The organism is Flavivirga algicola, from assembly GCF_012910715.1.
GTDB lineage: Bacteria > Bacteroidota > Bacteroidia > Flavobacteriales > Flavobacteriaceae > Flavivirga > Flavivirga algicola.
Genome location: NZ_JABBHF010000006.1, coordinates 173,015 through 359,363 on the forward strand (window position 1 = coordinate 173,015; position 186,349 = coordinate 359,363).

159 protein-coding genes (1 of these 159 only partly in view) are annotated in these 186,349 nt (G+C 32.4%); 65 read left to right on the plus strand and 94 right to left on the minus strand.

Annotation, left to right across the window (positions count from 1 at the left end; translation table 11 throughout):
* Both HHX25_RS11875 and HHX25_RS11880 read left to right on the plus strand, forming a co-directional pair.
* Positions 1-590: the 3' portion of an MBOAT family O-acyltransferase gene (locus tag HHX25_RS11875; protein WP_317169083.1), read on the plus strand. Its footprint begins 667 nt before the window's first position; 590 of the gene's 1,257 nt are visible here — the last part of the coding sequence; the start codon falls outside the window, past its left edge; the stop codon is at positions 588-590.
* 5 nt (positions 591-595) lie between these two features.
* The gene (locus HHX25_RS11880; protein WP_169673548.1) at positions 596-1,543 is read left to right on the plus strand and encodes a hypothetical protein; all 948 of its coding nucleotides are present in this window, start codon (positions 596-598) and stop codon (positions 1,541-1,543) included.
* 17 nt (positions 1,544-1,560) lie between these two features.
* Here the strand turns inward: HHX25_RS11880 and HHX25_RS11885 are convergent, their stop codons facing one another.
* The 25 genes from HHX25_RS11885 to HHX25_RS12005 form a co-directional block, all read right to left on the minus strand.
* Positions 1,561-2,613 (minus strand): peptidoglycan bridge formation glycyltransferase FemA/FemB family protein, encoded by a 1,053-nt coding sequence (locus HHX25_RS11885; protein ID WP_169673551.1) that lies wholly within the window; start codon positions 2,611-2,613, stop codon positions 1,561-1,563.
* Positions 2,614-2,769: 156 nt separating this feature from the next.
* Positions 2,770-5,439 carry a GNAT family N-acetyltransferase gene (locus tag HHX25_RS11890; RefSeq protein ID WP_169673554.1) on the minus strand — a complete coding sequence of 890 codons (2,670 nt, stop codon included), beginning with the start codon at positions 5,437-5,439 and terminating at the stop codon, positions 2,770-2,772.
* 7 nt (positions 5,440-5,446) lie between these two features.
* Positions 5,447-6,073: an acetyltransferase gene (locus HHX25_RS11895; RefSeq protein ID WP_169673557.1), complete on the minus strand. Its 627-nt coding sequence runs from the start codon at positions 6,071-6,073 to the stop codon at positions 5,447-5,449.
* A gap of 41 nt (positions 6,074-6,114) precedes the next feature.
* Positions 6,115-6,723: a sugar transferase gene (locus tag HHX25_RS11900; RefSeq protein ID WP_169673560.1), complete on the minus strand. Its 609-nt coding sequence runs from the start codon at positions 6,721-6,723 to the stop codon at positions 6,115-6,117.
* Between the two features lie 29 nt (positions 6,724-6,752).
* The gene (locus HHX25_RS11905) at positions 6,753-7,421 is read right to left on the minus strand and encodes an acetyltransferase (protein WP_169673563.1); all 669 of its coding nucleotides are present in this window, start codon (positions 7,419-7,421) and stop codon (positions 6,753-6,755) included.
* A 41-nt stretch (positions 7,422-7,462) separates the two neighbouring features.
* A complete protein-coding gene (locus HHX25_RS11910; protein WP_169673565.1) occupies positions 7,463-7,711 on the minus strand; it encodes an acyl carrier protein in 249 nt (82 codons plus the stop codon).
* A gap of 4 nt (positions 7,712-7,715) precedes the next feature.
* Positions 7,716-9,212 carry an AMP-binding protein gene (locus HHX25_RS11915; RefSeq protein ID WP_169673568.1) on the minus strand — a complete coding sequence of 499 codons (1,497 nt, stop codon included), beginning with the start codon at positions 9,210-9,212 and terminating at the stop codon, positions 7,716-7,718.
* Between the two features lie 18 nt (positions 9,213-9,230).
* Positions 9,231-10,322 carry a hypothetical protein gene (locus HHX25_RS11920; RefSeq protein ID WP_169673571.1) on the minus strand — a complete coding sequence of 364 codons (1,092 nt, stop codon included), beginning with the start codon at positions 10,320-10,322 and terminating at the stop codon, positions 9,231-9,233.
* Positions 10,323-10,344: 22 nt separating this feature from the next.
* The gene (locus HHX25_RS11925; protein ID WP_169673574.1) at positions 10,345-10,971 is read right to left on the minus strand and encodes a formyltransferase family protein; all 627 of its coding nucleotides are present in this window, start codon (positions 10,969-10,971) and stop codon (positions 10,345-10,347) included.
* Positions 10,955-11,563 (minus strand): sugar transferase, encoded by a 609-nt coding sequence (locus HHX25_RS11930; protein ID WP_169673577.1) that lies wholly within the window; start codon positions 11,561-11,563, stop codon positions 10,955-10,957. Before HHX25_RS11930 ends, HHX25_RS11925 begins: the two co-directional genes overlap by 17 nt.
* 150 nt (positions 11,564-11,713) lie before the next feature.
* A complete protein-coding gene (locus HHX25_RS11935; protein ID WP_169673580.1) occupies positions 11,714-13,021 on the minus strand; it encodes a phenylacetate--CoA ligase family protein in 1,308 nt (435 codons plus the stop codon).
* A gap of 159 nt (positions 13,022-13,180) precedes the next feature.
* Positions 13,181-14,341: a glycosyltransferase family 4 protein gene (locus tag HHX25_RS11940; protein WP_169673583.1), complete on the minus strand. Its 1,161-nt coding sequence runs from the start codon at positions 14,339-14,341 to the stop codon at positions 13,181-13,183.
* A gap of 133 nt (positions 14,342-14,474) precedes the next feature.
* Entirely contained in the window at positions 14,475-15,629 is a 1,155-nt protein-coding gene (locus tag HHX25_RS11945; RefSeq protein ID WP_169673586.1) for a GNAT family N-acetyltransferase, read from the minus strand.
* A 13-nt stretch (positions 15,630-15,642) separates the two neighbouring features.
* A complete protein-coding gene (locus tag HHX25_RS11950) occupies positions 15,643-16,839 on the minus strand; it encodes a GNAT family N-acetyltransferase (RefSeq protein ID WP_169673589.1) in 1,197 nt (398 codons plus the stop codon).
* Positions 16,840-16,872: 33 nt separating this feature from the next.
* A complete protein-coding gene (locus tag HHX25_RS11955) occupies positions 16,873-18,051 on the minus strand; it encodes a GNAT family N-acetyltransferase (protein WP_169673592.1) in 1,179 nt (392 codons plus the stop codon).
* Positions 18,052-18,053: 2 nt separating this feature from the next.
* Positions 18,054-19,226, minus strand: coding sequence for a GNAT family N-acetyltransferase (locus HHX25_RS11960; protein ID WP_169673595.1), 1,173 nt, complete (start codon positions 19,224-19,226; stop codon positions 18,054-18,056).
* A gap of 17 nt (positions 19,227-19,243) precedes the next feature.
* The gene (locus HHX25_RS11965) at positions 19,244-20,428 is read right to left on the minus strand and encodes a GNAT family N-acetyltransferase (protein ID WP_169673598.1); all 1,185 of its coding nucleotides are present in this window, start codon (positions 20,426-20,428) and stop codon (positions 19,244-19,246) included.
* A gap of 23 nt (positions 20,429-20,451) precedes the next feature.
* Complete coding sequence (locus HHX25_RS11970; protein WP_169673601.1) at positions 20,452-21,393, minus strand: GNAT family N-acetyltransferase; 942 nt, start codon at positions 21,391-21,393, stop codon at positions 20,452-20,454.
* Positions 21,394-21,458: 65 nt separating this feature from the next.
* Positions 21,459-22,460, minus strand: coding sequence for a GNAT family N-acetyltransferase (locus tag HHX25_RS11975; RefSeq protein ID WP_169673603.1), 1,002 nt, complete (start codon positions 22,458-22,460; stop codon positions 21,459-21,461).
* A 1-nt stretch (position 22,461) separates the two neighbouring features.
* Positions 22,462-23,412 (minus strand): hypothetical protein, encoded by a 951-nt coding sequence (locus HHX25_RS11980; RefSeq protein ID WP_169673605.1) that lies wholly within the window; start codon positions 23,410-23,412, stop codon positions 22,462-22,464.
* Positions 23,413-23,416: 4 nt separating this feature from the next.
* The gene (locus HHX25_RS11985; protein ID WP_240964517.1) at positions 23,417-24,673 is read right to left on the minus strand and encodes an MBOAT family O-acyltransferase; all 1,257 of its coding nucleotides are present in this window, start codon (positions 24,671-24,673) and stop codon (positions 23,417-23,419) included.
* A 201-nt stretch (positions 24,674-24,874) separates the two neighbouring features.
* A complete protein-coding gene (locus HHX25_RS11990; RefSeq protein ID WP_169673610.1) occupies positions 24,875-25,795 on the minus strand; it encodes a hypothetical protein in 921 nt (306 codons plus the stop codon).
* Between the two features lie 6 nt (positions 25,796-25,801).
* Positions 25,802-27,223, minus strand: coding sequence for an MBOAT family O-acyltransferase (locus HHX25_RS11995; RefSeq protein ID WP_317169085.1), 1,422 nt, complete (start codon positions 27,221-27,223; stop codon positions 25,802-25,804).
* A 37-nt stretch (positions 27,224-27,260) separates the two neighbouring features.
* On the minus strand, positions 27,261-27,500 hold the full coding sequence (locus HHX25_RS12000) for an acyl carrier protein (RefSeq protein ID WP_169673614.1): 240 nt from the start codon (positions 27,498-27,500) through the stop codon (positions 27,261-27,263).
* 12 nt (positions 27,501-27,512) lie between these two features.
* Complete coding sequence (locus HHX25_RS12005) at positions 27,513-29,000, minus strand: AMP-binding protein (RefSeq protein WP_169673616.1); 1,488 nt, start codon at positions 28,998-29,000, stop codon at positions 27,513-27,515.
* Between the two features lie 512 nt (positions 29,001-29,512).
* On the opposite strand from HHX25_RS12005, the gene HHX25_RS12010 reads away from it, so the two are divergent.
* Positions 29,513-31,474, plus strand: a complete 1,962-nt coding sequence (locus tag HHX25_RS12010) for a right-handed parallel beta-helix repeat-containing protein (protein ID WP_169673618.1) — start codon at positions 29,513-29,515, stop codon at positions 31,472-31,474.
* A gap of 266 nt (positions 31,475-31,740) precedes the next feature.
* Here HHX25_RS12010 and HHX25_RS12015 read toward each other — a convergent pair whose 3' ends face one another.
* Positions 31,741-33,000, minus strand: a complete 1,260-nt coding sequence (locus HHX25_RS12015) for a tetratricopeptide repeat protein (RefSeq protein WP_169673620.1) — start codon at positions 32,998-33,000, stop codon at positions 31,741-31,743.
* Between the two features lie 250 nt (positions 33,001-33,250).
* Between HHX25_RS12015 and HHX25_RS12020 the strand changes: the two genes are divergently transcribed.
* The 3 genes from HHX25_RS12020 to HHX25_RS12030 all read left to right on the plus strand — a co-directional run bounded on the left by HHX25_RS12020 (position 33,251) and on the right by HHX25_RS12030 (position 36,152).
* Positions 33,251-33,817: a hypothetical protein gene (locus tag HHX25_RS12020; RefSeq protein WP_169673622.1), complete on the plus strand. Its 567-nt coding sequence runs from the start codon at positions 33,251-33,253 to the stop codon at positions 33,815-33,817.
* Positions 33,818-33,880: 63 nt separating this feature from the next.
* A complete protein-coding gene (locus HHX25_RS12025) occupies positions 33,881-35,422 on the plus strand; it encodes a S8 family serine peptidase (protein WP_169673624.1) in 1,542 nt (513 codons plus the stop codon).
* A 76-nt stretch (positions 35,423-35,498) separates the two neighbouring features.
* A complete protein-coding gene (locus tag HHX25_RS12030; RefSeq protein ID WP_169673626.1) occupies positions 35,499-36,152 on the plus strand; it encodes a hypothetical protein in 654 nt (217 codons plus the stop codon).
* A gap of 127 nt (positions 36,153-36,279) precedes the next feature.
* Here the strand turns inward: HHX25_RS12030 and HHX25_RS12035 are convergent, their stop codons facing one another.
* The 3 genes from HHX25_RS12035 to HHX25_RS12045 all read right to left on the minus strand — a co-directional run bounded on the left by HHX25_RS12035 (position 36,280) and on the right by HHX25_RS12045 (position 40,300).
* On the minus strand, positions 36,280-38,370 hold the full coding sequence (locus HHX25_RS12035) for a DUF3857 domain-containing transglutaminase family protein (RefSeq protein WP_169673630.1): 2,091 nt from the start codon (positions 38,368-38,370) through the stop codon (positions 36,280-36,282).
* A 224-nt stretch (positions 38,371-38,594) separates the two neighbouring features.
* Entirely contained in the window at positions 38,595-39,290 is a 696-nt protein-coding gene (locus HHX25_RS12040; RefSeq protein WP_169673634.1) for a LytR/AlgR family response regulator transcription factor, read from the minus strand.
* Positions 39,290-40,300: a sensor histidine kinase gene (locus tag HHX25_RS12045; RefSeq protein ID WP_169673637.1), complete on the minus strand. Its 1,011-nt coding sequence runs from the start codon at positions 40,298-40,300 to the stop codon at positions 39,290-39,292. Before HHX25_RS12045 ends, HHX25_RS12040 begins: the two co-directional genes overlap by 1 nt.
* Before the next feature lie 214 nt (positions 40,301-40,514).
* On the opposite strand from HHX25_RS12045, the gene HHX25_RS12050 reads away from it, so the two are divergent.
* From HHX25_RS12050 to HHX25_RS12065, 4 genes are all read left to right on the plus strand, one after another.
* Positions 40,515-41,411 carry a PD40 domain-containing protein gene (locus HHX25_RS12050; protein WP_169673641.1) on the plus strand — a complete coding sequence of 299 codons (897 nt, stop codon included), beginning with the start codon at positions 40,515-40,517 and terminating at the stop codon, positions 41,409-41,411.
* Between the two features lie 27 nt (positions 41,412-41,438).
* Positions 41,439-42,632 (plus strand): serine hydrolase domain-containing protein, encoded by a 1,194-nt coding sequence (locus HHX25_RS12055; RefSeq protein WP_205958036.1) that lies wholly within the window; start codon positions 41,439-41,441, stop codon positions 42,630-42,632.
* 16 nt (positions 42,633-42,648) lie between these two features.
* On the plus strand, positions 42,649-43,503 hold the full coding sequence (locus tag HHX25_RS12060; RefSeq protein ID WP_169673647.1) for an alpha/beta hydrolase: 855 nt from the start codon (positions 42,649-42,651) through the stop codon (positions 43,501-43,503).
* Positions 43,504-43,644: 141 nt separating this feature from the next.
* Positions 43,645-44,796, plus strand: a complete 1,152-nt coding sequence (locus HHX25_RS12065; protein ID WP_169673650.1) for a DUF7486 family protein — start codon at positions 43,645-43,647, stop codon at positions 44,794-44,796.
* A gap of 301 nt (positions 44,797-45,097) precedes the next feature.
* Here HHX25_RS12065 and HHX25_RS12070 read toward each other — a convergent pair whose 3' ends face one another.
* The 5 genes from HHX25_RS12070 to HHX25_RS12090 all read right to left on the minus strand — a co-directional run bounded on the left by HHX25_RS12070 (position 45,098) and on the right by HHX25_RS12090 (position 49,059).
* On the minus strand, positions 45,098-45,607 hold the full coding sequence (locus HHX25_RS12070; RefSeq protein ID WP_169673653.1) for a hypothetical protein: 510 nt from the start codon (positions 45,605-45,607) through the stop codon (positions 45,098-45,100).
* A 37-nt stretch (positions 45,608-45,644) separates the two neighbouring features.
* Complete coding sequence (locus HHX25_RS12075; protein ID WP_169673656.1) at positions 45,645-46,040, minus strand: lipocalin family protein; 396 nt, start codon at positions 46,038-46,040, stop codon at positions 45,645-45,647.
* Positions 46,041-46,050: 10 nt separating this feature from the next.
* A complete protein-coding gene (locus HHX25_RS12080) occupies positions 46,051-47,205 on the minus strand; it encodes a DUF418 domain-containing protein (protein WP_169673659.1) in 1,155 nt (384 codons plus the stop codon).
* Positions 47,206-47,217: 12 nt separating this feature from the next.
* The gene (locus tag HHX25_RS12085; RefSeq protein WP_169673661.1) at positions 47,218-47,778 is read right to left on the minus strand and encodes a porin family protein; all 561 of its coding nucleotides are present in this window, start codon (positions 47,776-47,778) and stop codon (positions 47,218-47,220) included.
* A gap of 165 nt (positions 47,779-47,943) precedes the next feature.
* Entirely contained in the window at positions 47,944-49,059 is a 1,116-nt protein-coding gene (locus HHX25_RS12090; RefSeq protein WP_169673664.1) for a helix-turn-helix domain-containing protein, read from the minus strand.
* A gap of 163 nt (positions 49,060-49,222) precedes the next feature.
* Between HHX25_RS12090 and HHX25_RS12095 the strand changes: the two genes are divergently transcribed.
* On the plus strand, positions 49,223-50,074 hold the full coding sequence (locus HHX25_RS12095) for a sterol desaturase family protein (RefSeq protein ID WP_169673667.1): 852 nt from the start codon (positions 49,223-49,225) through the stop codon (positions 50,072-50,074).
* Positions 50,075-50,087: 13 nt separating this feature from the next.
* On the opposite strand, the gene HHX25_RS12100 is transcribed toward HHX25_RS12095, so the two are convergent.
* Positions 50,088-51,419 (minus strand): hypothetical protein, encoded by a 1,332-nt coding sequence (locus tag HHX25_RS12100; protein WP_169673670.1) that lies wholly within the window; start codon positions 51,417-51,419, stop codon positions 50,088-50,090.
* Positions 51,420-51,606: 187 nt separating this feature from the next.
* Positions 51,607-52,107 carry a MarR family winged helix-turn-helix transcriptional regulator gene (locus tag HHX25_RS12105; RefSeq protein WP_169673673.1) on the minus strand — a complete coding sequence of 167 codons (501 nt, stop codon included), beginning with the start codon at positions 52,105-52,107 and terminating at the stop codon, positions 51,607-51,609.
* Positions 52,108-52,213: 106 nt separating this feature from the next.
* Between HHX25_RS12105 and HHX25_RS12110 the strand changes: the two genes are divergently transcribed.
* From HHX25_RS12110 to HHX25_RS12125, 4 genes are all read left to right on the plus strand, one after another.
* Entirely contained in the window at positions 52,214-53,677 is a 1,464-nt protein-coding gene (locus tag HHX25_RS12110) for a serine hydrolase domain-containing protein (RefSeq protein ID WP_169673678.1), read from the plus strand.
* Between the two features lie 10 nt (positions 53,678-53,687).
* Entirely contained in the window at positions 53,688-54,797 is a 1,110-nt protein-coding gene (locus HHX25_RS12115; RefSeq protein ID WP_169673681.1) for a D-TA family PLP-dependent enzyme, read from the plus strand.
* Positions 54,798-55,350: 553 nt separating this feature from the next.
* A complete protein-coding gene (locus HHX25_RS12120; RefSeq protein WP_169673684.1) occupies positions 55,351-56,751 on the plus strand; it encodes a M12 family metallo-peptidase in 1,401 nt (466 codons plus the stop codon).
* 17 nt (positions 56,752-56,768) lie between these two features.
* Entirely contained in the window at positions 56,769-57,161 is a 393-nt protein-coding gene (locus HHX25_RS12125; protein ID WP_169673686.1) for a hypothetical protein, read from the plus strand.
* A 146-nt stretch (positions 57,162-57,307) separates the two neighbouring features.
* On the opposite strand, the gene HHX25_RS12130 is transcribed toward HHX25_RS12125, so the two are convergent.
* The 4 genes from HHX25_RS12130 to HHX25_RS12145 form a co-directional block, all read right to left on the minus strand.
* Complete coding sequence (locus HHX25_RS12130) at positions 57,308-59,095, minus strand: hypothetical protein (RefSeq protein ID WP_169673689.1); 1,788 nt, start codon at positions 59,093-59,095, stop codon at positions 57,308-57,310.
* Positions 59,083-59,700 carry a hypothetical protein gene (locus tag HHX25_RS12135; protein WP_169673691.1) on the minus strand — a complete coding sequence of 206 codons (618 nt, stop codon included), beginning with the start codon at positions 59,698-59,700 and terminating at the stop codon, positions 59,083-59,085. Before HHX25_RS12135 ends, HHX25_RS12130 begins: the two co-directional genes overlap by 13 nt.
* Before the next feature lie 119 nt (positions 59,701-59,819).
* Complete coding sequence (locus tag HHX25_RS12140; protein ID WP_169673693.1) at positions 59,820-59,987, minus strand: helix-turn-helix transcriptional regulator; 168 nt, start codon at positions 59,985-59,987, stop codon at positions 59,820-59,822.
* 423 nt (positions 59,988-60,410) lie between these two features.
* The gene (locus tag HHX25_RS12145) at positions 60,411-62,795 is read right to left on the minus strand and encodes a TonB-dependent receptor domain-containing protein (RefSeq protein ID WP_169673696.1); all 2,385 of its coding nucleotides are present in this window, start codon (positions 62,793-62,795) and stop codon (positions 60,411-60,413) included.
* An 88-nt stretch (positions 62,796-62,883) separates the two neighbouring features.
* On the opposite strand from HHX25_RS12145, the gene pdxR reads away from it, so the two are divergent.
* The 3 genes from pdxR (at position 62,884) to HHX25_RS12160 (ending at position 65,429) form a co-directional block, all read left to right on the plus strand.
* Entirely contained in the window at positions 62,884-64,335 is a 1,452-nt protein-coding gene (gene pdxR, locus HHX25_RS12150) for a MocR-like pyridoxine biosynthesis transcription factor PdxR (protein ID WP_169673698.1), read from the plus strand.
* A gap of 559 nt (positions 64,336-64,894) precedes the next feature.
* On the plus strand, positions 64,895-65,152 hold the full coding sequence (locus tag HHX25_RS12155) for a type II toxin-antitoxin system ParD family antitoxin (RefSeq protein ID WP_169673700.1): 258 nt from the start codon (positions 64,895-64,897) through the stop codon (positions 65,150-65,152).
* Positions 65,118-65,429: a type II toxin-antitoxin system RelE/ParE family toxin gene (locus HHX25_RS12160; protein WP_169673703.1), complete on the plus strand. Its 312-nt coding sequence runs from the start codon at positions 65,118-65,120 to the stop codon at positions 65,427-65,429. The genes HHX25_RS12155 and HHX25_RS12160 overlap by 35 nt, the downstream gene beginning before the upstream one ends.
* A gap of 172 nt (positions 65,430-65,601) precedes the next feature.
* Here the strand turns inward: HHX25_RS12160 and HHX25_RS12165 are convergent, their stop codons facing one another.
* Positions 65,602-66,030, minus strand: a complete 429-nt coding sequence (locus HHX25_RS12165; RefSeq protein ID WP_169673705.1) for a winged helix-turn-helix transcriptional regulator — start codon at positions 66,028-66,030, stop codon at positions 65,602-65,604.
* Between the two features lie 91 nt (positions 66,031-66,121).
* On the opposite strand from HHX25_RS12165, the gene HHX25_RS12170 reads away from it, so the two are divergent.
* The 7 genes from HHX25_RS12170 (at position 66,122) to HHX25_RS12200 (ending at position 71,569) form a co-directional block, all read left to right on the plus strand.
* Positions 66,122-66,478 (plus strand): nuclear transport factor 2 family protein, encoded by a 357-nt coding sequence (locus HHX25_RS12170; RefSeq protein WP_169673707.1) that lies wholly within the window; start codon positions 66,122-66,124, stop codon positions 66,476-66,478.
* Positions 66,479-66,615: 137 nt separating this feature from the next.
* Entirely contained in the window at positions 66,616-67,233 is a 618-nt protein-coding gene (locus tag HHX25_RS12175) for a YqaA family protein (RefSeq protein ID WP_169673709.1), read from the plus strand.
* Between the two features lie 62 nt (positions 67,234-67,295).
* The gene (locus HHX25_RS12180) at positions 67,296-67,586 is read left to right on the plus strand and encodes a DUF3817 domain-containing protein (RefSeq protein ID WP_169673711.1); all 291 of its coding nucleotides are present in this window, start codon (positions 67,296-67,298) and stop codon (positions 67,584-67,586) included.
* Positions 67,586-68,911, plus strand: coding sequence for a mechanosensitive ion channel family protein (locus HHX25_RS12185; protein WP_169673713.1), 1,326 nt, complete (start codon positions 67,586-67,588; stop codon positions 68,909-68,911). The genes HHX25_RS12180 and HHX25_RS12185 overlap by 1 nt, the downstream gene beginning before the upstream one ends.
* 171 nt (positions 68,912-69,082) lie before the next feature.
* A complete protein-coding gene (locus tag HHX25_RS12190; protein ID WP_169673715.1) occupies positions 69,083-69,757 on the plus strand; it encodes a hypothetical protein in 675 nt (224 codons plus the stop codon).
* A 128-nt stretch (positions 69,758-69,885) separates the two neighbouring features.
* Complete coding sequence (locus HHX25_RS12195; RefSeq protein ID WP_169673717.1) at positions 69,886-70,542, plus strand: hypothetical protein; 657 nt, start codon at positions 69,886-69,888, stop codon at positions 70,540-70,542.
* Entirely contained in the window at positions 70,526-71,569 is a 1,044-nt protein-coding gene (locus HHX25_RS12200; protein ID WP_169673719.1) for an alpha/beta fold hydrolase, read from the plus strand. Before HHX25_RS12195 ends, HHX25_RS12200 begins: the two co-directional genes overlap by 17 nt.
* Before the next feature lie 85 nt (positions 71,570-71,654).
* Here the strand turns inward: HHX25_RS12200 and leuB are convergent, their stop codons facing one another.
* The 5 genes from leuB to HHX25_RS12225 form a co-directional block, all read right to left on the minus strand.
* A complete protein-coding gene (gene leuB, locus HHX25_RS12205) occupies positions 71,655-72,710 on the minus strand; it encodes a 3-isopropylmalate dehydrogenase (protein ID WP_169673722.1) in 1,056 nt (351 codons plus the stop codon).
* A 21-nt stretch (positions 72,711-72,731) separates the two neighbouring features.
* Positions 72,732-74,252 (minus strand): alpha-isopropylmalate synthase regulatory domain-containing protein, encoded by a 1,521-nt coding sequence (locus HHX25_RS12210; RefSeq protein ID WP_169673725.1) that lies wholly within the window; start codon positions 74,250-74,252, stop codon positions 72,732-72,734.
* The gene (leuD, locus tag HHX25_RS12215; RefSeq protein ID WP_169673728.1) at positions 74,253-74,849 is read right to left on the minus strand and encodes a 3-isopropylmalate dehydratase small subunit; all 597 of its coding nucleotides are present in this window, start codon (positions 74,847-74,849) and stop codon (positions 74,253-74,255) included.
* A gap of 61 nt (positions 74,850-74,910) precedes the next feature.
* Positions 74,911-76,305, minus strand: a complete 1,395-nt coding sequence (gene leuC / locus HHX25_RS12220; protein WP_169673731.1) for a 3-isopropylmalate dehydratase large subunit — start codon at positions 76,303-76,305, stop codon at positions 74,911-74,913.
* Between the two features lie 213 nt (positions 76,306-76,518).
* A complete protein-coding gene (locus HHX25_RS12225; RefSeq protein ID WP_169673734.1) occupies positions 76,519-77,406 on the minus strand; it encodes a DUF72 domain-containing protein in 888 nt (295 codons plus the stop codon).
* A 151-nt stretch (positions 77,407-77,557) separates the two neighbouring features.
* Between HHX25_RS12225 and HHX25_RS12230 the strand changes: the two genes are divergently transcribed.
* From HHX25_RS12230 to HHX25_RS12240, 3 genes are all read left to right on the plus strand, one after another.
* Positions 77,558-78,139: a TetR/AcrR family transcriptional regulator gene (locus tag HHX25_RS12230; protein WP_169673737.1), complete on the plus strand. Its 582-nt coding sequence runs from the start codon at positions 77,558-77,560 to the stop codon at positions 78,137-78,139.
* Positions 78,140-78,192: 53 nt separating this feature from the next.
* Complete coding sequence (locus HHX25_RS12235; protein WP_169673740.1) at positions 78,193-78,942, plus strand: SDR family NAD(P)-dependent oxidoreductase; 750 nt, start codon at positions 78,193-78,195, stop codon at positions 78,940-78,942.
* A gap of 162 nt (positions 78,943-79,104) precedes the next feature.
* Positions 79,105-79,521, plus strand: coding sequence for a glyoxalase (locus tag HHX25_RS12240; protein WP_169673743.1), 417 nt, complete (start codon positions 79,105-79,107; stop codon positions 79,519-79,521).
* Positions 79,522-79,580: 59 nt separating this feature from the next.
* Here the strand turns inward: HHX25_RS12240 and HHX25_RS12245 are convergent, their stop codons facing one another.
* A complete protein-coding gene (locus HHX25_RS12245) occupies positions 79,581-80,261 on the minus strand; it encodes a DUF2461 domain-containing protein (RefSeq protein WP_169673746.1) in 681 nt (226 codons plus the stop codon).
* 89 nt (positions 80,262-80,350) lie between these two features.
* Positions 80,351-81,145, minus strand: a complete 795-nt coding sequence (locus HHX25_RS12250) for a tRNA pseudouridine synthase A (protein ID WP_240964519.1) — start codon at positions 81,143-81,145, stop codon at positions 80,351-80,353.
* 243 nt (positions 81,146-81,388) lie between these two features.
* Here HHX25_RS12250 and HHX25_RS12255 point away from each other — a divergent pair, with 243 nt between their 5' ends.
* The 4 genes from HHX25_RS12255 to HHX25_RS12270 all read left to right on the plus strand — a co-directional run bounded on the left by HHX25_RS12255 (position 81,389) and on the right by HHX25_RS12270 (position 88,582).
* Positions 81,389-84,541: a SusC/RagA family TonB-linked outer membrane protein gene (locus HHX25_RS12255; protein WP_240964520.1), complete on the plus strand. Its 3,153-nt coding sequence runs from the start codon at positions 81,389-81,391 to the stop codon at positions 84,539-84,541.
* Positions 84,542-84,556: 15 nt separating this feature from the next.
* Positions 84,557-86,332 carry a RagB/SusD family nutrient uptake outer membrane protein gene (locus tag HHX25_RS12260; RefSeq protein ID WP_169673747.1) on the plus strand — a complete coding sequence of 592 codons (1,776 nt, stop codon included), beginning with the start codon at positions 84,557-84,559 and terminating at the stop codon, positions 86,330-86,332.
* 10 nt (positions 86,333-86,342) lie between these two features.
* Entirely contained in the window at positions 86,343-87,950 is a 1,608-nt protein-coding gene (locus HHX25_RS12265; protein WP_169673750.1) for a hypothetical protein, read from the plus strand.
* 221 nt (positions 87,951-88,171) lie between these two features.
* Positions 88,172-88,582 carry a hypothetical protein gene (locus tag HHX25_RS12270; RefSeq protein WP_169673754.1) on the plus strand — a complete coding sequence of 137 codons (411 nt, stop codon included), beginning with the start codon at positions 88,172-88,174 and terminating at the stop codon, positions 88,580-88,582.
* 189 nt (positions 88,583-88,771) lie between these two features.
* Here HHX25_RS12270 and HHX25_RS12275 read toward each other — a convergent pair whose 3' ends face one another.
* The 12 genes from HHX25_RS12275 to fabG form a co-directional block, all read right to left on the minus strand.
* Complete coding sequence (locus tag HHX25_RS12275) at positions 88,772-89,119, minus strand: hypothetical protein (protein ID WP_169673756.1); 348 nt, start codon at positions 89,117-89,119, stop codon at positions 88,772-88,774.
* 46 nt (positions 89,120-89,165) lie between these two features.
* Positions 89,166-89,759: a bifunctional phosphoribosyl-AMP cyclohydrolase/phosphoribosyl-ATP diphosphatase HisIE gene (hisIE, locus tag HHX25_RS12280; protein WP_169673759.1), complete on the minus strand. Its 594-nt coding sequence runs from the start codon at positions 89,757-89,759 to the stop codon at positions 89,166-89,168.
* 114 nt (positions 89,760-89,873) lie between these two features.
* Complete coding sequence (hisF, locus tag HHX25_RS12285) at positions 89,874-90,629, minus strand: imidazole glycerol phosphate synthase subunit HisF (protein WP_169673762.1); 756 nt, start codon at positions 90,627-90,629, stop codon at positions 89,874-89,876.
* Between the two features lie 3 nt (positions 90,630-90,632).
* Entirely contained in the window at positions 90,633-91,367 is a 735-nt protein-coding gene (gene hisA / locus HHX25_RS12290) for a 1-(5-phosphoribosyl)-5-[(5-phosphoribosylamino)methylideneamino]imidazole-4-carboxamide isomerase (protein ID WP_169673765.1), read from the minus strand.
* Between the two features lie 199 nt (positions 91,368-91,566).
* Positions 91,567-92,148 (minus strand): imidazole glycerol phosphate synthase subunit HisH, encoded by a 582-nt coding sequence (gene hisH / locus HHX25_RS12295; RefSeq protein WP_169673767.1) that lies wholly within the window; start codon positions 92,146-92,148, stop codon positions 91,567-91,569.
* A gap of 37 nt (positions 92,149-92,185) precedes the next feature.
* Positions 92,186-93,319: a bifunctional histidinol-phosphatase/imidazoleglycerol-phosphate dehydratase HisB gene (gene hisB, locus HHX25_RS12300; RefSeq protein WP_169673769.1), complete on the minus strand. Its 1,134-nt coding sequence runs from the start codon at positions 93,317-93,319 to the stop codon at positions 92,186-92,188.
* Complete coding sequence (gene hisC, locus HHX25_RS12305; protein WP_169673772.1) at positions 93,319-94,368, minus strand: histidinol-phosphate transaminase; 1,050 nt, start codon at positions 94,366-94,368, stop codon at positions 93,319-93,321. Before hisC ends, hisB begins: the two co-directional genes overlap by 1 nt.
* Positions 94,369-94,388: 20 nt before the next feature.
* On the minus strand, positions 94,389-95,693 hold the full coding sequence (hisD, locus tag HHX25_RS12310; protein ID WP_169673775.1) for a histidinol dehydrogenase: 1,305 nt from the start codon (positions 95,691-95,693) through the stop codon (positions 94,389-94,391).
* Positions 95,694-95,778: 85 nt separating this feature from the next.
* Positions 95,779-96,636, minus strand: coding sequence for an ATP phosphoribosyltransferase (hisG, locus tag HHX25_RS12315; RefSeq protein ID WP_169673778.1), 858 nt, complete (start codon positions 96,634-96,636; stop codon positions 95,779-95,781).
* A 320-nt stretch (positions 96,637-96,956) separates the two neighbouring features.
* Positions 96,957-97,772, minus strand: coding sequence for a prohibitin family protein (locus HHX25_RS12320; protein WP_169673781.1), 816 nt, complete (start codon positions 97,770-97,772; stop codon positions 96,957-96,959).
* A gap of 13 nt (positions 97,773-97,785) precedes the next feature.
* The gene (locus HHX25_RS12325; protein WP_169673784.1) at positions 97,786-99,822 is read right to left on the minus strand and encodes a VWA domain-containing protein; all 2,037 of its coding nucleotides are present in this window, start codon (positions 99,820-99,822) and stop codon (positions 97,786-97,788) included.
* Positions 99,823-99,881: 59 nt separating this feature from the next.
* Positions 99,882-100,628, minus strand: a complete 747-nt coding sequence (fabG, locus tag HHX25_RS12330; RefSeq protein WP_169673787.1) for a 3-oxoacyl-[acyl-carrier-protein] reductase — start codon at positions 100,626-100,628, stop codon at positions 99,882-99,884.
* A gap of 214 nt (positions 100,629-100,842) precedes the next feature.
* Here fabG and HHX25_RS12335 point away from each other — a divergent pair, with 214 nt between their 5' ends.
* Complete coding sequence (locus HHX25_RS12335) at positions 100,843-101,538, plus strand: DUF6970 domain-containing protein (protein ID WP_169673790.1); 696 nt, start codon at positions 100,843-100,845, stop codon at positions 101,536-101,538.
* 124 nt (positions 101,539-101,662) lie between these two features.
* Here the strand turns inward: HHX25_RS12335 and HHX25_RS12340 are convergent, their stop codons facing one another.
* From HHX25_RS12340 to HHX25_RS12375, 8 genes are all read right to left on the minus strand, one after another.
* Complete coding sequence (locus tag HHX25_RS12340) at positions 101,663-102,238, minus strand: DUF4082 domain-containing protein (RefSeq protein WP_169673793.1); 576 nt, start codon at positions 102,236-102,238, stop codon at positions 101,663-101,665.
* Between the two features lie 138 nt (positions 102,239-102,376).
* Entirely contained in the window at positions 102,377-103,249 is an 873-nt protein-coding gene (gene sucD / locus HHX25_RS12345; protein ID WP_169673796.1) for a succinate--CoA ligase subunit alpha, read from the minus strand.
* Between the two features lie 103 nt (positions 103,250-103,352).
* Complete coding sequence (locus tag HHX25_RS12350) at positions 103,353-104,297, minus strand: UDP-3-O-(3-hydroxymyristoyl)glucosamine N-acyltransferase (RefSeq protein WP_169673800.1); 945 nt, start codon at positions 104,295-104,297, stop codon at positions 103,353-103,355.
* A gap of 7 nt (positions 104,298-104,304) precedes the next feature.
* Entirely contained in the window at positions 104,305-104,871 is a 567-nt protein-coding gene (efp, locus tag HHX25_RS12355; RefSeq protein WP_169673803.1) for an elongation factor P, read from the minus strand.
* Positions 104,872-104,908: 37 nt separating this feature from the next.
* Positions 104,909-105,694: an acyl-ACP--UDP-N-acetylglucosamine O-acyltransferase gene (lpxA, locus tag HHX25_RS12360; protein ID WP_169673805.1), complete on the minus strand. Its 786-nt coding sequence runs from the start codon at positions 105,692-105,694 to the stop codon at positions 104,909-104,911.
* Between the two features lie 2 nt (positions 105,695-105,696).
* Positions 105,697-107,103: a bifunctional UDP-3-O-[3-hydroxymyristoyl] N-acetylglucosamine deacetylase/3-hydroxyacyl-ACP dehydratase gene (locus tag HHX25_RS12365; RefSeq protein ID WP_169673808.1), complete on the minus strand. Its 1,407-nt coding sequence runs from the start codon at positions 107,101-107,103 to the stop codon at positions 105,697-105,699.
* Positions 107,090-108,115, minus strand: coding sequence for a UDP-3-O-(3-hydroxymyristoyl)glucosamine N-acyltransferase (gene lpxD, locus HHX25_RS12370; protein ID WP_169673811.1), 1,026 nt, complete (start codon positions 108,113-108,115; stop codon positions 107,090-107,092). Before lpxD ends, HHX25_RS12365 begins: the two co-directional genes overlap by 14 nt.
* Positions 108,116-108,256: 141 nt before the next feature.
* Positions 108,257-109,477, minus strand: a complete 1,221-nt coding sequence (locus HHX25_RS12375; protein WP_169673816.1) for an HD domain-containing protein — start codon at positions 109,475-109,477, stop codon at positions 108,257-108,259.
* Positions 109,478-109,741: 264 nt separating this feature from the next.
* Here HHX25_RS12375 and porX point away from each other — a divergent pair, with 264 nt between their 5' ends.
* The 3 genes from porX to HHX25_RS12390 all read left to right on the plus strand — a co-directional run bounded on the left by porX (position 109,742) and on the right by HHX25_RS12390 (position 112,616).
* Positions 109,742-111,295 carry a T9SS response regulator signal transducer PorX gene (gene porX / locus HHX25_RS12380; protein WP_169673819.1) on the plus strand — a complete coding sequence of 518 codons (1,554 nt, stop codon included), beginning with the start codon at positions 109,742-109,744 and terminating at the stop codon, positions 111,293-111,295.
* A gap of 82 nt (positions 111,296-111,377) precedes the next feature.
* Positions 111,378-111,803: a tRNA (adenosine(37)-N6)-threonylcarbamoyltransferase complex ATPase subunit type 1 TsaE gene (tsaE, locus tag HHX25_RS12385; RefSeq protein WP_169673823.1), complete on the plus strand. Its 426-nt coding sequence runs from the start codon at positions 111,378-111,380 to the stop codon at positions 111,801-111,803.
* A gap of 207 nt (positions 111,804-112,010) precedes the next feature.
* Positions 112,011-112,616 (plus strand): hypothetical protein, encoded by a 606-nt coding sequence (locus HHX25_RS12390; RefSeq protein WP_240964521.1) that lies wholly within the window; start codon positions 112,011-112,013, stop codon positions 112,614-112,616.
* Here HHX25_RS12390 and HHX25_RS12395 read toward each other — a convergent pair.
* Positions 112,613-115,042 (minus strand): TonB-dependent receptor domain-containing protein, encoded by a 2,430-nt coding sequence (locus tag HHX25_RS12395; protein WP_169673827.1) that lies wholly within the window; start codon positions 115,040-115,042, stop codon positions 112,613-112,615. The genes HHX25_RS12390 and HHX25_RS12395 overlap by 4 nt on opposite strands.
* A 205-nt stretch (positions 115,043-115,247) precedes the next feature.
* On the opposite strand from HHX25_RS12395, the gene HHX25_RS12400 reads away from it, so the two are divergent.
* The 4 genes from HHX25_RS12400 (at position 115,248) to HHX25_RS12415 (ending at position 118,641) form a co-directional block, all read left to right on the plus strand.
* Positions 115,248-116,447, plus strand: a complete 1,200-nt coding sequence (locus HHX25_RS12400) for an alanine dehydrogenase (RefSeq protein ID WP_169673830.1) — start codon at positions 115,248-115,250, stop codon at positions 116,445-116,447.
* A gap of 38 nt (positions 116,448-116,485) precedes the next feature.
* Positions 116,486-116,857 carry a hypothetical protein gene (locus tag HHX25_RS12405; RefSeq protein ID WP_169673833.1) on the plus strand — a complete coding sequence of 124 codons (372 nt, stop codon included), beginning with the start codon at positions 116,486-116,488 and terminating at the stop codon, positions 116,855-116,857.
* Between the two features lie 5 nt (positions 116,858-116,862).
* Entirely contained in the window at positions 116,863-117,456 is a 594-nt protein-coding gene (locus HHX25_RS12410) for a sugar transferase (RefSeq protein WP_169673836.1), read from the plus strand.
* A 114-nt stretch (positions 117,457-117,570) separates the two neighbouring features.
* Positions 117,571-118,641 carry a polysaccharide biosynthesis protein gene (locus tag HHX25_RS12415; RefSeq protein WP_169673838.1) on the plus strand — a complete coding sequence of 357 codons (1,071 nt, stop codon included), beginning with the start codon at positions 117,571-117,573 and terminating at the stop codon, positions 118,639-118,641.
* 1 nt (position 118,642) lies between these two features.
* Here the strand turns inward: HHX25_RS12415 and HHX25_RS12420 are convergent, their stop codons facing one another.
* Positions 118,643-119,818 (minus strand): proline dehydrogenase family protein, encoded by a 1,176-nt coding sequence (locus HHX25_RS12420; protein WP_169673840.1) that lies wholly within the window; start codon positions 119,816-119,818, stop codon positions 118,643-118,645.
* 95 nt (positions 119,819-119,913) lie between these two features.
* Between HHX25_RS12420 and aroB the strand changes: the two genes are divergently transcribed.
* Positions 119,914-120,981, plus strand: a complete 1,068-nt coding sequence (gene aroB / locus HHX25_RS12425) for a 3-dehydroquinate synthase (RefSeq protein ID WP_169673843.1) — start codon at positions 119,914-119,916, stop codon at positions 120,979-120,981.
* A 37-nt stretch (positions 120,982-121,018) separates the two neighbouring features.
* Positions 121,019-121,765 carry a tyrosine-protein phosphatase gene (locus HHX25_RS12430; RefSeq protein ID WP_169673847.1) on the plus strand — a complete coding sequence of 249 codons (747 nt, stop codon included), beginning with the start codon at positions 121,019-121,021 and terminating at the stop codon, positions 121,763-121,765.
* On the opposite strand, the gene HHX25_RS12435 is transcribed toward HHX25_RS12430, so the two are convergent.
* Genes HHX25_RS12435 through HHX25_RS12450 form a run of 4 tightly spaced genes read right to left on the minus strand, consistent with a single transcriptional unit; the run spans position 121,762 to position 128,045 of the window.
* Complete coding sequence (locus HHX25_RS12435) at positions 121,762-124,146, minus strand: GumC family protein (protein WP_169673850.1); 2,385 nt, start codon at positions 124,144-124,146, stop codon at positions 121,762-121,764. The genes HHX25_RS12430 and HHX25_RS12435 overlap by 4 nt on opposite strands.
* A gap of 14 nt (positions 124,147-124,160) precedes the next feature.
* Positions 124,161-124,934, minus strand: coding sequence for a polysaccharide biosynthesis/export family protein (locus tag HHX25_RS12440; protein WP_169673853.1), 774 nt, complete (start codon positions 124,932-124,934; stop codon positions 124,161-124,163).
* A gap of 43 nt (positions 124,935-124,977) precedes the next feature.
* Complete coding sequence (locus tag HHX25_RS12445; protein ID WP_169673856.1) at positions 124,978-126,918, minus strand: polysaccharide biosynthesis protein; 1,941 nt, start codon at positions 126,916-126,918, stop codon at positions 124,978-124,980.
* On the minus strand, positions 126,915-128,045 hold the full coding sequence (locus HHX25_RS12450; RefSeq protein ID WP_169673859.1) for a DegT/DnrJ/EryC1/StrS family aminotransferase: 1,131 nt from the start codon (positions 128,043-128,045) through the stop codon (positions 126,915-126,917). Before HHX25_RS12450 ends, HHX25_RS12445 begins: the two co-directional genes overlap by 4 nt.
* 682 nt (positions 128,046-128,727) lie before the next feature.
* Here HHX25_RS12450 and HHX25_RS12455 point away from each other — a divergent pair.
* The 20 genes from HHX25_RS12455 (at position 128,728) to HHX25_RS12550 (ending at position 147,740) form a co-directional block, all read left to right on the plus strand.
* Complete coding sequence (locus HHX25_RS12455) at positions 128,728-129,726, plus strand: SDR family oxidoreductase (RefSeq protein ID WP_169673862.1); 999 nt, start codon at positions 128,728-128,730, stop codon at positions 129,724-129,726.
* 22 nt (positions 129,727-129,748) lie between these two features.
* Positions 129,749-131,032, plus strand: a complete 1,284-nt coding sequence (locus HHX25_RS12460; protein WP_169673865.1) for a nucleotide sugar dehydrogenase — start codon at positions 129,749-129,751, stop codon at positions 131,030-131,032.
* Between the two features lie 104 nt (positions 131,033-131,136).
* On the plus strand, positions 131,137-132,186 hold the full coding sequence (rfbB, locus tag HHX25_RS12465) for a dTDP-glucose 4,6-dehydratase (protein WP_169673868.1): 1,050 nt from the start codon (positions 131,137-131,139) through the stop codon (positions 132,184-132,186).
* A gap of 24 nt (positions 132,187-132,210) precedes the next feature.
* Positions 132,211-133,074, plus strand: a complete 864-nt coding sequence (rfbA, locus tag HHX25_RS12470; protein WP_169673871.1) for a glucose-1-phosphate thymidylyltransferase RfbA — start codon at positions 132,211-132,213, stop codon at positions 133,072-133,074.
* On the plus strand, positions 133,074-133,484 hold the full coding sequence (locus tag HHX25_RS12475) for a sugar 3,4-ketoisomerase (protein WP_169673874.1): 411 nt from the start codon (positions 133,074-133,076) through the stop codon (positions 133,482-133,484). Before rfbA ends, HHX25_RS12475 begins: the two co-directional genes overlap by 1 nt.
* Entirely contained in the window at positions 133,468-133,887 is a 420-nt protein-coding gene (locus HHX25_RS12480; protein ID WP_169673877.1) for a sugar 3,4-ketoisomerase, read from the plus strand. The genes HHX25_RS12475 and HHX25_RS12480 overlap by 17 nt, the downstream gene beginning before the upstream one ends.
* Positions 133,888-133,889: 2 nt before the next feature.
* Complete coding sequence (locus tag HHX25_RS12485) at positions 133,890-134,828, plus strand: DegT/DnrJ/EryC1/StrS family aminotransferase (protein ID WP_169673880.1); 939 nt, start codon at positions 133,890-133,892, stop codon at positions 134,826-134,828.
* Complete coding sequence (locus tag HHX25_RS12490; protein WP_169673883.1) at positions 134,815-135,291, plus strand: acyltransferase; 477 nt, start codon at positions 134,815-134,817, stop codon at positions 135,289-135,291. The genes HHX25_RS12485 and HHX25_RS12490 overlap by 14 nt, the downstream gene beginning before the upstream one ends.
* A 17-nt stretch (positions 135,292-135,308) precedes the next feature.
* Positions 135,309-136,238: a GNAT family N-acetyltransferase gene (locus tag HHX25_RS12495; protein WP_169673886.1), complete on the plus strand. Its 930-nt coding sequence runs from the start codon at positions 135,309-135,311 to the stop codon at positions 136,236-136,238.
* An 18-nt stretch (positions 136,239-136,256) separates the two neighbouring features.
* Complete coding sequence (locus HHX25_RS12500) at positions 136,257-137,366, plus strand: DegT/DnrJ/EryC1/StrS family aminotransferase (RefSeq protein ID WP_169673889.1); 1,110 nt, start codon at positions 136,257-136,259, stop codon at positions 137,364-137,366.
* Positions 137,366-138,055 carry an acyltransferase gene (locus HHX25_RS12505; protein WP_169673891.1) on the plus strand — a complete coding sequence of 230 codons (690 nt, stop codon included), beginning with the start codon at positions 137,366-137,368 and terminating at the stop codon, positions 138,053-138,055. The genes HHX25_RS12500 and HHX25_RS12505 overlap by 1 nt, the downstream gene beginning before the upstream one ends.
* Positions 138,056-138,074: 19 nt before the next feature.
* Positions 138,075-139,553: an O-antigen translocase gene (locus tag HHX25_RS12510; protein ID WP_169673894.1), complete on the plus strand. Its 1,479-nt coding sequence runs from the start codon at positions 138,075-138,077 to the stop codon at positions 139,551-139,553.
* An 11-nt stretch (positions 139,554-139,564) separates the two neighbouring features.
* Positions 139,565-140,512, plus strand: a complete 948-nt coding sequence (locus HHX25_RS12515; RefSeq protein ID WP_169673897.1) for a glycosyltransferase — start codon at positions 139,565-139,567, stop codon at positions 140,510-140,512.
* Between the two features lie 15 nt (positions 140,513-140,527).
* Entirely contained in the window at positions 140,528-141,631 is a 1,104-nt protein-coding gene (locus HHX25_RS12520) for a polysaccharide pyruvyl transferase family protein (RefSeq protein WP_169673900.1), read from the plus strand.
* A 3-nt stretch (positions 141,632-141,634) separates the two neighbouring features.
* Positions 141,635-142,783 (plus strand): glycosyltransferase, encoded by a 1,149-nt coding sequence (locus HHX25_RS12525; protein WP_169673903.1) that lies wholly within the window; start codon positions 141,635-141,637, stop codon positions 142,781-142,783.
* A gap of 26 nt (positions 142,784-142,809) precedes the next feature.
* Positions 142,810-143,919: a glycosyltransferase family 4 protein gene (locus HHX25_RS12530; RefSeq protein WP_169673906.1), complete on the plus strand. Its 1,110-nt coding sequence runs from the start codon at positions 142,810-142,812 to the stop codon at positions 143,917-143,919.
* On the plus strand, positions 143,916-145,127 hold the full coding sequence (locus HHX25_RS12535) for a glycosyltransferase (protein ID WP_169673909.1): 1,212 nt from the start codon (positions 143,916-143,918) through the stop codon (positions 145,125-145,127). Before HHX25_RS12530 ends, HHX25_RS12535 begins: the two co-directional genes overlap by 4 nt.
* Before the next feature lie 22 nt (positions 145,128-145,149).
* The gene (locus HHX25_RS12540) at positions 145,150-146,244 is read left to right on the plus strand and encodes an EpsG family protein (RefSeq protein WP_169673913.1); all 1,095 of its coding nucleotides are present in this window, start codon (positions 145,150-145,152) and stop codon (positions 146,242-146,244) included.
* A gap of 10 nt (positions 146,245-146,254) precedes the next feature.
* Positions 146,255-147,160: a glycosyltransferase family 2 protein gene (locus HHX25_RS12545; protein ID WP_169673916.1), complete on the plus strand. Its 906-nt coding sequence runs from the start codon at positions 146,255-146,257 to the stop codon at positions 147,158-147,160.
* Between the two features lie 163 nt (positions 147,161-147,323).
* Positions 147,324-147,740: an acyltransferase gene (locus tag HHX25_RS12550; protein ID WP_205958037.1), complete on the plus strand. Its 417-nt coding sequence runs from the start codon at positions 147,324-147,326 to the stop codon at positions 147,738-147,740.
* A 102-nt stretch (positions 147,741-147,842) separates the two neighbouring features.
* Here HHX25_RS12550 and HHX25_RS12555 read toward each other — a convergent pair whose 3' ends face one another.
* Positions 147,843-150,266, minus strand: a complete 2,424-nt coding sequence (locus HHX25_RS12555; protein ID WP_169673919.1) for a hypothetical protein — start codon at positions 150,264-150,266, stop codon at positions 147,843-147,845.
* A 295-nt stretch (positions 150,267-150,561) separates the two neighbouring features.
* Between HHX25_RS12555 and HHX25_RS12560 the strand changes: the two genes are divergently transcribed.
* The gene (locus tag HHX25_RS12560) at positions 150,562-151,194 is read left to right on the plus strand and encodes a LysE family translocator (protein WP_169673922.1); all 633 of its coding nucleotides are present in this window, start codon (positions 150,562-150,564) and stop codon (positions 151,192-151,194) included.
* A 41-nt stretch (positions 151,195-151,235) separates the two neighbouring features.
* Here the strand turns inward: HHX25_RS12560 and HHX25_RS12565 are convergent, their stop codons facing one another.
* The 19 genes from HHX25_RS12565 to HHX25_RS12655 all read right to left on the minus strand — a co-directional run bounded on the left by HHX25_RS12565 (position 151,236) and on the right by HHX25_RS12655 (position 182,309).
* Positions 151,236-152,579, minus strand: a complete 1,344-nt coding sequence (locus HHX25_RS12565) for a GntP family permease (protein ID WP_169673925.1) — start codon at positions 152,577-152,579, stop codon at positions 151,236-151,238.
* 2 nt (positions 152,580-152,581) lie between these two features.
* Positions 152,582-154,459 carry an NADP-dependent phosphogluconate dehydrogenase gene (gene gndA, locus HHX25_RS12570; protein ID WP_169673927.1) on the minus strand — a complete coding sequence of 626 codons (1,878 nt, stop codon included), beginning with the start codon at positions 154,457-154,459 and terminating at the stop codon, positions 152,582-152,584.
* A gap of 5 nt (positions 154,460-154,464) precedes the next feature.
* Positions 154,465-156,708 (minus strand): glycoside hydrolase family 3 N-terminal domain-containing protein, encoded by a 2,244-nt coding sequence (locus tag HHX25_RS12575; protein ID WP_169673930.1) that lies wholly within the window; start codon positions 156,706-156,708, stop codon positions 154,465-154,467.
* An 87-nt stretch (positions 156,709-156,795) separates the two neighbouring features.
* Positions 156,796-158,934, minus strand: a complete 2,139-nt coding sequence (locus tag HHX25_RS12580; protein ID WP_240964522.1) for a glycoside hydrolase family 3 C-terminal domain-containing protein — start codon at positions 158,932-158,934, stop codon at positions 156,796-156,798.
* Positions 158,935-158,981: 47 nt separating this feature from the next.
* Entirely contained in the window at positions 158,982-159,785 is an 804-nt protein-coding gene (locus HHX25_RS12585) for a carboxylesterase family protein (RefSeq protein WP_169673936.1), read from the minus strand.
* Positions 159,786-160,161: 376 nt separating this feature from the next.
* Complete coding sequence (locus HHX25_RS12590; RefSeq protein WP_169673939.1) at positions 160,162-161,382, minus strand: multiheme c-type cytochrome; 1,221 nt, start codon at positions 161,380-161,382, stop codon at positions 160,162-160,164.
* Between the two features lie 9 nt (positions 161,383-161,391).
* Positions 161,392-164,673 carry a VCBS repeat-containing protein gene (locus HHX25_RS12595; protein WP_169673942.1) on the minus strand — a complete coding sequence of 1,094 codons (3,282 nt, stop codon included), beginning with the start codon at positions 164,671-164,673 and terminating at the stop codon, positions 161,392-161,394.
* Positions 164,674-164,756: 83 nt separating this feature from the next.
* The gene (locus HHX25_RS12600; protein WP_169673946.1) at positions 164,757-166,310 is read right to left on the minus strand and encodes a RagB/SusD family nutrient uptake outer membrane protein; all 1,554 of its coding nucleotides are present in this window, start codon (positions 166,308-166,310) and stop codon (positions 164,757-164,759) included.
* Between the two features lie 10 nt (positions 166,311-166,320).
* Positions 166,321-169,560, minus strand: coding sequence for a SusC/RagA family TonB-linked outer membrane protein (locus HHX25_RS12605; protein ID WP_169673949.1), 3,240 nt, complete (start codon positions 169,558-169,560; stop codon positions 166,321-166,323).
* A 221-nt stretch (positions 169,561-169,781) separates the two neighbouring features.
* On the minus strand, positions 169,782-169,994 hold the full coding sequence (locus HHX25_RS12610; RefSeq protein WP_169673952.1) for a hypothetical protein: 213 nt from the start codon (positions 169,992-169,994) through the stop codon (positions 169,782-169,784).
* Between the two features lie 119 nt (positions 169,995-170,113).
* Positions 170,114-170,629 carry an RNA polymerase sigma factor gene (locus HHX25_RS12615; RefSeq protein ID WP_169673955.1) on the minus strand — a complete coding sequence of 172 codons (516 nt, stop codon included), beginning with the start codon at positions 170,627-170,629 and terminating at the stop codon, positions 170,114-170,116.
* Positions 170,630-170,688: 59 nt separating this feature from the next.
* Positions 170,689-172,569, minus strand: coding sequence for a DUF5060 domain-containing protein (locus tag HHX25_RS12620; RefSeq protein WP_205958038.1), 1,881 nt, complete (start codon positions 172,567-172,569; stop codon positions 170,689-170,691).
* 3 nt (positions 172,570-172,572) lie between these two features.
* Complete coding sequence (locus HHX25_RS12625; protein ID WP_169673958.1) at positions 172,573-173,697, minus strand: glycoside hydrolase family 5 protein; 1,125 nt, start codon at positions 173,695-173,697, stop codon at positions 172,573-172,575.
* Positions 173,698-174,094: 397 nt separating this feature from the next.
* On the minus strand, positions 174,095-178,252 hold the full coding sequence (locus HHX25_RS12630; protein WP_169673961.1) for a hybrid sensor histidine kinase/response regulator transcription factor: 4,158 nt from the start codon (positions 178,250-178,252) through the stop codon (positions 174,095-174,097).
* 168 nt (positions 178,253-178,420) lie between these two features.
* Positions 178,421-178,846 carry a GlcG/HbpS family heme-binding protein gene (locus HHX25_RS12635; RefSeq protein WP_169673964.1) on the minus strand — a complete coding sequence of 142 codons (426 nt, stop codon included), beginning with the start codon at positions 178,844-178,846 and terminating at the stop codon, positions 178,421-178,423.
* A gap of 3 nt (positions 178,847-178,849) precedes the next feature.
* Positions 178,850-179,809, minus strand: a complete 960-nt coding sequence (locus HHX25_RS12640) for a sugar phosphate isomerase/epimerase family protein (protein WP_169673967.1) — start codon at positions 179,807-179,809, stop codon at positions 178,850-178,852.
* Positions 179,810-179,840: 31 nt separating this feature from the next.
* Positions 179,841-180,401, minus strand: a complete 561-nt coding sequence (locus tag HHX25_RS12645) for a D-lyxose/D-mannose family sugar isomerase (protein ID WP_169673971.1) — start codon at positions 180,399-180,401, stop codon at positions 179,841-179,843.
* Between the two features lie 14 nt (positions 180,402-180,415).
* Positions 180,416-181,681: an MFS transporter gene (locus HHX25_RS12650; protein WP_169673974.1), complete on the minus strand. Its 1,266-nt coding sequence runs from the start codon at positions 181,679-181,681 to the stop codon at positions 180,416-180,418.
* Positions 181,674-182,309: a GntR family transcriptional regulator gene (locus tag HHX25_RS12655; RefSeq protein WP_169673977.1), complete on the minus strand. Its 636-nt coding sequence runs from the start codon at positions 182,307-182,309 to the stop codon at positions 181,674-181,676. Before HHX25_RS12655 ends, HHX25_RS12650 begins: the two co-directional genes overlap by 8 nt.
* A 286-nt stretch (positions 182,310-182,595) precedes the next feature.
* Between HHX25_RS12655 and HHX25_RS12660 the strand changes: the two genes are divergently transcribed.
* Both HHX25_RS12660 and HHX25_RS12665 read left to right on the plus strand, forming a co-directional pair.
* Positions 182,596-185,589, plus strand: a complete 2,994-nt coding sequence (locus tag HHX25_RS12660) for a T9SS type A sorting domain-containing protein (RefSeq protein ID WP_169673980.1) — start codon at positions 182,596-182,598, stop codon at positions 185,587-185,589.
* Positions 185,586-186,341 (plus strand): fibronectin type III domain-containing protein, encoded by a 756-nt coding sequence (locus HHX25_RS12665; RefSeq protein WP_169673983.1) that lies wholly within the window; start codon positions 185,586-185,588, stop codon positions 186,339-186,341. Before HHX25_RS12660 ends, HHX25_RS12665 begins: the two co-directional genes overlap by 4 nt.
* Positions 186,342-186,349 lie beyond the last annotated feature (8 nt).

Sequence of the window (186,349 nt, forward strand, 5' to 3'; positions counted from 1 at the left end):
TTTCACTCTCTACTTGGTTTAGACACTATGTTTATATACCACTTGGGGGTTCTCGTGTTAGCAAACTAAAATCTGTTAGAAATATTATCATCATTTTTCTGGTAAGTGGTTTTTGGCATGGAGCCAATTGGACATTTATTTTCTGGGGTGCATTCCATGCTTTAGCGTTTATTCCTGTTTTTTTAATGGGAAGAAATACCATATATAAAAATAGTGTCGTAGGTGAGAACTCTTTATTTCCTTCTTTTATTGAAATAGGGCAGGTACTGCTTACATTTTCTATTGTTACTTTTTCTAGAATATTTTTCAGATCGGAATCGATTACAGATGCGTTTGAGTTTATAAAAAGAATATTATCTAATTTTACATATGAAGTATATAATCACCCAATGGGCTATAGAATGGTTGATTATTATATACTTATAGCTTTATTTGTTTTGTACGAATACCGTATTAGAAAAGATGAACGCGCTCCGTTTAAATTTAAATCTAAAATAGTTAGGTTCATAGTATATACTATAGTCATTTTGGGCATGCTTCTATTTTATGATAGTAACATTGACAGATCATTTATTTACTTTCAATTTTAACTAGGATGAAAAAATTATTTTTAAAAACCGCTGTGTATGCTATTTTGATTTTAATAGCATTAGAGGTTATTGTGCGTGTTTTTCATTTAGCAAAAGATAATCCTTCTCGTTTTGTTGATAAGTATAAGGTTGAAAAATGGGTTCCAAATCAAGAGGGGTATTCCGTAACGGGGAACCGTCGACAAAATTTTTCTAAATTCTACATAAATAATTCTGGTTATAATTCATATAGAGAATTTACACCCTCGGAAGAAAAGATAGAAATAGCTCTTGTTGGTGATTCTTTTATTGAAGGGTTTCATCAAAATTATTATAATTCAATAGGTAAGAAGATTGAAAAGAGGTTAGCGGGTATAGAAGTTTACGAATATGGCTATGCTGGCTACGATTTGGCCGACCAATTACACTTAATTAGTGTATACAAAGAAACGTTTGATAAAATAGATCATATCGTTTTAGGTTTAAAGTTTGAAAATGATTTACTTAGAGACAAGTATCAAGTTGTTCAAGATAGGATGCACTTAGAATCTCCTTTATATAAAAAGGCTCGTAAAATAAAACTGTTGGTTTACACACAAAATATAGGCATATTGCAGCCTTTATGGAAGTTAGCAGGTCGATTAATGTCTATTGGAAAAAAAAGGAAAAAGGAACCAGAAAAAGTTATAACGAAAGAAGATATTGAAGCAAAACACCTTACTTATATAAAAAACTTTAAAAGTTTAATAGACCTGTATGGTTATGATAAAGAGCGATTTGTATTTCTTCTGGATACTAAAATTACGCCTCAATTATTTTTAGATTATTTGCATGACAACAGCTTTAAATATATTGACATGCATCCCCCTTTAAATGCTTCTAAATTACCAACAACGCTCATATACGATAGGCATTGGAACAATCATGGTAGAGAAATAATAGCAGAAATAATAGCTGATTACATAAAGGAATAATGTTCTTTATCGCAACTTTATAATCCGTTGCATCTGTATAAAGGAAAAAAATCGAGATCACAATCGCAATCGGAGGGCATATATTCTTCTACCAAACTGTCATAAACTTTTTTGTTTATTATATGCTTCCATATTTTAAAGGGCTTGAAGTCTTTAGAAAATGAAGATTTGAACCTAAATAGTCCATCATCGGAATTACCTAAACCTCCTCCAAGATTAAAAAAGGTTTTGTCTTCATTTTTAGCAATAATTCTCATTTCATCTATAAGTAAACGAATAGGGGAAAGGTCTAAAAATTCAGCTTTGGTTCCCGAAAGATGGTATTGAACAACATCATTCGTTTTTACCATTAATGCTGCTGAAATTATTTCGTCTGTATCTTTTAAAATGGCAAATAAGATATCCGTTTCGTAGTCATTACTATTTACAAATTTTAAAAAATAATCTTTTGAGAAATAATAATGTTCTTTGGCGTTAACACGATCCATATTTTCATAATATAGATTTACAAAACTATCTATATGAGATGGACAGTTACTTCGAATTATTTGGCATTGCCTTCTGCATTTGTTTATATAACGTTTCGTGATTTTAGAATAGGCTGCTCGTTGTTCATCAAGAGGTAGGGTTAAATCAATATTAACAACATTACCTAACTCTTTTGTTTGGCCTATATTTTTTAACACCTGTTCTTGGTTAATAATAAATGGATTTAGCCTAGAAAAGACCGAAACAATTTTTTCTTGAACAAAATAATTGTTTAATGCTTTTGAAAAAAAGCTATTGTCAAAGTTTTTATCCAGATTCTTTTGTAAAGGACCTGCATATCCATAAACAGATGTGGCATCAAAATAATCTGTATCGTTAATTTTTCTTATCAAAAATGGAAAACAGATAACTTTATTTCCTTCAGTATATTTAAGTAAAACAGCTTTTTCATCACCTAATTTGGATAGATAATGATAATCATAGGTATGATAAAAATCATAGTAACCAATATCGTCTAACGTATTGTACCACTCGGTTTTTTTTTCGATAACCCTTAAGTTTGCTATTAATTTACTTTTCATACTTTGAGTTTAATCCTACGGCATTATTTATTAATTAGAATTAATAAAAGTTTTGTTCTTGGATATATAAAACCTCTGAAAAAGTTTCTGAAAAACTACTTTTCCATAATTTTAAAAAAATCATCATTTGTTTTAGTCATTAGAAGAGGTTAAGTTTTATCTATTATTAAATCTATATAATGGGAAAAAGTAATTTTTTAATTCCTCTTTATGAATATTTGCATAATCTTCCACATGGTTTTCACAAAGTTTGTCATAGGCTTTATAATCAATTATTTTTCTTCCAGTATAAAATGTTATATCGTCATCTTTCGGGAAAAGAGATTTTTTGCTCTTATACAGCCCATCATTATTTTTTAATCCTCCACCAAGCACGTAAAACTTAAAATTATTTTCAATTGCCCATTTAATAATTTCTACTCTTAAAAAATCATTAGGTCTTTGATTATAGTAATTCGAATCTGTTCCTCCCAAAAAGGCAAAGAGCGTGGTGTCATTTTTTATGATGAGTTCAGCTGAAATAGGAATATCTCCTTGGTAAGCCATGGCTATGGCAAACTCATCGATATTGTTAAGAATTAAATTCCTGAAATATTTTAAGGAGAAGAAGTATATTTTTTTAGCGTTATGCCTTATCATGGTTTCTGTATAAATATCAGAAAAAAGCTTGATAACACCTTCTGTAATCTCCTTATTATCAAAAACTTTTACAGTTAATTTAAATGAAACAGCTTTACGGTAATTATTTCTAACTTTGGATGAAAAAGCATTCCATTGTTTTTCAAAATCATTATAAAGCTGACCTTTTACATTTGAAAGTGAATTTATTAATAATCCAGTATAGCCTAGATAATTTTTGTTTAAACTAAACCTAATAAACTCAGTGATAACATTATTCTTTTTGTACCAAGTGTCTACTGCTTTCCAGAACTCTTTTAAATCTAATTCAGTTACATCAGCATCATTATCATAAAGCGGACCGTTATAACCATATGGTGTAATAGCATCAAAGCATTTCAAATTAGCACCTTTAGATTTTACTTTCCTCAAAATAATTGGCATTAATATTTTAGGAACGCCATTAACTTCAAAAAGAAAATATTTTAAAGTACTTTTATTTTTTTCAAAATACTTCAAATGATCGTAGGCATAGTAGATGTTATTGTTCCAATTCTCTTTTAATAATTTTTTATATTTAATAATATTCAAATCATCATCTAAATTATTAACGTCAAGCTTATAATCTTTGGGTTTATAATCTTTGGGTTTAAACAAGTTATCAGTTAGAATTTTTGATAAAACTTTAGATAGCCATATAATTCTCCCACAATGTTCCACATGCCATACAGGTTTTTTCTCTATAACATTACCTGCTAGCATAGGTCCCATAATGTAAAGGTTTTTACTTGCTTCCAGTGAATCATTCACATGGAATCCAATTTTAGATTCATTGGCAACACAGTAACCTTTTCTCATTAAATTTTGGTGTATTGCAGGTATGTCATCATGGCTTAAATTTTTGCTTCCAACACAATTTATAACTAAATGAAAATGTTTATCATGTGTTTTTTCCTTTTTTGTAGTAGTATCGAGATATTTCAAGCTATAGTTTCCACTAGCATCTGATTCTAGATCATTGAATCGTCCTCGTATATGCTCAAATCTATTTTCTTTTTCTAACCTTGTTATAACATTTGAATAGTGTAACCCTGCACAACGTTGCCTTCTTCCTATCTGGTTGCCATATTCGCAAGCGAATTTTTTTAGCTCTTTAGGACCAAGTGTTTCAAGTAAGACACCAAAATATTTTGAAATTATTTCAACTGTAGATGCCGCTCCCAAATTAATTTGATCGGCAGAATCTAGGTCTTTAAAAGTTGCTTTGGCAATTGCTTTAGCCGTTATTTTTTTTTCTTTTTTTAATTCGTTTAAATGAATTGGGATAAACTCTTTTTGCCTTTCTACATCAATCACGGCATCAGGGACAGTGCCATGTGTTGAAATAAAAGTGAAGTTAGTAGTATTATGCTCATTTTTTGTATAATCATTAAGCTTGTAGATTAATTCTAGAGCACTAGCATTAGCTCCAACTATAAGTACATTTGTAGTTTGCCCATTTCTATTGTTTATAAAATTGTCTATTTTTTCTAAAACAACTCTTAATTCTGGTTTATAGGGGTTGTTAACAAACATGAAGTCTTTCTCCTCAATAAGGTCTTCATTCTTCCAGAGGTAATTTATGGGCAATGAGCCCACAGATAAAACGACTTTTTTAGCACTGATTTCCGTACCGTTTTCTAGAAATATTTTATAGTTGGATTCATTTTTATCTAAATCTATGACTTCTCCCATAACAAAATTAACATCAATAAGTCCTTTTTCTGTAAGTTCTTTTATTTTGTTGTTAACTCTTAAATTAATATAGCAACCAAAAAAACGCCGTGGGATAAAAAGATCTTCCCAATCATTATTACTAATCTTCTCTTCATTATCTATAAGCCATTTTTTAGATAATGCTCCGCCTTCTTTTTCAAATTCATCTAAAAGCCAGGTCTTATTTTTATTAAGCCACTTAATAAATAAGCCAAGCTCTGGTTCTATTAAAAAATTCCTTAAAGAGGTTATCAAAAGGGTTGAGAAACCAGATCTGGAACCGTATGGAATACCAAGATTGAATTCGGAATACTTTTCAATAATGTTAATGGATAATTTATTACCAACGCTCGCTTCATTATCAATCTGGTCTAAAAAATTTATAATACTGAAAGAGGTTGAAATCCCAGAACCAATAAATGTAATATCTGATATTTTTTTATGTGTTTCCAACTTAACTTTATTTTTTAGTTTTTATTACTTTTCCTGGGTTTCCAACAACTGTTGAATAATCAGGTACATCTTTTAATACAATAGTTCCTGCACCAATAGTACACCATTTACCAATTTTTACTTTTGGTATCACTACAGCGCCAACACCAACATGAGATCCTTCTCCAACTTCTACATGGCCACATAGGGCAGCTTTAGGAGAAATATGAGCATAATCACCAATAATATTATCATGGTCAACACTTGCTCCAGTGTTTATAATGACATGTTTCCCAATTGACGTATTGGGTTGAATAATAGCTCCTGCAAATACAACGGTACCTTCTCCAATTGTTGATGTACTTGAAATAATAGCAGATTGATGAATCGCCTTTTCATAAGTACAGTTTAAAAAGCCAGCAATTTCAGCTCGCTCTGCATTTATTCCAACTGCTATAATTACTGGGTCTCCTTCGTGAGGAAATGCATTTAGGTCTTTTCTAGCACCACCAACTACATTATTTTTAGAGGCATGGTGAACACTTTCTGGTTTGTCATCAAAAGTATCTGTAACAATACAATTATTGTTCTCTAAAACCTCTTTTATTACCTGAGAGTGACCGCCAGCTCCATATATTCGTACTTTATTTTTCATTTATGATTGGTTGTTTTTTTATTAATCATATTTTGTAATTATTATACCTTGTTACCCTTCCATGTAGGCATGGTCATATTTTCATTTGTATTTACACCGTCTTTTTTAATGACTTTGAGAACTGTTAGAAAAAAAATCTTTATATCTAAACTGAAGCTTAAATTCTTTACATACCATACATCATATTCAAATTTCTGATCCCAACTTAAGGCATTCCTTCCCTTTACTTGCGCCCATCCAGTGATACCTGGCCTTACATGATGTCTGGTCTTTTGAACATCGTCATACAATGGTAAATATTCTACTAATAAAGGCCTTGGGCCAATAATGCTCATATCGCCCTTTAAAACATTTACAAGCTGTAAAACTTCATCTAATGAATATTTCCTTATGAAGGCTCCAGCTTTTGTAACACGGGTAAGGCTATGAACTTCATTTTTGGCATTTGGATTTAAATCCCTCATCGTTTTAAACTTAATAATTTTAAAAAGTTTTCCGTGTTTGCCTGGTCTAGATTGTAAAAAAAATGGTTTACCGTTATTGGTAAATATCAAAATGATAATGATAATCAAAATCAGTGGTGATAAAACGACCAAACCTATAACCGAAATTAAAAAGTCTAGAAAATGTTTAAAAAATGCTGAGTACATTAAATAATTATTTTTGTTTATGAAACATATTATTTTGCTAAATATGGTTCTCCTATTTGTCTATCCCTAATCTTTTTTCCTGGTATGCCATATACCAGAAGGTTGTTACCTATATCTTCTAAAATCAAAGCGCCAGCTCCAATAATAGTGTGCATTCCTATTTTTATATTTTGAATAATCGTTGCACCTATAGATACTGCCGAAAATTCACCTATGCTAACATTGCCGCCAATAGTTGCATTGGGGGCCAAACTTGAAAAGCCATGCATTATACTATCGTGACCTAGAGATGAATTCGTATTTAAAATACAAAAAGGCTCTATTTTAGCTTCGGCATTTACTATAGCGCCAGCCATTATAACAACACCAGGCTCTATTTTTAAATTGTTACATAAAACTGCATTTGGATGTATAGCTGGTAAAAATTTAAATTCTGGAACAATATTTTTAATAGTATTCCTCACTTTATTTCTCGACCAATTATCTCCAATAGCAATAACCCCTCCAACTATGTCTTCTTTGTCTATTAATTCTGGGATTAAATCTTCTTTACCTAAAATAGTGTAACCCATTATTTTTTGATTAGCATTTTTGTAAGAGTCAATAAGCCCAATAATCTGATACTCATTTCGTTTTTCTATAATATCTATTATAACTTTTGCATGGCCTGATGCACCAATAATTACTATTTTTTTCACCTTTATTGTTTTTTTGGGGAGTGTTAATAAGGATGAAGGTACTAATTTATCGACAATTCAGTTTCAATAGTGTTTAATAAATCCCCAACGCTGTTCATATTCATTAGGTCCATTAACTTAAATTTAATATCAAAAGTTTTTTCAATTTCGGTAATAATCATCATGTGGGTAATTGATTCCCATCCATCAACATCTTCTGCTGTTGTTGCATTTGTAAGCTCAAAATTATTGTGCTCTAACACATTTGAAAATACGGTGCTAACCTTTGTTAAAATTTCTTCTCTACTCATAGTTTTATTTTATATCGAAATGTTTTTTTAATTCTTTTCTATCTATTTTACCATTGATACTGTGTGGAAAATCTTTTATGAATCTAACATGCATCGGAATCATATAATTTGGCATTTTAGTTTTCATATGCTCAAAAATGTAAGAGGTGTCAAAAGGTTCAGACTCAATAGCCAACCCTAGTTCGGCATTACCAAGCTTATTATTTATATCTAAAGCAACCATATTGACTTTTTTCTTAGATTTTGACTTGGCATGGAATTCAATTTCAGACAATTCAACACGATATCCTCTAATTTTTACTTGAAAATCAGCTCTGCCAACATAAAGAAAATCACTATCATTATCTTTTATGCATAAATCTCCTGTTTTGTAATATCTTATGTCCTTACCATTTTCATTTCTAATAAAAAAGCTTTGCTTGTTTTTTTCTTCATTTTTCCAATATCCTGGTGTTATTTGTGGACCTCCTAAGCAAAGTTCTCCTGTTTCTCCAATAGGAACTTCTTCATTGTTTTCATTTACAACAAGATATAATGTGTCTTTTTGTGGTTTCCCAATTGCAATTATGCCATTATAGGTTTTTGTATGTGTGTCCTTATGGTATGGATAAAAACCACTATAGACAGTGAATTCTGTTGGACCGTAATAGTTGAATATTTTGCAATTTGGTAAACACTCACTCCATTCTTTAGCTATATCGCTGTGCAAAGCACCTCCTCCGAAGCTACAATATCTTACAGATTCTTCATTAATTTCTGGAAAATAAGGGCGTAAATAATTGATTATGGAAGGTACCATGGTAAGAACCGTTAATGCTTTTTCTTTAATAAGTTTGAAAATGTAAAAATACTTTATGGTTCCTTTTGGTATCGTATACATACAAGCCCCTGCTAATAAAGGAAACAAATAGGTAACAACAGAAAAATCAAATGTTAATTCGAACATTTGAAGACATCTATCGGTGTTATTAAGATTAAACTCAGGTTCCTCATTTATGGCATCTACCAGAGCTTGGACATTATTAAATGTAATAGGCACGCCTTTGGGTACACCTGTTGTACCAGAAGTGAATAATATATAGGCTAAATGTTCTCCGGAAAAATTTTTTGGACTTAGGCTAGGGTGTAGATCTTGTAAAACGCCAGAATTGATCACTTCATAATCATCATAAACAGATTCTTTAGAAGAATCAATGACATGCTTGGTTTTTGTTAATTCGAAAATGTGATAATTCCTGTCTAAGGGTGTTTCAGGATTTACAGGTACATAAGCTTTTCCTTCGAGCCATAGGGCAATAATGCTGGCATAAGTTTGAATATCGTCATTAGTAACCAAACCAATTAATCTTTCTGAAGACTCAATGGTATTAACAATTGCAAACCTGATTTTTCGTATTTCATTTTCAAAATCTTTGTAGGTATAAAAAATATTATTAATACATAGAGAATTATGACTATTATTGCTTCTTATTGAATTTTGTATATCTTTTATAAACCTCATTTTGCCTTTAATAATAATTTAGTAAAAATGACCATCTCTATTTAAAAGATTCGCTTTTTCCAGATTTAAACTATCATGAGCTAAACCTTTTTTTAAAACTTTATATGTGAATATCGTTAGAAAGCGTTTTTTTATATTTTCGACTAGTTTAGCGTCGTCTGAAAATATAAATTTTGATTTCTTCTTGATAAAATTTTCAATTAAAGCATCTACACATAAATCATAGTTTTCTTCTTTTTCAACTATGAAGTATTTAATATTAAATTCATTGTGATTCACTACATAAGATATAAAGCCTATTATTTTTTTGTCTTTAATAATTTTTAAATTGTGTAAATATATATTAGGGCTATTACCCGTTCCTAAAAATGTATATTGCTGCTTTCTTTGTACAGCTAGTTGAGTAAATTGTTTACTATCAATTTGCCAGTTTATATATTCTTTTGACTTTAAAATAAAATCATTTTTACATAAAGGTTTTATGAAAGCCCATAATCCTTCATCTAATTCATTTATATAGTCGTATACAAGGTTTTTAGTTCTTCTCTTTAATTTATTATAATTTATTTTACTAATAACCGAAGCTACTAAGTAATCTAATGTATTGAGAACAAAATAGAATGGTTTCAAAAATTTAAATCTTCCTATTAGCATAGGAGTATCTATACTGAAAAAGAGGGTATACCTTAATCTTGATGTAATAACCGTAAAAGGTTGCTTTTCATAAAAATCTTTGATGTGTTCTGCATACGATTTTATTATTATTTTATTGTCAACCAGTCTTAATGCTTCAAAAAACGCGTAAGTACCCAATACCGTTTTTTTATAATTTGAATCAACCCACCATAAAATCATCCAATAGACTTTTTTATAAGTATCATCATTTATATTCAAAAAATCAGGGATCATATAAATGAAAGAAATCATTTTTTTACCTTCTTTTGCGATTAAGCAACAATAATCATCTTCCTCTATTCGTGGGTTAGTTAATAACCATTGCGCCTTGCTCTTTGTTAATGGAGCCAGGCCATTGCTCCAGTATGTATTACGATTGACAGCTTCCTGTAACATTTTTTTAGTTAAACTTTCAACTGTTATCTTTTTATTCATCTAATTATTATATTAAAAACTATTACTTATTATTAAGGCTGCTATGTTTTATATTTTTGAAATGTTTTTTTTCAATCTTGCTTATCGTTTTTATTATAATTTTTCTTCCTTCTTTTGCGAATTTTTTATAAAGTGAATCAAACGTATCTTTATTTTTAATTTTTATTGCTTTTTGGCAAAGTATAATGCCCTCGTCAATATTATGATCTATTATATGAGTTGTAATACCTGTTATCTTTACACCATAATCCATAGCATCTTGTATAGCAGTTTTTGTTCCCAAAAAGCTAGGGAATAACGATGGGTGTATATTAATGATTCTATTAGGATAAGCAAGCAACATTTCCTGCTTTATAAAATACTTGTAGTTTAGCATGAATATATAATCAATTCCTCTTTTCTTTATTTCTTCAATTAGTACTTTTTGGTAGCTTATTAAGTTTGGAAAATTTGATTTCACTAATTTAAGAGTTTCAATGTTGTATTTTTCAGCAAGTTCTTTTGCTCCGCACGGTTCAGCTTCATAAATAACCAGTTTTATAGAGGAATTTTTTAGTTTCCCTTTATGAAAAGCTTCTATGGTATCTTTGGCATTTCTTCCCCAGCCAGTAACTAAAATAGCCCAATTAATATTATTGTCTTGTTGCATCTAAATCTTCTATAACTGAATTTGGATCCGTAACAACATCTTTTGATGTTATTACTTTTTTTATTGTATCGAGAAATATGTTCAAGTCAAGCATTAAACTTAAATTCTCAACATACTCTATATCTTTTTTTAATCTACTATCCCAATCTAATAAATTTCTACCAGATATTTGTGCTAAACCTGTAATACCAGGCTTTACAGAATGTCTCTTTTTTTCAAGTTCGGTATAATAAGGTAAATATCTTATTAACAAAGGTCTAGGACCTATGAAACTCATATCTCCAATCAAAACATTAAAAAGTTGAGGAATCTCATCCAGCGAGTACTTTCTAACAAATTGACCAATAGGTGTTAAACGGTCTTTATCTGGTAATAAAGCTCCATTGTCGTCCTTTAAATCATTCATAGTTTTAAACTTGACAATTTTGAATATTTTTTCATTTTTGCCAGGTCTTTTTTGAAAAAAGAAAGGAGTGCCTCTGTTTGAAATCGTTAATATTATAGCAACAGTTATAAGAATGGGGGATAGCAGAATTAACCCAGATAAGGCAAAAACTGAATCTAAAAGTTGCTTGATTATATTTTTATACAAACTTCTATAGTTTTATTAAATTTACCTTCTTGTTACTGCTATTAATAATTCAAATCAAATATATAACTATATCGCTTTTCAGTTAAGCAAAACCGTTCTATTTCCAAATTTTACGTTTAAGTTACTTGTCTAAATAATTATTCATCAATATTATTTCAAATAATTATTAATAGTGGCCTTTCTTTTTCCAGACGAGAGTAATGGAATTTCGTTTATATACAAAATTTTTATAACGGCATCATGACCCAAATAACCTTTAAATTCTTTAATAACATTGCTTTCTTGATTAAAGTTATTTGTTACGTTTAACTTTAACGTATATTCTTTTTCTTCTTCCTGGATTAGTTGTCCTTGAATAATTCCATCATACTCTACAACATTTGCAACAATAAAAGAAGATACGATTTCCCCTTTAGTATTAAATATAATATCAGCTTTTCTGCCTTCTATTTTTGTTAAAACTGGGTACTTTTTATTGTAATTAATCGCCCCTATATCACCTGTGTCATATCTTATTAAGGGAATGGCATAATTATATAAATCTGTTACAACAATTCGCCCTGGCTCATTTATATCTGCGGGTTCATCTTCATCTATTTTGAATATTTCTACCCAAAAACTTGCTGTATTTATAAGAAAATCACTACTGCCTTTCTTCTGCTGAGCTATTATACCATGTTCCATATTTGAATACCTAGAAACTACTTCAGATTTAAAGTACTTATTCATAGCCTTTTTAGTGTAGTTATTAAGGCCTTCGGACATGGTTATAATGGATTTGATATTTGCCTTTATTGGTTTAGAATTAATACTGTCTAAGTACTTACATATAAGCTCAAAACCTGATGGATAACCTAACCAACCTTTTTTGGATGCGTCTTTCTCAATATTTCTAATAATTTTTGAAATATATTCGTTATTCATATTAACAACCTCGAGCTCGTCGATGTTTTGCATGAACTTAGTGAGTGGAGATTTTCGTAAGACGTCGTCCCAATGCCTTAGATATAAAAGCTTATAGCCAATTTTAAATCCTGATATTTTTCCGAAATAAATGCTGTCGGCTGTATTTCTAATGGTTTTATTTTTGTTCTGACTTATTTTTAAGGCGCTGCTTGTCGATCCACTGGTGGAAACAGTCTTTGTTTTTTTATTTAAAAAGATTACTGATTTAAATTCTTGTTCCTGACTTCGAATAATATTCTTATTTATTACAGGAAAGTCTTTTATAGAATGGTAGTTTTTAAACTTGGAATAATAATCGGTAGTATTCACAGCATGATCCAGAATTTTTTTCAAGCTTTCCTGTCTAAGAGCTATTACTTTAGGGCTTGAATAATTCTCTATTTTATATGCTATATCTGTTAAATGTTTTTGTGTATTAGAGCCTTTAAAAAAGTCTAATGTCCAAAAGAGATAAAATCTCAAATATTCTAAAGTTCTTATTAATAATGTCATATTAACTTTTGATTTCTTTAAAAATAGTTTTACGAATGGGAATTACCCGCTATAGAGTTTATTTCTTTGTGTATAATAAATAGGGTAAGTGCCGATTTATTATAGATTATATTTATGGAGTAGTAATTTTTAGTGTTTTTTTATGTATAAATCTTCTTTTTATTTAAATAGATTATTATATTCTATTAATATGGCTTCCCAAACTCGTTTTCTTTCAAATTTTGAAATTATATTTGCTCTGGATTTAATGCCCATTTCCTTAGCTTCTTCAAGGTTATCTAAGATATAATTCATCTTATCGTAAATAGCCATAGAATCTTTTACGGGTATAATGAATCCATGCTCTTTATTAGTGATTATTTCATTACATCCATTAATATTTGTAACAATAGCTGGCAAAGCCATAGCCCCTGCTTGCATGACGACATTAGGGAAACCTTCTCTATAGCTTGGAAATACTAATGCATTTGATATAGCAAAATAAGGACGTACATCATCTACCCATCCAGTTGAAATAATTTTTTTGTTAGTTTGAATGATTTCCATTGATTTAGGAAGAAGCGGGTCTAATTCGTTTTCATACGTACCTACAAGCAATAGTTTTATGTTGTTATGTTCTTTACTTATTTTATCAAAAGCTATCATTAATTCATTAATACCTTTGTCTGAAACAAGTCTACCAACATATACAAACACGAAATCATTATCACTAATATTTAAACTTTCTTTTAGTTTTCTTTTTTTGTTTTCATCATTAATCACTTTAGAGTCAAAATAAGAAGTATCAATACCATTGGAACTCCCATTGGCTATAACTTTTAACTTACTTTCTTTTGCAAAGTTATGTTCAAGAACGATATCTTTTAATCCGAATGAATTAGGATAAATTTTGGTTGCACAAGCATAAGTGATTTTTTCAACAGTATTAAGGATTATCCTTTTAACACCTGTTGCTTCTACCAATGGCAAACCAGCTATTGTATGTAACCTATGGGGTACTCTTGCAAATTTAGCAGCAAGCATAGATAATGTTCCTGCTTTTGGTGTGTGAGAGTGTACAATAAATGGTTTCTCTTTTTTAAATAATTTATATAAGTTCCAAAGTGCATAGAGGTCTTTAAAAGGTGTGATTTTTCTGGTCATTTCTACGGCTAGCGTGGGCACTCCTTCATATTCGGATACATTATCCAGATCATTATCTTTTCCTTTGGATGAAACAGCTAAAACATCAAAATAATCCGTCATGTATCTTAACTGTCCTTGCAGTAAACCACTAAGCGATAATGGCACTGTGGTAATCCTAATTAATTTTTTTTTCATAGATTGGTTAAGTTGCTCCTAAATGAGCGCTTCAAATATATAAAAGTAATTTATTCTTGGTTGATTTTCTCTTTCTAATGCCATGTTTTAGGATAAACAGCTCTTTTATTTTAGTTATGGTAATCAGTTAGATTTACCTTACAAATGATATACTTTGAAACTTATTTTTCCCTTTGATTAAAAAAGCATTATTTGTAGTATTTTTTAAAACAATTATATCACTATAATGATCCTTTGAATTGTAAATAAAGCTGCAAATGTACTTTTTTAAAAACGAATAATTTTTAGAATTATGATCAATTTTTTTATGTGTTTCAAACATAAAAGTATCATTCAACTCAAAGGATTCAATAATCACATTATTCTTATTGTTTTTATTCCTGCGAAAGAACATGTTAATTATTGGAATGATCTCGTTAATCTTTTTTGATTTTAAAAATTCTTTAATTAGTATTTTCTTTATATATATATGGACTTTAAAGCTAATTGTGTTACATGTTTTTTTGTAAAGTATTATGTGGTTATACCTATAAACATTATTGCTCCACCTTCGTTTATAATCCATACCGCCAACACCCATTTCAAAAAGAATATATCCATGGTTTGTGCACCATTCAATTTGCTTATAAATTTCTACATGCCCTAAGCCAAATTTTGAATAATTAATATCATAAGAAGATAAATAGCTGAATAAAACTTTGTCAAAATGATAATTTAACGAAATTTCTATTGGTTCATCTTTGTTATAAATTACAAATAACGAGGCATTATTATTAATGATTTCTGAATAGGTGTTTTCTAGTAAATAATTCCATTCGTGTAAATTTTTATGTAATTCGTTACGTTCCTCAAACCTTTCTATTATCATATCATACAAAGCTTGCATAATAAAGTTATAATCTGTTTTTGAGATATCACCATAAAACATCTTATATTTAATATCGAAACAAGTTTCTAAGCGTCTTACATATCTCGTATAAATGTTTCTTTTTTTTGAATTAAATTGACGTTGCATATATGAGCCAATTGTATCTGAAGGATTAAGTAAAATAGAATATCCCCAATTATATTGGGGTATTATTTTTGTTTTGAAAGAAGCATCTCTAAGGTTTAATTTAAAATATTCAGGTATTAGTCTGTAAGAATAGAAGGTTTTATTTTTTGAATTGTAATCAATTGCTTCATTATAAACCTTTAGGTTAAAATACTCAAAACTTTCATATAGTTGATTAATATCATCACTTTTGAATAATACTGGAAAGATTGGTATTCTGTTTTTTTTATTCATTTAAGTTTTAATACTAATTTATAACTGTTAACTTCTGGTATTTTTTAGTGCCTTTAAAATAAAAGGTTTGGTCATCATCTAAATCGATATAAATTGTTACATCATGAACGAATTCTTGCGTTTTATGTAAAAAGTAATTCAGTGGTTTTATTAGGAAACCATATGCTTCATTGTTTAAATCAATTAGCCTTAATTTTTCAAGCTCTGGAATTTTTGAAATATTATGATCTACATCAATCTTATTTTGAGTAGTTTTTATATCCCCAGATTTAACAATTTTATATTTATACTTTGCATAGTAGCCGTATAGTTTATGGAAATTAATTTTTTTTAGAAAGTTAATTAGTTGATAGCGTGTTTTTAACTTTAATATTCTAAAATGAACGCGCATATAAGCCGTAATAGATTTAGAACTGAAAATTATATTTTCATTATAAATGTAACTTTCATTTACATATTTTCTTTTATGTAAAAAATCGCCTCTTCCCATATCAAATAGTTTAAAGTTATTTTCATAGGCCCATTCCAGGTGATTTACCATATTTATGTGTCCCAAATTAAACATCTGATAATCTATATTATAACAGCTATTCCAATGAAAAATGGTATCGCCATCAATAAAATTTAATGTGATGTTTATAGGCTTTTTTTTATAATAAATACAAAATATAGCTGCTTGCTTTTTTAATAGCAAAGGATACATCATCTCCTGATATAATTTTAAATATGGTAATTCAAAATTAAACTCTTCTTTTTGTGAAAAACGTCGTTTTGTTATTAAAATTAATTCTTTAAAGATATTTTGATATTCTTCTTTTAATATATCACCATAAAAAATTTTATACTCTGGAGCAATACATAAATCCAGTCGCTTTCTGTATCTTTTTAATTGCGATTTTCTAGGCCTACCTAATTTATTATTAAGATAATCCTCTAGGTTACTAAATGCTGTTAAATTTATTAAATACCCTTGGTAAAGCGGAGCAGACAGAAGTTTTAAAGACATGTTTGTCTTATCAAGTTCTGTTAAAAAATAATCGGGAATGTCCTTTATATAATATATCTTATTTTTAAATTTAGATATTGATTTTGCATTAGTTTCATAAACCGTAGTATTTAAAAGCGTATTCGTTATTTTTTTACAAAAAGCAGGAAGGCTTTTGTTTTTAAAAAAAAGATCTAAAAAAAAACTTAATTTAATATGTCTCACATTTAAACCCATTTATTCTGTTTGGTATAAATCCTAATGATTTATTGTTAGTAATTGGCTTTTGTTTTTAGCTTTTAAAAGAAACTTATTTGAAGTACCGCTTAGTTTACCAATAGTTACATTATCTAAAGACGTATTTGCTAAAAATAAAAAATTATAAACGGGTTTTCTTAAAAAGATATATTGATTGTCTAAGTTAATATCTATTTCAAATATTTGATCTGTGATTTTTGCATTATTATCTATAAGTATGGTTGTGGCTTTTTTATTTTTAAAAAAGGTAGTTATTCCAAATAAATACCTTTTCAAATCTTTATATTTTGTATCTAAATTGTGTTTTTTTAAAAACCTGTAGCATTTGTATTTAATAGTTTCTTTTATAGTAATATAATAACTGATTAAAGTAAGTTTTATAGAGTTGGAATTGTAAATTATATAAATGTAATAATCATGTTTTTTGGTTGCCCATTTTGATTTATAATAGTCATATCCCTTTAAAAGATCATAAATTTCAAAGTTGTTATCAATACACCATTCTATATTTTTTAGCATATCAATTGATCCTAAATGAAATTTTGAGTAATCTACATCATAACCACTTATAATATAGTAAGCTAGTTTTTTTTTACACATATTTACTCTAATGCTTATAGGCTTTTCGTTATCGTAAATCACAAATAAACATGCTTCTTTTTTCAATATCATATCATATACAACATCATGATATCCTTTTAAATGCTGTAATTCATAATTCTTTTCTTGTTTTTCGGCAAACCGCCTTATTAATAAGTCTTTTAAAACAATAAATAGTCTATCATACTCTTCTTTGGTTATATTGCCATAATACGAAACATATTTAATTTTAAAACAAGATTTTAACCTATTTTCATAACGCCTGAAATTTGACCTGCTTTTAGTAGTAAAATTATTTTGTAAATATTCCTGTATATCTTTAAAAGGGGCAAGTTCTACTAAATGCCCTTTAAGAGTCTTAGTTTTGTTAATGACAATATTTTTTGCTTGCTGAAATAGCTCAATATCTACATAATCGGAGACATCCTTAAATATTAATACTTGTTTATTTAAATCTAATTCAGAATCAATGTTTTTATTATAATATACATTTTTTTGATAAATAACTTTATTGCAAATAGGAGGTAGGCTATTCTCTGTGAAAGCTTTTAAAAATGTTATGTTATTAGCTTTATCCAAAATTATTGAAACGTTATTTTTTGGACATTTTTTTCTCCTTTTATCATATAAGTGTTTAATTTGTTTTTTAATTGAAATACCTCAATAGTACTTAATTGTTCTTTATTATGATATAAAAAAGTATATACTGGCCTTTTTAAGAAACTTAAAGAGTCATCATTTAAATCAATTTTAATTAATTGTTTGTCTAAAACCATTTGAACATTGTTGGTGACTATTATATTTTGCGAATCATCTTCAACTTTATTTTTGTATAAAAAATCCAAAAATTTATGATACATAATATCTACATTTAATTTTTTCAGAATATTAATTGTTTTATAAAAAATATGAGTTTTAAAAATTATTATGTGAGCAATAATAGTTGCTAATAAAGATTTTGAATTATAAATTACATGCTTTTGATAATAAAATTCGGCATCAATCAGCTTATTTTTATAGGGGTAATTACCTTTTAATAAATCATAGACTTCAATACTGTTTTCAAAGCACCAACGAAGTTGTTGTAGAAAATTAATGAAACCGATAGAAAACTTAGAATAATCAATATCATAACTTTTTACATAGCCATAAATAGTTTTGTTTCTTAATAAATTCAGGTAAAAACTAATAGGTTTATTATCATTATAGATAACAAACAAAGCGGCCTTTTTACTGTTAATTAGAGGGTATGCAATTTCATGATATATTTCCCAACGAAACAAGTCATGGTTTTCTATTTTCTTTTCCAAAAATCTTTTCTGTAGCATTTTTTGAAAAGTATCAAAAAGGTAATCATAGTTCTCTTTTGATATATGACCATAATAACACTTATATTCAATATTAAAACAAGCTTCCAGTTTATTTTGATAAAGTCTAAATCTTTTAGGAGTTTTAAATTTAGTTTTTAAATAGTTTTGTGTGTCAGTATAATTTTCAGGAAAAATTAATGAACCTTTAAAAGTGTTAATATGTTTAGATTTCCAGTCTTTTTTGGTAATGTACCCTTTTAAATAACTGGGAAAATCGTAAAGGCAATATAAATTGCTTTTACTTTCATTTTTTAACCCTTTACTGTTATAAATAGTATTGCCAGAAAAATTATTAACAACTTTATTATAAATAGGGAAGGGCCTTTCTCTTTCAAGAAAAGCATTTAATACATTATAATATTCTGGTTTTACTTTTTTTAGCATTTTTAGATTTTTATATACTATCGAAAAGTGATTTTTTGGACATTTTTTTCTCCTTTTATAAAAAAGGAATCATCCTCGTTTTTATACTTGAATAGCTTTATATTGTTTATTGACTCTTGATTAGCGTATAAAAAATTGAATATCGTTCTTTTTAAAAAAGAGTAAGCTTCGTTATTCAAATCAATTTCTCTAAGCTCATCGTCTAGTGCTGTTTTAACATTATTATTAATAATGATTTTTTGTAAATCATTTTCAACCTTGCTTAATTCTTTATTTCTGTATTTGTAGTTTATATATTTATAGTAAATAACATTAACATTTATTTTTTTTAACAGTTTAACTAAAAAGTAAAAAGCTTTTGTTTTGGCTATTATTGCTTTTGCAGATATCGTTGTTAGAAATGAATTTGAGTTGTATACTACATGCTTTTGAAAGTCGTATTTAGTATCAATCAATTTTATTTTATAAGGATAGCTACCTTTTAATAAATCGAAAATTTCAATCCCATTGTTGTAGCACCAATCCAGTTGTTTTATAAAATCTGTAAAACCAATGTAGAATTTTGAATAATCGATATCATAAGTTCTAAGGTAACCATAAATAGTATTTCCTCTCACAAAATTCAAACAAATACTAATTGGTTTATTGTTATTAAAAATAACGAATAAAACGGCTTCTTTACTATTAATTAATGGATATGCGATTTCATAATAAATATCCCAACGAGATAAATCGTAATTCTGGATTTTTTTTTCTATAAAACGTTTTTTTGTCATTTTGTGAAATGCTTCAAAAAGATATTCGTATTCATCTTTTGAAATATTTCCATAATAAGCTTTATATTCAATATTAAAACAAGTCTCTAACCTTTTTTGGTATGTTCTAAATTTAGACCTTCTACCAGCACTAAACTTGCTTTTTAAATACGCTTCAACATTTTTGTAGTTTTTTAGGAGAATTAATGATCCCTTATAGGTGTTTATGCTTTTTGATTTCCATCCTTTTTTTACAATGGTCCCTTCAAAATAACCGGGAAAATCATAAATACAATATAAATTATTATTAGCTTCATATTCTGAGTTCTTATAAATTAAAGATCCAGAAATTTTATTTGTTATTTTATTGTAAACAGGCAAAGCCTCTTTTCTTTCAAGAAAAGTGCTTAAAACATCTAAAGATTCTGGGGTTATTTTTTTTAACATTTTAATGTTATTTTGCTGTACTCTTATTTATAATTAAAAAGGAGTTTGTCAAAATTAATCAACGTGCCAATAATATTCTTGTCTCTTAAGAACTGAATAAGCTTTAGTTCCTGCACTATAATTCGTGAACAGATTCTAGATAATATAGATTTTTTGCTATAAAAAAGATGATACATGAAAGTATATTTATGATTGCACCATTTCTCTTTGTAATATGTCTTTCCCATTGATAAATCGAATACATTTATGTTATTTTTTATAAGCCACTCAAGATGAATTAGCATACTAATATCTCCCATGTTATATTTTGAATAATTTGTATCAAAGGTTTGAATGTGGCTAAATACAATATCATTTAAATGATAATTTAAGGTAATAGCAATGGGGGTTATATCATTATAAACAACGTGCAAAGACGCTTTTTTGTCTAAAATTTTCTGATAAGTTGTACTTTGTAACTCCTTCCAAGTCGATAGATATCGGTTATGCATTTTTTTTTCATTAAATCTATTTTTTAATAGTTTGTAAAATGTCTTAAAAATAGTATCGTATTCATTTTTTTCAATAAATCCATGGTGGAATTCCGAAAAGATTTTATGGTTTTTATAGAGCTTGTTTTTTTTAGAATTTAAGTTTTTTTTATTCCTCTTGCTTAAATTTTTAGTTATATAATCACTGGCATCTTTGTACCCAACTGTATTTATCAAATAGCCACTGTATTGAGGGATTACCTTATGTACTATGTCTGGACTTAATTCATTTAATTTGAATTGAATATAATTGGGGACATCTTTGATCATTTTGATTTTTTTGAAATTAAAATCAGCAATATCTTTTTTAACCTTAAGACTTTTTTGAGATAAACTGTTTATAGCATAATTTGAAAAGAAAATACTAATTTTAGTTTCTATAAATAAGTCAAAAATTAAATGATTACTTTGAGAAGAAAATAGTTTACTTAACATTAAAACTAATTTACTCTTTAATTTTTTTGTTTCAAAAAAATCTCTTTAAAAGGAAAACATAGCAGTTATTTTGCATATTTTTTTTTATTTAAGATAAAAGATAATTCATGAATAAGATGGGTTAGGTTATTCTTTCTAAGAAACAATTTGAATTTGAAAAACTGCTTGTATAAGAATGCAATTAATTTAGATTTAAATGATTTCTTGTCGTAAAATATATGGTATTCCAACATATAATTTTTATTTGCCCATCTCTTTTTATATTCAAAATATCCTTTAGAAAAATCCAAGGCCGAAATATTATTTTTAAAACACCATTCAAGCTGTTTCATTAAACTTACTGTACCTAATCTGTATTTTGAATAGTTTATATCAAAGGTTCTTATAACATCAATCATATTGGTTTTTGAAAAATTTAGCAATGTTATAGCTATAGGAGTACTTCTATTGTAAACAACAAAAAGACCAGCCTGTTTTTTCTTCATCATTGGAAATGTTACTTTTTTATAAAATTCCCATTCAACAGGATTAAGATTATTGTTTACTGTTTTTTTTTCAAGAAACCGCTTTTTTAGAAGGAAATTAAAACTTGTAAAGAGTGATTCGTAGTCATCATTAGTTATATCATCTAAATACATTTTATAACTAATTCCGTAATCAGATTCGAGCTTCTTTTTATAACTATTAAATTTATAACGACTTTTCTTACTAATAACATCCAACATATATTTATGAAGATTATCGTAATTATTTAAATCACATATAAATCCAGGGTATTGCCTTATTTTATAGCAGCTTAATCCATTAACTGCTTTAGGAATATCCGTATTAAAATCCTGTACATCGTATACAATAAATGTTTTGCCTTTATAATCATTGGAAATTTTATCTGATAAATTATACGAAATCCCTTTAGTATTAGTAGCTCCTGTATTAAAGTAAACTGGAATTTTTTTGTGTTTTACAAAAGTAATCATATCAATAAAGCTAAACTCATTAGCTGTTAATCCAGCGTTAAAATGATTTAGCCAAATTGTTTTAAATATCTTTTGTAGATATGGATTCACTTTAATTTATAGATTTTTTTGTTTTTAAATAATTCTTAATATCTATACTTAGCAGCTTAGTGAATTTTTTTGCACTTTCAGATTCTAAGTGAGAACCGTCATAAGCTATAAATTCATTTGATCGTTTTGAATAGTTAAAATATGGAATACTATGTTTTTTAGAAATGCTATCAAATTGAGAGTCAAAATTTTTCCAATTATCATTTTCAAATTTTACTACATCTAAATCTGAAGGCATTCTTATTACAAAAACCTTTCCTTTGGTTTTAAGGTATTCTATAGTTTTAACAAAATATTTAATTCTATATTTTGAAATCCTCAGTTTTTTTATCTCACGATTATAATAATCTGTGGTTTGTTCTTTCCAGAAAGCCATATCTTTACTATCATTCTCTTTAGCTAAAGCAATTTCATTCCACCCATTTGGATGAGACATAAAATAATCAAGATTCTCTTTGTTAAAAAGAGAATTATATAGGGGTTGTTGATATTTTGAAATGATATAATCGAAATTAGGTTTTGAGGTTAAATTATCAATACTACCAATAATTGCCTCTTTATCTAAATCATAAATTTTGTCATCTTTAATTTCAGCACGAACTGTGAAATTCCCTGGGCTGATCGAGACTATAAAAAGTCCATTAATGTTATTAGTACTCAGTTTTTTATCGATACCTTGTAAATATACTTCACCGAAAGCCGATTGATGTGCGTTCATTGAAAAATTCACTATAGGTTTATCATAGTTGCTAAGCTCTTCTTCTAGAATGAATGGGTCTATTCCCTGATCTGCTCTGGATAAACCGATAATTAAACTTCCAGCATCCTGATTTACTTTATTATAGAATTGATCTACATATCCCTTAGAAAGTTTATATACAAAAAAAAAGTATATTCCTGCAAAGAGTATAAAATACAACAATAATTGAACAATAAACTTTTTTAATGACATATCGTTAAAATTGAAAATATATAAAAGTGTTTTGCCTATTAATAGCAAATAAAACTATGATTAAAATATAGCCTACATACATACTGTATCTAACATATTTTGTACGATGTGTGACCAATTCGTATACCTTACTATTTCCTTTGTAATAATGTATAGTTTGTACAATTATTATTAGTGTTATACTTATAAATAACTCTAAATAGTTATTTAGAATATTAATATGTAGACTACCAAAATTAAACATGTTTTTATAATATGTTAAAGCATGTGTTATTGAAGGTGATCTAAAAAATATTAACGATGAAAACAAATAACCTATAACTATAAACCAACCGCAAAAAGAAACAAATTTCTTTGGAAAATTAAGAAAGTTGAAAATCTTATTCCTTGTTTTAAGTGTTCCAATTTCTATAATTAACAATAACGCATTTAATAAGCTCCAAATCACAAAAGTCCAATTTGCCCCATGCCAAAGACCATTTACAATAAATACAATTAATACGGCTGTTACTCTACTAAATTTGTATTTTCTAACCAAAGGGGCATAGATATAGTCTCTTAGCCAATTTGTTAAAGATATATGCCACCTTTGCCAGAATTGCGATGTAGAAGTTGAAAAAATCGGACGATTAAAATTGGCCATTAAATCGTAACCCAATGTTTTTGCCGCTCCGATTGCAATAGATACATATGCAGAAAAATCGTAATAAATTTGAAAACTGAAAAATATAAAACCTAAAACTAATGATAGAGCATGTGGAGAATCTGGGTTATCGAACGCTGCATCAACATACAAGCCTAACCTATCTGCTACAACAACTTTTAAGAAGAACCCCCATGCCATAAGTATAAGTCCTTTTTTTATATCGGGTATGTTAAGATTTATTTTTCGTTTAAGTTGGGGGATTAATCTTGAAGCCCTTTCAATAGGGCCAGCTACTAGCTGAGGAAAAAATGAGACGTACAATGCAAAAACCCCAAAGTGCTTTTCTGGCAGAACCTTACCTTTGTATACATCTATTGTATAGCTTAAAGTTTGAAAAGTATAAAAACTAATACCTACAGGTAATAATATTTGATTAAAATTGTAAGAACCAGCAGTATTTCCACTTTCTATAATATTTAAGTCAAAGAATTTTAATAAACCTTCTATAGATGACGTAAAAAAGAACAAGTATTTAAAAACAAAGAGTATTCCTATATTGGTGCATATACTTACATATAGAAGTACTTTTTTTATCTTATTGGATGAATCTGGCATTTTTAATGCACAGAAGTAATCCACTATAGTTGATATTAACAGTAGAATTATCAGTGATGGTTCATGCGCCATGTAAAAAAAGTAACTAGCCAATAAAAGCCATAACCACCTATATTTGTGAGGTAACGTATAAAACCCAATAATTACTATCGGAAAAAAAAGTAAGAATTCAAATGAGTTAAATAACATTGAATATTTGATTTAGTTTTTAACTATGGAGTCACAAAGTGCTTTTGTGAACGCCTTACCGCCATGCTTATCTATATGATGACCATCATAGGTGTCATATTGAAGTTCTCCAGAATTATTAAAATCAAAATAAGGAGTTTCATTAATGTTTGCAATAGAATCAACTATAGTATTTAATTTTGGATAATAAGAGTTTTCAAGATCTAAAAATTCTTTACTAATAGGCATTCTTATTAAGTAAACTTTACCATACTTTTTTAATTCTTCAATGAGGGTATTGAAACTGTTAACTCTGAAATCTGATATTTTATACATATCTCTATCATCAAGAAATAAATCTATTTGGTGCTTTCTCCATGTATCAAAAACTAAAGTATCTGTTGGCAGATTAGATTCCTCTAGCCAGCCATCTTTATGAGTTTCAGAATTTTTTCTAAATAAAGCCTTGAAGTGGAAATAAGCCATATTTTTAAAAAAATATTCATAATTTGGATTGATATCTACAAAGCTCATATTGTGAGGTGGCTGATTTGCTTCTCTAAATTCACCTAAATCATTCCTAAACCCATCCTTTGAAGTTAAAAAATCTGGTGTTATAGATATAATAAATAATCCGTTAGTGGCTGTTTTATCTACTTTTTTGAGGATACTTTTAGTGTATAAAGGACCTGAAATAGCCTGTGCTCCCGTAAAACTATAATTTAATATAGGAAGGTCATATTGCTTTTTATTATTATTAAAATATTGATTAATTACACTGGGTTGGATTCCCTGAAAACTCCTTGAATCACCAATTATTATTGATTTAACTTTTGGGGTAGTAAATTTTGGATAAAAATAATCAACATTACCTCCATAATTCATCAAAATCGCAGTAATTATTCCAAAGCAAACAACAAAAAAAACGCTTAGTTTAATTAAAAGTAGTTTCATAATTATTTAGAATTGAAAGTAAATGAATGTTTCTGAGCTTTTTCCAAAAAATAATATTAACAAGAATAGAAAGATATAAGAACTCCATCTTAAAAAAATATTATAATTTTTAATTTCAAAGTCATGCTTTTTTTCTCGATTATTCCATTCAATAAAAAAGAATATAAAAAGTAAAAATATGGTTATCATATAATTAGAACTAAACATTCCTTGAGGGATTGAAAAAATGTCATAAGAAAAAATGGAAACAATGTAGTTTATAGCTTCTTTAATACTATTAGCCCTAAAAAAGACATCGGTTAGCATGATTAAAACAAACAATAACAACATCTTAATGAATTCAATAATTGAAGGAAAAAGTTTTCCTTTCGCAACAATTTCTGAAGAATTCATTTTACCAGAATAAACTAATGGAATGAAATAAATTCCGTGTAATAATCCGTAAAAAACAAAAGTCCAATTTGCACCATGCCAAAATCCTACTAGGACAAATGTTGCAATAATTGAGATAATTAATCCATTTTTCTGATATCTCCTTAGGCTAAATGAAAGCGGCGTAAATACATAATCCATCATCCATGTAGTTAAGGATATATGCCATTTTCTCCAAAAATCACTGATGTTGGTTGAAAAGAAAGGAGTTGAAAAATTACGCATTAATTGAATACCAAATAATTTTGATACACCAATCGCCATATTTGAGTATCCAGAAAAATCTGCGTATAGCTGTATCGCATAGAAAAAGGCTCCTAGAATGAGTGTGCTACCAGTTTGCCCCTCAAAATTATCAAAAATTGGATTAGCTATAGAAGCACAATTTTCCGCAATAACAATTTTAGCAAATAACCCCCATAATATCTGTCTGAGCCCATCAACAAAAATCTCATAAGAAAATTCTCTCCTTTCTTGGATTTGAGGCATCATTTTAGATGCTCTTTCAATTGGTCCAGAAAGGATTTTGGGGAAATAAGCAACAAAAAGAGAAAATTCTAAGAAATTGTGACTTGGATCTATTTCTTCGTTATAAACATCAATTAAATACCCTAGTGTTTGAAAAGTAAAAAAACTAATCCCTAAAGGAAGTAGAATAGCAAGAGTTGTATAACTTGAAGTTATTCCAAAGACATTTACTAGCTCCACAAAACTTTCATAAAAAAAGTTGAAGTACTTAAAATATAGTAAAAGCCCAACATTAAATACAAGTCCTAAATATAAAAATCGCCGTTGCTTGGTTTCATCATCAACTTCTTTCCTTATTTTTAAAGCCAAATAATAGTTTATTATAATGCTAGCTATTAGTAAAAATAAGAATCGCCAATCTGCCCAGGCATAAAAAAAAACACTAGAGGCTAGTAATAATACATTTTGAGCTACCTTGTTTTTTCTAAAAAAACTCCAATAAAGGAAAAGAACAGGTAGGACAAACACTACAAACTTTATAGAATTAAAAACCAAAATAAATAATTTAAATTTTACTTTGAATTACAGAGACTAAGGATCCCATGTTCTTCAGCTTATTTAAATCTCTTAGTTTAAATTTAATATTAAAAGCTTCTTCAATTTTTGTTATTATCATCATATGCGATAACGAATCCCATCCATCAACATCTTTGGCTGTTAATTCGTCATGCATTTCAAAATTATTATGCTCTAATGTAGACTCTAAGACACCACTTATAGTTTCTTTTATCGTTAAGGTTTCCATGGTTATTTATATTTATTCAGTAAAAAGTTTTGTTAATTTATTTCGATCTGTTTTTCCATTGGAATTTAGAGGAAAACTGCCAACAAATTTAATTTGTGTTGGAATCATGTATTTAGGTAGCTTATCATTTAATTTTTTCAACAATTCTTTAGTGTCAATTGGTTCTGATTCTATTACCAAACCTATTTCAGTATTTTTAATATTATTGGTAAAAGCTACTGCTACAGTATTTATCTTGTTTAAGGAAGCCTTTGCATGAAACTCTATTTCGGATAATTCAACTCTAAAACCTTGAATTTTAGCCTGAAAATCAACCCTCCCCAAATATAAAACATCACCATCTTTATCAGCACGGCATAAATCACCCGTTCTATAAAACCTTGTTTCCTTTCCTTTATAATATTTATTGAAAAATACTTGCTTGTTTTTTTCTTCGTTTCTCCAATAGCCAGGTGTTAATTGTAAACCACTTAAGCATAATTCTCCTTCTTTTCCTGTTTCAACTTCATTATTGTCATCATCTACTATAATAGTTGATGTATTTATCATGTCTTTACCAATTGTTAAAACCCCATTATGTGTTTTATTTTCACCATTTCTTTTGTAAGTGTAATCCATGCAATAAATCGTGCACTCAGTAGGGCCATAAACATTGGCAATTGTTGCATTTGGAATACATTTACTCCATTCTTCTGTGACATCCAAAGGCAAAGCTTCCCCACAGAATAAACTAAATTTCATTGATGGGCAATTAATTTCGTCAAAATAAGGTCTTAAATAATGTAATATAGAAGGAACCATTAGTGAATAAGTTAATTCATGGTCTTCCATTAATTCAAAAATATAACTATACTTAATCTCATCTTTTGGAATAGTATAAACACAGGCACCTTTAAGTAAAGGGGCTAGATATGAAACAACAGATAAGTCGAATGTTAATTCAAACATTTGCAAACATCTATCATTTTCTGTAATTGTATAATCTAAAGCCCATTGAGCCTCCATAAAACTAGAGAGATTTCCAAAAGTTATTGGTACACCTTTGGGAGTTCCCGTTGTTCCCGAAGTAAAGAATATATAGGCAAAATCTTCATTTGATATTTCAGAAGGGTTTAAATCGATATCTGAGTTACTAAGGTTTTCCGTCATTATCGAATTAAAATTGTTAAAAACCTTCCTAGATGAAGAATCGAGAATTGTAACAATATCTGCTTGCTTTATTACTGCCAAATTCCTGTCATCTGGAAAATCTGGATTTAACGGAACGTAAGCTTTACCTTCCATCCATAATGCAATTATTGAAGCATATGTATAAATATCATCATTAGTGATTAATCCAATAAAGCATTCCGTACTCTTTACATTATTCTTTAAAGCAAATCTTATATTAGATATAATTTGGGCTAAATCTTCGTACGTATAATATGTATTACTAATGTAAAAAGCATTGTTTGTATAATTAGTAATAATAGACGACTGTATTTCTAAAGTTAAGTTCATTTGAAAAATAAATTTATTGGAGGGGCAATAATTACGCCGCTAACATATAATATTCATTTTAAATATTAGTAATTTATTCTATGAAAAAACTAAAATATTCGGTGTAATAAGGTTTTAAAGAATTATTTAGTAGACATGGGAATAAGCTATTAAAATGAATGGTGTAAAAAATGTCTACAACTTGTTAAAACAATTCCTATGTAATTGATTATAAGCACAAAAAGATGCATAAAACTTATTAAAGGTTGTTAACAATTTTTCTAAAATATTCTTTTTTAAATTAAATTTGCAGCCATTATTTTTTAGATTGGAGAATCCAAACTAACTCTTTATGCGTATATAGGAGCAAGTTTAAAACCTTTAAATGGTACTTAATCGTAAAAAAAAGCTTTTAATCGATTAAAAATCAAAACAAAAGCGCGGTTTGTCGAAAAAATAAGTCATTTAAACGGTTTTTTTAAAATTATTTTTACTATTGATATAGATTACTAACACCCCAAATCATGATTATTATGAAAAAGATTTTGAACCCCATGCTGTTTATTTTGCTATTTACGCTCTCATTAACATCTTGTAATAAAGAAGAATTGTTTGTTGAAGAAGTCGTTATTAAAGAGGAGGAACCAAAAGATAATGAAGACACAACTCCAGAGGATACAGAACCTGAGGATACGAATACAATTTTGCCATGTGATTTTACGCTAGATAATGTAGCACCAAATTCCACAATAATAATAAATTGTATTATGGACTTAGATGGTAAAACTATAAACCTTCCTGAGAATACGACCATAAAATATGAAGGAGGAGATATTATAAATGGGACACTTAATTTTGGAGATAATGGAATTATAGGAGGAGAACTATTAAATTCTACACTAACCATAGTAGGGTCGTCACCCCAAATTAAAGACCCTGTTTTCAACTTCGATCCTAAAAGATGGGGTATCGTTGAAGGTAAAGTGTCTGATGAAATTGCTAAAAAGAATAAAGATATACTAAATGAATTAATGGTTCAATCAAAAAATTTAGGAGTTACAACTTTTAAAATTGATAAACTTGACGCATATTTTAAAGTAGAAGGAGACGCTAGCAATGCCATGCCAGTACTTCAGGCTGTTAAAATACCATCAGATTTTAATTTTATCATGTCCGATAATACACATATGAGGGTACAACCTAATGATTACCCCTATAGTACCTTATTATCGATACATTTAGGTTCCAATATTGTCATAGAAGGAGGAAATCTCCATGGAGATAGAGATGAACATGATTATTCTCAATATCAAGTGCATGACTGGGGGCATTTGCTTACTATTAGAGGGGGTAATTCTGTATTAGTTAAAAATGTGACAATGATGGATGCCATGGCCGACGGTTTAGATGTACAAGGCGAAGGGCATGCCGTTAATCCAGATTATAGACCAACCAGAAATTTATTAGTTACAGGATGTAAATTCATTAGAAATAGGAGAAATAATGTTTCAATAACGGCGGTAGATGGAATGACTATAGAAGATTCTGATTTCATTGATGCTAGTATTAATACTGCAAAATCTCAAGGTACTGCTCCAGGTTGGGGACTTGATATTGAAGCATTAAAGCCAAATGAATTAGCAGAAAATATTATTTTAAAAAATAATAGAGAAAGCGGAAGTAGAAAAGGAGCTTTTATAGTTGCAATAGGGGATAGAGTAACAATTGAAGGTAATACTTTAGAAAATCCAATTGTCTTACAAAGTGCAACAGAATGTGTCGTTAGAAACAACAATATTGTTGCTAAGTCGGATATTATGAAGTCCAACGGTTCGGGAATCATCACTGGGCGTGCAGATAGAGGTAGTGCAGTACATAGCAATAGTGTATATGATAATACTGTTGCAGATTTTTCAACAGGTATAACAGTGGCAAATTCAAATATGAAAGTCTATAATAATACTATTAATAACTGTGGAAGAGGTATAGCCATAGAAGGTGTTGCTGGTGTTGAAAACAGTGAAGTCTATAGAAATACTATTAAAAGTAATGCGGATAGAAGTGCAGGTATTTCAATGGCGGCAGAAATAAATAATGTGATTGTTAGAGATAATAATGTGGACGTTGTAAGATTTGGTGTTGTTTTTCAGAATGTAAATAACACTGCTAGCTCCGTAAATTATAAACTTGAATTTAAAGGAAATACGATCGTAGGAGGTAATACAACGACGATGACTACTTCCAATAATATTGATTTAATTGAAAATTCTTTTAATAAAAACTTTGAATTTTATACTTGCTCAAATTTAAATATTATTGGCAATACGGTTACATCAAATAGTAAACCGCCATTATACTTGAGAACTGAAAATTCAAACATAGCTCTTAGAGGGAATATAATGAGTGCGCCACAAAATGTGGAATGTATAGATATATTGGAAGGGTCTGGTAACGATATTAATTCTATTGTTATGGAAAATAATTCCTGTAATTAAAACAACAATAAGCAATTATAAATACAAAGACACGGGCACATCAATATTGATGTGCCCGTGTCTTTTATAAAAGCTTATAAAAAAACCTATTTGGCACCCAGAGAAGCTACTAAAAAGTGGTAGTATCTCACCAAGTGTGAAAAGATTAAAAAGTCAAACCTTCGGTGTTTATTATTTACACACTTACAGGATAATGTCTTTAATCCTTTCCATATCTTAATTGTAAATCTGTTTGTTGACAAGGTATTTAGGTTTGTATTTTGTTTTTATTCCTCAAAGATACTTAGCAGTTTATTTTCTAGATTTTTATCTCTTTCTCTTTGCTCAAATAATTTATCTAATGCTTTGTTTGCTAGTGATTTGTAATACGATATCTTTTCTTCTGGGTTCTCTTTTATCAGTTTTTTAAAGGTTTTACTAGCCTTTTCTATATCTTCATTAAGCACATAAGCAGTTGCTAAATATTCCCAAGCATACATTTGACTATACGAAGATAATTTATGATAAATAGATGTTAAGTGCTCACAAATTTTTAAAAATTCCGGGTAATTTGGTTTGTGGTTTTTATAGATTAAGCAAAGGTTTAAAGTGCCTGCCTCTGTGGGTAGAATTTGATAACAACGCCTCCACCATTTTTCTGCATTGTCATAGTCCTTTAATCCATTATACCATAGTCCCAAATAATTACATGCGCTTTCATGTTCTTTAATTGCTTCTGTTATCTTCTTTGATTTTTTCCCAGTGTACGGTTTAATGTCTTCTAAGTATGGTTCAAGACTATCTATGGCTGCCTTGTTACGGATTTCCTTGCTTTCATTTTCTTTTTCAACCAATATATGTCGTGCTTTAAACAGCTCCTTGCTAATATCACTTTCACTAGGATAATTTGGGAGAGGATTAATACCAATCTGCTTGAAAAGAGTTTTTCCAGGTTCAGTGACTTCTTTATCCCAAAGCGATAACAACAATTTTTTATTTTCATCGGTAGTAACAAAATCGGCTATGACTTTTTTACGAATTTCTACTTCAGGAACTACTCCTTTATACATAGGAACTGTACATTCCTCGTTAAAATCGCCAAAGCTCTTCATAAAGACCGAGGCTCCTTTCATGATATAAGGTTTAATTTCCGTATCCTCTAATAATTTTTGAGCTATAGTCGCCAGCACGGCACAATACTGAAACATCTCAAAATCTGTACTGTATTCATAATTTTTTTCCCATGCTTTATTTAGTGTTGGCGGCCCCCAAAGGTCTTCAACACCTTCCAAAACCTCACTACCAGACGATTCATCTATTTTATTTTTCAGGACTTGCATCTCATCTTTAGAATAAATTCCTAACGCATAGTCAACAGCATCATAATCATTATCATCATCATCATAATCCAGATATTGGTTTCTTAAAAGAGCTATTTTTTTTATAGATTCTTTTTCATAATTCACCACCTTTTTTAAAAATGTAGATTTGTATTCTTTGAATAGGTATTGGGTGATCTCTTCAAACCATTTCATTTCTTCTTTCATTTTATGGTTTTAATAATTGTATTTGTTAGTTATTTTAAGCGTAAATATAATTAAAATTTGAAGTTAGTTTTATCCCTGAAAACCGTGATATATTTTTTAACAATCTTTAGAAATAAATAAATGGTAAAGGTGAGGGCTTTTTACTGAAATTATAGAACAGTGATAAGAAATATACCCGCTAATGGGTATTTTTTGATTGCTTGTATGAAAATACATTTGTCATAATTATTAACCATTAAAAATTAAAATTATGTTTATTAATAAGGCATTTGTTTACTGTGGGCTATTTTTTCTTTTTTCATCATTTTTATATGCGCAAGATTCAAAAAATTATAACGGTAGTTTAATTGAATATTTAACAGAAGCTAATCTTAATATAGAAACAAAAATGATTACAGAATACTGTAATTGTTCCGATAAAAAAAGCTTAGTCATACTCTATCAAGAAACTGCTATAGGTTTTAACACTATTTTAAATAGGTACATATCAGAGCTGACCCTACTTCGTTCGAAAAAAGCCATTAAAAAATTCAACATAATTAATAGTAATAATTGGTTAAGAACAGATCCTTTCATTAAGTCTGCATCAAAAGCATTAGCGAAATTTCAAAGATTTTCTGGTTGTGATAGTAATAGGAGAGGGTTTTTACCATCATCCGTAGCGATTTCTGAGATTGCAGGGATAGCAGATACCATTATAGGCCTTATTAACTCAGCTAAGGAAAGAAAAGATGTTCAAAAAGAACAGCTTATAAAGATTCTAGAAACGCTTAAAATACCATCCATACAATCTTATGAATGCAAAAATGAGAACTAATAAAACTAAAATAATCGAAATAACCAGAGCGTGTTATTAAAAGATGCTTAAATAGTAAAAGAGATGAAAAAAACATATAAAATAAGAGGTAAAGAAATTAGTGTAGAGAAAATAGATAGCATTAAAGCAATTAAGCCATTTTTAAATACACGAACTAGTTTTGAAAAAGTAATTAAAGAAGTAGATCCATATGCACGCGAAACTTTTGAAACACTAAAAAAGAACCATAATACGGAAGTAGATAATTTAGAAGCATTTGCAAATGCAGGATGGGTTTTTGTAGCACCTAAAGCGGGTGTATTATCCAGTAGCAGACAATTTGATAAATTACGTGATGATTCTTTAGAATCTATACATAACGTTTACACAAATGAAACTGGCGGCATATTTATTGACACGAATAGCCTTATTATAAAATTTCGGCCTGAAGTAGGTAAAAAAGGTCTAAAAAAGATACTTAGTGATCATGCATTAGGAATAATTAGGGAATTAAAATTTGCTCCTAATCTATTTGAGGTGGAATTATTTGAAGGAGAAGATATAATAGATAAAGCCAATGAAATGAGCGGAATAGATGAAGTCATCTATATTGAACCTCAAATGATTTCATATATTGCCCAACGATTAAAACCTTCAGACCCCTATTATGGAAAACAATGGCATTTAAATAACAATGGTACCAATGGTGGTAAATTAGGAGCTGATATTAAAATTGAACCTGCTTGGAAAATTAGTCAGGGTAGAGGAGTAAAGTTAGCAATTATTGATAATGGTTTTGATGTCCAACATACAGATATTAATCCGTCTATTTATCAATTGTCAGCTGGTTATTTTTTACAAAATGGGTATTTTCGTAACTCTTTAATAGGTTTCCCCGATAGCAATCATGGTACATTTTGTGCAGGAATGGCATTGCCACGTATAAATAATCTTGGCATTGTTGGTTCTGCCAATGAAGCAGAGTTTATACCCATTGCATGTCTTCCCGACCAGGTAGGAACACAGAGCACATTAGCTCGTTCTGTAGCATATGCAGCTAACCCAAATTTAGAGGTATCACATTTAACCCCAGATAAGGGAGCAGATGTTATTGCCTGTAGTTTAGGGCCAAATGGAGCAAATTGGACGATGGAATCTGTTCTGGAAGATGCAATAAACTATGCAACAACTTATGGGAGGAATGGTAAAGGTACACCTGTTTTTTGGGCTGTTAGTAATGGTAACTATACCATAAATGGAAAAGATGGTACAGATGAGGTGAGTGCTTACGAGAAAACTATAGCTGTGGGTCGTTCTAACAAGAACGATTTGGAAGATGGATCTGCTTATGGAGCTGAGCTTGATTTTTTAGCTCCAGGAGCAGATGTATTTAGCTGCAAATCAGGTAATAAGTATGGAATGGGTACAGGGACTAGTTATGCCGCTCCATTAGCGGCTGGCGTAGGGGCACTTTTAATTGGAAAAGACCCAAACTTAAGCTGGCTACAAGTACGGGATATTATTCGGAAATACTGTGATAAGGTAGGAGGTGTTACATATGATGCCTCTGGTCATAATCCTAAATATGGTTATGGTAGAATCAATGCTTATGAAGCATTGAAATAGGATGATGCCAACTCTTATTAGCATTAAGGGATGATATACGTCTGATTAAATAACTAAAATCAAAATTTTTAATATCATGAAAGTTTTTATAAAATATTGGTGGCTATTGCTGCTACTACTAATTGTAACATTGATTTTTTTTATGAAATTCAATGAGATAACCCCTGGTACTGAATGGCGTAATGAGCCAGAAAAAATCTTGGCGGGAATGGCTGCTGGCTTAATCGTTGTAGGAACACTCCTAGATCAGTTTATTGCTGTATTTTTTCGGGAAAATGAAGAAACGCAAATAAAAAGAAGAATAGTTGAGTCAAGACTGTATGCGTATCAGGAAAAAAGAAGAATGAGAAGAAAAGATATTCTTAGAGAGGAGTTGAACAATCGTGATGGTAATAGATCTGAAACCATTAACAGACTAGAAATAGAGTCCAATGCTCTAGAAGCTTCCATCATTAAGGAAAAAGAGCAGATATCTAACCTTAATACAGAAAGAACAACTTACATACAAATGGTAGCTTTTGGTATAGGTTTAGTGTTAGCCACAGCTGGAATTAGGACACTCACACCATTTATTGTCATACCTGACGAGGCTACAGGTTTAAATTTTAAACTCTTATTTTTTTGTGACATTTTATTCACAGCAGCACTACTTTCTGGAGGCACAGCGGGCATTCACCAGTTTTTAGACATTATTAGAGATTCATGGAAACGACATGGAGTTACTACTTAGCTCAAAAGTTTTTAACCACAACAGTATCTTGAAGCAAAATGAATAAAGGTAAAGTTCGAGTTAGTTTTTGTTGAATACTTTTTTAAACAAAGATGTAGGAGAAAATGAAGCTTAAATAATTCAGTAACTAATCTCTATTTTTATTACTTCGGATAACAAAAACCACCAAGCCAATTACTATTGCAGTAATAATACCAATAATCCAGTAAAATATTGTGGTTACACTTGAAGCCAAGTCATCATTAAGAATAGGAGTATCAAAACGGTTATTTTTTGCTTCGCTTTTTGGGATATAAATATAATAGGCTATAATTTTTTCTACTTCTTTGATTTTGGTATAGTAATCTTCAAAATCTTCAGGTTTTACATAGTTACTTTTATTTTGATAGTCATAATTAATATACAGAATATCTTGTGCAGCATTCATTTTAGACTTCATCGAAAAATCGAAACTTTTAGATTTTATGCTAATATTATCTTTAGTAATACGCCATCGGCTTGGTAGTTTAACCGTAATTTGATGTTTTTTATGTGTCGGATAGTATAATGCAAATGGTGTTTTTCGTTCTTTTTCATTAGGAGAGGCAAAAACGTCCAAAATACTGTATGGCGTAAATTCTACAGTAATGTTTTTATCTTTTCCAATCATTGGCGTCCAAATATTATTGATTTTATACGACTCTTCAACAAGTATTTTATTAGCTAAGCTGTCGTCATCAAAAATGGGGTCTTTTAAAATTTCAACACCATCATAAAGATTGTCATAATAGTTTTTAAAATCTTTACGTACGGAAGATATACTACTCGATTTATATCTTGCTCGTATGATATCAGCTTCGGCTTCTCGATACACCGTCATAATGTTTAGAGTACCTGGTCCACCAACAGTAGGTAAGTCGAATGTGTCAAACACTTCTACCAAATCTTCGCTTTTAGGTGTAATATGTTCTAAAGAAGTAACTCCATTTTTTATGACCAAAGCTTTTCCGTAATTTGGAAATGAAACCGATTCGTAACTCCCAAATTGATTGTTTGTTGTTGGATCGTAAAACAAATTAGTGTTCGTACTATCCACAACTTTTACAACGACATGGTCAAATACTTTTGGTGATGGTAAAAACTGGTGAAGTGATTCACCATAAATTGTATTAATCAATACAGGATAAGCCTTAATACCCATACTGCGTAGCATGGTAACCATGAGCCAACTTTTATCTTTGCAATCTCCAAAACGTCGTTCGAGCACTTTGTTTGGTGAAAAAGGTTTGTATGCGCCAATGCCAGATTCTAAGCCTAGGTACCTAATTTCATCTTGCACAAATTTGAGTGTAGCCGAAATACGTTGGCCTTCATATTCAGAGCTATTTTTTATTTGCTCAATTTTCGCTTGAAGCGATTTTGATGGTTTTACATTATCTTGATATATATTCAACGCCCAATCTACAACAGCATCCCAAGTTTCAAAATCGCTAACAAATACGTTTTGGTATGGCAAATACCAACTGGGGGTATTCTCTTCAAACGTTGGGGGTTTTGTTAAGGTTGTGGTCCAATTATAAGTTGTATAACCGTTCTTATGTGCTATTTTGGGCTCAATATCCGAATTTAGTGTCTTGTATACTAGTTTCTTATTAGATATTAGATAATAATTAATTTTGCCTACGGGCTGAAAATTGTTTAGTGTTGTACCTCCAGAAAAATGATTACCATGTATGGGGTTAAAACCTTTAACGGTGTAGCTTATATCTACAATATCACCATTACGAATATCGGTTAAATTAGCTATGGCATTAAGGCTACCGTTGTAAATATAACTTTCTGCATTAGACTCTTGCCTTATGTTTTGAAAATCATTAATATTAAGTTTATTAATGATTTTTCCATTTCGTAATACCGTTATGTTATGTAAGAACAACTGCTGGTATGTAGGATCATAATTAATAGATATTGACGAGCCATCTTGCACACCAACGTTATCTGTTATTTTACGTACTACACGGATATACCGTTCTTTTTTGGGAATATGGATTTGCTCATCATCAAGTAATGTAAGTAACCCGTATGAAATCTCGTTTAAGTCAATATCTGGATTTTTATCATAAGATTGATTCAAGACCCATTGTGGTGTGTTACTAACTTTTATTTGAGCGTAACAAATACTAAAACTAAAAAGAAAAATGACAGTAAAAAAGTAGTGGTTAATGGTTTTAAAGGTCATGCACATTGATTAGAAAACAAATAAACTAAAAATATTTCGTAAATCAGGGCAACATAGCGTATATAATTTAAAATGAAAGGTTTATTGAATGGCTGTTGACATTATATAACTTCAGTTAGGCACCATAAAATTTAGACTTTTTGTTTTAATATTCAATGAAATCCATTTTTCAAGGGGCAAAAGGGTAGAGACCAAATGTAAATATGGTATAGTTATCAATTATTTTACAATTTTGCTAAAGCTTCCAATTTTTCAAATACTAAAACCTTATACATAGCACTCACAGGAACTTCATTATTTTCAATTTGCAAATAGGTTCTAGTTGCCTTTGTCACCCTGTCTAAATTGGCAATGTAAGATTTATGTGTACGTTGGAAATTTTTAGATAATAATGTTGAGATATTGATAAGCGTTTCGGTAATCAGGTACATTCTAGAATCTGTAAAGATTTTTAAATAATTCCCAAAACTTTGGATATACAGAATGGATTTAAATGAAATGTTAACGGGCAAACCATCATGTTTTATTTGAAGTTCTTCATTTTTAGTATGTGCTTTAGATTCTGTTATTTTTGAAGTTGGGACTTTGTTTATTGCTTTTAAAAAACGTTCAATTTTTATTGGTTTTAATAAATAATCTACCACACCATAGTCATAACTTTCTAATGCATATTCAGAATAAGCCGTTGTTAAAATAACTTTAGGTGGATTCAGCATAGAACGTAAAATTTCCATACCATTAAGCTCTGGCATTTCTATATCCAAAAAAATAAGGTCAAGGTCATTTTGCTGAGCAAAATTGATAAATTCAAGCGGATTCCCAGTACTTAATACTATTTCAAAATTATCAATTTTAGAACAGTAATCTTCTAATACTTTACGAGCCAGTATTTCATCATCTATGATACCAATTTTAATCATTACCTGTGTTTTGTTATTGAATCTTTTAAATCAATAGATAAATTTACACGATATTTTTCTTCCAGATCATCAATTTCCAATAAATGAGAATTAGGATATAACAGATTTAAGCGTCTTTTCACATTCTCAAGCCCCATTCCTGTTCTTTTAGATTCAGAAATTACTGAAGGTTTTGAGTTGATCACAGAAAAACGAAGGGTGCTGTTTTTAATGGAAACAGAAATGTCTATAGCACTCTGTTCATTAGTACTTTGAGCACCATGCTTAACAGCATTTTCAACGAATGGAATTAGCAACATTGGAGCAATTTTTAAGTTCAACAAATCGCCTTCAATAAAAAACTCAACATGACAACGTTTACTCAGTCTTTTTTCTTCGAGCAATACATAGTTCTCTATAAATTCAAGTTCTTCTTTTAATAAAACTGTGTCTTTTTTAGAACTCTCTAATTGATACCTCATTAATTCTGACAACTGCATAACAAGATCTGGCGTTTCAGGAGATTGCTGTCTAGAAAGGGCATAAATACTATTTAAGGAATTAAATAAAAAATGAGGATTCACCTGGGCTTTTAAATAATTAAGTTCCATGCCTTTCTGCAGCTTTTCTTTTTCGTCATTGTCTCTACGAAAAATCACATTTCTTCGTAAAAAGAAAGCAGCCATACCAGTTCCAGTTGTATAGATAAGAAAAAAGAACATTTTAGAAACACCATACCAACCAGATACATGATGCCACTTCAAATAAGAACCAAGAAATATGCTTCCAATAAGAAGTGTACCGAATAAAAAATATCTCTTCTTATCAAAGAGATAAGGAATAAAGACAAAGTGGTTTATCCAAATGACAACCATAATAATAACGGCATAATTAAGCCCATGTGTATAAATAGGAAAATTTGTGTCAAGCTTATCTTTTATTAACCACATACTCAGTATTTCAAGCATAGCAACCAATAGAAAGGCGCCTGCATTAATTAGTATGGTATCGGTTAAAGACTTTTTAAACATCAACGTTGTTATGAGTGCTATTAAAAGTGTATAAAGATACTATCTATAAATACAGATTTCCATAATTTCTTTACAAAAGCAGTATATCAATGACGAAATGGTGTTGTCATTTAACTGTTCAATACATCCTGTTTATGATTTTAAACATGGATTATACGATACTTTTATCCTATAGTTGTCATTCATAGCAAAACTCATACAAAAACAAATTAACATGAAAACTCTAATAATTAAAAGCGCAATATTGGTATTGGTAATAGTTTTAAGTGCTTGTAACAATGAGACATCAGAAATAAAAGAGAATGTTACTTCAACTGATGAGCATCTATACTTTGGGTATAAGCTACCAGGGCTAACGCCTGAAGTTTTTATTCCTAAAAAAAGTGCTTCTCAAGATTGGACATTAGGTAATGCAGACGCTTTAGATATACAGGAGTTTTACTTTACCTATACGGGAAATAATCCCTTTGAGCCAGCTGTTGTAGTTTATAAACAAGGCGGTAACTCCTATAAAACCAATAAATACTCATTTCGCCATAGAGGCTCTAAAAATAACAACATATTATATTCAAGACACAACTATATTGAGCGTACGGTTTCGGGTTGGTCAAAAATGAAAAGTCTGGGCGCCATGTTTGACAGAGACGATTGGGGTATTATGGTCTTGTCGGTTTCTGATAAAGGGACGATCGTTTTTGATGATTATAAAAATAATGATGTTATACGTATGTCAAGGATTGTAGACGGTAAGCGGGAAGCACCAAAACTACTTGGCAAGCAGATTAACTCGGGTAAATGGACAGCGCATCCCTTTATAGCACCAGATGAATCCTTTTTAATATGGGGTAGCGAACGAGAAGATGGCTATGGTAGATCTGATAATTATATCAGTTTTAAACAGCAGGATGGTTCATGGGGACCCGCTGTAAATATGGGAGATAAGATAAACTCAGAATTGGTAGAAAATGGTGCCTTTTTAACACCAGATGGAAAATACCTGCTTTTTTCAAGGTCTGAAGAAAAAGTAAGGGAAGACGGAAGTATCTATTGGGAGTCAACAAAGTATTGGGTTGACGCTAAAATCATTGAAGCGCTAAGATCTAAAAAATAATCTACTGCCATTTAAGTAATGAAAATCATGAAAAACAAAACAATATTATTACTTCTAATATTACTTATACTAACAAATAGTGGCTTTACGCAGCAAACTAATAGCGTTGCACCAGAGGCTACAATAGCAGAATCCAGGCTTTCATTCTGGGAGATACCGTATCTTAAAAAAGCTTTTATAAATGCAGTACCCGCAGATAGAAATGATGGTGTTCCTGTAGGCGAATTAGGTGTTGACGGAGGTAATAAAGCTATGATGCTTAAGCTGGCACAAGAGATTGCAGACAATAAACATGATCCTTTTGATAGCTTTCTTATTGCTTACAAAGGCAAGTTGCTTTTTGAATCTTATTATAGAAGAGGCCGTATCAATCTACCTCATTTTCAAGCGTCAGCAACTAAAGCTTATACCTGTTTAGCACTTGGTCGTGCTATCCAGTTGGGATATTTGACCATGACCGATTTAGACAAGCCATTAGTTAGTTTTCTTAAAGACATAGACACAACAAATTTGGTTGATGGTGCAGAAAAGATAACGTTACACAAGGCAATGACAATGTGTTCTGGCATTCGTATCAGTAAAGAACAGCGAGAAGCATTTAAGAAAACTCCAGCTCAATTAAAAAGTCAAAAACAAGTTCAAACCTTTCTTGAACATAGTGCACCTATTACAACAGCATCTCAAAGCTTTTTATATCAAGACGACCCAAGGTTAGTCATGCAGGTTATTGAAGCCCTTGTGCCTGAAACCGCCAAAGATTTTATCAAAAAAGAACTTCTTGATAAAATGGACATATCAACTTATGGTTGGGAAACCGATGTTAACGGTCTACCAAGGTCGGGAAGTCGATCTAGTATGACATCGCGTGATATGGTCAAATGGGGCATCTTAACTGCCAACAAAGGTAAATGGAATGGAGAACAACTTGTTCCAGAAGCCTTTATCAACAAAGCAACTAGCAGGATGCTCTATACTGGCGATGATGACGTTTACGGTGGTGGTACAGATGTCTCAAATCAAGGATACGGTTATTACTGGTGGAGTGCTGATTTAAAATATGGTGATAAAAGCTACTTCTGCGTATCTGCACAAGGGGGTGGTGGCCAATATATCATTCTAATTGAAGAACTTGATTTAATGGTTGTGGTTACTTCTCATGAAAACAATAACAGCACCTTGCAAATGGTTGCAGAACGCGTCTTACCAGCTTTTATTAAGTAATATTAAAATCTAAATAATGAAAATCATCTGTTTTGCCTTTATACTTGTGATATCATTCAGTCATGTTTTTGCCCAAAAAAGTAATAGAAACCATACTAAGAAATCACATTTAGAGCTGCCTCATATAGAAGTGATTCCTGTAACGGAAACCAGGACAGGTAGACAGTATGATCTTTATGTGAAACTTCCAGAAGGCTATTCAGAAAATGATCATATTGAGTATCCTGTGATTTATTTTACAGATGCCATGTGGCATGTAGAACTATTATCGGGTATTACGGCATATATAATGGAAAAAGCCATTTTGGTTGGTGTTTCCTGGCAAAAGGATATTGATAAAGACTTAAAAAAGGAAGTAGGAGTACACGTGAGCAGATATCGAGATTACTCTATTCGAAAATCAAATGATAAAGAACGTCAAGCCAGGTATCAATTTGGAGCAGCCAATAACCATTTGAATTTTATTAGAAATGATGTCATTACATATGTAGAAAACAATTACCGAACCGAGGCTGATAATCGTACTTATTTTGGATATTCCATGGGAGGTGAACTAGGAGCATATATATTATTAACCCAACCTGATACTTTTAGAAACTATATTCTGGGTAGCCCTTCGCTTCATAATGATATTCAGTTGCTTTCTGAGTTTAAGTTTAAACATAAAAGGCTAAATGCCAATGTGTTTATTTCATATGGTGCCTTAGAGAAAAAATTGGGTAAAAGTGCAAAAACGTTTATTGGTATGCTTAAATCCAGAAATGACACAAGTTTGTTTTTAAAGCATATAGTTATTGAAGGGAGTCATCAAACGGCCTTTCCTATAACTTGTGTACAAGGTATACATTGGTTATCAGACTTGATAAAATGACTTTGAATTTTGAACTGACTTAATTCTCCTTAAAAGCTTCTTTAATAAAAAATTTATGGTGTCATGTTTTCATGACTTATATCATGAAAACATGAACAACGATTGTTTAATTTTAAATAGTATAAAAGTTAAACTTTAGTTATGAAAAATTCAAATCAATCATGCGGTCTAATTATTTGTTATAATTTATTTATTCTTGGTTTTTTATTTTTATTCACGGCCTGTAATAATGGTCCCTCAAAAGATAAAACAAGTAAAACGGAAACAAATATTATTGAAAAAGTTGAAGAGACTTATTGGAATGTTAAAGCCATTGATCCCAATGGACAAAGCTTAGATATAAAAGTCTTTGATAATACAGGAAAACCTTTCGATGTAAAAGCCATTCAAAACTCTAATCAAGACAAGCTATTAGATGTAAAAGCTATGGTAAATGGAGAGAAATTACCAGTTAAGATTTTAGTTAGTAAAAATCAATTTACTCCTGTTGTGGCTATTACTAATAACGGTAGTGCTTACAAACTTCAAGCAATAACTCCAGAAGGCGAAAAAATACAGGTCATAGGCGTCGTTAGATTTGGGAATATTGTCATTATGAAGGCTATTACCAAAAAAGGGAAGTTTTATGGCGTGAAAGCTATTTCGCCCACTGGAAAACTTAATGATATTAAAGGTGTAAAAATCAATCCACAAGATAGAGAAATGACTTCAAAGGGTCATAACATCTATGCGCATGTTAAAGCTATGCATCCATCTGCTAATGAAGATGATTTTGAATTACCGAAGAAAAATATAGCAAAAGGCATTTATGAAAGTGATTTTGAAAGAATTACCTGGAATATTAAAGCGGTAACAACCGAAGGTAAAAATCTGGATGTAAAAGCTTTTGATGCCGAAGGCCATGCATTTGATGTAAAAGCAACACAAGACTCAAAACAACATAGTTTTATGAATATAAGGGCTTTTGTTGAAGGGGCAGAATTACCAGTTAAAATATTGCAAAATACAGACGAATATGCACCTATTAAGGCTATTGGAACAGACGGTACTATTTATGATATCAAAGCCTTAACAGATGATCATGTAAAACTAGATGTAAAAGGCGTTAGTCGTTCAGGCAATATTATTGATGTTAAAGCCATAAATGAAAAAGGCGATTTTTATGGCGTGAAAGCGTTTGCTCCAGATGGAAAACTTAATGCCGTAAAAGGTATTAAGATTTTTGAAAGAGAAGTAGAAATGAGAATAAAAGGTAATCCGGTATATGCGCATTTAAAAGCTATAAGTCAATAATTAGGAGTGAAGTGAGTGGGCATGTGTATGGAATGGAATAATATTACCGAACACATTAATTAGTGTCCTCTAATTTTTTAATATTCAATCAAATATGCTAAATAGCACCAATAGTATGATTATTAAAGCAAATAGACATGTCTACAATTACATTACTAACTCGTAATTGACCATAAGCGAGTTATTTAAGGGAGTCATCAAACGGCCTTTCCTATGACTTGTGTACAAAGTATACATTGGTTATCTGGCCTGATAAAATGATTTTGGAATTTTAGAACTAACTTGATTTGCTTCCATAGTTTTACAAATTCACACCCAGTTCAAACCCAAACCCAAGATTATCCCTAAAAACTTTTGAGGATTGTATCGTTTCAAATACGTTCACTCCTAAAACCAGTCCAAATGCTTTCCAGGGAATTATTTTAATCCCTTGATTGCTACTTAATCCAATCAAAAAGCTTTTTGATGTTGTTCCGTTTAAGTCTTTTAGAACTTCAATACCAATAGGTGCATTCAATCCTAATTCAAAATAAATACCAGGGCTTAGTTTGATTAACCCATTAAAACCAGGAGCGATATTAAAAGTTTCTAAAGATTTATAGCCTCTACGTTTAACTACTTCTGTTTTAGCGCTATTTTGTCCAAAAGACACTTCAAAAGGCAGAATAAAATCGGTATCGTTATCATCAAAACCAATATAACTTACTTTCCAGCCATCATAATTTTTACTAAACGTCTTCTTAAAGTTAAAGGTGTCAAACCAATTATCGGTATCACTATCTTCTTGAGAAAAACTTAATAAAGTACTCATAATCAGTATTATTAAAAGATATGTGTGTCTCATGAGGTTAACGACTTCGTTTATATACTACTTCTATAGCTCTTAGTTCTCTAACATCATATTTAAGAACAAGCGTTTTTGTATCTACAGAAATAATATAAGCTCTTAAAACCCCTTTGGCGTTGTCCTTAAATTCTATATAATGATCTTTTGAATTTAATGTATACTGTCCCTTTTCAATATTACCTTCGCTTTTAGAAATAAAGGTCATATTGTTATTAAACTGTATAAAATCCTCTTTTTCTTTTTTTTCAGGAGAGTACGTTTTGTTTTCAATATGATAAGCATGTAAATACCATTTGTGAGATAACAGCTCATTTTTTATTTCTTGTGCACAACCACTGGCAGAGAATAGCATGGTCATAATTACCGTGGATATCAGTGTTACTTGTATATGTTTCATTGTAATAATTTTACGTTTTTGTGACATACCTGATAAACATAGACATTGGTCCCTTTTTGTATTTTTTGCCCCATAAAACTGAGAATACCATACAGATGGAACAATAGATAAGCGCTAAGATAACAGCATGCCATTGCGTTAGGTTATTTTCACCAAAAATGATAATACATATTATTAGCCCTATTACTACATGACTTATATAGTGTGTAAATGCCATTTGTCCTGTTTTTACAAAAAAGTTGCATATAGACGTATGTTTTAATTTGTCAGTACCCCAAATGCAAAGGGTAATTATCATGAATGCCCAACTAATACCAGAAATCATGAATAAAGGCAAAGGCGGCATTGGTTCTGTACCAAAAAGCGACAGTGCTTCACCAGAAGTTAAATGGATAAAGTTTTGAGACGCTTCAACAAGGCGTTTAGAGACCATTTGTATCAACACAAAAACGGTGGTTGATACGCCTAAAATGGTATTTCTAATGTATTTAGAATGCATGTTTTGTCTTCCTAGCCATATGCCAACCAGAATAAATGCGACCCAAGGTACTACAGGGTTAAAACCATTAATGAAAAAGTTTCTCATAAAGCCATTTAAACTCCATAAATCGGTGTACTCTACATTGAGCCAATTCCACCCTTTTTCATAGTCAACAAATTCTAGTATAAACGGATATGAAAAAATCAACAACAAAATACCTATCCATAAATACACAGATTGTCTGGTCATCGCTATAGCACCAATTAGAATATAGCATCCGTAAGAATGCAGTATATCTGCGGGCCACACTAAAGTAAACATCAGTCCAAATACAAACAGGAATGCTGCACGTTTAAATAACAGCACCTGTTTTTCTTTTAACCTTATTTTGTCATTAAAGAGCAGGTTATTTTTAATCATTAACGAGATACCTGCCCCTGCAATAACGACAAACAGAGCGGCTCCTTTACCTTGTATCATGTTTAACAAGCTTGCCAAAATACTTTCAGTATTATTAGTATTGGCCAGTACCAAATTAAAATGGACAATAATCATTATAAACACGGCCAGGGCTCTGGCTACATCGTAGCCTTGTATTCGCTGTTTATGTTGTGTCATTTGTGTAATTATTTGAGAATTATTCATTAATAATGGGGTAATAGGAAGTCCGCTCTCTACTTCCAAGAGTAACTAATCTTAAAAACTATATGAAAGTGCTAATTGTAAGGCTCTGTTTTTTGCATCTCCCGTAAGTTTGGTGATATCACGTAGCCCTAAAGAATAGCGTGCGCCAATTTCTAAATTATCAGAAATATGGTAAGCGATACCAAAAGCCCCACCATAATCTAATTTTCTAAAATTAGACTTATTAATGCCCTTGGTAGACAATAAATAACCAATATAAGGCCCTACTTCCAGGCCAAATTTTTCAACTGGATATACCCTTACAAGAGCAGGAAGCACTTGAATGTAGTTAAGTTTTAATGTTGTTTTTTCAGCGGTATTTTTCTTTGAACGCCCACCTAAAGAGCTATAGACTAATTCAGAGCGAATGGCTATGGTTTCAGATGCTTTAAATTGCGTGAATAAACCAAAAGCAGGTCCTGTTTTTGCGCGTTCTCCTGAGGTTTTAATGGTACTACGATTGGCACCCACTTTTACACCAAACTTAAATAAGTCGTTACTTTGTGCGTTAGACGCATAGGCTAATGCTATCATTAAGATAGCTGTAAAAATTGTTCTAATTGAAATAATCATAATCTTTCACTTTTAACTGTTATACATTTTAATTGATACCCCAAAAGTATTTCCAGGCTAACAATTAAAAGATGTTCCCTATAATTACAGACAAAAAATAGTATCCTGATTTATAGGGAAACCATTTTTAAGATTACAACTATTTTATTTTTAGGCGATTGTGTGTTATTGTGGTTTATACGCTTTTTTAAATTCCGTAGGTGTCATATAGGTGTTTTTTCTAAAAGCGGTATAAAAAGCAGCTTTACTATTAAACCCCACATCTAGGGCAATAGCAAAAATTGTATTGGGTTTTGGTTCCAGAAGCATGGGTTTTGCAGCTTCAATGCGGTATTTATTTATAAAATCTGAAAACCCCATGTTTGCATTTTGATTAATGGCTTGTGAAATATGATGTACAGACTTATCTAATGTATGAGCCAGGGTATTTAGTTTAATATCATAATCCAGATATAGTTTTTTAGAAACAACTAGTGTTTCAATTTGCTTGAATAACTCAGAAGAATCGGTTAAAGAAGACTTAGCGTACTTTTTCCTGGTTTTTTCAGGTAAATCTTCAAAAGCACCAGTAAAAGCAAATACAGGAAAATGCATGATAGAATAGGCTAGTACAAAGAAAAACACTGCAAATAATAGTGTTTCGGTTTTGGCATAGAACTCTAAAGTATCTAGCGTTTCGGTATTTATAACTGTGTTAAATCCGCTCGCTATTTGAATACCAATACATAAAATAATGAGCAACTTTACCCATTTATAATTAAGCTTTTGAGAAGCATTTAAATCTAAATAAACAGGGGTGTTTTTCAGTTTTATATATCCAAGCACTAATAACAGAATATTGATTGTCGTGGCTAGAATGTATTCCATTTCAATCCAGAACCAGATACCTAATGTATTGCCGGTAGCCATTAAATCGGTGACGGTGTTGTATTCTAAAATAGGGAGGAAGAGCCCCCATCTAAGCATGGTATAACCAACAAGCATCAAGAGACATTTTTTAAGGTTAAATTCATTTTTGGTAAATAACAAAATGAAATAGTAGAATAGGGGACCAGTAAGATGATACAATAAATAAGCTCCACCAGAAAGTATACTATTAATATCAACTTTTAGTAGTAAATAATAATCAAAAGCCGTGTAAGCATATAGAAATACCAAAACACCAAGTACATACCTGATCCTCTTATCGTTTCCTAAACCTGATGTTCTGGAAATTATAAATATGCCTAGAAAGAGCCCGAGAATGGAACTCAATAGTGGCGATATATCTAAAATACTCATGTGATAAAAATAAGATTTACTATTGATATTTTTTACACAGCATAATTATAAAAACCCGATAAAACAAGACGCCTTTTTTACAAAAACTATGTCTTGATTTATAGGGAAAGACCATTTAAGAGTATAGTGGTAGTAGTTTTGCTCAGAAAACATTGAAAGGACCATGAGTTTTGCAAAATTGATTTCGTTATTTGAAGAAGCACAAATAATGACCTTTATCGGCTATTTTTTCCTGTTTAATCTTGGTATCATTATCCTGGAAATACTTGTTGATGTATTTACTTTAAAGAAAAGACGTTGGAAAGATACTATTGCCAACATTTCCATTTTTATCATAAACCAATTGCTTGAAAAAACAATAATAGGTACCATTGGAGTGGTATGCTTGGTACCTGTTTCATGGTTGTCGTTTTTTGAAATCCCGTTACATATTTATACATGGATATTAGCCTTTTTTGTGGCTGACTTTACCTATTACTGGATGCATCGTTTAGAGCATGAACACCGCATATTATGGGCAAGCCATAGTGTACACCATTCATCTGAAGATTATAACCTGACCATTTCGCTTAGATTAAGTATTGTTGAAGGTTTATTTGAATGGTTGTTTTTAATACCAATGGTATTAGTTGGTTTTTCACCTTTTCAAGCTATTGTAGGCTTGGTGTTAGTAGCACAATTTCAAACATGGATTCATACAGAACGTATTGGTAAACTGGGTTGGTTAGATGGCATTTTTAACACACCTTCTATACATAGAGTACATCATGGTTCCAACAACAAATATTTAGATAAAAACTATGGAGGATTTTTAATTATCTGGGATAGACTTTTTGGCACCTATCAAAAGGAGGAAGAACCCGTAGTTTATGGTTTAACCAAAAACATAAATACCAATAATCCTATTAAAATTAACTTTATTGAATACAAACATATCCTGGAGGATGTGAAACGCTGTAAAACCTTAAAAGATAAACTTAGAATTGTGTTTGGTAGTTTAATTTGGAAGCCGTAGTTACTACAGTTTTTTATTCACTAACCTTTAATCGACGTGCTCTAATACTTGTGCCATTACCATCGCCAGACCATGACCCCCAAACAGCAAACAGATTGCCATCTGGTGCCGCAGCAATGGCAGGAAAGACTTGATAGCTGTCTCTATTGCTATTGACTGTAAAGACATCTCCAATGAATTTACCCGTGTCTAGCAAACGTCGTCCATATATATCATCGCTACTATCATTAGATGATGCATCGGCTTGCCAAACTACAGCATATCCACCTCGGTGGTCTCTGGTAACGCCTAGATTTTGATCTCCGCTGGAATTTTGGCTCAATATAATTTCATCGGTTAAAGCGTTACCGTTGTTATTGTACATACGTGCCGTGATATCGGTAACCAAAGTTTGAACGCTGTTGCATTTATCGGGGTCTTCAAGGTGTTCCCAAACAATTACAAAACTGCCATCTGCTTGTGCGGCTATATCTGGATTTTTCTGATCGCAGATTTCACGTGTGTTCACCTGCTCTTCCATGGTCATTAATGCGGAGCCTTCACTATCAAAGCGTTTAAAAACAATGGCAAGTCTTTCATTATCAATATTCAGACTTTCCCAGACCACGATAAAACCACTAGGTACGGCTGCTATTCTGGCTGTATTTTGCCATCCGTTTATAACCGTATTCACTCTAAATTCGCCATTACCTATATCATTAAAAGCAGCATCGTAAACTCGGGCGTAGATTTCACCCGCTTTTCCATCCTGATCTGAACTCTGCCAAATAATCATCAAATTCCCGTTGCTATGATAAGCGGCATAAGCAAGGTCTTGGTTAGAGTTTGTTTCTTCATTAACTCTAAATTCGGTACCCACTTTATTACCAGCGCTATTATAACGTTGGGCATACACCCCAAAACCACTACCATCTTGGTCTTTACTGCGCCAGAGAATGATATGCGAACCGTCATCTGCCACGGCAACGGTGGGCTGACTTTGGGTAGATTTGGTTTCTGTATTTACCACAAATTCATTGCCCCATTTAGAGCCATCTAAATTATAGCGCTGCGCTGCTACTGTATGGCCATCGCCATCCAATCCTTCGCTTTCCCAAACCACTATGGCCTTACCATCTGGAGTAACAGCGACTTTGGGATAGTTCTGATTATTATCTTTATAGGTATTCACTTGAAAATCGTTAGCAAGAAAAGTGTACGTGTTACTACTTTCTTCACCATTTCCATTGGTATCGTCTTCTTCAATGATCTCACTATCATCATTAGACATCTCCTCAGTAGTGTCTTTAGAGCAGGAAGTAAACATAAAAACAAGGCAAAACATAACTAAGGCTAATCGTTTCATAGGTGTTTCATCTAATAGATTTAGTGTCGCTAAATTCTATAAATAGTGTTTATAGTTATGTGTCGTTCGTCGAAAAATCGACGAATGGACTGAAATTTTTGTAGTTCATCGAGGAGGTGAAGCATAAATCTCTGTACTATTCCCTATTTAGTTGTTAATTATTCATTTTTATCTGCTATAAATATTACTAGCTGTCCAAATAAGACGTCATTTTTTTTAATAATTCAGAAAGTAGCTGTCGTTCTTTTTCATTAAGCATCCCAACAGAAGTATCAGCTTCTTTAAATCTAACTTCTATGGCTTTATCTATCACTGTAATGCCTTTCTTGGTTAAACCAGCACGTTTTATACGTCCGTCCAGAGGGTCTGGAGAACGATAAATCAATTCCAGTTTTAGTAATCTATCTAACAGGGCAGTCATGGCACCTGAGGTAATTAAAACCGATTGCATTAATTGTTTAGGGGTGAGCTCATAAGGTGTCCCAGAGCGTCTTAAAGTGGCTAGTACATCTAGGTCTGTGTAATAAATATTATTAGAACTTAAGGCGGCATTGGCACTTTTTTCCAGGATTTTGCCAAGTTTTAAAATGCGACCAATTATTAACATGGCAGACGCATCTAAATCTGGTCTTTCTTTTTTCCAATCACTCACCAGACTGTCTAGTAAATCTTTATTGTTTTCGCTCATAATAACATTTATATGTAAAACAATAATACAAAATTTATCTTGATATAAAGATATTTTTGTATTATTGCTATAAATATCTTTATATCAAGATAGTTAAGAAATCATCATGAAAACAAAAAAAACTTTAATTATTGCATTGCGATTACTAATAGTATCATTAGGCTTAATGTTGCATAGTAATTGTGTAGCCCAAAAAGGCGTAGCACCCATTCAGAATAATGCTAAAGCATCTAAAGCACTAGTTATAGATCTGATAGAAGCTTATATGGAATTACCCAGCACACCTCCAGGAATGTCTGTAGCTATTGGTGTAAATGACAGTATAGCGTTTGCCGAAGGTTTTGGTTTTTCTAATGTTGAAAACAAAGAAAAAGTCACTATAAAAACCCAATTTAGAGCGGCTTCAGTATCTAAAATTATTACAGCTACCGTCTTGGCTAAATTAATAGAAGCCAAACAACTTAGTCTTAATGATCATGTACATAAATACATTCCTGCATACGCACAAAAAGCGGATCCTGTAACTATAAAACAATTATCTGGACATGTATCAGGCGTACCCCATTACTCTTATCAAGATAAGCGCGAAAAACGTTACTATGGTAGTGTTGAAGATGCTATGCATGTGTTTTCCCATATACCTCTTTTGCATGAACCGGGAACTCAGTATAAATACAGTACGCATGGGTATACATTACTATCGCGTGTCCTGGAAAAAGCGTCAAATAAAAACTTTCTTGAGTTACTTAATGAAACTATATGCATCCCATTAGCTATGAATGGCACAGGTCCGCATATGATTAGTAGTCCTTCTACAGATATGACACAACTTTATGGTTTTCAAAAAAATATAGGTTATGTAAAAATTACGTCTCCAGAAGACCCAAGTTATAAGTGGGCAGGAGGGGGGCTGATGTCTACACCATCAGATCTGGTTACAATGGCAAATGGCTATATAAATGGATTTATAAAAAAAGATATCGTAGATACGATGTTTAGCACACAAACCTTAAACTCAGGAAAAGCAACAGGTGTCGGCGTTGGATGGCGACAAAATTGGGATATAGATAATCGAGAAGTATATGAACATGCGGGTTCCATGGAAGGCACGCGTACTGTGATCAGCCTTTTCCCAAAAGATAAGCTTTCCATTGCCATCATGTTTAATGCTTATGGCGTTTGGCGCATAGAAGAAACGGCTCATATGCTGGCATTTCCTTTTTTAACGCAATCATCACCTAAGCCTCAGCCCAAAGGTGGTGTCAAACTAGATGTCACTGTACATAGAGACGGAACCTCGGTTTTAAAGAAAGGTGAGCTTATATTAGATGGTGACAATAATCGGCTTGTTTTAGATACCGGCACTGAAGAGGAGGTAAGCTACCAACTTAAATATATGCAAAGAGATAATATATATGCTTTATTGCATCCTCATGGTATACTATACACAGAGCTATCATTTAATAATGATACTGTTACAGGAAAAACCATGTATTATGGGAGCCCCAATATTAGTAAACCCTCTGAAAAACAGCCTTTATTTGTATTTAAAGGCCATTTAAAACAATAAATTGAAGCGTATGAAAACCTGGTATGACATAAATAATATAGATGTGATTGACTCTCCTTCCATAGTGCTTTATAAAGATCGTTTAGAATACAATCTTAATAAAATGATTGCTATGGTAAAGGGGCATACCGCTTTATTGATGCCACACGTAAAGACTCATAAAATGCCAGAGGTCATAAAACTAATGGTTGATTTGGGAATCAAAAAATTTAAGGCCTCGACCATAGCAGAAGCCGAAATAGCCGCCAAATCTGGCGCAGAAACAGTTTTAATAGCGCATCAATTGGTTGGACCAAAACTAAAACGGTTTTGTGCTTTGGCCAAACACATTCCTGAAACCTCTTTTTTTACAATAATTGATAATAGTGTTTCACTTGAAAAACTTAACGCGGCAGCTAAACAGTCTCAACTTAAAATAGGTTTCTTTATTGATATCAATAGCGGTATGAATCGTTCTGGAATCACATTAGGTCCTGATTTAGATCACATGATTAAAGAAATCCCTAAGTATAATGCACTTAACTTTAAAGGGTTGCATGTGTATGATGGGCATTTAAGAGACAAAGATTTTGAAGACAGACAAAGTAAAATTGAAAGTGAATTAAAGCCCATAAAAGCGTTATTTAACACACTTAAAAAACAGAATTCGGATATCAACTTAATATGTGGAGGTACTCCATCATTTACATCTCATTTGCTTAGTGAAGATAAGATGTTGAGCCCCGGGACTTGTGTACTTTGGGATTGGGGATATAGCGAAAAATTAATTGAACAAGAATTTAAATACGCTGCGTTACTGGTTTGTAGAGTGATTTCTAAACCTAAAGAGGGTATCGTCACCATTGATCTTGGACATAAATCTGTAAGCTCTGAAAACCCGATTCACCAACGCGTTAAATTTTTAAATCTGGATAATTATCAACTCATGTCCCAAAGTGAGGAGCATGGTGTTTTAAAGGTTAAAAACTGGGAGCATATAAAAGTAGGTGATGTCTTTTATGGGCTTCCGTATCATATATGTCCAACCATCAACTTACATGATGAGGTTTCAGTAATTTTAGATAATAAGTTGATAGATACCTGGGAAATTACAGGAAGAAAACGTAAGCTAAGTTTTTAAGTTTATTGTGTTTTAGAAATGTATATTTTTCATATGTTCTTATAATTTTATGATAATAGAATTCCAGATTTAAAAGTTTATAAAGCAATTTTATATAATGTCTGATTATGAATTACTATTTTGTATCATAATGTTCTGCGTTATGTAACTTGAGCTTTGGATAAAAGCGAAAGTTGTTACTATAGTTTCTGAAAAAATTTTATTTCAAAGGTTTTTTACGATATTAATGGAACACTTATTATGCGACGACGTAGGAGGGAAGCTTAATGTGTGTGGAATGGTAATTGAAATATTTTTCTTATATTTATATATCAATCACTTGATTATTAGTGATTAACACTTCCCTTTCAGAAAATAATAGCACAGGTTTTTTTTTAATTACCCAATGTTGGGTATGTTTTAGTTTTAACTAATTCGATAGTATTGTTTGACAGTACGGAAAACTCTTAAAATAATTAATATCAACAAGTTTTTAAAACTTTATAGGATTTAATTAGACAGGGCTATAAAACCAGTATACGGTATACGATTAATCAAAGTTAAAATAAAGAAAATGAATTATCAAAGAAAAGGATTGTTTTTATTATTAGCATTTATATTTTGTTCTTATTGTTTTTTAGGATGCAAAAATGAAACAGAACAAAATCAGGAAGAACCGCTTTTATTTAAAGGAAAAAGTAAAAGTACATCCCAATTACCATTATCAATTTATTTAGGGAAGGATTCAATAGGTAGCTATAAATTCCCTTATGAAGTAGATACTATGAAGACCAGACAATGGGCTTTTGTGAAAGAGAAAGGTGCTATGCTTGCAATTCTTGAAGATTCAATCAATCTAAATACAGATGAAGGTCTTGATAGACTTGAAAATATAATAGGTTATCAAGAGATAGATTTCAATCCTAAAATGTTAAATAATCATGATTCTTTTAGTGCAGAACTATTTGGAGATACTATAAAGTTTAATGTCGATAGTTCTGAAATATTAGATATAAACAATGAGCTTTGGTCAGGTCAAATTCAAGACAAGAATAACTCTTCATTTATTATTTATCAAACTGATTCAATATTTAGTGCTTCATTTTACTTTAACGAAACCAAGTATGAATTAAGGTCGGAGAATGAAAACTATTTTATTGAAAGAATTGATCAAGAAAGATTTTACGATGAAGAAGAACCCCTGTATGAATTTGATTTTGATAATGAAGATGATGTTTTAGAAGATGAGATTATTATGAAAGATACAAATGAATTTATTGACGTTCTGGTTTGTTATACTAAAACTGCTAGTGATCAATCAGGTGGAAAACTTAATATTTATAATCATATTAATCGAGCAGTAATTGAAACTAATCTATCCTATAAGAATAGCAAAGTTTCTACTCGATTAAGATTGGTCGATACAATGAAATTAAATTATAAGGAAACGGGTATTTCAAAAAATGATGTCACATGGATTCAACAAAATAAAAAGGTTAGAGATAGGAGAAATAAAGTTAAAGCGGATTTAGTAGTGTTTATGGTTGAAAATTTGAATGGAAGCTGTGGTAGAGCTTATGCGATACAAAAAAGTTTATCCACAAAATTTGCGCCTTATGCATATTGTGTAGTTAAAAAGAGTTGTGCTACAGGTTATTACTCATTTGGACATGAAGTTGGCCACCTTATGGGAGGGAGGCATGATTGTAAAAATGACAGTAATCTAACACCTTTTGAGTTTAATCATGGATTTGAGTATTGCAAGATTACAAATTCATGGAGAACAATTATGAGTTATTCTAATTGTAGGAGTAAAAGATTACCGTACTGGTCAAATCCAAATGTAAAGTATAATGGAGTATCAATGGGTGAAATTAATGGAAATACTTCATGTAAAAGTAATAACTCAGAATTATTAAATAAAGCATCTTTAACAGTAGCAAATTTTAGAATACGACAATCTCCAATTAAATAAATAATTAACTTGATATTATGAAAAACACCTTATTCTTAGTACTTATATGTGCATACCTAACTAGTTGTGCACCTTTAAAATCATTCAAAGTTTCTGATTCACAATATTCAGAACTAATCAAAACAATTAACAGGGGGCTAACTTTATCAAAAAGTAAAATTGATCAATCTGGTTATAAACTTAAATCTGGTTCTATAAAGATTTATATAGCAAATAATATTACGGGAGAAGCTGGAGTTGCTTTCTGGATAATTGAAGGAGGCTATAAAACGGTCAATGAAAAGGCATCATCAATCACCTATAACTTTACTGAAATATCTGATGCAGTAACATATATCAAATCTATAACTAAATGTTGTTTTAATATTGAATCATCCACTGGACAATCCAATACTAAAAGTGTACTATAATGTTCTGCGTTATGTAACTTTGCTTTGGTAAAAGAGAGGTATTTAACACTACTTTTTTTAATTTTTTTCTTCTAAAAACTTTCTCTACAACGACGATAGGAGGGAAGTGGAATGGGTACGTTATTCAAAATATACGATTCATAGATTTATATCTCAAACTGAAAACCCATATCAACACCAAACGCACCATTTAATGAATTGAAGTTTTTATTTTGAAAAGTATAAATTGTACCACCAAAGAAAAATCTAAAATCTACAAACCTTGTTACAACAAGTCTTGTTCTTGCACCAACTTCTGGGGCTAATCCAAACATAGATTGGGTATAAATATCAGGGTCATTACTTATAGGTTTATATTTAAACGAATTAAAATTCAAACCTGTATATAAATTAATAAATCTTGATTGAGCATACCAATGAAAAAGGATATAACCCCCAAAACTCTCTGGATACGAAAATTCATAATTATTATACTCAAACTTTGGTGATTTCTTGAGAGGGATGGTTAATCCAATTTCAATCTTATTACTTATATAATACCCCAATTTTAATTTGGGTATTGAAATACCACCTCTTATAGTATCGTCAGGGGTTTCTAAAAATGAAATAATATTGTTTGGGACATTATATGTTCCCATAAGAAATTTAACTGATATTCCATTTCTAACATAAGTACGGTGTTTTAAAACTGTAGGCTTACTGAGTAAACTATCTTTATGCACATTATACAAATAAAGTTCATTAGAACTGTTGCTTTTAAAAAAATTCAAGGATGACGAATAATATCTTTGTTCAAAAGGATGTTCTCTTAGCAGTATTTTATGAACTTTTACCTTTAACGTGTCTATACTACTTTTTAAATGAGAAGATAACAGTTTACTTCCTAAATACTTATCCGACACTAAAATATTAGGTGTTTCAGATTCAGAAGAACTTATGTTTTCTAAGTTAAAACGGTGCATAAAATTTAAATTGTTTGCTCTCCAATCTCGTTTCTTTGTTACAGTAAAAAAAATAGAATCACTGACTTTAACTTGTTTCGGCTGTTCCTTTGTTATCAATACAAATTTAATTTCATCGGAATGATTAACTCCATCACTTACTTGAAACCCAATTCTAAATGGCCCATTTTTATTTATACAAATATCTTGTATCGCAATGCTGTCTTTTATGTTTATCTTATTAAAAGTTTGATATTTTTCATCAGGATTTGGAATATTTCTCCAAGAATAAAATATATTTTTAGAATCATAATCTCCAGAATTAGATGCATCTAATTTAAGTTTAGTTCCTTTTGAAATATAAATAGTGTCTCCTGTTTTAATTTTCTTCTGAAAAATTTCAACATCTGCGATAGGCAGACGGTTAGTTCCTTTAAAAAGTCTCTGTATAGCATTTTTAATATCTGCCAAATATTCTGATTTCTTGGGGTTTATAAAGAAGTTTTCAACTGCTATTATATTATTAATTAATACTCTTTTTAGATAATTTTTGTGCCCTTTATGATCTGATTTTAGAGTTCTAAATAATTGAAACTGAAACTCTATTAATTCTCCTAAATTATTTGTCTTAACAGTAAGGAAATAATCATATTTAGTGAGTTTTATAATAATTTCATCTTGAAATTCTATGTCTGCATTACTTAATGGTTTGTTACTAATTAAATCTGGTGCATTTTCTTGCTCCCACATTATTCTAGAAATTTTTGACCTAATTACTGTGTCTTCATCATAATTGTTTAATGAATAAACTTCTTTAAAATATGGTTTATCAAGAGTTGTGTTTTTTAACTCCTTTATAGTCGTTTCAATAAAAGGTCTTAAAAAACCTGGCTCATTAGAAAAAACAAGGATAGACTTACTTTCGTCAATAGTTTGAGCGAAAGAAGAAAATGTTATAAATATAAAAAGTAGGTATAGTATTAATTTATGCATGTATGTATCTTTTCTAAAATAAGATTAGTATTATTTTTTATAATATTTTCTATTTCCTTTTTTATATCATTTTTAATGATAGATTTTGGGCTTGGACCAAATGAAGGTATTATAAATTCACTAAAAGTTAAAATACAATCATTTACTCTTATTTGTAATTCTCCTTTTAGGCTTTTATGCATTTCATTTGTATCTTTTCCATATTTAAAAATATTACCAGTACTTGAAAAAATAATTTTATTATTTGAGGCATTATTTATTTGTATAATCCCATTTTTTTTTAGTCTCTCTTTTAATTCTTGACTATTTATACCAACTAATGAATAACTGTTATTAATTTCTTTTTCTCTTTCAATGAAAATATTAGTAGTTGAAGAGTCTGTATTGTTGTTAGTAGTAGATAAATCAATAGTCGTTGAAGAAGAGTTTGCGTTGTTAGTAGTTGTTGATGAGTCGACGTTATTTGTTTGACTTATTTTATCATTGGAAAAATGACTAATTATAGCTAATAGACTAGCTACCGCACCTATGAAAAGTGCTATGTTTTTTAAAATTTTACTATTCTTTTTTAACCAATTGTAAAGAATATTTATTTTTCCTTTCATTTAAGATAAGATTGAGCGAAATTAAATATATGACTAAATTAATCAAAAGTGGTTGAGATCTCATAAAATTTAGGACAAATTGTGTATGGAATCAGATTATTTATTTGAAGGACTAAAACCTAAGACTTAGAATCTTTCGTAGGAATTAACAACTCCCTTATATCCACGTCCAAAATTTCAGCAATACGCTTTAAATCCTTTAAATGCGGTTGTGATTTATTATTACACATGGAAGTAACTGTATTAGAGTTTCTATCTAATTTAGCGGCCAATTCTTTTTGGTTCATTCCTTTTAACTTAATTTACGCTCATTCATAAAAGCAAAACCCAGTCTTATTGAATGAATATTTTCTTTTTGGGATTATAGTTTTTAGAATTAACCATAAAAACCCTTTTCTTTTAGCTCTAGCTACTAAATCATCTAAATCCATTTTCAAGTCATTCTTCATTTTTTAGTATGCCATAGGAGTTAACCACAATACTTTGTTAAATAGCGTATATGTAAAATTTTGCTTCATAAAATTTTGGACAAAACAATAAGTTAGTGGAGCGACCATATTTTTTAAAGTAATTGATTACTAACATATTGAAAATTCTTTTACTAAATGTAATGAGCCAATTAAATGGCATAAATTTTTATAAAGGCCCATAAACATAAAATTTATGAGCCTTTAAACGTCGTATGAAAAAACGTAACCAAACTATTTTGACTATCCGTTAGATTTTATATTTTGATTACCTAACTTATAGGAAATACTTAGACTTGCTCTTCTACTATCCCAATTACCATGACCTCTAGAATACAATCCATTGAAGTCAGAGTAACCACTCCATCCACTTTGGTAAAAAATATCAGAGACACTTAGCTTTACATTCATTCTTTCTTTTAAAAACTTTCGTTGCAAACCTAAATTCAAGCTATATGTTGGTTCGTATAAAAACACGCCTTCCCAAATACCGGGTCCATTAAAATATCCCGATATTTCACCTGAAATTTCATGGGGCAGTTTTAAAGTATTTTGATAGTAAATATTATAGGAAAAGCTTTCTATATCAACACTAATACCATCCCCATAATCCGCTTGATTCCGAGAGTGACCTCCATTTAAATTAAAGTAAGCGTCCCACCAGTTGTTTATAGTAATGTGAGTATTAAAGTTAATATTGAGCACTTTTTGCTTACCTAGATTTTGCCAAGAGTACACTTTTATTCTTGGATCAATATCATCTGGACCAATGAACTGTACAATTCGGTTTTTGGTTTCACTGTATGCTAATTTTAGGTTGTATTTGTAGTTGTATGTGTAACCGATTTCTATATTATTAACAACCTCTGGACGTAAGCTTGGATTCCCATTTTGAAAAGACAATTGACTTAACTGAAAATTAAAAGGATTTAATACTTTATAATCTGGACGGTTAATTCGGCGACCGAAATTAAAGGCAATCAAATTTTGAGAGTTGGCTTGCCAGGTTAATCCCATACTTGGAAACCAATCTAAATAGTTTAAATCTACAGTGGGTTCCTCTAAATCTTGAGAAAAAACTTGTAAAACTCCTTTTGCCTCAGTTTTTTCAGCTCGTAATCCCAAGGAAACGTTTAATTGTGAGCCTAAAGGTCTTGTAAAATTAAGGTAACCTGCATATACATTTTCTTTATAATTGAATTGGTTAGATTGACGATTGTTTTGTGTAAATACTCCATCAATTTCATCAAAAAACAGAAAGGAATTATCTGAATTTACGAGATTTAATTTAGTTCCTACGCTAATTTGCCCCCCAAAAATACTATCCTTAGTGTCTAAGGTGAGCGTATAAATTTCAATATCAGTTGGTGTATCAAATTGGTTGATTAATTCTGATAATAATTCACCGTTTTGATTATAATACTTATTAGGTAGAAACCGAATACTTTCATTTTTATAACGGCCATAATCTAAATCTAAATTTAAGCTACGCCCTTTTTTATTGTTAAATCCATAACTAATGCTATAAGACTGTTGCTGTATTTTTTTTTTAGTATGGCTATCAGCAATCAAAGTGCTATCCAATTCATTTGTTGTGGCGTTATAAATTTCAATGGTGTTTAATACGTTTTCGTCATTATTACTAATTTGCCCATTTACTAAAAAACCTAACAAATGTTTGTTTGATAAAAAGATGTCTGAGCCAAACCTATAGTCGTAACCTTTATTTTCTTTGTTATGTTGAACGACTTCGTTTAAGTTTAAATTGTTTTGGAAACTATTAAAATATTCATTGCCAAAAGATTGTCGATTAAACCCTCCAAAAGTTCCAAAAGCATTCACTTTTTTATTTCTATAATTTCCATTAACACTTAAATTTGTTTGTGGATATCTGCCTGGACTAAAACCACTATTAACAGTAGCATTGGTGCCTAGTTTTTTGTCCTTTTTAATGCGAATATCAATAATGCCTGCGTTTCCCTCTGCTTCGTATTGTGCACTGGGGTTCGTAATAATTTCTATGCGGTCAATTTGTTCAGAAGTTAGGTTTTGTAAATAGTTACTTAAATCTTGTCCTTTTAATGGAAGTCGTTTACCATTAACATACACAAGTACTCCAGATCTTCCTAAAACATTAATATTGTTATTGTTGTCAACCGTAATTCCAGGCGCTTTTCTTAGTAAGTTAATAGCATCTGACCCCACGCTGTTAATTGTCTTTTCTACATTAAAAATGGTTCGGTCTGGCTTAGTTTCCACCATTGGTTTACTACCCATAACAATGGTTTCTTGAAGTGTTATAGCCGCGTTTTTAATTGTTAACAGACCTAAATCTATGTGCTCTTGAGCAGATAACTGAATGTTTTCTTTTTTAAAATCAGAGAAACCAAGATAGGATGCTATTAAATAGTATGATCCTTGAGCTACATCTTTCAATTGAAAAATTCCATTTTCGTCGCTGATTACACCTTTTACTATGCTACTATCTTTGGTTTTATATAAAGCAACGTTGGCAAAAACTATCGCTTGTTTTGACTCATCCAATAACTGCCCTTTTATAGAAGAAGATTGACCTGCTAATTGAAAGGAACAAGCTATTAATAATGTAACAAACAAAATAAATTTCATAAAATCTTGATGTTTAAGTATTTGATTGTTTCAAAGCAAAAATAGTTTATATTTGACCCTGTAGAATGGGGTAGAATTAATAAATTGTATGGGTCAGTTTTCATTGTTTAATACTATAAAAATAGATAGGGAAAGGAGTACCCCTGTTTATTTACAGCTAACAAATGCCATAATAAAGGAAATACAATCTGGTAGATTGCGACCAGGAACTAAAATGATGGGCATAAAGTCATTGGCTACTTTGTTAGATGTTAATAAAAATACCATTGAAAAGGTTTATATAGAGCTAGAATTACAGCAATGGATAAAAAGTGTTCCAAGAAAAGGAACTTTTGTTTCTGAAAAATTACCTGAATTCCAACCCAAAAATTGGAATAACCAACCAGAAACAAAAGTTAAAAAAGGGATTAAAATCAATCCAATAAATTCATCTCCATCACGCATCACAAAAAATGATAAGGTATTAATTTTCGATGGAGGATTACCAGATCCTAGAGTTATAGATAATCAAGCTATTGGGAGAGCTCATAGGAATATTTTTAAATCAGACCGCTATTTAAACTTGTTTTCATACACAAGTGCTTATGGTGATGAAGTGCTCCGTAAAGAATTGGTAAAATATTTAAACGATACACGTGGAATACCTTGTAATGAAGAAAACATATTAATTACCAGAGGAAGTCAAATGGCGATATTTTTAAGTATGAAAATCTTACTTAAAAAAAATGAAGCAGCTATTGTTGGTATGCCAGGTTACTTTGGAACCAATGATGTTTTAGAATATATAGGCGCTAAAGTATTCAATGTTTCTGTTGATGAAGATGGATTGGTTGTAGATGAAATAGAAGAGATATGTAAAAAAAATAAGATTAAAGTTGTATATGTAACTCCTCATCACCATCATCCAACCACAGTAAGTTTAAGTCCAGCTAGAAGAATGAATTTGTTAAGGTTGGCAGAGACTTATGGGTTTCATATTATTGAAGATGATTACGAATACGATTTTCACTATAGTAATGCCCCTATACTTCCATTATCTAGTTTAGATGGTCTTACAAATACAATTTACACAGGGTCATTTTCTAAAACTATTAGCCCTGGATTAAGAATAGGTTATTTACTGGCAGATGAAAAAATAATTGAGAAAGCTGTTGAAATACGAAAAGCGATTGATTGTCAAGGAAATCCGATAATGGAAAGAGCCATGGGTGTTTTGTTGCAGCAAGGAGAGATAGATAGAATGATTAGAAGATCGCGCAATATTTATATGCAACGTAGAGATTATTTTTGTGAGGCACTAAACACTCATTTTCCAAACGATATTGTATTTAAAGTACCAGAAGGAGGATTAGCAGTTTGGGCTAAATTTGATTCATCTATAGACTTAATGGAAGTATACAAAAAAGCCTTAGACAAAAACCTCAATTTAATTTTAGCTCCTTATTTTGGAGCATCACTTAATGCAACCCGTTTAGGCTTTGCATCTCTTACTTTTTCTGAAATAGATAAGTATATGGGGATTTTGAAGAAAGTAATATAAACTTAGTAATCTACTTCCGAACATTTTTTAATTCTTATCGAAATCTATCGAATACGCGATTTTTAATATAGCGCAAAAAGGTTAGCTTTTATTTTGGCGTTTTGGCTATGCGGTTGGAAATTGTGTTTAGAAATAAACGCCATAAGCGTTTAATTTATAAAAAGCAATCGAGCGCATAGGTAGCGGCAATTTTACATAATATGGAATTATAGCTACATAGTAACACACATCAAATCTATAACTAAACATTGTTTTAATATTGAATCATCCACTGGATAATCCAATATTAAAAGTGTACTATAATGTTCTGCGTTATGTAACTTTGCTTTGGTAAAAGCGAAGTTCTTATCTAAAATCTTCTTTGATTTTTTTCTTCTCAAATGTTTCTTTAAAAAATGTAATGGAATACGCTTTGCCCGAAGCGACGATAGGAGTGAAGCGGGAATGTGTATGGAATGGGAATATTTATCGAATACATAAATTCGCACTCTCCATTTTTGTAATATTCAATTAAATACATTAAATTGCATCAATAGTATGATTATTAAAACATGTATTTATGTCAACAATTAGAAAAACAATAACATTTACTGAAAAACAGGATAAGTGGATAAAGTCACGAATTACAATAGGAGAATTTACTAATGATAGTGAATATCTTCGTGATTTAGTAAGACGTGATCAAGCAAAAAATGCCAAATTTTCAGCACTCAAAGCAGCTATAACTGAAGGCATGGAAAGTGGTGTTAGTGATAAATCCGTTCCAGATATCATGAAGGAAGTTGAAGACCGTATGCGGGCAGATGGGCGTTTATAAAGTATCAAGAAGCGCCGAAATTGATCTTGCCAAAATGTATGAGTACGGCATTGAAACATTTGGATTAAAACAAGCCCAAACATATTTATCAGGAATGCATACACTATTTCAAATTTTAGCTGACAATAGTACTTTAGGACGTGATGCATCTGAATTCATTCTGTCATTAAAAAGATTTTCGTATAAATCTCACACCATTTTTTATTTATCTACAGATATTGATATTTTAATTGTTCGTGTATTAAGTCAAAGTATGGATTATGAAAATAATCTATAAATTATAACTTTCCTTAAACCTTTTACAATAAAATTCATAAAACAAAAGTTTACAAAGCAATTTTATATAATGTCTGATTATAATATTGAAGATGAATTATAATTAATATTATGTAAAATAAAATATTTTATACCCCATGCTATTCCATAAATATCACAATTATCATAAACTCCTAACAAAAATTTTGGTTCATACCCTTTTCTAGTGATATCATAACTTCATTTACCAGATTGGTTCTATCATTTAAAAACCTTTGATAAAACTCAGGAATAACAACGGTAGAATCATCAAAGTTCGCTCCCCAAACCAACATTTCCAATAAAATTGGAACTAAAGAAATTCCAGTCTTGGTAAGTCCATATTGCTTTCTTGTTTTTAGTTTTTCGTATTTTTTACTAATGATAATTCCCTTTTCTTCTAACATTTTTAGTCTGTCCGATAATACATTTGTGGCCATGCCTTCTCCTGAATCTAAAAACTCATTGTAAAACTGATATCCCTTAAATGATAAGTCTCTCATAATCAGTAAAGTCCATTTATCACCAAAAATGTCCAGTGTCCTACTTATTGGGCAATCCGATCTCTTTTCTATTTTTCGCATCTTATTTACTTGTTTTTTGCAAGTATTGTAATATATTTGTATTGCTTGTTTTTTACAAGTAAACAAATTTAATCATTTAGAATAAAATATTATGAATAACACAAACAAATCTTTAGAAGTCGTTCAAGCATTTTTTAATGCGATTAATATGGCAGATATGAAAAAAGCTGCTAGTTATATGGCAGATAACCATCAATATATAGGGCCTATGTTTTCAACTACCAATCCAAAAGATTATTTTGAAGCCTTAAGCAAATTTGAGATGGAATTTGCAGTAGAAACACAGGATTTAATTGGTTATGAAAGTTCGGTAACTCATGTGTCGACTCTAAAGGTATTGTCTCCAGTCCAGGCCAGTATCCCCTGTTGTGAGGTTTTTGATCTTAAAAACGGTAAAATAGCGCGTCAACGTTTCTTTTTTGATACCGCATTGTTTCCTAAACCATAAAATTATTAGTAAATTAGTAAAAAGGTACTATATAAGGCTTTTGCTTTGCTATGTTAAATTTGGTCTAAATTATAAGTTCTCCTTTTATTATACGACAGATACTAGTATATTTGTTCGCCTTAAATTTACATGAGTACATGAAATCTAAACCGAAGTCTAAGACTGATAAAAATCGTTTACACTTACTGCATCAGTATTATAGCTATACTGGATTTTACAGTTTTGTTTGGGATGCTATTAAAAAAGCATTACCTGTAATTCTGCTTCTTATTGTTGGAATTTATGTTTTAAATCACTTTTTTAATATTAATGATGCCTTGGTCCGTATGACCGAAACATTACCAGCTTATGGTGTATTGGCTTTCTTCTTTGTATCCGAAACGCTTTTAGGGATCATACCTCCAGAGGTTTTTATTGCCTGGTCTGGTAAAATGCCGAGTCCTTGGTTGTATCTTAGCTTTTTGGCTTTTCTATCGTATTCTGGTGGGCTTATTTCATACTGGCTAGGTGTTTTTATTACTAAAATTCCGAGTGTCCATAACTATTTGGAGGTTAAAATGGCCAAGCAGCTTAAGAATTCCAAAAAATGGGGCGGTTTTCTTATTATAGTAGGTGCTCTTTTGCCACTCCCCTTTTCAATGTCTTGCATAGCCGCTGGAATTATACACTTTCCGTTTAAAAGTGTGGTTCTTTATGGATCCTTGAGACTATTACGTTTTGCGATCTACGGACTTATTATTTTTAACGTTTTATAAAAGTATTTAAAACCTAGGCTTTTAGCCTTTGGCATTGTATTTTTGTGCTTAAAAAAATATTTATGTTGTCATTTATCAATATATTTCGACTGGTCGCTTTTTTAGAAGGCGTTTCCTATATTCTTTTACTCTTTATTGCCACGCCCATTAAGTATATCTCAGGCGATCCACAATATGTAAAAATGTTGGGTATGCCGCATGGTCTTTTGTTTATGGGCTATGTTATTCTGGCTTTTATGTATAAAAAAGAAACGGATTGGACTAAAAATCAGTTTTTAATTATACTAGTAGCCTCTGTAATACCTTTTGGTACCTTTTATGTCGACCATAAATATTTAAAACGCCTCACCTAATGCAAGAAACCAAAGTTATAGATAGTATACAATCAAGAACAGTACAAGCCGAAACTCTAGATGCGATACAATCTGGTGACAGTTACCGTCATATAATTCTTGAATATCTTACAAAACAGGGCGTCTCAGAAAATACGGCAGAATACCTCAATATGTTTGGACTCCTCCTCATATTGCTTATTGCCATGTTTCTTCTTTATTTTGTAATTCGAAAGATTCTGGTAAAAGCCTTTAGCCAGTTTGCTTCGGCATCAAAAACAAATTTTGATGATTTGCTGGTCACCAATAAGGTGCCTCGCAATATTGCACATATCATTCCATTGTTGGTTGCTATGGAATTCACGCCTATTATTTTTAAGGATTTTCCAAATTTTGATGGGGTAATTGAAAAAGGACTTCAAGTATTTGCTATTGTGTTAACACTTTGGATAGTAAGGAGTTTTTTAAATACTTTAAAGGATTACTTTAAGACATTGCCTCGTCTAAAGGATAAACCTATAGATAGTTATATTCAGGTGTTTATGATTTTTGCTTGGGTGGCTGGTTTCATGTCGGCCATTGCCATCATTACCGACACCCCCTTTATCAAGTTCTTAACGGCTCTTGGTGCAGCTTCCGCCGTAATTATACTGGTCTTTAAGGATACCATTTTAGGTTTTGTGGCTAGTATTCAGGTATCCATTAACGATATGGTGCGTATTGGCGATTGGATTACGTTTGAAAAGTATGGTGCCGATGGTGATGTGACCGAAATCAACTTAGCCACGGTCAAAGTCCAGAACTTTGATAAAACCATAACCACCATTCCGACTTATGCATTGATTTCCGATTCCTTTAAAAATTGGCGCGGCATGGTAAATTCCGATGGTCGACGTATTAAACGTTCTATATCGATTAAATTGGACAGTGTGCACTATCTTACTAAAGAACAATTGGAAACGTTAAGTGGTATTCAGATTATAAACCCTTATTTAAAACAGCGTCAGGCAGATATTGATACCTATAATAGCGAGTATAACATTGATAAAACCATGCTATTAAATGGTCGAAACCTTACCAATTTAGGGGTTTTTAGAAAATATGCCCAAACCTATATTGAGAAACATTCTGCGATTAATAAGGAGATGACCATTATGGTACGTCAGTTAGCCCCTACCGCTCAAGGAATCCCTATTGAAATCTATGCTTTTAGTAACGATAAACGTTGGGCCAATTATGAATATATTATGGCCGATATATTTGATCATTTAATAGCAGCGCTCCCTTACTTTAACCTGGAGCTATTTGAGCTTCCTAGTGGCTCAAGTTTCACTTTGAAACCATAAAAAGAAGTGTGCTTTTCAGAGTATTCTTTTCGTTATATTTTATGTTAAAAAAACATGTTATAGAATGTTTTATTGGTTTCTTCTAGTATTTTAATAATATATATATTTGCATTTTTTCCTCAAAGTAAGTAATTTATAATGCTATTTAACTTAAAAATACAATATATAATTATGAGATTTTTGTGCTTTATAATTGTACTGTTTTCGTTATGCTTTCAAGCAAAAGCCCAAAATGTGGATTTTGTTTTTACTAAAGAATTAAACAATCAAATTGTATTAAAAGAAGGCCAGTCTCCATACGTTTTTGAAATATTATCAGAGAAACATACGACTACAATTAAAAAGCCTGAAACGATTCGTATGACTAAGTTTTATAAGAGGACTTTAGCATTTGCCAAAAAGGCTCAAAGTGATAGTGCCAAAATTGCTAAACTTAAAAAAGAATCGAGATATACTCCTGAGATTGCAAAAGAACTTGATGAGACAGATGTGAACGATCGATTAAGAATTGCCAGAAGGAGTTTAAAGTCTGTTAAAAAATATGAAACCGTACCAAGTGAAATCATCGTTAAAAAATATGATGAATTAAAAATAAGAAGAAGTATTTTTAAACCGCAAAATGTTATAGTTGGTGAGTTTAAATATTTAGGTTCGTATCATGTTACTAAAGCGATAGATGGCTATAACGAAAGAAGTTTAATTTCCGTTGCTGAAGCGAAAAAAAATAAGTTGACGAAAGATCATTTTCTTTTTGGTGATGTTTTTGAAGTCATTCAAAATGTTCAAACTGAAGTTATATACATGGTTTACCCAGATTTTTTAGAAAAGTATCCAGTTAAAAACTAAAAGCAATAACATACTTTAACAAGATCCTCTCTTTTTTATAACTTTTTAAGTATTAATTACATATCCATTAACGGAATTTAGTATCCTCTCAAAGTAGTTTTACAACTTCAATTAAAAACAAACAGTATATGAAGTTACAACTACAATTATTAATTCCGCTAATACTTTCCTTGATTAAAGGGTACTCACAAAGTATAGAAGACACAAAAAACACAAGTTTAGCTAACCAAACATTTTTAGAAAGAACCGAGTTTAAAATTGCTTATTCGGGTAGTATATTTTGGAATAATGGTTTAAATTTTGGTACGGAATACCTTTTAAAAGAAACTATAAAAGTAAAGAATAGACGAGGCTCACAAAGAACAAACTCGCATCAATTCCTTTTAAATGGCAATTTAGGGTTTACAACAAACTTTGCTACTTCAACAGATACAGGTGTTTTTACAAATTATGGAATTACCTGGAGGAGAACCAATAAAAAAGGCAAGCAATTTAGTATAGAGTTTAACCCGTTAGGATATTATCGATCTTTTTTACCAGAAACTTATAAAGTTAGTGGAGACAATGTTAAGAAAGTATTCCTTCCTGGCAGAGGGTATTATGCACCATCTATTTCTGTTGGCATTGGAAAACAACGAAAAAATAAAAAAATAACAAGACGATATTTTAATATCAATTTCATGTTACGGACTCCTTATAATGCAGGAGCCCTACCCTCTTTTAATTTTCAGTATGGATACCGTTTTAATTTTAAAAAGAAAAAGAAAAATGAAAAGATTGATTAATAAATATACTTTACTATTAGTAAGTGTTCTTGCTACACTTATTTCATGTTCAGATGATGAAAATCTAGAAAACTTAAACAACACATTATTTGTGCGTCATAAAAATGCAGACATGCCTGCATACATTCATGGTAATGCTTCAGAGAAAGTATTTCTCATCATACTTCATGGAGGCCCTGGTGGTTATGGATTAAGTTACAGAGGTTCAACTATTAAAAACAAAATTGAAAAAGAATATGCAGTAGTCTATTTTGACCAAAGAGGTTCAGGAATGGCTCAAGGAAGTTATTCAAAAGATGGCATAAATGTAGATATCATGGCTGAAGATGTTTTAGCGCTCTCTAAAGTGATTAAACATAAATACGGGAACGATTCTAAGTTATTTTTAATGGGACACAGCTGGGGAGGTACTCTGGGGCCAGCTACATTATTAAAAGACCAAAGCCCTTTTTTAGGGTGGATAGATGTAGATGGTAGCCATAATGTTAAAGGCTTGTATCAAGAATACATTTCAAATTTTAAAAGAGTGGCTGCTGAACAAATAGGTATTGGGAATGATATTGAGTATTGGAGTAAAGTTATAGATTTCGTTAATGGTTTAGACTCTGAGTACAATGATATTAATGACATGTATGATTTAAACAACGAAGCTTTTTTTGCTGAAGAAAAACTTGAAGAATCAGGGATTATTAATACGGAAGGAAGTCAAGATAATAATGTTATTTTTAAATATACTCCTTTAACACTGATTTGGAATGTATTAAACACACAATCCATACTAGATGAGAATCTTTTCAGAAATGTAACCTATACCGATAGACTTTCGGAAATTACGATTCCATCTTTAGTTATATGGGGTAAGCACGATATGGTAGTTCCTTTAGGATTTGCCCAGGAAGCTTACGATAATTTAGGTTCCAGCAAAAAAGAACTGGTGATTTTTGAAAAATCCGGACACTCTCCTATGTTTAGTGAGCCTGATTTATTTGCTGATAAAGTCATTGAGTTTATTAACGAGAATAAATAATTTAAAACGAACTGAACTCATCATGAAAAAAGCCCTATCAAAATATTGATAGGGCTTTTAAAATAGTTAGTTATTATATAGAATGTTAAATGTTCTTTGCTAACCAGTCTCCTACTTCATTAGTTCCGTAAGCTTTTCCGCCATCGGATAAATCTTCAGTAACAATACCTTCGTTTAAAGCTTTGTTAACTACGTCTCTAATGGCTTTACCTTCATCTGCTAAACCAAAGTTTTCAAACATCATAGCGGCAGATAACACCGTAGCCATTGGGTTTGCTATATTTTTTCCAGCTGCTTGTGGATAAGACCCATGAATAGGCTCAAATAAACCGATGTTAGATCCTAAAGATGCCGAAGGCATAAGACCCATAGATCCTGAAATAACAGAAGCCTCATCTGTTAAAATGTCTCCAAATAAGTTCTCGGTGATCAATACATCATAGCTGTTAGGCCATTGTACCAATCGCATAGCTACGGCATCAACAAATTCATAACTTACCTCTACCTCTGGATAATCTTTTTCCATGGCTTGAACGGTTTCTCTCCATAAGCGAGATGTTTCTAAAACATTAGCCTTATCAACACAACATAATTTTTTAGAACGTGTCATGGCCAGTTCAAACCCTTTTTTAGCCAATCGCTGTACTTCCTCTCTCGTGTAAACACAGTTGTCGTAGGCAGTTTCCCTGTCATCTCTTCTCCCCTTTTCTCCAAAATAAATACCACCGGTTAATTCGCGTAGAAACACAAGGTCTGTGCCTTCAATACGCTCTTTTTTTAATGGTGATTTGTCTAATAATGATGGAAAAGTAAAAGTCGGTCTTACATTAGCAAATAAGCCTAATTTTTTACGCATTTTTAATAAGCCTTGTTCAGGGCGAACCTTTGCAGATGGATCATTATCGAAACGCGGATGGCCGATAGCACCAAATAAAACCGCATCAGAAGCCACACAAATATCATGTGTTTCGTCTGGATAAGGTTCTCCAACTGCATCGATAGCTGCAGCACCTGTTAATGCTGGTTTCCAAGTTATTTCATGTCCAAATTTTTCAGCAACAGCATCACTTACCTTGACGGCTTGATCTATTACTTCTGGTCCTATACCGTCTCCGGCTAAAAGCGCAATATTAAATTTCATTTATTTTGTTTTATTGTAATCTTAATTAATTATAATGTTTAGCATTTTTTCGGTTGCTTTTATAGCAGATACCGTTTGATCTGAGTCGAGACCACGTGTTTTAAACTCTTTATCAGTATTTTTCCAGGTAATAATGGTTTCGCATAAAGCGTCAGAATGACTCCCTGGAGGGATTCTTACAGCATAATCTATTAACCCAGGCAATACCATGTCTTTCCTTTTGAAGATCGCCCTTATAGCATTCATAAAAGCATCAAATTGACCATCACCCTGGGCGTTTTCTTCAAATGTTTCATTGTTAATGGTAATAGAAACCGTTGTAGAAGGTTTTAGTCCTTTGGAATGTGTTAATACATATGAGTTCACTTTTACTTTTTCCTCATAAGTATAGTCTAAAACATCTGAAATAATATATGGTAAATCTTCTTTGGTAACGACTTGTTTTTTATCACCTAACTCAATAATGCGTTGTGTGACCTGTCGCAAATCATCATCATCAAGTTGAAGTCCTAATTCCTGTAAATTCTTTTGAATATTAGCTTTTCCAGAAGATTTCCCTAAGGCATACTTACGGGTTCTTCCAAAGCGTTCAGGTGATAAATCGCTAAAGTATAGGTTCTTTTTATTGTCACCATCTGCATGTATTCCAGCGGTTTGTGTAAAAACATTGGCGCCAATAACTGGTTTGTTAGCTGGAATCATAACCCCAGAAAATGTTTCAACCAGCTTGCTAACGGTATATAAGACTTTTTCGTTTACACCCGTTTCTATCTCGGGCATGAAATCATTAATAACAGCAATTGTACTGGCCATAGGCGCATTACCAGCACGTTCTCCCATACCATTTACGGTTAAATGAAGTCCATCTGCGCCTGCTTTGAGGGCTTCCATGACATTGGCCACGCCTAAATCGTAATCATTATGCGCATGAAAATCAAAATGTAGGCTCGGATACTTGTCCTTAATCTCTTCTACAAAATCGTAAGACTCTTTTGGTGTAATAATACCTAGAGTATCTGGAAGCATGATACGCTTTACCGGCTGCGTAGATAAGAACCCTAAAAACTCGAAAACATAGGCTTTCGAATTGCGCATACCGTTGCTCCAATCTTCTAGATAGATATTGGTTTCAATGCCTTTCTCTTGGGCTAAGGAAATTGTTTCTGATATTTCTTTAAAATGCTGATTAGAAGTCTTTTTAAGCTGGTGAGTTAAATGATTTAATGAACCTTTGGTTAATAAATTTTGAACCTTGGCACCTGCTTCAATCATCCAATCTATCGAAATTCCTTTGTCAACAAAAGTAAGGACTTCAACCGTATGCAAATAACTATTTTCTTTGGCCCAGCTAGTGACGTCTTTCACCGCTTGAAGTTCGCCTTCAGAAACTCGGGCTGAAGCTATTTCTATACGATCAACTTTTAACTCTTCTAATAAAAGTTTGGCTATGGTTAGTTTCTCTGAAGCAGAAAACGACACGCTCGAGGTTTGCTCACCATCGCGCAATGTCGTATCCATTATTTCTATTCTCTTCATTGCCATTTATAGCATCAAACCATTTGCAAATGTTTCTATTTCGCCTTTCATGTTTTGTAGATAATCAATATCATCAAAACCATTCAGCATATTTTCTTTTTTGTAACTATTAATATCAAAAGACTCTTGAGCTCCCGTAGATTTAATAGTAATGGTTTGCTCGGGTAAATTCACTTCTATTTCTGTATTGGCGTCTTCGTATATCGCATTGAAGATTTGTTCTGAGAACTCAGGACTCACTTGTACTGGTAAAACACCTATATTTAAGCAGTTGTTTTTAAAAATATCTGCAAAAAAACTAGATACAACACAACGAAATCCATAATCGTAAACCGCCCAAGCAGCGTGTTCTCTAGAAGAACCAGAACCAAAATTCTTTCCTCCTACTAAAATCTTACCACTGTAAATAGGATTGTTTAATACAAAATCTTCTTTTGGCGTATCGTCCCCATTGTATCTCCAATCTCTAAATAAATTATCTCCAAACCCTTTACGTTCTGTTGCTTTTAAGAATCTAGCTGGTATAATTTGATCGGTATCAACATTTTCTAACGGTAATGGAACTGCTGTACTTGTTAGTATATTAAATTTATCGTAAGCCATTTTTTTAGTATTCTATTGCCAGTGTTCAGTTGGCAGTTTTATAATTATTTTTATTAGAGGATTATAATAAGTCCCTTGGATCGGTTACTACGCCTGTAACTGCTGCTGCTGCTGCAACTAAAGGACTAGCAAGTAATGTTCTGGATCCAGGACCCTGACGTCCTTCAAAGTTTCTATTAGACGTACTTACTGCATATTTTCCAGCAGGAATTTTATCATCGTTCATTGCCAAACAAGCAGAACAACCTGGTTGTCTTAATACAAAACCAGCTTCTGTTATAATATCTAAAAGGCCTTCCTCTTTAATTTTATCTTCTACTTCATGAGAACCAGGAACCAACCAAGCAGTAACATGGTCTGCTTTTTGTTTTCCTTTTACAATAGAAGCAAAAGCTCTAAAATCTTCAATTCTACCATTTGTACAACTTCCCAAGAATACATAATCAATCTTTTTACCAAGCATGGAGTCATTTTCTGCATACCCCATATAGTCTAAAGACTTTTTGTAAGTAGCCACACCGCCTTCAACAGTATCGGCATCAGGAATGTTGTTAGAAATACCAATGCCCATACCTGGGTTGGTGCCATAGGTAATCATAGGTTCTATATCACTAGCCGAGAACGTTAGTTCCTTATCGAAAGTTGCATCTGCTTCAGTCTTTAAAGTTTTCCAATGTGCTACAGCAGTATCCCAAGCGTCTCCTTTTGGAGATAATGGTTTGTCTTTTAAATAGTCAAAAGTCGTTTCATCAGGTGCTATCATACCACCACGAGCCCCCATCTCAATAGACAAGTTACAAACGGTCATACGGCCTTCCATAGTCATGTTTTCAAAAACATCACCAGCATATTCTACAAAGTATCCTGTAGCTCCAGATGTTGTTAATTTTGAAATGATATATAATGCCACATCTTTTGGCGTCACCCCTTTTCCTAATTGCCCATTTACGTTAATGCGCATTTTTTTAGGTTTTGGCTGCATAATACATTGTGTAGACAGTACCATTTCTACTTCTGAGGTTCCAATACCAAAGGCAATGGCACCAAAAGCACCATGTGTTGATGTATGCGAATCACCACAAACGATTGTTGCTCCAGGAAACGTAATACCGTTTTCGGGGCCTACAACGTGCACAATTCCATTTTTTTTATGACCAAGACCCCAGTGACTAATACCATATTCGTTGGAATTATCTTCTAAAGCTTTTAATTGATTTGCCGATAAAGGATCTTCAACTGGTAAATGTTGATTAATGGTCGGTGTATTATGATCGGCAGTAGCGAATGTACGCTCAGGATATAGAACGCTTAGACCTCTGTTTTTCAAGCCTAAAAAAGCTACTGGACTTGTTACTTCATGTATAAAATGACGATCTATAAAGAATACGTCTGGTCCACCTTCAATCTTTCTAACAACATGCGAATCCCACACTTTGTCAAACAATGTTTTACTCATAAATATCTTAAATTTTGTATTAAAACTCCTCAATGTCAAAGAAAATCCAGCATGAGAAGCTATAAGTGCCTACAAATTTATGTTTTATTGCAGATATTTAAAACTTTAAGAGGCTTTGCTATAAAATTTTTATAAAATTGCTAATGGATATTGTCTTTATTGAATTTAATGCAATAGAACAATGAAATTGATTACAATTTTTAAAACAAAGTATTAAAGCAATGTTTGTTGTTTACTTTCATTAGGAACTGTTAAGGCATACCCCAATTCACTATTTAGTTTTTTTATGAAATAAGCAGATAATAAAGGAGACTCTTTTTCTATGTTTTGGTGAATAAAAAAATCAATCTCTTTAATTCCAGAATCTTTCCAAAATTTTAATCGTTTTACCCAATCATCCAAACGGGAATAATCTGTTTGATGATTAGCCCCTACGTATCTTATAAAAGCTGTAGCATTGGTTAAACGCATGTGCATTAAATCACGTCTACCAGCTGTGTCTACAATAACATTGGATATGTTATTTGCTTCCAATAGTTCATATAATTCTTGAGACACAGTAGGATCGTTATACCAGTTTGTATGTCTAAATTCAATAGCTAATGGGATGTCCTTTGGCCAATTTTCAACAAAAGAAATAACTCTGTTAAAATCTTTAGGAGCAAAATTGCTATGCATTTGTAAAAAAACAGTACCCAGTTTTTCTTTTAAATTTGAAGCGTTGTACAAGTAATCTTCAACAATTGCTTGAGTGTCTTGTAAACGTTTCCAATGACTTATTTCCTGATTTAGCTTAGGGAAAAATTTAAATCCAGAAGGCGCTTTGTTATACCAAGTAGTAAATTGTTCGGCTGGAAAGATTCTATAAAAGGTGGCGTTTAATTCAATAGCATTGAATTGTCTCGAATAATATACCAACTCGTCTTTAGTCCCTCTAGGATAAAACCCTTTGAGATCTGCCCGATTCCATTTGGCGCAACCTACATAAATTTCAGGGATATTATCATCTTTTACACTGTTTAATACATTGTAGGTTTCTAAATGATCTTTAGGTAAAGTGAAATCTATTTGTTCAGGGTTATTAACACTTCCAAATTTCATATGCTATACTTGTTTCTTCAAAAATAAATATTTTGAAAGTATTTTTTATGTATTGTGCTACGGAAGTAACTTCATTTTTTTTGAATAACAAAAATTTAACACTGCTGTTTGAAAATATTTTATATATTTGGAACGAACATTTCAAATAAAAATGCCAAAAGTAGAAACATTTGATAAAGAGCTGGTCTTAAAAAAGGCCACCAATGTCTTTAATGACAAGGGGTTTAATGCAACCTCTATGCAGGATTTGGTCGATGCAACGGCTCTTAACAGATCCAGTATATATAATTCTTTTGGAAACAAGTTAGATTTGTTTTTGGAGTGTTTAAAATCATATCAAGGTGTTTATACTATAAAAATTTCTGAAACATTACATAAGGGACAAAACCCATTACATGCTATAGAGCTTCTTTTTAAATTTTATATAAATGAAATCGTTGAGGATAAAGATAACATGGGATGCTTAATTACTAATTGTACTTCAGAAATGGCCAATCAGGATAAATCTATTGATAAGTTTTTAAATGACAATCAACGTTCTTTTATTGCTTTATTAGAAGAATTAGTTCGAAAAGGACAAAAAGAATCCATCATTAACCTTAACAAAACGGCTAATGAATATGCCTGGTATTTATTTACATCCATACTGGGTTTTAGAACTATTGGTATTATGATATCTGATAAGAAAGAATTGAAAAGTATTGCAAAAACTATAACACAAACATTAATTTAATTTTTTTTAACCTTATTTGGAACGATTGTTTCAAATAAAAATATGTGAATCACATGAGTAAATTGAAAAACAAAGTCGCCGTTATAACTGGTGCAAACAGTGGAATTGGATTAGCTACGGCTAAATTATTTTTAAAAGAAGGCGCTAAGGTTGTTATTTCGGGAAGGCGTCAAGAAGCATTAGATGAAGTAGCTGAAACTTTAGAAGGAGAATTTATTACTGTTTTGGCAGACGCTTCAAAACCAGAAGACAATGCGAAACTAATAAAAAAAGCAACCGATGCATTTGGCAATATTGATGTATTATTTTTAAATGCTGGAGTGGCTCCAATTTCCCCAATCGAAGCGATTGACGAAAACCATTATAATGCTGTTTTCGAAACCAATGTTAAAGGGCCTATTTTAGCAACTAAGGAGGCTCTGCCCCATTTAAATGACGGAGGTTCTATTTTATTTACAAGTTCCATTGTAAATCAAAAAGCATTTGATGGTTTTGGTGTATATTCTGCAAGCAAAGGTGCATTACGTGCTTTTTCAAAAGTATTAACCTCTGAGGTGAAATCGCGGGGCATACGTGTAAATACGATTGCACCCGGCCCCATAGAAACGCCTATTTTTGGAAAAATGGGCTTGCCAGAGGAAGTACTTGAGGAAACCGGGAAAGGTTTTGCTGCCATGGTGCCGCTAGGACGTTTTGGAGCTGCTGAAGAGATCGCCAAAACTGCTTTATTTCTAGCTTCAGATGATGCCTCTTATATTAATGGTGTTGAGTTAGAGGTTGATGGAGGTTTGAGCCAGATTTAGGATTCCAAAAGAAATTTCGAAATAGTATCAAGCATCATATTATTGGTTAAAAGGCTGAAAATGAATATTTTCAGCCTTTTTGTTAATAACCTCGTTAACAATTATAGGCTTCCCTATTATTTTCAGGTTTTAATAATCAATATTTTTATAAAAACCAAGATCATGAACACAAGACAATTTAAGCTGAAAAGTATTCGTCCAGAAGTTCCTTCTGCTACCATTAATGATGCTATGAGTAGTGATGAGCGGTTTCAAAATTTAGTTTTAAGACCTATTGCCAAGCTCCAAGGTGACCTTTTAATTGCTGTTTTTAAAAACTATATTGTTAAGCATAAATCGGTTTTTTATGATTTGTCCATAGAAAAACGACTGATCTATATTGAGAATGCGATTCAAAAAGACATGAAGTTTAGAAATTCTTTAAAAGGTATGATTATTGGACAGTTTACAGTTGAAGAATATCAATTGTACATACAAAACTCATCAGCTCTAAATAAGCGAATGATGCGTATTGTTAAAGAGCGATTACGCAATAATATTCAACTTTTTGAAAAACCAGAATTGCTTACTGCTGTTTAAATAAAACAACGTGGGTTTCTATGTTAAACATAATAACCTAGTATTTAAAGGTGTTAGATTTATATTAAAGAAACACCATTTAAATCGGTCGTTAGGACATCACTCATATAATCAAAATATGGTCTAATGGTTTTAAATGATTCGTTGACTTCACTTATAAAGTTCGCATCCAAAACCTCTTTGTCCGTATATTTCTTAGTAAATATATATTGTTTCTTTTTTATAAGATCTATGGCTTTATGGTCTTTACTAAAGCCTTTTGGGGCTGTTTTTACCTCGTCTCCAACAAAGGTGTCTCCCCATACGCTGTTAAACTTTTTATTTGCTAAGATTTCACGAATTTCACTATCATCCATTTCAAACTCTTTTCTAATTCGTAATAAATCGGCGGGTGCTGGCTCCCAAAAACCTGTTGCAATAAAACTTTCATTGTTTGGCTGGATATGAAGGTAATAGCCTCCTCTTAATTTTGGTTTCGTTCTGTGAAACGAGCCGCCAAAATGTGTTTTATAAGGATCCTTATTTTTAGAAAAGCGTACATCTCTATAAATTCTGAACATTTTTACCTTATCAACTTCATCATGCGTATTAAGCGTATCGAAAATGGTATTATATACTTGTTTAACTTCGGCTTCAACAGCTTTAAATGCTTTCTTCCGTTCGTTAAACCAATCTCTATTATTGTTCTTTTCTAACTTTTTAAAAAAATCTAGTGCTTCTTTTGGAACCTGTACTCCCATGTTTGTTCGTTTTTTTGAAATTGATAAATTATAGTTTGAATACGTTCAATAGTCTTAATAATGTGAGGTAAATTACAAAAATCACTTTATTATTCAAACTCAATGTCATTAAGAATGAGCCCAGATGCTGGGGCAATGTACTCCATTCTTACTTGGCTATCGGACATAAGGCTCGTTTTTATATCTTCCAAGGTTAATTTGCCTTTTCCTAAATCGATTAGTGTGCCCATCATCAATCTTATTTGATTTCGCATAAATCCTTTTCCTTTAACTCTTAATAGATAGGTGTTCTTTGGAAAGTAATTAGCCGAATAAATGGTGTTTTCTACCAATTCGCAACGTAAAATTTCTCGATTGTAAATACCATGTTCACTAGGTTTATAGCAGTAAGATTTAAAATAGTGTTGACCTTCAAAAAGTTTGGCACCCTGTTTCATGATGTCAATATCTAAATCATCAAGAATGGTGGTCATAATGGGCGCGCAGAACGGATGACACTTTTCTCCACAAGTAAATAAATATAGGTATTCTTTAATTTTGGAGTGGTTTATAATATTAAATTCCGCATCAACTTCACGTATGCTGGTAGCTCTAATGTCCTGAGGAAGGTTATAATTAAAGAGTTCTAAAAAAGCTTGTTTGTCTTCAATAGGTTCGAATAGAAACAATTCGAAAGCTGCATTTTCTGCAGAAACCATAGCATCAGTCCGACCAGAGCTTAAACTTTTAAAACGTTTTCCTTCCAGAATAAAATTTAGAGTTCTGTCTACCATCAAGTGAAGTGTTTTTACATTGGGCTGCTTTTGCCAACCATGAAAACGATACCCTAAATATTGAATAGTAAAAACATAAAAATACTTCTTCATTTGTCTTAAAATAGGCATGTAAAATAGGTTATTTTCTTAATTAATACCAGCTAAAAAATTGAAATTTATGCCTTAATGCTACATGACTTTTAAGTTGTTTATTCACAGTTGTTTATGTGTTTTTCGAGTAAAAAAAAGTTTACAAATAATTAATAATTAATTAAGATTTGGGACATATGTTTTAGTTATAAGTACATGCGTTTCCTTCTTTACTTCATTAATTAGCAATATTTGTCACTTAAACTTTAACTAATATAAAATATGAAAATCAAATTACTTGAAAAGATGCTATTTAAAAGATGGCAATTCAAGGCTTTTCTAATGACGTTTGTTTGCTGCTTAGGCAGTGTAGGTGCAATTCATGCACAATCTACAACTATTAAGGGGCAAGTAACTGGTGATGGACAGCCTCTAGCTGGAGCTACGGTCATAGTAGTAGGAACTACAACAGGTACTGTATCTGACTTTGACGGAAACTATGAAATTAAAGCAAACCCTGGTAGTAAGATACAGGTTAGTTACTTGGGATACATAGACAAAACCGTTTCTGTAGGTAGTGCAACTACAATTAATGTAGATTTAAAAGAGGACCTTTCCACATTAGAAGAAGTCGTTGTTGTTGGGTACGGTACACAGAAAAAGAAAGAATTAACAGGAGCAGTAGCCAGAGTAAAGTCTGACGATATTGTTAATACAGCTACTTCAGATTTAGGTTCTGCACTCCAAGGGCAAATAGCGGGTGTGACCGTTTCTGCTAGTTCTGGAGCCCCAGGTGATGAGGCTAATGTACAAATTCGTGGTCTAACATCTGTTTTTGGAGATAATAGACCTTTATATGTCGTTGACGGTATTCCTTTTGAAGGGGATCCAAGAATTAGTATCGAAGAGATTGAAAGTGTAGATGTATTAAAAGATGCTGCATCTGCTGCGGTTTATGGTACTAGGGGTGCTGCAGGGGTAATTATAATAACGACCAAAAAAGGTAAAGAAGGTCAAATGAAAGTGAGCGCTAACGGTTATTATGGTATACAAAGCATTACTTCTGGTATTCCTACTTTAGGGCTTGAGGACAAGGTTTATCAATTATTTTTAACGGGTAATGCTCAAAACAATTCTGTTTTCGGAAATACCTGGACTATTATAGAGCGTGCGCCTCATTTGTTATCAAATAATACAAGCTTAAAACCTCTTATTGAAAATGATAATGCACCTATTCAAAACTATAGCTTAAATGTTTCGGGTGGAAAAGATGGATTGACCTATAATGTTACAGCTAATTTCTTTGATCAAGAAGGTGTCATCATAAAATCTGGTCTAGAAAGATTTAATGTAAGATCTAACACCTTTTATAGTAAAGGGAAATGGGATATTCAATCTGCTATATCATTTCGAATGGAGGAACGTGAATACGCACCTTGGGGCTTAACCAAAGAAGTTATTAGTTATGCTGCTTATCAACCAGAGTTGCAAATTGATAATACGCAAAACGATGATGCTGGTGATGGTTCACAAGCGCAAAATCTATCATATTTAGGGACTCGGTTAATTCAACGTGACAATTCTGAAAATCACTATTTTGATGGTGCTTTAAGCTTGACATATAATTTTAATGATGATTTAAAATTAACGACCAGAGCATCTGTTAGTAGAGATAATGGCACAAGAATCACTATCAATCCTAAATTTAGGGCTTACGATTGGGAAGGCAATGAACTTACCACAGATAGATCAAGAATTTACAATGAGAGTACACTTGCTAAAAAAAATACTTGGGAAAATATTCTTAATTTTAAGAAGAGTTTTGGCAACCATAACTTTCAATTAACAGCAACCTATTCTGCAGAGAAATATTCGTATTCTCAATTTTTTGCTTCAAAGTTTGATATTGCAGATAATAATATAACAGTAATAAATGGTGCTACTGCCGATCCAAATGCAGGTTCGGGAACCAATAGATGGACACAAGACAGAGTGAATACTTTAATTGGTATGTTTGGTAGAATACAATATAATTATAAAGGTAAATACCTATTTAGTGCTGGTGTGAGACGAGATGGGTCTTCAAAATTTGAAAAAGAACCTTGGGGTATTTTTCCTTCTTTCTCCGCAGGATGGAATGTGTCTGATGAAAATTTTTGGGAGCCTATAAAATCTGTAGTGTCTTCATTTAAAATTAGAGCGAGTCATGGTACTACGGGTAATCAAGGTATACAAGATTATGCGTTCGGACCTGTTATTATTTTAGAAAATGATTATGTATTTGGAGCTGGTGCCAACCAAAACTTAGTATTAGGTGCTACCCAACAATCTTTTGCCAACGAAAATGTTAGATGGGAAACGTCTGTTTCTACAAACTTTGGGTATGATTTAGGTTTTTTCAATAACCAACTTACTTTTACTTCTGAAATTTACAGAACTGATAAAAAAGACATGTTATTTCCTGTGAGGCTTCCTCCTACAGTTGGAGGTGGAAATGGTGCTAATTCTGAGGTTGTACTTAACGTTGGAGATATGGTGAATCAGGGTGTGGAACTTACTGCTAATTACCGTAATAAAGGAAAATTTTCTTGGAATGCTGGTTTAACGTTTACCAAGAACGAAAATATGATCACCAGAATGAGTGAAACCAATAAAGAATTCTACTTTGGTGATAGTACTATTTCTGGTACAGATAACGATAGTGATCAGGTATCTATAGTAAAAGAAGGCTTAGAAGCAGGTGCTTTTATGCTAATTAAAACAGATGGTGTTATACAAACTGATGAGGAACTTGCCGACTACTTATTGGAGTTTCCTACGAGCCAAGCAAAATTAGGTGATTTAAGAATGGTAGATGCCTTAACTGTCGATACCGATGGTGATGGTGTGCCAGATGCAGGAGATGGTATCATTAATCTAGAAGATAGACAATATTCTGGAAGTGGAGCACCTGAATTTGAAATGGGTTTTAACTTCTCATCATCATTTAAAAACTTTGATTTCTCTATGCAATGGTATGGTGCCTTTGGAGGGGAAATCATGAATGGTAATAAAGCTTATGCTTATCAGGTTGGTAACCACCAGGATTTAATTTATGGGTGGACACCACAAAACCCAACTTCGCAAATACCTATATACAGAGGATCTCAAACACATGACAACGTAAGAGGTAGAACCGATTACTGGTTAGAAGATGGCACTTTTGTTAGATTACGTAACATCACACTAGGTTATAGTATTCCTAGAAGTAAATTAGAAAAATTTGGATTGTCTAAGTTACGATTCTATGTAACAGGACAAAATATTTTGACCCTTACCGAATATGATGGATTCGATCCAGAGGTAGGTAATAACGGTTTAAGTACCAGAGGTATAGATAAAGGGACTTATCCGGTAAGTTCTCAAGTAAGAGCTGGTTTACAATTTGAATTCTAAACTAAAAAAATGATTATGAAAAAAGTATTAAATATAAAAATAGTCCTGATTCTGGCATTTTGCTCAATCATAACAGGATGTAAAGATGACTTTCTTGATGAAGATAACCCTAATGCCATATCGACCAATACATTTTGGGATGATATACATGACTTAAGATTAGGTATTGTTGGAGCATATAAAGGGATGGCTGCCCCTCACAATTACCATTTAGTAAATGAATTATCAAGATCAGATTTAGCTTGGTCTAGTGGTTGGCAAAGACCAAACAACAATAACGAGTATTATTTACAGACCTTTAATGAAGCATCTAGTGCTATTAACCAAAAATGGGGTGCTTTATATACAACTGTTTTTAGAGCTAATCAGGTTATTGAAGCTTCAGAACGGTTAGCTGGAACTTATGGGAATGATGATCTTGAAGAAGAAAACAGCCTTATTTTGGCTCAAGCCAGATTTATTAGAGGTTATGCCTATTTTAACCTCCATAATTCATTCAATGGTGGTTCTGTTCCTATTTGGGATATTGTTGCTGGTGGCGATAATGGATACTATAGACCAGCTAATACAGCTGATGAAGTAAGACAGTTTTATCTAGCAGATTTGCAATATGCCTCAGAAAATTTACCTACAACCTGGGATGATAAAGAAAAAGGGAAAGTAACAGCAGGAGCTGCTGTGGCTGTTATGGGACAGTCGCATTTATACGCTGGAAATTATGCCGAAGCTGCTGTCCATTTTAAACGTGTTATAGACGAATTTGGATATAGTTTAACTCCAAATATAGGAAGTAACTTTACAACACTGGACGAACTCAATGAAGAGTCTATTTTAGAGTTGGTTTATTCTATAGATTATAAAAATGAGCTAAACCCTTGGGATATTAGAGATACTGCTTCCACAAGTGGTTATGATAGACAATTTACAGGAGCTCCTGGTCAATGGTTTGGCGCAGTAGCAGCTAATTGGTTGATTTTAGAATATAGAAATGATCCCTTAGACTTTTCTGATCCTAGAAATATAGTTACGGAAGAAGATGGTACCCAAAGATTTAGAAGATTTAGTTTAAGAACTTCTTGGTCTGTAGCTTTGGTTGACGACGAGGATATGGAATATTACGGATTTCCTAAAACGGGTCAGGCTGCTAATTTTAACGTTAAGATGACATGCTTTTGGAGAAAGCATACCAATTGGGATTTAGGTTTTGAGAAAGAAGCAGATATCACTCCTGGAAAAGTACGTTCTGGTATTAACCAAAGATTAATTCGTTTAGCAGAAGTTTACTTACAATATGCTGAATGTATGGTGCAAACTGGAGACGTAGATGAAGCACTATTATATATAAATAAAGTAAGACGTAGATCTGGAGTTAGATTATTAGGACCTATAGGATCTGGAGAATATCCATTAAATGATCATGATAACGAGGTCTATGATGCGAACAGATTAATGGATCATTTAATGTATGTAGAGTATCCACTTGAGTTATCTGCAGAAGGTGACGGTGGAAATAGAAATATAGACCTTAGAAGATGGGGCATTAAAAAGCAGCGTTTTGAAGAATTAGCTACTAAAAGGTATGCGGCAGATCATTATGAAGTCGAAAAAGAAGATGGTACAACAGCGTGGAGATGGGCCTCGATTGTGAAAGAGTTGGATACATCAGATCCAGAAGTAGATCTTGATTGGAATGAGTTTCAAGAAGCAGCAATAAACTATAATGAAGCGAACCATGCTTATTGGCCAATACCAAATAGTGAAACAATAGCTAATCCAAACTTATATAATTAAAAAAAAGATTATGAAAAATATATATTTAATAACTATCATGCTGGTTCTAGCCTTCTTTGGGTGTCAGGATGATAGTTACGATGCACCGAATGAGTTTTCAGACACTGGGTTCTATACGAGCCAAGGGCAAAAGCCTTTAGAAATAAATATTTTTGAATATATATCCTTTACTAATTTATCACGAGGGTATATCGACCATAAATGGACCATTGACGAAGGGAACTTTTTCCTGAAAGGTCCCTTTAAAAGTAGAGATTCTTCAGAGATATTTGAACAGAAAATCATCAATCCTGGAGACACAACATCAACAGATAAAACAATACATGTATACTTTAAAGAATCTGGACAACAAAAAGTCAGACTATATAATGTATTTGATGAATATGTAGAGTTTAGAGGATTTAGAGATGGAAGTCCATATACGTTAGCCGCTGAAGAAAGAGAAGGAAACTGGGTTATCGATACAACATTTAGTGTAAAGGTTTACGATACCATTATTCCCGAAATTCAGATTAAACAAAACGATATAGTAATAGAGCATGAAAGTAACGACACTATTTATGTTGAAGCTGGAGACTTTCTTGAGTTTACAGATATAACGACCATTGGAGAGCCGACTGACAGATGGTGGTTTATTAGAAATGATCTAGATGAAGGTGTTGAACACCAACCAGATGATGTTATTGCTTCTAGTAGTGATGAAGTAGCGCAAATTATATTTAAGAGATTAGGAAAATTTGAAGCTGGTGTTAATGTATCGAGACAAGGACAGAATATCCCAGGAGATTTTGATCAATATCTAGTTCCAAGGCCTATAAAGGTTATACCTTCTAGCAAACCGTTTGAGCTTACTGGAGATATTGTTGAATTAGAAGATGAAACGATTAGTGTGCCTTTTAATGGTGAGTTTGCTCCATTTATAAATAAAGAATCGTTCTTCGAAGTTGAAGTTAATGGTACTGTTTTCCCAGTTGCATCGGTTACGATTAATGAAGACGATGCGACTTTCTTAGACATTGTATTAGCCGATCCCATTTATAGACCAGATGTAATCACAGTGACACTTTTATCAGGAAGTGGTATAGAATCGACAGATACACGTACTCCGGTTGCTTTTGCAGATGCACCTGTAATCATGCATGATGTAAACTTATTAGGTGATGTTTTTGGCAGTTTTGAAGACTTTGGCGCGCCATGGCAACCGTTCGCTCCTGCTTGGGGAGCTAATGAAGGTGGCTTAGAATGGACCGATGAAAGAGCTTATCATGGTGATTATAGTATGAAAATGTCTATGGTAAATGGAGAAAGATGTGCTGCTGAAGTGTATCTTGACGATCCAATAATTTTTGAAGCTGGTGTAACCTATGAAGTAAAATATTGGATGTATGTTGAATCTAGAGATGTCCTTCCTAACGAGATTGGTTTATGGTTCTTAAACGAATGGCGTCAGTTCTGGAATAGTCCAGACAAGCCTGCAGGACAGTGGCTAGAACAAAGCTTTGAAGTAACCAATGCACAACCATTGGCAAGATTATATTTTAGAATTTTGGGTGGGGGTCAAAATTATGTAGCCTATTTTGACAACTTTTACATTGTTAAAAAAGAAGTAAGACCATAATCTAAATAGTACGATTTAAAATAAAAGCCTATTTGAAAATTTCAAATAGGCTTTTTGCATTTATAGCCCTGCCTTGAATTAAGTTGGTATAAAAAATGACCTATTACTTTATTGTTACGCTTACAGAGTTTCAATATTAATATAGAAAAAACACATTTTATTAACTGTTTGAAAAAAGTCATAACTTGTATAGCTCAATGACTAACTAAAAACTAATCATTATGACAGAAACATCAACAATAAAACCACCTGTTTGGTTTTGGGTAGTAAGCGTAATAGCGCTTATATGGAACGGACTTGGAGTCGACGGCTATTTAGGACAAGCCTATAATACGGAAAGATACCGTAACGCTTTTTCTGCCGAAGAGCTTGAAATAGCAACGAATGCCCCTTCATGGATCACTGCGGTATTTGCTATTGCAGTTTTTATTGGAGCTATTGGGCTTTTATTAAGAAAAAAATGGGCGACAATCTTTTGGGGAATTTCATTAATTGCTGTTATTCTTCAAATGGGATATGCTTTTATTAATGGAAAGGTTATAAATTTATGGATGACTATAATGATAATTGTATTTGCATTCATTTTTCTTTGGTTTTCCAGAAAATCTCGAACAAAAGGTTGGATTTCATGACATACTGAGCCAACAGACTAAAAATATAAAGAGGGTGTCTAAAAAATGTCATCTGAATGAAATGAAGAATCTATCATAATTTTAATGCTATGATTTTCAAATCAATAAGATTCTTCGCTCCGCTCTGAATGACAAAATAAATTACTTTTTAGACACCCTCTTTCAATTATGGTTTAATTATTGAAGCCATTACTTAGCTCCGTAAGCATCATAAGCAGCTAATTGTTTTGAAGTTAATAAGCTCTTTATAGCGTCTAATGTTTCACCGCGTTTAGCTCGTAATTCTTTTTTGTATGTGTCTTTCTTTTTCTTTGATTTAGATGTTTCTGCTTGAAAAAGAACAAGTGCTTTGTAGAGTTCTTTAGCTTGAGCTTCTTGTGTTTTTGAAAGTTTCAAACTTTTATCCTTTCCTGTTAGCATAACATTATCCTGTTGAATTAAGTCATTTACCTTAGCATCAACATCACTTTGAGCAAATACGGCTGATGACGTTATCACAAAAAATAATAAAGACAGGATGGTTTTTTGTAGATTCATGGGTACAATAATTTAAATTATATAGTGTAAATATAATGAAATTTAATTATTTGTGTCTTCCTTTTAGTTCTTCCTCAATGTCTTTTAAACTGAATCCTTTTGCTTTTAGTAGCATTAAATAGTGAAATAAGAGATCTGCCGATTCATATAAAAACAGCTCATCATTGCTGTCCATAGCTTCAATAACCGCCTCTACAGCCTCCTCTCCTACTTTTTGAGCTATTTTATTGATGCCTTTGTCAAATAAACTAGCTACATATGATTTCTTGGTGTCCTTATTTGAAACACGTTCTTCAATAACATCTTCTAAAGTTGAGAAAAAACCATAAGACGGCTCATTTTCGGTTTTCCAGCAGGTATCTGTCCCAGTGTGGCATGTAGGGCCAACGGGATTCACCTGAATTAAGAGCGTATCGTTGTCACAATCATTTTTTATATCAATCAGGTTTAAAAAATTGCCACTCTCTTCGCCTTTAGTCCATAACCGCTGTTTGCTTCTGCTAAAAAAAGTTACCTGTTTGGTTTCAATTGTTTTTTGATAAGCTTCTTCGTTCATATACCCCAGCATCAGCACATTTTTTGTGGTAGCATCTTGTATGATTGCTGGAACTAATCCGTTATTATCGTATTTAATAGTCATAATTTTTTCATTCCCACTTTTTCGCCTTAGTAAAGATAAACGACGGTAGGAATCTTTTTATTTTTAGTTTAATTATAATGGATTCCTGCTTTCGCAGGAATGACAAAACACTATTTACAAGCGTACTTCTATATGATTCTTTTTTAACTCTTTCTTTAAGTCTGGAATAGGAATTTCACCAAAATGAAACACACTAGCTGCCAGAGCAGCATCAGACTTTCCTTTTTTAAAGGTATCTATAAAATGCTGCACATTTCCGGCACCTCCTGATGCAATGATTGGAATGTTTAATTCTTCAGACAACCTTGCTAAAGCCTCATTCGCAAAACCATTTTTTGTACCGTCATGGTTCATGGATGTGAACAGAATTTCCCCGGCACCGCGCATTTCAACTTCTTTTGCCCATTCAAACAAATCAATGTCGGTTGGGATACTGCCACCAGCCAAATGTACTTTCCACTCACCATCTACTTGCTTTGCATCAATAGCAACAACCACGCATTGACTTCCAAATTTATCGGATAGCTCATTAACCAATTCAGGTCTTTTAACAGCCGATGAATTTATTGATACTTTGTCTGCACCACATTGCAATAAGGCATCTACATCTTCAACAGAAGAAATTCCACCACCAACCGTAAATGGAATGTTTACTTGTTCTGCTACATGTAATACCATATCTAATGTGGTAGCTCGCCCTTCAAGCGTTGCAGAAATATCGAGAAAGACCAACTCGTCTGCTCCAATATCTGCATATTGTTTAGCCAATTCTACAGGGTCGCCAGCATCGCGTAAATCAACAAAATTAACACCTTTAACGGTTCGTCCATTTTTAATATCCAAACAGGGTATGATTCTTTTTGTCAACATGTACTATATAAATTTTTCTAATTCAAAGAGACTTATTCTGTTTTCATAAATAGCTTTTCCTATAATGACACCCTCACAGCCAATTTCCTTTAAAATGGGTAGTTCATCAATAGATGAAATACCACCAGATGCTATTAATCTAATGGATTGATCATTACTACTATTTGTACATTCTGAAATAATTTGTTTATACAATTCAATCGATGGCCCTTCAAGCATACCGTCTTTTGAAATATCTGTACAAATAACATATTTAATGCTTTTCTTTTGATACGATTTAATAAACGGAATAACATCTTCCTTACTTTGTTCCATCCAACCACTAATGGATATTTTCCCCTGGTCGCTATCGGCTCCTAAGATAATTTTTTCGGCACCATATTTATTAATCCAACCCTCAAATGTTTCAGCGTCTTTAACGGCAATGCTTCCTCCGGTAATTTGCTTTGCTCCAGAATTAAAAGCAATATGTAAATCTTCGTTTGTTTTCAAACCGCCTCCGAAATCTATTTTGAGACTCGTTTTAGAGGCTATTTGCTCTAGTATTTTATAGTTTACTATATGTTTAGCCTTTGCACCATCTAAATCAACCAAATGCAAGTATTCGATGCCTGAACCTTCAAACATCTTGGCAACCTCCAAAGGGTTTTCATTGTATACTTTTTTGGTGTCGTAATCTCCTTTGGTTAATCGAACACATTTTCCGTCTATGATATCTATGGCTGGTATTATTCTCATAATTAAATGATTTTAAATCATTAATAATATATATTTGAATTATATGAATTTAATCAAAAATTTAGCGTTTCGCTTTATTATCTCAATCTCAGTAGCCCAAACAATAGCAAAACAGTTTCATGAGCTCTATGATTTTTTATTAATTTCTATTTCGATTCTTTTGTTTGTATTGTTAACGCATCTATCGAAGAAATTTTAGTTACAATTTTAAAAAATTCTCTAATATTTTAGCACCAGCTAAGCTACTCTTTTCTGGGTGAAATTGTACACCATAAAAATTATTATGTTGCAATGCCGAAGCATAATTAATACCATAATCGGTTTTAGCAATCGTTTCATCACAGTGTTCAGCATAATAGCTGTGTACTAAATACATATATTCATTTTCTTTAATCCCGGAAAACAGATCAGATTTTAAATCTTTAATAACATTCCATCCCATTTGTGGCACTTTTACACCGTTATTAAAGCGTTTCACTTTGGTTCTAAATATACCAAGTCCTTTAGTATTTCCTTCTTCTGTCGATTCACATAATAGTTGCATACCCAGGCAAATCCCTAAAACTGGTTGTTTTAATTTGGGAATAAGCTTATCTAATCCGCTGTTTTGAAGCATAATCATAGCTGAACTAGCCTCACCAACACCAGGAAAAATAATTTTGTCTGCAGCCAATATTTCTTCTGGATTGTTTGATAAAACAGCATCAATTCCTAAGCGTTTAAAAGCAAATTGAATACTTTTAATGTTTCCTGCACCGTAATTAATAATTACTAATTTCACTTGATTTTTGGTTTATAATATTTGAGTTACGATAATTTTATAACATGCCTTTTGTGCTTGGTAAAATCATTTTGTCGACATCACGCTTTACTGCCATTTTTATAGCTTTAGCAAAGACCTTAAAAATAGCCTCTATTTTATGGTGTTCGTTTTGCCCTTCTGCTTTTATGTTTAAATTACATTTAGCACCATCGGTAAACGATTTAAAGAAATGATAAAACATTTCTGTTGGCATTTTTCCTATCATTTCACGTTTAAAATCTGCTTCCCACACTAACCAGTTTCTTCCTCCAAAATCGATGGCTGCCTGTGCATAACAATCGTCCATGGGTAAACAAAAACCATAGCGTTCTATCCCTAATTTATTTCCAAGAGCTGTATTAAAAACTTCGCCTAAAGCGATAGCGGTGTCTTCGATCGTATGATGCTCGTCAACCTCTAAATCGCCATCCACATTTATAGTAAGATCGATTTGTCCGTGACGGGCTATTTGATCTAACATATGATCAAAAAAGGCCAGGCCAGTATCAATATCGCTTTTTCCTGTTCCATCCAGATTTACTTGAATGGCAATCTTGGTTTCATTAGTGTTCCTAACAATTTCTCCAGTACGTGCACTGGTTTTTAAAAAGGTATAGATTTTTTCCCAATCGTTGCTTTCTAAAGCTATAAAAGTGTCTAGTTGATCTCTTTTTACAGTGATTTCATCTGTTCCTAGGTGTGTCTCATCATTTATAAAAATGCCTTTAGCGCCTAAGTTTTTTGCCAATTCGATATCTGTTAGCCTATCTCCTATCACAAATGAATTTTCTAAGTCGTAATCATCAGAAAAATATTGTGTTAGTAGTCCTGTATTGGGCTTTCTTGTGGGGGCGTTGTCTTTTGCAAAAGTTCTGTCTATAAATTGCTCCTTAAAGACAATCCCCTGATCTTCAAAGCATTTAACGATGAAGTTATGAATAGGCCAAAAATCACTTTCAGGAAAGGCATCAGTTCCTAATCCATCCTGATTGGTTACCATAACTATTTCATAATCTAGTTCTTTAGCTATTTTACCAAGGTATCGAAATACTTTAGGGTAAAATTCTAATTTTTCAAGCGAATCGATTTGCTCATCAGCGGGTTCTCTGATAATGGTTCCGTCTCTATCAATAAAAAGAACTTTTTGCATTATATTGATTTTAAAGTGTTTATTAATATTTTATTTTCTTCGGGAGTTCCAACAGTTAATCGTACACAATTTTCACAACCTGGCTGTGTGGTCCTGTTTCTTATAACAATGCCTTTGTTTATAAGTTGATCATAGCGTTTTGCGGCATCATCAACCTTAACTAACACAAAGTTGGCATCGGAAGGGTATATTTTTGAAATAAAACTCACTGATTCTAATTCTGAAATTAGATTGGTGCGTTCTTTTAAAATATTATGGATCTGGCTTTTAGCCAAACCTTTTATGCTTAATTGTTGAATGGCTTTTTGTTGCGTTAATTCATTAACATTGTATGGCGGTTTTATACTATTCAAAACAGAAATGATCTTAGCTGATGCATAGCACATACCTAACCTTATACCCGCCATTCCATAAGCTTTGGAAAGCGTTTGAGTGACTATCAGATTAGGGAACTCCTCCAGCCTATCAATCCAGCTAGTTTCTTCTGAAAAATCAATATAAGCTTCATCAATGGCTACAATTCCGTTAAACTTATTTAATAATTTTTCAATAGATTGGCTTGAAAAACTGTTACCAGTTGGGTTGTTAGGTGAGCATAAAAAAAGTATTTTGCTATGATCGTCTACAGCATCTAAGATTGCTTCAACTTGCGGCTGAAAACTGTTGGATAATTGTACCTTTTTTATTCCAATAGCATTAATATTGGCTAATACGCTATACATGCCATAGGTTGGTGGCAATATGATAATATTATCTTTATTAGGTTCGCAAAAGGCTCTAAAAATTAGATCCAGTACTTCGTCGCTACCATTTCCCAGAAGGATATTTTTTGTATCAATGTTCTTAATTTCAGAGAGTATCTGTTTTAGGCTACCTTGTTGTGGGTCTGGATAGCGGTTTACACCATTTTCGAATGGATTTTCATTAGCATCCAAAAATACCATAGCATCACTATTACCTTGAAATTCATCTCTTGCTGATGAATAAGGTTTTAGAGCCTTGATGGTTGGTCTAATGAGGTTCTCTATATTGAATTTTGTTGTTTTCATTTTAATTTTGGAGACTAATTTTATGAGATTTCCGTCTTTGTGGAAATGAGATCTTCCAATCGAATAGTTACAGCATTTTTATGAGCCTGCAAGCCTTCTGCGTCTGCCATTAACTCTATGGTTTCTCCAATGTTTAACAGGCCTTCTTTTGATATTTTTTGAAAGGTCATACTTTTTAAGAAACTATCGAGGTTTACCCCAGAATAGGCTTTGGAAAATCCATTAGTTGGTAAAGTATGATTGGTCCCAGAAGCATAGTCGCCAGCGCTTTCTGGGGTATAGTTTCCTATAAAGATGGAGCCTGCATTGGCTATGCCATCGATATAAAAATCTTCATTTTCAGTACAGATAATAAAGTGTTCTGGACCATACTCATTGATTAGATCAAGTGCCAATTGATCATTCTCAACATAAATAAGTTTAGAATTAGCAATTGCTTTCTCTGCAATTGCTTGTCTTGGTAATTCTTTAATCTGTTTTTCAATTTCTTTTGAAACGGAGTCTATCAAACTTTTAGATGTAGAGACTAAAATCACCTGGCTGTCTTCTCCGTGTTCTGCCTGACTTAACAAATCTGAAGCAATATAAGATGCCTTGGCATTATCATCAGCAACAACTAATAACTCACTTGGCCCTGCCGGCATATCAATGGCAACTCCAAATTTTGTAGCAAGCTGCTTGGCAACGGTAACAAATTGATTGCCAGGTCCGAAAATTTTATAAACTTGAGGTATGGTTTCTGTTCCAAATGTTAACCCAGCAATTGCCTGTATGCCTCCTACTTTAAAAATTTTTGTAACACCACAAAGTTGTGCAGCAAAAAGAATTTCTGGAGCCAGTTCGCCTTTTTCATTTGGAGGTGAGCATAATACAATCTCTTTACAATCTGCAATTTGAGCAGGAATAGCCAGCATTAAAACGGTAGAAAACAAAGGTGCTGTGCCTCCCGGAATATACAAACCTACTTTTTCAATAGGGCGTTTTTCCTGCCAGCATTGTACACCATTTGTAGTATCAATAGTTATTCTAGATGTTTTTTGTGCAGCATGAAAGGCTTCTATGTTTTGTTTTGCCTTTTTTATGGCTTCTTGAAGCTTTTCAGGAACCCTTTTTATGGCTTCTTGAATGGCTTCTTCAGAAACTATATTTGATTGTAAATCAACACCATCAAAACGGGTTGTGTATTTATTTATAGCCGTATCTCCATTTTTAATGACATCATTGAAAATAGCACTTACAATATCTTCAATATCATTAACCGTTTGGGTTGGTCGCTTTAAAATTTGTGACCAGCTTTCTTTATTTGGTTTATTTATAATTTGCATATCGTATCAATTTAATAAGATACTGAAACATACTTGACTTATTTCGACTGTGTTTAATACGAGTCGTTTTGCACAAGGTTCAGTATTAAAGCACCATTTTTTCAATTGGACAAACTAAAATACCTTGTGCGCCATTTGCTTTTAATTCATCAATAACATCCCAAAATTCATTCTTACTTATAACCGAATGTACAGAACTCCATCCTTCTTGTGCCAGCGGTAAGACGGTTGGACTTTTCATGCCAGGCAGTACATTGATAATATCTTGGATTTTATCATTAGGAGCATTTAGTAAAATATACTTTGACTGACGCCCTTTTAATACGGACTGAATTCTAAATTGAATCTTATCAAGAATCACTTGCTTATTATCACTAAGAAGTGGTGAAACGGCCAATACAGCTTCCGATTTTAAAATCATTTCAACCTCTTTTAGATTGTTCTTAAACAAGGTGCTTCCGCTGGAGACAATATCACATATAGCATCTGCTAATCCAATATTTGGTGCAATTTCTACCGATCCGTTAATGATATGTAGATTGGCGGTTATATTATTTGCTTTTAGATACGCATTGACAGTATTTGGGTAAGATGTTGCAATACGCTTACCTTCTAAGTCTTGTATCCCTTTATAATCAACCGATTTTGGTACAGCAATACAAACTCTACAGGTTGAGAATCCTAATTTTTCAGCAACTCTAATATCATTGCCTTTTTCAATGAGAACATTTTCACCAATAATAGCAGCATCAACGACCCCGTCCTTTAGATATTGTGGAATATCTCCGTTTCTTAGATAAAAAACTTCTACTGGAAAGTTTCTGGCCGATGCTTTTAATTGATCTTTCCCATTATCAATAGAAATACCGATGTCTTTTAAAATTTTCATCGAGTCCTCATTTAAACGTCCCGACTTTTGTACTGCAATCCTTAATTTACTCATTTTGTTGTTTTTATGAGTTTGAAACAATCAATTTGGAATTAAAATTAAAAAACCCGCTTGATTGTCTCAAACGGGTTTAAAAAATATGTTGATTTTATTCAATACATTTTCATTTCGCTTGAGAGCAAATATGAAAATGATGATGTAATTGAATAAAGTTCATGTCTTATTTTGTTTCTGCAAATATCTATAATTTATATTTATAATTCCAAATTATAGTAACAATTTTTAGCTCAATTATATTTTATATGTTTTTAGTTAAAAAAAATCAATAATATTTAAAATAATGACTCAAATACTGATTTTTTTAATTCAAACTTTTATTGATTTCCTAGTATAATTGGCATCCCAGAGTCTCCAGAACCAATAACTACAACTTTGCTATTTGGTGATTCCGATAATTTAATAGTTGCTTCAATACCTTTATCCTGAAGAATTTTATCTGTTAAAGAAGCACTTAAAATTTTATTCGCATCAGCTTTACCCTGTGCTTCAATAATTACTTTTTCTGCTTCTTTTGCAGCGGTAACCAATCTAAATTCATATTCTAAGGACTCTTGCTCTTGCCTCAATTTACGTTCAATAGCTTCTTTGATGGTATTAGGCAATGTAACATCTCTCACCAAAACTTCATTTAACTGCACATATTGCTTATCGAGAATCTTTTTTGTTTCAGTAAAAATTTCATCTTGGATGGCGTCACGTTTACTAGAATATAATTGCTCTGGTGTATATCGTCCCACTACACTACGAGCTGCACTACGGATAGCAGGTTGGATAACACGTTGTAAATAGTTTTCGCCCAATGATTGGTGTAAGTTTCCTAAATCCTTATAAATAGGTTCATACCATGCTGAGGCATCGATTTGAATTTCCAATCCGTTAGATGAAAGTACTTTCATTTTTTCGAAAAGCTCTTGTTGACGTACCTCATAGATAATAACTTTATTCCAAGGCGCTACGATATGAAAACCTTCGCCTAACGGTGGTTCATCTGTAACAACACCATTGTCGAATGTTTTATAAAGAACTCCTGCCTCACCAGAACCTATGGTTACGGCCGATTTAGCTAATACTACAACAAGTATAATTGCAACAATAATTACTGGTAATGCAATTTTTGGTAATTTTTCCATTATTTATTTTAGTTTAAATTAATCCGTTATATTTTCTAATAAACCACTCTAAGCCTAAGCTCAAAGCGATGATTACAAGTAGATATTTCCAATCTATCAAAGGTATGATATTTTTATTGCTTTTTTGAATGGATGCAAAGCGATTATCGTTTAATAAATCGCTGGTTAAATCTTCTGTATGGTCAATAAAATAACTTTTACCTTTACTGTTAGTAGCTAACTGTTGTAACTTTGTTACATGGGCGTTTAAAAATTGTTGCTCAACATTGTACTCTAAAATCTGAAAACTCCCAGATCTAGCAATGTTTTCGTTAGTGGCTCTTACTGTAAAGTTATATTCGGAAGGCGGTAAATTACTTAAATCTACTTGAAAATTATTGTTTTTGAGAATAAACGGAAATGTTTTCTTTTCTTTAGAAATGTTATCTGTTACAGAAATATTAAGTGTTTCCCTGGCATCGAAAGCATAATTTTTGTCGAAAAACTCAGCTTTAATTATAATACTGCCACTACCATTATAGAAAGATTCGTAATCTACATTCAATCGGTCTTTTCTTTTGTTTGAAGCTAAATATTGAACCAGTTTTCCAATGAAGTCATCAAATAGGTTGAAAGCATTATTGTTTATATAGCTTTGTGCCCGCCATTGCCAAATATTTTCACCAAACAATACCCCTTCCCGCCTACCATTTGTTTCATAAGTCACTAAAAGTGGCTCGTTAGTTGAAATTCCATTAATACTTTTATTTAAAACGGCTTCAAATGGTATTTTGAAAGACACTTGTCCGTAATTTGAATTTAGAGGTGGGAATGATTCAAAGTTAATATCATCAACTATAAAAGGTGAAAAATTGGGATTTAATTCTGCTTGATAACTTTCGGTTTGGTTGGTTATTTCACTTGAAAACCCAGATTTAATATTGTTTAAAAAATTTAAATCGGTTTTAGTCCCTATAATTGTAAAATGGTTCTTGTTTTCTTTTTCTAGAACCTCAAACAAATTCTTAAACTTATAGTTTGGTTGATTTATTATAAATAATTGAAAATCATTTATTTGATTTGATGCTTCTTTTAAAGACAGGAATTCTACTGAGCGCTGCTCGTTACTTTCAATACTTCTTTTGAGAACTCCAAGATCTGGATGAGAAAAACCACTTATTATTGCGATTTTTGTTTTCTGATCAATGACTTCTACTGCAAAGTTTTTGGAATTATTTACCTTGTTTTTTTCATTGTCAATAGGCACAATAGTAGCTTTGTAACTGCTAACACCAACACTATTTGCTGGCAATGTAAAATTAACAACCCTGGAATTATTTTCTTTTGAAAAACGGATCGATTCAGAATAAACAGTAGTATGCCCCCTTGTTACTACAAAGCGAGAATTTATGGTATTATTTCCATTGTAGACTAAAATAGTTTCGACAGGGAATCTGTTTTTTAGATAGGCATACCTATTTACGTTTAATTGTTGGATTTTCAGGTCGGTATATGTAACCGTATCTCCTACTATTACAGGGAAAATATTTTGTTTGTAGACTGATGTTGCAAATTGATAATCGTTACCATAGGTTTGATTACCATCTGAAATTATTAATGTGGGTGCTGTAGTTTGTCTATATATTTGAGATAATTGTTTGAAAGCATTATTGACATTTGTTTGATTTTCTGAAAAAGTAATGGAATCATCAGATACCTTAAATACTTCTCCAAATGTATATAGATTTATATTGAATTTATCATTTAAATTATCATCATTGGATAACTTCTCAACTAAATTAAGAACTTGTGTCTCTTGATTAAGATGTGATATGGAACTTGAGTTGTCTATGGCGATAACCAAATTTGGTTTTTCAACAGAAAGCTTAATTTGCTCAAACTTAGGATTTATTAACAGTAAAAGGATAGAAAAAATACTAAGAGACCTTAAGAAAACGAAAAGCATGTTCAACTTAGACATGCTTTTCTTCTTGTTGTAATACTGAAAAACAGCTAAAAAAACAGCTATTAACCCAGCAATTATAATATAAATAATAGTTTCTGTTTTCATTTACGATAAACCAGTCTTTGATTGACGATTTTTTAAATTACAAAATCGCGGTTCGTAAATTACGTTAGCATACCGCCATCAACATTTAGTGTTTGTCCTGTTACGTAGGCACTCATATCACTAGCTAAAAACACACAAGCATTTGCAATGTCTTCTGGAGTACCACCACGCTTTAAAGGAATTCCAGCACGCCATCCTTTTACAATTTCCTCATCGAGCTTTGCGGTCATTTCTGTTTCAATAAATCCGGGAGCTACCACATTACTTCTTATGTTTCTTGATCCCAACTCTAAGGCTACCGATTTAGAAAATCCAATAATACCAGCTTTTGAGGCTGCATAATTGGTTTGCCCTGCATTACCTTTAACACCTACTACCGAACTCATGTTTATAATAGAGCCCTTGCGTTGCTTCAACATGGTACGTTGTACAGCTTTAGTCATATTAAAAACAGACTTTAGGTTTACTTCTATAACAGTGTCGAAATCTTCCTCACTAATACGCATTAATAAATTGTCTTTTGTAATACCTGCATTATTTACCAGAATGTCGATACTTCCAAATTCAGAAACAACTTCGCTAGCCAGTTTTTGAGCTTCATCAAAACTTGCAGCATTACTTTGATATCCTTTTGCTTTTATCCCCAGGCCATTTAATTCTGTTTCTAATGCATTTGCTGCTTCTACAGAAGAGCTATATGTAAATGCAACATTGGCACCTTGTTCAGCAAATACTTGAGCAATACCTTTACCAATTCCACGACTTGCCCCAGTCACTATGGCTGTTTTTCCTTGTAATAATTTCATTTAGATATTTTTAATTTGATACAAAAAACACAATTATACATATCGCGTATTTCGTTCTTGAAGTTCATTAATAAATTCGATATTCAAATATAGGAAATACAATGTTGTATTATATTAAAAAATGATATAAAATCACATCATACTTTTACGCAACCTTTATCTATTCAATGCATCCATTAATTAAATTAGACGGTAAACATTAAACCCAAACACTATGAAACACACTTTTCTTTTTTTATTACTATCAATGTCATTTTTAGGATGTAAAACGGATGATGATAATCCTTCCTCTAAAATATGCTCGGAAGACCCGCTTGAAAATATTGAATGGCTGAAAGAATTGGTAAATAGCTCTTATGCTAATGGCTTAGAAATTGTTCAATATTACTATAAACAAGAAGCCGTTTTTTCAATAAACAACTGCTTAAATTGCGCAGATAACCTTGTTAGTGTTTATGATTGTAAAAAAAATAAGGTTTGTGAGTTTGGAGGGATTGCAGGAGTAAATACTTGTCCAAATTTCACTAATGAAGCTATCGTTGATAAAATATTATTTACTGATAGGAATTGCGAAAAAGGAACCTTAATTAGCTCTAAACTTTATGAGGAAACCAAGGCCTCACCTATAGCATCTGCAGAAATTAATGGTAATTGCTTAGACATTACGTTTAGTATACTTTCTACTCAAGATAGAATAGAAGATGTTAAATTGATAGATTCTGGAGAAGTGCTGGAAAGTATACCTGTACAAAGGCGTATAAAATTCAGTATTAAAGAAAACTTAACAAAGCCAACTTCTATTTCTGCGACAACTTCTTTTGATGTTTCCAATCTTGCAGAGTTAGGTGAAACGATTATATTGAATATTGATGGATTTGGTACTTCAATTAAATATACCAGAGCTCCTTAGAGAGGAATAAAATATCATTTTTTGATTGAAGCAAAAAAGTTCAAATCAGCTCATAAATTAAAATCTGCCAACTTAATAAAGTCGGCAGATTTTTTATATGGTTCCTTATTTTAATAATCAAGCATTAATTGTTGGGTATAAACTTAATGTCTACCATTCCTAAATAGGCTGTGTTTCCAAAATTAACTGGCAATGTTTGGTTTTGTCCAAAGTATGACCCATAACCTGTAATAAGAATATTATCGATTTCTGCTGGAAATATGACATTACCCCCATCATTAAACGAATAATAATCATTTGTATTCACGGACACAAAGTAGGATGTTCCAGATTCTATGTTTATAGGATCGATATCTTCAAATGACAACAGTCCAGAACTTGACGTCACATTAATCGTTTTTAAAATTTCTTCGGTATCAACATTCCATAAGGTTATTCTATAAGTATCATTCTCTGGAACCCGAACCCCTAATGCTGTAATTTTCCCATTTTTAAATGGTTTGAATTTATACCCAAGCTCAAAAGTATTTGGACTATTTACCTTGGTGTTATTCAATTCCATGATACCATTTTCTATTAATGTTTTCATTGGATATTCAGGAGTACTTTCAATAATTTCTACGCTATCATCATTTTTAGAACAACTAACAAAGTTTAACCCTAAAATTAATAAGCCTAATGCTATTTTTTTTGCTTTCATGATTTCTATTTTTTTAGCTTTATACGAGTATATCAATCAAGTCTTGTTTTTGTTACCCATTTTTTAGAAATTATTATTGCAAAAAAAATCCGTTAACATTAATGTTAACGGATTTATATATTTAAAAAGTGCTGGGGTTTATCCCAATACTTCAGCTACTTTCTTTCCGATTTCGGCTGGTGAGTCTACCACATGAATTCCACAGGCTCTCATAATTTTCTTTTTAGCCTGAGCAGTATCGTCACTTCCTCCAACAATAGCACCGGCATGACCCATAGTACGGCCTGCAGGAGCTGTTTCTCCAGCTATAAAACCTACAACAGGTTTTTTACTTCCGCTTTCTTTATACCAATTAGCAGCATCTGCTTCTAATTGGCCTCCTATTTCCCCAATCATCACTACAGCTTCAGTTTCAGGATCGTTAATTAATAATTGAACAGCATCTTTAGTTGTTGTTCCTATAATTGGATCACCACCAATACCAATAGCTGTAGTAATACCTAATCCTTGTTTTACAACTTGGTCTGCAGCTTCATAGGTTAGTGTTCCTGATTTAGAGACAATACCTACGTTTCCTTTTTTGAAAACAAAACCAGGCATGATTCCAACTTTAGCTTCCTCAGGTGTAATGACTCCTGGACAGTTAGGACCAATTAATAGACAGTCTTTGTTTTTTATATAACTGGAGGCTTTGATCATATCTGCAACAGGAATACCTTCTGTTATTGTAATAATAACTTTAATACCTGCATCAGCAGCTTCCATAATGGCATCAGCAGCAAAAGCAGGTGGTACAAAAATAATGGTTGTATCTGCCCCTACTTCTTTGACAGCATCTAAAACAGTATTAAAAACAGGCTTGTCTAAATGTGTTTGTCCGCCTTTTCCAGGGGTTACACCACCAACAACATTGGTTCCGTATTCAATCATTTGACCAGCATGAAAAGTTCCTTCACTACCTGTAAATCCTTGAACGATAATTTTTGAATCTCTATTTACTAAAACACTCATAAGTGATTATTTGTCTTTTATTAATTTAATTGAGCAAATGTAATTTTTTGTATTAAAATTTTAAAGCAAAAACGTACTTTTTATTTTAAGAAAAATCCATGCTCTATTTTTTGTCTTGTTCCTTTAACATTTCAAGTATTTCAGGAATCTTTTTTATGGATGCAATCTCCTTATATTTTGAGCGGAAATCATCTGCTGGAATTCCAAAATAACTTTTACCGCCTTCTAACGATTTGCTAACTCCTGCTTTTGCAGATATTACAGCTTTCTTCCCAATAGTTATACCACTAGTAATCCCGACTTGTCCCCAAATAGTCACTTCATCTTCAATGACCACGCAGCCAGCAATGCCTACTTGAGATGCAATCAAGCATTTTTTTCCAATAACGGTATCATGTCCTATTTGTACCAAATTGTCAATTTTTGTTCCCGCTTTAATTGTTGTATCTGCAGTGACACCTCTATCTATAGTGCATCCTGCTCCAATATCTACATGGTCTTCTAGAACAACACGACCGCCAGATTTTAATCGATCATAACCTTCAGGTCTATTTTTATAATAAAAAGCATTGCTTCCCAGAACAGATCCTGAATGAATGGTAACATGGTTACCAATAATTGCATCATCATAAATACTTACATTCGAGTGAATGACACAATTATCTCCAATGACGACATTATGGCCAATAAAACTATTTGGTTGAATAACTGTATTTTTACCAATAACTGCTGTACTTGATATTTGGCTATTAGCAGATTGAAATGGCTTAAAATGGTCTGTGAGTTTATTGAAATCTCTAAAAGGGTCGTCACTAATTAAAAGTGCTTTTCCCTTGGGACAAGAGACTTCTTTATTAATTAGTATAATGGTTGCTGCAGAATTGAGGGCTTTGTCATAATATTTTGGGTGATCGACAAAGACTATGTCTCCAGGTTCTACCACATGAATTTCATTCATTCCCAAAATAGAGAAATCTGCATCACCTACATAAGTGCAATCAATTAATTGGGCAATGTCTTTTAAGGTATAGGGTTTAGGAAATTTCATTTATAAATTATTCCTTAACACGTTCTTTGTAAGTTCCCTTTTCGGTTTCAATTTTTATCTTATCTCCTTCATTAATAAACAAAGGCACATTAACCGTTGCTCCAGTTTCAACGGTAGCAGGTTTTGTCGCATTAGTTGCAGTATTCCCTTTTACACCTGGCTCGGTTGCAGTGACTTCTAAGATTACACTAGCAGGCATGTCAACAGAAAGAGGCATGCCATCTTCAGAGTTAATGAGAACGGTTACAACTTCTCCTTCTTTCATTAAACCTGGATTGTCCAAAGTGTTTTTTTGAAGTTCTATTTGAGAATAATCTTCGGTATTCATAAAATGGAATGTCTCGCCTTCATTGTATAAATATTGAAATTTATGAGTCTCAACACGAACGTCATCTAATTTATGCCCTGCTGAAAAGGTATTGTCAATTACTTTTCCTGTAGTAACACTCTTTAATTTTGTTCTCACAAATGCAGGTCCTTTTCCAGGTTTTACGTGTAAAAATTCAATAATTTTGAAAATATCGTGATTGTATCTAATACATAACCCATTCCTAATGTCACTTGTAGTTGCCATAAATTCTTTTTTTGTATAATCGTTAGTTTAGCTTTAGTTAATTTGATTTGAAATACCCTTTCATAATACCACGATGCGAATTTTTAATAAACTGAAGGATTTCATCACGCTCTGGTGTGGCTTCCATTTCTGCTTCAATAATTTCTGAAGCTTGAGTATTATTATAATTCTTTTGATATAGTATCCTGAAAATATTCTGTATTTCTCTTATTTTTTCTGTTGAAAACCCACGTCTTCTCAGACCTACCGAATTTATACCAACATACGACAAAGGTTCTCGAGCCGCTTTTACATAAGGAGGCACATCTTTTCTAACTAAAGATCCACCAGTAACAAAAGCGTGATTCCCCACAGATACAAATTGATGTACGGCGGTCATTCCTGCTAAAACAACGTAGTCTCCTATGGTTATATGCCCTGCTAATGTGCTATTATTTGAGAAAATACAATTATTCCCAACAATACAATCGTGTGCAATATGACAATAAGCCATTATAAGACAGTTATCACCAATAACGGTTTTCATTCTATCTGCTGTACCTCTGTTGATGGTGACACATTCTCTAATGGTAACATTATCTCCAATTTCTACAGTGGTATCCTCGTCATTATATTTTAAATCCTGAGGAACGGCCGAAATAACCGAGCCAGGAAAAATATTGCAATTTTTACCTATACGGGCACCTTCCATGATGGTTACATTACTGCCTATCCAGGTTCCTTCGCCTATTTTTACATTATTGTTAATAGTTGTGAATGGTTCTATTACTACATTTTTAGCAATTTTGGCACCAGGGTGAACGTATGCTAGTGGTTGGTTCATGTTTATTTTACTTTAGAGATTTGAGCCATTAGTTCTGCTTCTGCACAAAGTTTACCATTGGCATAGGCATAACCTTGCATGTGGCATATACCACGACGAATAGGCGTAATTAACGAACATTTAAATATTAAAGTATCTCCAGGCATTACTTTTTGCTTAAACTTAACATTATCCATTTTCATAAAAAAGGTCAAATAGTTTTCTGGATCTGGCACAGTGTTAAGTACTAAAATACCTCCAGTTTGCGCCATAGCCTCTACAATGAGGACACCTGGCATTACAGGTGCTCCAGGAAAATGGCCAGCGAAGAACTGCTCGTTCATAGTCACATTTTTTGTAGCAGTAACATAGTTATCCGTTAACTCATACACTTTATCGATTAACAAAAATGGTTGTCTGTGAGGAAGCATGGCCATGATTTGAATAATATCCATTAAAGGAGGTTGGTTCAAATCAATATTAGGTACGTTATTTCTACGTTCATTTTTTATGATCTTAGCTAATTTTTTAGCAAACTGAGTGTTTACAAAATGTCCAGGCTTATTGGCTATGACCTTTCCTCGAATTCTTGTCCCTATAAGTGCTAAATCTCCTAAAACATCCAGTAGTTTATGTCTTGCTGCTTCATTTGGGTGATGTAAAGTTAAATTATCTAAAATACCATTTGGTTTTACAGCTATAGAATCCTTTTTAAAGGCTGCCCTTAGCTTTTCCATGGTTTCAGGAGATAGTGCTTTATCAACATATACAATAGCATTATTTAAATCACCTCCTTTTATTAATCCATGCTCTAAAAGCATCTCGATTTCATGTAGAAAACTGAATGTTCGCGAATTTGAAATGTCCTTTTTAAAATTTGAAATTTTATTAAGGGTAGCGTTTTGTGTACCTAGAACTTTAGTGCCAAAGTCTACCATGGTTGTTATTTGGTATTCTTTAGCTGGCATCACTAAAATTTCACTTCCAGATTCTTCGTCCGTATATGAAACAATATCCGTGATAACAAACTCCTCCCTAAAGGCATCGAGTTCTACAATACCTGCTTTTTCAATGGCATCAACAAAAAACTTAGAGGATCCATCCATAATTGGCGGCTCCGAGGCATTTAATTCTATAATAGCATTGTCAATATCTAAACCTACCAATGCAGCAAGTACATGTTCTGAGGTTTGAATAGCTACACCATTTTTTTCTAAACAGGTCCCCCTTTGTGTGTTAGTCACATAATTAGCATCTGCTTCAATTACAGGTTCTCCTTCTAAATCAACTCGTTTAAAAGCTAATCCAGCATTCGCGTTTGCAGGCTTGAAAGTAAGCGTAACATCTTTACCTGTATGTAAACCAACACCTGTTAAAGAAATCTCATCTTTAATGGTCTTTTGTTTTATTTCAGTATTAACTATTCCCATTTATTTTTTCTAAATCATTAATATTTTTTACAATCTTCGGTAAGTTTTTAAAATGCACATAAGATTTGTTGTAATCTTTAATTGGAAGTGCTGGAGACCCTTGCAACACTTCATCGTCCTTTACATTTCTTGCAATTCCAGATTGTGCTTGGATTTTAACATTATTACCTATGGTAATATGACCAGCGATACCAACCTGACCTCCAATCATACAATTTTCACCAACCTTGGTAGAACCAGCTATACCTGTTTGGGCTGCTATAACAGTGTTTTTCCCAATTTCTACATTGTGGGCTATTTGAATTTGATTGTCTAATTTAACGCCTTTTCTTATGACTGTAGATCCCATGGTAGCTCTATCAATGGTGGTACCAGCTCCTATATCGACATGATCTTCTAAAACAACATTCCCTATTTGAGGAATCTTTTTATAACTACCATCTTGATTCGGTGCAAAACCAAAACCATCAGCCCCAATAATCACCCCTGAATTTATCACACAGGAATCTCCTATTATGGTATCTGAATAAATTTTAGCGCCAGAAAAAACAATGGAATTCTCTCCAATAACAACATTATCTCCTATATGTACATTTGGAAATATTTTAACATTGTTACCTATATTAACATTGTCGCCTAAATATGAAAATGCTCCTAAATAAAGATTATCACCATATTTTGCAGAATCTGATATAAATGAAGGCTGCTCAATACCTGTTTTATTAAGCTTGACCATATTATAATACTCAAGCAACTTGGTAAAAGCCGCGTAAGCATCTTCAACTTTGATTAACGTTGTGTCGATTTCGTTCTCTGGAACAAAGCTTTTGTTGACTATGGCCACCGAAGCCTTTGTAGAATATATGTACTGCGTATATTTCGGATTAGATAAAAATGTTAAAGAACCTTGAGTACCTTCTTCAATTTTAGATAATTTTGAAACTTCCACGTTTGGATTACCAACAATATCTCCTTCTAATATTCCTGCTATTTGTTGTGCTGTAAATTTCACACTAAAAAGTTTGTAGTTTTTTGTTTGATTGACGCAAAAATAGGAAAAATGTGCTAAAGTTCTTCATGGGCAGAAGCTTATTGTTTTCTTAAGGAGCTGTAACATTTTAATAGTCATATTCTTGTATATAAAAAAAGACTGTTATAATGTTTCTTTTGGATAACAGATATAATATTTAGTTACTGGTTTTGATAGCGCTTTTAGATTGAGTTGGTCTGATGCCTTAACGATATCTTCAATTTTACCAGACTTATGTAAAATATTTATGCCTTGGTGTTTTAATTGATACGCCTGATTAGAAATTTCTCCTGTAAACACAAAATATTTAGCTTCTTCTTCGCTCATATTATATGTATTGATTAAACTCTGTATGTGTTTTTCAAGGTTTTTCTTTTTAATGATTTTGTTCTTTAATTTGATCTTCAACAAATCTCTGTTGATTATCATTTTACTTAAATTACTGAGTACAAAGTCATCATGATATTGCCAGTGTTTCATGGCCGAAATAATATCAAAATCATCTAGTTGAGAAAAAATATCAAGAGTGTCTGCATCAAAGTTATCAAGCGCTATTTTATTCTCTAAAAAGAATAATAGAGCCTTGCTAGCCGCTAACGTCACACCATTATTATATAACTCTTTGGCGCGTTTTAAAACCCTAATTAATAATTGTTCTGCAACTAACCCTGTTTTATGTAAATAAACCTGCCAATACATGAGGCGTCTTGCAACAATAAATTTTTCAACACTATAGATGCCTTTTTCTTCAACGACTAGTTCATCGTTTATAACATTAAGCATGGTGATTAGCCGTTCACTATTAATGTTGCCTTCCGCAACACCTGTATAAAAACTGTCCCTCTTTAAATAATCGGCTCTATCCATATCCAGTTGTCCTGAAATGAGCTGGCACATAAACTTTCTATGATACTCTCCTTTGAAAATTTGGATGGCAAGCGTTAAACTTCCGTTAAATTCTTCATTTAATTGCTCCATAAAAAGCAACGAAATATCTTCATGCGATACATCATTAACGATACTGTGTTCCATAGCATGAGAGAATGGACCATGGCCAATATCGTGCAATAAAATAGCAGCATAAAGTCCCTTTTCTTCTTCTTCAGATATTGTAACCTCTTTAAAACGAAGGACATTAACAGCTTGCTGCATTAAGTGAACACAACCTATGGCATGATGAAATCTGGTATGATGTGCGCCAGGATAAACCAAATAAGACATGCCCATTTGGGTAATTCTGCGTAAGCGCTGAAAGTATCTATGCTGAATTAAATCGAAAATAAGCGAATTTGGAATAGTAATAAATCCGTAAATTGGGTCGTTTAATATTTTAAGTTTGTTCAAACTTGAAAAAAGTTAATGTTTAGTAGACACAAATATAATTGAAGTGATTTAAACTTTTTTGATTGAAGCGAAAAATAGCAATTTTATTCCCAAATGAGGATTTTTTTGAACTGCATAGCATTGTTACGGAGTAATAAAAAAGCAAAATGTGGAGATAAAAGAGAATTTTGCAGCCAATTATTAAATTACTTCATTAGATGAGTTCTATATTAAAGACATTATTAAAAAAAATTAACAATAAAAATGATTACTAAAAACATTTGAATGAATACAATACAAATACTTTGGGTAGATGATGAAATTGATTTACTAAAACCTCACATTCTATTTTTAGAACAACGCAATTATAAAGTAACAACCTGTATGAGTGGTACTGAAGCTATTGATGCCATTGATGAAAAAAGTTTTGATATCGTATTTTTAGATGAAAATATGCCTGGACTTACTGGTCTTGAAACTCTAAATGAAATTAAGGAAAAACAAGACAACCTTCCTGTTGTTATGATTACAAAAAGTGAAGAAGAATACATTATGGAAGAAGCAATTGGTAACAAAATAGCCGATTATCTTATCAAGCCTGTAAATCCTAATCAAATTTTACTGAGTTTAAAGAAGAATTTGGACCATTCTCGATTGGTATCCGAAAAAATGACTTCAAACTATCAGCAAGAGTTTAGAAAAATTGCGATGGATTTGTCTATGGTTAATTCATATGAAGAATGGGTAAACTTGTACCAAAAACTTATCTATTGGGAAATTCAACTGGAAGATATTGAAGATGCAGGTATGTTTGAAATTTTGGAATCTCAAAAAAATGAGGCCAATATCCAATTCGGCAAGTTTATAGAAAAGAATTATGCCAGTTGGTTTAAGCCAAATACGGAGTCGCCAATTATGTCCCACATGCTCTTTAAGGAAAAAATAACCCCGGAGATTAGTAAAGAGCAACCAACAGTTTTAATTGTTATTGATAATTTACGTTATGACCAATGGAAAGTTTTTGAACCTGTTATTAATAACTATTACAAAAAAACTAAGGAAGAAGCCTTTTTTAGCATTCTACCCACAGCAACTCAATATGCCCGAAATGCCATTTTTTCTGGGTTAATGCCTAGTGAAATGGAAAAATTATTCCCAGAATATTGGAAAAACGATACTGATGATGGTGGTAAAAATATGCACGAAGCGGAATTTTTGGATGCTCAAATCAAGCGATTGGGATTGACGCATTTAAATTATGATTATCATAAAATAACGAACCTTAAAAACGGTAAAAAACTAGCCGATAATTTCAAATCGCTTAAGAATAATGATTTAACTGTTATTGTATATAATTTTGTTGATATGCTATCGCATGCCAAAACAGAAATGGAAGTTGTTAAAGAATTGGCCTCAAACGATAAGGCCTACCGTTCGTTAACCTTAAGTTGGTTTAAAAATTCGCCACTTCTGGAAATGATACAGCAAGCACAATATTTAGGGTTCAAACTTATTTTAACCACAGATCATGGTACTATTAATGTTAAGAATCCATCAAAAGTCATTGGAGATAGAGATACTAGCTTAAATCTTCGTTATAAAACAGGAAGGAGTCTAACCTATGAAGACAAAGATGTATTGGTCTTTAAAAACCCGAAAGAAGCGCACTTACCATCAATAAATATGAGTAGTTCTTATATCTTTGCAAAAAGTGATTTGTTTTTTGCTTACCCGAATAATTACAACCACTATGTGAGTTATTTTAGAAATACGTATCAGCATGGAGGTGTTTCTCTTGAAGAAATGATTATTCCATTTGTCGTATTTAATCCAAAATAATCCACTAAAAGCAAAAAACGCCGACAAAACGCGTTTTTTTGTTGTTTTTTTGACATTTTATACTTATAATTGTATGTAAAATATGGTGAAATTAGAAATTAGTTACAAACTAAATGATGTTGAGGATGTTGCAAAACAACTCATTGAAAATGTAGAAACAAAAACATTATTATTTTATGGCGATATGGGCGTTGGTAAAACGACGTTAATAAAAGCCATAACTAAAGTTTTGGGCAGTGATGATGGCGTGAGTAGTCCAACATTCTCTATTGTAAACGAGTATCAATTACTAAATGATAAAATTTATCATTTTGATTTATATAGAATAAATGATTTGGAAGAAGCTTATAATTTTGGAATAGAAGATTATATAGATTCCGAACATTGGAAATTAATAGAGTGGCCAGAAAAAATTAAACCGATTTTAGATGATCATTTCGATAGAATAGATTTAGAATTATATGCTGGTAATAGGATTTTAAAACTAAATAATAAAGCGATTTACTAACAAAACAATTAGCTTATATACGAATAAATAACATAAAAAACACTCCAAACTTTGAAGTTTTACGGGAAAACCACAATAGAAATTTTAAAAAAGCTTGTTTTTAACATTTTTTTAACATTTCGCCAAATACTTCAAAATAGGCTTTAGTTACATTTGGGTATATTAATTAATAAATCCCTATTAAAATGAAAACTAAGAAGTACTTAATTGCAATCGCAATTCTCGGAGGAATGTTGTTTATGGCTCAAGCTGCTGATGCTTTTAACCAAGATGGACAACAAACAGCAAAAATCGAAAAGAAACTATGCACTCCTCCGCCACAAAGGTAAAATTAACTTAATAGGAGGTAGTGTAATAGCGACAATTATAGCTATTACCCCCTATCTTTTTTATTTACATGAAAGTGTGCCTGAAACGAAAGTTTGGCACACTTTTTTGTTTACTTATAACAGTCATTTATATGAGAATGCAAATTCAGCTATGTGGGTTTTAACGGGAAAGTTGATACCTTTATTTTTATTATTCATATGGTTTTTTACAAATAAACATTGGTGGTATCATACTTTATTAGTACCAATAGCAATGTATTTATATCAAATTTTTGGACTTTTTAATGCTGAGCAATCTTACCTTGATGAGTTTCAACTAGTTTATATGATACCTGTAATGGCGATTATTATACCATCGATTTACTTAATTAGGGCCCGTATTTTCAACAGGATTAATGAAGCCAATAAAACTTTAGAAGAATTAGAAGAGGAGTTTAAAATATCACCTAAAAACTTCTGGGCTAAAGTAAAAGAATATTTTTAATCACTATTTTTTAACCTATCTCTTTCTTGTAAATCAATTTCTTTTTTATTGGTATTTAATTTAAAATTTCCAAGCTTGTAATTAAATCCAAATGTGAACAATCTATTCTCTATTCTGGAATTTAAAAAGACATCCTGATTTAAATATTTGGTCGTTTGGGTGAAATTTTGCGTATTAAAAATATCTGTGATTCCTAGACTTAAGGATGCCTTGTTTTTCCAAAAGGTTTTTCTTAAATTAATATCTAATCCAGATCGATTGCTTGTTATAGAAGGTCCATTTGCTATAGGCGAAATATATAAAAAGGAAAGATTCGCTGTTAAACTTTTATCTTTTAAAAAAGAAAAATAATTGATTATTTGTCCATAGACAGTCCATTTGTCTTTCTTCTCTATTTCATTGTTGCTTTCTAGGGCAAAAAACTGATTTTCGTAATAGAACAAAGATGACAAAACATATAGGTTCCAATGAGTCGTTAATTTTGTGTAGGTTGTAAAGTCTAATCCATAAGAAATACTTCTGTCAATATTGGTATTAATATACTTTAAGACATTAGTATCATTGTCCTGAAATACAATTTCTAGGGTGGGATTATTTTCATTACGATAATAAAGTTCAAACGTATAGATGCCATTGAATGTGTAGCCTAAAGTAAAAACATCGTCTATTTGAGGCATTAGGTTTGGATCACCAGTTATATAGGCATTATCATTTAAAAAATACTTGAAAGGGTTTAATTGGCTATACCTTGGTCTATAAATACGTTTATTGTAATTAAAATAAAGCTCGTTGTTTTCATTTAACCTATATAATAGATAAAGAGAAGGAAACAATTTTAAATAATCATTATCACTACTTTGATTGGTTGATAATGACCGCCCTTTAATATCTGTATATTCCCCTCTTAATCCAGATTTAAAACTCCAATGATCCCAATCTTTAGAAAAGCTTATATAAGCAGCGTAATTCGTTTCGTTGTATAAAAAAGTGTCAGAATTTTGTAAATCTTCTTCTTTTATATCATTTACAAAGCGAAACTGGTTTAAAATACTCTCAGAGTTAATATTAGAAAGCTTACCTCCTGCTTCAAACTGTGCTGAGCTGCTTATTGGTAATTCGTAATCTAACTGACCCGTATACAATTTAATCATCTGGCTCGAAAATGTTTGAAATCTGTTACTACGTATCAAGCTGTTATCTGGAAAAAGATAGTCGGTATCTACATTTTGGAAACTCGAAAAATCATAATTGGTATGGTGCGCACTTATAGAGAGCTTCTCTCCTACTTTCTTAAATCTATGGATGTAATCCAAAGTAAAAGCAAAATTGAAGGTTTCATCTCTTAGTTTATTTTCTGTTATGAATGTGGAATCTAAAATCATGGGGTTTCCAAAGACTTCAGTAATAGAATTCACATCCGTTTTTGTATTATTTCTTGGTGAAACAAGCATATTAGAAGAAAACCCAATACTGTTATTCTTGTTCAATTCATAATCGATATTGGCATTTATATTATGATTGGCATTATTTCGAATTCTTTTATAATCTGTTTCCCAACTTGAAGTATTTTGGCCACTACTATTTATAAAGTTTATGGATTCGTTATTATTCCTAAAATCTTTTCTGGGGTTAGCACTGTAGTTTACATAAGTGTTAAGCTTCTTTGTTTTAAAAAAATGACTGGTACCCAAGGTATATTTAGGAAATTCAGACCCTTGTCTGTAATTCCCAAAAACACTTCCATGATAGCCAGCAATAATATTTTTACTGGTTATAATATTAAGTACTGCGCCTCCTTCTGCTTCATATTTTGCTGGTGGATTTGTAATCACCTCGATAGACTTTACATTATTGGCAGATGTTCCCTCCAACAGTTGCTGTACTTCACTGGAAGACAAATGTACGCGCCGATCATTTATATATACAGTAGGTGTCGATTGTTTTATAGTGATAGTGCCATCATGCACCAAAACACCTGGTGTATGTTTTAAAACATCTAAAATATTATCGTTTGATAACGTAGAATTTTCAACATTAAAAACCAAACGATCTACCATGCGTTTAACTGTTGGCCTTTTTGCTACCACAGTGACGCCATTAAGTGTTTCTAAATTCTCATTAAGTGTAATTGTATTGAATTTAATATGTCTATCAAGTTCAACCCTGGTCGAATAAGCTTTAAAACCTAGAAAACTTACCTTTAATATATAACTACCAGTCTTTAAATTTTCTATTATAAAATAGCCATTTTCGTCTGTAGAAGTTCCATTAGCCATTTCAGTCCCTCCTATGCTAGTGATTAACACATTGGCATAGGCTATTGGGGCGCTCTTATTATCTTTTACATAACCACTTAACCTATATTCTTGAGAAAAAGATGCGAGAGAAAATAGCAGAAAAAAAAGATAAAATAAATTTTTAATCATATATTTATTTGTAGTGCAAACTTATAAATAATTAATTTAAAACATTTTAAGGAAAAATCATAGCAATCATCATTTTTTTCTTACATTCCCACCAAATCTATATGTTAATATCTAGTAGCTTTTAAAAAACTAAAATAATTATTTTGAGTTTTTATTAACAATAGAAAATTTATTTGTAATTTGATTTTTTATTAATTTATTAACCATGTCTAAACCACTCTCGCCTTTTACTAAGCAACAACTTTTACCACAGGAAGAAACTCTGGAGTTACTTAAAAGCAAAGGAGAGCTATTTATAGGAATTCCCAAAGAGACAGCTTTTCAAGAAAGACGCGTGTGTTTAACACCAGATGCGGTATTTGCTTTGGTTAGTAACGGTCATAAAGTATTATTAGAATCTGGTGCAGGAAACGGTGCTAGTTTTAGTGATAAAGATTATAGTGAAGCTGGTGCTGAAATTACTAAAGATACAGCTAAAGTATATGCGTGTCCTATGATTCTTAAAGTAGAACCACCTAGTATTGAGCAAATCAAACTTATCAATCCGCAAACTATATTGATATCAGCACTGCAGCTAAAAACCCAATCAAAAAAATATTTTGAAGCACTGGCATCAAAACGAATCACAGCGTTAGCTTTTGAGTTTATCCGAGATGAAGATGGTGCTTACCCAGCTGTTAGATCACTAAGTGAAATTGCTGGTACGGCGTCTGTGTTGATAGCATCAGAATTATTATCGGACACTAAGGACGGTAATGGGCTTATGTTTGGAAACATTAGTGGAGTACCACCTATAGAAGTTGTTATTTTAGGTGCCGGTACCGTTGGAGAGTTTGCCGCTAGAAGCTCAATTGGACTTGGAGCAAATGTAAAAGTCTTTGATAATTCTATTACAAAACTAAGGCGCATACAAACGAATTTGGGCAGACCCTTTTTTACATCTACCATTACACCAAAAAGTTTGACAAAAGCCTTAAAGCGCTGTAATGTAGTGATAGGAGCTGTTAGAGGGACCAATAGAGCGCCTGTAATTGTTTCTGAGGATATGGTACGATCTATGAAAAAAGGAGCTATTGTTATTGATGTTAGTATCGATATGGGAGGTTGTATTGAAACCAGTGAGGTTACAACACACAAAAAACCTACATTTATTAAACATGATGTTATACATTATTGTGTTCCCAATATTCTAGCAAGATATTCGCGTACGGCATCTGTTTCTATCAGTAATTTTTTCACCCCTTATTTATTAAAAATAGCCGAAGAAGGCGGCATAGAAAATTCTTTGAGATTTGATAGAGGTTTGAAAAATGGATTGTATTTTTACCACGGAATTTTAACTAGTAAATCTGTAGGTGATTGGTTCGATTTAGATTTTAGTGATGTTAATTTGCTTATCTTCTAATGGATTACAACTCTGATTTATTTCTCTAAACACATTAAATGAAACTTATACAGCGCGTTGGTTATTATCTGGGCGGATTTTCTATCGGATTAATAATTTTAGCCTTCTTTTTAAATGGTAAAAAAACCTCATGCAGTTATGGCCCAGATGCTCGCGTCTTAAAGAACATTCGCTTAAAGAAAATCATTTATAATACGCATACTCAATCTAGTTTAGAGCATCATAATTTAGATACAGTCGCTATAAATTATGTTTTAAGAAAAGGAAGTATTAATTTTTCTGAAAGCAATGCAAGGCAAAAACCATGTGGTATATATGCTGTTGAAGGACAATTTGAAAAAAGAGAGATTGCTTTTACTGTTGAAAATTGCGATAGTATAGCTACTATCTCTAATTTAAAAATAGAATAGATAACATGCTTAAACGAAGTTTTGATGTTGTTTTTTCTATAATAGGTCTATGTGTTCTATCCCCTATTTTAATATTAATTGCTATTTTAATTAAAACAGATTCAAAAGGCCCCGTTCTATTTGTTCAAGGTCGCGTTGGTAAAAGCAATATAGATTTTAATATTTATAAGTTTCGTACCATGCGCGTACAATCCCAAAAGAAGGGGCTGCTTACATTAGGTAATAATGATTCGAGAATAACTAAGATAGGGTATTTTTTAAGACGCTATAAAATTGATGAATTCCCGCAGCTTATAAATATTCTAAAGGGAGATATGAGCTTTGTAGGACCTCGACCAGAATTACGTTATTATGTAAATTTTTACAATGAAGATGATATGCAGATATTTGCTGTGAGGCCTGGTATTACGGGATTAGCATCCTTAAAATACAGAAATGAAGTAGAACTGCTAAAAGCTGCCGAAAACCCTGAAGATTTTTTTATTAATACGATTATTCCAGATAAATTAAAATATAACAAGGAATATATTAGAAAGCGAAATTTCTTCTTTGACCTAAAGCTTATAGGTATTACCATAATTAAAGTTATTACCAAATAGTTTAGTTAAGCATACCTCTTTTTGTACGCTATTTGGCTCAAAGCATTATTATTCATACTTTGCATATGTAATTCACCCTACAAAATATACGTCTAAGCGAAGTTAAAGTCTGAAATGAATAAGCCCACTTCTAATTACATAGATCAATTACTAATTGATTCTGGATTGTTTCCTACTAAAAAAACACAAAAAAAAAGAGATCTTTTTGACTTTGGCGATGAAATCATTTTGATAACAGGAGCGGCTGGATCTGTTGGTAGTGGCCTTACTAAACACTTGATAACATGTAGCTATAAAAAACTTATCCTTGTTGATGTAGCGGAATCTCCCCTTTATGATCTTATAAAAGATTTAGAATTTGAGGACACAAATAACATTGATTATCGCTTGCTAAACATCACAGAGGAACAATCATTACAAGATCTTTTTGAAATGTATAAACCTACACTGGTTTTTCATACGGCTGCTTACAAGCATGTACCCTTAATGGAAGAAAACGCCTATGAAGCTATTAAACTCAATATCTTAGGAACAAAATCATTAGCAGATTTATCCATAGTACATAATGTTAAAAAATTCATCTTTATTTCTACAGATAAGGCCGTAAACCCTATTAGCGTTATGGGAATGTCTAAGTATATAGCAGAAAACTACCTGAATGGTTTGTCAATCAAATCAAAAACACGATTTATTACGACTCGGTTTGGAAATATTTTGGGTTCGAATGGGTCGGTTTTACCACTCTTTAAGAGACAAATAGAGTCTGGAATGCCGCTTACAGTTACAAGCGGTAGTATATCACGTTATTTTATTAGCAAAAGTAAAGCTTGTACTTTAATACTGCAGATTGCGGCTTTTAATTATGAAGAGGGAAATACGTTTACTTTTAATATGGGAGATCCAATTAAAATAATTGACTTAGCAAAAAGGTTGGTAGTTTTTTACGGTAATAACGTAGCTGAAAAAGCTGAAATAAAAATCACGGGATTGCGTCCTGGAGAAAAACTACACGAAAATATCATTTCAGAGCACGAAATATTAATACCAACTCAATATGAAAATATTTTGTTAGTCAAACCTAAAGATGGTTTTGGCACTAAAACCATTGACTTTACTGAATTAACAGATGTTAAACCCAGCATGTCTAATTTTGAAATTAAATCTATTTTAGAAAAACATATTTAAATTATAGTGCTTTTCGACGTTTCTTTTCCTTGGTTAAAAGTGTTAGCTCCCTGCCCGTTTGTCCAGCAACAGAGGTATTTTCTTCAGCCCTCCTAATTAAGTAGGGCATTACGTCTTTTACAGGTCCAAAGGGTATATATTTAGCAACATTATAGCCTTTGCTAGCTAAATTAAAACTGATATGATCACTCATTCCATATAGCTGACCAAACCAAACACGGTTATCATTGTTTTTTAGGTTTTTACTGGCCATTAATTCCATGAGCAGATATGAGCTTTTCTCATTGTGAGTGCCAGCAAATAAAGAGATGCAATCTAAGTTATCTATTATATATTTTAAACCCTCGTCAAAATTCTTGTCTGTCGCAGATTTACTAACACAAATAGGAGATCTATACCCTTTTTCTTTAGCCCGATCGTTTTCCTTTTCCATATAGGCTCCTCGAACCAATTTGTAACCAAGATAATATTTGCCTTCTTTGGCTTTTTGATGTTCATTTTTTAAAAACTCTAGTCGATCATGTCTGTACATTTGCAACGTATTGTATACAATAGGTTTTTCTGTGTTGTACCTTTGCATCATGGTTGTTACTAATGCATCGGCAGCATTTTGCATCCAGCTTTCTTCAGAGTCAATTAAAATGGCTATATCATTTTCTTTGGCCTTCTTACAAACAACATCAAATCTATCTGTAATATGAGCCCATTCCCTTTGTTCACTTTGGGTTAACACCTCACCTTTTCCAACTTTTTCATATAAATCTAATCTGCCAAAGCCTGTAGGTTTGAAAACGGCTATTGGAATCGCATCAATATTTTTAGCAAAATCAATAATCTTGAGAATCGTAGCCATAGAGGCATCAAATTCCTTTTCACTTTCTTTGCCTTCTACAGAATAATCTAAAACTGAACTCACACCACTTGCAAACATTTTATCAATAACAGGCAGGCAATCTTCTTCATTTACTCCACCACAAAAATGATCGAATACCGTGGAACGAATAAGACCTTCAATTGGCAAATTCGCTTTAATAGCAAAGTTTGTAGCAGCCGTACCTATCTTTACCAAAGGCTCGATAGATATCATTTTAAATAAAAAATAAGCGCGCTCTAATTCAGAATCATTCTTTAGCGAGAATGCAACTTCTGTATTGTCAAATAATTGATGAGAACCCATATGTAAAAAAATTTTCCCAAAGATAATTATATCTATGCTACCATTTTATATAAAATCTCCTTAATTTCGCAGCCTCAAAGAATGATAATTATTTTATGGATTCCATTACTACAACCGATTGTACAATTCATTTCAACGATGCTTGTTATAAGCCTTTAAACAAACACATTAAAGAGAAAAATTTTTCTAAAATTTTTGTTTTGGTTGATGAGAATACCCATCAACATTGCTTGCCTTACTTTTTGGAAAAGTTGGAAACAAATAGTGTTGTTGAAATTATTGAAATTGAATCTGGTGAAATCAATAAAACAATAGATACTTGTGTTGGTGTTTGGAATACACTTTCTGATTTAGATGCAGACCGAAAAAGTCTGCTCATAAACATTGGAGGGGGGGTTATCACAGATTTGGGTGGCTTTGTTGCCTGCACTTTTAAGAGAGGTATTGCTTATATTAATGTGCCTACTACCCTGCTGTCTATGGTTGATGCATCTGTAGGAGGAAAAACAGGAGTTGATTTAGGACATTTGAAAAACCAAATAGGAGTTATTAGTAACCCAGATTTAGTATTAATTGATACGACATACTTAAACACTTTACCACAAAACCAAATGCGTTCTGGTTTAGCAGAAATGTTAAAGCACGGCTTGATTAGTGATGAAGTTTACTGGAATAAATTTAAGGATTTATCTAAATTAACTTTAAATGATCTAGACACTTTAATTTACGAATCGGTACTAATTAAGAAGCATGTTGTTGAAAATGATCCGTTTGAAGATAATTTGAGAAAAACCTTAAATTTTGGTCATACGCTCGGTCATGCTATAGAATCCTATTTTTTGAGCAATCCTGATAAAACAACATTATTGCACGGAGAGGCCATTATAGTTGGTATGGTTTTAGCCTGTTATATTTCTACCGAATTGGTGGGGTTCCCTAAGCAAACAACAATAGACATTAAAAACTTATTTGTCAATTATTATGGTAAAGTAGAAATTAGCGAAGACGAATATCCTACCATTATTGAATTACTTAAATATGACAAAAAGAACAATCATGGCAACATTAATTTTGTGCTTTTAGAATCTATAGGCAAGCCAAAAATAGATTGCTTGGTTGATGACAAAATAATAGTAAACGCTTTTCGTTTTTATGCTAATTAATAATACAATTGGCATAATATATTTTGTAACTTTATAAATGCTTCGTTTTTTTTCTAAGAAATTATTTTTAAAAGATTTATTGGAAGATTTTGTGGATATTCATAATCACATTCTTCCTGGTATAGATGATGGAGCTAAGACCATTGAAGATGCTTTAAGCTTATTAAAGAAAATGAACGAGTTAGGCATAAAGCAGTATATCCCCACACCTCATATTATGCAGGATTTTTATCCTAATACAGACGCTACAATAGGAGATGCTTTTCAAGCTTTATTAGGTGCGTTAGATTCAAATTTACTGGAAAGTATTACATTAAATCCAGCAGCAGAGTATATGCTTGATAATCATTTTGAAAGTTTATTAGAGAATGGAAATTTATTTACTTTAAAAAAAAATTATGTGCTTATTGAAATGTCTTATTTTCAAGCACCAATAAATTTAGAAGACATTATTTTTAAAATTAAAACACAGGGATATATGCCTATATTGGCACATCCTGAGCGTTATTCGTTTTATCATAATAATCTAGATTACTATAAAAGATTAAAACAACTGGGATGTAGCTTTCAACTGAATCTATTATCGTTAAGTGACCATTACGGTAAAAATGTTGAAAAAACTGCTAATTATTTAATGGAAGAACAGCTTATTGATTTTGCCGGTACCGATGTTCACAATGAAAAGCATGTAGAGAAATTATCAAATTTGATATTACATAGAAAAATAAATACCCTCTTAAATGGTATCATAGAAAATACGAACCAAACATTTTCGGTGATTTAAACTTTTCTTTTAAAGAAACCTTTCTTTTTGGGAGCTCCGTAATAACCATACTTTGCGCCATAACCAAAATTAGATTGTTTTACATCATTCACAACAAGCATCATACCATTAAGCTTATTACCAGCATGGAGTTCTTTGGCGAAATTCAATATACGTTTTTCGGTGTAATCAGCTCTTGTCAAATAAATGGTATGTCCAGCATATTCACTTATTAATAAGGTATCTGTAACAAGCATGGATGGTGCTGTATCTACGATAACGCAATCGTACTGATTAGACACAGAATCAAAGAGGTTCTTAATACGATCATTCATCAAAAGTTCTGCTGGGTTAGGCGGTACTTTTCCTGAAAGTAAAATATCAATGTTTATACCATTAATATCGTAAGCATTAATAGCTTCTCCTACTATTATCGATTTATCAACTAAAAATTCTGTAAGACCAACTTTTGAATGAACTTTATCTTTTTCATTATTAATGGCAGAATAAATTTGTGGATTCCTTATATCTGCTCCAAGGAGTAAAACTCTCTTACCAGTGTTTGCTAGTGTAAGTGCCATATTCAAGCTAAAAAAAGACTTACCTTCTCCATTAATTGTTGATGTTACAAAAATAACATTATCGTAATCTTTAGTACCCCTACCTCTTTTTACATAATCGAAATTAGTCCTTATTATTCTGAATGACTCAGATAAAATAGATCGATCATTGCGTTCTATCAAAGTACTATCGCTTTTCTTTACTCTAGGAACCTCACCTAGAACCGTTATATTCCTAATTTCTTTTTCTAAATCCTCTTTATTATGGATTTTTGTATCTAATAAACTCTTAGTGTAAATAATAGAAAAAGGAATAATGAGACCCAAAAATAATGCTGCTATATAAGCCATTCGCTTATTAGGCGACACCGGGCCTCCATAACTATTGTAAGCTTCATCAATTATTTTCGCACTGGGAGAAGTTGCTGTTAAAGATATAGTAGCCTCTTCTCTTTTCTCTAATAGATATAAATATAGAGATTCTTTGATGCCTTGTTTCCTTTCTATTGACCGTAACCTACGTTCTTGCCCTGGTACTGAGTATATTTTAGAATTAATCCTTTTGGATTGATTTTCAAGACTTCCTATCTGAATTCTAAGTGATTTACTTGAATTATTAATACTCTGCTGAAGGTTTTGTCTAATACCTCCTAATGTTTGATCTAATTCCTTAACTATAGGGTTCTGCTCTCCAGCACTTTTTAAGAGTGTTCTTCTTCTTTCAAGGAGTTGATTATATCTCGATGAAAGTTCAGTAATTGCTTGATCTCCTAAGCCTAAATTAGATGGAATAGCATCATATTTTCCAGAAGAATCTCCTAAAGACTCTTTCATATAGTTTAATTGGTTTAATTGCATTCTGCTAGCATCTAATTGTTGCTCATTTAATGCACTAGAATTTAAAAATTGACCAGCTTCAGAAGCGACATCGGTTACCTTATTCCCTGTTTTAAATCTTACAATACTATCATCAACATTCACTAAGTCTGAAGCTATCAATTCAACACGCTCATTAATAAAATTGGCAGTGTTTTTAGATATTTCATTTTTTTTCTGGATAGTAGAAATATTATACTCATCAATCAAAGTGTTTACTATATCTTTTGCTTTTTGTATAACTGGATCAGTAATACTAACCTCAATGACTTTTGACGACATTCCTGTAGGGTAAATTGAAATCCTATTTTTAAGAGACTCTGCCAATGATTCCAAAGGTGTTATCCTTACTCTAATATTATTTCCTATATAACCTTTTAATTTTTCACTTTTTGGGGTAATTATCATCCCTCCAAAAAACGTAGGGATTGTTTCTCCAAAAGTGTATTTCTTAGGAGGATCTTCTTCATTAATTCTAAAATTGAAATCGGTAGAAGAAAGAATTTCAGTATAAAAACCAAACCCTGTATTATTGATAACTGAATCGGCTTCAATAAAGTTTATAACTATTGGAGAGTTTTTATAAAGCTCAGATTCATTAACTCTTCCTTTAACAAAATAATTAATATTTAAATGTAATCTTTTGACAATATTCCTTAAAAAACTCCTGGATTTAATAACTTGTATCTCATCCTCAACCATGGCACCTTCTTTCTCAGAAAACAAAGACAAGTCTTTTAAAGCACTTGCAGAATCATCTTTGTCGTCTAAAAGCATTATTTTTGCCACTGCAAGATACTGAGGTGTAGTATACCTTAAATTTACATAAGCAATGCTTAAGCATATTATACAACTTAACGCAAACCATTTCCACTGCTTGAGGTAAACAGAAAGTATTTTCTTCAAATCAAATTTAAAATTTTCAGAATTATTATCAGATAAGTTTCTGTTGTCAATTAAAGCCATTTTAAATTTTCTTTCTAGTTTCTAGTAATCAATAAAAGTGTTGTTGTTATAAGAAATGATGTAATTGAAATTATTGTACCAATTCTTGCATCACCAGAGGCACCGCTTATTGCCGATTTATTAGGCTCTACGTAAACATAATCATTTTGTGTTAAATAATAAACAGGTGAATTAAAAACTTCTTTGTTTGTTAAGTCAATTCTAGTATACGTTTTTGTACCATTAAAATCTCTGACAACTAATACATTATCTCTCCTTCCCTTTATGGTTAAATCTCCAGCCATACCAAGTGCTTCAAGAATAGATATTCTTTCTCCAGAAACAGGATAAACACCAGGGTTGTTAACTTCTCCAGCTACGGTAACCCTAAAATTGAGAACTCTAAAAATGATTACTGGATCTTTTAGTAGGTCGCCTTCGGCGAATTTTTTCTTAAAAAGTGCTTTGGCTTCTTCAACGGTAAGGCCTAACAATTTTATTTTACCCAAAACGGGATAATCAATATTACCTTCTACATCAATAAGGTAGTCTATAAGTTCTCCTTGAGCACCAGCAGACCTAATTAAATTATAGGGTTGTGTAACTGTTTGGTCTAAAGTGGAAACATAAATACTCACAACATCTCCCACTTTTAGTTTAGCAGTGAAAGTGTCTGTATCTACAACAGTTTCAAAACTCTTGGCATTCTGAAAGTAAACGATATCCTGTTTTGATGTACATGAAGTAAAAAGCATACCAATTATTATGGCAGCAATTAGTATCTTACTTCGTATAAGTGGTTTATCCATTTTTATCATTATTTGGGGAAAATAATAAAATTAAAATTGATTCTTAAAGGTTTCCGTAATTTTTATCGGCTCTTTCTTCAGAGATTCCTTTAACTTTTTTATAAATCTGAACTCTTTTGTCAAAGCGTTCGTAATCAGAATTATTAGATTTATATTCTGGAATTAATCGTTTCATTTTCATAACAATATTGTTATTTTGGAAACGATTTGTTATACATAGCTCTTCTATTTGGGCTTTAACTTTATCGTAATCTAATTCCCTGGTCTTACTAATCATTATCTTTTTATGGTATGTAGACAATGTGTTTTCACCATTAGCCAATAACTCTTCATACAGCTTTTCTCCTGGACGTAATCCAGTAATCTTAATATCAATATCCTCTGGGAATCTTAGGCCAGAAAGTTTTATCATATTTTTGGCAAGATCATATATCTTAACAGACTCACCCATATCAAATATAAAAATCTCTCCTCCTTTACCCATAGTTCCTGCCTCAAGGACTAATTGAGAGGCTTCTGGGATGGTCATAAAATATCTAGTGATTTCTTTATGTGTCAAAGTAAGAGGTCCATCATTTTCAATCTGTTTTTTAAACAATGGAATTACAGAACCATTAGACCCTAATACATTACCAAATCTTGTTGTAATGAATTTTGTTTTACTTTCTTTTTGAAGACAGCTAATATACATCTCTGCCATTCTTTTAGTGGCCCCCATGACACTTGTTGGGTTAACCGCTTTATCTGTAGATACAAAAACAAATTTCTTTACATTATATCGAGATGCCGTATCTGCCAGAAGCTTCGTTCCATTAACATTAATTTTTATAGCTTCATAAGGCGATTTCTCCATTAATGGTACGTGCTTATAAGCAGCAGCATGAAATACCATAGTAGGCTTATGGTTTTGGAAAATAGTATCTATTCTTAAACCATCACGAATATCGGCTACTATAGCTGTAAAATTATGTTTTCCGTTTTGTTTTAAATCTTGTTGTACATCATAAAGAGCAGATTCGGCTTGGTCTACAAGAATTAATTCCTTTACATCAAAATTAGAAAGTTGTTTAACCAATTCACTACCGATAGATCCAGCAGCTCCAGTAACAATAACAGTTTCTCCTCTAAATTCATTTAGTAAATTAGGATTGTTTATTTCAATAGGAGGTCTTCCTAATAAATCTTCAATTTGCACTTGTTTAATTTGCTTAACGTTTAACTCTCCATTAATCCAACTTTCAATAGGCGGCACTTTAGTAATCTTTATATCTAGATTTACAAAGTCAATTAAGTTTTCCTTTTCTAAATTTTTTGAAGCAATAATTAATTCGTCTATTTGATTGGCTTCAATATAAGCATTAGTGATTTTTTCTTTTGAAAAAATAGAAATACCGTTTATCGATTTACCTTTTTTTCTTGAATTGTCGTCAATAAAGCCAACGACTTGAAATTTTGTACTAACATTACTTATTAAAGCATTATAAGTAACAATTCCTGAATCGCCAGCACCATAAATTAAAACGCGTTTCGAAGACATTAACTTGCACTTCAAGTATTTATATGTCATTTTAAAAAGCAACCTACTAGCACTAAGTATCACAAAACTCAATAAGGCATGCATGGTTACAATTGATAATGGTATTGTGAATCCTGGAAATACTTCAAATATCCTGTTTACTAGAACTGCTACAATACACGTTAATGACATAACAGTAACAGATTTAAATAAGTTTACAACATCTGTAAAACCAGTATGTCTAATAACACTTTTAAAGGACCCTATTAATAAAAAGCTAAAGGTCGCTACCGTAGCTAAAAAGGGTAATTGGATTAAAAACTGTTTTAAGTCAAAATTTAATGTAAAATTAAACCTAATTAAATATGCAATAAAAAACGTTGACAAGACTATTGCCAAATCAATTGCTAGCACGAGCCATTTCGAAGCATATTTCTGAGAGAAATAGGTAAAGTAATTATTTATCATAAGTTGGGGGTTTTTAAAATTTTATTTAGCACTCTATCTAAATCGTTTTGACTTAAATTAGATCCACTTGGTAAACAAAGACCTTTATCAAAAAGATCTTCAGAAACTCCATTTGTAAAATGAAGATAATCTTTAAAGACAGGTTGCATGTGCATTGGTTTCCACAATGGTCTTGATTCAATATCATCCTCCTGTAACGTAAGTCTTATTTGTTCACGAGTCTCGAAAGAATCTGTTTTTATGCAAGTAATCCATCTGTTTGAAAAGAACCCTTGAGGTTCTTCTAAAAACTCGATAGTATTAAATTGTGACAAATTTGCCTTATAGAAATTGAAATTTTTCCTTCTAGCTTCAACTCTATCATCAATCACTTCCATTTGTCCTCTACCAATTCCTGCTAAAACATTACTCATTCTGTAATTATAACCAATAGATGAATGTTCATAATGAGGCGCATTATCTCTTGCTTGTGTGGATAAAAAAACTGCTTTTTCTTTTAGACTTTGCGTATTGGTAATTAAAGCACCACCACCCGAGGTTGTTATTATTTTATTGCCATTAAATGATAATATACTAATATCAGAAAGTGTTGCACATTTTTGTTCAAAATAAGTACTACCCAAAGCTTCTGCACTATCCTCTATTACTGGTATCTCATATTTTTTAGCAATTGCATTAATTTCATTTGCCTTATAAGGCATTCCATATAAATGTACTGCTATTATCGCTTTAGGTTTTTTATATTTTTCTATTCTATCTTTAATAGCTATTTCTAATAACTCTGGCGACATGTTCCATGTGTCTGGTTCACTATCTATAAAAATAGGTGTAGCGCCTTGATATAGTATAGGATTTGCAGAAGCAGAAAAAGTGAAACTTTGACATAAAACTTCATCGCCTTTAGATACATTAAGTAATTCAAGTGCTAAATGGATAGCAGCTGTACCAGAGCTTAACGCAGCAACATGTTTATTTTCACCTAAATAATCCCTTAAATCATTTTCAAACCCATCAACATGTGGTCCTAATGGTGCAATCCAATTCGTATCAAAAGCCTCTGCTACAAATTTCTGCTCCGAACCTCCCATGTGAGGAGATGATAAATATATTTTAGTCTTGGTCAACATTTATACGTTTTATAATTTCAGTTTATTGCATAAGATATCCGTACAGCTTTTTACAACTGTACAATTTATTACATATACTATTTCTGAATGATTTCCCTCTTTATCCATAAAACAAAATTAATTCCTATTATTAGCTTAAATTAATATTTAGTATTAAGTGATTTTTAAAATATTTGTTGTATTAATCTATTTTTAATTTTACAGATTAATGATTGAGAGATTTTGGAAATATTTTATTTTTATCATTTAAATACAATTAAATTAATTTGCTATTAATCAATTCAATTTGTGTTTTACGGCGTAAATTTAGTAATTGTTTTGAAGCAATGTGACTAGAATTAATTTAATTCGCTAAAAGAGTAATTAAAATCGGTTAAATACATCTATGTTTTTAATTGAAAGTAAAAGTATGCATGTTGTCGATTCTATAATTTCAATTTTTAGTCTGTGGTGTTTTACTTAAACCTAGTGTTTTTGTAGGTTTTTTAATACATTTAAAGACAGTGATCAAAAATACATTCTTGAAGAAGATAAATGTCGGTTTTTAGATAAAGGTTTGTTTGGTCGTTTATTTTTACACATAGATGAATTTCATCGGGAAAAATGGGTATTGATATAATTAGTTAACCCGTTCCGTTTATTTTTTTAATATTTGCCTCGAATAAATAAATCCTAAATCTAAATGACCGAACAACAACTAAAAACTTTATTAGGAAAAACAGTACTTATTACTGGTGGTGCGGGTTTTATTGGCTCTAACCTATGTGAAGTTTTATTAGACCACAATATAAAGGTAGTTTGCTTAGATAATTTCTCGACAGGAAAACGAACCAATATAGATCCTTTTTTAAGTAACGATAATTTTAAATTAATTGAAGGGGATATTAGAAACCTTGATGATTGCCATAATGCATGTACAAACGTAGACTATGTATTACATCAAGCTGCCTTAGGGTCTGTGCCAAGATCTATAAATGATCCCATTACAACAAACGACGTCAACGTTTCTGGTTTTTTAAACATGTTGGTAGCTGCTAGAGACGCCAAAGTGAAACGTTTTGTATACGCTGCCAGCTCTTCAACTTATGGAGATCATGAGGCATTGCCTAAGATTGAAGATACTATTGGGAAACCATTATCTCCTTACGCCATCACTAAATACGTAAATGAATTATATGCAGAAATCTTTTTTAGCACATATAAATTAGATACTGTCGGGTTACGTTATTTTAATGTCTTTGGGAAAAGACAGGACCCAAATGGTGCATATGCTGCTGTAATCCCGAAGTTTGTTCAACAATATATAAATCACGAATCACCTATTATTAATGGAGATGGAAGTTATTCAAGAGACTTTACTTTTATTGATAATGTGGTTCAAATGAATATCAATGCATTGACTGTTGATAATAAAGATGCATTAAATACTGTGTACAATGTCGCATACGGAGAGCGAACGACTTTAATTGAGTTAGCGACTTTACTAAAAGAATATTTATCTGAATTTGATAGCGTTATAGGTAATATTGAAATAAAACACAGAGATAATAGAATTGGAGATATCCCTCACTCTTTAGCTTCTATTGATAAAGCAAAACAATTATTAAATTACGACCCAAAATACAATATTAACAGTGGTTTAAAAGAAGCTGTAAAGTGGTATTGGGAGAATTTAAAATAAAGTTATATTATCAAAATAAAAAATGAAGGATATTAAAATTGCCGTTATTGGATTGGGCTATGTTGGCCTGCCATTGGCTAGACTTTTTGCAACTAAATATAATGTTGTAGGCTTTGATATTAATCAAGGTAGAATTAATGAATTGTCTGAAGGAAATGATTCGACTCTTGAAGTAGATTCCGATACTTTAAAATCAGTTTTAAAAAACAATGCAGTCGATGGCATAGGTTTGTATTGTAGTGCTTCACTTGAAGATATAAAAGATTGCAACTATTATGTAATTACGGTTCCTACCCCTATTGATAAGAACAATAGACCAGATTTAACACCTCTTTATAAGTCTAGTGAAACCGTTGCTAAAGTTTTAAAGAAAGGAGATATCGTTATTTACGAATCTACAGTATATCCTGGTGTAACAGAAGATGAATGTGTACCAGTTCTTGAAAAAATTAGCGGACTTGCATTTAATAAAGATTTTTATGTAGGCTATTCGCCAGAAAGAATAAACCCCGGTGACAAACTTCATACGGTTGAGAAAATACTTAAAGTAACGGCTGGTTCTACTCCAGAAATTGGTAAAAAAGTGGACGCTTTATATGCTAGTGTTATTACAGCTGGGACTCATTTAGCGCCTACTATTAAAGTAGCTGAAGCGGCTAAAGTAATTGAAAATTCACAACGTGATATAAATATTGCTTTTGTTAATGAATTGGCTAAGATTTTCAATTTAATGGATATTGATACACATTCTGTCCTCAAAGCAGCTGGTACTAAATGGAACTTTTTACCATTTAAACCTGGATTAGTTGGCGGACATTGTATAGGTGTAGATCCATATTACTTAGCACAAAAAGCCCAAGAGGTTGGATATCATCCAGAAATTATATTGGCAGGACGTCGCGTAAATGATAGTATGGGACAATATGTAGCTTCTGAAGTTATTAAATTAATGGTAAAGAATGATATTCGCATTAAAGATGCTAAGATATTAGTTCTTGGCATTACATTCAAGGAAAACTGTCCAGATGTTAGAAATACTAAAGCTGTTGATGTTATTAATCAATTAAAAAGTTATGGTACAAATATTACTGTTTATGACCCTTGGGCAGAACCAGAAGAGGTTGAGAATGAATATAATTTGCAAACTACAAAAGTACTGTCTAACAATAAATTTGATGCTGTAGTTTTAACAGTAGCTCATGACGAATTCCTAAATAATGATTTTAGTGATATATTAAATACTAATGGCGTGTTATATGATGTAAAAGGTGTCTTAAAAGATACTAACGTTAATGGAAGGCTTTAATGTAAAATACTAGCTTAAAAAAATATTTAGCCTAATTAAAAATTAACACTTTTAGCATTTTTTGTTTGAATTGAAAAAAGTTAAAACCTTTAAAATTGATGTTTATGAAAATTTTAATAACAGGAGGAGCAGGTTTTATTGGCTCTCACGTAGTGCGATTGTTTGCTACTAAATATCCGAATTATCAAATATATAATTTAGATGCTCTGACGTATGCAGGAAATTTAGAGAATTTAAAAGATTTAGAGTCTTTAAATAATTATACTTTTATAAAAGGAGATATTACAAATGAAGATTTTATAAAACAAATTTTCAAAAAATATAAATTTGAGGCAATTATTCATTTGGCAGCGGAATCTCATGTAGATAGATCTATAACTGACCCTTTAGCATTTGCAAAAACAAATATTTTGGGTACTATGATTTTACTGAATGCATTTAAGAATTTGTGGAAAGATAACTGGAATGATAAACTATTTTACCATATAAGTACAGATGAAGTTTATGGAACTTTAGGAACTGATGGTCTTTTTAAAGAGTCTACGCCTTATGCTCCTAATTCACCTTATTCAGCTTCAAAAGCAAGTTCAGACCATTTTGTGAGAGCATATGGAGAAACTTACAATTTACCTTACGTGATTTCTAATTGTTCAAACAATTATGGTCCCAATCAATTTCCTGAAAAACTTATTCCTTTATTTATAAATAACATTATAAATAACAAAGTTTTACCTGTTTATGGAGATGGGAATTATACAAGGGATTGGTTATATGTTAAAGATCATGCAATAGCAATCGATTTAATCTTTCATAAAGGAAAAAATGCCGAAACTTATAATATTGGAGGATTTAATGAATGGAAAAACTTGGATTTGGTGAAGCTACTTTGTGATGTTATGGATGAGAAATTAGACAGAAAGCTTGGTAGTTCTCAGGAGTTAATAACATTTATAAAAGATAGACCTGGTCATGATTTAAGGTATGCTATCGATGCGTCAAAAATCAACAACAACTTGGGTTGGAGTCCCTCAGTAACCTTTGAGCAAGGCTTGTTAAAAACTGTAGATTGGTATTTAGAAAACTCAGAATGGTTACAAAATGTTACTTCTGGAAATTACCAATCCTATTATGATAAAATGTATTTACAGAATTAGTGACAATACTAAAAACAATAAAATATGAAAGGAATTATTTTAGCAGGAGGATCAGGAACAAGATTGTATCCTTTAACTATATCTGTTAGTAAACAACTATTACCTGTTTATGATAAACCAATGATATATTATCCACTATCCGTTTTAATGATTGCTGGAATAAGAGAAGTGCTCTTAATTACGACTCCTCATGATCAAGAAGCATTTAAAAAACTTTTAGGTGATGGTTCCCAAGTAGGGTGTCGTTTTGAGTATGCAGTACAACCAGAACCAAATGGACTGGCCGAAGCTTTTATCATTGGAGAAAAATTTATAGGAGATAGTAAAGTAGCTCTTGTGCTTGGTGATAACATTTTTTATGGGAATGGCTTTGGAAAACTGTTAAGAAGTAAAACTAATATAAAAGGAGCTTCAATATTTGCTTATCCCGTAAATGATCCAGAGCGTTATGGTGTGGTCGAATTTGATAAAAAAGAGAAAGCTATTAGTATAGAAGAAAAACCAAAACATCCAAAATCTTCATATGCAGTACCTGGTTTATACTTTTATGACAACAGAGTGGTAGAATTTGCAAAAAAAGTAAAGCCTTCTCAAAGAGGAGAAAAAGAAATTACCACGTTGAATCAAATGTATTTGGACCTTAACGAATTAGAGGTTGGAATCATGACCAGAGGTATGGCATGGCTAGATACGGGTACAGTAGATGCTATGGATAGCGCTACTGAATTTGTGAGAGTTATGGAAAAACGAACAGATAAGAAGGTTGCTTGCATAGAAGAAATAGCTTACTTGCACGGATATATTAATGAAGAACAAGCTTTGGAAGTATCAAAAAAATATGGAAAAAGTGGTTATGGAAGTTATATTCAAAAAATAGTAAATTCATAATGGATCTAATCAAACAAATTGATTTGCCAAAAATCTTAGATAAACGTGGCAATTTAAGCTTTTTTGAAAGTAATAATCAAATTCCATTTGATATAAAAAGGACTTATTGGATTTATGATGTGCCAGGTGGAGAAATTAGGGGAAGTCATGCTTTTAAGAAATCTACGGAATTTATCATAGCACTTTCAGGTAGCTTTGATGTTATACTTAATGATGGAGTTGAAGAAAAAAAATATAGCTTAAATAGATCTTATTATGGACTTTATGTTCCAAACTTATTATGGAGAAGGCTTGAAAATTTTTCAACGAACTCTCTAGCTCTTATTGTATCTTCTATGGAGTATAATGAAAAAGACTATATAAGAGATTTTGATAATTTTAAAATCATTAGAGATGAAGCTAAAAAATAATACAGTTTATGATTGTTCTGTGATAGATGTTTCCAAAATTCATAATAATGCAGGAAATATAACAGTCATAGAAAATGGACATAATATCCCTTTTAATGTTAATCGCATATATTATTTATATGATGTCCCGAGTGGAGAAGCAAGAGGAGGGCATGCACATTATGAACTGGAACAATTTATCGTAGCTGCTAGTGGAAGTTTTGATGTTATTCTAGATGATGGATTAAATAGAAAAAGAGTATCTCTTAATAGACCTAATTTAGCGCTTCATGTAGTACCAGGTTTATGGAGAGAACTAGATAATTTTTCCTCTGGATCTATTTGTATGGTATTGGCATCACATGCTTATGATGAAAATGATTATATAAGAGATTACAGTAAATTTTTAAAATATCGAAATTAGAAATGATTTATTGGAAAGGTCAAATAATTAATCCGGAAAATTTTAGAGTTCCTTCATTTTATATAAGTCCATTTAATGTTAAAGAATTGTCTAAAATGGACAAGATTAAATCCATTCCTGTAGATAATAATGATATGGTTGCCAAACTTAATTCGAGGTTTGGCAATAATCATGAGTTTTTAATGAACGGTAAAGAAGCTATATACAAAGCGCTATCTTTCTACAACTTAAACAGAAACGATGAAGTCTATATCGTAACAAGTACAGGCAATAAATATGTAAGTAGTTGTGTCACAAATGAAATTGAGAAGTATTGTAATTGGTCAAGAAATCTAAGTGATAAAACTAAATTAATATTTGTTATTCATGAATTTGGAGTCGTTTATGAGCAGATGGATGAACTAAGAGAAATAAATTTGCCAATTGTAGAAGATTTAGCAATGTCTCTTTTTTCCAATGATATTGATAATAAAGCTGGAACATATGGAGATTTTACTGTTTATAGTTTGCCTAAGTTCTTCCCCATACAATTTGGTGGTGTTTTAAGATACAATAACCCCGAATTTAGTGATGAGCTAAGCAGAAACGATTTGCCTTTTCAAATTGATTTAAAAAAGACATCCTATTTTTATTTAAAAAAGGAAAAAAAAATAATCAAAAAAAGATTAGCAAATTATAATTATTATGCTTTAAAATTAAATGAAATTGGATTAGAAACTAGGTTTGCTTTAAACCTAAAAGAGACACCTTCTGTTTATATGTTTACTACAGATTCTTTGAATTTGGATAAACTTAAAATTTTTATGCAGAAAAATGGTGTTGAATGTAGTGTTTTCTATGGAGAGAATGCCTTTTACATTCCTGTACATCAAAATTTAAAGAAAGTTGACTTAGATTTTATTATTAATCTTATTAAATATTTTACAATTGAAAACCAGTAATATTACATTAGGAAAAGATGTTATTGTAGACAGTACAACTTCGATCAATAATGTTACGATTCAAAATAATGTAAAAATTGCAAAACATTGCAGTATTTACGGTTCAGAATCAAATATTTTAGAAATAGGAAGTGAAACCTATATTGGAATGTTTTCAATAATTAATGGTTTCTCTGAAAAAGTGACTATTGGAAATAATGTTTCTATAGCACAAAATGTAAATATAATGAGTGATTCAGGTCCAAATGCTAGCTCGGAAATGCAAAAATATTTCCCTTTGATAAAAGGAAAAGTAGTAATTGGAGATCATTGTTGGATTGGAGCTAATGTAGTTATTATGCCAAATGTTATTCTTTCAGAATTTTGTGTGGTTGCGGCTAATAGCTTTGTTAATTCTAGTTTCCCCCCCTATTCTGTTATTGGAGGAAACCCTGCTAAATTAATTAAAACTATAACTAAATAGTTAAAAAAATATAAGAAATGGAAATTAAAAAATACGATAGCACTCAAAAAACAGTTTGGGATGACTTTATTCCAAAAAGCAAAAATGGAGTTTTTCTCTTTTATCGTGAATATTTAGATTATCATAAAGAACGGTTCACAGATCATTCTTTAATTATTTTAAAAAAAAACAAAGTAATTGCATTATTTCCCGCAAATGAAAACGAAAATAAAATATTTTCTCACGGAGGTTTGACTTTTGGCTCTTTAATAATGGGACATGATACAAGGGCTGTGGAAGTATTGGATATATTTTTAAAAATTAAAGAATATTATAAAAAATTAAATTTTACAGACATAATCTATAAAGTAGTACCTTCTATTTTTCATAAATATCCCTCAGAAGAAGATTTATATGCCTTATTTAGAATGGATGCAAAACTTATTAGAAGGGATATTTCTTCTGTCATAAAAATAAATAATAAAATTCGTTTTTCAGAAAGTAAAAGACAGGCTGTAGCAAAATGCATGAAAAACGAGATCGTTTTTTCTGAAAACAACGATTTTGGAGAATATTGGGATTTGTTAACCAATGTTCTGGCAAAGTTTGGTATAAAACCTGTTCATACGCTAGAAGAAATTAATAATTTAAAAAAATCATTTCCTGATAAAATAAAATTATTTGAAGCAAGAAAAGATAACGTTTTATTAGCAGGAATAGTAATTTATGATTTTGATAATGTTGTGCATACACAATATATGGCTAACTCTCAAGAAGGTAGGAAAATTGGGGCATTAGATTTTATAAATAATTGTTTAATAAATGAAGTTTATAGTGATAGGGAGTTTTATAGTTTTGGTATTTCTACAAGTGATCAAGGCAGATCTTTGAATGAGGGACTAATTCAACAGAAAGAAATGATGGGAAGCAGAGGCGTTGCAATAGATTTTTATAATATTAGTTTGTAAATAAATATTTAATAAAAAATGGTTAAATTTCTTGATCTTCAGAAAATAAATGCACAATATGAACAGGAGCTTAAAGAGGCTGCTAACAGAGTTATCGATTCTGGTTGGTATTTGTTGGGAAATGAATTAGAATCTTTTGAAACCAATTATGCTAAGTTTTGTCAAACAAAGCATGCTATTGGGGTTGCTAATGGGCTTGATGCCTTAAGGCTTGTTTTTAAAGCTTATATCGAATTAGGAATCATGCAAGTTGGAGACGAGGTTATTGTTCCTGCCAATACATATATTGCATCTATATTAGCCATTACTGACAATCATTTGGTTCCAGTTTTTGTTGAGCCTAATATTGATACTTATAATTTAGATTCCAGTAAAATTGAACATGCAATTACACCTAAAACAAAAGCTGTTTTGACAGTGCATCTTTATGGACAGAATTCCATTGATGATAATATGTTAGATGTTTGTAAAAAATATGATCTGAAGTTAGTTGAAGATAGCGCTCAATCACATGGTGCCTTATGGAAAGGAAAGGTTATGGGAAGTATTGGGGATGCTACAGGCCATAGTTTTTATCCCGGTAAAAACCTAGGAGCTTTAGGTGATGCCGGAGCAGTTACTACAAATGATGATGAATTAGCTCAGGTTATTCGTACTTTAGCTAATTATGGGTCTTCTAAGAAGTATGAGAATGTATATCGTGGCCTTAATTCAAGATTAGACGAAATACAAGCAGCTTTTTTAAATGTGAAATTAAAGTATATCCATATAGATATAACAGGTAGAAGGCGCGTTGCTAACTATTATTTGCAACATATTAATAATCCTGAAATCATATTACCCAAAGTTTTAAGCCAAGACGGCCATGTGTGGCATTTATTCGTAATAAGGACTTCAAAAAGAGAAAAATTACAAAAATATCTAAACGAAAATGGTGTACAAACACTAATTCATTATCCTATTCCACCACATAAACAACAAGCTTATATAGAATTTAATCATTTAAGCTTACCAACGACAGAAAAAATACATGAAGATGTTTTGAGTTTGCCCATAAGTGCAGTATTGAGTGAATCTGAATTAGAAAAAATAACCAAAACGATTAACCTGTACTCTACTGATAATTAATGAAAAGATTTCTTAACATCATAAAAAAAATAGTACTAAGCCTTCCTTTATTGGTAGTCAATAGATTGATTTGCAATATTAGATCGTATTATTACACTCGAAAAATAGATAGTGGTGGCGGAAACATAATCATAACCGAACCCTTTTTAAAATTCTCATTAAGAAAACGAAAAACATCTCAACTATTCATTAAAGGAACTTTACGAATTACATCACATATAGGAGGAAACTCAAAGACGGTAATTTCTCTTGGAAATAACTCGATATTGAAAATTAATAATGATTTCTCAATAGGTAATGGGGTAAGAGTAATGTTAAATGCAAATTCTACTCTTATTATAGGTGGGAAAAATAAAGAAAGTGACTCTGGAATTACATGCGACACCCTAATTATGGTTAATAAAAAAATTAGTATTGGTGAAGATTTTATATGTGCATGGGGTAATTTCATTAGTGATTCAGATTGGCACTCAATTGAAGGGCAAAACCATCAAAAAGATGTGATCATAGGCAGTCATACATGGATTGCTAATAATTGTAACATTTTAAAAGGAACTGTAATAGGTAACAATACTATTGTTGCCAGTAATACTAAAATTGTAAATAAAACTTTTCCAAATGATGTATTAATTGCTGGAATTCCACCAAAAATAATAAAACAGGAGATAAATTGGTCAAGAGATATATAAACTATTTTTAAAAATTAAGATGAACGAAGATAAAAAGTCTTACCGTGATATAATAAAGGCTACTTCTCTATTTGGTGGTGTCCAGGTTTTTAATATAATCATTGCCATAGTTCGATCAAAAATAATAGCTGTTTTATTAGGTCCTGCAGGAATGGGAATTGCAGGATTGCTTGGCTCTTCTTTAGGTTTAATATCCTCTTTAACAAATTTTGGATTAGGAACGAGTGCTGTTCGAGATATAGCTGCAGCTTATGAAACAGGTGATCAAAATAGAATTAGCAAAGTAATCAGTATTTTTAGGCGTTTAGTTTGGTTAACGGGACTCCTAGGTGCTTTTGTTACATTAATTTTTTCTAAAGCATTAAGTAATTTAACCTTTGGAAATACTGAATACACAGTGGCATTTATCTGGTTATCTTGTACACTCCTGTTTAATCAATTAGCTAGTGGTCAAGGCGTGTTGCTACAAGGCACTCGAAAGTTAAAATATTTAGCCAAAGCTAATATGGTTGGGTCTTTTGTTGGATTATTCGTAACCGTCCCTTTATATTATTATTACGGAATTGATGGCATTGTTCCCGCAATGATAATGGCTTCCATATTCTCATTAATAATTACCTGGTATTTTTCAAGAAAAGTCACTATAGAAAAAGTTAAAGTAACTCGAAAAGAAACTATTTACGAAAGCAAGGGCATGTTGAAAATGGGATTTATGTTAAGTTTAAGTGGGTTAATAGGCGTGGCTGCTTCTTATATAGTTCGCATCTATATTAGCAATATAGGAGGGGTTGATGATGTAGGTTTATATAATGCAGGTTTTACCATTATAGGAACTTATGTTGGGCTGATTTTCTCTGCTATGGCTACAGATTATTACCCAAGGCTTTCAGGAGTTGCTAAGGACAATAGAAAAGCGGCGTTGTTAATTAATCAGCAAGCAGAGGTTGGTATATTAATTTTAGCTCCGATTTTAACCATATTTCTAATATTTATAAATTGGGTAATTATAATCTTATATTCAACAAAATTTATTGAGGTAAGTGGCATGATACATTGGGCAGCATTAGGCATGTATTTTAAAGCAGCCAGCTGGTCAATTGGATTTATACTATTAGCAAAAAGCGCTTCAACTGTATTTTTTTGGAGCGAACTTATAGCGAATGTTTACATCATAATTTTTAATCTTATTGGGTATAAATATTTAGGCCTAAATGGTTTAGGGATTTCCTTTTTGATAAGTTATATATTCTCATTAATACAAATATATTTTATAGCTAATTATAAATATAATTTCACATTTAATTTAGTTTTTTATAAAATATTTAGCTTTCAGTTAATACTAGGGATTATTAGTTTTTTAATAATCAAATTCATTCCTACTCCTTGGGCATATATAATGGGGTTACCTTTTATTTTTGTTTCTTGTTGGTACTCATTCAAGGAATTAGATAACCGATTGAATCTAAAAGAAATTATTTCAAAATTTAGAAAAAAGTAATTCAAAAAGATATGATAGAAATACACTCTGAAGATACTGTAAATGATTTAAAACCAATGGTATCAATTATTGTTATTACTTATAACTCATCAAAGTACCTTTTGGATACCTTAATGAGTGCAAAAAATCAAAGTTATCATAATATTGAATTAATTATATCGGATGATGGTTCAACAGATGATACCAAAAATATTTGTGAAGAATGGCTTCAAAATAACAAAGATAGGTTCATAGGAACAGAATTAATTACCGTACAAAAAAATACGGGCATTCCAGCTAATTTAAATAGAGGGTTAAAAAAGGCAAAAGGTGAATGGCTAAAGTTCATTGCGGGAGATGATATTTTAGACATAAATTGTGTGAAATCTTATATGGATTTTGTAAATAAAGATCAGCTAAAGCCTTCATTTTTATTTAGTAACCTAGTTTTTTTTCAAAATTCTATAGATAATATTGTAAGAGTAGATCAAATTGATAAATTAATTACAAAAAAACAGAAGCATCAATTTTTAGATTATTTATGTGACAGGCCTACTATTACGCCATCTGGATTTATTTCTAAAGAAATATTGGTATCGCTAGGTGGGTATAACGAGAAATATAGGTTACTTGAAGATGTTCCCTTATTTATAAAAGCTTTAAGAAAGGGGATTCCATTTAATTTATTAAATGAAAACTTGGTTTACTATCGAATTTCTGAAGTATCCATTTCAAATGATAGTGAAAACAGTAATTCTGTTTCTAAATTGTTTCTGCAATCAATTCAACAATACTATAATTTTGAAATCTATCCAGAATTATTAAAAAGGTTTTTAATACTAAATTATTTAAAGGCAAAAGTAAAATTTAGATTTGCTTCTACTGGAAAATACCCTAACAATATTGTAACGAAGGTTATGTATAAATTAATAATAAAACTTGCATTATTTGAAAAGAAAACACGTCTTTTTTTCAAATAAAATAATATATAGATTATGAAAATAAAAACAATAACTTGCCATGAGGTTTATAATTATGGTGCTAGCTTACAAGAATATGCACTAATTAATTACCTTGAATTATTGGGGCATGAAACTGAAGCTATTCATTACAAGCCAAACTATTTAAGTAACCATTTAAATATATGGCGTGTACCAAATGCTTCTCTTAAAATTCCTATAATAAAACATCTATATTTATTAGCGAAATTACCGTCTAGGATTGGTGAATTGAAAAAGAAAAAAGCTTTTGACATTTTTTCAGAAAAATATATCAAAACAGGTGATGTTTTGTATAAATCAAATGAAGAACTAAAAGAAAATATACCGTCTGCTGATGTATATATTTGTGGTAGTGATCAAATATGGAATTCTTTTTTTCAGAACGGTAAAGATCCAGCATTTTATTTAGATTTTGCTCCTAACGATAAACTAAAAATTTCCTATGCTGCTAGTTTTGCAATTGATGAAATAAAAGAAAGTTTAAAACCTTTTGTTAAAGAAAAAATAGAACGTTTAAATTCTGTTTCTGTTAGAGAAACTTCAGGTGTGGATATTTTAGAACAGCTTGAAATAAATGCAACACAAGTCTTAGACCCAGTGTTTTTATTCAACAAAGAATATTGGAATGATAAATTTGTCTTTCCTATAAATGAAAAATTCATATTAATTTATGATTTTGACAGTAATTCTCTTATACAAAAACTAGCTTTAAAACTAGCAAAAGAAAACGGACTCAAAATTTTTGCAGTAAATAAGAATATAAAATATGCTGACACTAATTTTTGGCAAAAGGGTCCAGAACATTTCTTATCCTTAGTAGCAAATGCCGAACTCATTATTTCTAATTCATTTCATGCTGTTGCCTTTTCTTTAATCTTTAACAAACAGTTTTTAGTGGTTAATAGAAAAGAAAAAATTAATACTAGAATGAGAGATTTACTAGCATTATTTGGTATTTCTAATTTATTACTAAATGATGATAGCGATATAAAAAAACAAACTATAAAACCTATTAATTCTTATGACTTTATTAATAATAAGATGTATGAAGCAATAGATAAGTCTAAACGGTTTTTAAAAGAAGCTATAAGTAGCTAAAACATGAAAAAGATAGTTTTTGTTATAGAATCTTTACACCACGGAGGAGCTGAAAAAAGCTTGGTAACTCTCTTGGACTTTTTAGATTATAATAGCTTTGCTGTAAAACTCTTATTGTTTAGAAAAGGAGGAGAATTTGAAAAATTTGTTCCGAAAGAAGTTAGCATTACATATATAAACCCGTTTGAAGGAATTAATAAAGTTTCCCTTTTATTTTTAAGAGCTCGTTTTTTGATAAATAAAAAATTAAATAAGAACAAACGATACCATAATGCTCAGCTATTTTGGAAAACATTTGGCAATTCTATTCGAGCAAATAAAATTACTTGTGATACTGCTATCGCTTACAATCAAGGGTTTGCTACATATTATGTTGCAGAAAAAATCTTAGCTCAAAAAAAATACTCCTGGTTGAATACAGATTACATTAAAGCAGGCTACCAAGCATCATTTGATTATAATAAATATACCCAATTTAAAAAAATAATTTGCGTTTCTCAAGAAAATGAATTAGCATTTATAAAAGCTAATAAATTAAATAATAAGGTTTTACCAACAGAAATCATAAAAGACATTACTGATGATTTAGACATTAAAAACAAATGTTTTGAAAAAACTGAATTTGATTTAAAAAAAGATGAATTCAAAATATTGACAGTAGGTCGTTTAGCAAAAGCAAAAGGTTTTGAATTAGCTATCAAAGCTTGCAAAATTCTAAAAGATAAAGGAATTGAACACAAATGGTATGTCATAGGTGAAGGTTCAGAGCGCGAGAACCTGGAAAGAATCATATTAGAAGAAAACTTAGAAGATACTTTTATATTATTGGGGTATAAAGAGAACCCTTATCCATATATAAACACCTGTAACATATACGTGCAAACATCTTTGTTTGAGGGATTAGGACTAACCGTAATTGAAGCTGCCATTTTACAAAAACCAATCGTAACGACTAATTTTCCAACAGCACCATCCTTAATAACTCATAACGAAACTGGACTTATTTGCGAAATGGATGCAAATGATATTGCTCATAATATTTTGGTATATATTGAAAATAGAGAATTTAAAAATAAGATTATAAATAACTTATCGAAATTGAAAAATGATGATAAAGAGAAATCATTAGCAAAATTCAATAAATTAATTTAAATAAAACCTTATTAAATATTACTAAAATGAAACTTCTATATATTACAAATGGTGTTGATGGGCCTGGAGGTTTAGAACGTGTTTTATCAATAAAAGCAAGTTATTTAGCAGATGTTTTAGGGTATGACCTAGACATCATTACGCTTAACCAATTAAGTTCTTCATTATTCTATAATTTTAGTGATAAAATAAAGTTTCATAATATAAAAGCCAGTGGAGGTGTTTTTAAATATATTAAAAGCTATATAAATGGTATACGAAATAAAGTAAAGGAAATAAACCCCGATATTATTTTAGTATGTGATGACGGTTTAAAAGGCTTTTTTTTACCACTATTAATCGGTAAATCCTCAATTATGATATATGAAAGGCACGCTTCTAAAAATATCATAAAAAAAACTGACACACCAAATATTCTTCAGAAGCTAAAATTTAAAGCCTTTAATTTATTGATGCATAAAGGAGCTAAAGCATTTAATGCCTTTATTGTTTTGACAAATGACAATTTAAATGAATGGCCTCTTAATAATTTACATGTTATTGCTAATCCTCTTTCATTTTACCCAGAAGAAAGAGCGCTTCTAACCAAAAGAACGGTTATTAGCGTTGGCAATCATGGGTTTCAAAAAGGTTATGATAGGTTATTAGAAAGTTGGAAACTAGTGGTAGGTAAATATCCAAACTGGAATTTGGAAATATATGGAAAAATAGATGCTCAAAAAAAACATATTAAATTAGCTGATGATTTAGGAATTAAAAAAAATGTTTCTTTTTTCAATCCAGTTAAAAATATTCAAGATAAATATAAAGAAGCTTCAATATATGCTATGTCTTCTAGGTCTGAAGGTTTTGGTATGGTATTAATAGAAGCTATGGCTTTTGGACTTCCATGTGTTGCTTATAATTGCCCATGTGGTCCAAAGGATATCATTACAGAAAATAAAGATGGTTTTTTAATAGAAAATGGAGATATTAATGAGTTTGCTAATAAATTAGTTCTATTAATAAAAGAGCAAGAATTGCGCTCTAAAATGGGATTAAATGCAAGAAGCACAGCAAAAAAGTATTTAGCTGAAAATATTATGTTACAGTGGGATGAGTTATTTAAAAATCTAAAAAATCAAAATGCTTTATGAAAAATATCCTTTTAATTATGCCTTATGGTAGTGTTGGTGGGATGGAGAGGTTAGCATTGTCTTTTCATAATCACTACAAAAAAAAAGGGTATAATGTTAAAGCTATTAAGTTTATAAAATTACAGTCTGATATTATAAATTTTGGAGAGGACGAACTATATTTTAAAGATAAAGATTTTTATCAGATGTCAGCTTCAGAGCGTTTTAAATTTTATTTAACCGCTCCTAAGCTTTTACGTAAAATTATAAAAAAAGAAAAAATAACCCACTCCATTGCTTTTGGGGATATGGCAAATTTCTTTAGTTCATTAACATTTACTAAAGAATTCAAAATTGCTAGTATTCATGCCTTAAAGAGTGTTGAGTTCTCTAATAAATCATTCTTTAATTCCATCTTTAAATTAAGTTATAAAACTTCCTATTACTTTATTAACAAGGTCGTTTGTATAAGTAAAGATATCAAACAGGATTTAATAAGTAAATGTGGTTTTAAGTTTGTTAATAAGCTAAATGTTATATATAACCCTCATGATTTAATAGAAATAAATAGGCTATCAAAACAACAAATAGAAGATTCTAAAGAATTAGAGCTTTTTTCTCAAACTGAAAACCTCATTCTCTTTTTGGGTCGATTATCAATTCAAAAATCTCCTTGGCATCTCATCAAAGCCTTTTCATTAGTCTTACCTGAAAACCCAAATTCCAAACTTGTTTTTATAGGAGATGGAGATAATGAAGTCCGAGAGCATTTAAATAAACTAATTGACGAACTTGATATTGCTAAAAACGTCGTGTTTTTAGGTAGAAAAAGCAACCCCTACAACTACTTGTCTAAAGCTAAATTATTAGCGCTTTCTTCTCATTATGAAGGAACGCCCAATGTTATTGTAGAGTCCATATGCGTTGAAACTCCAATAGTTTCTTCTTTTTGTACCAAAGGTATTACAGAGCTTATGGGAACTTCTGACATCACAGAAGTAAATGATAACATTGAAACAGAAAGCGGTATTGTAACGCCTAATCTTTTTTTTGGTAAATTAGGCATTCCTAGTAACAATGAATTTATTGAAGAAGAAATAAAGTTTGCTAAGGCTATAAAATCTGTAATGAAATCTAATAAACATCAAAATGTATTGAAAAAAAATAAGGATATTTTACTTGCCAAATTTGATATAGATACTGTAACAAAAGAATACTTGAAAAAGTAAAATATATTAATATATAACCAACATGATAAATTTTATACCCTTAGAATATTATTATCCTATTTATATTAATTTAATGTTGCTTTTCGTTGTATTTACAATTTTTCATGCCTTACTCTTAGGTTTAGATGATACAAAGAACGTCAAGTATTTAAGCTTTACAGGTAATTTAATTTTTCTGTTTTTAGTTGTTTATATGGGGCTAAGACCAATAAGTGGGATGTATTTCGTTGACATGGCTACCTATGCAAGGCATTATTATAACTATGCATACGGCTCACCTATTCTCTCAAATCATGATTTAGGGTTTCATATTTTTATGAAGTTTTGCTCTGGATGGATGCCTATTCATTTATTCTTTCTGGTTTGTGCACTTCTTTATATTTATCCCATGTATTATATTTCGAAAAAGTTTTTTGGAAAATATTGGTTCTATTCTTTCTTACTGTTTGTTGTTTCATTTTCATTTTGGACGTATGGCGTAAACGGAATTAGAAATGGAATAGCTACTTCTATCTTTTTACTTGCTTTTTCTGTTAAGAATAAAAAAGTTTTGATGGCTTTGTTAATGCTTTTAGCTTGCTCTTTTCATAAAACGCTTTTACTGCCTACATTGGCCTACATATTAACTATGTTTTACAACAACCCAAAAACGTACTTAAAAATTTGGCTTATTGCCATTCCTTTGTCCTTATTTCTTGGGTTTGTATGGATTTCTCTTTTTACAAAACTTGGGTTTGGTGATGATAGGTTAGGTGGCTATTTAACTGGAGAAAAAGACGCGAAATTTGAAAATGTGGGATTTAGATGGGACTTTTTAATTTATAGCAGCTCTGCTGTTTTTGCGGGGTGGTATTTTATATTCAAAAAGAAATTTGCAGACCAAAACTATTATAGGCTTTTTAATATCTATTTAATTTGCAATGCTTTTTGGATTTTAGTTATAAGAGCTAATTTTTCGAATCGATTTGCTTATATTTCATGGTTCATGATGTCTATTATTGTTGTTTATCCTTATTTAAAATCTCGATTTTTTGAAAATCAAAACTTAGCTTTAAGTAAAGTTATATTTCTTTATTTTGCTTTTACATACTTTATGACATACGTATATTATGCTTAAATTCTTTTAAATGAAAAAAATAACTGTTTTTACACCAACTTTCAATAGGGCGTATTGCCTCCCTCAATGCTATAATAGTTTGATAAAGCAGACGAATCAGGATTTTTTATGGTTAATTATTGATGATGGCTCTACAGATGGTACTAAAGAACTTGTTGAGAATTGGATTAACGAAGAAAAAATATCTATTCAGTACCATTACCAAGAAAACCAAGGTATGCATGGTGCGCACAATTCTGCATACAGTTTAATAAGTACAGATCTTAACGTTTGTATTGACTCTGATGATTTCATGCCAGATAATGCCATAGAAAGAATACTCACATTATGGGAAAAACATGGCAGTGAAAGATATGCTGGTATTATAGGTCTAGATATTGATAGACAAGGAAATATAATAGGAACTCCGTTTCCTGAAAACTTGAAAGAATGTAAATATTATCAGTTAAAAAGTAAATATAACGTTGTTGGCGACAAAAAGTTTGTTTATCGTACTGAAGTAATAAAAAAATATCCTGACTACCCTATTTTTGAAGGAGAACGTTTTGTTCCTCTTGGATATAAATATATGTTAATTGATCAAGATTATTGGTTATTATGCTTTAATGAAGTTTTTTGCGATGTTGAATATATGGAAGATGGTTCAAGTTTAAATATTTTTAACCAATATAAAAAACATCCTAGAGGGTTTGCACATGAACGTAAACAACGTATGAAGTACTCGTATACCTTAAAAGAAAAATTTAAAAATGCCATTCACTATGTATCAAGTAGTATTATGGTTAATAATTGGAAGTTTATTAGTGATTCTCCAAAAAAGGTACTAACAATTATTGCTATACCTTTTGGAATCGTTTTATATTTCTATATTATGAAAACAACAAAAAAGGGTGTTATGAAAAAAAACAAAGAATAGATGTATAATGGCTAGTAGCGGTAGAGAAAAATTTAAAAAAATCAATCTTATTATTAAATTCCTAGTGATTATTAACAAGGTTGTGCCTAAGTTTATAAATAAAAGATTATTTATTTACTCCCGAAATATATCGGGCAGAATTGGTATGCTAATTAGATTTGTGATGTTCAAAAATTTATCACTATCATGCGGTGATAATGTTTCCATACATGAAGGTGTTTTTTTAAAAGGTTTAGAGATGATGGAGATTGGTGCTAATGTAAGTATACATTCTATGTGTTATATAGACGGTACTGGCGGTTTAAAGATAGGAGATAATGTGTCTATAGCACACTCAAGTACAATTATGACAACTGGTCATACTTATAATGATACATCTATTCCAATTAAATATAATAATGCTACTACAGATCCTGTATTATTGGAAGACGATATATGGGTTGGAGCTGGGTGTAGAATTTTAAGTGGGGTGGCCATAGGAACTCGAAGCATAATTGCTGCCGGAGCTGTTGTAAATAAAAATGTCGAGTCAAATAGTATTGTAGGTGGTATACCTGCAAAAATTATAAAAAAAATATAGTTTTTTTGTAAGTTATATCTAAAAGCATACTTTATAACCGACTTGTTTGTAGGTAATTACAACTTGTTCTTGGTGAGATACTACCTTAATTTAACCTCATATCTATTCAATACATCTCAACTTATCAATAAAAAATGTTTTATAATCTATATCTATAAAATTAAGAGTCCCTTCTGTACCTTTTAACAATATAGATTTAATAGGTGCATTTTTTAAATGTATAATTTGTGATTTAGAAAGATTTCCCCTGAACAAAAATTCACCACATTCCATGTTCCATGTATGATAAAATGTGATTGTTTTATTATTTTCAAGCTTAACCCTCACAGAAGATCTATTATTCGAGAAATAACTAACACAGCCCAAATCTTTAGGAGAATTAAAAAATATACTTACCTGGTTTCCATACTTATATAATTCTATGGTTAAGTCTTTACTTATCGTATAAGGATCTGTTCGAATATGATTTTTTTTACTAAACTCATCATAACTATTTATAGTATAATGACAGGTGTTTCGAAATTTCTCCCTTTCTGAATCGATACTTTCTTTTATTTCGCCATTTCGATTTATCTCTCTTGTTGATTTTTCTTTTTCTTTTGTTTTTATGATTGAATCCTGGATTCTTAGTTTCTCTTTTAATTCAGCCTCGCGTTTTTCCGCCTGCTTTAACAAATTTTGTAAATGTTTAGCTGCTGCTTCCTTAGCTTGATTAATTGAGTCCTGAACGCGTTGTCTTTCTTTTGATTCGACCTCTTGCCTTTTAGCTTCCATCAATAACTCCTGTTGCCGTTTGGCCGCTTCCTCTGCTTTTACAATGGAGTCCTGAATTCGTTGTCTTTCTTTTAGCTCGGCTTCTCGCCTTTTGGCTTCCATCAATAAGTCCTGTTGACGTTTGGCCGCTGCCTCTGCCTTTACAATGGAGTCCTGAATCCGTTGTTTCTCCTTTAACTCGGCCTTTCGCCTTTTAGCTTCCATCAATAACTCTTGTTGGCGCTTGGCCGCTTCCTCTGCTTTTACGATGGAGTCCTGAATTCGTTGTCTTTCCTTTAGCTCGGCTTCTAACAATAATTCTTGTTGGAGCCTGGCTACTGCCTCTGCTTTTGCGATGGAATCCTGAATCCGCTGTTTCTCCTTTAGTTCGGCCTTTCGCCTTTTAGCTTCCATCAATAACTCTTGTTGGCGCTTGGCCACTTCCTCTGCTTTTACGATGGAATCCTGAATTCGTTGTTTTTCTTTTTGCTCGGCTTCTCGCCTTTTGGCTTCCATCAATAACTCTTGTTGGCGCTTGGCCACTTCCTCTGCTTTTACGATGGAATCCTGAATTCGTTGCTTTTCCTTTAACTCGGCTTCTCGCTTGGCCTCTAACAATAATTCTTGTTGACGTTTGGCTGCTGCCTCTGCTTTTACTATAGAATCTTGAATTCGTTGCTTTTCCTTTAGCTCGGCTTCTCGCTTGGCCTCTAACAATAATTCTTGTTGGCGTTTGGCCACTTCCTCTGCTTTTGCGATGGAATCCTGAATCCGCTGTTTCTCCTTTAGTTCGGCCTTTCGCCTTTTAGCTTCCATCAATAACTCCTGTTGGCGCCTGGCTACTGCCTCTGCTTTTAAAATGGAATCCTGAATTCGTTGTTTTTCTTTTAGCTCGGCTTCACGCCTTTTGGCTTCCATCAATAACTCTTGTTGGCGCTTGGCCACTTCCTCTGCTTTTACGATGGAATCCTGAATTCGTTGCTTTTCCTTTAGCTCAGCTTCTCGCTTGGCTTCCATCAATAATTCTTGTTGACGTTTGGCCACTGCCTCTGCTTTTACAATGGAGTCCTGAATTCGTTGTTTCTCCTTTAGTTCGGCCTTTCTCCTTTTAGCTTCCATCAATAACTCCTGTTGGCGCCTGGCTACTGCCTCTGCTTTTACGATGGAATCCTGAATTCGTTGTTTCTCCTTTAGTTCGGCCTTTTGCCTTTTGGCTTCCATCAATAACTCCTGTTGGCGCCTGGCTGCTTCCTTTACTTTATTGATCGAATCCTGAATCCGCTGTTTCTCCTTTAGTTCTGCTTCACGTTTTTTGCTTTCCTCGGCTTTCTTAATTGAATCCTGAATTTGAACAAATCTAAGTTTCCGTTCCTTAATTTCTGCGATTGAATCCAACTTTCTTTGCTCTTTTTCTTCTCTTTTTCTTATAATCCCCTCAATTCTTTTCTGCCTTTTTTCCTTCTCTTCAATGGCTTTTAGTCGTTCTTTTTCTTCATTAGCAAAATATAGATCCATCATTTCTTCATTAACTTCTAAAAAATCAGAATCCACATAACCGACCCATTCTTTATATATTATTTTATAGATATTCTTCCCCAAATAACTGGTAACTATACATCTGTCATTTTCTTTAAATTGAGCTACTGGCTGAGAAAGGTCATCAAAGTTTTTATATACACTTCCATCCTCAAGAAATATTGTAGGGATAGATACTTCTTGTGAAAAGATATTATTTGAAACTATAAAACAAATAACCAGAAAGAAAAACTTCATATTATCAATTGTAGAACGTGTAAATATAACAACCTATTAAACCAATAACTAAATAAACGATATCAATTTTTTAAAAGGTTTCAACAACGTTTATCATTAATTTTGTGTATCGTCAAATTTTATTTTACTAATGAATAATCTCAAATATTGAGCCGCAAACTTATTTCTTTTTACTAAATTTAGTACGAATACAATTACAATGGTTAAAAAAGCCTATAAATATCAAAAATGTGTCGACAAAACATTAGATATTTTAATTACTCCATTATTTATACATAAATAACATATAAAAATTATGATACCACTTAACGATTTACTGCTATTTGCATTAGCATCATTGATTATGGTGCTTTCACCAGGCCCAAATATGATTTATCTGATCTCTAGATCATTATCTCAAGGAAAAAAAGCAGGTATTATATCTCTTTTTGGCGTAATGTGCGGATTTTTATTCCATATCCTAATGGTCTCTTTTGGGTTAACGGCTATATTCTTTGCTGTTCCCTATGCCTTCGTAGTTGTTAAATTTTTAGGTGTTGGTTACTTATTATATCTGGCATATAACACTGTTAAATCTGGAAACAAAATTTTTGATGCCAACCAGAATCTAAAATCCGATAAACCGCTTAAACTTTTTAATATTGGATTGTTAACCAATGTACTAAATCCAAAAATGGCCGTTTTTTATCTTTCTTTTTTTCCTCAGTTTATAAAACCAGAATACGGTTCTATTTTAAGTCAAAGTTTTCAATTGGGTATTCTACAAATACTAATTAGTTTCTCAATTAATTTTTTAATTGTAATATCAGCTGCTAAAATGGCTAGCTGGTTTTCAAAAAAACCAATTTGGTTAAGAATTCAAAAATGGTTTATGGCTTCTGTATTAACTGGCCTTGCCATTAAAATGGCTTTTGCTAAAGCGAAGTAATATTATTATATATAAATATGGATTAATGGTTGTTATCTATTCTAAAAAAACAATGAAAAAAACGAAGCACATATAAAACCTGTAATTGCCAATAACGTTGTCATTATAGTCCAACTTCTAAAGGTTTGTTTTTCTGAAAGGCCCAAATACTTACCAACCAACCAAAATCCACTATCATTAACATGTGACAGAATACTGGCTCCTGATGCCACAGCAATTACCAGCAGTGCTTTTTGAGGATCGGAAATAGACTCGCCTAAAAGTGGCGCTGTAAGGCCTGCCGCTGTAATCATGGCCACGGTTGCTGATCCTTGTAAAACACGAATTACTGCCGCCGATAAAAACGAAAATAACAGAATACTAACCCCTTCATTTGCAAAATAACTGGCCAACATCTCTCCAGTCCCTGTATTTACAAGCATTTGTTTAAAAACACCTCCAGCTCCTGTTAGTAAAATTATAATCCCTGCTGGCGCCATAGATTGGGTGCTAATGTTTAATAATTGTTCTTTAGAAAACCCTCTTCGAGTTCCCAATAAATACCAGACCAAGAGATTCGCTATGATTAAGGCTGAAAACGGATGCCCAATCATACTTATCCATTGTAGTATATTTTTTGGAAGACTCTGTGCTCCAAAAAATGGACTGTTTAATACTGTATTTAAAACAATTAGGAAAATAGGAATGGTAATAATACCAATTATGGTTCCCACTGGTGGTACTTTTTTATGAGCTACTATTTCTGTATCCAGCTGTGGAGCTGATACGTGAATTTTATTTGCTATAAACCTGCCAAAAACAGGACCACATATTACAGCAGTTGGAATTCCCACTAGAAACCCAAAAAAGATAACCCATCCCAAATCTGCTTTTAAAATATCAGCTACAGCCACTGGACCAGGGGTTGGAGGAATAAACGAATGTGTAATGGCCAATCCTGCCAACAAAGGAATACCATACAGCAATAAAGATTTACCTGTTTTTCTTTGCAGTGCATATATCATAGGAACCAAAATGATAAAAGCAACATCAAAAAACACTGGAATAGCTACAATAAAGCCTGTTAACATCAATGCCCATGAAGATCGTTTTTCTCCAAACTTATCCAATAAATATGCGGCTAAAGATTCGGCACCCCCTGAATGCTCTAAAATAGCACCAAATATAGCTCCTAATCCCACCACCATGGCGACAAACCCAAGCGTACTCGCCATACCTTCCTGCATGGTTTTAATAATTATTAAGGGAGCCATTCCAGATAAAATACCCACAAGAATACTGGCAATTAATAGTGCAATAAAGGCTTGAATCTTAAAACGCAGTATCAATACCAATAATACTACGACTCCCAATAATACAGAAGTTAAAAGAGAGTAATCTATCATAATTAATACCAATTAGTATGAAAAAATTGATCTTCTTGAGCGTCGACTTTTTGATAAGTATGTGCCCCAAAATAATCACGTTGTGCCTGTATTAAGTTGGCTGGTAAGTTTTCGGTTGTTATAGCAATCCAATGATTATATGCCGACCAGAATGCATCAAAGGGGACTCTATGGAACAAACTATAAGCAATATTCATTCTTATTTCCTTTTCCGTTGCAACCAATAACTCAAAGATATCTGGGTTATCTAAATAACTTTCATACTTTTTAAATACTTCTACAGATTGCTCCATAAATTTAGAACGAATAATACAGCCATTAGTCCAAATACGAGCAATTTCCGATATGTTTAAATGCCAATTATATGTTTTAGATGCGGATCTCATCAATTCAAATCCTTGATAGTGATTTATAATTCTAGCAAATCGATATGCTTCTTTTAAACTATTAACATTGATTGGGTCTACAGCTTTTAAATCTTTTTCAATAAGTTTTGATAATTGTTTTCTTTTTTCCTTGAAGGAGGATATATAACGTGCAAAAACAGCTGAAGACATCATAGTATTTACTGTTCCTAAATCGAAAGCCGCTTTTGTAGACCAAGAACCAGTTCCCTTGTTACCAGCTTTATCCAGAATAGTATCCAACACATACTTTCCGTTTTCTTTTGTCTTAAGAATATGAATCGTTATTTCTAATAGGTAACTGGATAAATCTGTGGTATGCCAATCCGATAAAATTGCAGCTATCTCTTCATTATCTTTAGTCATAGCTAGTAAGGCATAAATTTCTGCCAATAATTGCATTTCTGCATATTCAATCCCATTGTGGACCATTTTCACAAAATGCCCTGCCCCTTCAGCGCCTACATGTATGCAGCAAGTATTGCCATTTTTATCTTTCGCAGCGATTGCTTCTAAAACAGGCGCTACTATTTCGTAACTCGCTTTATCACCGCCAGGCATTATAGACGGTCCTTTTCTTGCGCCTTCTTCTCCCCCCGAAACACCACATCCTATAAAATGGATTTGTTTATCTTTTAAATATTTAAATCTTTTATTTGTATCTAAATAATGGGAATTACCGCCATCGATCAAAATATCACCTTCGGACAACAAGGGGACCAACGTTTCTATCAAAGAATCAATAGCATAGCCAGCCTTTATCATGATGAGTATTTTTCTTGGGCGTTCCAGAGAATTGACAAATGCTTTTAGTTCGGTAAAGCCTTTTACTTGCTTACCTTCATCCACTTTACTCAAAAAATCCGTAACCTTATGTTCTTCTTCTGGAGCTATTCGGTTATACACAGATACTGCATACCCTTTTTCTGCAATATTGAGACTTAAGCTACTGCCCATAACGCCTAAACCTATAACTCCAAAAAATGATTGGTTCATGTTTTTTAATTTTGAAATAATATTATCCGTAATTTTTTCAGGCGATTCAGAAATGTCCATATGTATCCCATAGTCTGGCGCTTCTAGGTCATTAAATTGCGAGGCCAGCAAATCGGTAGCCATAAAATGTTCGCTTCTTTTTTCAATCCTATCCTTGATTAAATCCTGACTGCCTGATAAATGCACCCATACAACATTACTAAATTTCGAAGTCAGTAATGTTCTATAAGTTTCTTTTAAAGCAGAGCAAGCTAAAATAGCCCCATTACCTCCTGCCCATATTTCGATATTTTTTGCAAGAGTAAGCAACCAAGGTAATCTATCTTCATCATTTAAAGATATTCCTTTTGCCATTTTATCAATATTGGATTTTGGATGAAAATCGTCACCATCAAAAAAAGGTATGCTTACTTTTTGAGACAATAACTTGCCTATTGTTGTTTTTCCACATCCACTAACTCCTAAAAGTATAATAATCATTGGTGTTATTTTTTAAGATAGAAAGTACCTTTTAATCCAGATGCGGCATTAGAACCAACCCAAATATTAAAATCGCCTTCTTCTGCAGCATGGATTCCTTTATGATTTGTAAATTCTAGTTGTTCGGCCAAAATTTTAAAGGTCACTTCTTTAGTTTCACCAATATTTAAATCTACATGTTGAAATCCTTTTAATTCCCTAACAGGTCGTGTAATACTACCTACAACATCTTGAGTATAAAGCTGTACAACTTCTTTACCTGCCCGTTCTCCTATATTGGTTATAGAAGTTTTTATAATTAAGGTTTCAGCAAAACCAATGGTATCTTTAGATATTTGTAAATCATCATACTTAAAATCTGTATACCCCAAGCCAAAACCGAATGGAAAATGCGGTGTGTAACCAATATCTAAATAATGAGAGTCATTTCCTAAAGAGCTTTGCCAAGCGCCAACAGGAATATCGTACATGGCCACATAATCTTCTTTATTTGCTGGTCTTCCCGTACTTTTATGATTATAAAAATAGGGCAATTGTCCAGCTTCTTTTGGCCAAGAAACGGGTAGCCTTCCTTCTGGCTCTCTTACCCCATAAATAATTTCCCGTAACGCCATTCCCCCCATAGTACCAGGATGCCAGGATATTAAAACGGCATCTACATCATCTATAATATTTGTAATGGTAATTGGTCTTCCTGCCATAATAACTAAAACAATTGGTTTCCCTGTTTTATGTAATATTTTAATTAAATCTTCTTGTGCACCAGGTAAATCTATAGTAGCTCTGCTATGTGCTTCACCAGATAAAATAGCTTCTTCTCCTCCAACAAACACAATAATATCTGAATCCTTAACAGCATTAACAGCTTTTTGAAACTGTTCTTTAGACTGGTCTCTACTATGTGTTAATGCTGAAACGTATTTAAAATTAACATCTGCCTCTTTAAAAGCTTTTAAAGGCGTTATGGTATGTTCTTTTTCACCATCGAATGTCCAGGTTCCCATTTGATCTAATGGCGCATCTGCCAAGGGGCCTATAAGCGCTACTTTTGTATCACTTGACAAAGGTAATATCTGCTTATTTTTTAGCAGTACCGAGCCCTTAATAGCTGCTTCTTTCGCTTCTGCTAAGTGCGCTTCTTTATAAAAGTTTGCTTCATTAGCTTTATCTCGATACGGTGTTTCAAATAAACCTAATCTCAATTTTATTCTTAATATATTCTTCACAAATTCGTCTAATTGACGCTCTGTGACCTTACCTTCTTTGATCAAATCTTTTAAATGATGTTCATATGCTTTGCTGGTCATTTCCATGTCCATTCCTGCATTAGCTGCCAATTCCCCTGCTTGTTTTTCATCCTTTGCATAACCATGGGCTATCATTTCTACTACAGAATCCCAGTCACTTACCACAAAACCATCAAACTTTAATTCGTCCCTTAAAACGTCCTTCAATAAAAATTCGTTTCCTGTTGCTGGAATACCATTTATTTCATTGAAGGAGGTCATTACGGTTGCTGCTCCTGCACCTAAAGCGGATTCAAAAGGTGGTAAATATACATTACGCATTAAAGGTTCTGGAATTATGGTGGTATTATAATCCCTTCCCCCCATAACAGCACCATACCCGATATAATGTTTAGCACAAGCCGCAATACTTGTTGGGCTGTTTAAAGAATCACCCTGAAAGCCCTGAATATAGGCTTTTCCTAAAACGGAAGCCAAATAGGGGTCTTCACCAGGAGATTCTGCAATCCTACCCCAGCGGCTATCTCTGGCAATATCTAGCATTGGAGCAAAAGTCCAACGAATTCCAACCGAACTAGCTTCTATGGCTGCTATACGAGATGATGATTTTGCAATATCTGTATCCCAAGAAGCTGCTAAGCCAATGGGAATTGGAAATATCGTCTTAAAACCATGAATAACATCACGCCCAAAAATTAAGGGGATTTTATTCGGACTTTCTTCTACGGCTATTTTTTGAAGTTCATCTACAAACTCAACTTTCATAACGTTTAATAAAGCTCCTACTTTACCCTGTCTTACATCCTCCTTTAGTTCTTCTGATAAGGTTTTAGCTCTACTAGATGTTCCTCTTAAATTAGTCTGCCCTATTTTATCATCTATGGACATTGTGGCCAATACACTATCTATAAATTTCTCTTCAATAGTATGCTTCGTTATAGAAACTTTACTTTGAGAACAACTCATTAATGTGACGGCTATAATTATTAAATAATATTTCATTAAACTAGTTTTTAAACATTTAAGCTTTTCAAACGTCATGATGTCATGATGGTTGCAATGACTCTTCTTGTTCCTTAAATGTTCTTATTATTTGATTTCAAATTTTATTTTCTTGGAAATATTATTGGAGGCATTTCCTATATATGCGGTATAATTTCCTTTTTCCAGATTCCAATCTTTAATAGCTTCATCATAAAAGGCTAGATCGTTTACATTAATTGTTATTTGGACTGGCTCTGACAGTCCTCTCTTAACAACAATTTTCTTAAACCCCTTTAGTTCTTTAAGCGCTCTTTTTACTTTAGATTTTGACTTTCCAACATAAACCTGAACCACTTCTGCACCATCTACAATTCCTGTATTTGAAACGGTTCCTGAAATGGTTATTTGTTCTCCTTTTGTATACGTTTTTTTGTTAAGCTTAAAGTCTGATAATTCGAAAGATGTATAAGACATCCCTTCACCAAAGGCAAATAATGGTTTGATTTTTTTTGTGTCGTGCCAGCGGTATCCAACCAAAATATCTTCTTTATAAAATTGATTTATACTATCGCCAGGATAAGACAGCTCTCCAAAATAATGTGCTGCATTATCTTTTAATTTTATTGGAAAGGAAAACGGTAATTTTCCCGAGGGGTTAACATCGCCACTAATTACATCAGCCAAAGCATCTCCTGCTATACTACCCAGGTACCAGCCTTGAATGAGTCCATTGATTTTATCTAACCATGGCATTTCTACCGCATTTCCTGTTATTAGCACCACGCCAATATTTTTGTTAACTGCCATAATATCATTTAGTAAATCATCTTGCCCAAAAGGCAGTTCGAATTGTTTTCTATCCGCACCTTCACAATCTTGAAGATGACTTTTACTTAGCCCGCCAATAAACAAGACGACATCTGCTTTTTTAGCAATTTCAATGGCTTCAACCTTAAGAGAATCTGCATCGTATGGTGATGGAAGTATTTGATCGTATACGGATGGCCCCGAAGCAAATCCCATAGCATGTACAATCTGGGCATTTTTATATCGTTTTTTTATGCCCTCTAATGGTGAAATTTCAAATTGTGGCTTTAACTCAGATGAACCGCCTCCTGCTGTCATTGAACGTTTTGCGTTTTCTCCTATTACTGCAATGGTCAGTCCTTCGCGATCTTCTATAGGAAAGAAATTTTCCTTGTTTTTTAACAAGACTATACCTTCAGTCGCTACTTTGCGTGCCACATGGTGATGCTCTACATTATTCATTTTACCCAAAGGGCGATTCGAATTCATATTCGTTCTAAGCATTAATCTTAAAATGCGTCTTGCTTTGTCATTAACAATGGCTTCATCAACTTCTCCTTTTTTAAGTAGTTTCAAAAAAGGTGATGCCAAATAATAATGCTCATAATGATTGAGTGTTGTAGTTCCCAGTCCGTCAGTCCCAGTTCCCATTTCCATATCTAAACCAAACATAGCAGCTTCATAAGTATTATGGGCCCCTCCCCAATCACTTATAACAACACCATCAAAACCCCAATCTGTTTTTAAAATTTTGTTTAAGAGCAATTCGTTATGGCAGCAATATTGGCCTCTAAATTTGTTATAGGCTCCCATCATGGCCCAAGCCCCACCTTCAATAACTGATGCTTTGAAAGCTGGTAAATAAATCTCATATAGTGCCCTATCGCTTACCTCAACATTAATATGGTCTCTCCAAAGTTCCTGGTTATTCAATGCAAAGTGCTTTACACAAGCAGCTACACCATTTTCTTGTACACCTTTCACATAAGGAACTACTAACTTAGAAGCCAAATAGGGGTCTTCACCCATGTATTCAAAGTTTCTTCCATTTAATGGTGTTCTGTAAATATTAACACCTGGTCCTAAAAGCACATCCTTTTTTCTGTATCGCGCTTCTTCTCCAACACTAATACCATAAGATTTAGCCAAGTCTGGATTAAATGTAGACGCCAGACAGGTTAATGCAGGAAAAGCCGTAATGGAATCATTGCTCCATTCTGCATATCCCCAGTTGTCCCAATTTATTTCTGCCCTTACACCATGAGGACCATCAGACATCCATACTTCGGGGATGCCAAGACGTGGAACGCCTGGTGTACTAAACTTAGACTGCGCATGACACATAGCTACTTTTTCTTCCAGGGTCAACAAAGAAAGTATGCTATCTATCTTTTCTTCTACTATTCGATCTTTCTGTGCATTCACTATACTACTCATAAATACTATAAAAACTAAAAAAAAGGGGGTTATATAAAATTGCTTTATCATAATTTTTCTCGAGATAAATTGGTTTTTCGTTTTTTTGAAAAAAGCCAGGGTATTAATTCGGCTTCGTTAAATGCTTTCTTAAATGATTCGCCATGACCTGTATTTTTATATTCTGTATATCTTACATCGGAATGACTTTCTGACAATAATTTAAACATTGTCCTTGATCCTGCTACAGGGTTCCATTTATCTATATCTCCATGAAATATCCAAAATGGAATATGCTTTATTTTTTCTAGTTGGTTTGGGTCTGAATAACCGGCCATAGGAACAGCACCTGCAAACAAATGTGGTTTTCTTGCCGTGAATTCCCAAGTTCCAAAACCACCCATAGATAAACCTATAATATAAACCCTATCTGGGTCTATATTTTTATCTTTAATTATCTGCTCTATCAACTCTAGTGCTGCTTCTCCTGATTCTGAAGGTTGTTGGCCCATGGTATAAGTACCGTTATCTCCTAACCCTTTAAAAGGTGTTTCTGGTGAATTACCAACCCATTTTGCCCACTCTTCATTTTTAGTTTTATCAGAGCATTGCGGTACTAAAATGTAGCAAGGATATTTTAATTGCATTTTTGTTGTTAATAATGAATTTGAACCTATAATTATTCCTGCTTCATGATATATTTGAGCACTATTGTCAATGCCTCTATCTCCTCTTCCGTGCAAAAAAACCACCAAAGGTATTTTTTCTTTTTTCTTATCAATTGGGCTAAACAAACGATAAGGCATTTGCATACCATTTGACGATGGAAAAAAATGTTTTACCATTAAAGAGTCAATAACTTGTGAATCCATTTTTAAAGTTTCTCCTTGAGCATTAAAGCTTAAGCAACTTGAAAAAATAAATAGGACAAATGATATGGATAATTTTAACATCTTTACTGATTCTAAAACGTTGAAACCTCCCTTAACTTAAGTTAAGGGCAGTCAACGCAAAAACTAAACAAAATCAAAATTTCTGTTATAAAAACTCTTTATTATTAAGACCCATAAAAAAGAAAAACGGGTAGCATTAAAATGATGAATATACTTTCAAAAAAAGAAGAAAAGCTATTTGTAATAACTAGATTGTAAGTAGCGGGACAAAAAACACATATTAAACAACACAAAATCAATACATTGTATAAAATTCATATATAAAAGACTATTCATCAATAGTATTTTAATTTGATCATTGACTTGTATAAACTCCTATTAAATGGGTTCTTACCTGTACTGGTTTTAATGTATCTATAGCTGTTTCTATTTTCATTACTTTTGAAGACACTAAAGGCATATGACAATGTATACAATTGTTATTGGAAGTCTTTTGAACTTCTTCAGGTACACGGCATACCACATGTGCTTCTTTTTTATTATGACAGCTTTGGCACTTTTTATTGAATGACATGTGATTATCTCTCTGGTTTTCGTGTGGATTGTGACATGTTGTACAGTCCATAACATCACTTTTCTTAAAACATTCACTTGCAGAAAGTAGCCCATACTGATTACCATGAACATCCAATTTATCCAGATCTTCCTCAGTATAGTCGGGAGTAGAAAACTGGTTTAAAGTATCTCCAACAACAAAAGAAAAAGGGCTTTTGTTACCTCGCATTCTCAATCCTGAATGACACAAAGCACAGGCGTCTAAATTTTGTTGTCTTGTTAAACTGCTATGTTTCACTATGTGCATAGCAACAGTATCCTTAGGATTCTTTCTATGGAAATTCACATGATTAAGTGCTGGGCCATGGCAGCGTTCACAATCTATACCATAGACCATTTGGGTTTTCTTGTAGCTATTACGCTTATAAAACCTTTTAGTACTTTTGGCATAGGTTAAATGACACTCAAGACATCTTTCAAAGATAGGTCTATCGGAAGCCAATTTGTCGGATGGATAGCCAGGGCTGTTCACCCAGCTATTATTTGGAGTAAAGTAAGAGACCTGTAATTGATATAAAGAACTATCTCGCCATTTTAAATAAGACTGTCCTTTGGTTCCAGACCCTATAACAACGTCAAAACGAGAAGAACTAACGGGTGTATTATTCGGTTTTAAAAAGATATCTTGATATAAAGCTCCCTTCTTAATGTTCATCCTAAACCCTATAGAATCATTTAAATCAAAAACATTTTCAGGAGCTTTAAAACTCCCTTTAACAGTTTTTATATTAGCGCTTGCAGATGACTTAAAATGGGCTGTTTCTATATGGGTTTTGTATATATCTAAATGACATGCTGCGCAAGCTTTAGACCCAACAAATCCATTTCCTTTACTATGCATCGCTATAGGTTCAATAGGGGAATAAGTATCTGTAAAGGATGGTTTAAGGAGGAATTTGAATACTAAAAAACACATAACCAGTAACAATATAAAAATCCATACTTGTACTTGTTTTTTCATATAACAGGTTTAATTTATTTTTATGAATTGGGGATAATCGTTATTTTTTACAGCGATAATATATACATTACCACTAATTTTAATTGAGGCAAGATCTTTTACATCGCCTCTAATGGATAAACCACATTTATTATTAGGAACCGGTAGAAAATTACCATGACCGTCTCCTTTTAAATAACTACCGATGCTAGAATCATTTCTTGGGGTTTCTATTTCTGAAGTATATAGATTACCAGCAACTAAAATATCTTTAACCCCGTTACGATCTATATCTTCTGAAATTATTCTATTTACTGACGAAAACTGAGCTTCATTAGGCAATGGGGTTAATTTAAATTTGCCTGTTCCTAAATTTTCAATATAGCTACTTGCAAACGTTTGTGCTTTATAGTGTATTTCTGCATTACCCAGTTTTTCTTTTCCATATACTTCTGTAACATCGGCTATCGCGAACGAATTATAGTTTTCAAACTTTTTGCTCAATGATGGTATTTGTTGCGAAGAACATGACTTACCACGTACTGGAAACAACTTGCCAAAATTATAATAGCTTAAAACGATATCTTTTCTTTTGTTGTCATCAAAATCATCGGCAAACACTTCAAAAGGCTCTTCAACTGTGGCTTTGTATTTATAATTTAGTCCAAGGTTACCCACTACATAATCCATATCCCCATCATTATCAAAATCATCTTGGGCAATACTGGACCACCAACCATTCGTATTTTCTAAACCTACCGTTTCTGTTACATTCTTAAACTTACCATTTATATTACTGTAAAATAAAACAGATGTCCACTCGCCTACTATTATTAAATCCAAGGTGCCATTTGTATCAAAATCGGTCCAAATTGCATCTGTAATCATTCCTAGCGTTTCAAAGTCAGGTGCTAAACGGTCCGTCACGTCTATAAAAACACCATTATTGTTATTTAAAATATAACTTTTCGTAGGCCATGGATATTGACCAGCAATTAATCGACCACCCACGAATAAATCTAAATCTCCGTCACCGTCATAATCTCCTGCCTTTACCCTAGAACCACTGGTTACAATGTCTGGTAAATTGTTTTCTCCTTTAGTAAATTTACCATTGCCATTATTAATATATAAACGGTCTTGAAAACGTGATAGATCTTCATTTTTTTCATTACCACCACTAACAACGTATAAATCCTGGTCTCCATCGGCATCGGCATCAAAAAACAAGGCCCCCATATCTTCTTTATCCTTATCAACTTCCCATATGTTATTATTTGTTTTATCAAATTTACCCTTGGTATTTTGAATATAAAGGGCGCCTGCTTGTTGAGATGCTCCCCCTATGTAAAAATCTTCTAAACCATCTCCATTTACATCAGCTACAGCAACTCCCGAACCCAACATAGAAGTTTTATGAGGAAGAAGCGGTTCTAAATAATAATCATTATAATAATTTTCGGTATGTTTAAAATCTACATCTAACGAATCTAAATCTATAGTTTTAAAAATTGTTATCTTTTCAAAATGTGCTTTATCTTTTTTAATTGCTGATGAAAAATCTATGATTAAATTTTGATTTGCTTTGACATTTTTTATTTCAGAAACACTTCCATTAGGCCAAACAACCTCAACCTTATCTATGCTTTCAGTCTTTCCTAATCCAAAATGTAAACGAGGCGTTACAGAAGATTGAAACCCTCTGGATAAAGTAAGTTCATTGTATTGTTCTAGTGTATCAGATGAAATATAAACTTTTGCTCCAAGGCCATTTTTATTTTTTTCAGGACCTTTTAAAGTTACTTGTAAGTAGTTATGATTATCCAGATTATTGTTTCTATAAATCGAAGCCCTTTGGTCAATATTGTTTATAATAAAATCCAGATCACCATCATTATCTAAATCTGCATAAACAGCACCATTGGAAAAGGTTTTCTCTTCCCAACCCCACTCCGTGACCATATTTTTAAATGTATAGTCTTTAACATTTTTATAAACATAGTTTGATACTTTTTCGGATGGGATTTTTTGTATTTCTTCTGCTGATAATTTTACGCCTCCAAAATGATTTCTGGACTTTAGCTTGTTAAAATAATCCCTGTTATTAATATCCCTACGGGTTCCATTAGAAATGGTTAAATCTTTCCAGCCATCATTATCTAAATCTGCAAAAAGAATAGACCAACTCCAATCTGTGGTCGCTATACCTGCCAATCTTGAAATTTCGCTAAAAACAGGGTTACCATGCACATCTACACCTCTATTAAGCTGAAGGCAATTTTGCATATACTGATAATTCAGTCCTGCTTTTACCATTTTTGTAAATCCTATAGGGTTCATACTTGCCATATTTTCTTTTGACCTTCTATTATCTTCAGGAGTCATATCTACCTGAGCAATATCGAGAAGTTTGTCATTGTTAAAATCGGCTATATCTGCTCCCATACCATATTGTGCCGTGTGATTTACGGTACTTCCTGCTGTTTCCGTGAAGGTTCCATTCTTATTATTTATGTATAAGTAATCTGCAGAATCAAAATCATTGGAAACATAAATATCTTTCCAGCCATCGTTATTAAAATCGGCAACTGTTGCACTTAAAGACAAACCAAAATTCAAGATACCAGATTCGATGGTGACATCGGTAAAGGAACCATTTCCATTATTTCGGAATAAAATATCTGATTCTTCTATTTTTGGGTGATTGGCTTTCCGCTTATATAATGCTACTGGGCTCTTGAAAGGCGTTGGTGGATAGTTTGCTAAATATAGATCTAAATCACCATCATTATCATAATCAAAAAAGGTACTTTGAGTGGTATGCCCATTATGATCTATACCAAATGCTTCAGATTTTTCTGTAAATGTAGCATCACCATTGTTAATATATAGGAGATTTTTTCTATTGTTTTCTTTTCCCGATACACTTACATAAATGTCTAAATAGCCATCATTATTTATATCTACCATGGTTGTTCCTGTAACCCATCTATCATCTCCTGCTACATTAGCCTTATCGGTAATATCTTCAAACTTAAACCCGCCTTTGTTTAGGTAAAGCGTATTGGATTTCATATTGGCTGTAAAAAACAAATCTACCAAGCCATCATTATTGATATCGCCTGCCGATACGCCTCCTCCCATGTACATATAGGGATAATTAAAATAATTTAGACTATCGGTTTCAACAATATCATTTGAAAATAGGATACCTGTTTCATTTGATGAAAGGAGACTAAACTGTTTTTTATCTTGTTTTTTACAAGACAAGAATAGAAATAAAAAAAAGAAACTGATATAAATAATTTTCATTTTATAAATTTAGGAAAAAAGAGGCCTTGAACATTATTCAAAGCCTCAAATTAAACTAACTCAATATGAATTTCTAGCAATAATTAATAATCGTTTTGTACAAGATTAGGGTTTGCACTTATTTGAGAACTTGGAATTGGATATATCTCCCTTCCAGGAGGCACATCGATACCATAATTATCTTTGATAAATTTAGTAGCTTCTCCAGATCGTCTAATAATGCCCCATGTAGAGAATTCTCCAGCCAATTCAAGTCTGTATTCTTGTAAGAGTGCATCCATGGTAATCGTTTTTGCAGGAGCACTACCTCCCCAAGCTCTATTTCTTACTCTATCAAAAGCGGCTTGGGCTTTAGCTGTTTGACCGTCTTTTAAAGCCGCTTCTGCCAAACTTAGCAATGCACCTCCATAACGCATCCAAATATGACCTTGTCCTCCAAAAAGAACCGATCTTCCCCAACCATCAATATTAGGGTCTCTCCATGACTTAATAGCCCAGTATCCCGATCTCGTTTCTGGAGATCCGCCTGTCCATGGTTCTGCAACCGTTCCTGCTGTATTAATATCTACACCATCGTAATCTATGATATCAATCAACGGATCTGGGTGTTCTTCTCCAGGTCCTATAACCGTTGCTGCTCTTCTGGTATCTCCAGGCTCAAAAGCATCGTATAATTCTTTTGTTGGAATACCTGTAAATCCACCACCTCCAGTAATATCAGTAGGCATGGCAAATAATTGAAGAATATTTACTTCATCATTTCTAGACCAGGCCAAATCACCATTCGCCGCCCATTGAATTTCGAATATAGATTCCTTACCATTAGGATTAGCCACTGCATGAATATCAAGGAAGTTTTCTTCTAAATCAAGTACAGGACTATCCTCTAGGGCTTCATAAGCAGTCACTGCTTCTCCATACTGTTTTAACCACATATGCGCATTTCCTAAAACAGTATAAGCTGTTGCTTTAGAGACTCTTCCTTTTTCGGTATCGTACGTCCAAGGCAATCTAGCCACCGCATCGGTTGCGTCAATTACAATTTGTTGGAAAACGGCATCTTGGGTATCTCTAGCTTTAAAAGGATCGTCGGTAGAACTAAGCATCAATGGCACACCACCGTAAACTTCAGCCAAGTATTGGTAAGAAATGCATCTTAGTACCAATACCTCACCAATTAAACGACTTCCTAAATCTGCACTAATAGTCCCATTCTCTACAGCAATTAATAAATTTTCGAGTGCAATATTTGCCCTCCCTATTTGTCTATAATGATTTGGCCAAATCTTAGTAGAAACATCACTAGATGATGGATCAGGGTTCCAATTCAAGTATGAGCTCGTTGCTGGGTTTTCATTATTCAAAAAATCCAAGGTTGTACTATTAGCCCATCTATGAATACCTTTAACGTTGTATTCGTTAGGTACTCCAGGATCTCCTTGAGAATCATTTTGGAATGCATCATAAACACCAGTAACAGCAGCTAATGCCGTAGCATCTGAACCAAAAACAACCTCACTTGTTAAATCTTGGTTATTGGTATCAATCAAAAAATTCTCGGAGCAGCTCACCAATGTGACAAGAACGATGGTACCTAAAACCCCGATTCCTTTTAGTATATTTATTTTTATTTTCATAACAAATTATTTAAAATTTTAAATTAAGTCCCAAAGTGAATGTTTTAGATACTGGGTAAGCACCTGCATCAATACCTCTTGTGGTTACACTACTATTTCCATTAACATCAGCATTTTGACCAATTTCAGGATCGGATCCAGTGTAATCGGTTATTGTAAAGACATTTTGAGCACTCATGTAGATTCTTAAATTACTTAATCCAAGTTTCTCGCTTGTAACTGAAGGTAAACTATAACCCACGCTCAGGTTTCTTAATCTGAAATACGAACCATCTTCAACAAAATAACTTGATGCTCTGTTATTTTGAATATTTCCGTCATCTATAAGTGCTCTTGAATATGTATTGGTAGAGCCTTCGCCATTCCAACGATTGTTAAAATAGTCAACACTTACGTTAGAGAAAGAAGCAGAATTCCCATAGCCAGAAGGGCTTTCTAATTCTCTCTTCACCAGATTCATGATTTCATTTCCAAATGATCCATAAAAGTTAAACCCTATATCAAAATTTTTGTAGTTAAATGTTAGGTTTAAACTGCCATAGAAATCGGGAACTGGACTACCAATAGTCGTTCTATCTTCACCATTAATTTCACCATCACCGTTAAGGTCTTTAAACTTACGATCTCCTGGCGATGTATTAACGTTTTGTGTAGGTGACGCATCAATTTCTGCTTGATTTTGAAAAATCCCATCAGCGACAAAGCCATAAAAAGATCCTACTTCACCTCCTTCTTGAGATCTTGTAATGTCAAACCAGAACCCATCTTCGTTAAAACTCTGTAAAAATTCGTTACTAAACACTACTTCTTTAGAGAGGTTATCAATCTCTGTAATTTCATTATCTATAAAAGTAAGATTGGCATTAATATCAAATGTGAAATCGCCTCTGTCTTTTCTATATCCTAGTAAAAACTCGAAACCTTTATTAACCACGGTACCTCCATTTTGTGGCTGAATAGAAAACCCTGTTTGCGCTGGTACAGTTTGTTGGAATAAGAAATTTCCTGATTCTCTATTAAAGTAATCTGCTGTAAAATAGAGGCGTCCATCTAGCAACTCTCCTTCAAAACCAATATTAGTTTGTGTTTGTGTTTCCCAACCTAAGTCGGAATTAGCTAATACTAGAGGCGCTAAACCTAAAGAACTACTAGTGGTGCCATCAAAACTATAGTTGGTATCATTTGTCCCAGCTTGTCCCGTATAAAAGAAAAGGTAGCCAAAAGGATCTATACCATCAAAGTTTCCTGTTTCTCCCCAACTAGCTCTGAATTTTAATACATTAAATACGCTATCATCCATAAAATCCTCTTCGTCAATATTCCATCCTACAGCAAAAGAAGGGAAAACACTCCACAAATTATTTCGACTAAATACGTCACCTACACCATCTCTTCTTATGGTTCCTGTTAAATAGTACTTACTATCATAGCTATAGTTTAATCTAGCAAAAGTACTTGCCAGGGTTCTTCTATCAGACGAACCAAAAGCATTTTGAATATCATTTGCAGCACTAATGCTTCTTATTTTATTATCTAAAAATCCAACTCCTTTTGCTCCAGTGAATTTTCTAAACCTTCTTTGTGCCGAAACACCAGCTAATACATCTATTTTATGCTTCTCTGCAAAAATTTTGTTGTACTTCAAAATATATTCTGCCAACCACTCATTGCTTGTAGATTGATTAGTGTCGTAAATAGCATCATTTCTAAGGTCTACATTACCACTACTGCGGTAATATTGTGGTTGGAAAAATTCACTCGCGAAATTGTCAACTCTTGTTCCTATTTTTAATTGTGTGGACAACCCTCCATATATATCCCATTCTGCATCGATATTAGCCAAAATAGTATTACTTACATTATCTGGATCATTCTCTAAGGCTCTAGCTACCCAATTTCTACCATCACGAAAAGCTTCTCCTGTTACATCTGGAAATGCTCCAAAATTACCATTGGCATCTATAGGTAAATCTGTGGGGTTGCTCCCTCCATTAAGATTAGCTTCTCCAACCGGCGCCAAATGCGGTATGGTAGAATACAAATTTAATAATGCACCACGACCAGTCCCTAATGGTTGAAAACTTTGAGACGTTATATATTTTACATTCGTTTTTACACGAATTTTATCCGTAACGTCAAAATTAGCATTTAACCCCAGATCATATCTTTTATATTCAGAACCAAGGAGCGTACCTTCTTCATCAAAGATACCTGCTGTAAAAGCCAATCTGGATTTTTCACCACCACCTCTTATACTTAACGTAGTACTTTTTGTGATTGCTGAATCAAATATTTCATCTTGCCAATCTATATTTCTTAGTGAACTTGGGTTACTCCAGCCTGCATAGGGTACAGCAACACCAGCTACATCACTATCTGAACTACTACTAAGTTCTGTAGCTAAACTGGCAAATTGATTTACATCTAACACATCGACACGCTTAGGCTGGGTACGGAATCCTAAAAAGGAATTTAATTCTACTTGTACTTTTCCTTTAGTTCCTTGCTTTGTTTGGATAATAACCACCCCATTACTTGCACGTACACCGTAAAGCGCTGTGGCAGAGGCATCTTTTAATACCGATAAAGATTGAATCGTATTGGGGTTTATAAAAGAAATGTCACGTGTTGGAAACCCGTCAACAATATAGAGAGGTGTCGTACTACCAAAAGAACCAACTCCACGAATATTAACAGAAACTGAAGCTCCTGGCGCACCCGAGTTGGATGTAACTTGCACCCCCGCAGTTTTTCCTTGTAATGCTTGATCTACTGTTGTTGCTGGAAATGTATTTAATTCTTCAGCCCCAATAACAGACACTGCTCCTGTTAAATCCTTTTTACTACTTGTACCATAGGCCACCACAACAACTTCGCTTAAAGACTGTGTATCTTCAACAAGATTAATGTCTACTACAGATCTGCCATTAACAGGGACTTCTTGAGAAATAAAGCCTACATAGCTCACCACCAATATATCATCAGCGGCTACATTAGAGATTGTATATTTACCATCAAAGTCTGTTTGACTACCATTTGTGCTACCTTTTACAATAACGTTTGCCCCAGGTAAAGGAGCTCCATTAATATCCTTTACAGTTCCTGAAACTGATTTTTGAATATTTGTTTTTTCAAAAACGTTTTCAGTTTTCACCTTCTCTATATTCAAAATAACATTTGTATTGTTTGAATATGCATTCGTTTGAATCGATAAAAATGAAATTATCAATAAAAGTAAACTTACTTTCATATTTAAGTTAATTTTGAGTGAATTGAGCCACAATAGCCCAAAACTTTTACAGTTTTTCATATCTTTGAAATGTTTTAATAATTAGCTAATCATTTAGTTGATTATTCTATATCGAGGAGTATTACCGTACTTCTCGATTTTTTTGTTTTTGGTTTGCTTGTAATTTTATTTCATTTGAGCATATTTTAGGTTTTAAGTTTATTAGTTTATGTTTAGTTCTTCTATTTCAACTTTTGTTTTACTTGATTCCATGCATATTGTGTATCTAAATCAATGACTTCTAAAAAACATATCCCTTTGGTTTTTAATATTTTGAGACGATAAAACATAGATTCATTTATTTGTGATTCGTCCAACCAATTTTTAAAATGAACCGCTTCTTCGCTAGTTAAATTATATTCTAGTTTCTTTACTATCAGTTTTACTATGTCCATTAGATGACGTTACAAAAGCTATTTACAATTAAGACCCTAAAAAATATAAAAAGGGTAGCACCAAAATGAAAAAACAATAATAATAAGCCTAAAAAAATACGATAAAACCATTTTTTATACTAAAAATATGTGTTTTGTAATCTAAACCGCAAAATTTTAAATGATTTTTTCAAATGAAACTTTATCGTATTTATGGATATCCCCAATGTATCGGCTGCACTTTGATATTTAGCACCTTCCAATACGCATAATTCAAAAACCCTTTTACTTTGTTCTGGTAATATTCCCAATGCTTCTTTTATTTTAGCTTTATTTTCAATATCAATTAAAAGTTCTTCGTGAGAAGGTGATAATGTTGCCAAATTATAATCTTTAATTTTTTCTGTTTTTTTTGTTCGTTGTATCCTTTTCAAACTTGTATTACGAATTGCCACGCTTATATAGCTTTTTAAGTCTAAAATTTCTGTATTTCTACTTCTATTCAAAACTTTTACAAAAACATCTTGGACCATATCCTCTGCTTCAGACATATCTTCCATATAGCTAAAGGAAAGCAAGCACCATTCCCTATAATGTTTTATAAACATAGCCTCTATTTGAGATTGCATTCCTATTTTTAAAATGTTGTTTAACATAATTAATACTGTTCGCTTAGTACAAAGACCGTAAGATGACTTACTACTTCGACTATAAATTAATTTTCTGTTTTTTTTACCAAGCACACCCAATCTTGTTGGCTAGAAGTACCTTTTATAGATACTGGAGCTCCTAATTCTGATATGTGTCCACCTTGAATTCTTCCTTTTGAGCCTTTTTGTAATGCGCCCCCTTTTAAGGGATTATACCATGTAATATCAAACACGCCTTCTACATTTTTAAGATTGATAGTAGGTTTTTCTAATTCAGGTAAATAAATGGCATATACTTCTCCTTTTTTGCGCAGACAATATGCCCTTGGGGTATTAATTAATGAATGTTCTGGCATCATCTCCCAAAAGGGTAAGTGGTTTCGAAAAAATGTTGTAGCGTGATTTGTTAGCTCCCAAAGCCTGTCTCTTTCTCTCCAGTCTTCAGAATTAAGATCATTATGCGGATGCTTGGCACCAAAATACCATTCTACCCCTGCGGCTCCAGATAATAAGGTTCCCCAAAGTGCGTATCTCCTTAAGGTGTCATGATTAGGATCTTCACTATCTGGTAAAGCCGCTGTATGCCATAACCCTATTTCATCCATAGTGATTAACCAATCATGTCCTGTCTTTTTTGCTTTTTCTCGCCATGTTTTAACTACTTCTGGAGCCAATTCTCTCTTATCTTGCTGAAGCGATAAACCATCCAAATGTTTAAACCCTAAAATAGAGTCTAAAATTTTGCTCCTTAACGGATCATGGGAATGTGTGTGTAAAAGCACAGGATGATTATAAGGATCATTTTCTTTCAAAAACTTAGACATATCTTTTCTCTGACGATCATTTTGCCCTACGGGTGACCATGAAGCTGGACCATTTTCTTCACCCAAATTCCAATTAAGTGCTAAATGATGACCAAAACGTGCTATCAACTCTCTAAAATACAATTGTCGCATAGCACCTGTATTACCATGATCGAGCATGGTTTCATTTTCTGTTTCTTGTACAACTAAATGGAGTAAAATCCCTTTAGCTTGCATATGCTGAAAAAGAATTTCCCACTGTTCCAATTTACTGATATCGAAACGAGAAAAATCATCTGGATTCACATAAGGCCACACGTCCTTACCATCTCCTAAAATGTTCATCGTTAAAAAGTATGACGAATTTACACCTTTCGATGCCAGATAATTAATAGCGCCTATAAGAGATTTCCCTTTGCCATTTTTCCAACTTGGATCTCCAAGCTTCCAGTCTTTTAGGTGTGCCGTATACTGGTGTATTTCATTATTGGTACTTGCCTCTCCTTCTCGGTTAGAAGCCTGCATTCTATACGTATCATCAAAATCCACATAGCCAAGTAAGTTTTCCGGACTATTGGTTCCTCCTTTTATCCAGAACTTTTCTGTACCTTGAAATTTATAATAACCCTCAGATGCAACTAACCTACCGTTAGCCCTAAAGTCAGGAGCTTCTTTATCTGAACCTTTCACTATAAACTCCCCAGTTTTATTTGATATTTCTACTGGCGTTCCTTTTGTAAAATCCTTTTCTAAAGCTATGCTATCTTGATGATGTAATACTGCTGTATAGCTCCATGTTCCCAAATGGTCTGGAGTGAATCTCACTTTCCAAATATTACCTTTATTTGCTCCAGTTTCTGAGGCATTCCCATCGGCTGCATAAAAACCTCTAACTGCATACTTGGTCTTTTCATGTTTAAAATCAACACTTAAGCGATAATTTAAAAAAGGATTATCGGCATCTAGCTCTGAAGTTTCTGGCCCTTTAAAAGATAATGTTATAGTATGCCATTGCTTATAAACCAAAGGAGGACTTGTTTTTGCATTAAATATGATGGATGGACTAATTTGTTGGTCTCTTTGAAATACAGTTAGACCGAAAAGCATTAAAAAACTGCTTGTATGTAAAAAAAGATGTTTCATTTTTTAGTTACTTCCTGAGATAATTTTGATGAGATCCTTATTTTCTTTACCATCATAGTATAACAATCCAAAATTGTCACTCTTATAATTCCAATTTGCATACCCAATTCCTGTTTGTTCGAAAAGTTGAATCATATCTTGATACCATACATCAGTCTCTTTATCCGGTGCATTGGAAATAATGCCAAACTCCCCACAGTATAATGGCAATCCCAAATTTTTAGCCTTTTGGATAGGTTTCTGCCACATTTCGAACAAAATATCTTTGTTAAATTCCTTACCTACCCATTCGTCTACTTCTGTTTTGATATTCTCAGGAAGTATTTCAAATTCTTGCTGAGTTAAAATAATACCTGGATAATGCACTGGTCCATTATATGCTTTTAAGCTTGTCCATTTTGCTGCGTAATGAGTTAAGAGAAAAGGCTTATAAAAGTGAAAGCTCAAAAGGATATTTTTATCATTTTCTGGCACTTTCAACGCATCAAAAGTTTCAACAGACTGCCACATATTTGAACCAATTACAATAGTGCGTTCCTTTTCTAACTCGCGAATTGCATTAAAAGCTCTGGTTAGTAAACTATTCCAGGATTCATGATTATCTGCTACGGCCTCATTCATTAGTTCGTAGGCTACTAAACTATTTGGAAATTTTTTAAGTGATTTTGAAAGATCCCTCCATAGATCAAAAAATTTCTCTTGCTCTTCTGGATCTGTCCATAAGGGTTTTTCTGTGGCATTAAAATGATGCGATCTTAAAATATGCAAATCAATAATAATTCTAAGGTTACTTTCTGCACACCATTCAACAGCATTTTCCATTAGTTTAAATGCTGCGTCATATCGGTTTCCTTTTTCGTCCCACATTTGTTCTTCATCAATTGGCAAACGAATATGGTCAAATCCCATACTGGCAATTTTTTTTACATCTGATTTTGTAAAGAATTGTTCTCGTTCTATGCCTCTACGGTCACTTTGAGACAACCAATGTGCTATATTAGTTCCTCTTTTAACTTCAAAGTTTTCAGAAGTAACCGATTTTTGTAAACACCCAACAAAAATGCCAAGTAAAATGAGTAGTCCTAATAAGACTACTTTATTACATACTATTTTAATTCTTAACCGCATTTGTTTACTTTAAAGGTTAAATATTGATAAATACCATGACCAACAAAAACATTAAAAACCCAATTAGCAGGATTTCGAATATTAGTTTTTTGTTTATTTTTTTCCAGTTCATATACTATTGATAATACTCAAACTTAACATTTCATTAAGAGTATTAGTGCTACATAAAATGCATCATATGAAAGAATTGTTGCGTTTAATTCAGCTTATCCCCATATGCAACATTTGTATTATTTCATGCAACATTTGTACGTTTAAGCTTTACGATTATAGTAAACATCAATGTTTACATTTTTTTTAATGAGAAAAATGAATGGTAGTTATTACTTTTATATAGCACCCAGGTTATAAGGTTTGAGAAAAAGGCAAATGGAAAGAAATTATCGAATATGTGTTGTTATTTTACCTTTATTTCTGTTGGTAAAATTCCAAAATGAGCTTTAAAACATTTAGAAAAATATGAAGGAGAAGCAAATCCGACACTATAACATGCTTCACTTATGCTCGAACTGCCTTTTTCAAGAATTTGTTTAGAGCGTTCCAACCTTATTCTTCTTACAAATTCATTGATGGTTTGTCCAGTTAACGCTTTAACCTTTCTATAAAGTTGGCTTCTACTTAAATTTAAATGCGCAGCTAATTCTTCTACGCCTAAACTTGAATCGCCAATGTTATCATTAATATAGTTAAGCAATTTTTGTATAAACTCTTTATCAATTGAAGTGGTATTGGCATTATCTTCTGCCCCACTAATGGCACTAAAGTATTTATCAAAAATAAGTTGCCTGCTTTTTATTAGCTGGGTTAAGCGAAGCTTTAAAAGTTTAAGGTCAAAAGGTTTTACCATGTAGGCATCTGCACCATTTTCTATACCTTCAATTCTATTTTCAATAGTTGCTTTTGCTGTAAGCATCAACAAAGGAATATGACTTGTAGAAGAGTCTGTTTTAATAATTTTGCAAAACTCAAAACCATCCATTTCAGGCATAATAACATCTGTAATTATAACATCTGGAAACGACTCTCTTGCTATTTTAATACCTTCTTTACCATTGTTTGCCAATAAAACTTTGTATTGATCACTCAGTTCTAACTTTAAATAATCTCTTAACTCTACATTATCTTCAACAACTAGTACGGTATCTGTTTTATGAAACTGAATATCTGTATCAGATTGTTCATCGATTTCAACAGTTGGCATCGTTAAAAAATCTTCCTTCTTGTCATGCCAAGCACTTTCACTTGAAATAATCTCTTTTTCAGAAAAATGCGTATTACCAGATGCTAACAGTATTTTAAAAGTGGTACCTTCTCCAACCTGACTTTTAACATCGATAACCCCCTTATGTAACTTTACAAAATTCTGAACGACTTCTAATCCTATTCCCGTTCCTCCAAAATAAGTTTTATTTTGTCCTTCCACTTGATAAAAACGCTCAAATATTTTTGATACTTGATCTTCATTTAACCCTGGACCTGTATCAGAAATTACTATTTCAATTGCATCTACGGGTTTAGAATTATCAATTAATGGTAATACATGCAATTGGTCTGTTGACAAAAGTTCAATGGTAATAGTGCCGCCATCTGGAGTGACTTTAATAGCATTTGATAGTAAATTAAAAATGATCTTTTCAAGCATTTTTGTATCTGCCCATACCATAATATCAGGCATATCTGCACTAACATTTAATAAAATATTTTTTCTAAAAGCTTCTTCTTGAAAATAGCTTACTATATTTTCTGAAAATTTTATTAGATTTATCTTTTCTGCCCTCACGTTCATTTTTCTTAACTCGAGCTTTCTTAAATCCATTAACTCGTTTATCAACCTATAAAGCCTATCTGTATTTTTATAAATTATAGCATGTTTATTCTTAACCTTTTGAGGTAAATCTAGCTCTGTATTGTTAAGTATATCCTTAAGCGGGTTTAGAATTAAAGTGAGCGGAGTTCTGAATTCATGGGAAATATTTGTGAAAAACTGAATTTTCTTCTTGTTCAGTTCATCTTTTTGAACTTGTTGCAAACGTTCGTTCCTAATTAATTCTTTTTCTTTAATTCTACTTTGGGTGAGTTGATTTAGTAGAAAAATTCCAAAAAGAAATAATAACAAATATGAGAAAATAGCCCAATTTGTTCGCCACCAAGGTGGTAAGACTTCTATTTTCAATTTTAAGGGATTTTCATTCCAAACCCCATCATTATTAGCTGCTTTTAACTTAAATATATAACTTCCTGCATCTAAATTCGTGTATGTTGCGCTTCTTTTTTGACCAACATAGTTCCAAGTCGTTTCGTAACCTTCTAAATAATATGCATAATTGTTTTTTTCTGGTCGGGTATAATTAATCCCTGAATATTCGATAGTAAAAACAGACTGTTTATGTGTTAAACAAATACTATCTGTTTCTGAAATCACTTTATTTAACGGAGATTTCTCTATTTTTGGAATCACTTTTTCGTTGAATAGCTTGAAATCGGTAAGATATAGAGACGGCGGACTGGTATTAATTTTTATTTGCTCTGGATTAAAGTAATCTACGCCTTTAAAATTCCCAAAATACAGCAAGCCATCGGTACCTTTTAATACAGAACCAAAATTAAAATCGTTGGACAACAAACCATCATTAGTTGTATAGTTTGTAAAATCAAAATCCTGCAAATCGATTTTAGTTAATCCAGAATTTCCACTTATCCACAAATCACCATTATCTGCTTCAATTATTGCCGACACATTCTCTTCGTTAAAGCCCGTAAATTTGTTATACCAAATGAATTCATCTTTTATTTTATCATATTTACAGATACCAGCACCTCGGGTACCAATCCAAATATTATCATTGGAATCTTCATAAATTGAAAGAATGTGATTAGCATCTGAAGAATTCTTATACAGCTCTGTCATTTTTTTACCTAATGCAGAAATCTCAAATGTCCCTTTATTATTTAATTTATCAACTCTAAACAGGCCATTTGTTGTTCCTATCCAAATCGCATCTTTCGAATCGACTAATACTTTTCTAATATTCCTTCTATTAAGACCGCTTTTTACAAAAGCATCTGAGTCGTATTTTTTAAATCTTTTAATTTTTGGATTATAAGAATGAAGCCCTTGACCAAAGGTGCCAATCCAAATGATTCCGCTAGAATCCTCCGAAAAACTAACAATAGTATTAGATTTTAAGCCTCCTAAAGTGTTTTCTATATTATAATTAACAAATTTATTTTCTCCTTTTTTCAAAAGAAAAATACCACTGTCCCAACTACCTGCCCAAATATTTCCCTGAGAATCAATAAATAACGTTTTAATATAATTTGAAGTCAATCCAGAATAGATTGATTTATCGTTACTACTTACATGTTTAATTAGTGATGTTTTTGGATTATAAATATCGATACCACCACCATCTGTTGCTATCCATATTATTTTAGAGCGGTCTTCTACCATTCCCATAACCGAACTTACCCTTAATGAATTATCATTGGTAGGCAGACTTTTAATATTCAAAAATTTATCATAGAGTTTATCACTAACGGCTACACCACTATTAAAATACCCCATCCAAATCCGATTGTTCTTATCTAAAAATAATGACCAAATTGAGTTATGTAGAATACTGTTTTCTTCTGTTTTACTTGAAACATAGTTTTTAATAACATCTCCATTACCTTTAATATGAAAAAGACCATCGTTTTCTGTTCCAACTATCAAAGTATTATCCGATAGTTCTATAATATCCATTATTTTTTTAGTCGAAAACTTTAGTTCTTTAACCTCAATAACATTACTGTTTATATCATCACTTAAAATACACTTTGAAAGACCTTTATTAATTTGGGAACCAACCCAAAGGTTATTTTTAGAATCTATAAATAGTTCTATATCGGTATCAATAGATTTTTTATCCTTTAAAAACAGTCTGGTATGAATGAGTTTATTGTTAGCTAAATCAATCTCTTTGAGCCCAAAATTTGTTCCTACAAATGTTTTGCCTTGTTTAGAATGCTGTATACTGTTAATATAAAGTTGCGAACCATTTTCTGAAGTTGAGTTTAAAACTTTTTCAATACTAAATGTACTTAGGTTTAACTTAAATAAGCCCAAACCATGCGTCCCGATTAATAAATTATTTGACGAGTCTTCTTCTAACGACAGAATAAATTCACGGTTAAGATTAGCTGCATCCAGAGTAATTCTCTTAAACCGATCTAATGCCCTATCATAAAGATTTAAACCATTTTCTGTACCTATCCAAAGTCTATTTTTTGTATCTAGATAAGAACATTCTATTCTACTACTGCTCAATGATGTGGTATCTTGCAACCTGTGTTTATAGACGGTATAATCTATGCCATCAAATTTATATAGTCCAGTACCACTGGTTCCAATCCATATGAAACCATAATGATCTTGAATAATATTTGAAATCCCAGTTTTTGCAATACCTTCTTTTATATTAACAAAATGAAATTCTTCTTGTGACTCCTGGGACCAAATAGATATTGGCAGTAGTAATATATAATAAACAAAAAAATAAAATATATTTTTCATGAAAGCATAACACTTTTGACTATGTTAAATTACAATTTTTAGATTTCATAACCATGTTATCTATTTTATTTCATTAAAACAAAACCCCAACAACTGTTTCGTCACGGGGTTTTGTTTTCAACTTATTCACATTAACAACAAACTTAAAAATAGTTTTCTTTGCAAAATTTACCATCCTTTATTTTCAAGGGCTTCTAAAACCACAACTTCATCCATCTCAGCATCCATAGTTCCTGCAACAGCAATACCTCCAATCAATTCATTTTTATACCATATGGGATATCCTCCTTTTAATGGTACGTAAGCATTAGATAAAGCCCCATCAAGCACTAACATGGGCGTTCTGCCCTCCATTATTACGCTTTCAATATCTTTTGATGGTCTCATAAACGCTACGCAAGTAGCTGCTTTCCCAATAGCTATTTTAGAGGCACCACTCATAGTGTTTTCTAAACTTTCTAATAGCATTGGATGACCACCTTTGTCTACAATAGCTATGGCGCCAGAAACCTTGTGTTTATCGGCAGACTTTACCGCTGCACTCATTAGTGATTTTGCATCACTATATGTCATTTTAAATACTGATTTTGGCATCTTTTATAGTCTATAAATTTCTTTGCGTACTAATTTCATAAGATCCATATGTTTTTCTTCATGCATCAAACGCCTATATTTATCGCGATCTAAATTTTCAACGATATTCCAAATAGCTTTGTTCATTTCAGCATGCTCTGTAAAAAAACCTACCATATCAAAAATTCGTGGCGATGCATCTGCCGTAAAGTATTTATCATAACCAAATTCTTTTGCATAAAAGAAAAACTCTACAGTATGCAAAAAGTTTCTGGAACCGCCTATCAGATCCCAATCGAATTGCCAATCATTATCATTGGTATGTAAATAATAATCAACATTAGACTGCTCGCACATAGCCAATACTTGTGCTGGATTTTCCTTGGCTAATAATGAATGCCCAAAATCTATAGTAACTCCAGTTGCAGTATTCTGAACTTCTTTTAAGAACACTATAGTTTTTGCACAGCTATCTAAATTACAGTTTACACGTGTTTCATTGATTTTATATTCTATAAACAAAGGCATTTCTGGTTTATAATCTGCTGCTTCTGCTACGGCGTCAATCATATATTTCCAAGCCTTTTGATAATCTACTTGAAAAAGATTATCGAACCCATCTGATAACGGACAACAGGTTACCAAAGGTGCTCCAACTGCAATGGCATAATCTTTGGCATCTTTAATTAGTTGCACAGCTTCTTGCCTAATCGTGTCTATGGGTCTGGATAAAGCTCCTGGCACCCATTTTGTTTCTTTTTTAATATTGGCGTTGACAGCTGCAAATTCCAGACCCATTTCCTGCATTAATGCCTTGGTTGCAGAGGCTTCTTCTGTTTCATAGGGAAATACAATTTCAACACCTGTCACCCCATTTATTTTTTTTACTATTTCTAGACGTTTTCTAAGTCCAGTAGGTTTTTGATATTCGGAAAATCGATCTTGGGTTTTGCTCAAAAAAGCAGTTATAATACTTTGTTTCATTTTATTTTTTTGAATTTTTATTTAATCATTTCTATTCTGTATCTGCTGGCGCTTCTTCTATAACAGTCTCTCGTACAATATTAGAATCTGTAAATTGATCCATTAAATCTGTAACTGTTGTAGAAAAGGAATACATAACAGCACCTTTTTCTCCCGCTTGAAACCAATGTTTTGTACCAGCTGGTAATTCCAGTTGGTCTCCTGGTTTCATAACAACTTCATTACGCATGGTATAACATGCTTCTTTACCTTCTACTATAAAGCCTTCCTTCATGTTATCTTTTCCTGGTATATAAAAATATAAGTCACCACTAATAGCTCTTATAACTTCTTCTTTGCCTGGATCATTTCCCACTGTAGGATGCCAATGTTCAGGTTCTGTCTGGTAAGGCAAGAGCACTAATATTTTACCTGCAATTCTATTGGTTTGAAACATCGTTAATATTTGAATTCCCTCTTTTTTAAGGTTACTTAAGCCAAAATCGGCAGCTGTTATCTTTTTTTTATCTTCAGGTGTTAACAATAATCCCGCTGCCTCAATCATCTCGATAGATTTTTCACAGACTTCTTTAAATTCTTCAAACTTTATCATGATCTATATTTTAATTATGTCAATTGTAATGGTTTCTGAGGCTTTACGATCAACCACATGGGTATGGCCAATAGGTTTAATCCTGCAGCTAAAAAGAAAAATGGCGTATTAGAACCTGTAAATGCAATCATATAAGGGAATGCTAAAGCTGTAAAAAAAGATCCTAGGTTACCAGCCATATTCATAGTACCGCTTACTGTTCCCGAATGTTCTTTCCCTATATCCAAACAAGCCGACCATGAAGGACTTAAAGTCATATCTGCTCCAAAAACAGCCAGGGATATAAAAATAACTGCACCAGTCACTTCTTTCATATAAATACTGGCAATAATACCTATAGCTGCCAATGAAAAACCAATAATAGCTGGTAATTTTCTAGATAGCCCTAATTTTCCTTTTCTATATATAATATCGACCAACCAGCCCGAGACCCAGTTTCCCAAAGCACCAAAAATTAACGGCGCTGATGAGTAAAAACCCGCCTCAACCATATCTAAGCCATACTTAGTTTTAAGATGGGGAAATAACCATGTTAAACAGAAAAAGAAAGTAAAATTACTGCTAAAGTACTGTCCCATCATGAGCCACATAGCTTTTGATTTGAATAATTTTTTAAATGATATGGCTTGTTTATCAGTATTTTTGGTCTGAATGTTCTCTTTGATTATTTTTAATTCATTTTCCCTAACCGAAACATGATCTTCAGGTAAATCACGATACCACCAATACCATATTACTGCCCATAAAACACCTATAACTCCGAGAATAACAAAACTCATTCTCCAACTGGTAAAATCTATCAACCAAGCTACAATTGGAAGCGCTATAGCTGCACCTATTCTACCTCCCGAAAAGTTTATACCATGTACCAAACCTCTTTCTTTAACAGGAATCCAATTAAAAACGGCGCGAGCCATACTCGGAAAGGCTCCCGCTTCTCCAACACCAAAAAGAAACCGGACTATAATTAAAGCCGCAAAATTATAAACGGCTCCTGTTAAAGCTGTAAAGATTGACCAAAGACTAACCACCGCAGTAAGTACTTTTCTTGCTCCGAATTTATCAGCCAAATACCCCGAAGGTGTTTGAAATAAAGCGTAACCCAAAGCAAATATTGAGAGTACCCATCCCATTTGTTTATCAGACAGACCAAGGTCATTAGCCACTGGATCTTTTGCTACTGAAATCAAAATACGATCAAATAGAACGATCATAGCCAAAATAAAAGTGCCTAACACCATGCGGTATCTCACTGGAAAAAAATGACTTTTTCTACGCATTTATTTTTTTTAAAATTAATTGTTTTGTTTTATCTAAATGCTCTTTAGCTAAAGATTCAGCAAGATCAGCATCTCTTTTTTCTATGGCTTCAATAATCGCTAGATGTTCTGGAAGCGTTTCATCGGGTAATCTTAACAAGCCTATTAAATCCATGCATACTAATAAGTTTCCTTGTTGAAAAAGCCTGTGCAAAAAACCATTTCCACTTCCCTTCATAATCATATTATGAAATTTTGCATCGGCTTGCTGGTAAGCATCAATGTCTACATCACCGTCTAAAAAAGGCGAGAACAAATCTTTAAGTTCGTTTATCTCTCCAGGTCTGGCGTGATTTGTAAATAACCTGACTGCCGTACCTTCCAATGCCATTCTACAATCGAATATTTCAACAATCTCTATATCTGAAAATTCTTTTACGATAACACCTTTTCTGGGAATCGCTACTATTAAACCTTCCCCTTCAAGCATTTGTAAAGCCGATCTTAAAGGGGTCCTGCTTATACCTAAATGTTCAGCAAGTCTATCCTGAACTATTTTTTGTCCAGGGGCTAACTCTCTAGACATAATCATGGCCCGAACTTTATTATATGCTTGAGCACTTAACTCATTATTGAAAATTTTATCCATGTACATCATATTTCGTATACAAAATTAAATTTTCGTATACGGTATACAATATTAGCAAAAATATTTCTATTAAAAAAATGGCCGATTATATAAAAACTATTATTCCATGTCTACTAGGTAAATTAAATAGACAAAAAAGTTAATATGGAACATTTTATTATAAGTAAATGAACATTTTAACCGCTTCGGTTATGCCTTAAAGGCATAATTTTATAAGTTGAATAGAAATGTTTTATAAAATCAAAATGTACCCCTATTCTATCTTAATGTGATAACTACTTAAAAAATGAAAGAAAAATATATTTATAAGCATTTAGGTATAGTCCTATTATTCATACTATTCAATTTTAAGATATCTGCACAAGCTGATATTTACATTGCTGTTAACGGTAATGACTCAAACAGCGGTGATATCAATCAACCACTAAAAACCTTAATTGCAGCAAGAGATAAAGCTAGGTCTACTGGAGCCAAAACTATTTGGATTAGAGAAGGCCGATACTATTACGACCAAACTATAAACTTGAATGCATCTGATAATGGTTTGAAAATAAGTGGATATCAAGATGAAAAAGTGATTTTTGATGGAGGAATAACCATTAACCCAAACAAGTTCTCTAAAGTTACTACCAATTTAGATGGTCGCATTAAAACAGAAGTAGTAAATAAAGTTTATTCCACAACTATTACAGATAGTGATCTCTCCAATTTGTTAAATCTAAGGTTTATGAACATTTCCATAGATGATGAAATGATAAGGCTTTCGAGATTTCCGAATGAAGGACTTGCTCTCATAGATAAAAACAATACTTTAGAATTAAGTGAAACTCCGGGTGCGACAGGAACAGCAAGTAATCCAAAAGGAGCTGGTTTTAAGTTAGACAATCACTTTTCTTTTAACAGCGATGCCTGGGAAGCTGAAATTATTCGTAATGGTAAAATTGATTTCTGGGGAAATATTTCTGCGGACTGGGTTAGAGAAAAGATTAATCCATTGGCAACAGTCAAATTTAACGGAGATCATATTAGAGGTATTCATGGTACCAGATATGGAATAGACAGTCATCATTCGCCTCCCCGTGTCCATTTTACTAATATTTTATACGAACTGGATATGCCTGGAGAGTGGTACTTTGATGATATTGATAATATCCTTTATATATACCCATACAAAAATATAACCCCTCAAAATACAATCAGTGTTTGGGGTGGCTCCATGTTAGTTACAATGAGCGGTGTAGAAGACATCACTATTGAACGCATGACCATACAACACCTAGCAAAAGGCTCTGGAGGTGATGGCGCTATTAATGTGAGAGATAATAGTAGTAACGTTCATATTAACGGCATCACATTTCGTTACATCGCAGATCCATTAACTGCTGTAAACATTTTTAACGGAACAAACAACTCGGTACAAAGTTGTGACTTTTTTGATGTTAGTGGAGGCGGGAGATTATATGGAGGTAGCTATAACAATAATTCGATAGATAAAGCGAATAACTCTTGGGAAAACTGTCATTTTACACAAATTTACTCAAAGGACTACTTAGGAAAAGTAGTTGGGATTACTGGTGCTGGAAATGTATTTAGAAACAATTTGGCTCATAATATTAACGGACAGCCTTTCACATATTCTGGTGTAGAACATCTCATCGAAAAAAACGAAGTTTTTAATGCACAAATAGAAGAAGGAGATGGTGGTTTCTTCTACACAGCCCATGAATTAGGTGGGTTTGGATCTATATTCAGACACAATTTCTTGCATCATAACATGCATATAAAAGGTGTTGTATTAAAAGGCGGTGTTCATTCAGATGGCGGTGATGCTGGAGAGATTATTACTGAAAATGTGTTTTATAGAATGGGAGCTGGAACGAAAAACTCCTGGGCAGGCGGTGGAAAAAACCAAAGAAACATCTACATTAGTTGTAACTTAGGCGCATGGGATACACCTAGAGACATTACAGATCCTCGTTTTTCTGACCAATATAATATTTATATGGATCGAATGGAAGATGACCCACTAAACCCAAATGCCACCCGAAATGTTTTTGGGGCTATGTTACAAAAAATTGGGATTCCAAATTGGCAAAACGGTATTACCAGAAACAATTGGAGAAGCCGAATAGACCCCTGGTGGGAAAATAGATACCCATCTATGACAGTCATGTTTGATGCGTATTTTTTACACAAAAGAATGGGAACTTATGGTTATGATTTTACTGATAATTTTTTCTATGAAACTGAAGATCGTGATATCGTAACCAATGCTGCTCCAAATGTTAGTAATAATCAGCAGATTGCAATGAACGCTTTTACTGATTTTTCCACACTTGATTTTAGCTATTCTGGATCACAACCAAACGATGCTCCTAATATTCCTTTTAATGATATCGGATTATATTTAGATACATACCGTTGTGCTGTTCCTGACAAAGCCGCCTATCGTAAAGATGTAAAAGATTACTTTGCAAACAGAAAAATAAGAGGCGAATCTTTTACTTCAGCTACTTTTAAAGATTATTTTTATAACACAGGTAAAGTTGTTTTAGCAACTGTCCCTTGTACGGGTGCCATCGTAGAGACAGGTGACGACAGCTACACGGTCAAGGCTACAGGCGAGACCTGTCTTGACAAGGGCAACGGCCAGATAAGGATCCAGGCAAAGGGTTCCGGGAGCTATGTTGCCAACCTTGATGGCGGTTCCGATATCAACTTTACCAGCGACTGGCTCATAGAGAACCTGGCCGCGGGCCCCTACGAGCTGTGCATCACCAATACGGCCAGCGGTTCCATCCAGTGCTACGGTCTGGAGATAGAGGCGGGTACCTCGGTAACGGGCAAGACGACCTCGGGCTCTGGCAAGGTGGCCGTGAACATCTCCGAGGGCACGGCGCCCTTCGATGTCTACGTGAACAGCGCAAAGGTCCTGCGGACATCCTCGCCCGCCTTCTCCGTTGATGCCTCCTATGGCGACGTGGTGGAGGTAAAAACAAGTGTGGCCTGCGAGGGCGTGCTCAGCAAGACCATGAACGGTATTGTTTCTGTGTCCCCCAACCCGACAGAGGGAGGGCTCTCCATAGCGCTGCCCGCACCACTCAAAAATGTTACGGTGTCCGTCTACAACGTTTATTCCCAGCTGGTCTCCTCGGGAAGCTATCCCGTGAGCGACGGCCGAGTGGGACTGGAGATAAACGGCGCGCCTGCTGGTATCTATTTTGCCTCCATAGAGATGGGGGACGGCAGACCAAAGGTTTTAAAAATAATCAAGAAATGATGAAAAAGACAACAAAAAGAAGAACAACCATGAAAAAGTATTTGTTTATTACGATGATCGGAATTTTAGTAACGGCCTGCGGCGGCGGCAGTGATGCCCCTGGGCCAGGCCCAGACCCAGGACCAGACCCGGGACCGACAGGCAACAATGCGCCAACGGTACCCGTGCTGTCGGCCCCCGAGAACAACCTGCTGTGCATAGACAACAACCTTGAGTTCAGCTGGTCGGCCTCGAGCGATGCGGAGGAGGATGCCATAAAGTATACCATTGAGGTGTCCCTGGATGCCGCCTTCACACAGATAACACACAGCGTCAACAACATAACCGCTACCAGCAGGACCATCCTTCTGGACAGGGACCAGGCCTATTACTGGCGGGTGAGGGCGAGCGACAGCAAGAATGCCTCGAGCGACTTTTCGTCGGCATTCCAGCTCTACACGGAAGGCTTTGGGGAGGAGAACCACCTGCCCTTCGCCCCTTCGCTGCAGAAGCCAGAAATGGACGGGACCGTACAGGGGACCTCGGCGTCACTGATGTGGGGTGCAACGGACGTGGACGGCGACAGCCTGACCTTCGATATCTATCTGGACACCGACCCGTCACCGACCACCAAGGTGGTGGCAGACCACCCGAGCAAGGATTATGTGGCCTCCTCACTGGCGGCCGCGACCACTTACTACTGGAAGGTCGTTGCAAAGGATGGCAAGGGGGGCATAACCATTGGACAGGTATGGAGCTTCACAACAAATTAGTATGAATC

What these genes read in the sequence shown, in the direction of transcription:
- HHX25_RS11880 (WP_169673548.1), top strand. Translation starts at nt 596, where the DNA reads ATGAAAAAATTATTTTTAAAAACCGCTGTGTATGCTATTTTGATTTTA.
- HHX25_RS11885 (WP_169673551.1), bottom strand. Translation starts at nt 2,613, where the DNA reads ATGAAAAGTAAATTAATAGCAAACTTAAGGGTTATCGAAAAAAAAACC.
- HHX25_RS11895 (WP_169673557.1), bottom strand. Translation starts at nt 6,073, where the DNA reads ATGAAAAATAAAGTACGAATATATGGAGCTGGCGGTCACTCTCAGGTA.
- HHX25_RS11900 (WP_169673560.1), bottom strand. Translation starts at nt 6,723, where the DNA reads ATGTACTCAGCATTTTTTAAACATTTTCTAGACTTTTTAATTTCGGTT.
- HHX25_RS11910 (WP_169673565.1), bottom strand. Translation starts at nt 7,711, where the DNA reads ATGAGTAGAGAAGAAATTTTAACAAAGGTTAGCACCGTATTTTCAAAT.
- HHX25_RS11915 (WP_169673568.1), bottom strand. Translation starts at nt 9,212, where the DNA reads ATGAGGTTTATAAAAGATATACAAAATTCAATAAGAAGCAATAATAGT.
- HHX25_RS11920 (WP_169673571.1), bottom strand. Translation starts at nt 10,322, where the DNA reads ATGAATAAAAAGATAACAGTTGAAAGTTTAACTAAAAAAATGTTACAG.
- HHX25_RS11925 (WP_169673574.1), bottom strand. Translation starts at nt 10,971, where the DNA reads ATGCAACAAGACAATAATATTAATTGGGCTATTTTAGTTACTGGCTGG.
- HHX25_RS11935 (WP_169673580.1), bottom strand. Translation starts at nt 13,021, where the DNA reads ATGACATTATTAATAAGAACTTTAGAATATTTGAGATTTTATCTCTTT.
- HHX25_RS11940 (WP_169673583.1), bottom strand. Translation starts at nt 14,341, where the DNA reads ATGAAAAAAAAATTAATTAGGATTACCACAGTGCCATTATCGCTTAGT.
- HHX25_RS11945 (WP_169673586.1), bottom strand. Translation starts at nt 15,629, where the DNA reads ATGAATAAAAAAAACAGAATACCAATCTTTCCAGTATTATTCAAAAGT.
- HHX25_RS11960 (WP_169673595.1), bottom strand. Translation starts at nt 19,226, where the DNA reads ATGCTAAAAAAAGTAAAACCAGAATATTATAATGTATTAAATGCTTTT.
- HHX25_RS11965 (WP_169673598.1), bottom strand. Translation starts at nt 20,428, where the DNA reads ATGTTAAAAAAAATAACCCCAGAATCTTTAGATGTTTTAAGCACTTTT.
- HHX25_RS11970 (WP_169673601.1), bottom strand. Translation starts at nt 21,393, where the DNA reads ATGTTAAGTAAACTATTTTCTTCTCAAAGTAATCATTTAATTTTTGAC.
- HHX25_RS11980 (WP_169673605.1), bottom strand. Translation starts at nt 23,412, where the DNA reads ATGTCATTAAAAAAGTTTATTGTTCAATTATTGTTGTATTTTATACTC.
- HHX25_RS11985 (WP_240964517.1), bottom strand. Translation starts at nt 24,673, where the DNA reads ATGCCAGATTCATCCAATAAGATAAAAAAAGTACTTCTATATGTAAGT.
- HHX25_RS11990 (WP_169673610.1), bottom strand. Translation starts at nt 25,795, where the DNA reads ATGAAACTACTTTTAATTAAACTAAGCGTTTTTTTTGTTGTTTGCTTT.
- HHX25_RS12000 (WP_169673614.1), bottom strand. Translation starts at nt 27,500, where the DNA reads ATGGAAACCTTAACGATAAAAGAAACTATAAGTGGTGTCTTAGAGTCT.
- HHX25_RS12005 (WP_169673616.1), bottom strand. Translation starts at nt 29,000, where the DNA reads ATGAACTTAACTTTAGAAATACAGTCGTCTATTATTACTAATTATACA.
- HHX25_RS12010 (WP_169673618.1), top strand. Translation starts at nt 29,513, where the DNA reads ATGAAAAAGATTTTGAACCCCATGCTGTTTATTTTGCTATTTACGCTC.
- HHX25_RS12015 (WP_169673620.1), bottom strand. Translation starts at nt 33,000, where the DNA reads ATGAAAGAAGAAATGAAATGGTTTGAAGAGATCACCCAATACCTATTC.
- HHX25_RS12020 (WP_169673622.1), top strand. Translation starts at nt 33,251, where the DNA reads ATGTTTATTAATAAGGCATTTGTTTACTGTGGGCTATTTTTTCTTTTT.
- HHX25_RS12025 (WP_169673624.1), top strand. Translation starts at nt 33,881, where the DNA reads ATGAAAAAAACATATAAAATAAGAGGTAAAGAAATTAGTGTAGAGAAA.
- HHX25_RS12030 (WP_169673626.1), top strand. Translation starts at nt 35,499, where the DNA reads ATGAAAGTTTTTATAAAATATTGGTGGCTATTGCTGCTACTACTAATT.
- HHX25_RS12035 (WP_169673630.1), bottom strand. Translation starts at nt 38,370, where the DNA reads ATGACCTTTAAAACCATTAACCACTACTTTTTTACTGTCATTTTTCTT.
- HHX25_RS12040 (WP_169673634.1), bottom strand. Translation starts at nt 39,290, where the DNA reads ATGATTAAAATTGGTATCATAGATGATGAAATACTGGCTCGTAAAGTA.
- HHX25_RS12045 (WP_169673637.1), bottom strand. Translation starts at nt 40,300, where the DNA reads ATGTTTAAAAAGTCTTTAACCGATACCATACTAATTAATGCAGGCGCC.
- HHX25_RS12050 (WP_169673641.1), top strand. Translation starts at nt 40,515, where the DNA reads ATGAAAACTCTAATAATTAAAAGCGCAATATTGGTATTGGTAATAGTT.
- HHX25_RS12055 (WP_205958036.1), top strand. Translation starts at nt 41,439, where the DNA reads ATGAAAAACAAAACAATATTATTACTTCTAATATTACTTATACTAACA.
- HHX25_RS12060 (WP_169673647.1), top strand. Translation starts at nt 42,649, where the DNA reads ATGAAAATCATCTGTTTTGCCTTTATACTTGTGATATCATTCAGTCAT.
- HHX25_RS12065 (WP_169673650.1), top strand. Translation starts at nt 43,645, where the DNA reads ATGAAAAATTCAAATCAATCATGCGGTCTAATTATTTGTTATAATTTA.
- HHX25_RS12070 (WP_169673653.1), bottom strand. Translation starts at nt 45,607, where the DNA reads ATGAGTACTTTATTAAGTTTTTCTCAAGAAGATAGTGATACCGATAAT.
- HHX25_RS12075 (WP_169673656.1), bottom strand. Translation starts at nt 46,040, where the DNA reads ATGAAACATATACAAGTAACACTGATATCCACGGTAATTATGACCATG.
- HHX25_RS12085 (WP_169673661.1), bottom strand. Translation starts at nt 47,778, where the DNA reads ATGATTATTTCAATTAGAACAATTTTTACAGCTATCTTAATGATAGCA.
- HHX25_RS12090 (WP_169673664.1), bottom strand. Translation starts at nt 49,059, where the DNA reads ATGAGTATTTTAGATATATCGCCACTATTGAGTTCCATTCTCGGGCTC.
- HHX25_RS12095 (WP_169673667.1), top strand. Translation starts at nt 49,223, where the DNA reads ATGAGTTTTGCAAAATTGATTTCGTTATTTGAAGAAGCACAAATAATG.
- HHX25_RS12100 (WP_169673670.1), bottom strand. Translation starts at nt 51,419, where the DNA reads ATGAAACGATTAGCCTTAGTTATGTTTTGCCTTGTTTTTATGTTTACT.
- HHX25_RS12105 (WP_169673673.1), bottom strand. Translation starts at nt 52,107, where the DNA reads ATGAGCGAAAACAATAAAGATTTACTAGACAGTCTGGTGAGTGATTGG.
- HHX25_RS12110 (WP_169673678.1), top strand. Translation starts at nt 52,214, where the DNA reads ATGAAAACAAAAAAAACTTTAATTATTGCATTGCGATTACTAATAGTA.
- HHX25_RS12115 (WP_169673681.1), top strand. Translation starts at nt 53,688, where the DNA reads ATGAAAACCTGGTATGACATAAATAATATAGATGTGATTGACTCTCCT.
- HHX25_RS12120 (WP_169673684.1), top strand. Translation starts at nt 55,351, where the DNA reads ATGAATTATCAAAGAAAAGGATTGTTTTTATTATTAGCATTTATATTT.
- HHX25_RS12125 (WP_169673686.1), top strand. Translation starts at nt 56,769, where the DNA reads ATGAAAAACACCTTATTCTTAGTACTTATATGTGCATACCTAACTAGT.
- HHX25_RS12130 (WP_169673689.1), bottom strand. Translation starts at nt 59,095, where the DNA reads ATGCATAAATTAATACTATACCTACTTTTTATATTTATAACATTTTCT.
- HHX25_RS12135 (WP_169673691.1), bottom strand. Translation starts at nt 59,700, where the DNA reads ATGAAAGGAAAAATAAATATTCTTTACAATTGGTTAAAAAAGAATAGT.
- HHX25_RS12140 (WP_169673693.1), bottom strand. Translation starts at nt 59,987, where the DNA reads ATGAACCAAAAAGAATTGGCCGCTAAATTAGATAGAAACTCTAATACA.
- HHX25_RS12145 (WP_169673696.1), bottom strand. Translation starts at nt 62,795, where the DNA reads ATGAAATTTATTTTGTTTGTTACATTATTAATAGCTTGTTCCTTTCAA.
- pdxR (WP_169673698.1), top strand. Translation starts at nt 62,884, where the DNA reads ATGGGTCAGTTTTCATTGTTTAATACTATAAAAATAGATAGGGAAAGG.
- HHX25_RS12155 (WP_169673700.1), top strand. Translation starts at nt 64,895, where the DNA reads ATGTCAACAATTAGAAAAACAATAACATTTACTGAAAAACAGGATAAG.
- HHX25_RS12165 (WP_169673705.1), bottom strand. Translation starts at nt 66,030, where the DNA reads ATGCGAAAAATAGAAAAGAGATCGGATTGCCCAATAAGTAGGACACTG.
- HHX25_RS12170 (WP_169673707.1), top strand. Translation starts at nt 66,122, where the DNA reads ATGAATAACACAAACAAATCTTTAGAAGTCGTTCAAGCATTTTTTAAT.
- HHX25_RS12175 (WP_169673709.1), top strand. Translation starts at nt 66,616, where the DNA reads ATGAAATCTAAACCGAAGTCTAAGACTGATAAAAATCGTTTACACTTA.
- HHX25_RS12180 (WP_169673711.1), top strand. Translation starts at nt 67,296, where the DNA reads ATGTTGTCATTTATCAATATATTTCGACTGGTCGCTTTTTTAGAAGGC.
- HHX25_RS12185 (WP_169673713.1), top strand. Translation starts at nt 67,586, where the DNA reads ATGCAAGAAACCAAAGTTATAGATAGTATACAATCAAGAACAGTACAA.
- HHX25_RS12190 (WP_169673715.1), top strand. Translation starts at nt 69,083, where the DNA reads ATGAGATTTTTGTGCTTTATAATTGTACTGTTTTCGTTATGCTTTCAA.
- HHX25_RS12195 (WP_169673717.1), top strand. Translation starts at nt 69,886, where the DNA reads ATGAAGTTACAACTACAATTATTAATTCCGCTAATACTTTCCTTGATT.
- HHX25_RS12200 (WP_169673719.1), top strand. Translation starts at nt 70,526, where the DNA reads ATGAAAAGATTGATTAATAAATATACTTTACTATTAGTAAGTGTTCTT.
- leuB (WP_169673722.1), bottom strand. Translation starts at nt 72,710, where the DNA reads ATGAAATTTAATATTGCGCTTTTAGCCGGAGACGGTATAGGACCAGAA.
- HHX25_RS12210 (WP_169673725.1), bottom strand. Translation starts at nt 74,252, where the DNA reads ATGGCAATGAAGAGAATAGAAATAATGGATACGACATTGCGCGATGGT.
- leuD (WP_169673728.1), bottom strand. Translation starts at nt 74,849, where the DNA reads ATGGCTTACGATAAATTTAATATACTAACAAGTACAGCAGTTCCATTA.
- leuC (WP_169673731.1), bottom strand. Translation starts at nt 76,305, where the DNA reads ATGAGTAAAACATTGTTTGACAAAGTGTGGGATTCGCATGTTGTTAGA.
- HHX25_RS12225 (WP_169673734.1), bottom strand. Translation starts at nt 77,406, where the DNA reads ATGAAATTTGGAAGTGTTAATAACCCTGAACAAATAGATTTCACTTTA.
- HHX25_RS12230 (WP_169673737.1), top strand. Translation starts at nt 77,558, where the DNA reads ATGCCAAAAGTAGAAACATTTGATAAAGAGCTGGTCTTAAAAAAGGCC.
- HHX25_RS12235 (WP_169673740.1), top strand. Translation starts at nt 78,193, where the DNA reads ATGAGTAAATTGAAAAACAAAGTCGCCGTTATAACTGGTGCAAACAGT.
- HHX25_RS12240 (WP_169673743.1), top strand. Translation starts at nt 79,105, where the DNA reads ATGAACACAAGACAATTTAAGCTGAAAAGTATTCGTCCAGAAGTTCCT.
- HHX25_RS12245 (WP_169673746.1), bottom strand. Translation starts at nt 80,261, where the DNA reads ATGGGAGTACAGGTTCCAAAAGAAGCACTAGATTTTTTTAAAAAGTTA.
- HHX25_RS12250 (WP_240964519.1), bottom strand. Translation starts at nt 81,145, where the DNA reads ATGCCTATTTTAAGACAAATGAAGAAGTATTTTTATGTTTTTACTATT.
- HHX25_RS12255 (WP_240964520.1), top strand. Translation starts at nt 81,389, where the DNA reads ATGAAAATCAAATTACTTGAAAAGATGCTATTTAAAAGATGGCAATTC.
- HHX25_RS12260 (WP_169673747.1), top strand. Translation starts at nt 84,557, where the DNA reads ATGAAAAAAGTATTAAATATAAAAATAGTCCTGATTCTGGCATTTTGC.
- HHX25_RS12265 (WP_169673750.1), top strand. Translation starts at nt 86,343, where the DNA reads ATGAAAAATATATATTTAATAACTATCATGCTGGTTCTAGCCTTCTTT.
- HHX25_RS12270 (WP_169673754.1), top strand. Translation starts at nt 88,172, where the DNA reads ATGACAGAAACATCAACAATAAAACCACCTGTTTGGTTTTGGGTAGTA.
- HHX25_RS12275 (WP_169673756.1), bottom strand. Translation starts at nt 89,119, where the DNA reads ATGAATCTACAAAAAACCATCCTGTCTTTATTATTTTTTGTGATAACG.
- hisIE (WP_169673759.1), bottom strand. Translation starts at nt 89,759, where the DNA reads ATGACTATTAAATACGATAATAACGGATTAGTTCCAGCAATCATACAA.
- hisF (WP_169673762.1), bottom strand. Translation starts at nt 90,629, where the DNA reads ATGTTGACAAAAAGAATCATACCCTGTTTGGATATTAAAAATGGACGA.
- hisA (WP_169673765.1), bottom strand. Translation starts at nt 91,367, where the DNA reads ATGAGAATAATACCAGCCATAGATATCATAGACGGAAAATGTGTTCGA.
- hisB (WP_169673769.1), bottom strand. Translation starts at nt 93,319, where the DNA reads ATGCAAAAAGTTCTTTTTATTGATAGAGACGGAACCATTATCAGAGAA.
- hisC (WP_169673772.1), bottom strand. Translation starts at nt 94,368, where the DNA reads ATGAAAACAACAAAATTCAATATAGAGAACCTCATTAGACCAACCATC.
- hisD (WP_169673775.1), bottom strand. Translation starts at nt 95,693, where the DNA reads ATGCAAATTATAAATAAACCAAATAAAGAAAGCTGGTCACAAATTTTA.
- hisG (WP_169673778.1), bottom strand. Translation starts at nt 96,636, where the DNA reads ATGAGTAAATTAAGGATTGCAGTACAAAAGTCGGGACGTTTAAATGAG.
- HHX25_RS12320 (WP_169673781.1), bottom strand. Translation starts at nt 97,772, where the DNA reads ATGGAAAAATTACCAAAAATTGCATTACCAGTAATTATTGTTGCAATT.
- HHX25_RS12325 (WP_169673784.1), bottom strand. Translation starts at nt 99,822, where the DNA reads ATGAAAACAGAAACTATTATTTATATTATAATTGCTGGGTTAATAGCT.
- fabG (WP_169673787.1), bottom strand. Translation starts at nt 100,628, where the DNA reads ATGAAATTATTACAAGGAAAAACAGCCATAGTGACTGGGGCAAGTCGT.
- HHX25_RS12335 (WP_169673790.1), top strand. Translation starts at nt 100,843, where the DNA reads ATGAAACACACTTTTCTTTTTTTATTACTATCAATGTCATTTTTAGGA.
- HHX25_RS12340 (WP_169673793.1), bottom strand. Translation starts at nt 102,238, where the DNA reads ATGAAAGCAAAAAAAATAGCATTAGGCTTATTAATTTTAGGGTTAAAC.
- sucD (WP_169673796.1), bottom strand. Translation starts at nt 103,249, where the DNA reads ATGAGTGTTTTAGTAAATAGAGATTCAAAAATTATCGTTCAAGGATTT.
- HHX25_RS12350 (WP_169673800.1), bottom strand. Translation starts at nt 104,297, where the DNA reads ATGAAATTTCCTAAACCCTATACCTTAAAAGACATTGCCCAATTAATT.
- efp (WP_169673803.1), bottom strand. Translation starts at nt 104,871, where the DNA reads ATGGCAACTACAAGTGACATTAGGAATGGGTTATGTATTAGATACAAT.
- lpxA (WP_169673805.1), bottom strand. Translation starts at nt 105,694, where the DNA reads ATGAACCAACCACTAGCATACGTTCACCCTGGTGCCAAAATTGCTAAA.
- HHX25_RS12365 (WP_169673808.1), bottom strand. Translation starts at nt 107,103, where the DNA reads ATGGGAATAGTTAATACTGAAATAAAACAAAAGACCATTAAAGATGAG.
- porX (WP_169673819.1), top strand. Translation starts at nt 109,742, where the DNA reads ATGAATACAATACAAATACTTTGGGTAGATGATGAAATTGATTTACTA.
- tsaE (WP_169673823.1), top strand. Translation starts at nt 111,378, where the DNA reads ATGGTGAAATTAGAAATTAGTTACAAACTAAATGATGTTGAGGATGTT.
- HHX25_RS12395 (WP_169673827.1), bottom strand. Translation starts at nt 115,042, where the DNA reads ATGATTAAAAATTTATTTTATCTTTTTTTTCTGCTATTTTCTCTCGCA.
- HHX25_RS12400 (WP_169673830.1), top strand. Translation starts at nt 115,248, where the DNA reads ATGTCTAAACCACTCTCGCCTTTTACTAAGCAACAACTTTTACCACAG.
- HHX25_RS12405 (WP_169673833.1), top strand. Translation starts at nt 116,486, where the DNA reads ATGAAACTTATACAGCGCGTTGGTTATTATCTGGGCGGATTTTCTATC.
- HHX25_RS12410 (WP_169673836.1), top strand. Translation starts at nt 116,863, where the DNA reads ATGCTTAAACGAAGTTTTGATGTTGTTTTTTCTATAATAGGTCTATGT.
- HHX25_RS12415 (WP_169673838.1), top strand. Translation starts at nt 117,571, where the DNA reads ATGAATAAGCCCACTTCTAATTACATAGATCAATTACTAATTGATTCT.
- HHX25_RS12420 (WP_169673840.1), bottom strand. Translation starts at nt 119,818, where the DNA reads ATGGGTTCTCATCAATTATTTGACAATACAGAAGTTGCATTCTCGCTA.
- aroB (WP_169673843.1), top strand. Translation starts at nt 119,914, where the DNA reads ATGGATTCCATTACTACAACCGATTGTACAATTCATTTCAACGATGCT.
- HHX25_RS12430 (WP_169673847.1), top strand. Translation starts at nt 121,019, where the DNA reads ATGCTTCGTTTTTTTTCTAAGAAATTATTTTTAAAAGATTTATTGGAA.
- HHX25_RS12435 (WP_169673850.1), bottom strand. Translation starts at nt 124,146, where the DNA reads ATGGCTTTAATTGACAACAGAAACTTATCTGATAATAATTCTGAAAAT.
- HHX25_RS12440 (WP_169673853.1), bottom strand. Translation starts at nt 124,934, where the DNA reads ATGGATAAACCACTTATACGAAGTAAGATACTAATTGCTGCCATAATA.
- HHX25_RS12445 (WP_169673856.1), bottom strand. Translation starts at nt 126,918, where the DNA reads ATGATAAATAATTACTTTACCTATTTCTCTCAGAAATATGCTTCGAAA.
- HHX25_RS12450 (WP_169673859.1), bottom strand. Translation starts at nt 128,045, where the DNA reads ATGTTGACCAAGACTAAAATATATTTATCATCTCCTCACATGGGAGGT.
- HHX25_RS12455 (WP_169673862.1), top strand. Translation starts at nt 128,728, where the DNA reads ATGACCGAACAACAACTAAAAACTTTATTAGGAAAAACAGTACTTATT.
- HHX25_RS12460 (WP_169673865.1), top strand. Translation starts at nt 129,749, where the DNA reads ATGAAGGATATTAAAATTGCCGTTATTGGATTGGGCTATGTTGGCCTG.
- rfbB (WP_169673868.1), top strand. Translation starts at nt 131,137, where the DNA reads ATGAAAATTTTAATAACAGGAGGAGCAGGTTTTATTGGCTCTCACGTA.
- rfbA (WP_169673871.1), top strand. Translation starts at nt 132,211, where the DNA reads ATGAAAGGAATTATTTTAGCAGGAGGATCAGGAACAAGATTGTATCCT.
- HHX25_RS12475 (WP_169673874.1), top strand. Translation starts at nt 133,074, where the DNA reads ATGGATCTAATCAAACAAATTGATTTGCCAAAAATCTTAGATAAACGT.
- HHX25_RS12480 (WP_169673877.1), top strand. Translation starts at nt 133,468, where the DNA reads ATGAAGCTAAAAAATAATACAGTTTATGATTGTTCTGTGATAGATGTT.
- HHX25_RS12485 (WP_169673880.1), top strand. Translation starts at nt 133,890, where the DNA reads ATGATTTATTGGAAAGGTCAAATAATTAATCCGGAAAATTTTAGAGTT.
- HHX25_RS12495 (WP_169673886.1), top strand. Translation starts at nt 135,309, where the DNA reads ATGGAAATTAAAAAATACGATAGCACTCAAAAAACAGTTTGGGATGAC.
- HHX25_RS12500 (WP_169673889.1), top strand. Translation starts at nt 136,257, where the DNA reads ATGGTTAAATTTCTTGATCTTCAGAAAATAAATGCACAATATGAACAG.
- HHX25_RS12505 (WP_169673891.1), top strand. Translation starts at nt 137,366, where the DNA reads ATGAAAAGATTTCTTAACATCATAAAAAAAATAGTACTAAGCCTTCCT.
- HHX25_RS12510 (WP_169673894.1), top strand. Translation starts at nt 138,075, where the DNA reads ATGAACGAAGATAAAAAGTCTTACCGTGATATAATAAAGGCTACTTCT.
- HHX25_RS12515 (WP_169673897.1), top strand. Translation starts at nt 139,565, where the DNA reads ATGATAGAAATACACTCTGAAGATACTGTAAATGATTTAAAACCAATG.
- HHX25_RS12520 (WP_169673900.1), top strand. Translation starts at nt 140,528, where the DNA reads ATGAAAATAAAAACAATAACTTGCCATGAGGTTTATAATTATGGTGCT.
- HHX25_RS12525 (WP_169673903.1), top strand. Translation starts at nt 141,635, where the DNA reads ATGAAAAAGATAGTTTTTGTTATAGAATCTTTACACCACGGAGGAGCT.
- HHX25_RS12530 (WP_169673906.1), top strand. Translation starts at nt 142,810, where the DNA reads ATGAAACTTCTATATATTACAAATGGTGTTGATGGGCCTGGAGGTTTA.
- HHX25_RS12535 (WP_169673909.1), top strand. Translation starts at nt 143,916, where the DNA reads ATGAAAAATATCCTTTTAATTATGCCTTATGGTAGTGTTGGTGGGATG.
- HHX25_RS12540 (WP_169673913.1), top strand. Translation starts at nt 145,150, where the DNA reads ATGATAAATTTTATACCCTTAGAATATTATTATCCTATTTATATTAAT.
- HHX25_RS12545 (WP_169673916.1), top strand. Translation starts at nt 146,255, where the DNA reads ATGAAAAAAATAACTGTTTTTACACCAACTTTCAATAGGGCGTATTGC.
- HHX25_RS12550 (WP_205958037.1), top strand. Translation starts at nt 147,324, where the DNA reads ATGTTCAAAAATTTATCACTATCATGCGGTGATAATGTTTCCATACAT.
- HHX25_RS12555 (WP_169673919.1), bottom strand. Translation starts at nt 150,266, where the DNA reads ATGAAGTTTTTCTTTCTGGTTATTTGTTTTATAGTTTCAAATAATATC.
- HHX25_RS12560 (WP_169673922.1), top strand. Translation starts at nt 150,562, where the DNA reads ATGATACCACTTAACGATTTACTGCTATTTGCATTAGCATCATTGATT.
- HHX25_RS12565 (WP_169673925.1), bottom strand. Translation starts at nt 152,579, where the DNA reads ATGATAGATTACTCTCTTTTAACTTCTGTATTATTGGGAGTCGTAGTA.
- gndA (WP_169673927.1), bottom strand. Translation starts at nt 154,459, where the DNA reads ATGATTATTATACTTTTAGGAGTTAGTGGATGTGGAAAAACAACAATA.
- HHX25_RS12575 (WP_169673930.1), bottom strand. Translation starts at nt 156,708, where the DNA reads ATGAAATATTATTTAATAATTATAGCCGTCACATTAATGAGTTGTTCT.
- HHX25_RS12580 (WP_240964522.1), bottom strand. Translation starts at nt 158,934, where the DNA reads ATGAGTAGTATAGTGAATGCACAGAAAGATCGAATAGTAGAAGAAAAG.
- HHX25_RS12585 (WP_169673936.1), bottom strand. Translation starts at nt 159,785, where the DNA reads ATGGATTCACAAGTTATTGACTCTTTAATGGTAAAACATTTTTTTCCA.
- HHX25_RS12590 (WP_169673939.1), bottom strand. Translation starts at nt 161,382, where the DNA reads ATGAAAAAACAAGTACAAGTATGGATTTTTATATTGTTACTGGTTATG.
- HHX25_RS12595 (WP_169673942.1), bottom strand. Translation starts at nt 164,673, where the DNA reads ATGAAAATTATTTATATCAGTTTCTTTTTTTTATTTCTATTCTTGTCT.
- HHX25_RS12600 (WP_169673946.1), bottom strand. Translation starts at nt 166,310, where the DNA reads ATGAAAATAAAAATAAATATACTAAAAGGAATCGGGGTTTTAGGTACC.
- HHX25_RS12605 (WP_169673949.1), bottom strand. Translation starts at nt 169,560, where the DNA reads ATGAAAGTAAGTTTACTTTTATTGATAATTTCATTTTTATCGATTCAA.
- HHX25_RS12610 (WP_169673952.1), bottom strand. Translation starts at nt 169,994, where the DNA reads ATGGACATAGTAAAACTGATAGTAAAGAAACTAGAATATAATTTAACT.
- HHX25_RS12615 (WP_169673955.1), bottom strand. Translation starts at nt 170,629, where the DNA reads ATGTTAAACAACATTTTAAAAATAGGAATGCAATCTCAAATAGAGGCT.
- HHX25_RS12620 (WP_205958038.1), bottom strand. Translation starts at nt 172,569, where the DNA reads ATGAAACATCTTTTTTTACATACAAGCAGTTTTTTAATGCTTTTCGGT.
- HHX25_RS12625 (WP_169673958.1), bottom strand. Translation starts at nt 173,697, where the DNA reads ATGCGGTTAAGAATTAAAATAGTATGTAATAAAGTAGTCTTATTAGGA.
- HHX25_RS12630 (WP_169673961.1), bottom strand. Translation starts at nt 178,252, where the DNA reads ATGAAAAATATATTTTATTTTTTTGTTTATTATATATTACTACTGCCA.
- HHX25_RS12635 (WP_169673964.1), bottom strand. Translation starts at nt 178,846, where the DNA reads ATGCCAAAATCAGTATTTAAAATGACATATAGTGATGCAAAATCACTA.
- HHX25_RS12640 (WP_169673967.1), bottom strand. Translation starts at nt 179,809, where the DNA reads ATGAAACAAAGTATTATAACTGCTTTTTTGAGCAAAACCCAAGATCGA.
- HHX25_RS12645 (WP_169673971.1), bottom strand. Translation starts at nt 180,401, where the DNA reads ATGATAAAGTTTGAAGAATTTAAAGAAGTCTGTGAAAAATCTATCGAG.
- HHX25_RS12650 (WP_169673974.1), bottom strand. Translation starts at nt 181,681, where the DNA reads ATGCGTAGAAAAAGTCATTTTTTTCCAGTGAGATACCGCATGGTGTTA.
- HHX25_RS12655 (WP_169673977.1), bottom strand. Translation starts at nt 182,309, where the DNA reads ATGGATAAAATTTTCAATAATGAGTTAAGTGCTCAAGCATATAATAAA.
- HHX25_RS12660 (WP_169673980.1), top strand. Translation starts at nt 182,596, where the DNA reads ATGAAAGAAAAATATATTTATAAGCATTTAGGTATAGTCCTATTATTC.
- HHX25_RS12665 (WP_169673983.1), top strand. Translation starts at nt 185,586, where the DNA reads ATGATGAAAAAGACAACAAAAAGAAGAACAACCATGAAAAAGTATTTG.